Below are 225,450 nucleotides of genomic sequence, written 5' to 3'. Positions count from 1 at the left end.
CCGCGACCTACCTCGACAGCACCGGCAGCGAGTACATCGGCGGCTTCCTGGAGATGGCCGCGGCCCGGCTCTACCCGTTCTGGGGCCGGCTCACCGAGGGCCTGCGCACCGGGCAGCCGCAGAACGAGGCCCGCGACGGCGGCGACCTCTTCACCACGCTCTACCGGGATCCGCAGCGGCTCTATGACTTTCAGCGCGCCATGACCGGGCTGTCGCTGCCCAGTGCGCACGCCCTCGCCGAGGTGTTCCCGTGGCATCGCTGGAAGTCGATGGCCGATATCGGCACCGCCCAGGGCGCGCTGCTGCGCACCGTCCTGGAGACCAATCCGCACCTGCACGGCATCGGCTACGACCTGGCGGCGGTGGAGCCGATCTTCACCGAATACATTGCGCCGGTGGCAGATCGGGCCATCTTCCAAGCCGGCGATTTCTTCACCGATGAGCTGCCCGAGGCCGATGTCCTGGTCTTCGGCCACATCCTGCACGACTGGGACCTGCCCACCAAGCTCATGCTGCTGGAGAAGGCCCACCGCGCCCTCCCCGAGGGCGGCGCCATCCTCGTCTACGAGTCGCTCATCGACGACGACCGCCGCACCAATCTCTCCGGTCTGCTGATGAGCCTCAACATGCTCATCGAGACCCCCGGCGGCTTCGACTACACCGCCGCGGACCTGCGAACCTGGCTGGCCGACACCGGTTTCCGCGATCCCCAGACCGAACACCTCGCCGGGCCGGAGTCCATGGTCTGGGCGGTGAAGTAGCCGCTAACCCGGCAAAGCGAGGTACTGCGCGCCGAGCAGATCGGCGGTGCGGCTGACGTGGTCGACGATGCGGGTAGCGTCGGCGTCGATGGCGCCGGTGCGCCAGGCGGTCAGGAGTTCGATGAAGCCGCCGATGCCCATGAGAACGCCCATGCGCAGGTCGGATTCGTCGACGCCGGACCGCAGGTAGGGGCGGGCGGTGGCGATGAGCAGGTCGGTGGCCTCGGTGAGCATGGCGGTGCGCCGCTCCTCGAGGATGCGGCTGCCGGCATGGTCGCCGAAGAGGATGCGCGCCGGGCCCGCCGACTGCAGGGCGACCGCGCGGGCGATGGCCAGGCGCAGAATGCCCAGTGCCGGATGCTCGAGGTTCTCGGCGACCACGACCGAGAGTTCGGCCAGCACCTGGAATCCGACCTCGTCCCAGACCGCGCCCAGCAGTTGGTCGCGGTCGGCGAAGTGCTCGTAGAAGTAGCGGTCATTGAGGCCCGCGCGGGTGCACACGCCGCGCATGGTCACTGCGGCCCAGCCGTTTTCGAGCCAGATGTCCAGCGCCGCCGCGATCAGCCGCTCGCGGCGCTCGGCGCGGCGTTCCTCCTGGGTGCGGCCGCCCCAGGTGCCGCCGCGCCGGGTCGGTGCGGGCCCCGGGGGCACGTCGGCGGCTGCCGGTGCGGGCACGTCCATAGTTGACAAAATAGCGCACCGAGAGCCTAATTGGTGGCAGGTGCGGCCAGTGGTGGCACACGCCACCAATTGACTGCCCGGACGGCACGGCCCCGGGAGTTCCCATGCGACTCAACCCCTTCGGCGGACCCCGCCGCACTCAGCAGGCGGACGCGGTGGTGACCGGTGCGGGCAGCGGCATCGGCCGCGCCTTCGCGATCGAGATCGGCAAGCGCGGCGGGCGGGTGGTCTGCTCCGACATCGCCGCCGGGCGCGCCCGCGACACCGCCGAAATGATCGGCGACACCGGGGGAAAGGCCTTCGACACCGTCTGCGACGTGAGCAGCCTGGACCAGGTGACCGTGCTGGCGAACACCGCCGAGGAATGGTTCGGCAAGAGCCCGGATCTGGTGGTCAACAATGCCGGCATCGGGCGCGGCGGCACACTCATCGGCGACACCCCGCCCGCGGAATGGCATCAGGTGCTCGACGTCAATCTGTGGGGCGTCATCCACGGCTGCCACGTCTTCGCGCCCCGGCTGCGCGCGAGCGGGCACGGCTCGATCGTGAACGTGGCCTCAGCGGCCGCCTTCGGGTCCGCGCCGCGCATGGGCGCCTACAACGTGAGCAAGGCCGGGGTGCTGGCGCTGTCGGAAACGCTGGCCGCGGAACTGTCCGGCACCGGCGTCACCGTCACCGTGCTGTGCCCCACCGGGGTGCGGACCAATATTCTGGAAGGCGTGGAGATCGGCGACGAGACCATCCAGCTCTGGGGCGACCGCCTCATCCGCTGGACCGGCCGGCCGCCCGCGTCCATCGCCCGCACCACCCTCGACGCGGTGGATCACGGTCAGCTGTACGTGGTCCCGCAGCTCGAGGCCAAGGCGATCTGGCAGTCCAAGCGACTGCTGCCCGAGACCTACACTCGCGCCGCCGGATTGCTGGAGCGGCTGGTGCGGTAGCCACAGCGGCAAGGAGTCGAACAATGGCGTTCGCGTATTCCGACATGCTCGGTGTCGTCCAGGATCGGCAGTGGGCGCTGGCCGATCTCGACTGGGACGCACCGGGAGCCGAGCTCATCACCGATGAGCAGCGACCCGCGCTCGCGGCCTTCATGGCCGATCTGGTGTGGATCGAACACGTCGGCGCCCGCGGGTTCGCGGCGCTCACGCTGCGCGCCCCCAACGGGCCGCTCGAGGAGATCTACCGGTACTTCCACGCCGAGGAGCAGAAGCACGCCAATGCCGAACTGGCCCTGATGCGGCGCTGGGGCATGCTCGACGGCGACGCGATGCCGCTGCCCAACAAGAACATCCGGCTCGTCATCGAATGGCTGGACCGGTACGGGGACGATCTGTCCCTGCCCGTGCTCGGCACCGTGATCCCCTCGCTGGAGTGCGCGCTGGACGGGGCACTGGTGAAGTTCCTGCTCGATGAGGTGCGGGATCCGCTGTGCCACGAGGTGTTCCGGCACATCAACAGCGACGAGTCCCGGCATCTGGCGGTCGGGTTCCAGGTGCTCGAGCAGCTCGGCGCGGGACCGCTGCGGCGAATCGCCATCGAGACAGCCGGTTTCGCGCTGCGGCCCACCTTCCTCCTCGGCGCGCTGCTGTACACGCCGCTGCTGTCCCGCATGTCCGCCAACATCATGGCGATGGGGCTGGACGAGGAGAAGCTCTGGAATGCCGTGCGACGCTATGAGAAAGCCGGTGAGCGCAGCCCGGACATCAAGCGCATGCCGCTCTACCACGTGGTCCGGCTGCACGGCATGGCCACCATCAACCACTGGCAACCGATCCAGGGCATCAACGACGCCCTGAACAAGGCCATCGATCACTTCCCCGTGCGCGTCCTGCGCCACACCCCCTCCTGGTCCAGGGCCCTGACCTACGAGCCGGTGGCGAAATGACCGCCCCGATCCGCCGGAGCGACCCGGGCAGAGCCCGCGACGCCTACACCGGGCCCCAGATTCACTGCACCCACTGGCGTGACCAGCACGAGCTGGATCGCCTGCACGTCGCGGTCATCGGCAGCGGCGCCGCACTGGCCCGGGTAGTGCCGCCGATCGTCGCCCAGGCGCGCAGGGTAACCGTGTTCCAGCACGATCCGATCTGGATTCTGCCCACCCCGCCGGTGCCCGGAGCCGGAATTCTGCTGCGCCAGTGGCCCGTCGATGCGCTGGGACTGCTGCCCAGCGACTCCGCATCGCCGTTGCCCGGAGATCCGGCTCGCCAGGACGAGCGTGGGGCCGGCCGCCAGGGAGACAGCATCGCGCCGGCCGGCCGGGGTGCAGAGGAACGCAGTCCAACACGAGCGCCGCGCGAAGACGGTCCACCGCATCCCGGAGCCAGGGAGGTCGCCCGTGGAGCTCCGAGGCCCGTCCTGAGCGCGCTGGGCTTCTCAGGGCTGGGTGTCTCAGGGCTGGGCGTCCTGCGCTGGTGCGCTCAGCAGGCGCTGCGGCGGGCGGCCGCGGCGAATCTGCGGGCGCAGGTCGGGGATTCGTGGGAGCGGCGGCAGCTGACGCCGGATCGGCCCGCCGCGGTGCGGGTGCACAGTCGCTACTACCGGGCCCTGCGGCAGCGGAACTGCCGGCTCATCAGCTGGCCCATCGCCCGGCTCGCGCCGCTCGGGATTCGCACCGTGGACGGGGTCGAGCATCGGGTGGACTGCATCATCTACGCGGAGGACGCATCGTGACAAAGACCGTCGTGGACCACGAGATCGTCATTGTGGGCGCGGGATTCTCGGGAATCGGGACCGCGATCGCGCTGCGCAAGGCCGGTTTCGACGATTTCGTCATGATCGACGAGGCGGACGGGGCGGGCGGCACCTGGCACTGGAACACCTATCCCGGTATCGCCGTGGACATTCCGTCGTTCAGCTACCAGTACTCGTTCGAGAAGCAGCGGTCCTGGTCGCGGGTGTACGCGCCCGGACGGGAGTTGAAGGCGTACGCCGAGCACTGTGTGAAGAAGTACGGGCTGCGGGCGCGGATCCGGTTCGGCACCACCATCGCCCGCGCCGACTTCGACGACATACTGCACCTGTGGCGGGTGCGCACCACCGACGGCGACGAGCTCACCTGCCGCTTCCTGATCGGCGCGACCGGGGTGCTGACCCGGCCCAAACTGCCCGATATCCCCGGCGCGGAACGGTTCCGGGGCGAGACCATGCACACCGCGCGCTGGGATCACGGGATCGATCTGCGCGGCAAGCGGGTCGGCATCATCGGCACCGGGGCCTCGGCCGTCCAGATCATTCCCGAGATCGCCCCGGAGGTGTCGGAACTCGTTGTCTTCCAGCGCACTCCGATCTGGTGCCTGCCCCGGCCGGACGCGCCCCTGCCGCCACCGGTGCGCGCCCTGATGCGGCTGCCCGGCGGGCAGTTCCTCACTCGCTGGCTCAGCCAGGCGTTCGTGGAGCTCACCTTCCCGCTCTCGGCGCACTACTACAAGGTGCTGCCCATGGTGAAGCTCGGCGAGCGCACCGGGCTGGCCCACCTGCGCGACCAGGTGCAGGACCCGATCGTCCGGGAGCAGCTCACGCCGAAATACGCGCTGGGCTGCAAGCGGCCGTCGTTCTCCAACGACTACCTGAAGACCTTCAACCGCGAGAACGTCACGCTGGAAACCGATCCCATCACCGAGATCACCGCCACCGGACTGCGCACCACCGGCCGCCACCACCAGGTCGACGTGCTCATCATGGCCACCGGCTTCAAGGTCATGGAGTCCGGCAATATGCCCACCTTCGACCTGCACGGCAGCGGCGGCCTGCGCCTCGAGGACTGGTGGGACACCCACCGACTGCAGGCCTACGAGGGGGTCAGCGTGCCCGGCTTCCCCAACTTCTTCACCATCATCGGCCCCTACGGCTACAACGGCGCGTCCTACTTCACCCTCATCGAGATGCAGACCACCCATATCCTGCGCCTGCTCCGCAATGCCCGCCGCCGCGCCGCCACCCGCATCGAGGTCACCCCCGAGGCCAACGAGCGCTACTTCCAGGAAATGCTCGCCCGCCGTGGCACCCAGGTCTTCTGGCAGGACAGCTGCACCCTGGCCAACTCCTACTACTTCGACAAGAACGGCGACGTCCCGCTGCGCGCCATGAGCACCCCCGAAGCCGCCTGGCGCGCCGCCCATTTCGATCTGCGCGACTACCACTTCGAATCCCTCGGCGAACGGCGTTCCACCGGTCGCCCTGCGGTCCGCACCGCAACGGCCTAGATGCCTCAGGTGTCGAGGGCGCGGTAGAGGGCGCGGAGTTCACGTAGACCGGCGGCGACGGACTGCTCGTCCTCAGCCGTCATGCGCAGGGCCTGGCGGAGCAGGACAGCGTCGAGATCGTCCGGGGCCGGACGGAATTCGGGCTTCGGGAGGGCGGGGAGCGCCGTGTCGTCGCCGTAGAGATCGGTGGATTCGGCGGGCGGATCGGCGCGCTGGACACTGCCGATGAGGGCGTCGAGTTCGACGCCGCGCAGGGTGAGCAGTTCGCCCGGGCGCTCGTCGAGGCGTTCGGCGATGACGTAGCAGACGGCGGCGGCGTGCTTGCAGGGCCAGCCGGAATCGGGGCAGCTGCACGAGAAGTCGAGCTCCGACACCGTGGTGGGGAGCAGCAGCGGGCCGAGGGCCTGGGGCAGGGTGCCCGCGGCGATCTCGCCCAGCATGCCGGGGGTGGCGCGGACCAGGTCCACCAGCTCGTCGAGGCGGTCGTCGCGCAATTGCCGCAGGGTCAGCACCGAGATGAACGGGCGGGGTTGGCTGCCCTGCACTTCCGCGCTCACCAGGCCGGGCTCCAGGCGGTAGTTCACTACCTGACCGGTGCGGGCGTAGGAACGGCCGCGAGCCAGGCGACCGGCGTCCGCGACGTCCTCGACCGCCTCCAGAAACGAACGGCCCCACCAGGTCCGGGCGAACGCGGCGCCCCGACGGCTGCGCGGCTGCACCCCGCCGCGCACCGGGCGGCGTTTGCCGTACTCGCTGAAGTCGATGACATTGCTCATTCGCCGACCGCCTCCGATCCCAGGGCGAACAGTTCGCGCAATTCGTCGTCGCCGAGTTCGGTGATCCAGTTCTCGCCGGTGCCCACGGTGAGGTCGGCGAGCTGACTCTTGCCCTTCAGCATGTCGTCGACGCGCTCCTCGATGGTGTCGACGCAGACCAGCTTGCGCACCTGGACATCACGGCGCTGGCCGATGCGGAAGGCGCGGTCGGTGGCCTGGTTCTCCACCGCCGGATTCCACCAGCGGTCCAGGTGCACAACGTGATTGGCGGCGGTCAGGTTGAGGCCGGTGCCGCCCGCCTTGAGCGACAGCAGCATGAGCGGCGGGCCGTCCTCCTCCTGGAAGCGGGTGACCATGTCGTCGCGGCGCTGCTTGCTCACCCCGCCGTGCAGGAACGGCACCTCCGCCCCGAAACGCTCGGACAGAAAGGGCGCCAGCAGGTTTCCGAACTCCGCGAACTGGGTGAACAGCAGTGCCCGCTCCCCGTCGGCGATCGCCGACTCCAGAATGTCCTCCACCAGCGCCAGCTTCCCGGACCGATGATGCCCCCGGCGCAGCAGCGCCGACCCGTCGCTGAGGAAATGCGCGGGATGGTTGCACACCTGTTTGAGCCGGGTCAGTGCGGCCAGCACCGCGCCCTTGCGCTCCATGCCCTCGGCCGCCTTCAGCTTGGCCGACATATCGTCCAGCACCGCCTGATACAGCGCCGCCTGCTCCACGGTCAGGTTGGCCCGCACCGTCATCTCGATCTTCTCCGGCAGATCCGAGATCACCGCCGGATCGGTCTTGACCCGGCGCAGCACGAACGGCGAGGTGATGGCGCGCAGACGGGTGACGGCGTTCTCGTCGTGCTCGCGCTCGATCGGCACCGCGAAGCGGGCATGGAACTCGGAGGCCTTGCCCAGCAGCTTGGGATTGGCGAAATCCAGGATCGAGCGCAGCTCCTCGAGCCGGTTCTCCACCGGGGTTCCGGTGAGCGCCAGGCGGTGTCGGGCCGGAACCAGCCGTGCCGCCCGCGCCTGCCGGGTCCCGGCGTTCTTGATGTGCTGTGCCTCGTCCAGCACGACCCGCTGCCAGTCCTGGCGCTTCAGGTCCTCGACATCCCGGGCCAGCAGCGCGTAGGTGGTGACCACCAGATCCGAATCCGCCACCGCCGCAGCCAATTCCGCGCCCGAGCGCCGCCCGGCACCGTGGTGCACCAGCACCCGGAGATCGGGGGCGAAGCGTTCGGCCTCCCGCTGCCAGTTGCCCACCACCGACATCGGGCACACCAGCAGGGTAGGCCCGATGGTCTCCGATTCGCTTGCGGCAGCGGCTGTTTCACGCTCGTGCACCAGCAGTGCCAGTACCTGTACGGTCTTGCCGAGACCCATGTCGTCGGCGAGGATCGCCCCGCATCCGAGCCGGCTCATGGCCGCCAGCCAGGTCAGGCCGCGCTGCTGATACGGCCGCAGCTGGGCCTTCAGCCCGACCGGATCCGGGACGGGCTCGACCGACCGCTCACCGTCGAAAAGCTCCGCGGCCCAGCCGGTCGCGGTGACCTCCTCCAGCGGCACCCCGATCACCGGATGCGCGGACAGCTCGGCGAACAGGCCGCCGACGGTGGTCTCGGTCTCGTCGGTGCGGCCCGACACGTAGTCGGCGGCGGCGGCCAGCATGCGGTGATCGGCCTGCACCCACTCCCCGCGCAGCCGCACCAGATCCGATTTCGCGTCCACCAGCCGCGACATCTCGGCGGGCGTCAGAACGGTATCGCCCAGCGCCAGCTCCCAGCGGAAGGACACCAAACCCTTGAGCCCGACGGCGGTTTCGGTGGCGGCCGGGCTCTGCACCCGCAGTTTCATGGCGGGCGCGGCCACCCGCCAGGCCCGCGGCAGCATGAGCCGCACCCCGGCCGACCGCAGCGCGTTCGCCCCGTGCGCGACCAGATCCATCACCACCTCGGTGGGCAGGAACAGATCCATGCTGCGGGCATCGCCGGGTAGATCGCGCAGGCGCGGATAGGCCTGCTTGGCGGCTGCCAGCTTCTCCCCCGCAATCCGCATGAGCTGCGGATCCCCCGGCAGCAGCACCGGTTGCGGCGCCTCCCCTTCCTCGCGCAGGCAGACCTCGAGCCGCCACAGTTCGCCCGGTTCCTCGCCGTCCGGTTCCAGCAGCCGCAGCACCAGCTCCGGCTCGTCGGCGGTGAGACTGGTCCGCCAGTCGTCCAGCACCGAGGCCACCCGATGCGATCCGGTCTCCAGCGGCGTCGCCGCGACCAGCGCGGTCAGCAGCGGATGCGACCCCGATTCCCGATCCGGCCGCTCCGGAATGTGCAGGCGCACGAGTGGATCGGCCAACTCGCCGACGAGGTTCTCCAGCACCTCGGCAGGCCGCCCGGCCACCTGCAACGCACCCGGCATGGCCACCGCGAGCTCCGCCAGCCAGGCCCGCTGCCGCTGTCCGCCCACCAGCCGCCACCGCGCCCACCACTCCCCGTCGTCCCGCCGCACCTCCGGCACCACCCGCCCCGCCCGCACCCACCGCTGCATCCCGCGCGCCACATGCCCGAGAAACCGCAGATCTCCCGCCACCGCCCCCGCCGGTAGTTCCTGCGACAGGACCCGGGCAGCCGTCTCCGGTGCCAGCGCATGCGCCCGCACCTGCGTCTGCTCCGTCCCGTACTCCCCCCGCACCAGCACCTGCGCCCGATGCCGCCACTTCGCCGCGCGCACGATCGACCCGAGCGGCTCCGGCAAACCCTCCGCATCCCCGGCCGTGTCCTCGCCCGGGTCGTGCCACAGCACCAACCCGGACCCCGGCGACCACAGCCCGTGCAACATCCGCCCATCCAATCAGTCACCCCCGACAAGCCGGCCGGCCCCTCTTTATTTCTGATCGGATACGGAACATACTGGATAAATCCGCAGGTCACCGCAGGCGTCGGTGTCCGCTGTGTCCGTTGCACGAGATTGTCGTGCCCGGACGGCAGCCGCGCGGGGCGCACCCGACAATCCACCGCGACTCAATCCGGAGCCGTGGCACTTTCGAGACCGTAGGGAGGCCGTGACGATGACGATTCTGCTCCAAGTGCTCGAGCAGAGCTTCACCCCCACGACACAGTGGGAACGGCGGAAATTCACCTTCGTGGACACGAGCAAGATCGTGGGGATGCGCCTGGACGGGCAGTCCGGGGTGTGGCTGGATCTGTCCCGGCCCGGCGAGTCGCAGCGCCTCGCCCGCACCGCCGACCCGCGCGACTCCATCACCTTCCTGCTCACCGTTTTCGCCAAGATCGCCGAATGCGAGGAGCAGGGCGGCTCGTGGGTCATCGGCCACGACGGCGCGCGTGTGGATTCCATTGCGGCAACCCGCTTTCCGCCGCAGCTCTCCGAAACCGCCGCGGACGACATCCTCGCGCACGCCTGGCTCTAGTAAGCCCAACGGGAGTGCGAAGTCCGCGTGACGGCACGCACCGATCGGCTGGTGCGGTACACGTATTGCCGTGTGGCTCACGGGCGGAACCTTCCTGCTCCGGCTGCTCGGCGCGGTGGTCGTCCTGCTCGTGGTCCTTGGGTGCGAGTCCCTCGGGCAGGTGACCCCGGCGCCGGGTAGCCCCACCCGCGTCCAGCTCGAACGGCTGCTCGCGGGTGTCGGCACCGTAACCGCCCGGCCGCGGCCGGGCGGTTACGAACGCGGTTGCGGCAGCGGGCAGGGATGCGTGTTCGGACCGGCGTGGACCGATGATCACGACGGGCCGGGCGGTCACGACGGGTGCGACAGCCGCAATACCGTGCTGGCCAGGCAGCTCACCCGGGTGACCTTCCGGCCCGGGAACGATTGCGTGGTGGTGGCCGGGTCGCTCGACGATCCCTATACCGGGCAGCGCATCGCCTTCGATCGGGCCGCGGCCAAGGCCGTGCAGATCGATCACGTGTATCCGCTGGCGGCCGCCTGGGATCTGGGCGCGGCCGGATGGCCGCTGCCGCGGCGCGTGCGCTTCGCCAACGACGTCGACTACAACCTGCTCGCGGTGGACGGAAAGACCAACGAGGACAAGGGCGATCGCACGCCCGGCGACTGGCTGCCGCCCGCCCGCGCGAACCGCTGCTTCTACGCGGGCAAGTACCTGATGGCCGCGAACCGGTACGGGCTACCGGTCACCGCCGCCGACCGGGACGCCCTGGCGCGCGTCGCCCGCGGCTGCCCATAGCGTGGCGAAGTGGCGGTAGGCATGATCGGCGGTGAGCTCCTGGCGCGGATCCATGACCGATTCGAGCAATCCGTATAGACCCCAGGACAGAAATGTGATGGTCGCGCCCGCCGCGACCGGGTCCGGCCCGAGCCGCGGGCCCAGGTGCTCGGTCAGCAGTTCGGCGTACATCTGCCGGATCGACCGCAGCACAATGGTGTTCGCCCGCTGCCGGACCAGTGGCCGGTACACGTCCGGATGCGCCGCGACCAGCTTGAACAGGATCTCGACGGGGGCCAGCGGCGGCGGCTCTCCCGGATAGCAGGCCAGCTGCGCCGAAATCTCGCCCCGCACATGCTCGATACAGCTGACCAGCAGCAGATCGTCCTTGTCGCGGTAGTGCGCGTAGAAGGTGGAGCGGCCGACGTCGGCGCGATCGATGATGTCCTGCACCGTGATCCGGGCATAGGGCCGGTCCTGCATGAGCTCGATGAGCGCCCGGTGCAGTGCCGTGCGGGTGCGGCGGACGCGGCGGTCGGCCTCCGGGCCCGTTCCCGGACGGATTCCGCCCGACTGTCCGGAATCGTACAGATCCCCAGAAACTGCACCTGGCCTGGGATTTTCCATTCTTCGATGATTGATCACATGACCCAGCACGAGCAAGTGTCCGATATCGAATCCCGGCCCGTCGGGGCCCTCATCACCTGGCCGCGCCGCTATCAGCTGCTCACCGACGTCTACTTCCTGGGCCGCGCGGGCAGCCTGGCGCGGTACTTCGCCACGACCAGCGGCATCCGCCCGGGCGATCACGCTCTCGATCTCGGTTGCGGCCCTGGGCGGCTGGCCAATGAGCTGGCCCGGCAGGCCGGACCGGACGGCCGGGCGATCGGCGTGGACCCGTCTCCGCAGATGATCGCCTACGCGACCGCCCACGCCGCCCCCAATTGCAGCTTCGACCTCGGCGCGGCCCAGTCGCTGCCCTACCCGGACGCCTCGTTCGATGTGGCGACCTCGACCTTCGCCATGCACCACATCGCCGAATCCGAGCGAAAGACCGCCCTGGCGGGCGTCTTCCGCGTCCTGCGCCAGGGCGGCCGCCTGCTGCTCGCCGACACCCATCCGACCTCGGGCCTGCGCGGGCTCGCCGTTCGCGCCATGGCCCAGCTGGCAGCGCACCGCGCCGGCGGTCAGGGGCACTCCCACGACGGCGACGGGGCCGGGGATCCGCTGTCGGCGGTCGACATCCGCCGCTACCGCGACGTGCTCACCGATATCGGTTTCACGGCAGTCGAATTCCGCACCGGCCCGTTCGCGACCGGCATTCTCACCGCCGTCAAACCCGGCTGATCAGGCCGGTTCGGCGCCGGTGGCGGCCGGCCGCTTGGGGTCGTTGGACCACTGCGACCAGGAGCCGGGATAGAGCGCGGCGTCGATACCGGCGACGGCCAGCGCCGCGACCTGGTGGGCGGCCGTGACGCCGGAACCGCAGTACACCGCGACCGGCCCGGAACCGAATCCCTCGAAACGGGAACGCAATTCGGGGAGCGACTTGAATTGCCCAGCGGCCGTGAGGTTCTCGGCGGTCGGCGCGCTCACCGCACCCGGAATGTGCCCGGCGCGCGGGTCCACGGGTTCCACCTCGCCGCGGTAGCGTTCGCCCGCGCGGGCATCCAGCAGCAGGCCCGGCCAGCCGGCCGCGCCATCGGCGTCGATGGTCGGCATATTGTCCGGGGACAGGACCACGGTGCCCGGCTGCGGGGCGGTTTCGTCACCGGTGACGATCTTGCCCCCGGCCTGCTCCCACGCCGGCAGTCCGCCGTCGAGAATGCGCACATCGGCCACGCCGCCCCAGCGCAGCAGCCACCAGGCCCGCGCGGCGGCCATGCCGCCGGTGGCGTCGTAGACGACCACCACGTCCCCGTCGGAGACGCCCCAGCTGCGCGCGCACTTCTGCAGGTGCGCCAGGTCCGGCATGGGGTGGCGGCCCTTGGCGGCGGAGGGCGGATCGGCGAGTTCGGTTTCCAGGTCGACGAATATCGCGCCCGGAATATGACCGCCCAGATAATGCTGCGGTCCGTCCGGATCTCCGAGCGCCCACCGGACGTCCAGCAATCGCACCCGGCCGCCGCTCTGGTCCAGCAGGTCCGCAAGCTCCGCAACCGAAATCAGCACCGAACTCAAGCCAACTCCTCTTCGCCGATTCATCGCCCGTTGAAGCCGAACCACCCCACCCTAGCCACCGCCGGCCGCACCCCGCAGCCTGCCCGGCCCGCTATTTGGACGGGGGCAGGAACCAGCGCGCCAGCAGGCCCGCGACCAGCGCCCAGAAGGCCGCGCCGATGCCGAGCAACGAGATTCCGGACGCGGCCACCAGGAAGGTGAGCGCGGCCGCGGAACGGTGGGCGGCGGGCGTCAACGCGGCGGTCAGCGCACCCGCCAGGGTGGCGATGAGGGCAAGGCCCGCAACGGTTTCCAGTACGCCCTTCGGCGCCGCGGCCACCAGCATCACCAGCGCACCCGAGGCCAGTGCGAGCACCAGGTACATGCAGCCCGCGGTGAACGCGGCGGTCCACCGCCGCCTCGGATCCGGATGCGCGGACGGCGCGGCGGAGAGCGCGGCACTGATGGCCGCCAGGTTGACGGCGTGCCCGCCCGCGGGCGCACCGAGCACGGTGCCCAGGCCCGTGACCGTCATGGCCGCCCGCCACGGCACCTGATAGCCGAAGGTCTTCATGACCGCCGTACCCGGAATGTTCTGCGCGGCCATGGTCACGATGTAGAGCGGCACCGCGACCCCGATCACCGCCTGCCAACTCCAGTGCGGCACAGTCCATTCCACCCGCGGCACCATCGCCGACAGGTCCATGCGGCGATGGGTGACGGCGATGTCGACGCCCGCGCCGACGGCCGCGACCGCGAAGGCGGCCAGCACCGACCAGCGCGGCGCGAAGCGTTGCAGCACAAGCCAGGTCGCGATGACCGGCACCACCACGGCCGGGCTCACCGGCAGCGCCTTCACCGGCGCCAGGCACATGGGCAGCAGCACCCCGGCCAGCATGGCCTGCGCGATCTCCACCGGAATCGCCGCGATGAGCGCGCCCAGCCGCTGCCAGAAACCGGTCAGCACGATGAGTCCGCCCGCCACCGCGAACGCGCCCACCGCGGCCGCCCAGCCGCCGGACACCGCGCCCGTACTGGCCAGCAATGCCGCGCCCGGGGTGGACCAGGCCAGTGTGATCGGCATCCGGTACCGCCGGCTCAGCACGATCATGCCGACGGCCTGGGTCACGCAGACCGCCAGCAGCCCGGACGCCGCCTGCGCCGAGGTCGCCCCCATGGCGGTCAGGCCCGCCAGCACCACCGCGAACGAGCTGGTGAATCCGACGAGCGCGGTGACGATTCCGGCCCCGATCGGCTGCCCGATCCCCGCCGTGCGCGGACTCTCGACCTCCGGAGTGCTGGTGACGCTGGTGCTCATCGGGTCATCGTCGCGGTCCAGTCACCCCGAGGTCAGCGGCCAATCCCCCGAAACTGGACTGAAATTCACCGAAACAGTCAGAACCGGTCGGCATCCTGCGGGTGGCCCCCGGACCCGTTCTGCAGTTCCAGCCGCTCCAGCAGCGGCGTGACACGCGGCCCGACCAGCGAGCGCATCACCAGCGCCATATTGGTGCGCTCCACCCCCGGGATCTTCAGAATGCTGCCGGTCAGGCGGTACAGATCATCGGCGTCGGCGGCGACCACCCGGACCGTCAGATCGGTCGGCCCGGTCATGCCGCAGACCTCGGTGACCTCCGGAATCTCGGCCAGCTCGGCAACCACCGAGTCGAGCCGATGCTGATCCACCACCACCGCCACGAAGGCTGCCAGTGGATAACCCAGCACCCGGGGATCGACCCGGCGCTCGAAGCTGGCCAGCACCCCGCTCGCCTCCCAGCGAGCCAGCCTGGCCTGCACGGTATTGCGCGAGAGACCCAGGCGAGCGGCCAATTCGACACCGGTCGCGCGCGGGTTGGCCACCAGCTCCAGCAACAGCCGGGCATCGGTGGCGTCCAGCGGGGCAGAAAGGGGCTCCCTGCTGCTCATGGGGATCAGTATGACACCCTCGACCGGCGGTCGACCGAGCATTCTGCACAGCTGGGCGCGCCATGCTTGCACACATCGCTCAACGGAGGATGCTGTGTGGTACAGGACACACATCGGTTGCCCACGGGACACAATCCCCGGGCGACAACGGTGTAACCCGGTGTCAGGAGGCGATATCCATGCCCGAGAAGAACACCTACCCGGTGCAGCTCGTACAGCCCGACGGTCATCGCGTACTGGATCGCGTACACGCCCCGCTCGTCGCCGATATCGACGGCACCCGACTCCGAGCCATGTACACCGACATGGTGGTGGCCCGGCGCATCGACACCGAGGCCACCGCCCTGCAACGGCAGGGCCAGCTCGGACTGTGGCCGCCACTGCTGGGCCAGGAGGGCGCGCAGATCGGTTCGGCCCACGCCCTCGCCCCCGACGACTACGTGTTCTGCAGCTATCGGGAGGCGGGCGTCGCCTACTGCCGCGGTGTGCCGCCCGAGGACCTCACCCGGCTGTGGCGCGGCGCCGCCCACTCCTGCTGGGACGCCGACGCCGTCAAGATGACCAATCCCTCGATCGTGGTGGGGGCGCACGGTTTACACGCCACCGGCTACGCCTACGCCGCACACCTCGAAGGCGCCGAGATCGCCACCATCGCCTACTTCGGCGACGGTGCGACCAGTCAGGGCGATATCGCCGAGGCACTCGGATTCGCGGCCGGCTGGAGTGTCCCGGTGGTGTTCTTCTGCCAGAACAATCACTGGGCGATCAGCGCGCCGGTCCGGATACAGAGCGCCACCCCGATCGCGCGGCGCGCCCTCGGCTACGGCATTCCCGGCGTGCAGGTGGACGGCAACGACGCCCTCGCGGTGCTGGCCGTGACCCGGCAGGCGCTGCTGCGCGCACGGGCCGGCGGCGGGCCGAGCTTCATCGAGGCCATCACCTACCGGATGGGCCCGCACACCACCGCCGACGACCCGACCCGCTACCGCACCGCCGCCGAACTCGAGATCTGGCAGCAGCGCGATCCCATCGACCGCCTGCGGCGCTTGCTCGAACGAGAAGAGCTGTGGGACACCGCCTTCGAGACCTCGGTCGCCGAACGCGCCGACGAGGTGGCGACCCGGCTGCGCACCGCCACCCTCACCATGCCCGATCCGGAACCCACGGAGCTGTTCGACCACGTGTACGCCACACCGCATCGGCTGATCGAGGAGGAACGCCGCGAGTACGCCGCCTATCTGGAGGGAGCGGGGCGATGAAGACCACCTTCGCGGGAGCCATCAACCACGGACTGCGCCGCGCGCTGGAGGACGACCCGAAGGTCCTGCTGATGGGTGAGGACATCGGGCGGCTGGGCGGGGTCTTCCGGGTCACCGACACGCTGCAGAAGGATTTCGGCAACAACCGCGTCATCGATACGCCGCTCGCCGAATCCGGAATCGTGGGAACGGCTTTCGGAATGGCATTGCGCGGATTTCGGCCGGTCTGTGAAATCCAGTTCGACGGATTCGTGTATCCGGCCTTCGACCAGATCGTCTCGCAGGTCGCGAAAATCCACTCCCGCACGCGCGGAAAGGTGATCGCGCCCATCACCATTCGCATTCCGTTCGGCGGCGGCATCGGCTCGGTCGAACATCACTCGGAATCACCGGAGGCGTATTTCGCGCACACCGCGGGATTGCGGGTGGTCTCGCCGAGCAATCCCGCCGACGCGTATCTGATGATCCGCCAGGCCATTGCCCTCGACGATCCGGTGATCTTCTTCGAACCCAAGCGCCGGTACTGGGACAAGGCCGAGGTGGATTTCGGCCGGCTGGACCAGGATGGCGGATCGGCACTGGACCAGGCCCAGGTCTGCGCCAGCGGGGAGGACGCCACCATCGTGGCCTACGGCGGTACCGTCGCCACCGCGCTCACCGCGGCCGATATCGCGGCGTCGGAGGGACATTCGATCGAGGTGATCGATCTGCGCAGCCTGTCCCCGATCGATTTCGACACCATCGAAACCTCGGTGCGGAAAACCGGGCGGCTCATCGTGGTCCACGAGGCGCCCGTATTCGCCGGGCTGGGAGCCGAAATCGCGGCACGCATCACGGAACGCTGCTTCTACCATCTGGAATCACCGGTATTGCGCGTCGGTGGCTTCGACATCCCCTATCCCCCGGCTAAACTCGAGCGGCACCACCTGCCCGACCCCGATCGCATTCTCGCCGCGGTCGATCGCTCGCTCGCCGCCTAACGGTCAAGCCACGGAGGAAGCCCGGTGGAAGATCAGCAGCAGGTCATGGAATTCCGTTTGCCCGATCTCGGAGAGGGATTGGCCGACGCGGAATTGGTGTCGTGGTCCGTCGCGGTCGGCGACACCGTGGACCTGAACCAGATCATCGCCGAGGTCGAGACCGCCAAGGCGCAGGTGGCGCTACCGAGCCCGTACGCGGGCCGGGTGCTGGAACTACTGGCGGAACCGGGCGACACTGTGCCGGTCGGCGCGCTGCTCATCCGGATCGGCGTGGCGGTGCGGACCGTTGCTGCCGCGGCGCCGAGCGCCGGTCCGGAGACGAACGATGAGACCGGCGCGCAGCCGCCCGCAGAGCGGCGGTCGGTCCTGGTCGGCTACGGCCCCGACAGCGAGCCGGTGTCCCGCCGGGCCGCCCGGGCCGCCGCGAAAACGACTGACGCACCGACCGTTTCGCGCCCGCGCGCCATGGGCTCGGACGGCCCCGAGGGGCTCGGCAGCTCGGCCCCGGCCGGACGGCCCGCCGCCACCCCCGCCGCCCGGAAACTGGCCCGCGAGATCGGGATCGATCTGGGGGCGGTGATCGGGACCGGGCCGCAGGGCGCGGTCACCGTGGAGGACCTGTACGGGATGCGGCCCGAAGCCCTTGGGACGGGCCACATTCCGATCCACACCCCGCCGCCGCCCGCCACCCTCACCGCCCTGCCGGCGCCGCATCCCGCCCCGGAGGTGCTGCCCATGCATCCGGCGGCCGGCGGACGCGCCGCCCCGGCCGAACGCGAAACCCGCACGCCCATCAGTGGAATCCGCAAGCGCACCGCCGCTGCCATGGTGGCCAGCGCCCAGCACATTCCCCAGGCCAGCACCTTCGTGACCGCGGATTTCACCGCATCCATGGAGCTGCTCGAGCATCTGCGGGCCACACCCAGCTTCACCTGCCTGACCCTGACTCCGCTGGCGCTGGTGGCGCGGGCGACGCTGGCGGCGCTGCTCGAGTTCCCCGAGATCAATGCGGCCTGGGATGAACCCAATCAGGAGATCGTCACCAAGCACTACGTGAATCTGGGCATCGCGGTCGCGACCGAACGCGGGCTGCTGGTGCCGAATCTCAAGGACGCGCAGGGGTTCACGCTGCGCGATCTGTGCCTGGAGATCGCCGGGGTGGCCGGCAAGGCGCGGAGCGGCACCGCGACGCCCGCCGACCTGACCGGCGGCACCTTCACCATCACCAATGTCGGCGTCTTCGGCGTGGATACCGGTGTGCCGCTGGTGAATCCGGGCGAGGCGGCCATCCTGTGCCTGGGTTCCATCCGCAAGCGCCCGTGGGTGTATCGCGACGAGCTGGCCGTGCGCTGGGTGACCAGCCTGGGGCTCAGCTTCGATCACCGCATGATCGACGGCGAACAGGGCTCGCGCTTCCTGGCGAGCATCGCGGCCCTGCTGGAGGATCCGCTGACCCTGCTCGGCCGGGTCTAGCCCTCTGCGGGCGCGGTGACCACCAGCGGCTCGGCCGCCGCGCGGATGACCGCCGGGATCGGCACCGGCTTGCGGGTCTGCTCGTCCACGTAGACGTGGGTGAAGGTGCCGGTGGCGGCCAGCTCCAGGCTGTCGCCGGCGTCGCGGAAGACGGCCAGCTCGTAGTTGATGCTGGAGTTGCCCAGCCGCGCGACCCGGATGCCCACCCGCAGCATGTCCGGGAAGCTGATCGAGCCGAGGAACGTGCAGGAGGTCTGCGCCACCACGCCGATGGCGTGCAGGTCGCGGATATCGGTGCCGGTGGCGCTGATCAGCCAGGCATTCACCGCGGTGTCGAAGTACGAGTAGTACGTCACGTTGTTCACGTGACCGTAGTGGTCGTTGTCGGCCCAGCGCGTCGGCACCGGCCAGAGCACCGGGTATCCCTGATGCTGAGTCATTTTTGCCCTCCGCTTCGCTCCGGGCGGGTTCGCGGCCCCGAGGTCTCGATTCTTCCCTCCCTCCACTCCTCCGAGGCGCAGGCCTATGGAGCCGTGCGCTCCGTCGATCCAAGGCGGAGGTCCATCAAGCCGCAGTCCAGAATCGAGACGGCCGCGAACCTTTGAGCGAGGGCATGCCGAAACGAACCTTAGCTGCTCCGCCCGCGACCGTTCGAGGCACTCAGGCGGAGCGTTCGTCAGGGGTGGCGCGGTGGTCCCGGGGGCTGATGCCGTAGTGGCGTTTGAAGGCGGTGGACAGGGCGAAGGCGCTGCCGTAGCCGACCCGGCGGGCAATGGATTCCAGGGTGGCGTCGGTTTCGTGCAGCAGGTCGGCGGCCAGGGCCAGCCGCCAGTCGGTGAGGAAGGCCATCGGCGGCTCGCCGACCAGCTCGGTGAACCGGCGGGCCAGGGCGGCCCGGGAGACGCCGACCTCGGCGGCCAGCGACGCCACCGTCCACGGGTGGGCCGGATTGTGCTGCATCAGGCGCAATGCGCGGCCGACCAGCGGATCGCCGTAGGCGTGATACCAGGCGGGCGCGTCGGAACGGGAGAACCAGGCGCGCAGGGCGGCGATGAGCAGTAGATCCAATAGTCGATCCAGCATGACGCTCTGGGCGGGCAGGTCCTTGGCGGCCTCGTCGACCAGCAGATCCAGCACCCGGGCATCGACTTCGCCGCGGCCGAGCACCGCGACCGGCGGCAGCGCCCGCAGCAGGCGGCGGCTGGCCGCCGACTCGTGCTCGTAGGTGCCGGTGACCAGCACGGTCTCGGCGTCGACGCTGGTGCCCCAGCTCCGCACCCCCAGACTCAGTGCCTCGCACAGCACTTCACCGTCCATGGTGGTGGTGATATTGCCGGGTTCGATGAGCACCTGCGGCGGCGTGGCCGGATCGTCGGCGACGACATAGTGGTCGGGGCCCCGGAAGATGGCGATGTCGCCGGTGCGCAGCTGTCGCGGCGGAGTCGGCTTGCCGCCCTTGGGCTCCGGTGTCACCCAGCCGCCGCCGCGCACCACCGCCACCACGGTCAGCGGGGCCTCGTCGCGGATGCGCAGGGACCAGGGCGGGTCGACCGACGAGCGCATCACGAATGCGGCTCGCGCGCGTGGTCCTTCGAGCAGGCTGGCCAACGCATCCATACCGAAGACGATGGCAAATGCCCGTGCGCTTCTCAACCATGTTCGTGCTCGCCGAATCCCGGTGTACTCGATACATGATCATCGAAAACACCTCGAACAGCGCAAACACCGTTCTCGTGCTCGGTGCGACCGGTAAGACCGGGCATCGGGTGGCCGCCCTGCTGGGCGCGCGCGGCGTGGCGGTGCGGGCCGGTTCACGCACGGCCGCAATCCCGTTCGACTGGACCGACCGCGGCACCTGGGCAGCGGCCCTGGCGGGAGTGGATGCCGTGTACCTGGCCTACCAGCCGGATCTGGCGGTTCCGGGCGCGCCCGCGGATATCAAGGCGTTCTGCGATCGGGCCGTCGCCGCCGGCGTGCGCACGCTGGTGCTGCTGTCCGGTCGCGGCGAGCCCGAGGCGCTGGAATGCGAAGCCATCGTGCAGGATTCGGGCCTGGAGTGGACCGTGGTGCGGTGCGCCTGGTTCGCACAGAACTTCAGCGAGGGCGCGTTCGCCGATTTCATCCTGGCCGGTGAGGTCGCGCTGCCCGCCGGGGACGTGCCGGAGCCGTTCGTGCACGCGGACGATATCGCCGAGGTGGCGGTGGCGGCGCTGCTCGACGACCGGCACGCCGGACAGGTGTACGAGCTGACCGGCCCGCGCGCGCTCACCTTCGCCGAGGCGGTGGCGGAGATCGGCGCGGCGACCGGGCGAGAGATCGCCTACGTTCCGCTCACCCGAACCGATTTCGTGGCCGCGCTGACCTCGTACGGGGTGCCCGGCGAGGAGATCAGCCTGCTGGACTACCTGTTCGGCACGGTGCTCGACGGGCGGAATTCGCACCTGTCCGACGGGGTGCGGCGGGCGCTGGGCCGGGAGCCGCGCGACTTCGCGGAGTATGTGCGCGAGGTGGCGAGCTCGGGCGCCTGGGCGGTCCCGGCGAGCGCATAACCTGTCGGTGCCCCCGCCTACACTCGAAATCAAACAGGTTGTACTCCAGATGATTCGGATCGCAGCCCCGAGCGCCGACGAAGCCGCGAGGGGTTGCGGAAACCAGGGAGATGCCGGGACAACACCCGGTAGCGTCGTACCGATGGCCGCTACGACGCCCGCCCCCCGGATCCGGAAGGCGCGCCTGGCGCTGTTCGCGGTGTTCGGCCTCAATGGGATGCTCTCGGCCGTCTGGATCGTGCACATCCCCGCCGTCACCGGGCGTACCGGCGTGTCACCCACCACCCTGGGCATGCTGATCCTGCTCATGGCGGCCTGCGCCATCCTGGGCATGCAGGCCGCCGGGCCCCTGGCGGACCGGCTCGGCAGCCGCACCCTCACCGCCACCGCTGCCACCCTGCTGTCCCTGGCCCTGCTCGGCCCCGCCCACGCCACCTCCCCGTTCACCCTCGGACTGGCCCTGGCCGCCTTCGGGGTCGCCAACGGCGCGATCGACGTCTCCATGAACGCCCAGGCCGTCCACATCGAGCGCGCCTACGCCCGCCCCATCATGTCGGCCTTCCACGCCTTCTTTTCCTGCGGCGGCTTCCTCGGCTCCGCCTTCGGCGCGGCGACCCAGCATGCCCACTGGCCGCTGCACACGACCTTCGCCCTGTCGAGTGCCTTCGGCCTCGCCACCGTGGCCATCGCGATTCCGCGCCTGCTCCCGCCCACCGTTCCCGCGACCCACTCGGCCCCGAACGTGTGGGCAGCCGAAGGCAACCGAGCCGACCCTGCGGCGGCCCAGCACTTCCCGAGCACTCCGGTCGACCCGCGCGCGGATGGCCTGCCCATTCGCGGCGCCGTCGATGACGCCGTGACGGAATCGACCCTGCCCCGCGGACTCACCGACGCTGCCGCCGTTGCCCCGGGTGGGCGGGACGGAGGGCATCCGAGGCCGGGGTCACCGGCGGGCACACGGATCGGGCGAAGAGTACTGGCGCTCGGGTTGATCGCGTTCGCGCTGCTGATGGCGGAGGGTGTGGCCGCGGATTGGAGTGCGCTGCAGGTGCAGGGGCGGCTCGGGGTGGAGGCGGGGACGGCGGCGCTGGCGTTCACCGGGTTCTCGCTGGCCATGACGCTCGGCCGATTCGGCACGGACCGGGTGAGCGGGCGGTTCGGGCGAGTGGCCATCGTGCGCTGGGGAACGCTGCTGGCGGCCGTCGGTTTCGGGCTGGTGGTGGCCTCCGGATGGCTGCCGCTCACGCTGCTGGGGTGGACGCTGTGCGGTATCGGGCTGTCCGGCGGCGTGCCGCAGGTGTTCACCGCCGCCGGGAACCTGGGCTCGCGCACCGCCGCCACCGATATGTCGCGAGTGTTCGGGCTCGGGTATGTGGGCTTGCTGGCCGGGCCCGCGATCATCGGCTGGCTCGACAAGGCCATGCCGCTGACCGCCGCGATGGCAGTCCCGCTGGTGGCAATGCTGTTGTGCGCCTGGGGCGCTCACGCCGTCGCCGCACCCGCGCGAGCGCCTGCGGGCCGATAGCCGCGGGGTCAGGCGGTGCGGCCGGGCCGGTCTCGCGCGGTCGCGCCGAGGTCGCCGATGACTTCGGCGTGGTCGAGGAAGTCGTCGACCATGCGGTGGTTGAGGACCGCGAGGGCCTGGAGGTCCTCGGTGGTCCAGTCGGTGAGGGCCTCGGCCATCCAGCCGCGCAGGACCTGGCGCACGGCTTCGACGGCGCGCCGGCCGGAGGCGGTGGGGCGGACCCGTTGCGCGCGACGGTCGTCCGGGTCGGGAACACGCTCGACGTAGCCCGCCTTCTCCAGACGCTGGATCTGGCGGCTCACGTGCGGGGCCTCCACATCTAGGCGGGTGGCGAGCTCGCCCAGGCGCATGGGTTCGCCGGCGTCGGCGAGCAGCCGCAGCAGCGGGACACTGGCCCGATCCATGGTGAGCCCGCACTGCACCATGGCTTGATCGTGGCGGCGGACCCGGGTCAGCAGATAGGCGACTCGGGCCAGCGCACGCTCCAGTTCCACTATGTGAGCTGCATCAACTTGTTTGGCGGGAGTGGCTTCCGGTCGCGGCATGTGGTTATCTTACGAAACCCATTTACTTAATTTTGGTAAGTAAACCAAAGGATCGCTGCATGACTACGACCGCTGTCGGTCAGGTCGAAGGGACCAAACCCGCAGACCACTCGAAGGCCCACCTCGGCCTGACACTGCTCGCGCTGTGCGCGGCCGGCCTGGTCGTGTCACTCCAGCAGACCGTCGTGATTCCGCTACTGCCGCGCTTCATCACGCAGCTGCACACCGACGTCGCCGGTGTCACCTGGCTGTTCACCGCCGCCCTGCTCTCCGGTGCGGTCGCCACCCCGTTGCTCTCCCGCTTCGGCGACATGTACGGCAAGAAGCCCATGGTCATGGTCGCGATGGGCGTGCTCATCGCGGGCTCGGTCGTCTGCGCCTTCGCCACCTCGCTGCCGGTCTACATCGTCGGCCGCGCCCTGCAGGGCATCTCCTCCGCCATGATCCCGCTCGCCATCGGCATCATCCGCGACACCTTCCCGCGCGAAAGACTGGTCAGCGCAATCGGAATCGTGTCCGGCACCATGGGCGTCGGCGGCACCATCGGCCTGCTGGCCACCGGCGTCATCGCCGACCACACCACCGACCCGCACCCGGTCTTCTGGCTGACCGCGGGCCTGGGCGTGATCGCCACCGTGCTGATCCAGGTGAGCGCCAGGAACAATGGCGTCCGCCACGGCGGCAAGCCCGACTTCGTCGGCGCCGCACTGCTGGCCGCCCTGCTGGTCTGCCTGCTGCTGGGCATCAGCGAGGGCCCGCGCTGGGGCTGGGGCTCCGGCTCGGTCATCACGCTGTTCGCCGCCGCCGCGGTGCTCGCCGCCATCTGGGTGTTCGTGGAGCTCAAGGTCGAACAGCCGCTGGTGCGCCTGCAACTGCTGGTCGGGCCGCAGTCGCTGTCGGCCAATGTTGCCTCCGCACTGCTCGGCTTCTCCATGTTCGGCGCGTTCTCGCTGGTGTCCAACTTCATTCAGACCCCGGCGGACAAGGTCGGCTACGGCCTGTCCGGCACCGTGCTCTCGGTCGGCCTCTACGGCATCCCGAGCGCGGCGCTGATGACCTTCTTCTCCTTCAATACCGGCCGCATCTCCGCCAAGATCGGTCCGGCCTACACCCTGGCCATCGGCGCGGTCTTCGCCGGTCTGTCCATGGGCTGGCTGGCCGTCTCGCACGATCACAAGTTCGACATGATCATGGCGAATGTGCTGCAGGGCACGGGTTTCGGCATCGGCTACGCGGCACTGGGCACCCTGGCCGTGCAGCACGTGCCGATGAGCGAGAGCGGTATCGCCTCGGGCATCAACTCGCTGGTGCGCACCGCCGGCGGTTCGATCGCCGGTGCGATCACGGGCTCCATCCTGACCGCCCACGTCCTGCACCTCGGCCCGCACGCCGCGGTCCCGACCGAGGGCGCGTACGTCGCCAGCTTCGCGACCCTGGCCATCGGCGCGTTCGGTGCGGCCGCAGTCGCTCTCGGCCACGGCATCCGGCACAAGGGGCACTGACCATCTGTCGGGCAGAAAAGCCCGCGCACGCCGACGGCGTGCGCGGGCTTTTTCCATGTGAGGACCGCTAGGTCAGGATCTCGGTCCGATCGCCGTCGACGACAACAACGTGGTCGTCGGTCAGCGCCCAGTGCGGGATTCCCGCGGAGGCATACTCGCGCACCAGTTTCCGGGACAACCCCTCGGGGTCGGTCGGCGAATCCAGGTGCGGGACGATGCGGTGATCGACCAGACCCAGTCCGTCCCAGCGTGGTTCGATGCCGCAGGCGGTGCGCACCTCGTCCGGGTCGTCGATGGCTTCGATGCCGTGCAGGTCGGGGGTCATGACGCAGGCGCCCGCGCTGTAGCCCGCGTAAACCAGCGCGTCCTCCGCGAGCAGCGTCGTCAGGGCGAGATCGGCTCCGCTGCGGGCGAATTGGGCGCGCAGCACGAAGGTGTTGCCACCGCGCACCCACACCATCGGGTACTCGCGCAGCCGCTGCTCGACCTCGGCCGGACGGCCGAGGTAGTCGCGCAGATCCAGCACATCGGGCCGGAAGCCCAGGCCGCGCAATGGCACCAGGTCGCTGGTGACCGCACCCTGCCAGGCCGAGGGCCAGGCATCACAGGCATTGGCGATGACCGCCACCGGTCCGGGATCGCCGACCAGTTCGAGCAGTCGCCGCTGGTGCGCGCCGAAACGGTAGCTGGACAGGAACAGTCGCACGGGTCAGATGGTGAAGGCCAGGCTGCGGACCAGGCGGGCGCCGAGGTCGGTGTCGCCGGTGAGCGTGATCTCCCCCGCGTGCGCGTCGGCGGTGGTGCGGCCGCCCCGCAGGCGGGCGAACAGATCGGAGTCCATGGTCACCACGAGACCCGCCGGGGCGTCGAGGGTTTCCACCAGGCTCGCCCGGCCGCCGTCGACGGCCACGTGCAGCGTCTGCGGCACCGGACCGGTGAGTTCGAAGGTGATACGCGAACCGTCCGGTGCGCCCGCGCCTTTGACCGCGGCCTTGCCCAGCACCGTCAGCAGTTCGGTGAAGGCCGTCGCGCCCCGGGTGCCGCCCTCGTCGACGGCCACACCGAGCGCGTCGGCGATATCGTGCTCGTGCATCCAGCAGTCGAACAGGCGGATCCGCATGAACCGGCCGTAGGGGGCCATGCCCACCGGGGTCGGCACGAGTTCGGCCCAGGCCTCGTCGGTGGTCTGCTCCAGCATCTTCAGCCGGCGGCCGGTGATGTCCAGGAACCGTTCCAGCAGCTGCGAACCGGCGAGCGGGCGCAGCGAGTCGATCCACTTCTCGTTGAGCGCGCCGATGTCGTTGCGAATGTGCTCGCCGGCCACCGCGAGATCGGGGGTCGGCTCGCCCAGCAGGATCGATTCGGTGCCGATCACGTGGGCGAGCACATCGAACACGGTCCAGCCGGGCAGCGGTGAGGCCGTGCGCCAGCGGTTCTCGTCCAGGCCGTCCACCAGCCGGGTAAGGGCGTCCCACTGGTCGGACAAGAGGGCCGTGATCTCGGCGCGGTCCGGCACCGTGTCGGTCATGCGGTGGTCTCCCTTTCTTCGTCGGCGAGCCGGTCCAGTCCGGAGCGCAGTGCCACGGCGGTGCGCTCGGTGTCGTGCGGGCGGCGCAGGACGAAACCCTTGGCGAAGCGCAGGATGTCGCCGTGGTGGCGCGGGATCACGTGCAGGTGCACGTGGTGAACGGTCTGGAAGGCGGCCTTGCCGTCATTGATCAGCAGGTTGGCGCCGTCGGCCGCGAGGCCGGCGCGGCGCATGGACTTGGCCAGGCGATGGCCGAAGGCGAAAAGCTGTGCGCCCAGGGCCGGGTCGAGTTCGTCGAGATCGGTGGCGTGGCGCTTGGGGATCACCAGGGTGTGCCCGCGGGTGATGGGCCGGATGTCCAGGAATGCCACCAGGGTGTCGTCTTCGAAGATCTTGGTCGCGGGTGCGTCGCCCGCGACGATCCGGCAGAACATGCAGCCACTCACCATGCAGACATTACGGCGTACAAGTGATGTGCGACACCCCCTACACGCCCCCGATGTGGGCACAACCAGCAACGCACCTACCGGTGAGTAGCACGCGGAATTCTTCGTACTTGTCGCCGATCGAACCCCGGTCGAGCATGGAGTTGTCCGGTTTTCTCGCCACACCATGTGACGGGCATCTCCGCTACGCTCACGCCGAACCAGGTACAGTTGCGAGAATTCTCACGAACTTACTACCGAGTAAGTTCGGCCCACCGTTGGACCGGTGAAGCGGCCCCGACATGAGGGTGACCTGGGCTCACCACGAGAAGGAAGTTTGACTAGTGGACACAACGCAGAGCGCACAGACCGCTGCGCCCCGCGGTGCGCGCGTCGGAGTGGTTCGCGAGACGAACCCGGACGAACGACGCGTCGCATTGGTGCCGAAGATCATCCCGGCCCTGCTGAAGCAGGGCGTCGAGGTGATCGTCGAGGCCGGTGCCGGTCTGGGCGCGTTGATTCCGGACGAGGCGTACATCGAAGCCGGTGCGACGCTGGGTGATCCGTACAGCGCCGACGTGGTCGTGAAGGTCGCCGCGCCGAACGACAGCGAGATCGCCAAGCTGTCGTCGGGGCAGACGCTGATCGGGTTCCTCGCACCTCGCAACGCCGACAACAAGATCGGTGCGCTGAAGAGCGCGGGTGTGCAGGCCTTTGCGGTGGAAGCCATTCCCCGTATCTCCCGCGCCCAGGTGATGGACGCGCTCTCGTCGCAGGCGAATGTCGCCGGCTACAAGGCCGTGCTGCTCGCCGCGTCGGAGTCCACCCGCTTCTTTCCCATGCTGACCACCGCCGCGGGCACCGTGAAGCCCGCCACCGTGCTGGTGCTCGGCGTGGGTGTCGCCGGTCTGCAGGCTTTGGCCACCGCCAAGCGCCTCGGCGGCCGGACCACCGGTTACGACGTCCGCCCCGAGGTCGCCGACCAGGTGCGCTCGGTCGGCGCGCAGTGGCTGGACCTGGGCATCGACGCCGCCGGTGAGGGCGGTTACGCCCGCGAGCTCACCGACGAGGAGAAGGCCCAGCAGCAGCAGGCGCTCGAGAACGCCATCAAGGGCTTCGACGTGGTCATCACCACGGCGCTGGTGCCCGGCCGCCCGGCCCCGCGCCTGGTGACCGCGGCCGCCGTGGAGGGAATGAAGCCCGGCAGCGTGATCGTGGACCTCGCCGGTGAGACCGGCGGTAACTGCGAGCTGACCGAACCCGGCAAAACCGTTGTGCGTCACGGCGTCACCATCGCCTCGCCGCTGAACCTGCCGGCCACCATGCCGGAGCACGCCAGCGAGCTGTACTCCAAGAACATCGCCGCCCTGCTCGAACTCATGCTGAAAGACGGTGCGCTGGCACCGGATTTCGAGGATCAGGTGCTGGCGGATTCCTGCGTCACGCGTGAGGTGGAAGCCTGATGTACACCCAACTGCTGGCGAATATCGCGATCCTGGTGCTGTCCGGGTTCGTGGGCTTCGCCGTGATCTCCAAGGTGCCCAACACCCTGCACACCCCACTCATGTCCGGCACCAACGCCATTCACGGCATCGTGGTGCTCGGCGCGCTGGTGGTGTTCGGCAAGGTGCAGCACCCGTCGGTGCTGATGCAGATCATCCTGTTCGTCGCCGTCGTGTTCGGAACCCTGAACGTCATCGGCGGTTTCGTCGTGACCGACCGCATGCTGGGCATGTTCAAGGCGAAGAAGCCTGCTGCGGGCGAAGCGAAGCGCAGCGATGAATCTGTGAAGGCGGGCCGCTGAGCCATGGACAATCTGGTCAATATCCTCTACATCGTCGCGTTCGCGCTGTTCATCTACGGTCTGATGGGCCTGACCGGTCCCAAGACCGCGGTGCGCGGCAACCAGATCGCCGCGACCGGCATGGTCATCGCGGTCGTCGCGACGCTCATCTCCATCCGGCACACCAATAACTGGATCATCATCGTCGCGGGCCTGGTGGTCGGTGTACTGCTGGGCGTTCCGCCCGCCCGCTTCACCAAGATGACCGCCATGCCGCAGCTGGTCGCCGCGTTCAACGGCGTCGGCGGTGGCACGGTGGCGCTCATCGCCTGGGCCGAATTCCTCGACACCAAGGGCTTTTCCGCGGTGCACGAGCAGCCCACGGTGCACATCGTGATCGCCTCGCTGTTCGCGGCCATCATCGGCTCGGTCTCGTTCTGGGGCTCGGTCATCGCCTTCGGCAAGCTGCAGGAGATCCTGCCCGGCAAGCCGATCGGCGTGGGCAAGCTGCAGCAGCCGCTGAACCTGCTGCTGCTGGCGGGCGCGATCGCCGCGGCCGTGGTGATCGGCATCGGCGCGACCGACACCGGCGTGCCGCAGTACTGGATGATCGCGGTGCTGGTGCTGGCCGGCATTCTCGGCCTGATGGTGGTGCTGCCCATCGGTGGCGCCGACATGCCGGTCGTCATCTCGCTGCTCAACGCGCTGACCGGTCTGTCCGCGGCCGCCGCGGGTCTGGCGCTGGACAACACCGCCATGATCGTGGCCGGCATGATCGTCGGCGCGTCCGGCACCATCCTGACCAACCTGATGGCCAAGGCCATGAACCGGTCGATCCCCGCCATCGTCGCCGGTGGATTCGGCGGCGGCGGAACGGCTCCGGGCGCGGGCGGCAGCGGCGAGCAGAAGCAGGCCAAGGCCACCTCCGCCGCGGACGCCGCGATCCAGATGGCCTACGCCAACCAGGTCATCGTGGTCCCGGGTTACGGCATGGCCGTGGCCCAGGCCCAGCACGCGGTCAAGGAGATGGCGGCCCTGCTCGAGGCCAAGGGCGTCGAGGTCAAGTACGCCATCCACCCGGTCGCCGGTCGTATGCCCGGCCACATGAACGTGCTGCTGGCCGAGGCCGAGGTCTCCTACGACGCCATGAAGGAAATGGACGACATCAACGGCGAGTTCGCCCGCACCGATGTCGCCCTGGTCATCGGCGCCAACGACGTCACCAACCCGGCCGCCCGCGAGGACGCCTCGTCTCCGATCTACGGCATGCCGGTGCTCAACGTCGACCAGGCCAAGAGCGTGATCGTGCTCAAGCGGTCGATGAACTCCGGCTTCGCCGGCATCGACAACCCGCTGTTCTACGCCGACCACACCTCCATGCTGTTCGGCGACGCCAAGAAGTCCGTCGGTGCGGTCACCGAGGAACTGAAGGCGCTGTAGCGGTTTCGCGAAGTACCCCGTTCTTGACCTCCAGGTCTAGAACGGGGTACTTTTGCATTCATGGGCCGACCACGGAGCTTCGACGAAGACGCCGTGGTGGAACGTGCAATGGAGACGTTCTGGACACATGGCTATGCGAACACCTCCCCCGCCCAGCTCGCGGAAGCCTGCGGAGTCGGAAAAGGCAGTCTGTACAACACCTTCGGAAGCAAGCGGGAGTTGTTCGACCAGTGCATGGCACGGTACGACCGGACCGGGGTGGAACTGGCCCGGGAGGTCTTGTCACAGCCGGGGACGACCCGCGAACGACTTCGCGCCTGGATGCGGTGGACCGTCGACAACGATCTGGCGCAGCCGGTCCGCCGGGGGTGCCTGGTGGTGAATACCGCCATGGAGCTCGGCGGGCATGATGCCGAGGCGACCAAGGCGGTGACGGTCGCGCACGCACACCTGGTCGAGGCGTTCATCGAGCGCATCGAGCAGGGGCAGCGCGACGGCGATGTCCCGACGCAACTCGACGTCCTGGCCTACAGCGAGTTCTTGATGAATACCATTGGCGGCCTTCGCATCATGGCCAAGATCGCGGACGCGGAGACGCTGTACCGCATTATCGACACCGCACTGACCACCCTCTGACCGACGCACGGGCCGCATCCGGCGGCCCTTTCTTCTACCCCAGTTTTTGACCTACAGTTCAAGAAAGGTACGAATCATGGATCTCGGACTGAACGGCAAGACCGCCCTCGTCACCGGCGCCAGCCGGGGCATCGGACTGGCCGTCGCCGAAGCGCTGGCCGATGAGGGCGTGCGCGTCGTGGGCGTGGCCCGCAATGTCACCCCGGAGCTCGAAAAGGTCGCGGCAGCAGCGGTTTCCGCCGATCTGAGCACCACCGAGGGCGCGCTGGCCGCGGTCGAGGCGGCGCTGTCCGAGCTCGGCGGCATCGATATCCTGGTCAACAATGTGGGCGGCGGCGACGCCGACCAGCTGACCCTGGGCGGGTTCCTGGACATCCCGGACGAGCAGTGGCGAAAGCTGTTCGACCTCAACCTGTTCGGCGTCGTGACCACCACCCGCGCGGCCTTGCCGAGCATCATCGAGCGGCACGGCGCGATCGTGACCGTGTCCTCGATCAACGCCCGGATTCCGGCGGCCGGCCCGGCCGGCTACAGCGAGGCCAAGGCCGCGCTCACCAACTTCGGTAAGCGGCTCAGCGAGGAGTTCGGTCCGCAGGGCGTCCGCGTCAACACGGTGTCGCCCGGGCCGGTCGGCACCGACATCTGGCGCAGCCCCGACCACCTCGGCGCAAAGCTGGCCGCGGCCAACGGCATGGACCACGAGCAGTTCCTGAACGCCATTCCGGCGCAGTTCAATATCACCTCCGGCCGCATCGCCGAAGCGAAGGAGGTGGCGGCGCTGGTGACCTTCCTGGCCTCCGAGCAGGCCGCCATCATCACCGGCGCGGACTATGTGATCGACGGCGGCATCATCAAGACGGTCTGAAACACCGGTACGACAACGGCCCGCGTTCTCGAAAAGAACTCGGGCCGTTGATATTCGATCGACTACAGGTAGAGGCCGGTGCCGTGCTCGGGGTGGGAGTTGGCGACGGCGTGCAGATCGCGTTCGCGCAGCACGTAATACGCCTGCGCCTGGATCTCCACCTCGAACTGATCGTCGGCGCTGAACAGCACCTGGTCGCCGACGCTCACCGCGCGGACATGCGAACCCACGCCGCAGACCTCGCCCCACGACAGGCGCTTGGCCACCTGCGCGGTGGCCGGGATGAGAATGCCGCCGCTGCTGCGCCGCTCGCCCGCCTCGGGGTTGAGCTTGACCATGACGCGGTCGTGCAGCATTTGGATCTCTAGCTTGGCATCGGACACCGCGGCAGTGTACTGCGCGAGTACGAGCGGTTACGCCCCGGTGCCCGCGTCCGGCCCGGCAGCCGACGCCGCGGACTCGGGCGCGACGATGCGGCGGATGGCGTCCTTGATCCAGGCGCGCTGCTCCTCCGGATCGGCGTCCACGCCGATGGTGAAGGCGTTGACCTGCGGAACGGCCAGCGGATAGTTGATCATCGACATGAGTAGCATCAGCACCTGACCGGACGGCATGTCCGCGCGCATCAGGCCCTTGCCCTGCGCCACCTCGACCTTCTCGCGCTTCTCCAGGTAACGGCCGCAGCGCAATTCGCCCGCCGAGGCGTGTTCCCGGCCCAGTTCCAGGGCCTCCCACTGCAGCAGGCGCAGTAGTTCGGGATGTTCGCGGTGGTAGTCGATGTGCTGGTCGATCCAGGTGTCGAGGTCCTCGATATCGGTGGTCACCGAGCCGGCGACGGCCAGCATGGTCTCCTCCAGCACCTGATGGAAGAGCTTCTCCTTGTCGCCGAAGTAGGCGTAGATGAGCTGCTTGTTGGCCTTGGCATTGCGCGCGATGCGGTCCACCCGCGCCCCGGCGATCCCGTACTGCGCGAATTCCGCGGTCGCGGCCTCGAAGATGCGCGCCTTCGTGGCCTCGGGATCCCTGGTGCCTGCCATGCCCTCGATGGTAACCAACCAACTGGTTGACAAGCCGGGGATCCCCGTGGAATATCTCTAACCAACCGGTTAGTTACAAGACTCGAGTTTCCGGCGCAATGGCGCGCCCGCCACCCCCATTCCCCCCTTCACGCTCGGGAGAACGACGTGACCACCCTCGAAAACCGGCTTGCCGCAACGGCTCCCGTCGCGACCGGCCCCCTCGAGTTCGCCGCCCGCTGGCGCGCGCTGCCCGTCATCCTCAGTGCCATGTTCATGGCGATGTTCGACTGGTTCGTCGTCAATGTCGCCGCCTCCTCGCTGGAACACGACCTGCACGCCGGTGAATCGGCGCTGGAACTCATCGTCGGCGGCTACGGCTTCGCCTACGCCTCGGGCCTGATCACCGGCGGCCGGCTCGGCGACCTGCACGGACACCGGCGGCTGTTCGTGGTCGGCATGCTCGCCTTCACCTTCGCCTCACTGCTGTGCGGGCTCGCGCCCAATGCTTGGGCGCTGGTCGCCTTCCGCATTCTGCAGGGCGGCACGGCGGCGCTCATGGTGCCGCAGATGCTCGCGCTCATCAACACGCTCTTCCCGCCGCGCGAACGGCCCAGGGCCATGGCCGCTTTCGGCGCCACCATCGGCATCGGCGCGGTTTCGGGTCAGGTACTGGGCGGGGTGCTGCTCGACGCCGACCTGTTCGGGTGGGGCTGGCGCACCATCTTCTACATCAATGTGCCCATCGGGCTGATCGCCGCCGCCCTGGCCGCGCGTTGGCTGCCCCGGCACGAGCCGACCCACCGGCCGAAACTGGACCCGATCGGCGCGCTGGGCATCTCGGCCGCGCTGGCACTGCTGCTGGTCCCGATCACGCTGGGGCGCCCCGAGGGCTGGCCGGTGTGGACCTGGGTCAGCATGCTCGGCTCGATCCCGGTGCTGCTGATCACCCTGCGCTACGAGAACCGGCTGGCCACGCGCGGCGGCGAACCCGTCCTCGACACCGGCATGGTGCGTGAACGCGGGTTCAGCCTCGGACTGGTGATCGCGGGCGGGTACCTGACCTTCTTCGCCGGATTCATGCTGTGCCTGACGCTCATGCTGCAGAACGGGCTCGGGCTCTCACCGCTCACGGCCGGGCTCGCCTTCGCGCCGCTGGGACTGTGCTTCGCGGGCAGCTCGTTCTTCCTCGCGCCGCGGGTCGCCGCCCGGATCGGCAATCGGGTCATGGTGGTGGGGACGCTCACCAGCCTCACCGGGCTGGCGCTGACCCTGGCCGTGCTGGCCACCATGGGCCAGCACGTGACCGTGCTCGCGCTCATCCCCGGCATGATGATCGTCGGCACCGGCAATGGGCTGACCATTCCGTCGGTGGTCGGGGCCGTGCTGTCGTCGGGGATTCCGGCGCGGCAGGCCGGGATGGCGGCCGGCGTGCTGACCACCTCGCAGCAGTTCGGAAACGCCATCGGCGCAACGGTTCTCGGGGTGGTCTTCTTCAGCGCCCTGGGCGCGCACCACGGGACCGGTGGCTACGTGACCGCCATGGAGATGGCCGCGCTCGGCGGGGCCGCGGTGCTGGCCGTCGTGCTCACCGCCGCACTCGCCCTGCCGAAGGCCGCCACCGCACACTGAGAACTCCCGCTTGTCGTACGGGCTTCCGGACAAATCAGCCGGAAGCCCGTACGTTCCTGAGTGTGGACATCGATCTCGACACACTGAGCGGTCTGCTCCCGGCGGGCATGGTGGTGACCGATCCGGACGTGCTGACCGGATATCGGCAGGATCGGGCGCTGGATCCGGAGGCCGGGACCGCGCTCGCGCTGGTGCGGCCGCTGACAACCGAGCAGGTCGCGGCCACCGTGCGGTGGGCGGCCGAGCATCGGGTGCCGATCGTGCCGCGCGGGGCCGGGACCGGACTGTCCGGCGGGGCCACCGCGCAGCCCGGAGCACTGGTGCTGAGCACCGAGAAGATGCGGGAGATCAGCGTCGACACCGTGACGCGGACCGCGGTGGTGCAGCCGGGACTGCTGAACGCCGAGGTCAAGCGGGCCGTGGCCGAACACGGACTGTGGTATCCGCCGGACCCGTCCTCCTTCGAGATCTGCTCCATCGGCGGGAACGCGGCCACCAATGCCGGCGGGCTGTGCTGCGTGAAGTACGGCGTCACAACCGATTACGTGCTCGGCATGGAGGTCGTACTGGCCGACGGGACCGCGGTGCGGCTGGGCGGGCCGCGGCTCAAGGACTCGGCGGGACTCTCGCTGACCAAACTGTTCGTGGGCAGCGAGGGGACGCTGGGGATCATCACCGAGCTGACCCTGCGGCTGCTGCCCGCGCAGCCGCCGCAGTCCACCGTGGTCGCCACCTTCCCCACGCTCACCGCGGCGACCGACGCGATCCTGGCCATCACCGGCCAATTGCGGCCCTCCATGCTGGAATTCATGGATTCGGTGGCCATCAATGCCGTCGAGGACGAGCTGCGCATGGGACTCGACCGGAACGCGGCGGGGCTGCTGGTGGCGCGGTCCGACGCCCCGGGCGAACACGCCGGGCACGAGGCGGACATCATGCTGGCCGCCTGCGAAAAGGCCGGGGCCACCGAGGCTTTCCGCACCGACGATCCGGAGGAGGGCGAAGCCTTCTGCGCGGCACGGCGATTCGCCATCCCGGCCGTGGAACGCAAAGGGCCGCTACTGCTCGAGGACGTGGGCGTGCCGCTGCCCCGGCTCGGCGACCTGGTCACCGGCATCGCCGAAATCGCCGCGCACCGGCGGGTGCTCATCTCCGTCATCGCGCACGCGGGCGACGGCAACACCCATCCCCTCATCGTCCACGACCCCGCCGACCCGGAGGAGTCCGAGCGCGCGCACCTCGCGTTCGGCGAGATCATGGAGCTGGCCATCGGCCTGGGTGGCACGATCACCGGCGAACACGGCGTCGGCCGGCTCAAGAAGGCCTGGTTACCGGATCAGCTCGGCCCCGATGTGATGGCGCTCACTCGCCGGATCAAGGACGCGCTGGATCCGCACGGGATACTCAATCCGGGCGCGGTCCTCTGACCGGCCCGCCGGAACAATCCGCATCACAAGGGAGTTCACACCGGTCATGAGCACCAAGCTGGAACACAATGCCGACGCGACCCGCTACGAGATCTACCTGGACGGCACTCTCGCGGGCTACGCCGACTACGCGGAGCGGGTGGACGGCGACACCAAGGTCCGCGACATCCAGCACACCCTCACCTTTCCCGAGTTCCGGGGCCGCGGCGTGGCCGCGCAGGTGGTCGAGTTCGCGCTGAACGACGCGCGCACGGACGGCTTCTCGATCATTCCCACCTGCTGGTACGTCGAGAAGTACATCGGGGAGCACCCCGAATACGCCGACCTGGTGGCCTAATTCGCGCGGTGGTGCCGACGCTGCCAGACCCGGAAATGCCGGTCGGCGCTGCCCACCATCGCTTCCCCCACCTTCGCGTCGTCGAAGCCCGGGAGTGACTGCAGCTTGGCCAGGAACGCGGTGTCGGCGGCCGAGTAGGGCACCACACACCCCTTACCGGTCGCCCCGATCAACACGAAGAACACGTCCCCCGCGAACGGGCCGTCGGCCGCCGTAATGATCCGCACCTCTGCCAGTTCCGTCCACGCGACCTCTTCCACCCGTCCGTCGGCCAGTGTGCGCCGGACGAAGATGTCGTTGATTTCGACTCCGGCCATGGCTCCATAGTGCCCCCGGCATCCCCACCCGAACAGCCCTCAAACCCGTGCTCTACCCGAGGAAGCCGCGAAGAGAGGTTCCGGCGAACCCTCCTGCCGCACATGGACGGCGAGCCGATCACCAGAGCAATCCTTCAGCTACCGAACAGATTTCGCCGCGTCCGCGGCCCGCGCGTCACGCGGCGGTCGAATCCCGCCGATTCACAGGAGATTCCCGGCTAAGTGAAGAGCTAATGTTTCAATACTCGGTTAGGGTCCGGAAGTCCCCTGGACACAGGGGTTTTCGACAACAACTGGGGAGAAACAGACCCGATGAAGAAGTCGGTCCTTGCTCGTTCGAGCGCCGGTATCGCCGGAGCCGCTGCCGTGGCCGGGCTCACCCTCGCGATGGCCCCCGCGGCCTCCGCGCAGCTGGCCATCACGACCTCCACGGCCTACTGCGCCGGTACCACCTACACCATCACCTTCCCCGCGGCCGACGCCGCGGCCATGGCCTCCCAGTACGGCGACAACAACTTCGTGCTGGAAGCCACCAACACCACCAGCAACGTCACCTGGTGGTCCGCCGCCGTGGCCTCCACCTCGGGCCAGGACGTGACCTTCCAGTGGACGCCGTCGCAGTCGGTGCCCGCATCCGCCACCGCGACGGGCTCCTGGAACCTGTTCGTCACCGAGGCCCATGTCGCGGCCACCGCCGAGGGCCCGCTGGCGGTCACCGTCGTGCAGACCGCACCCTCCGGGACCAGCTGCACCCCGTCCACCGGGACCGGCAGCTCCAACTCCATCCCGCTGATCGGCGGCCTGCTCAGCAGCCTGTCCGCGCAGTAGTTCGCAGACGTCCGGCCCGGTACTCCCTCATCCGGGCCGAACGCAACGGAGGCGGCCCCGAGCCCAGCTCGGAGCCGCCTCCCGCGTATCCGCCGGATCGAAAAGCGATCAGCGCAGGATCTGACGCGACATCACGACGCGCTGGATCTGGTTGGTGCCCTCGTAGATCTGGGTGATCTTGGCGTCGCGCATCATGCGCTCCACCGGGAAGTCGGTGGTGTAGCCGGCGCCGCCGAAGAGCTGGACGGCGTTGGTGGTGACCTCCATGGCCACATCCGAGGCGAAGCACTTGGCGGCCGCGGAGATGAAGCCGAGGTTCTTCTCGCCACGCTCGGCGCGGGCGGCCGAGGTGTAGACCATGAGGCGGGCGGCCTCGATCTTCATGGCCATGTCGGCCAGCATGAACTGGGTGTTCTGGAAGTCGGCGATGGCCTTGCCGAACTGCTTGCGGTCCTTGGTGTAGGCGATCGCGGCGTCCAGGGCGCCCTGCGCGATGCCGACGGCCTGCGCGCCGATGGTCGGGCGGGTGTGGTCCAGGGTCTGCAGGGCGGTCTTGAAGCCGGTGCCGGGCTCGCCGACGATGCGGTCGCCGGGGACCTTGCAGTTCTCGAAGTACAGCTCGGCGGTCGGGGAACCCTTGATGCCCAGCTTGTGCTCCAGCGGGCCGACCACGAAGCCCTCGTCGTCCTTGTGGACCATGAACGAGGAGATGCCGTTGGCGCCCTTGTCGGCGTCGGTGACGGCCATGACGGTGTACCAGTCGGACCGGCCGCCGTTGGTGATCCAGCACTTGGAGCCGTTGATGATCCAGCCGTCGCCGTCGGCCTTGGCGCGGGTGCGCATGGAGGCGGCGTCGGAGCCGGCCTCACGCTCGGACAGCGCGTAGGAGGCCATCTTGCCCGCGACGATGTCGGACAGCACCTTGTGCTTGAGCTCCTCGGAGCCGTTCAGGATCAGGCCCATGGTGCCCAGCTTGTTGACGGCCGGGATGAGCGAGGAGGAACCGCAGACGCGGGCGACCTCTTCGATCACGATGCAGGTGGCGACCGAGTCCGCGCCCTGGCCACCGTAGGCCTCCGGCACGTGCACGGCATTGAAGCCGGCCGCGTTGAGGGCGGTCAGCGCCTCCTCGGGGAAGCGGGCGTTGCCGTCCACATCCTTCGCGTAGGGGGCGATCTCCTTCTCGGACAGGCCGCGGATGGCCTCGCGCAGCTCGTGGTGGAAGTCCTCGAGCTGGAACAAGTTGAAATCGGGGTTGCCCGCCATGGGGTTCGTCTCCTGGTCTTCGGGGGATCGCCGCTGGTTGCCCAGCATCGCCAACTTGTGCGGCACTCAGTGCCAGTCGAAGTTGAGTATACGCCGCGAAATCCCAGTTACGTGCGGGTACCTGCGTACCAATCTGTGGCACGCAGTGTCATTTGCGCCACTGTGGGCGTCTCACAGCGTATCGAGGCGACGGGCCAGCAGGTCCGCGACCTGCCGTGGCGAGAGATCGCGGGGAAACACCGCCACCACCATCTCGTCCGAGGCCGGCGCGGGCCCGCGTCCTCCGCGCGGAATCGCCGCCAGCGCCGCCCGCAGATCCGCCGGACTCGCCGCCGACTCACCCCGGACCATCCGCCGCAGCAGATAGTTGTGGGTAGCCGTCACCGCGGCCGTGAACTGCACCAACTCCAGATCCGCGGTCCCCTGCAATCGCCCGCGCAGATAGTCGGTGAACAACCGCTCGTACCGGAAGACCGTCACGATCTCCCGCTCCCGCAGCGTCGGCACCTGCCGCACCACCCGGTAGCGCCGGGCCGCGATCTCCCGCCACTGCGTGAACCGCTCGAACACCTCGACCACGGCCTCGCACACGGCATCCCACGGATCCCCCTGCGCCGCCTCCAACGGTGTGCTCTCCAAGAATGCCCGCGCCTGCGCCAGCTGCGACTCGTGATCGGCGAAGACCACGTCCTCCTTGGACCGGAACTGCCGGAAGAAGGTCCGCCGCGAAATCCCCGCCGCCTCCGCGATCTCGTCGACCGTCGTTGCCTCGTAACCCTTTTCGGCGAACAGCCGTAGCGCCTGATCCACCACGGTGAGACGGCGCTGGGTCGAATCCGCGTCGGCGCGCGGCCGTGCGGGCTGGTCGGTAGGCATCCGCCAACGGTAGCGACCCCGCCGCCCGCCCCGGCACCGCCTCGCGATGGCACGCCGTCCCACCGATCCGGCGCCACGCTCACCGACGACGATCACGCAGCGCGAAGAGGTCCCGGCGCATATGCGCATCGCGCCGAAACAGTTCGAGGCGGCGCTTGCCGCACCGCCTCGTCCCGTCGCCGAACCCGCGGCGCTAGCCCAGGAGTTTGGTGCGCAGCGCCTCGTCCTTCTCGAGGACCATCTTTTCCAGGCCGGCCTGGAAACGTTCCATGCGGGAACGCAATTCGGGGTCCGCGGTGGCGAGGATGCGGACCGCGAGCAGGCCGGCATTGCGGGCGCCGCCGATGGAGACGGTGGCGACCGGGACGCCGGCGGGCATCTGGACGATCGACAGCAGCGAGTCCATGCCGTCCAGGTACTTCAGCGGCACCGGCACGCCGATGACCGGGAGCGGGGTGGCGGAGGCGACCATGCCGGGCAGGTGGGCCGCGCCGCCCGCGCCTGCGATGATCACCTTGACGCCGCGCTCGGCCGCGTTCTCGGCGTAGTCGAGCATGCGCTGCGGAGTGCGGTGCGCGGAGACCACGCCGACCTCGAAGCGAATGCCGAACTCGGCCAGAGCTTCCGCGGCCGCCTCCATGGTGGGCCAGTCGGAGTCCGACCCCATGATGAGGCCAACCTGTGCGGTGTCAGTCATGGTGCGGATCCCATCCGTCGGTCCAGATCGCGTGCGACATCCAGTGCGCCGCCCGCTCGGCTTTCTCCCGGGTCTCGGCCACGTCGTCGCCGAGGATATTGATGTGGCCGATCTTGCGGTCGGGGCGTTCGCCCTTGCCGTAGAGGTGCACCTTGGCCTCGGGGATGCGGGCCGAAAGATGGTGCAGCCGTTCGTCCATGGACATCTCGGGGGCTTGCGGCGCGCCCAGGATATTGGCCATGACGGTGACCGGGGCCAGCGGCCTGGTGCTGCCCAGCGGGTAGTCCAGGACCGCGCGCAGGTGCTGCTCGAACTGACCGGTGCAGGCGCCGTCCATGCCCCAGTGGCCGGAGTTGTGCGGGCGCATGGCCAGCTCGTTGACCAGCAGCTCGCCGGCGTGGGTCTCGAACAGCTCCACGGCCATGGCGCCGGTCACGCCGAGCTCGGCGGCCAGGCGCAGGGCGAGCGCCTCGGCCTCGGTGGCCCTGGCCTCGTTCAGGTCCTGCGCGGGCGCGATGACCACCGCGCACTGGCCGTTGCGCTGCACGGTCTCCACCACCGGCCAGGCGGCGGCCTGCCCGAACGGGGAGCGCGCCACCATGGCCGACAGCTCCCGCTTCAGGTCCACCTTGGCCTCGGCCATCAGCGAGACCCCGTGAGCCAGCTGGTCTTCGATGATCGGGGCGGCCTCGGCGGCGTCGGCGGGCATCCACACGCCGCGGCCGTCGTAGCCGCCGCGGACCGCCTTGAGCACGAACGGCCAGCCGTGCTCGTCGGCGAAGGTCACCGCGTCGGCGACCGAGGTCACCTCGGCGTAGGCCGGGATCGGCACGCCCAGCTCGGCCAGCTTGCGCCGCATCCGGAGCTTGTCCTGGGCGTAGATCAGCGCCTGCGGCGGCGGCTGCACGTTCACACCCTCGGCGATGAGCGCCTCCAGGTGCGCGGTCGGTACGTGCTCGTGGTCGAAGGTCAGCGCGTAGGAGCCGACGGCGGCCTTGCGCAGCGCGGCCAGATCGTCGTGGCTGCCGAGGACCACGTCCGGCGTCACCTGGGCGGCCGGGTCGTCGGGGCGCTCGGCGAGCACGCGCAGCCGCTGGCCCAGCGCGATGGCCGCCTGATGGGTCATGCGCGCGAGTTGGCCACCGCCGATCATGGTGACGGTGGGCATCGCGGAGGAATCGAAGGAACGGGCGCTCACGCTGCACCATGTTGTCATGACACCCACCGGCTACTGACCCGCGGGTCGCATGACAGGTATCTGCCCCGATTTGTACCGGCCGGACAGCGCATGGACCAGAGACGTAGACTCGCTCCGTGTCATTTGTCGACAAAGTGGTCAACCGCCTGCCCACCCCCCTGCGGGCCCTCGCGGACCGCCATTACGAACTACTCAAGTTCGCGATAGTCGGTGCGACCACGTTCGTCATCGACCTGGGCATTTTCTACGTCCTCAAATGGACGATCATGGACACCAAGCCGACCGTGGCCCGCATCATGTCGGGCACCATCGCGGTCATCGTGTCCTACATCCTCAACCGGGAATGGACCTTCGACAAGCGCGGTGGGCGCGAGAAGCACCATGAAGCGCTGCTGTTCTTCCTGGTCAGCGGAATCGGCGTCGGACTCGCCGCGCTGCCGCTGTGGGTGTCGAGCTACGTGTTCGACCTCCGGCAGCCCAATGTGAGTTTCACCGTCGAGAACATCGCCGACTTCTTCAGCGCGTTCATCATCGGCAACCTGCTGCAAATGGCATTCCGATTCTGGGCCATGAAGCGGTGGGTGTTCCCCGACGAAATGCAGGAACTGCAAACCGAATTCGAGGACCTCGTCAACGAGGCCGAAGATTTCGTCAACGAGAACGAGGAGCCGCTGGGTCACAGCTGAGGGTGACGGTCAGGCGGACGCCGCCCGCCGGACTTTCCCCGATGGTCGCGGTACCGCCGTGCAAGCGGGATTGCTGCGCGACCAAGGCCAGACCCAGACCGCTGCCCGGCGTCGTGCTCGCCCGGTAGAACCGTTCGAAGACCCGCTCCCGATCCGGTGCCGGGATGCCGCGACCGTCGTCGTCGACGGTGAGGACGACGTGATCATCGTCGCGCCGCGTCGCGATCTCGATGCGCCGCGCCCCGCCGTGCCGGACGGCATTGGTCACCGCATTGTCGACGATCGAACGCAGTCCGGCGGCCAGCCCGCGCAGCACGATGGGCTCCACCGCCTCGGTGTCGATGAGCACGCCGGGATTCGAGCGCCGCGCGTCATCCACCACCTGATCGATGAGCTGTCCGAGCTCCAGATCCTCCCGATCGGATTCGGTGGCCAGATCGCCCACCGCCAGCCGTTCCAGGGCCTGCAGGGTGGCCTCGACCGAACTCTGCGCACTCAGGATCTCGTCGAGAATCTCCGCGCGTTCGGCATCCGACAGCGGCATGGACCGCAGCACCTGCAGGTCGGTGCGCATGGCCGTCAGGGGCGTGCGCAGCTCGTGCGCGGCGGTGGCGGCGAAATCGCGTGCCGTGACCAGTGCTTCGCCGGTGTGCCGGCGCTCGGTCGCGATGCGCCCCAGCATGGTGTTCATGGCCTCGGCCAATTCCGTCGTCTCGCTGGCCACCGGATGACGCGGGGTCTGTAGAGCCAGCCCCTCGCCCAGCCCGGCCGTCGCCGCGGTCAGCCGCCGCAGCGGAACCACCGCCCGATGCGCGAAATACCAGCCCAGCACCGCCGCCAGCAGCACGGCGGCCAATCCGATGAGCACGATCCGGATCCGCTGCTGTGCAGCCGAATCCGAGGCCACGCCGGTCGGCACGGTCACCGCCACCGGATGGCCGTCGAGCGCCACCGTGCGCGAGTACTCCGGCTCCGGACTGCCCGGCTCGCCGCGCACGATGAGCACCCCGGGCTTCGTGACGGCGGGCAGGCCCGGCTCGGGAACAGCCGTGCCGCCGGGCACGGGGAGACTCGGCTGCACGGGTTCCGGCAGCGACCGGCCGGGTTGCAGCTGGGCGGGGGCGAGCGCGATCGCGCTGACCACCCGGCCGACCTGATTCGCCGCGTCGTTCGGCGCGAACGCGAACAACACCACCGACATCGCGGCGACCACCACCGCGGCCGTCGCGGCGCTCGCCAGCGCGACCCGGGCGCGCAGCGACACCGGCCGTCGCGGCAGCCTGGTCACGGCTCGGTCCGCAGCACGAAGCCGACGCCGCGGACGGTGTGCACGAGCCGCGGGGATCCGGCGGCCTCGATCTTGCGGCGGAGGTAGGAGACGAACACATCGACCACCTTGGTCTGGGTTTCGAAGTCGTAGCCCCAGACCCGGTCGAGGAGCTGGGCGCGGGAGAAGACCTGCCCCGGCGCCGCGGCCAGCGCGGCGAGCAGATCGAATTCGCGTTTGGTGAGGTCGAGGGGCGTGCCGTCGACCCATGCGCGCCGCGCGCCGGGTGCGATGGTCAGCGGGCCCACGGTGATGTGATCGTCGGTGACGTGGGCCGGGGCGGGCGCGCGGCGCAGCATGGCGCGCAGCCTGGCCACCAGCTCGCCCAGGTCGAAGGGCTTGGTGAGGTAGTCGTCGGCCCCGGCCTCCAGGGCGTCGATGCGATCGGTGACCTCCGCGCGGGCGCTGAGCACGCAGATCGGGATGTCGTTGCCCAGCGAGCGCAGTGCCGTGACGACCTGTACGCCATCCAGATTCGGCATGTTGAGGTCGAGCAGCATGGCCTGCGGGGCATACGCGGCGATCTGGCGGAGCGCGGCGGCCCCGTCTGCCGCGGTTTCGACGTCGAAACCCGACATCCGGAGCCCCCGCGCCACCGAGGACAGCACCCTGACATCGTCGTCAACAATCAGAATCCGGGGACCCGTCACAGGATCAGACGATACTGACGCGAGCTGAGAGCGGAGCCTCAGCGACCCGGGTTCACCACGATGGTCTGCGACGGTTTGCCGGGCAGGACCGCCACGCCCGGATCGCCCGGCTGCACGGTCACCACGCCGGGCGCCGGCAGGGCCGGCTGCAACGGGAGGGCCGGCACGGCGCCGGGGCCTGGCGGCACACCCGGCTCGGCCTGGCGCACAGTCACATTGCCGTCGCGATCCTTGATGATCAGCACGCCCGGACCGGCGGGGACGGCCGGAGCGGCGGGCTCGCTACTGCCCGTATCCGCCAGTCCCGCAATCGAATCCGGCGTCGCGGCCTGCGCCACCGCGGGCAGTACCAGCGCCCCGAGGGCGGCGGTCCCGAGGACCGCGGCGGTCATGGTGCGGCGGGCGGTGAAGATCGGCATGGCGTCTCCTGTTCTCTCACCGGCGATCGTGCGCCGGCTCCGGTTGACGAATCCGAAGGTAGGAAGCGGATTCTCAGGACCGGCTAACGAACGGTTAGAGAACGGATAGAAGATCAGCGCGGCTCGGTGCCGACCGCGATCGGCCGCGACGCCACCCCCGAGGAGCCGAGGAACACGGCGAACAGGGCGGGGCGGCGACGCTGGAGTTCCAGTCGCCCGCCGTCGGCTTCGATCAGCGCGCGGGCCAGGGCCAGCCCGACGCCAGTGGAGCCCGCCGCCGAGAAGCCGCGGTCGAAGATGTGCGGCGCCAGTTCATCTCGCACGCCGTCGCCCTCGTCGGCGACCTCGACGACCACCAGCGGCTCGCGATCGTCCATGCGGCCCGTCACCGTACGCACCGACACCGTGCAGGTGCCGCCGCCGTGCATGAGGGCATTGTCGACCAGCACCGCGAGCGCCTCGCGCAGGCGTGAACCCGTCACGGGCGCTTTGAGAGTCGGGTCGCCGAGCAGCACCAGCTTGCGCCCGGCCTCGGCGAAGGGATGCCGCCATTCCGCGACGACACTGCGCAATTCGGCCACCACCGGCAGCGGATCGCGTTCGGCCGCGCCCTCGTCGCGGGAGGCGCGCACCAGTTCGTCGATGGCGTCGGTGAGCCGATCCACCTGCGCCATGGCCTCTTCCGCCTCGTGCACCACCGCCGGGTCGGCGTGCGCGGACAGCTCGTCCAGGCGCAGGCGCACGGCGGTGAGCCGGCTGCGCAGCTGATGCGAGACATCGGCGACCAGGGCGTGCTCGCGCTGCAGCCGGCCCGCGATTTCCACTGTGGCCGAATCCAGGACGTCGGACACCCGGTCCAGTTCGGTGATGCCGTGGCGGCGCGGATCGGCGCGGAAGTCGCCCATGGCCAGCCGCGCCGCGCGGGCCGCCACGTCCCGCAGCGGGTCGGCCACCCGGCGTGCGGTCACCACCGCCACCGCGATGCCCGCGCCCAGCGAGATGAGCACCAGGCCCAGCACCGCGCCGAGCGCCTGCCGCTGCATGGAATGCATTGGGGCCGAGGGCACTTCCAGCCGCAGCGAGCCGTCGGTGCCCATCGACCAGGACTCCGACAGCGGATCGCGCACCGTGTCCGCACCGATGTCGACCTTCTTGTTGGGCTCGGTCGGCGTCGGATAGATGATGGTCAGCTTGCCGTTGGCGGGAATCAGCAGCCGCACCGCCTTGGTGTCCAGCTCGCCGTACACCACGCCGTCGCGCTCCTGCCGCGTCACCTCCTCGGAGATGCCGTTGAGCCGGTTGCGCAGTTCATTGCGATTGATGTCCTCGACCCACTTCCAGGCCGTGAACGCCAGCGGCACACCGAGAACCAGAGTGGTGAGGGTCAAGGCGGCCACCATGGACAGCAGGATCCTGCGTCTCATCGTCGAGATGCCTCGCTTCGCCGGGTTTTCGGGGTTCGGACGCGCGCGGAACAGCACAACAAAAGGATTTCGAACTGAGCGGCTAGTCGGTATTGAACCGGAAGCCTACGCCGCGGACGGTCACGATACGCCGCTCGGCCACCGGCCCCTCGTCGCCGATCTTGCGGCGCAGCCACGACATGTGCATGTCCAGGGTCTTGGAGCCGCGCAGATCGGCGTCACCCCACACCTCGCGCAGGATCATCTCGCGCGAGACCACCTGCCCGGCCCGGTCGATGAGCACCTTCAGCAGCTCGTACTCCTTGTTCGCCAGGTTCACCTCGATGCCGTTCACCAGCACCCGCCGCGCGGCCGGCTCCAGCCGGATGCCGCCCACCTCCACGGCCTCGTCCCCGATTCCGCTGCGGCGCAACAACGCCCGCACCCGGGCCAGCAGCTCGGCCAGCCGGAACGGCTTGCCCACATAGTCGTCCGCGCCGGCGTCCAGGCCGACCACGAAGTCCACCTCGTCGGTGCGCGCGGTGAGCATGAGCACGGCCAGCTCGGCGCCGCGCGCCCGCACCTGACGGCACACCTCGAGCCCGTCCATACCGGGCAGGCCGAGGTCCAGGATCAGCAGGTCGTGACCACCCTCGAGGGCCCGTTCGAGCACGGCGGGACCGTAGCTCTCCACGGTCACCGAATAGCCTTCACGGCCCAGCGCCCGCGACAGCGGGGCGGCGATGGCCTCGTCGTCTTCGGCCAGCAGTACTGCGGTCACGGCACCAGACTACGGGTACGCCCCGGCGGATCCGTAGAAGCCGCCACCGTTCGGATTGTTCTGCACCACATCGAAGACCTGGTGATAGAGCAGCGCGTGCACCTGCTGCACATGCGGAATGTCGTCGTACTCCAGCGGATCCTCCGACGACGAACCGATGATCAGCGTGCCGGTACCCAGCATGCGATCGAACAACCCATGGCGGAACTGCACATTCGAGATCCGGTTCATCGGAATGTCGATGCCGGTGTGGGTGAGCACGCCCTGCCGGATCAGCACCCGCCGATCGGTCACGATGAAATGCGTCGACTTCCACCGGATCAGCGGAGCGAGGCTGCGCCACACCACGATCCCCAGCCACAGCGCCAGAATGCCGAGCAGCAAACCGGTCTGGAGGGTGCCGCCGGTATTGCGCGCCGTCACCCCCGCGGCGAATCCGGCCAACGCGGTGATCAGGATGAAAGTCACGGCGGGCCAGAACAACATCTTCCAGTGCGGATGGCGGTGCAGCAGCAGCACCTCTTCGGGCGCCAATGCCTCCTCCGGATAACCCATGCCGAAACCCTATCGCGGCCGGATGCCGGAATGCTGCTCGGCGACCTGCGGGCCAGGGCGCAATCGTCCGGTTGCCGGTACCATTCGGCAGGCACGAGTTGCCTTTCTTCCTAGTTGTACCGCGCAAGACCTTCAGGGTTTTCCCGAGCAGACCATCCGGCTTCGCCGGTGTGCCGTGGGAGCAGGGCCGCAATTTCGCCGCCATGGGCGGCGAGGACTGGGATCCCGCGCAGTCGCGGCTGACCGAGGTCGCCAAGATCGCGATGATCACCAATCTGCTCACCGAGGACAATCTGCCCTCGTACCACCGCGAGATCGCCGAGAACTTCTCCCAGGACGGCGCGTGGGGCACCTGGGTGGGCCGCTGGACCGCCGAGGAGAACCGGCACGGCATCGTCATGCGGGACTCCCTGGTGGTCACCCGTGGCGTGAATCCGGTGGCGCTGGAACAGGCCCGCCTGATCCACATGACCAATGGCGTGCGGTCGCCCGGTGATTGGGGCGGCTTCCTGGAGAATGTCGCGTACGTGACCTTCGGGGCGCGCGGCGAGAAGGCGCGCGAAGAGCTGGCCGCCTATCTGGACAAATTGGGCCAGGACGTCGTCAAGTTCGAGGAACAGCGCGACCGCATGCTCGCCCGGGAAGCCGCCCGCGACGAATTGCAAACGGTCTGACACCAGGGAGACGTTGTGTGCGATTGAAATAAATTCGGTTCGCTAAGGTGTCCCCCAGTGTGACGAGAGGAAATCCGTTGGGGGATGGCTACCTGGGCCGATACCGCCTCGACGAACTGCTCGGCAGCGGCGGGTCGGCGGAAGTGTGGCGTGCGCACGACACCGTGGCCGATCGCACCGTCGCGCTCAAAATGCTGGCACCCGTCCTGACCGCCGATCCCGAATACCGGCGGCGCTTCGAGCGGGAAGCCCGGGCCGCCGCACTGCTGCACGGACCGCACGTGGTGCCGGTGCACAGCTACGGCGAACTCGAGGGCCGGCTGTACATCGATTCGGAATTCGTGGACGGCCTCGATATCGAGGCCCTGCTCGAATGGGAGGGCCCGATGGCCGCGGACGTGGCCGTGGACCTCATCTCCCAGGTCGCCTCCGCGCTCGACGACGCCCACGCCGCCGGGCTGATCCACCGGGACGTCAAGCCGCAGAACATCATCGTCGCCCCCGACGACGTCGCCTACCTCATCGACTTCGGCACCGCCCTGCAGGACGGCCAGAGCGCCATCACCCAGACCGGCATGCTGGTCGGCACCCCCGCCTACATGGCGCCGGAACGCTTCGAGGGCGCCGCCTCAGCGAGCTCCGACATCTACTCCCTGGGCTGCGTCCTCTACGAATGCCTCACCGGGCAGCGGCCCTTCCGGGTGCGTAATCCGGCGCAGCTCATGCGCGCCCACCTCGACCTCGCGCCCAAGCCGCCGTCCACCATCGACGCGACCGTTCCGGCCGCCCTCGACGCCGTCGTCCTGCGCGCCCTGGCCAAGAAGCCCGGCGAACGGTATTCCACCGCAGGCGAATTCGCCGCCGCCGCCAAGGCCGCCCTCACCGTGCCCGCCGTCCCGGCCGAGCCGGCTCCCGAGGCACAGGTGACCGTGGCCATCCCGAACCCGGCCGGCACCGACGCGCGCACCACCGCCCTCCCGCGCCCGGCGCCCGCTGCGGGAATCCCGGCCCGAATGGATGTTCATACCGTCGCGCTGTCCAAGGAAGCCGATCTGGATCCGGCCGCACGCCGCTGGACCCGGCGACGACTGCTCGCCGCCGGGGGCTTCGCGGCCGCCGCCACCGCCATCGCGATCAGCGCCGCGTTGTTCACGAGCCGGGCCGCGGAACCGCAGCCCGAGCAGCGCGCCCGGACCTCGGCCGTACCGACCACGAAAGTTCCTGTCCAGGCGGCGCTTCCACCGACCACCGAGCCGACGACCGAGCCTCCCGAGGACCCCGCCGCCGAATCCGTCACACCGACGCCGGACGACACACTGGCCCCCGCCGAACCTTCGACCATCGACGCCCCGGCCGGCCCGCGGCTACCCGGACTCGAGATCCCCGGTCCCGGTCTTCCCGGTCCCGGCTTCACCCTTCCGGGCTTTCCGGGGCCCGCCGGCGGCAACCGCCACGGCGGCCGCCCGCACGGACAGAACAGCCAATAGTCCTCGCGCCGAACCTGTTCGGGAACGGGCGCGAATCAGGTTGCGGGAAACGCGTTTCTGTCAGTACTCGGCGCGCAGATGGGTGACGTCGCCCGCCGAGACGGCGCGATCACCGATCAGCAGCCTGCCGTATTCGTCGATGCCCGTGGCAATTCCGGTGAGAACCTCCCCACCGGGCAGCTCCGCGCGTACCTGCGCGCCGAGGGTGGCACACCGTTCGCGATAGGCCGCGGACAGCTCGGCGATATCCCAGCCGGACGCCTCCCAGGCGGTGAAGCGGCGGGCGAACTCGCGCAGCATCGCCTGCACCAGCACCGTACGATCGATCTCGGGAGCCCCGGCCAGCAGCAGGGACGTGGCGTGCGGGACGGGCAGTTCGGCCTCGGTGAGGGACACGTTCAGCCCGACCCCGACCACCACCGCCGGATCCGCACCCGCGGCGGCGATCTCGGCCAGGATCCCGGCCAGCTTGCGGCCGTCCACCAGCACGTCATTGGGCCACTTGAGCACCGCCTTCACTCCGGCCACCGCGCGCACCGCGTCCACCACGGCCACGCCGGTGAGCAGCGGCAGCCAGCCCAGCACGGCGGGGTCGATCCCGCGCACCCGCACCAGCAGCGACATGGCGATCTGCGCCCGCGCGGGGCTCACCCACCGTCGGTCGTGGCGGCCGCGGCCGTGCTCCTGCGACTCGGCGATCAGCACCAGCCGATCGGCACTCGAATCCGCAGCCCGCGCAACCAGATCCGCATTGGTCGACCCGGTCGACTCGACCACCTCGACGGCCGAGAAGAAACCCAGCTCGGGCACCTCGGCAACACTCCGGCCCAGCACGTCAACATCCAGCGGCGACCTGTCCATGCACCGCACGCTACTCCCCCGCCCGCATGCACACGGCAACGACAAGGGGCGGGTCCGGATCGGACCCGCCCCTTCTCGCCCGGCGCGCTACCGCGGCGCGGACACCGCCTGCAACATGCCCGCGAGGGCCTCGAACAGGCCCGTGAGCACATGCTCGGAAATGTCCTCGCGCGCAGGCTCGGCCGCGTCGGACTCGGCGTCGGCGGACACGAGTACCGGGGTACCCGCGCCCGCCACCGGGGTACCCGGGACCGGCATCACCCGACCCGCGCACGGCATCTCCGCGTACGCAGGGGCGGCGGCGTCCCCCGTCGATTCGCCGCCACCCCCGGTACGGCCGTCGCCCGCGAGCGGGGCGGTGCGCCCGCCGCCGCTCGCGCCGTCGTCGTCCGAGGTTTCACTGAATTCCGGATCGGTCACTGTCGGCTCCGGATCACGGATCCGCCACGCGGTGAACGATGCCGCCGCTGCCCGATCTGCTTGGTGTTCACTCCAGCTCCACATAACCGCCTCCCCAGGTCGTCGGTTTCGGATGCGACTCCAGAGTGACCCACGACCGGGGCCGAGCACGACCGGTTTTTCGGATGCGAACGGCATCAAGGCTGGTAGATACGGACTTTCACGACGAAGATCGGTGTCCGGACCGGACAGCGGGACGGGTCCGGCGGCTCGGATTCAGGCGTCGACCGGTTCCAGGCCGAGAGCGCCCGCGGTGAATCGGCGCACGGTCACCAGGCCGTCCGCCAGCGCGGCGTCGTATCCCGCACGGGCCCAGCCGGTCACGGTCGCGGTGCCGTCGGCGTTGGGCCGCACACCGATCTCGGCGACCATCTCCGCGGTGGTGGGGATGCACACCGCCCACGAGAAGTGGGTCTCCTCAGCCCATTCGGCGCTGCGCCGGGCCACATAGCCGGGCTCGGTGATGCCGGCGTCGGCCAGGGCGGGCCGGTCGTCGATGCGCTCGTCCGCACGCAGGGCACGCAGATACCAACTGCCCGCATTGATCTCGATGGGCTCCATCAGTCCTCCGATCCCCGATCCAGTCGCCGCTGCCGCCGGCGCTCCCGCCGCTGCCCCGGATTGCCGCCGCCGTACAGCACCGCGCCCGCCAGCGGGATCAACAGGAACATCCACCACTGGTGGGTCACGAAGAACAGGATCAGCGCGATGATCGGGACGACCGGCATCACCCGATCGCGCCAGTGTGAACCGAACCGCGACTCCCGTTGCGCCGGAACACTTTTCTCCGCCACCGGCTCCGGCAGATCGGTGAACACCCGCTCGAGGTCACCGCGCGTCAGGGCGGCGGCCACGACCCCACTGCGCTCGTCGAACTCCGCGACGCTGAGCCGCCCCGCCGCGAAATGATCGGACAGCCGCTTCATCGCGTCCTCACGCTCGGCGGTGCCAATACGGATCTCGGGTGCTTCAGCCATGCCATGACATTAGCGCGAGTGGCCGCCCACCTGCAGGTGAGCGGCCACTCGGCGACTTGCGTTGCGCTACTTGATGTGAATCGTGTTGCGCTACTTGATCTCGGCCAGGACGGTGCCCTGGGTGATGGCGGCGCCCGCCTCCACCGAGAGGCCCGTGATGACACCGGCCTTGTGGGCGGTGACCGGGTTCTCCATCTTCATGGCCTCGAGCACGACCACCAGGTCGCCCGCCTCGACGGACTGACCCTCTTCGACCGCGACCTTGACGACGGTGCCCTGCATCGGGGCGGTCACGGCGTCACCGGAGGCGGCACCGGCGCCCGCGCCACCGCGCTTGCGCGGCTTCGGCTTCTTGCGCACCGCACCACCCACGCCATTGCCGGAAGCGGCCGTGCCGACCGAGAACTGACCCGGCAGCGACACCTCGAGGCGACGGCCGCCGACCTCGACGACCACCTTCTGGCGCGGCGCCTCTTCCTCGTCCTCGATGGGCTGGGCACCGGCGTAGGGCTCGATGTGGTTGTCCCACTCGTTCTCGATCCACTTGGTGTAGACGTCGAACTTGGTGCCGTCACCGACGAACGCCGGGTTCTCGACAATGTGGCGGTGGAACGGGATGACCGTGGCCAGGCCCTCGATCTGGTACTCGTCGAGCGCGCGGGCGGCACGCTGCAGCGCCTGCTCGCGGTTCTCGCCGGTGACGATCAGCTTGGCGAGCATGGAGTCGAACTGGCCGCCGATGACCGAGCCCTCGACCACACCGGAATCGACACGCACACCGGGGCCCGCGGGCTCCTTGTACACGACGACCGGACCGGGGGCGGGCAGGAAGCCGCGGCCGGCGTCCTCACCGTTGATGCGGAACTCGAAGGAGTGGCCGCGCGGGGTCGGGTCCTCCTTGATGGACAGCTCGTGGCCCTCCGCGATGCGGAACTGCTGGCGCACCAGGTCGATACCCGCGGTCTCCTCGGTGACCGGGTGCTCGACCTGCAGGCGGGTGTTCACCTCGAGGAACGAGACGGTCTCGCCCTGCACCAGGTACTCCACGGTGCCGGCGCCGTAGTAACCGGCCTCCTTGCAGATCCGCTTGGCGGACTCGTGGATCTTGGAGCGCACCTCGTCGGACAGGAACGGCGCGGGGGCCTCCTCGACGAGCTTCTGGAAGCGACGCTGCAGCGAGCAGTCACGGGTGCCGGCGACCACGACATTGCCGTGCTTGTCGGCAATGACCTGCGCCTCGACGTGGCGCGCCTTGTCCAGGTACTGCTCCACGAAGCATTCGCCGCGACCGAAGGCGGCGATGGCCTCACGGGTGGCGGACTCGAACAGCTCGGGGATCTCCTCGATGGTGTGCGCGACCTTCATGCCGCGACCGCCACCACCGAAGGCGGCCTTGATGGCCACCGGAACGCCGAACTCCTTGGCGAACGCCACGACCTCGTCGGCGTTCTTGACCGGGTCCTTGGTGCCCGCGGCCATCGGCGCGTTGGCGCGCTCGGCGATGTGGCGGGCGGTGACCTTGTCACCCAGGTCGCGGATCGACTGCGGCGAGGGGCCGATCCAGATCAGCCCGGCGTCGATCACGGCCTGCGCGAAATCGGCGTTCTCGGAGAGGAAGCCGTAGCCGGGGTGGATGGCGTCCGCGCCGGCCTTGGCGGCGGCGTCGAGGATCTTGTCGAACACCAGGTACGACTCGGCCGAGGTCTGGCCGCCCAGGGCGAAGGCCTCGTCGGCGAGCTTGACGAACGGCGCATCGGCGTCCGGTTCGGCGTATACGGCCACACTGGCGATACCGGCGTCCTTGGCGGCCCGGATCACGCGCACGGCGATCTCGCCTCGGTTGGCTACGAGGACCTTTGTGATCTGCGCGTTGGCATGGTTGGGCACTGAGCCTCCTGTGCTCTGGATACTTTCGTCTGTCGGCAGTGTAGGCATCGTGCCAACAATCACCGAACCGAGGATAGGGCTACCGAAGAGTAGGCCCGAAGAGTGAGCAATGCGACTCTTCGAACGGTCTTTTTTAGAACCTGTTCTACCAGACCCTCCCGCGACCTTCCCCTGTGCATACCCCGGGAGGGGCGCGGGCGTTACGAGCTTGCCACGACCGTGGGCGGCTCGCCGGGTTCTCCGCCGATCACGATGGGCGCGCCGACCGCATTGGCCCACTCGGTCCAGGAGCCGTCGTAGTTGCGCACACCGGGCACGCCCAGCAGATACGTCAGCACGAACCAGGTCAGCGCGGACCGTTCGCCGACCCGCGAGTAGACCAGCGGCGCGACGCCGGTGACCACCGCGCCGTAGATGACATCGAGCTCGGCCCGCGGCCGGAACCGGGCGTCCGCGCCGACCGAGGAGGCCCACGGAATATTGACCGCGGTGGGAATGTGGCCCGCGCGCAGCGCCTGTTCCTCGGGGCGATCGAGAACGACCAGCTCCCCGGTGTACTCGTCGAACCCGCGCGCATCGATGAGCGGGCCGCCGAAGTGCGCGAGCACGTCCTGACGGAAGGCGCGGGCGGACTTGTCGTCACGGTCGGCCACCGGATAGTCGCCCAGCCCGGCCGCGGGCACCTCGAAGGTGGTGTCGCGGGCCTCGGAGATCCAGGCGTCGCGGCCGCCGTCCAGCAGGCGCACGTCCTCATGTCCGAAGAGGGAGAACACCCACAGGGTGGCGGCCGCGGTGCCATTGGATTTGTCGCCGTAGATGACCACGGTGTCGTCGCGCTCGATGCCCTTGACCCGCATCAGGTCGGCGAAGGCCACGCCGTCGACGACGTCACGGGTGCGGGGATCGATCAGCTCGGTGCGCCAGTCGATCTTGATGGCGCCGGGCACATGCCCGATGTCGTATAGCAATATGTCTTCGTTGGACTCGATGATCTTGAGTCCCGGCGTGCCGATGTTTGCCGATAGCCACTCTGTGGTTACTAGTCGGTGAGGATGTGCGTAGGAGCCGAACGAGTGATGCGGATCCGGAGCGACGGGCACGTTGTGGTCCTTCACGCGTGGTGGGTTAGGTATTGGCGATTCGAATCTCGACACCGATCGTAGGCATGTGGCGGTTACGTAACTCGTTTCAGATCACGAATCGGATGATTGAGCGAATTAAGCGCAGCTTCATCCGATAAAGTCTCTCGAGAGGAGGGGTGAGCTATGTCCGATTCTTGGCCGCGACGGCGACTGCTTGCGATCCTACGTGGCGCCAGCGAGCCTCTCGACGCCCAGGAACTGGCGCGCGTCACCGGACAACATGTGACAACGGTGCGTTTTCATTTGGACGTCCTAACCCGGGAATCGCTGGTCCGCCAATTTCAGCAGCCGCCGCGCGGCCGCGGTCGCCCGCGCATCGGCTATACCGCTGTACAGCGATCGGTGGGTTATCAGGAATTGGCGCAGGTGCTCGCCGATCAGCTGGGCAGCGATCCGCGCCGCCGCTCCGAGGCCGCCATCGCGGCCGGGCGCGCCTGGGGCTCGAAACTGGAAGCGGCGGACCAGCCCGTCGAAACGCTGGAAGACGCCAAGGACCTCACGGTCACGCTGATGTCGGAGCTCGGCTTCGCCCCCGAACGCGACCAGGCCGGCGAGACCGAAGAGTCGGCCCTGATCCGCATGACCGCCTGCCCGCTACGCGAACTGGCCCGCACCCACTCCGAGGTGGTGTGCGGCGCGCACCTGGGACTCATGCGAGAAGTACTGGACCGCAACGGCGGCCGCGAGAGCGTGACCGTGCGCCTACACCCGTTCGTGGAACCCGAACTGTGTGTCGCCCGTCTGGAACTATTGCAGGGGCGCCCCGGCGAGGCCGGGCGCGAGGAGGGTCAGGCCGAGTCCGGCGAGCCTCGACTAGCGCCCTCGACCGGCCGTATCGCACCGCAACTGCGGACCGCCACCGAACCGCAGCTACGCGCGGCCACCGACCCACAGCTGCGCAATACCGACGCCTACTTCGGCCAGTAGCCGGCGCACGAGCGGCAGGCCGATACCGATCACACTCGACGGATCACCGTCGATCTTGTCCACGAACCAGCCGCCCAGGCCGTCCAGGGTGAAGGATCCGGCCACCTGCAGCGGCTCCCCCGTCGCGATGTACGCGTCGAGTTCATCGGGTTCGGGCTTGGCGAAATGCACCGTGGTGGAACTACAGTCGGCCGCCTCGGCGGTGACCTCACCGGCACACAGCCGCAGCACACAGTGCCCGGTGAGCAGATCGGCGCTCCGCCCGGCCATCTCGGCCCAGCGCGCGCGGGCGACCTCGGGGGTCAGGGGTTTGCCCTGGAGTACGCCGTCCACGAGCAGCATCGAATCGCAGCCCACCACAACGGAATCGGCGAAGGCGGGATCGGCCGCCAGCTGACCGGCGATCTCACGCGCCTTGGCGCGGGCCAGCTCGATGACGACACGATCGGGTGCGGTATCCGCGGGCAGCGCTGCGGCCACCGCGTCCTCGTCCACATGGGACACCCGGACGACCGGCTCGACGCCCGCATTGCGCAGGACGCCGAGCCGGGCCGGAGATTGAGACGCTAGTACGAAGACGGTCACAGTCCGTCAGTCGCGCAGGTGCGACAGCGCCGGAAAAGCGTAGGGCGAGAAGGGCGAAGAGCCGCGGTGCATCAGGGTCGGCACACCCCAGTTGTCGGCCGGGCCGGTCTCGGCCGGGGCGGCCGCGGCGCGCGCGGACGCGGCGGCGAACACGGTGAGCAGGGCGGCGAGCTCGAGGTCGGTCGGGTTGCCCTTCAGGACCCGGATGACCGGGTCGGTGCTCGACGGTGCGACCTCGGTGACGGCCGTGTCGACGGCGTCCGCCAGTTCATCGACGGTTGCTAGATCCAGTTCGGCGGCGCGCAGCACTTCTTCATCGGCCATGGTCGTCACAGCGCCAGTCCTCCTGTCCGTTCGCCGCAGGGTGTGCGGCGCATTCGTGGCCCGTGTTTGTCCGGGCCGCAAACGGTATTCGATACAACCCTCGACGGCGAGGGCCATTCCTGAACATCTTCGCTCGGATGAGGCGATCGTGCGCGGTACGAGACCTTTGTCCCATTCGACAGTGTGCGCCCCACACACCGCGCATATCGCATTATCAGAGCGGAATGTTGCCGTGCTTCTTCGGCGGCAGGGACACCATCTTGCGTTCCAGCAGCCGCAGCGCCGACACGATCTGGCCGCGGGTGTGCGAGGGCGGGATGACCGCGTCGACGTAGCCGCGCTCGGCCGCCACGTACGGGTTCACCAGGGTGTCCTCGTACTCGTTCTGCAGCTCCAGGCGCAGCGCGTCGACGTCGTTGCCCTCGGCGGCCGCCGTCTGCAGCTGCTTGCGGTAGACGAAACCGACGGCGCCCGAGGCACCCATGACGGCGATCTGCGCGGTCGGCCACGCCAGGTTCACGTCGGCGCCCATGTGCTTGGAACCCATGACGTCGTAGGCGCCGCCGTAGGCCTTGCGGGTGATAATTGTGATCTTGCCCACAGTGGCCTCACCGTAGGCGTAGAGCAGCTTGGCGCCGCGCCGGATGATGCCGTTGTACTCCTGGCCGGTGCCGGGCAGGAAGCCGGGCACGTCGACCAGGGTGATGATCGGGACGTTGAAGGCGTCGCAGGTGCGCACGAAGCGCGCGGCCTTCTCCGAGGCGTCGATGTCGAGGCAGCCCGCGAACTGGGAGGGCTGGTTGGCGACGAAACCGACACTGCGGCCGTCGATCCGGGCGAAGCCGACGATCACGTTCATCGCACGCTCGGCCTGGACCTCGAGGAACTCCTCGTCGTCCACCAGGCGCTTGATGACCTCGTGCATGTCGTAGGGCTGGTTCGGCGAGTCCGGGACGATGGTGTCCAGCTCGAGGTCGGCCTCGGTGAGGTTCTCCTCGATGGCGCCCGCGGCGGCGGTGGCCGGGAAGCGCGGGGCCTCGGCGCGGTTGTTGCTGGGCAGGTAGCTCAGCAGGTCGCGGACGTAGTCCAGGGCGTCCTGCTCGCCGGAGGCGACGTAGTGCGCCACACCGGACTTCACCATGTGGGTGTGGGCGCCGCCCAGCTCCTCCATGGTGACCTCTTCACCGGTGACGGTCTTGATGACGTCGGGACCGGTGACGAACATCTGCGAGGTCTGGTCGACCATGACCACGAAGTCGGTCAGCGCGGGCGAGTAGACGTGACCGCCGGCGGCCGGGCCCATGATCAGCGAGATCTGCGGGATGACACCCGAGGCCTGGATGTTGCGGTGGAAGATCTCACCGTAGAGACCCAGGGAGACGACGCCTTCCTGGATGCGCGCGCCGGCGCCCTCGTTGATGCCGATCAGCGGGCGGCCGGTCTTGAGCGCCAGGTCCATGACCTTGACGATCTTCTCGCCGTAGACCTCACCGAGGGAACCGCCGAAGACGGTGACGTCCTGGGAGAAGATGCAGACGTCGCGGCCGTCGATGGTGCCGTAGCCGGTGACCACGCCGTCGCCCAGCGGACGCTGGTTCTCCAGGCCGAAGTTCACGCTGCGGTGGCGGGCCAGGGCGTCGAGTTCGACGAACGAGCCTTCGTCCAGCAGGGCGAGGATGCGCTCGCGCGCGGTCATCTTGCCCTTGGCGTGGACCTTGTCGACCGCGGCCTCACCCATCGGGTGCTTGGCCTCTTCCAGCCGATTGCGCAGGTCAGCCAGCTTGCCGGCGGTGGTGTGGATATCAGGGGCGCCCGCCGACCCCGGCGAAGGCTGCTGCTGGACACTCGTCATGACGGGGAGTGTAACCAGTACCAGACCCCCTTCGTAATCCAGACGGGGCTACTCGCGAGTACGGTTATTGACTACCCGCCAGTAGAAAGCCGCAGGTAGAGCGCGCGATTCGATCACCGCACCGGCGCGACTCGAACGCTGTTCAATAGCAAATTCCCCCAGTCATCCCGGCCCGGTTTTGGCCGGGTCCACACACCGCGGGCCGGCGGGATTCCGGCCCGCGCGCGCCCCGGAAAGCCGAGGGGCTCAACGCATGACGCCGGTGTGGCCGGTCGAGTATCTGCCCGGCTGGGGCCAGATGGTGAGACCATGCGGGCCGCGGCCGACCGGGATGCGCGCGAGCAGCTTCCACTCGACGATGTCGATGGCGTAGACCTCGCTGTTGTTGCGGCCCGAGACCCAGAAGACGCGGCCGTCGGCGGAGAGATTTCCCATATCCGGGCTGCCGCCGCCGGGGATCCGCCACTTGCTCGTCAGCTGTCCGGTCGCGAAGTCCAGGAGCGAGATGCTGCCCTCCTTGCGATTGGTGATGAGCATCTGCTTGGAGTCGCGGGTGACGTAGAGACCGTGGGTGCCCGCGCCGGTTGCGATGAAGCCGGTGTTGTCGAAGGTCTTGGCATCGAAGACGTAGATGCCGTTGGCCATCATGTCGGCCACGTAGAAGGTGCGGCCGTCGGGTGCGAGCTTGACGTCCTGCGGCATGCCGGAGCGGCCGCCGGGCAGGTCGATCATGCGCAGCAGGCGCAGGCCCGCGATGTCGACCACGGCCAGGCGCCCGCCGAATTCGCAGCTGACCAGGGCGGTGCGGCCGTCGGCGGTGAAGTCCATGTGGTTGACGCCCGGGCAGTCGGGAACCGCGATGTCGTGCAGCTTCTCCCAGCTGTGCGGGTCGTAGAAGTCCAGGGAGCGGTCGGCCTCGGCGACGACGAGGGCGTACTTGCCGTCCGGGGTGAAGTACATGTTGTACGGATCGCGGACCGGGATGGGGTCGCCCGCCTCGCCGGTGCGGGGGTCGATGGGCAGCAGACTGCCGCTGCCGATGGGGAGATCGTTGTTGGCGTAGAGCATCTGCATGTCGTAGGAGGGGACGACGTGCTGTGGTTCGCGGCCACCGGCCGGAAAGGTGTCGATGACCTCGAAGGTGTCCGGGTCGATGACGGTGATCGTGTTGGATTCGCTGTTGGGGACGTAGACGCGGGTGGGCTGATCGGCCACGGCGGGACTGAGTTCGCGCGTGGCCGCGTAGACGTCGACGGGCGAGAGTGGCGGCGGCATGCCGGGTAGCAGGTCCGGCGCCACCGCCGCACCGGGCGGGGTGGCCGGGGGCGCGGAAGGGCGCGGCACTGTGACCGCTCCACCACTCGAGCAACCGGCCAGCATTGCGATGGAGATGACCAGACCCAGACGTGCACGGCGCGCGATCACAGGGTGCACCGTGCCATGGCGGCATTGCGGTGAGCTGACATGTCGTCGAATAGTAGGCGGCGACATGGAGGTTCGCGGCGCGATCACGGAGTGTCGCTCCGCGCCACGCGCTTCGGGCAAAAGCGACTATTCAGCAAACGCGGGCAACTCGGACCCAACCGGTCGGGGTTGCGGCTCAGGCCAATACGCGTCCGAGGGCGTCCACGGCCTCATCCAGCTCCGCCTCGGTTACCGTCAGCGGCGGCCGGAAACGAATGCCACGCTCGCCGGTGCCGAGGATCAGGACGTGCTCCTGCTCGCGCAGCCGCTTCACCACCTCGCTACGCAGCTCCGGGGTCGCCAGGGTGATGGCGCACATCAGGCCGCGGCCGCGCGGATCGGTGACTTCCGCATGGGCCGTGGACAATTCGGTCAGCCGGGTGAGCAGGTACGGGCCCAGCTCCCGAGCTCGGCCCACCAGATCCTCGTGCTCCATCACCTCGAAAACCCGCCGGGCCCTGACCATGTCGGCCAGATTGCCGCCCCAGGTGGAGTTCAGGCGCGAGCTGACATGGAAGACGTTGTCGGGCACCTCGTCCACCCGGCCGCCCGCCATGATGCCGCAGACCTGGGTCTTCTTGCCGAAGGCCACGACATCCGGTTCGAGGCCGAGCTGCTGGTAGGCCCACACGCTGCCGGTCATGCCGACACCGGTCTGCACCTCGTCGAGGATGAACAGCGCGTCGTGCTCGTGGCACAGCTGCTGCATCGCACGCAGGAACTCCGGGCGCAGATGCCGGTCGCCGCCCTCTCCCTGAATCGGCTCGGCAATGAAACACGCTATGTCGTAGGGGTTTTCGGCGAAGGCGCGGCGCGCCTGGTCAAGCGCGTGCCGCTCGGCGGCCTCGATGTCGGGATGATCGGGTCCGACATACGGGGTGTCGATGCGGGGCCAGTCGAACTTGGGGAAGCGCGCGGTCTTGACCGGGTCGGTGTTGGTGAGCGAGAGCGTGTAGCCGGTGCGGCCGTGGAAGGCTCCGGTCAGGTGCAGCACCTTGGTGCCGAGTTCGCCTGGGCGTCCATGTATTTCGTTGTGGCGCGACTTCCAGTCGAAGGCGGTCTTGAGGGCGTTCTCGACAGCGAGGCCGCCGCCGTCGATGAAGAACAGGTGCGGCAGTCGCGGATCACCGAGCACGCGCACGAAAGTGTCCACGAAGCGCGCCATTTCGACGGTGTAGACGTCGGAGTTGCTGGGCTTGTTGAGCGCGGCCGCGCTGAGGCCGGCCAGAAAGGGCTTGTCACCCAGCATGGCCGGGTGGTTCATGCCCAGCGTCGAGGACGCGAAGAAACCGAACATGTCGAGGTACGCGGTGCCGTCGCGGGCGTCCACGAGCCGGCGGCCCCTGGACTCGCGCAGGTCCAGTACCAGGTCGAAGCCGTCGGCGAGAATGCTCCCGGCGAGGATCTCATGCACCCGGGCGGGGGTGACAAGGGTGGTTTCGGCGGCCGCCCCGAGCCGATCGAGTTCGAGGGTCACGCCACCCAGCGTAAATGAACTTTTACGGCTATGCCCGCAAGTTCCGGAATAATTACGCCCGTGACCGGCGCGAAACCTGAATGTCTGCGGCCGCCGCGGCCTTACTTGTCATAGAATGTCTGCAAAATGATGGTGCTTCTCGTCCGGACGTTGGCCGTCGCTCGGATCTCCTGCAGCAGCTGCTCCAAGTGCCTGGGCGAGGCCACCCGCACCATGAGCATGTAGCTCTCATCGCCGGCGACCGAGTGACACGCTTCGATACCCGGAATGTGCTGAAGCAGTGCGGGTGCGTCATCAGGTTGAGACGGGTCGAGAGGAGTTATCGCGACGAAAGCCGACAGCATCTGGCCCAGCGCCTCGGGATCGACATTCGCCGTGTAGCCGCGAATCACGCCCCGCGCCTCGAGCCGCCGCACCCGCGACTGCACCGCGGACACCGAAAGGTTGGCCTTCTCCGCCAGATTGGACAGGGTGGCGCGACCATCGGCAATCAGCTCACGGATCAGCAGTCGATCGATGTCGTCGAGTACAAGTTTCGCCGGTGTATCCGCCATCAGCGAAGGCTAACGCAGCGAACCGAACTCGGTGCCGGAACCCAACCTGGAGCACGTAATGAGTCACGCACTGTCAGACGGGGCGACCCGTGAGCTCCGTGAGCAGACGGAGAAGTTGCTGCAACGCCTCGGTGTCGAAACGCCCCGACCGGGTGAACTCTCGGCCCGCACCCCGATCACCGGCGACGAGCTGATCACCCTGCGCGCGAGCGATTCCGCGGCGGTCGACGCCGCCATCGCCCGCGCCGAGACCGCCTTCCGGAGCTGGCGCACGGTACCGGCGCCGCAGCGGGCCGCGGTGGTGCGGCGGCTGGCGGCGCTGCTCACCGTGCACCGGGACGAGCTGGGCGAACTGGTCACCGTGGAGGCGGGCAAGATCGGCGCGGAGGCGCGCGGCGAGGTCCAGGAGATGATCGATATCTGCGAGTTCGCCATCGGGCTGTCGCGCCAGCTGTACGGGCGGACCATGCCGTCGGAGCGGCCCGGGCACCGGCTCATGGAGACGTGGCATCCGCTCGGGGTGGTCGGGGTCATCTCGGCGTTCAACTTCCCGGTCGCGGTGTGGGCCTGGAATACCGCGGTCGCGCTGGTGTGCGGGGACACCGTGGTGTGGAAGCCGTCGGAGGCGACGCCGCTGACCGCACTGGCCTGTCACACCCTGCTGCGCCGGGCGGCGCGGGAGGTGGGCGTGGATCCCGAAGTGCACCAGCTGATCCAGGGCCCGGCGGCGATCGGCGAGCAGCTCGTGGACGATCCGCGGGTGGCGCTGGTGAGCGCGACGGGGTCGGTGCGGATGGGGCAGCAGGTCGCGCCGCGGGTGGCGGCGCGGTTCGGTCGCTGCCTGCTGGAGCTGGGCGGCAACAACGCGGCGATCGTCACCCCCTCGGCGGATCTCGACCTGGCCACGCGGGGAATCGTTTTCGCGGCGGCGGGCACCGCGGGCCAGCGGTGCACGACGCTGCGACGGCTGATCGTGCACGTGGATGTGGCCGGGCCGCTGCTGGATCGGATCTCGGCGGCGTATCGCCAACTGCGGGTGGGTAACCCGCTCGAGGAGGGCGTTCTCGTCGGGCCGCTCATCACCGAGCGGGCCTACGACGGCATGCGGGCGGCGCTGGAGCGCGCGCTGGCCGACGGCGGTGAATTGATCTGCGGTGGTGAGCGTATCGAGGGGCCGGGCGCGAACGCCTTCTACGTCCGGCCGGCCCTGGTGCGCATGCCCGCGCAGACCGAGGTGGTCCGGGAGGAGACCTTCGCGCCGATCCTGTACGCACTCACCTACCACCGCCTGGACACCGCCATCGAGCTGCACAACGGTGTGCCGCAGGGACTTTCGTCGTCGATCTTCACCCGGGACCAGCGCGAGGCGGAACGGTTCCTGGCCGCCGACGGGTCGGACTGCGGCATCGCCAATGTCAATATCGGCACCTCGGGGGCCGAGATCGGCGGCGCGTTCGGCGGCGAGAAGCAGACGGGCGGTGGCCGGGAGTCCGGGTCGGACTCCTGGAAGGCGTACATGCGCCGGGCCACCAACACCGTCAACTACTCTGCCGAATTACCGCTGGCGCAAGGCATTCGGTTCGAATAAGCACCTCTCGGCCTGCCCACCGGACCCGCCTATGCCTCGGGCCGGTCTTGCTCGGCGGCGATCGCGCGCACCTGTTCCTCGTATCGGGCGCGCGCCTGCTCGTCGGCCGGGTGCAGCGCCCGGTCACCGTTGAAGAGCCTGCGCACCAGGCGGACCGCGGGCTCGGGCGCGGCGGCCAGCGCGACGTCGATGGGGCCCAGGTAGTTCGGGACGGCGACCTCGGCACGGCGGGTGCGCACGGTCCCGAGCACGGCCTCGGCCACGTCCTCCGGGTCGACGGTCGGCATGCCACCGCCCAGCGCCAGGCCCGAGGACAGGCGGGTGCGCACGGCCGACGGCATGACGCAGCTGACGCTGACGCCGTGCGGCGCGAACTCCAGACGCGTGGCGGCCGACAGGCCCACGGCGGCGAACTTGCTGGCGTTGTAGACGGCCAGGCCCGGGACCGGGATCTTGCCGGCCAGCGAGGCGACGTTCACCACGTGGCCGTGACCGCGCTCGATCATCCCGGGGACGACCGCGCGCATGCCGTGGATGAGGCCCCAGACATTGACGTCCATGGTGGTGTGGCCCACCGCATCCGGTTCGTCGAGGAAGGCGCCCGCGGGCATCACGCCCGCATTGTTGACCAGGATGTCGACCGGACCGAAGTCGGCGACCACCTTGTCCCACTGGGTCCGGTCGCGCACGTCGAGCTCGAAAGCCCTGGCGTCCAGGGCGACCGCGGCCGTCTGCGCGGCGGCGGTGTCCACATCGGCGATGGCGACCTGCGCCCCCTTGCTCGCGAACAGCTCGGCGGTGCACTGGCCGATGCCGCGGCCCGCGCCGGTGATCAGGACCCGGGCGCCGGTCAATTCGATGGCGGGATAGCCGTTTCCGAAGATGCTCATCTGAACTCTCCCTGTTCGACCTGGCGGCGGGTGCTGCCCAGGCTGTGTTCGAAGGTGTCGAGACGGCGGCGGCCGTCCATGAAGTTGGGACCCATGACCGTGAGATCCCCGGCCGTGGCGTCGATGCGCAGCACCCGCACGCCACTGGCGCGGAGCAGGGCGATCTCGGCATCGAGCTTCTCGCTCATACGGTTTCGCAGCTGGCGCTCCAGGAAGTGGCCGGGGCCGGTCACCGGCAGGCGGCCGGTGGAGGCCATCGGGGCGATCACCACGACCTCGTCGAGGCCGGCCGGGATGAGCAGGTCGGCGGACGCGGTGGAGGCCGCGCCGCCGTCGATGAACCGGCGGCCCGCGATCGGGACGGCCGGGAACCAGCCGGGCACCGCCCACGAAGCGCGCAGGGCCGCACCGAGATTCGCGTCCGGTGCGGACGGGGAGCCGAAGGCCACCCGCTCGCCGCTGGCATTGTCCATGGCCACCAGCCAGGTCGCCGGGTGCTGGACCCAGTCCCGGCCGGGGTTCAGCCGCTCGGCCAGTCGCTGGAGCCAGGCCGGGTCGCCGCCCCCCTGCGGCAGCAACCCACTGCCCGCGGTGAGCAGGGCGTGACCGCTTCCGGGCCGGGCCAGCAGTTCCCGGACCGCGCGGCCGGGCGCGCCCAGGCGCGGGCGCGGCAGCGGCGGGAATCGTCCGGGCTCCGAGCGCATGTGGCCGGTGAGGATCGGGTTGGTGGCGGTGCCGCGCTGCATGGCGACCAGGTCGTCGACCCCGATGCCGCTGCCCAGCATGGTCAGCGCCTCCGCGCCCGCGGAGGTGCCGATCATGACGTCGGCGGTGCGCGGGTCCCAGTCGAGCACGTCCTGTACCGCGGCCAGCGCGGCGACGATCCAGGCCATGCCGACCGTGCCGCCGCACCCGATGGCCAGGCCACGTCGCTGTGACCCGTTCCTGTTACTCATGGTTTCGCAGACTAGCAGTTTTCACATACCGTCGGTATCCCAAATCCTGGAGTACATAGAATCGTGGCCATGGCACGACTGACCAGGACCGAGAGCCAGGCGCGCACCCGCGCGGACCTGCTCGCCACCGCGCGCGAGATGTTCCTGACGGACGGGTATGCCAAGACCAGCCTGGAACGGGTCGCCGAGGAGGCCGGGTACTCCAAGGGCGCGGTCTACTCGAACTTCCGGACCAAATCCGCGCTCTGCCTCGAAGTGCTGGCGCTCATTCACGAAACCAAGTTCACAGAGCTGAGCGACCTGCTCGCCGGCGAGGACGACCTGGAGGCGCGGATGGAGCGCTTCCAGGGCTGGGCCGAGCGCACACTCGGCGATGTCGGCTGGACCCTGCTGGAATTCGAGTTCGCCATCGTGGCCCGCGACGACCCGGATCTGCAGGCCGCGCTGGTCTCCAGCCTGAGCATGATGCGCGGCGCGGTCGCGGTTCAGCTGCAGGCGCTGGCCGACTCCATGCACCTGACCCTGCCCATGTCGGCCGAGGACGCCGCGACCACGCTGCTGAGTCTCGGCCTGGGCCTTGGCATTCAACGCGCCGTGGACCCCGGGATCTCGGCCCGCCTGATCACCGACGCCGTGCGGGCCATGCTGGCCGCCGCGCAGCGCACTCCGCAGAGCTAGCTGGTCACGAGCGGAAGTGGAGCGTCCATTCGCCCCGATAGTGCAGCCGGGTGACGGTGACGGGCGGAACATCGATGCGCCAGAAGGACTTTGCGGGCGCGTCGAGGGTGACCAGCAGCGCGGCGCGGATCACCGCGGGATGTGTGATGGCAATGGTGGGTTCGCCGTCGAGGGCGATATCGGCGAGCCATTCGCCGGTGCGCTCGATGACGTCGACCACCGCCTCGCCGCCGTGACCGCGGAAGCCCGGGTCGGTGAGCCAGAGATAGAGGTCTTCCTTGGGCACGGACATGAGTTCGCCACCGCGCCAGGCCCCGGCGTCGAGATCGCGTAGTCGATCGTCCTCGTCGCCCGTGAGTCCCATGAGGGTGGCGGTTTCGATGGTGCGGCGCTCGGGGGCGGTGATCACCCGGGCGGCGGACAGGCGGCCGCAGGCGGAGACCGCGCGGCGGCCCGCTTCCGTGAGGGGTTCATCGACCGGGAATCGTGCTCTGCGCATCGCCTCGGTCATACCGTGACTGACCAGGTCGAGTCGGAGCACCTTCTGCACGGTCCGAAGCCTACGCGCGGGATTTGGAGGCGTATCGCGATGCCGCGTATGACGGGGTTGCCCCGACAGGTTGGCGGAGTCTGTCGGTGCGCGGGTGCAGACTGGGGCAATGCATCGGTTCTCACCCGCTACCAGAGAGTGGTTCGACGGTGCGTTCCCCGCGCCGACGGCCGCGCAACTGGGGGCGTGGGAATCGATCGCGGCGGGGCAGCACACGCTGGTGATCGCGCCCACCGGGTCGGGCAAGACGCTGTCGGCGTTCCTGTGGGCCATCGACCAGCTGGCCACCCGGGAACCGGCCGAGGGGCCGCGCAAGACGTCGGTGCTCTACATCTCTCCGCTCAAGGCGCTGGCCGTGGATGTGGAGCGGAATCTGCGGGCGCCGCTGGTCGGGATCACGCAGACGGCCAAGCGTTTGGATGTGGCCGCACCGGAGATTCGCGTGGGAGTGCGTTCCGGTGACACCAGCGCCGCGGATCGGCGCACCATGCAGCGCACGCCGCCGGACATTCTGATCACCACGCCGGAATCGCTGTTCCTCCTGCTGACCTCTGCGGCGCGGGAGACGCTGAGCGGGGTGCACACGGTGATCGTGGACGAGGTGCACGCCATCGCGGGCTCGAAACGCGGTGCGCACCTGGCGCTTTCACTGGCGCGACTGGACCTGCTCACCGAACGTCCGGCACAGCGGATCGGGCTGTCGGCGACGGTGCGGCCGCCGGATGAGGTGGGCCGGTTTCTGGTCGGGAGCGCGCCCATCACGATTGTCGCACCGCCCGCGCCCAAGACCTTCGACCTGTCGGTGCGGGTGCCGGTGCCCGATATGACCGAACCCGATGCGGGCGCGGAGGATTCGGATCAACCGGGCTCGATCTGGCCGCACGTGGACGAGGCCATCGTGGATCTGGTGCTCGAGCACCGGTCGTCGATCGTGTTCGCGAATTCGCGGCGGCTGTCCGAGCGGCTCACGGCGCGCCTGAACGAGGCGTACGCGGCGCGCATCGGCGAGGCGGTGGACACCGAGCACGCGCCGCCCGCCCAACTGGGCGCGTCCACGGAGGTGATCCACGGCGCCACAACGCTTCTCGCGCGCGCCCATCACGGGTCGGTGAGCAAGGAGCAGCGGGCGCTCATCGAAGACGATCTCAAGAGTGGGCGGCTCCGCTGCGTGGTCGCCACCAGCAGCCTCGAACTCGGCATCGACATGGGTGCGGTCGAGTTGGTGGTGCAGGTGGAGGCGCCGCCGTCGGTGGCCTCCGGGCTGCAGCGGGTGGGCCGGGCCGGGCACCAGGTGGGTGAGATCTCGCGGGGCGTGATCTTCCCCAAACACCGCACCGATGTCATCCACTGCGCGGTGGCGTCCCTGCGCATGACGGCGGGGCAGATCGAGCAACTCCAGGTCCCCGCCCACCCGCTCGACATCCTCGCCCAGCAGACCGTGGCGGCCTGCGCCCTGGAGCCGATCGACGCCGACGCCTGGTTCGACACCGTCCGCGGCACGGGAAGCTATGCGGCGCTGCCCCGTTCGGCCTACGAGTCGGTCCTGGACCTGCTGGCGGGACGCTACCCCTCCGACGAGTTCGCCGAACTCCGGCCGCGCATCGTCTGGGACCGCGACGCGGGCACCCTCACCGGCCGCCCCGGCGCGCAACGGCTGGCGGTGACCTCGGGCGGGGCGATTCCGGACCGCGGCCTGTTCCCGGTCTTCATGGTCGGCGAAAAAGCGTCCCGCGTCGGCGAACTCGACGAGGAGATGGTCTACGAGTCGCGGGTGGGCGATGTCTTCGCCCTGGGTGCGACGAGCTGGCGGATCGAGGAGATCACCTTCGATCGAGTGCTGGTGACACCCGCCTTCGGGCTCCCCGGCCGGCTTCCCTTCTGGCACGGCGATTCCCTGGGCCGCCCGGCCGAATTGGGCGCGGCGCTGGGTGAATTCGTGCGCCTCGCCGGACAGGCCGTCGAACAGCACCGCGCGGCCGGCCGAGGCACGGCCGAGCCCCCGGCGGCCGGACCGAAAGCGACCGGGAAATCCAAGGGACGGGCCCCCGCCGAATTGGCGCAGGCCCTGGCCGAATTCGCCGCGGGTCACGATCCCGAAGCCAAGGCGGCGGACTCTCCGAAATCCGCTGCTTCGAAAACACGCGCCTCGAAAACCGCCGGGCGCAAGTCCACGCCGGAATCCGAACTCGAGCGGGTCTCCCGGACAGCGGGCCTGGACGAGAACGCGACCGGGAATCTGGTGGCGCTGCTCGCCGAACAGCGGGAGGCCACCGGGCAGCTGCCGACCGACAAGACGCTGGTGGTGGAGCGGTTCCGGGACGAGCTGGGCGACTGGCGGGTGGTGTTGCACTCGCCGTACGGGCTGCCCGTGCACGCGCCGTGGGCGCTGGCGGTCGCGGCCCGGCTGCGGGAGCGGTTCGGGGTGGATGCCGCGCCGACCCCGTCGGACGACGGAATCGTGGTGCGCCTGCCGGACACCACCGACGATCCGCCGGGGGCCGAACTGTTCGTCTTCGACACCGACGAGATCGACGATCTGGTGACCGAACAGGTCGGCGGCTCCGCGCTTTTCGCGTCGCGATTCCGGGAGTGCGCGGCGCGGGCGCTGCTGCTGCCGCGCCGGGATCCGGGCAAACGCGCGCCGCTGTGGCAGCAGCGGCAGCGGGCGGCGCAGCTGCTGGACGTGGCGCGCAAGTTCCCCGAGTTCCCGATCCTGCTGGAGACCGTGCGGGAGTGCCTCCAGGACGTCTACGACCTGCCCTCGCTGCGGGACCTGCTGGGCCGGGTGGCGCGGCGGCAGATCCGGCTGGTCGAGGTGGAGACCGCCGCGCCGTCGCCGTTCGCGAATTCCCTGCTGTTCGACTACATCGGGCAGTTCATGTACGAGGGCGACAGCCCGCTGGCGGAGCGGCGGGCGGCGGCGCTGTCGCTCGATTCCAGCCTGCTGGCGGAGCTGCTGGGCCGGGTCGAGCTGCGGGAGTTGCTGGATGCCGGGGTGCTGGAGCAGACCGAGCGGGAATTGCAGCGGCTCCCGCCCGAGCGGCAGGCGCGGGATCTGGAGGGGCTGGCCGATCTGCTGCGGCTGCTGGGCCCGCTGACGGCCGCGGAGGCGGCCGAGCGGTGCGTGGCGGAGCCGCGCGAGTGGTTCGCGGAGCTGGTGAAATCGCGCCGGGCGCTGGAGGTTTCCTTCGCGGGGTCGCAGTGGTGGGTGGCCATCGAGGACGCCTCGCGGCTGCGGGACGCGCTCGGCGTGCCGCTGCCCATCGGGGTCCCGGCGGCCTTCATCGAGCCGGTCGCCGATCCGCTGGGCGATCTGATCGGCCGCTACGCACGCACGCACGGGCCGTTCACCCTGACGCAGGCGGCGCATCGTTTCGGGCTGGGCCCGGCCGTGGCGGCCACCGCGCTGCACCGCCTCGGGCTCGAGAAGCGGGTGGTGGAGGGCGAATTCACGCCCGGTGCGGCGGGCGCGGAGTGGTGTGACAGCGAGGTGCTGCGCCGCCTGCGCCGGCGCTCGCTGGCCGCCGCCCGCAAGGAGGTGGAACCGGTGGCGACCGCCGCGCTGGGCCGCTTCCTGCCGTCCTGGCAGCATGTCGGCTCCGGGGAGCTGCGCGGCGTCGACGGCGTCGCCGCGGTGGTGGAACAGCTTGCGGGCGTGCCGATTCCGGCCTCGGCATGGGAATCGCTCATCCTGCCGCTGCGGGTGCGCGACTACTCCCCCGCCATGCTGGACGAGCTCATGGCCACCGGCGAGGTGATCTGGTCGGGGCACGGGTCGATCACCGCCAAGGACGGCTGGATCGCCCTGCATCCGGCCGAACAGGCGGGACTGACGCTGCCGCCGCCCGATGACATCGATCTCAGCGAGCGGCACATCGGGCTGCTGACGACCCTGGGGGCCACCGTGATCGGCGGCACCGTCGATGCGGCCGCGCGGGTCGCGGAGGCGGAGGGCGAGGAGCCGGTCGGCACCACGCTGCCCAAGGGCGAATACCAGGTGGTCGCGGGCAATTCCGGGGGCGCGTACTTCTTCCGGCAGCTGGTGGACAGTGCCGGTTCCGACGACGAGGCCACCGTGACGACCGCTCTGTGGGATCTCGTGTGGGCCGGGCACATCGGCGGCGACACCTTCGCGCCCGTGCGCGCCCTGCTGGCGGGCACCACCCGCACCACCACCGCGCACCGGACGCCGCGCCGTGCCCCGCGCGGGCGAATGTACCTGCCGCGCACCGGAATGCCTGCCCGCACCGCCTCGCCACAGGTGTCGGGCCGCTGGTCGCTGCTGCCGGAACGGGTGGCCGACACCACGATTCGCGCCCACGCCACCGCCGATGTGCTGCTGGAGCGGTACGGCGTGCTGACTCGCGGCTCGGTGCAGAGCGAAGGCGTGCCGGGCGGGTTCGCACTCATGTACCGGGTGCTCACCGAGTTCGAGGATCGCGGCCGCTGCCGTCGCGGATACTTCGTGGATTCGCTGGGCGGCGCGCAGTTCTCGACCACCGACGTGGTGGACCGCCTGCGCTCCTTCGACACCGATCGCACCCGCACGGCGGGCGACAGCTTCTCACCCGAGCCGGTCGGCATCGCGGTGGCCTTGGCGGCCTGCGATCCGGCGAATCCGTACGGCGCGGCGCTCCCCTGGCCCAAGGCGGCGGCCGAGGGCGCGGGACACCGTCCCGGCCGCAAGGCGGGTGCGCTGGTGGTCCTGGTCGACGGCGAACTCGCGCTGTATCTGGAACGCGGCGGCAAGACCCTGCTCACTTTCACCGAGGACCCGGCGGTGCGCACCGCCGCGGCCACCGCCCTGGCCGCCCTGGTCCACGACCGCCGGGTGGACTCCCTGGTCATCGACCGGGTGAACGGGGAATCGGTGCACGGCAACACCTTCGCAGGCTTCCTCACCGAGGCCGGTTTCGCGACGACCCCGAAGGGCTTCCGGCTACGGAGCCGCCCGTGAGCCCGCATGCCTGAGGGCGATGCGGTCTTTCTCACCGCCAACCGGCTCCGAAAAGCCCTGGCGGGCAAGGTGCTGACCCGCAGCGACTTCCGGGTGCCCAGATACGCGACCCTCGACCTGAGGGGCCGGGAGATCGAGAGCGTCGGGACCTACGGCAAGCACCTGTTCGTCCGCACCACGGACCTGAGTATCCACACCCATCTCGAGATGGAAGGCGCGTGGCGGGTCTATCCGCCCGGACAGCGGTGGACCAGACCGGGTTTCACCGCGCGCCTGATCCTGGCCACCGCGGACGCCGAAGCCGTCGGCTTCTCCCTCGGCCTGGTCGACGTCCTGCGCCGCCCCGACGAACACACCGCGACCGATCATCTCGGCCCCGATCTGCTGGGCCCGGACTGGGATCCCGCCGAGGCGGTCCGCCGCCTGTCCGGCGACCCTGGCCGCCCCATCGGCCTGGCCCTGCTCGATCAGACCAACCTCGCCGGGATCGGCAATATCTACCGCAGCGAGATCTGTTTCCTCCGCCGCGTCCATCCCGCCACCCCGGTAGGCGAGATCGAGGACCTGCCCGCCCTGGTCGACGAGGCCCACCGTGTCCTGGTCAAGGCCGCCCACGAACCACCTTGGCGCGCACAGGCATACGGCCGCCAGCACCGCCCCTGCCCCCGCTGCGGCACGGCCCTGGTCGTCCACCTGCTCGGCGACGACGCGAACGCGACCCGCGCCGAACGCGGCATCTACTTCTGCCCCCGCTGCCAGCCGCCCCACCGCTGACCGCTCTCGGCGGCCGGCCCGTGGCCCGATATTTCACGCGACAGGCACAATTCGTCGCTGCCGAAATGCGTTCCCGGGCCCGGTTTCCGGGCCTAGGGTTGCGGGCATGAAAATCGCAATCCTGGGCACCGGGGCGGTCGGGCGGACCTTGTCGGCGCGGCTGGTGGAACTGGGACATGACGTGGTGATCGGGACCCGGGATGTCCAGGCCACGGAGGCGCGGGAGGAGGAGCCGTTTCCGGCGCCGCTGGCCACGGCGGCAGCGGCGGCGGCCGGGGCGGAATTGATCATCAACGCGACGGCGGGGCAGGCCAGTGTGGCCGCGCTGTCGGGCGCGGGGGCGGCGCAGCTGGCGGGAAAGGTGGTGGTGGACATCTCGAATCCGCTGGACTTCTCGCTGGGATTTCCGCCGTTTCTCGCGATCTGCAACACCGATTCGGTCGGCGAGCAGGTGCAGCGGGCGTTTCCCGAGGCGCGGGTGGTGAAGACGCTCAATACCGTCACCGCCGAGGTGATGGTGCATCCGGAGCGGGTGGCGGGCGGCGACCACACGATCTTCGTCTCGGGCGACGACGCCGAGGCCAAGGAGACCGTGAGCGGCCTGCTGCGCGAGTTCGGCTGGCGCGACATCATCGACCTGGGCGATATCACCACCGCCCGCGGCACCGAGATGATGCTGCCGCTGTGGGTGCGGCTCATGGGCGCACTGGGCACCACGGAGTTCAACTACAAATTGGTGCGCTGAGCGTCCGCCACTTCCCGGCGCGCCTCCGGGGCCACCAGGCGCAGCGCGTCGGCGGAGGCGTCGTCGGGCTGGGTCTGGGAGTCGATCTCGGCCCGGACCCGGGCGTTGTAGATCGCCACCTCCCGCTCGATATCGGCCTCCGACCAGCCCAGCACCGGGGCCACCAGCCGCGCCACCTCGTCGGCGGAATCGACACCGCGGTGGGCGTATTCGATGGAGATGCGGGTGCGCCGGGCCATGATGTCGTCCAGGTGCAGGGCGGCCTCGGCGACGGCCGCGTAGACGGCCTCCACCCGCAGGTAGCCGGGTGAGTCCGTGATCGGTTGCAGCAGATCGGGTTTGCCGTCGGCGAGGCCGAGCACCTCGTCGATGAGGGAGCCGTAGCGGTTGAGCAGGTGCTGGATCCGGTACGGGTGGACGCCGTACTTCTCGGCCAGGTGCGGGGTCTGGTTCATCAGCGCGTGATAGCCGTCCGCGCCCAGCAGTGGCACCTTCTCGGTGATGGTGGGCGGCACCCGCTGCGAAATGTACTGTGCCGCTTCGTCGACCGCGTCGTAGGCCATGACCCGGTAGGTGGTGTACTTGCCGCCGGCGATGGCGACCAGGCCGGGGGCGATGCGGGCCACCGCGTGTTCGCGGGACAGCTTGGAGGTCTGGTCGCTCTCCCCCGCCAGCAGCGGCCGCAGGCCGGCGTAGACGCCGGTGATATCGGCCTGGGTGAGCGGGGTGACCAGCACTTTGTTGACCTGTTCGAGCAGGTAGTCGATGTCGGATTTGGTGGCAGCCGGGTGCGCGAGGTCGAGGTTCCAGTCGGTGTCGGTGGTGCCGATGATCCAGTGGTCGGTGTTCCAGGCGATGACGAAGAGCACGGACTTCTCGGTGCGCAGGATGAGCGAGGTATCGCTGGCGATGCGGTCGCGCGGCACCACGATGTGCACGCCCTTGGACGCGCGCACATGGAATCGGCCGCGTTGCTGTGCGAGCGCCTGGAGTTCGTCGGTCCACACGCCGGTGGCATTGATGACGACATTGCCGCGCACCTCGCTGGTGCGGCCGTCCTCGGTGTCGCGCACCTTGATGCCGACCACCCGGTCCGCCTCTTTGAGGAAGCCGACCACCTGTGTGGAGGTGCGGATGACCGCGCCGTAGTGGGCGGCGGTGCGGGCCACGGTCATGGTGTGGCGGGCGTCGTCGACGACGGTGTCGTAGTAGTTCACCCCGCCGGTGAGGGCGTCGCGCTTCAGGCCGGGGGCCTGCCGCAGCGCGGCCGAGCGGGTCAGATGATGCTGTCCGGGAACGGATTTCGCGCCGCCCATGGTGTCGTAGAGCACCAGGCCGGCGGTCACGTAGGGACGCTCCCAGCCGAGGTGGGTGAGCGGGTAGAGGAATTTCAGCGGCTTCACCAGGTGCGGCGCCAGCGTGGACAGCGCCAGCTCGCGCTCCCTGAGCGCCTCACGGACCAGCCCGAATTCCATCATCTCCAGGTAGCGCAGACCGCCGTGGAACATCTTGGAGGAGCGGCTGGAGGTACCGGAGGCCAGGTCGCGGGCCTCGACCAGGGCGACCTCCAGGCCCCGGGTGGCGGCGTCCAGCGCGATTCCGGCGCCGACCACGCCGCCGCCGATGACGATGACGTCGAAGGTGTCCTTGCCGAGCCGCCCCCAGGCAGCCTCACGCTGCTCGGGGCCGAGGAACTGCGATCGCGATTGATTCGTCATGCGAGACTCCTCCGGGCTAGTTTTCGGCTACCCAGCGCTACCGTAGCCCACAGTAATAGGTCCGGTCGGTTAGCCTCGATCAATGCGTCGCTATGTGGCCGCCATCGATCAGGGCACGACGTCGAGTCGGTGCATCGTCTTCGATCATCAGGGCCGAATCGCCGGAGTCGCTCAGCGGGAACACGAACAGATCTTCCCGCGACCCGGATGGGTCGAACACGATCCCGAATCCATTTGGCGCAACACCGAATCGGTGATCGCCGAGGCATTGCAGAGTTGCGGCATCGGCACCGCGGAGGTGGCGGCCGCCGGTGTCACCAATCAGCGTGAGACCACCGTGGTCTGGGAACGCGCCACCGGCAGGCCCATCCACAACGCCATCGTCTGGCAGGACACCCGCACCGCCGACCTCACCACGGAACTCGCCGGCGACCAGGGCCCCAACCGCTACGCCGATCGCACCGGCCTGCCGCTGTCCACCTATTTCGCCGGGCCGAAGCTGCGCTGGATCCTCGACGCCGTGCCGGGCGCGCGGCAGCGCGCCGAGTCCGGGGAACTGTGCTTCGGCACCATGGACAGCTGGATCCTGTGGAACCTGACCGGCCTGCACATCACCGACGTCACCAATGCCTCGCGCACCATGCTGATGGATCTGCGCACGCTGCAATGGGATCCGCAGATCTGCGCCGAATTCGGCGTGCCCATGGCCATGCTGCCCGAAATCCGCAGCAGCTCCGAGGTTTACGCGCCCATCACCACCGGTGCCCTGGCCGGCGTACCGGTGGCGGGCATTCTCGGCGACCAGCAGGCTGCCACCTTCGGCCAGGCCTGCCTGTCCCCCGGCGACACCAAGAACACCTACGGCACCGGCAATTTCATGCTCATGAACACCGGTACCACCCCGGTCTTCAGCGAGCACGGGCTGCTCACCACCGTCTGCTATCGGCTGGGCGATCAGCCCGCGGTCTACGCCCTGGAGGGCTCGATCGCGGTCACCGGCTCGCTGGTGCAGTGGCTGCGCGACAATCTGGGCATCATCTCCGCCGCCGAGGAGATCGAACCGCTGGCCCGCACGGTCGCCGACAATGGCGGCGCGTACGTGGTTCCCGCCTTCTCCGGCCTGTTCGCCCCGCGCTGGCGGCCCGACGCACGCGGCGTGGTGGCGGGCCTGACCCGCTTCGTCACCAAGGGTCACCTGGCCCGAGCCGTGTTGGAGGCCACCGCTTTCCAGACCCGTGAGGTCATCGACGCCATGCGCGCCGATGCCGACGCGCAGCGGCTGGACGTCGAGAAGGTCACCCTCAAGGTCGACGGCGGCATGGTGGTCAACGAACTGCTCATGCAGTTCCAGTCCGACATCCTCGATGCCACCGTGGTCCGGCCGGTCGTCACCGAGACCACCGCCCTGGGCGCCGCCTACGCGGCCGGTCTCGCGGTGGGCTACTGGTCCTCCACCGACGACATCCGCGCCAACTGGGCCGAGGACAAACGCTGGACCCCGGCCATGCCGGCCGCCGACCGCGACCACCTCATGGGCGAGTGGAACAAGGCGGTGGAACGCACCTACGACTGGGTGTGAGCATTACTCCCGACCGGGTGCGAGCACTACGCCGACGCGTGCGCCTTGGCCAGCCGGTCGACGGCTTCCGCGAGCGTCGCCTCGTCGGAGGTGGTGAAGCACAGCCGCATCGAGTGGGTGTAGTCCGTGGAGACGGCGAAGGCATTGCCGGGGACGTACGCGACGCCCGCGTCGAGCGCCCGGGACAGCAGGGCGGTGGTGTCGGTGCCGTCGGTGAAGTCGACCCACACGAACATGCCGCCGGCGGCGTCGGTGCTGGAGACGCGGTCGCCGAAGCGGCCGCGCACGGCGTCGACGAGCGCCTTGGCGCGGGTGCCGTAGACCTGGCGGACCGAATCCACGTGGCCGGCAAGCCATTCGGTGTCGGCGAGCAGGTCCGCGGTGATCTGCTGGGTCAGCGCCGATCCGCACAGGTCCGCGCCCTGCTTGAGCAGCTCCACGGCGCGGCACACCGGGGTGGGGGCGATCATCCAGCCCGCGCGCAGCGTGGGGGCGAGGATCTTCGAGGCGCTGGAGAGGCGGATCACGTTGGGCGAGTAGGTCGCCACCGGCGCGGGCGAGGGCCGGTCGAACCAGAGCTCACCGTACGGGTCGTCCTCGATGATCCAGAAGCCGTACTGCTCGGCCAGATTCGCCAGCTCGCGGCGGCGCTCGGAGCTCAGGGTGACCCCGCCCGGATTGTGGAAGTTGCTGACCGTGTGGACCACGGCCGGGCGCTCCCCCGCCGCCAGCAGCTCGCGCAGGGCGTCCAGGCGCATGCCCTCGGAGTCCAGGGGCACGGCCACGATGCGCGCCCCGGCGGCCCGGAAGACCTGCAGCGCACCGACATACGCGGGATCCTCCACCACGACCAGCGCGCCCGGGTCCAGCAACACCTCCGACAGCAGCGACAGCGCCTGCTGCGAGCCGTGGGTCACGAAGATCTCCTCGACCGGGACCGCGCGGCCCAGCCGGCCGGACTCGCGGGCGGCCAGCACCTCGCGCAGCGGGCCCCAGCCCGGGGACTCGGTGTACTGGAGCCGGGAGCGGTCGGACAGCGCCGCGTCGGCGGCTACCGCGATGCGGTCGCGGGGCATGAGTTCGGCGTCCGGCAAACCTCCGGCCAAGCTGATGATGTCCGCGCGCGAGGTGAGCTTGAGCAGGTCACGAATCGCCGAGCTCTGCAGGCCGTCGAGACGCCGCGCGAGGGGCGGGAAGGTCGCGGACATGGAAACACCTCCGAAGGCGATGCCGGGGTATGCGAAATTCCACCATGTCACACGCCTACCAGGATATGAAATCCCATTCCCGAATCATGGGACGATAGGTCCACTTCGGCGCCGGTGGACCGGCCCCGGCTTCCACAAGACGCCCAGGTCCGGCTACTCGATCGACATGATCAGGTGTTTACCGTCACGCACCGTGGTCATGATGTGCTCGGTGTAGACATCGGTGGTGCCGTCCGCGTGATGCTCGGTGATGTCCACGTCGTAGGACTCCGGGGCGACCTCGACGATCTTCAGGCAGTAGGTGGTGCCCGGCTTGAGCAGATCGATGCCCTTGTGCTGGATGACGTCGGCCGGCTGGACCGTCGTGGCCTCCGGCACCACGAACGTACGCGCCTTCGCGCCGTTGCGGTCCACGTAGAAGGCGTGCTCGAAGCCGAGAATCGCGTCGACACCGCTGCCGGTGCCGCCCGCGCCGTTGCCGATGGTGAGCTTGCCGTCCTGCTTGGCCGGGCAGCTCAGCGCGGCGTCGGTCGCGGTAGGCGCGGCCGCGCCGGTAGTGGTGGCCCCGCCGGCCGCCGTGTCGTCCTTGCCGCGGGTGACCGCGAAGATCGCGGCGCCCGCCACCGCCAGCACCAGCACCGCCGCGCCCGCGATCAGGCCGATCCGGCGCCACGGCGGGCCCTCGGACTCCGGCTTGCGTTCCGGCACAGGGGTTTTCGGCGCCAGCGCCTTGGCGATCGGATCGTCTGCCCAGGACAGCGATTCCTCTTGGGCCGCAGCCGATTCCGATGGCGGCGCGGGCGGGAAGCCGCTGGGCGCGGAGCGCCACCAGGAATCCGCGGGCCCGTCCGGCTCGGCGGTCTCGTCGCCGCTCGCCGAATTCCGTTCGGCGGCCGACGGATCAGCGGCGCGGGGCGTCGCCGCGTCCGCGGCTGCCGATTGCGACCCGCCAGGCGGGATTCTCACCGTCTGCTCGACATCGGCGGTACTCGCGGGCTGCCCGGCGCCGTCCACGGCCGGATACTGGCCCGTGGACATGCCGGTGACGGGCGGGTACTGACCGGTGACCGGCTGCCACGCGTCAGGCGCGCGAAACTGCGGCGGCGCGCCCGCGGGCCGCCAGGACAGATCGGGACCCTGCGGAGCGGCCGCGGGACTCCAGCCCGGGGCGGCGGTGGGCGCGGGACCGAAGTCGTTCAGCGAGGGGCCGAAATCATTGAGCGACGGCCCGAAATCATTGAGCGAGGGCCCAAAGTCATTGAGCGAGGGCCCGAACCCGGAATCCGGCGGACCGGCCGATTCCGGCTGCTCGCCCTCGGATACCTGACGGTCGGCGGATTCGTCCTTGCCCGAAGCCATCACCCGTCCTTTCGCCACAGACGCGTGGGGCGGTCGCTCCCGACCGCCCCACGCGACAACGCTGCTCCCGCCGGCACCGTATCCGGTCCCTGACGGACCTGTCAGTACTGAACCGAACCGCCCACCTGCGCGGTCACCCCGGCGACGTCGACCGATTGCGACGGCCGATCACCCTCGGGGAGCTTACCAATCTGGGCCGCGGCCTCCAGGACGGTAGCGCCGCCCGGCAGCAGGCGGATGAAGTTCTCGGCATCGGCCTTGGCCGCATTGGCCGCGGCCGTGTCGAGCACGAACTCCATCTTCTGGTCGTTGTCGGGACCATTGCCCGCGAACGCGGTCACCTTGATCTGGTTGACCTTGGTGAAGTCCAGCGACATGCCGGCCTCACCGATGCCGCCCGGCGTGGTGTAGCCGATGGTGCCGACGTAACCGTCCAGGTTGCTGAAGTGGTGGGTGTTGGCGGCCCAGCCCGGCAGCACCGCGCCGCCGTCGAGGTTGACGCCGAGCTCGGTGTGCGGACCGGTCATCTCGACCACCGGCGCGGCCGGGGCGGTGTCCACCGCGGGCGACTGCCAGTGCGGCTGCTGCTGCGGGGTGACGGTCGGATCTCCGGTCATGGTGTCCACGGCCGGGTCCTGGTTCGGGGTGGTGACGGCCGGCTGCGCGTTCTGGTCGTTCGGCTTCACCGGCTGGGCGCCCTGCTGACCCGGCTGCTGGCCCGGCTGGGTCTGCTGGCCCGGCTGGTTCTGCTGCGGGGTGGTGACCGCGGGCTGGGCCTGGGTCGACTGACCCGGCACCGGCAGCGGCGCCACGCGCGGCACGGTCACACCCGGCTGCGAGGGCCGCAACGACTTGGGCTGCGCGGGCTGCGGGTCGGTGCCGGCCGGCTGCACGTTCGGATCGCTCTTGGGCGCGTTGGCGTCCGGCTTCGGAGTGGTGCCGTCCGGCTGGGTGGCGCCCTGCGGCTGACCCGAATCCGGCTTGGCCGCACCGTTGTCCGGTGCCGGGGTGTTGGGCGTGGTCGGGGTGGTGACGCCCGGCTGGCTCTGCTGCGGCTTGGTGGTGCCCGGCTGCACGTTCTCCGGCTTGGGCGCGGGCACGACCTGCGCCTTCGCGTCCGGGGCCGGCGATTCGGTGGGCGGCTGGGTGCCGTCGGGCTGCTGCTGATCCGCCGGGACCGCGCCCGGATCGGCGGGGGCGGCATTGGCGGGCGCGGACAGCAGCGACACCACCGCGGCCGCACCGGCCAGCGTCAGGGAGGTGCTCGCCTTGATCCGACTCGGCTTGCGGTGCTTCACGTTTCGCTCAATTCCTTCGTCCCTCGGCGGCACGATCGCTCCGGGCATCGATGAGCCTCGCATCGGAGGGGAATTGAGAACCCCCCGTTACGTAACGCTCGCGACCGCCCTGCCGATCGCTTCCGCCGCGAACTTAATCACAAGGGAGACAAGGCAGCAAGACGGGCCGGTAACAAAGGGGTCCGAAACGTGTTGCGGCTAGTCCAGATCGTCGTGCCGCATGAGCTGACGCGCGGCCTCGGTGACCGATCCGGTGAGCGACGGATACACCGAAAACGTCTGCGCCAGATCGTTCACCGTGAGGTTGTTCTGCACCGCCAGCGCGATCGGCAAGATCAATTCGGAGGCGATAGGGGCCACGACGACACCACCGATCACCACGCCGGTGGCGGGGCGGCAGAAGATCTTCACGAAACCCCGTCGCAGGCCCGACATCTTGGCGCGCGGGTTGGTGTTCAGGGGCAGCATGACCGTGCGGGCCGGGACCTCGCCATTGTCGATGGCGGTCTGCGAGACGCCGACGGTCGCGATCTCCGGGCGCGTGAACACGGCGGAGGCAACGGTCTTCAGGCGAATCGGCTGCACGCCCTCACCCAGCGCGTGGTACATGGCGATGCGGCCCTGCATGGCGGCCACCGAGGCCAGCGGCAGCAGGCCGGTGCAGTCGCCGGCCGCGTAGACACCGGGCGCGGTGGTCCGCGAAACCCGGTCCACCCGCAGGTATCCGCCCTTGTCCAGCTCGATCCCGAGCCGTTCCAGGCCCAGCCCGTTGGTGTTCGGAATGGAACCGACGGTCATCAGCGCGTGGGTGCCGCTGATATTGCGGCCGTCGGACAGCTTCACCACGATGCCCTCGGCGGTGCGCTCCACCGCGTCGGCGCGGGCGTGCTTGACCAGCTCCACACCGCGCTCGGCCAGCGCATCCTCCAGCACCAGGGCGGCGTCGGCGTCCTCGCCGGGCAGCACACGGTCGCGGCTCGAGACGAGTTTCACCTGCACGCCCATCTCGGTATAGGCGGAGACGAATTCGGCGCCGGTCACACCGGAACCGACGACCACCAGGGTCTCGGGCAGCTCCTTGAGGTCGTAGAGCTGACGCCAGTTCAGGATTCGCTCACCGTCCGGTTCCGCGCCGGGCAGCACGCGCGGGCTGGCGCCGGTGGCGATGAGCACCACCTCGGCCTCGATGACCCGCTCCTGACCGTCGGCAAGGGTGGCCTTGACCAGGTGGGTGGCCAGACCCGGGGCCTGGTCGATGAGTTCGCCGTAGCCGGACAGCACGGTCACGCCGGCGGTCTGCAGCTTGGCGCGGATATCGGAGGACTGGGCCTGCGCGAGCGCCTTGACACGGGAGTTCACCTCGGCCAGGCTCACCTGCGCCTGCGAGGGATGCACGGTGATGCCCAGGTCACGGGCGCGGCGCAGATCGGTGCGCACGCCGGTGGAGGCGATGAAGGTCTTGGACGGCACGCAATCCCACAGCACGCACGCGCCGCCGATGCCGTCACTGTCGATCAGCGTGACCGGCGCCCCGTGCTGTGCCGCCACCAGCGCCGCTTCATATCCGGCGGGGCCGCCACCGATGATCGCAATGCGGGTCATTGTTCCTCCGCTTTCAGGTCGGCCCCCGGGATCTCCGGTGCCGGTCTCTAACGTTATCCCCGCAGCTACCTACAGCTTTAACCGCGTCTCCGGACAATTTTCGCACTGTGGCGCATCCCATTCGGGGAGGCGGCGTGTCATGACGGGGGCGCGCGAACTCGCTGTCACCCCAGGCAGAACCGGCTCCGAGCGGGGCGGACGAGTCCTTTTGGCGACTCCTTGGCAATCGATCGGGCCCGCGCGAACCGCCTTGTGATCGGGATCGGGGATGGTCTTGCGGGTTTGTTCGATAGGCTTCTACCGTGCCGATTTACGCCGCCTACGGGTCCAACATGGATCCCGAGCAGATGCTCAAGCGCTGTCCGCACTCCCCTGTGTACGGAACCGGCTGGCTGGAAGGGTGGCGCCTCACCTTCGCCGGGGACGACATCGGCTGGGAGGGACCGCTGGCGACGGTGGTCGAAGAGGCCGGGCAACGGGTCTTCGTGGTGCTCTACGACGTTCCCAGTGAGGACGAGCTGAGCCTCGACCGCTGGGAGGGCTCGGACTTCGGCATCCACAAGAAGATCCGCCTGCGCGTCACCACGAACGCGGGGACCGGCAACGAGCCGGTGCTGGCCTGGCTCTACGTCCTGGATGCCTACGAGGGCGGGCTACCCTCGGCGCGCTACCTCGGCGTCATCGCCGATGCCGCCGAGAAGGCCGGTGCGCCAAACGATTACACACACGCGCTGCGCACCCGCAACAGCAAGAACGTCGGCCCCGGCACCTTCGGGCCGTAGCACGCGCGGCGCATCGGACGCGGTGCGACGGATCAGCGGGGCCGGGGCCGGAAGATTCGGCGCGGCGCCGCTGTTACGGGAACCGGAAACGATCTCCGAACCGTCGAAAGAGTGAAGCCGATGCCCGCCACCCCGGTGCCCGCCCCGATCGCCGAATTCCTGTCCCGCCCCAACCCGGCGATCTTCGCCTCGAATCGCCCGGACGGCCAGCCGGTTTCGGTCGCCACCTGGTATCTGTACGAGAACGGCCGAATCCTGGTGAACCTGGCCGACTTCCGCAAGCGCCTGGACTACCTGCGCGAGGATCCCCGCATCAGCCTCACCGTTCTCGACGGCGACAACTGGTATAGCCACGTCAGCATCCAGGGTCGCATCGTCTCCCTGGAGAACGACCCCGACTCCTCGGTCATCGACCGCATCGCCCAGCACTACATCGGCAGCGACTACGCCGTCCGCGACCAGAAGCGCGTCTCCGCCTGGATCGAGATCGACCGCTGGCACGCCTGGGGCGACATCGCCGGCAAGGTGAAGTAATTCCCGTCGGCAAGGCGAAGTAATTCCCCGAAACATGAAGCCGGGCCGCACTTTTCAGTGCGGCCCGGCTTCGTTGTCGTTGGTCAGCGGGCGTTCAGCACGATGTTGGTGAAGACCCGGACTCCGGCGGCGAGGGCGCGCTCGTCGAGGTCGAAGGTGGGCTGGTGCAGGTCGAGTTGCTCGCCCTGACCGGACCAGACGCCGAGGCGGGCCATGGCGCCGGGGACCTCCTCCAGATACCAGGAGAAGTCCTCGCCGCCCCCGGACTGCGGGGTGTCGGCGAGGGCGTCGGGGTCGAGACCGCGAATGGCGTCCTCGAACATGCGCACGGCCTGCTCGTCATTGACCACCGGCGGCACGCCGCGCTTGTAGTTGAGCTGGTAGCGGACGCCGGTGGGGGCCAGCAGGCCCTCGACGATCTCGCGGACCATGGGCTCGAGCAGCGACCAGGTGGCGTGATCGCCGGTGCGGACGGTGCCGGTGAGCATGCCGGTCTGCGGAATCGCGTTGGGCGCCTTGCCCGCCGACACCGCACCCCACACCATGACCGTGCTGGTCCGCGGGTCGATGCGGCGGGAGAGCAGGCCGGGCAGGCCGGTGATGACCGTGCCGATGGCATAGACCAGGTCGCTGGTCAGGTGCGGGCGGGAGGTGTGGCCGCCGGGCGAGTCCAGCACCAGCTCCACGGTGTCGGCGGCCGAGGTGATCGGACCGACCCGGATGCCGACCCGGCCCACCTCCAGCCGCGGGTCGCAGTGCAGCGCGAACATGCGCGAGACGTCCTCCATGGCGCCCGCGGCGACCATGTCGACGGCGCCGCCGGGCATGACCTCCTCGGCGTGCTGGAACACCAGCCGCACGCCGACCGGCAGGTCCTCGATCTCGGCCAGCGCCAGCGCGGTGCCGAGCAGGATCGCGGTGTGCGCGTCGTGCCCGCAGGCGTGCGAGACGCCCGGCACGGTGGAGGCGAACGGCAGCCCGGTGTACTCCTGCAGCGGCAGCGCGTCCATGTCGGCGCGCAGGCCGATACGCGGACCGCCGTCGGGGCCGATGTCACAGATCAGGCCGGTGCCGCTCGGTAGCTTGCGCGGCTCGAGCCCGGCCTTGACCAGCCATGACTCCACGAATTCGGTGGTACCGAACTCGGTCCGGGACAGCTCCGGGTTGGCGTGGATATGGCGACGCCACGTCGTGAGGTCGTCCATGTGCTCCGCGAGCCACGACTCCACTACCTCGTGCCCGGTCGCCGATTCCATCGCGGCGCCGGCCGGCGTCTGCGTGTTGTTCACGCACGACGCCGCCAGTGGTCCGTTGACGCGCGCCGCGGACCGGCCGGTTGTGCTCACCGAATGTCCTCCTGTCGCTGAAACTGCCGTTGTATGACTCGTTCCGACAACCTGTCCCTGTGCAATTTGTCGCCTGCGATGTGTATCGCGGTGCGAGCCAGTGCCGTTGCCCCGTCCAGGACGGCGCGATCGGCCGACGCGTTCACGGCGGCAGCCGCGAACGCGGGTTGGTGGGTCACCGCACCGCCTGCATCGATACCGATGACCGGGTGGATACCGGCGATGACATTGGTGACATTGCCCATATCGGTGCTGCCCAGCGGCCGTGCCGCCTCGAATTCCGGGGCGATCGGCTCGCGGCCGAGTGCGCTGATCTGCTCGCGATAGGCGCACAGTAGTGCGCTATCGGGAGTGAGCTCGGTGTATGTCGGCGCAAGCTTCCGGATTTCGTGTGTGCACCCGGTCGCCAGGGCACCTGCCTCGAAACATGCCGATGCTCGTTGCATCAGATCATCGAGGGTCGCAGAGTCGACCGCACGTAGGTAATACAGCAGTTCCGCGTGTCCGGGCACGATATTCGGGGCGACGCCGCCCGATCCGACTATACCGTGCAGTTGTTGGCCGGGCAGGAGATGTTGCCGTAGCAAACCTAGAGCAACTTGCGCGACGGTAACGGCATCGAGGGCATTTCGCCCGTACTGCGGCGCGGCGCTGGCATGCGATTCCCGGCCGTGGAAAACCACCGACAAATCGGCGAGGGCCAGCGAATGCGCACCGGCGATATCCTCCGGGCCCGGGTGCACCATCATGGCCATGGCGACGTCGTCGAAGACGCCGCGCTCGAGCATGAGCACCTTGCCGCCGCCCGATTCCTCGGCGGGCGTGCCCAGCACCTTCACCGTGATGCCGCAGGCGTCGGCGACCGCGGCCAGGCCCAGCGCCGCGCCGACCCCGGCGGCGGCGATGATGTTGTGGCCGCAGGCGTGGCCGATTTCGGGGAGGGCGTCATATTCGGCACAAATGCCGACTACCAGGTCTCCGCTGCCGTATTCGGCCGTGAATGCGGTCGGCAGTTCCGCCACGCCGGATTCGATGCGAAATCCGCGTTCCCGCAATGGCTCGATTGTCTTTGCGACGCTGCGGAATTCCTCGAAGGCCAGCTCGGGTTCCGCATGAATGTCGTGGGAGAGTGCGATCAGCTGCTCGCGGTACCCGGCGACGGCCGCGTCGGCCGCGGCGAGCAGGGCCGGATCCGCCGATGCCACGGCAGCATTCGAGAACGGCACGGACGAGTCGTGCCGACCGATCGGTACGCAGGATCTCCGGTCATCGCCGTTGCGCGATGGTGACATCCCAACAGTCTCGCACTGCCGCGCAACTCTGTCGCAGCAGGTAAGCCGGAAAATCTCCGGCAGAGTGCGGGACACGCAGAAATCATCGCGACATGCTCAGAGATCAGGGGTTCGAGGGCAAGCCCTCGAACCCCTGCAAAGCCGAAGGAACGGACCCTTACGGATTGAAGGCCAGGTTCTCCGGGGTCGTCTCCACGGCCAGCCCGGCCAGCGCCTGCTGGTGCAGCGCGCGCTTGATGACCGGCAGGTTCGGCTTGCGGTTGCCCTTGAGCATGTCGGCCCGCGCGACCGCGGTGGCGAGCAACACATCCGCATCCGCCTTGGCGTCCACGATGCCCGCGGCGAGGGCGTCATCGGCGCCGTAGCGGCGGCCGGTGGTCATGGCCTCCACCGCGACCTGGTTGACCAGGCGGTTGGTCAGCAGCGCGTTCATGGCGACGGTGAACGGCATGCCCAGGTGCACCTCGGGCAGGCACCAGAAGCCGCGGTCGGCGCGCATGACCCGGAAGTCGCAAGAGGTGGCGAGCATGGCGCCGGCGCCGAAGGCGTGGCCGTTCACCGCGGCGACCGTGGGCAGGCCGAAGGCCAGCAGACGGCTGTAGAGCGAGTGCACGCGGTCGAGGTACCAGCAGTTCTTGTCGAAGTTGCCGAACAGCCAGTCGGTGTCGAGGCCGTTGGAGAAGAACTTGCCGTCGGCGGTGACCACCAGGGCGGCCGGGCCCTCGGACACCTCGACCTCGTCGAGCAGCGCGTGGACCTCGGTGATCCAGTCGGGGTGGAAGCGGTTCTCGTTGTCGATGGCCTGTCCCTCGGTCCCGAGGTACAGCACGAACACATCCCCATCACGCTTCAAATACGGCATGCGTGCAGCGTAGCGGGGGCGGGGCAGATACCTACCGACGGGTATTTATGCCGACGCGACGACTGATTTCGCGAGGATCGGGGTAACTCATCGGGTACGCCCGAAATCGGGTCGGCACCCGACCGCCGGCACGCATGCACGACTGCCGGCGGCACCCGAGCCGGGCGCAGAAGTTGCGGGGAGGCGGTTCCGACAAAGGGAATGAAAACGGCAGGTCGCGGGCACACCCGGGGCATACGAGATCACCTGGTACTAGGGTGGGCGACATGCTAGCCGAGAAGGCCATGGGCGGGGTTTCCGAACTAGCCGCCGAAGCCATTGCGCAACGAACGGGAGTGCAGCAGCACCGGATTGCCGTGGTGCTGGGGTCCGGCTGGCAGGAAGCTGCCGCCGAGATCGGCGAACCGGCCGCCTCCATTCCGATGGCCGAGGTGCCGGGATTCGGATCGCCCACCGCCCAGGGGCATCAGGGCACCATTCATTCCGTCACGGTCGGTGACGCGCCGGTGCTGCTGCTCATGGGCCGCCAGCATCTCTACGAGGGCCACGCGCCCGGCCAGGTCGTGCACAATGTGCGCACCGCACTGGCCGCCGGCGCGCAGACCGTGCTGCTCACCAATGCCGCGGGCGGGATTCGGGACGGGCTGTCGGTCGGCGAGGCGGTGCTCATCTCCGACCACATCAATCTGACCGGGCGCACCCCCATCGAGGGCGCGAACTTCGTCGACCTGGTCGACGCCTGGGATCCCGAATTGCGGGCGCTGGCAAAGGAAATCGAGCCCGGCCTGACCGAGGGCGTATACGCGGGCCTGACCGGGCCGCAGTACGAGACCCCCGCCGAGATCCGCATGCTGCGCACCCTGGGCGCGGACCTGGTCGGCATGTCCACCGTGCTGGAGGCCATCGCCTGCCGCGAGGGCGGGGCCAAGGTGCTCGGCATCTCGCTGGTCACCAACCTGGCCGCCGGGGTCACCGGCGCGCACCTCTCGCACGCCGAGGTGCTGGCCGAAGGCCACGCCGCCGCACCGCGATTGGGCAAGCTGCTGCGCGGCGTGCTGGAACGCCTCTAGGCGCGCGGGGATGCTGCGCTTCGGAACCGCCGGGCTGCGCGGTCCGCTCCAGGACGGCCCGGACGGCATGAACGTGGACACCGTCTCGCGGGCCTCCGCCGGGATCGCCGCCTGGCTGCGCGACCGCTGCCTGGGCGGCGGACTGGTGCTCGTGGGCCGCGACGCCCGCCACGGCTCCGCCGAATTCGCCGCCGCGACAGCGGAAGTCTTTGCGGCGGCCGGTTTCTCGGTGCTGACACTCCCCCGCCCGCTGCCGACACCGGTGGTGGCCTTCGCGGTCCGCGAACTGAAAGCCGTTGCCGGAGTACAGATAACCGCCTCCCACAACCCCGCCACCGACAATGGCTACAAGGTCTACCTCGACGGCGGCTCCCAGCTCATCCCACCCGCCGACGCCGAGATCGAGCGCTGCATCGACGCCGTCACCGGGCACATCCCCCGCACCGATCCCGGACCGGCCGCCCCGGACCCGAGCATTCTCGGACTGCCCGCAGGCACTCCCGCCGAAGAGTTGGGCGAGGAGATCGTCCGCCGCTATCTGGCCCGAGTCACCCTGCTGCCCAGCCTGATCGGCGGCGAGGCCGCGACCCGGCGGCGCAGTGAGATTCGAATCGCGCTGACCGCCATGCACGGGGTCGGCGGGGAGTTGGCGGTGGCCGCGCTCCGGGGTGCGGGGTTCGGCGACGTGCTGGTGGTCACCGAGCAGTTCGCGCCGGACCCGGATTTTCCGACGGTGGCGTTTCCGAATCCCGAGGAGCCGGGCGCGGCGGATCTGCTGCTGGGGCTGGCCGATCGGCTGGACGCGGATATCGCCATCGCGCTCGATCCGGATGCGGATCGGTGCGCGCTCGGGGTGCGGGGACCGCACGGGTGGCGGATGCTGCGGGGCGACGAAACCGGGGTGCTGCTGGGCGATTTCGTGCTGCGGACGGCCGCGCCGGACTCCCTGGTGGCCACCACCATCGTGTCGTCGCGGCTGTTGAGCAAGCTGGCTCCGGCGCGCGGGGCGCGGTACGCGGAGACGCTGACCGGGTTCAAGTGGCTGGCCCGCGCTGGTGCGGGCCTGGTGTACGCGTACGAGGAGGCGATCGGCCACTGCGTGGACCCGGCCGCGGTGCGCGACAAGGACGGTATCTCCGCAGCGGTCGTCGCGGCGGATCTGGTGGCGCAGGTGAAGGCGGAAGGGCGGACGCTGTTCGACGTCCTCGACGACTTCGCGGTCGAATTCGGTGTGCACGCCGGGGATCAGGTGTCGTTGCGACTGCCGGATGTGAGCGAGGCGGCGGCCGTGGTGGCCCGGCTACGTGAGATCCCACCGGCCGAGATCGCCGGGGAAGCGGTGAGCTGCACCGATATGGCGCGGCTGCGCGGGCAGATGCGTACCGACGCACTGGTTTTCGAGGGCCAGACGCTACGCGTGGTGGTCCGGCCGTCGGGTACCGAGCCGAAGCTCAAGTGCTATCTGGAGACGTTCGTGCCCGTGGCCGATCGGGACGGGCTCGCAGAAGCCAAGGCCGCTGCGGCGCAGCGGCTCTCCGAGATCCGGATGTTCTGCGAGAAGCTCTGAGCCCGGAAGCGGTTCAGCGCGGACCGAATTGGCGGTCGCCGGCGTCGCCGAGACCCGGGACGATATAGGCGTCGGAGTTGAGGCCGCGGTCCACCGAGGCGGTGACCAGGCGCACGGGGTGACCCGACTTCTCCAGGGCGGCAATCCCTTCCGGTGCGGCGACCACGCACAGCACGGTGATGTCGCGAGCATTGCGGGTGGCCAGCAGGTCCAGGGTGTAGACCATGGAGCCGCCGGTGGCGAGCATGGGGTCGAGCACCATGACCGGGGTGCCGGACAGGTCGTCGGGTAGCGACTCCATGTACGGGGTCGGCTGATGCGTCTCCTCGTCGCGGGCCAGGCCGACGAACCCGATCCGGGCGTCCGGAATCAGGTTCTCCGCGGTCTCCACCATGCCCAGCCCCGCGCGCAGCACCGGAACGAGCAATGGCGGAGCATTCAGCCGCGTCCCCTCCGCGGCGGCCACCGGCGTGGCGATCGGGAATCGCTCCACCGGGGCGTCCCGCATGGCCTCATAGATCAGGATCCCGGTCAGGTCCCGGAGCGCGGCCCGGAATGTCGGATTGGTCGTCCGGGCATCTCGCATGGTGGTCAGCAAAGCGGCAGCGAGCGGATGGTCCACGACGAGTGTGCGCATACGAAAACCATAGGTCAGCACCGCCGTCCGCGATCCCCGCCCACCGGAATTCTTCCGCCCCGGGAACCGCCCGGCCCCGCCCCGCGTCCAACCCCGTGCAGCACACATCCATCCCGCGACCGGCATGAAGGGGGCATTCATGCACCGCCTCTCGATCCATCCCGACGGCCTCACCGCCTACACGACGACCACCACCGTCCTCGCCGCGGATCTCGCGGCCGCCGCCGCACATGCCGCCACCGCCGCCCCCGAACTACTCGTGCCCGCCTTCGGCCTCATCGGCACCGACTTCCTCAGCGCCTACGCCGCGGCGCACGGCACCCACGTGACCACACTCGACGAGGTCTCGACGGCCTTCGCCGCCACTAGCGCCACCACCGCCACCGCCGCGGCCGCCTACACCGGCCACGACAGCGCGTACGCCGCGATGCTGGGCGCCGCCGGCGCGGAGTCGAGCGCGTGACAGCCGCACCCGAGATCCGCTGGGCGACAAGGCAGCGCGGCGGGGTGGATCGAAAAAGGTTGCAGCGCGGGAGGACTCGGGCGGGAGTGGGCGGATGAGCGGCGAGCCGGCGGTCGGGGCGCTCGCGGGGCCGATCGTCGAGTTGCTGCGCAGCTTCGGATCCGGGTCCGGCGGGGCCGCCGAGGTGCTGCGGGAGACGTCGGCTGCGGTGGAGCAGGTTCGCGCCGAGAGTCAGGCGAGTGTCGACCGGATGTCCGACGCGTGGCGGGGGCGGGCCGGTGATGCGGCGGTGGACGAGGCGCTGCGGGTGCAGACCTCGGCCGCCATGGCGTCGGAGCGGGGACGAGCCATGGCGGCGATCGTGGAGCGGGCGGATGCGGAGGTCGCCGCCGGGCGGCGGGAGGTGGAGGTGATTCTCCGGTCGTTCACGGCGGAGGTCGAGGCGATGGGTGCCGCCGGGTTCACTGCGGGTGGGGTCGCGGCCCTGGTGGAGTCGGCGATCGATCACATCGGGCAGGCCATGCGGGTGGTCGAGCGGGTACGGGCCGAACTGGATTCGGAGACTGCGCTCATGGCGGAGTTGGCGCTACCTGTCCCGGCGCCCGGCCAGGTGACACCCGGGTCGTCCGGACCGGGCGATGCGGAGGTCGTACCGGCGGCGAGCGTGCCGATGGACAGTGTGGCGCCGCAGTTCGGGACGAGCCTCGCGGCCGCCGGGGGCGCGGTCGCGGCGGCCGGGGACACACTGCTCGGGTCCGGGCTCTCGCCGGGCGGCCCGCACACCAGCCCGGCGTCGGTGACGACGCCGAAGACGCCTGATCGCGGCCATGATTCGACGGTTACGCGGCCACAAGGGGGTGGGGTGCGGGTGACGCTGCCGGATGGGAGCACCGTCGAGGCGCCGAATCAGCAGGCGGCGGATGCGGTTCGGAATGCGTTGAGTGCGGTGGGGACGCCGTATATGTGGGGTGGGGAGACGCCCGGGGCAGGGATGGATTGCAGCGGTCTGACCCAGTGGGCCTATGCGCAGGCGGGTGTCTCGCTGCCGCGGCTGGCGCAGGAGCAGGGGTCCGGGCACCAGCGGGTCGGTCCAGGGGACTTGATGCCCGGAGATCTTGCGGTGTGGGACGGCCACGTCGCGATGGTGATCGGAAACGGGCAATTGGTGGAGGCGGGCGATCCGGTTCGGATCGGGCCGATCCGGACCGAGAACAGCGGGATGCGGTTCCTCGGTTTCTACCGGCCCACCGCCTAGGTACTACCGGCCCACAGCTGTGCCATTCGGGCCACGAACAGGCGTTTCGAAGGGAGACAGGATGACGCGACCACAGGTTCCGGCGGTGACCATCGCCGCGGCCACCAATCGATCCGGCACGGTGACGGTGCGCGCCACCGATCGGGGCATGCCGGTGGAGATCCGGTTCGAGCGCGCTGAATACCGGTACGGCGCAACTGCTCTCGCCGCCGAGATGCTGCGGCTCACCCAGCGCTCGGCGATCGTGGCCCGGGCGCGGCGGCGCGAACAGCTGGCCGCGGCCGGCGTCCCGGAGACGATGCTGGACCGGCTGGGCCTGCCCACCCGGCAGGCCGCGGTGGACGAGCTGGACCAGCTCGACGACACCGATACCGGACAGACCAGTTGGCTGCGGAACCGATGAGCGCCGAGATGGACGCCCTGGTCAAGGGCGTCAACGACAAGCTGGAAGCACTCGAGGCCACGCTGCACGAGCTGTCCGGGATACGTGGCCGCTGCACGTCCGAGGACGGTTCGGTGACCGCCGCGGTCGATGGCGACGGCGCACTGACCGGGCTGTGGCTGGCCGAGTCGGTGACCTCGCGCGCTCCCGCCGAGGTGTCGCGGCTGATCCTCTGGACGTGTCGGCAGGCGGCCGCCGAGGCGACCGCGCGGCGCTCCCGAATCATCGCCCGATTGAACGACTCGCTGTCCTGCGGAGACGCCTCCAGAAATGTTGGGGGGCGGCCCGGATAGTGCCTGACGCGGCGACTGGATAGGCTTCCGGTCATGGCTTCTGGAGACATCGTCCCGATCGCGCTCGGCCTGACCAAAGGCGATCTTGTCACCCTCTGGGCACCCCGCTGGCGAGACGGTGACGATGAGTGGCAGGCGTTCCTCGGTCACGAGGAAGACCTGTACGGATTCGAGTCCGTCGCGGAGCTGGCCGCGTTCATTCGCACCAACTCCGACAACGATCTGGTGGATCATCCGGCCTGGAAGATCATCGCCGGATTGTCGGCGGCCGAACTGGAGCCGGAGGAGCAGTACGTCTTCGATCTGGTCGGCGTGCCCGAGCTGGCCGCCGACGACCCCGACCCGGAGGTGGTCTCCGAGCTCGAGGAGACCCTCGAGATGGTCCGCAATATCGGCGACGTGTGCGAACTCGACACCGTCACCAAGTTCTTCGGCTCGCACCCGGTGCTGGGCGCACTGGCCGGCGGCGTCGGCGCCTTCGCCGGGCGCGAGGGCGAGGAACTGTGGGACCAGATCGGCGCGGCCATCGCCAAGGATTGGGAAGCGGTCATCGACGCCATCGACTCGGTGGTGACGATTCCGGAGGTGGACGCCGACGCGGTCTCGGTCGCCGAGGCGGAACTGCTTGCGGCGCAGGAGAACATCGTCGACGCCGAGGACGCGGCCGAGAGCGATGACGACGAGATCGAGGCCGTCGACCTGGACGAGGACGACGAAGACGAAGAGGACGAGGAGCTCTCGTTCTGGCACGAGGTCGGCATCGACCCGGTCAAGATCGTCACCTCCGACGGCACCGTCTTCACCCTGCGCTGTTACGTCGACGACGAGCCCATCTTCCTGGGCAAGGACGGCAACATCACGGTCTTCGGTTCCGAGCGCGCCCTGGCCCGCTACCTGGCCGACGACCACGACCACGACCTGGCCCGGGTGAGCACCTACGGCGAGGTGCAGACCGCCGCCGTGGACGGCTCCCTCGATGTCGAGGTCGACGAGGAGAACGTCTACGTCCTGCCCGGCCTGTCCGAGGATCTGGCGGCCGGCCCCAAGTCCGTGGACACCGACCAGCTCGACCTGGCCGTCGAATTGTTCACCGACGCAGCCGATTACGCCGAGGACGACTCCGTCGAATCGGCCCTGGCCGTGTCCACCCCGCTGGGCTGGTACGTCTCCTACCTGCTCAACCCCGACCCGACCCGGATGGCCCCGAATCCGCCGTTCGCGGCGGAAGCGGATGCCTGGAAGGTCCTGGAGTCGGCCTTCGAGGGACGCCTGCAGAAGGGCTGATCGGAGACACGATTCGGGCCGCACCTCCGGGTGCGGCCCGAATTGCTTTGCGGGACAACCTATCCCGGCAATACCGCGGTAACCCTATCCCAGCAACACCGCGTAGCCCGGCTTGATCACCTCGTCGATCAAGCGCAGGCGGTCCGGGAACGGGATGAAGGCCGACTTCATGGCATTGATGGTGAAGCGTTCCAGATCGCTCCAGCTGTAGCCGAAGGTCTCCGACAGCTTGAGCATCTCCTTGCTCATGGTCGTATCGCTCATCAACCGGTTGTCGGTATTGACCGTCACGCGGAAGCGCAGGCGGGCCAGCAGATCGAAAGGGTGCTTGTCGAGCGAGGGCACCGCGCCGGTCTGCACATTGGAGGACGGACACAGTTCGAGCGGGATTCGCATGTCCCGCACATAGTTCGCGACCACGCCGAGTCTGGGGCCGTCGGCCGAATCGGTGATGTCGTCGGTGATGCGCACACCGTGGCCGAGGCGCTCACAGCCGCAGAACGCGACGGCCTCGTGAATGGACGGCAGCCCGAAGGCCTCGCCCGCGTGAATCGTGAAGTGCGCCAGGTTGGCCCGCATGTAATCGAAGGCGTCCAGGTGTCGGCTGGGCGGATAGCCCGCCTCCGCGCCCGCGATGTCGAACCCACCGACGCCGCGGTCGCGCCAGCGCACGGTGAGCTCGGCTATCTCGCGGGAGCGGGCCGCGTGCCGCATGGCGGTGAGCAGGCAGACCACGGTGATCGGGGTGCCGGCGGCCGCTGCCAGGGCCTCGCCCTCGCGGAATCCGGCGATGGTGTGCTCGACCACCTCGTCGAGGGTGAGCCCGGCCTCGAGGTGCTGCTCGGGCGCGAACCGCACCTCGGCGTAGACGACGCCGTCGGCGGCGAGATCCTCGGCGCATTCGCGGGCCACCCGGCGCAGGCCCTCGGGGGTCTGCATGACGGCGACGGTGTGCGCGAAGGTCTCCAGATAGCGCTCGAGCGAGCCGCTGTCGGCCGCGTCCCGGAACCAGTCCGCCAGCGCGGCGGCATCGCCTGCCGGTAGCTGGTCATAGCCGCAGGCGCGAGCCAGCTCCAGCACGGTCGCGGGCCGCAGCCCGCCGTCGAGGTGATCGTGCAGGACCGCCTTCGGAGCCTGGCGGATCGAAGCGAGAGTGAGGGGCATCGGTCCAGTCATGTAGCAACGTTAGCCGCATTCCCGTGCCGCAGCAGGGCGGTTGACCGGACTCACCCCACAGTTCGGCATGTCGTTGCCGTCACGTTGCTGACCAGTACGAATCCTTCACCTATCGGGCACCGGCGAGCACCTAGCGGGAGCAGGCGACGCCGGTCCCGTCCGGATCGAGCAGCACCGAATACCCGGGCTGGCCCAGGTAGATCGGGCCCCCGCCCTGCGCCCACACCTGTTCACAGCTGGTGTAGACGGGCGACGGTTTGGCCTTCTTCTCGGTCGAGGGCGGCATGACATCGCCGCGCGAGAGCGAGTTCGGCTGATGGTCTCCGGAGGAATCGGATGGAATATTGTCCGCGGGCGAGGCCTGCGCGACCGGCGTCGGCGACCACGCGGCGGGCAGCACCGCGCCCAGCGGCGCGACGAGGCCGAACACGCCCAGCGCGGCCGCCGCCGCGGCCCGGCCTCGGAAATCGGTTCTGTGCTTCACAATCCCAGGCTAGGCCGGGTCAGACGGTGATGCGGCCCAGAATCAGCGGCTGCTGCTCCACCGCCTCGGTCTCGGAGATGGTGTACGCGCCCCGCAGGATCTCGAGCGCGACCGGGAACGCCTCCGGAGTATCGGTGTGCAGGGTCAGCAGCGGCTGCCCCGGAACAATGGAATCGCCTGGCTTGGCATGCATTTCGATACCCGCCCCGGCCTGCACCGGGTCGCCCTGCCGCGCCCGGCCCGCGCCCAGCCGCCACGCGGCCAGCCCGACATCGAGGGCGTCGAGGCGGGTCAACGTGCCCCCGGCGTCGGCGCGCAGGGTTTCGGTGTGGCGGGCCTGCGGTAGCGGCGCGTCCGGGTCGCCGCCCTGGGCGCGCACGATGGCTCGCCACTGGTCCATGGCCCGGCCGTCGGCGAGAGCGTCGGCCGGGTCGATGTCGGTGATCCCGGCCTGCGCCAGCATCTCCCGGGCCAGGGCGAGGGTGAGGTCGACGACATCGGCGGGGCCGCCGCCCGCCAGCACGTCCAGGGCTTCGCAGACCTCCAGGGCGTTTCCGGCGGTATGGCCGAGCGGGGTGTCCATGGCGGTGAGCAGCGCCACCGTCCGCACGCCCGCGTCGGTGCCGAGTTCGACCATGGCGGTAGCGAGTTCGCGCGCCTGGTCCAGCTGCTTCAGGAAGGCCCCGCACCCGACCTTCACGTCCAGCACCAGCGCCCCGGTGCCCTCGGCGATCTTCTTGCTCATGATGGAGCTGGCGATCAGAGGGATGGATTCCACGGTCCCGGTCACGTCACGCAGCGCGTAGAGCCGTTTGTCGGCGGGCGCGAGGTCGGCCCCGGCAGCGCACACCACGGCCCCGACGGCGGGATCCGACAGCAGTTTCCGCATGCGGTCCACCGGAATGTCGGCCTGCCAGCCGGGAATGGCCTCCAGCTTGTCGAGAGTGCCTCCGGTGTGGCCCAATCCGCGCCCGGACAACTGGGGCACGGCGGCCCCGCAGGCCGCGACCAGCGGCGACAGCGGCAGCGTGATCTTGTCCCCCACCCCGCCGGTGGAGTGCTTGTCGACGGTCGGGCGGCCCAGATCGGTGAAGTCCAGACGCTTCCCGGTGTCGATCATGGCCCGGGTCCAGCGCGCGGTCTCGCGCCGCGTCATGCCGCGCCACACGATGGCCATGGCCAGCGCCGACATCTGCTCGTCGGCCACCTCTCCGCGCGTGAACGCGTCCACCACCCAATCGATCTGCGCGTCGCTGAGTTCGCCGCCGTCACGCTTGGCCCGAATCACGTCCACCGCCGAGTGCACACTCACACCCTCCACCCTGGCACGCGCCCGGCCCGATGTGCACGGATTCCCGCGCGCGCCACGGCGATCAGCGGTTATAGCCCTCGAGCACCGACGGTCAGAGTTGTCCGGCGGCGAGGTCGCCGGGGCCGAAGGAGTCCGGCAGCAAGGTGTTCAGGGTGACGGGGCCGTCGTGGTGATCGACGAGCAACTCGCCGCCGCCGTGTTCGAGCAGGATCTGCCGGCAGCGTCCGCAGGGCATGAGCACGGCGCCTCGGGAGTCGCAGACCGAGACCGCCCGGAGGCGGCCTCCTCCAGTCGAAATCAAGTTACCGACCAGTACACATTCGGCGCAGAGGCCCAAACCGTATGAGATATTTTCCACATTGCAGCCGCTCACTACGCGATCATCGGCGGTGAGAGCCGCGGCCCCGACTGGGAATCGAGAGTAAGGGGCATAAGCCTCTTGCATGACTTCAAAAGCCTTGCCACGCAGGGTCTTCCAGTCAATATCCGACATTTCGGACCATCCTCCCATGGACGTGGCAGCACCCGCGTGATAGGCGTTCCGCCCGGTCGCAAAAATCAGGAAAGGCAAACCTAACTCACAACAATTTGGCCCAACGAGCGGCACGCCGAATTAGTTCCCCTTCACAGCTGGGTTTAGAGTTCACAACAGATCGGTTCAGGTACCCGAAGCGGGCCTGCAGCACTGCCACCGGACGTTTGATTCCGCTCGTGAGCAGGTGGTTTCGACAGTCCGAAGGCTCCGCGCCGGATTCTGACCGGGTCCATCAACGACGTTGGAGGCACCGCACTCTATGACCACGCTAGAAGCTCCGGCCAAGCCGAAGCGGACCCTGTACCGAGGCGACCCCGGCATGTGGTCCTGGGCTCTGCACCGCATCACCGGCGTGACGATCTTCTTCTTCCTGTTCGTCCACGTCCTCGATACCGCGTTGGTGCGAGTCAGCCCGGACACCTACGACCACACGATCGCGACCTACAAGAACCCGATCGTCGCGCTCATGGAGATGGCTCTCGTTGTCTGCGTGCTGTTCCACGCGTTCAACGGCATCCGCATCATCCTGGTCGACTTCTGGTCGCAGGGCCCGCGCTATCAGCGGCAGATGCTCTGGGTCGTGCTGGCGATCTGGATCGTCGTCGCCGGCGCCGGCGTCGGCCGCGAGTTCTTCTACCTGCTGACGAATTGAGAGCCGACATGACCGCACCCATTCTCGGCAAGTCCTACGACCGCCCCGCCTCCCTCGACGCTCCGCGCGCCCCCCGTCGCGTCGGCGGCAACAACTTCGAGAAGTACGCCTGGCTGTTCATGCGTGCCTCCGGCCTGCTGCTGGTCGTGCTGGTCATCGGCCACATGACGATCATGCTGATGCTCGACGGCGGTGTGCACCGCCTGAACTTCGCGTTCGTCGCCGGCCGCTGGGCCTCGCCGTTCTGGCAGATCTGGGACCTCACCATGCTGTGGCTGGCCCAGCTACACGGCGGCAACGGCCTGCGCACCGTCATCGACGACTACGCGCGCAAGGACTCCACCCGCTTCTGGCTGAAGACGCTGCTGGTCGTGTCCATGATCCTGGTCATGGTCACCGGCACCTACGTGATCTTCACCTTCGACCCCAACATCAGTTAAGGACAGGCCACCTCGAATGAGTGAATCCCGACCGATTCAGGAACACCGCTACGACGTCGTGATCGTCGGTGCCGGTGGCGCTGGAATGCGTGCGGCGATCGAGGCCGGTCCTCGGGTCCGCACCGCCGTGCTGACCAAGCTCTACCCGACCCGCTCCCACACCGGTGCGGCGCAGGGTGGCATGTGCGCCGCGCTCGCGAATGTCGAAGAGGACAACTGGGAGTGGCACACCTTCGACACCGTCAAGGGTGGTGACTACCTGGTCGACCAGGACGCCGCGGAGATCATGGCCAAGGAGGCCATCGACGCCGTGCTCGACCTGGAGAAGATGGGTCTGCCGTTCAACCGCACGCCCGAGGGCAAGATCGACCAGCGTCGCTTCGGCGGCCACACCCGTGACCACGGCAAGGCGCCGGTGCGCCGCGCGTGCTACGCCGCCGACCGCACGGGCCACATGATCCTGCAGACGCTCTACCAGAGCTGCGTCAAGCACGACGTGGAGTTCTTCAACGAGTTCTACGTCCTGGACCTGATTCTCACCGACACCGACCGTGGCCCCGTCGCCACCGGCGTGGTCGCCTACGAGCTGGCCACCGGTGAGCTGCACGTGTTCCACGCCAAGGCGATCATCTTCGCCACCGGTGGTTCGGGCCGCATGTACAAGACCACCTCCAATGCCCACACCCTCACCGGTGACGGCATGGCGATCGTGTTCCGCAAGGGACTTCCGCTGGAGGACATGGAGTTCCACCAGTTCCACCCGACAGGCCTCGCGGGCCTGGGCATCCTGATCTCGGAGGCCGTGCGTGGTGAGGGCGGCATCCTCCGCAATGCCTCCGGTGAGCGCTTCATGGAGCGCTATGCGCCGACCATCAAGGACCTGGCGCCGCGTGACATCGTCGCGCGCTCCATGGTGCTCGAGGTCCGCGAGGGCCGTGGCGCCGGCCCGAACAAGGACTACGTGCTCATCGACGTGACCCACCTCGGTGAGGACGTGCTCGAGGAGAAGCTCCCCGACATCACCGAGTTCGCCCGCACCTACCTGGGTGTGGACCCGGTCAAGGAGCCGGTGCCGGTCATGCCGACCTGTCACTACGTGATGGGTGGCATCCCGACCCGCATCCGCGGCGAGGTGCTGCGCAACAACACCGACATCGTTCCCGGCCTGTACGCCGCGGGCGAGTGCGCGTGTGTGTCCGTGCACGGCGCCAATCGTCTGGGCACCAACTCGCTGCTGGACATCAACGTGTTCGGCCGGCGCGCGGGCATCGCCGCCGCCGAGTACGCCCAGCGCGCGGAGTTCGTGGACATGCCGGAGAACCCGGCGCAGATGGTGCAGGACTGGCTGGCCGGTCTGCTCAGCGACCACGGCAACGAGCGCGTCGCCGACATCCGCACCGAGCTGCAGAACTCCATGGACGACAAGGCCGGTGTGTACCGCACCGAGGAGAGCCTCAAGTCCATGCTCGAGGAGATCCAGGTCTTCAAGGAGCGCTACTCGCGGATCACCGTGCAGGACAAGGGCCGTCGCTACAACAGCGATCTGCTCGAGGCCGTCGAGCTGGGCTTCCTGCTGGAGCTGGCCGAGGTGACCGTGGCGGGCGCGGTGAACCGCAAGGAGTCCCGCGGCGGCCACGCGCGCGAGGACTACCCGGACCGCGACGACGTCAACTTCATGCGGCACACCATGGCCTACAAGACCAGCCCGGAGCTCATCTCCGATATCCGCCTGGACTACAAGCCGGTGGTGCAGACCCGCTACGAGCCGATGGAGCGTAAGTACTGATGACTGCTGTCGCTGAAACGCCGCAGAAGCCGGCTCCGGTGCCGGACGGGTCGACCATGATCACGGTCAAGATCGCCCGCTTCAACCCGGAGGACGGGAAGGGCCAGCACTGGGACGAATTCAAGGTTCCGGTGCTGCCGACCGACCGGTTCCTGAACGTGCTGATCTACATCAAGTCCTACCTGGACGGCACGCTCACCTTCCGTCGTTCCTGCGCGCACGGCGTGTGTGGCTCGGATGCCATGCGGATCAACGGCGTCAACCGCCTGGCGTGCAAGATCCTCATGAAGGACATGCTGCCCAAGGGCGGCAAGGAGCTGACGGTCACCGTCGAGCCGATCCGCGGCCTGCCCGTGGAGAAGGACCTCGTGGTGGACATGGAGCCGTTCTTCGACGCCTTCAAGGCCGTCAAGCCGTACCTGATCACCCGTGGCAACGAGCCGACGTTCGAGCGCATCCAGTCCCAGCACGACCGCGCCCGCTTCGACGACACCACCAAGTGCATCCTGTGCGCCTGCTGCACCACCTCCTGCCCCGTGTACTGGAGCGACGGCAGCTACTTCGGCCCGGCCGCGATCGTGAACGCGCACCGCTTCATCTTCGACAGCCGTGACGAGGGCGCCCGCGAGCGCCTCGACATCCTCAACGATGTCGAGGGTGTGTGGCGCTGCCGCACCACCTTCAACTGCACCGACGCCTGCCCCCGTGGCATCGAGGTCACGAAGGCGATCCAGGAGGTCAAGCGCGCCCTCCTGTTCGCGCGGTGAGGATTACCCACTCCCGGGACCCTCAGGGGTGAACCCCTGAAACCCCAGAGTCCGGGGCGAAACTCGAAGGCCGCCCGCATCTTCGGATGCGGGCGGCCTTTCCTGTGAGACGAAGGACACGGGAACCGCGGCGGCGGGTCCGGGCGTTCCCACTTCGAAGGCATCAAGCCCGGTCGCGGCCGGGCGCGCACGTGGAGGAACGTCCTGTGATCTGCTTCTTCGACCCGGCTCACGGCCCGGCCGCCATGCAAGTGACGTGGCAGCCGCAGTGGGGGGTAGCCCGTACCGTCGAGGTCTGCCAATTCTGTGCGCAACGTATCCAGACCACGCAGCCGCCGTTCTATCAGCCGGTGCAGCAGGGTTATCCGCAGCCGGGGTATCCGCCGCAGCCGGGCTATCCGCCGCCCGGTTACCCCGCACAGCCGGGATATCCGCCGCAACCCGGGTATCCGCCCCAGCCGGGGTATGCCCCCCAGCCGGGGTATGCCCCGCAGCCGGGGTACGCTCCCCCACCGCCGCGCCAGGGCCACAGCACCGGCGCCATGATCGGGGCGGGTGCGGCCGGTCTGGTGGGCGGCATGCTGATCGGAGAGATGATGTCCGACGATGACGAGCGCGACGAAGAGCGCGCCTACGAACGCGGATTCGACGACGCCGGCCGTGGCGACTACAACGGCGACGACTACAACAACGACGACGGCTTCTTCTGATCCATCGGCCGCAGCCATCCGAAATATCGAGGCCGCCCACATCTTTCAGATGCGGGCGGCCTTGTTCTATTGCGGGCCATCGCCGTTCGCGTGCAGCGCCGCGCTGCCTACACCGTGGTCTGATCCTGGAAGCGCGCCAGCGATTCCCACGACCAGGTCAGGCTGCCATCGGCGAGATCGGCGAGAACGCCTTCCAGCCAGTGCGATTCGGCGGCGATGAGCGCCCGCTGGTATTCATCCTCGAGCATGGTGATGCGCGGCAGCCCGAACTGCCCGGCCTGCGCCATTCCCGCGTCGATCGCGTCCAGGTCGGCGCGCCGGGCGGCGGCCCTCTTCTCGAGTTCGGCGCGCGCGGCAGCGGGGGTGAGCAGCATCAGAAACGACAGTGCCGCAGGGAATTCCGGGAATTCGTTGCGCGGCGTGCTGACCATCTCGTTGATCCAGGCAATGCACGAGGTCCGGCCCGCGTCGGTGATCTCGTAGACGGTGCGCTCCGGGTACTGCTGATCGCGCCCCGTCTCGCGCACGGCCACCAGGCCGGCCTCCTGCAGGCGCGCGATCGTCTTGTAGAGCTGCGCGCGCTGCCCCACGTTCACGACCTTGTCCTTGCCCCACTCCTTGATGCGACGCTGGATGGCGTACGGGTGCATCGGCTCCAGGTGCAGGATGCCGAGCACCGCCATGGCCAGGGGCGACCGCTTGAACTGCGTGGCCTGGGTCGATGCTGTCATGCCGTCCATCTTACTAGGTGCCCAAAAACTAGTCTCAAGGAACTAGTTGCAATATAACTAGTTCATGTGCCACTATTGAGGAGCAGGCGAACCCGACCAGCACCACCACCTCCGAAAGGACAGGGCCATGAACGCCATCGACACCACCAACACCGGCGCCGACACCGTCAAGATCCACACCGACCACGCCACCACCAAGCGCCTGGGCGACTGGACCCACTCCTCCTCGTTCGAGGTGAAGGCCCGCTACGGCTGCGTCGTCATCGACCTGCGCTCGCCCTGGATCGAGGGCGAGCAGGAGATCGTGGTGCACGCCGACCTCGACCACGCCATGGTCAAGCTGCTGGTGCCCGAGGACGCGGTCATCGACCAGACCGAGCTGGCCTGGACCGGTCGCGGCCAGGTCAAGGACATGGCCCGCCCGCAGGACGCCGCCGGCCGCGTCATCCGGCTCACCGGTTCCAGCACCAAGAGCGAGTTCCGCATCCACCGCGGCGGCATCGCGGTGCTGTCGGCCCTGTTCAGCCGGGAGTTCTTCGAGGACGCCAAGCAGGCGCACCGCGAGGGCCGCACCCCGACCCTGCTCGACCCGGCCAACGCCCCGCGCTGATCACCGCCTCCCGCCGGGCCCGGCTGCAAACGGGTCCGCCGGGAGACCGGCCGAGCCGCCGCGTCGATACGGGTACGAATGCCTACCTGACAGCGGCTCGCCGCTCGTCGTTCACCGACGCCGAGGCCGCTCAGCTGGTCAATCTGACCAGCTGAGCGGCCTTTCATTGTCTAGATCACATACCGGTGCTTGCATCGAAGTATGTTCACCGAGGCTCAGCTGTACTCGCCGGTCACAAAGGGGACCGACGGCGATGTGACAGTGCACTTGAGCGACGAGCATCCGGGTGTGCACGACCCCGTGTACCGGGCCCGCCGCAATGCGATCGCCGCCATGGCGCTGGAGTACCGGCCCGGGGCACAGGTGCCGCGCATCGACTACACCGCGGAGGAGCAGCAGGTCTGGCGGATCATCTCCGCCGAACTGGCGCGTAAGCGGGAACGCTACGCGTGCGCGGAGGTGATCGCGGCCGCCGAGCACCTCGGGCTGCCCTCGGACCATATTCCGCAACTCGACGAGGTGACCGCGAAGCTGTTGCCGCTCACCGGATTCCGGTACGCGCCCGCCGCCGGACTGGTACCGCTGCGGGAGTTCTTCGGCTCGTTCGCCGACCGCATCTTCCACTCCACCCAGTACATTCGCCACCACTCCGCGCCGCTCTACACGCCGGAGCCGGACGCCGTGCACGAAATCCTCGGGCACGCCAATCAATTGGCCAGCCCGCGCTTCGCGGCCGTGTACGAGACGGTCGGCGCGGCGGTGGCCCGGCTGGAGACCGAGCGGGCGCTGAAGTTCCTGGCCGACGTGTTCTGGTTCTCGATGGAATTCGGGGTGCTGCGCGAGTACGGCGAAGTGCGTTGCTACGGTGCGGGGTTGCTGTCCTCGTTCGGGGAGATCGAGGAGTTCCACCAGGCCGAGCTGCGGCCGCTGGACATTCACGCCATGGGGACCATCGCCTACGACATCACCCACTACCAGCCGATTCTGTACTGCGCCGAATCCGTCGGCGAGATCGAGGATGTGGTCGGCGGGTTCTTCGAGACCATGACCGATGAGACGGTGGAGCGGCTCACGGCAGTGAAACCGGCCTAGAGCGGCATACCCGCCTCGAGGAAGTCGATGACGCGCATGATCTGCTCCGGGGTGAACGGCGCGTCGCCGATGAACGCGATCATCGCTCCACTGAGCGCACCGGCGAAGGCCCGCACCTCGAAATCATTTGCGGCACGGCCGGTTCGCCGCGCGATGATCTCGGCGATCAGTTCGATGCTGCGCTCGAACTCCCGGGCCACCGCTCCCCGGAGCTCCGGAATCGAGTAGAGCAATTCCACCCGCTGCTGCTCGAAGGCCAATTCCTCGGGCGACAGGGACGCGAAGGAATCGAGGGTGGCCTGCTTGAACGCGGCCAGCATGGACAGTTCCTTCGGCTGCTTCTCGATGGACGCGATCATGATCGGGTCCAGATCGTCGGCCAGCGCCACCTGCTCCTTGGAGGGGAAGTACCGGAAGAAGGTGCTGGGCGAGATGTCGGCGGCCGCGGCGATCTGCTCGACCGTGGTCTCGTTGTAGCCCTGCTCGCGAAACAGGCGGAAGGCCTCGGTGCGAATGGTGCGGCGGGTACGTTCCTTCTTGCGTTCACGCAGGCCACCCCCGGCCGCGGTCTTCACCGGGGCCGGAGGCGTCGCGGAGGCAGTCTCAGCCGACATGGACCGATTGTCCCGCATCGAGATCTTCGGTCACGACCGGATCCTTGCGGCGGATCACGAAAGCGGCCAGCACCGCGGCGACCGCGCAGATGGCGGTGCACACCCACAGCATGGCGCTCATGCCGTCGACGAAGGCGCTCTGCACGTGGGCCAGCAGGGCCGGGTCGCCGAGCTTGCGGGCCACGCCGACCCCGGCGTTCACGCCGTCGGAGATGGGTGCGCGGTCGAGATCGCCCAGGCCGGAGCGGTACTGGGTGGACAGCACGGTGCCGAGGATGGCGACGCCGACGGTGCCGCCCGCCTGCCGCAGCGCCTGCAGCAGCGCGGATCCGGAACCGGCCCGCTCGGGGGTGAGGTCATCGGTGGCCGCGCCCATGGCCGCGGGCATCACGAATCCCATCCCGAGGCCGAGCAGCACCAGCGCGGCGGCCGCGAAGCCGTATCCGCTGTCCACGGTGATGAGCGCGCCCATGCCGAGACCGGCTGCGAGCAAGGCGAATCCGGCCACCAGCACGGTGCGGACTCCGACCTTCGGCAGCAGCTTGTCCACCACCCGGGAGCCGGCGGCCAGGCCCGCGATGAGCGGCAGCAGGCGCAGGCCGCTGCCGAGCGTGTCGGCTCCCAGCACCGCCTGGAAGTACTGCGGCATGGTGAAGAACAGGCCGAACATCGCGAAGTTCACCAGCACCATGAACACTGTGCCCCAACGGAATCCGGGCTCACCGAAGAGCCCGAGGTCGACCAGCGGGTGCGCGGTGCGACGCTGCCACAGCAGGAATGCTCCGCCCAGGACGACGCCCGCGGTGATGGCGGTCCAGGCCAGGGCGTCGCCCCAGCCCTCCTGACCGCAGCGGATGAAACCGTAGGTGATGCCGAGCATTCCGGCCGCGGACAGCAGAGCGCCGGGCAGATCGATGCGGAAAGTGCTCTCGCTCTTGGATTCCGGGACCAGCAGGCCGACGGCGGTCGCGCCGACGATCACCAGCGGCACATTGAGCAGGAAGGCCGAGCCCCACCAGTAGTGCTGCAGCAGCCAGCCGCCCACGATCGGGCCCAGGGGCAGGCCGATGGCGGTCGAGGTGATCCAGATGGTGATGGCCCGCTGCCGTTCGCGCTGCTCGGGGAAGAGGGTGGGCAGCACCGCCATGGACAGCGGCATCATGATCGCCGCGGCCAGGCCGAGGACCACGCGGCCGGCGACGAGCTGGCCGGAGGACGTGGCGAAGGCGCACGCCACCGAGGCCACGCCGAACAGCAGCAGCGCGGCGAGCAGGAACTTCTTGCGCCCGTATCGGTCGCCGAGGGCTCCCGCCGGGAGCATGAAGGCGGCCAGGGCCAGGGTGTAGGCGCTGCTGAACCACTGCAGCGCGGAGGTATCGGCGTGCAGGTCGACCGCGAGGGTGGGCAGGGCGACGGTGAGCACCGTGACGTCGAGGCCGATGGTCAGCATGGCGACCGCCAGGGCTCCCAGCGCCAGCCAGCGGCGCGCTCCCTGAGCTTTCATGACAGTTCCAATCATTTGGGATCTTCTCGATAATGAGAGAGTCTCTCATTTCGGAGAGACTGTCAATTCTTGTCGTGTCATGGGTCGGGGCGGGCCGGGATGGGGCGAATCACCATTCCGCTGTCTGGTACCGGAGTCCCAAATGCTTGTCGCGACATGAAGTCCCCGTGCTGTTACCGTCATGCGGTCCGTTTCTGAGATCTATGACCCCCCAACGGGTCTGGACACGTGAGGCACGAAATGACCGACCAAGCAACCGAATCCGTCGAGACCCCGCTGCACCTGCAGGGCCGTGACGCCGTCATCGCCGCTGCGGCGCCGGAGGATTGGCGTGAAGGCGCGCCCGACTACCACCTGAGCAAGGAAGTCATTCCGGTCGAGCGCACCACCCAGCACGCGCCGGATTCGCTGGAGCACATCGTCGAAGAGCTGGTGAAGGTCTTCGAGATGGAGGTCTCGCACAAGAAGGACCCGGCCACCTGGGTCTCGCTGGTGGCCGAGCACTACCGCGGCCGCGTCAACGGCGGAAACTGGCAGGACGCAGACGAATTCGCGAGCATCGGGTCCTACAACATCCTGATCGGCGAGAACCCCTTCTACGACGCCGCGGGCGAGACCTTCGAGACCTCGCACAAGATCTTCCACACCGCGTTCCCGGGCGGCTTCTTCTGGGAGGTGCTCGAGGTGCTGTCCGGCCCGCCGACCGTCACCTTCAAGTGGCGCCACTGGGGTCGCTACGAGGGCGAGTACAAGGGCCACCAGCCCACCGGCGAGCTCATCGAGATGACCGGCGTCACCATCGCCAAGGTCTCCGAGGACCTGCGCATCCTCGAACTCGAGCACTTCTACGACAACAACAAGCTGCTCGGCCCCCTGGCCCACGGCTGCCCGGTCACCCACACCGCCAACTAGCCGCTCCCCCAGGCCGACACGGTCACGACCGTGCCGCGGCACACGCGCGCCGGGGTGACCGGTCGGCTATAGAGTCGGGCGCGATGAGTATCCGCAGGTATTCGCGCCGAACCGTGCACCCGGCCGCTGGTCGGCGGCGCGCCCCCCTTGTCACCGTCGCGGCCCTGGCGGCCGGTCTCACCGTGTTCGCCGGGGTCGCCTTCGGGCCGCTACCGGGTGCGGCGCAGGCCCAACCGTCCGCTACGACAACGCCGTTCACCACGCCCAATACCGACGGCTGCCCGAACAAGACGGCTCCGCCGCCGCCCATCGACACCTCCGAGGCGCCCGAGCCGGGGCAGACGGCGCCGGCGGCGCTGCCGATTCCGAATCCGCCGATCGGGGGCAAGCAGCTCGGCGGGTGCGGCGTCATCCTGCCGTCGGGGGCGGGGCCGCTGCCGGAGGGGATCTCGGCCACCGCCTGGGAGGTGGCGGATCTGGATACCGGGCGGGTCATCGCGGCCAAGGATCCGCACGGGCGCTACCGGCCCGCCTCCACCATCAAGGTGCTGCTGGCGGCGGTGGCGATCCCGGCGCTGGACCTGGACAAGACGGTGATCGGCACCCAGGACGACGCGAATGCCGACGGCACCCGGGTCGGCATCGGACCGGGTGGGCGCTACACCAACAAGCAGCTGTTCCAGGCGCTGATCATGGCGTCGGGCAATGATGCGGCGCATGCCATCTCGACCCAGCTGGGCGGGGACGACGCCACCGTCGCCAAGATGAACACGCTCGCGAAACAGTTGCAGGCGTTGGACACCCGGACCGCCACGCCCTCGGGTCTGGACGGGCCGGGCATGAGCATCTCGGCCTACGACCTGGCGCTGCTGTTCCGGCACGCGATGACGCTGCCGCTGTTCGCGGAGCTGATCCACACCGAGCAGGTGGACTTCCCCGGCTACCCGGCCGACCCGAAAAACCCTGACGACAAGGATCATCCGGGCTTCCCGATCGGCAATGACAACCATCTGCTCTTCGAGTACGACGGCGCGATCGGCGGCAAGACCGGCTACACCGACGACGCCCGGCAGACCTTCGTCGCGGCCGCGCAGCGCAATGGCCACCGCTATGTGGTGACGCTGCTCAAGGCGGACGTGCGGCCCTTCCGGCCGTGGGAGCAGGCGGCCAAACTGCTCGACTACGCCTTCGCGCTGCCGGCCGGCGCGACCGTGGGCAGCATGCCCGACGGCAGCTCCGGCGGCGCGAATCCCTCGGTGGCACTGGCGAGTCCGCCCGCCCGGACCGATGCCGAGCCCGCCCCGGCCGCGGATTCCGGTTCCAGCTCCGACCACCACGATCTGCGGATCGCCCTGATGGCCGTCGGCGTGATCCTGGTCCTGGTGCTGCTGTTGAGCGCGCGCCGGATGAGCCGGCGCCGCTGAGCGGTCAGCGGCGGCGCAGCATCGAAAGCAGCGTCGCCGCAAGGGCTCCCGCGCCGAACCAGGCCGCACCCGCTCCGGCGGAGAGTCCGCCCGCGGTCGTCCGGGGCCGGATGATCGCCGGGGCGGGCGGCGGGATCTCCGCGGGCACCTCGTTGTCCGCGGCCGTGGCGGCCCAGGCGGTGGCGAAGAGGATGATCCGCGCGGTGAAGTAGCTGAAGACCATCAGGCCGATGATCGGCCCGAAGACCACCCCGGCCGGGCCGTTGACCACCGATCGCAGAATGACCGAGGCCAGCTGCTTGAACGCCTCGAAGATTACCGCCGCGATCATGGCCGCGCGGGCGGCACTGCGGAAGGTGACCGGATGCAGCGGGAGGCGCGCGATGATCCAGACGAACACGGCCCAGTTGGCCACCACCGCCAGCAGCAGCGACGCCACGGTGAGCAGGACCTTCGCCCAGGCCGACTCGTGCACGTGCAGGCGGTTGAGCAGGTGGGTGATCAGGCCGCCGGAGGCCAGCACGGACAGGCCGAGGGAGACGAGGATGGCGAGGAACAGCCCGATCAGCGCCAGCAGGTCGGAGACCTTGGCGAGGAACCAGTTTCGCTTCTTACTGGGCTGATCCCACTGCTCGCTGAGCGCTGCCCGCAGGTTGCCGATCCAGCCCAGTCCGGCGTAGGCGCCGGTCACCAGACCGATGGAGCCCACGCCCGTCCGCGACTCCACGGCCCGGTGGATCAGGTCGTTGATCTGGCTGCCCGCGTCGCCCGGAATGTTCTCGACGATCTTGTTCTGAATATCGGTGAGCCACTGCGGATTCCGCGACAGCACGAAGCCGGCCACCGCGAAACCCACCATCACCAGCGGAAACAGCGACAGCACCGTGAAGTAGGTGATGCCCGCGGCGTAGTAGTCGCCGCGCTGACGCTGATAGCGCTCGCCCGCGCGGACCAGGTGATCCAGCCAGGGACGACGCTGGATCTGCCGCGCGATCCACGCCTTCACGTTCCCGAACACACCGCCACCTCCGCACACCCGGACGCGCGGCGGCCGGTTCAGCGGGCCAGGAAGCCCACCCGGTCGTACACCTGCGCGAGAGTCTTGCCGGCGACCTCCCGCGCCCGCTCGGCCCCCGCGGCGAGGATGCGGTCGAGTTCACCCTGGTCGGACATGTATTCTTGCACCTTCGCGCGCAGCGGCGTCACGAACTCGATGAGCGCGTCGGCGGTGTCCGATTTCAGGTCGCCGTAGCCCTTGCCGGCGTAGTCCTGCTCGAGCGTGACGATCGGAGTGTCGGTCAGCGAGCTGAGGATGACCAGCAGATTGCTCACGCCCGCCTTGGTCTCCGGGTCGTAGCGGATCTCACGCTCGGTGTCGGTGACCGCGGAGCGGATCTTCTTCGCCGAGACCTTGGGATCGTCGAGCAGGTTGAGCAGGCCCGCGTCGCTGTTGGCCGACTTGCTCATCTTGGCGGTCGGGTCCTGCAGGTCGTAGATCTTGGCGGTGCCGGTCACGATGTGCGGCTCGGGCACCACGAAGGTCTTCTTGTAGCGAGTGTTGAAGCGCTGCGCCAGGTTTCGGGTCAGCTCCAGGTGCTGGCGCTGGTCTTCCCCGACCGGCACCAGCTGGGCGCGGTAGAGCAGGATGTCGGCGGCCATCAGCACCGGGTAGGTGAACAGACCGACGGTGGCATTGTCCGCGCCCTGCTTGACCGACTTGTCCTTGAACTGGGTCATCCGGCTCGCCTCGCCGAACCCCGTGATGCAGTTCAGCACCCACGCCAGCTCGGCGTGCTCGGGCACCTGGGACTGCACGAACAGCGTGGACTTCTTGGGGTCCAGCCCCAGGGCCAGCAGCTGCGCGGCCGAGATCTTGACCCGCGTACGCAGCTGCTTCGGGTCCTGCGGCACCGTGATGGCGTGCAGGTCCGGAATGAAATAGAAAGCGTCGTAGTCGTCCTGCAACCGCACCCAATACTGCAGCGCGCCAAGGTAGTTGCCGAGGTGGAAGGAATCGCTGGTGGGCTGGATTCCGGACAGGACCCGCTGCTTACGCTCAGCGGCGGCTTCAGGGCTCGACATGGCTCGAGCTTAATTTGCCCCTCCGCTTCGCTCCGGGGCGGGGTCGTCCGCCAAAGCAGCCGGTCATGCGCCGATTCGGTCCGACAAGGGGCGCGGATCGACCCCCGGCATGCTGGGCCGCCCGGAGCCGATCAGGCGCTGTTCGCGGCGGGTGGCCAGCTTGTAGAGGGGGTAGCTGGGGCCGGTCATCGGGGCGGTCAGAGGGTTGCCGACCAGAGGTGGGGAGAGGTGGGCGGTGCGGACGGCTCGGGCCAGGCTGCGGAAGGCGACTTGTTCGCGCAGGCCCCAGTCGAGGTCGTACATGTCGCGGACGCGCTTGGGGAGGCTGCCCTGGACCAGGAGGGAGAAGCCGGTGAGGGCCTGCTGGATGGGGGCCGGCAGGGGGTGGGCGACGCGCTGGCCCATGAGGTAGGAGCCGACCAGTTTGGCCTCCTCGGTGAGGTGGGGCTCGTCTGAGGCCAGGTAGCCGTCGAAGTAGTCGCGGAATTCGCGGTAGGTGTAGGGGGCGGCGCTGCGGGGCATGCCGAACAGTTCGCCCCAGCGCACGTAGTCCTGGTACAGCCCTTCCCGTTCGGTCGGGGTGAGGCGGCGGACCAGCAGATCGTGCATGACCTCGGCGGAATCGAAGGTGAAGGCCATGGTCATGAACATCAGATGCGGGTCGGCCGCGGAGTAGTGGGTGCCGGCCGGGTTGGCAGCGCCCGCGTCCTCCGGCAGCATGCCGTCGACCGGGGCGTGCCGTTTACGGGTGAAAGCCCGTGCGCGATCGGCCTCTTCGCGGGTGCCCAGGGAGACGGCCTCGAACAGGCGGCCGGTGAGGGCGAGCCGGGTGTAGGGCGTGGTCCGATGCTGGGTGTTCTCGGCGGTTCCGACATAGAGCAGCGGGTGCACCGCGCCGATCACCAGCGCCCGCTGGCCGTAGGTGAGTCCGACCGCGCGCTTGCGCATGACCCTGCGGATCATCGAGTCGTCGGAGAAGTAGCCGCTCTGAGCCGCGCGTGCAGGCATCGTTGCCTCCCGGTGGGTGTGATGCGGGCCATCACATCTGGCAATAGAGTCCCCCAGATTCCAGATTCCGGCAAGACCTTCTGCCAGAATCGCGGCCGTGCCAGAATCGGTTCGTGACCGGGCAACGGACCTACGGCGGCATCTCCGCGGACGAACGCCGCACCCAGCGCCGCACCGCCCTGCTCGACGCCGCCCTCGACATCCTCGGCACCCAGGGCATCGACAAGCTCACCGTCTCCGCCCTCTGCACCGGCGCGGGACTCAACGAGCGCTACTACTACGAGAACTTCGACAACCGCGACGCCGTGCTGTCGGCACTGTTCGACACCATCGCCGAGGAGCTGGCCGGCGCCCTGCTCGCCGCACTGCACACCGCCCCCGACGACCCGCGCGCCAAGGCGCACGCCGCCATCACCGCGGGCATCCACGTCCTCACCGACGATCCGCGCAAGGCCCGGGTGGCCCTGGTGGTCAGCTCCGCCACCCCCGAATTACGCACCCGCACAACGCACACCATCAAGGCGTTCGCGAATATCGTGGCGGCCGAGGGCATCGACTTCTACGGCCTCACCGAGGGCGACCCCCTGCCCGTGATCGGTTTCCGCGCCACCTACCTGGTCGGCGGCCTGGTCCAGACCCTCACGGCCTGGCTCCAGGGCGACCTCCCCATGACCCGCGACGAGCTCATCGACGCCACCACCGACGTTTTCGTGCTGCTGGGCGAGGATCTGGCTCGGCAGATCCGTCGCTGAGCCGCGCGCTCTCCCAGCCGCCGGAATCGTAGCCCCGCAGGGGAATCCGAGTCAGCGCACGATGGCGATCACGGCGGATGCGCCCGGGTCGTCCTCGGTGGATTCGACGTAGCAGTGGGCATCGCCGGCGGCGAAGGACACCTGCGATCCGGCCTTGTCCGGAATCGATTGCGTCCAGCGGACGGCGCTGGTGTGCGCGTCGATCGCACGGAGGGTGCGGTCGGCCAGCAGGTAGAAGGCCCCTGCGCTCGGGTATCCGCCGACATCGGCCGCGGCACCCTGATCGGCGATGCAGATACTCCACAGCTTGGCCGCCTCGCCGCCGGGAGTCATGGCATGCAGCCTCTCGCCGTCACACAGGTAGTAGGCGTCGCCGGAACCGAAGACGACGCCGGCCGTGTAGGGCAGGGCGGGCGTGGTCCACAGCGCCGCACCGGTTTTCGGATCCAGGCCGGAGACGATGTGGGCGCCGTCGGTCGCCAGTACGGCACCCTGGACCAGGCCGGTGGCGATGGTACTGGCCGAGACCGCCGAGTCGCCCGCGCGGGACCAGGCGGTCGCACCGGTCCCGAGGTCGAGGGCGACGAGATCGCCGCCCGTGCCGGGACTCTGGTTGTAGAGGAGTGAACCGCTGTCGGGCACCGACAGCGCCTCGGCGTCGCAGGGCACCCGCCAGCGGACGGCCTTGCTCTTCATGTCCACGGCCCACGCCTCGCGCCCGCCCTTGTCGCGATCGGAGGCGATCAGATAGAGCACCCCGTCCCGCACACCGAAGACTCCGCCGAGCACGACCCCCTCGGGTGCGTCGAAGGACCAATTCCGTTTCCCCGACGCCAGATCCACGGCCACGGCCCGATCCCCGGCGTCATCGGGTTCGGCCCCGCAGACCACGAGGGCGTTGCTCCAGACGCAGGAATGACGGCCGATCCCCGGTGTCGTGATCGGGAACCGCCACAACTCGCGTCCGCTCCGGGCCTCGAGCCCCGTGAGCACGGCGGCGTTTTCCACCACTACCGTGCCCGCGCCGTACCGCAGTCCCCGCACCTCGCCGTCGACCTGGTATTCCCAGGCGATGCTCCCGGACGCCGCGGTCCCCGCCACCCGCCGCGGCGCGGCGCACGCGGCCGTCACCCCGGCGAAGGCGAGAATCGCCCCGTCCCGCAACACTTTTCGACGACTGATCACAACCGGACCCCACTCGCTCGACACACTGTCAGCGACTATAGGGGGAACCGCCCTCGCCCGAATACAAAACCGCCCGGCCTTTTCCAATGGATCGGGTCCACGGGATCGGGCCGGGCGGTCAGCGCATCCGGGCTAGCTCGCGGCGCCGGTCTTCGGGTCGAGCTGCAGGGCCGGCTGCGCGGCGGCCTTGAAGTCGAACATGGCGTCGAGGGTGCCGGCCTTCTCGTCGAACGAGTCGTCGCCGATGCGGCCGGTCTTCCAGTTGTCCTCGATGAACTTCAGGACCGAGGCCTGGTCGGTCACGCCGTGGTCGACGAAGTTGGCCTTCGAGTAGGGCGAGACGACCAGCAGCGGCACGCGCTGGCCGTAGCCGCAACGGCCCTGGTACTTGGCCGGATTCGCCTTGGCGTCACCGCAGACGCCGGGCCCGCTGTAGCCGTCCTGCTCGGAGGCGGAGTTCATGACCAGCTTGGGCGCCGCGTGGTCGTACCAGCCGTCGGAGTCGTCGTAGGCGATGACGACCGCGGTGTCCTTCCAATCCGGCAGCTTCTGCAGGTGGTTGATGGTCTCCACCAGGAACTGCTGCTCGTCCAGCGGATCGGAGTAGGCGGCGTGGCCGTCCTGGTAGCCGGCGGCTTTCAGGTAGCTGACGGCGGGCAGGTTGCCCTTGTCGGCGGCGGCCCAGAAGTCGGTCAGGTCGTACTGGTGGTTGGCCTGATCGTCGTGGCCGATCTTGTCGACCGAGGCCGGCGGCAGGTGGTGCGGGTTGGCCGTCGACGCGAAGTACTGGAACGGCTCGTGGTGCGGGATGTAGTCGCCCTTGGTGTCCCAGGCCTTGTCACCGGTCTTGCCGGTACCGCCCAGTGCCGCACCGACATTGTGGGTGGCGCCGCAGACGGCCTTGCCGTCCTTGGTGTCGGTGGGCTTGAAACCGCCCTGGAAGAAGCCCCAGCTGACGCCCTTCTTGTTGAGCAGGTCGCCGATGGTGGTGCCGCTCATCTGGACGGTGTCGCGGTTGGAGCAGTCGTCGCCGTAGGGCTGCGGGTCGCCGACCACGGTGCCCTGGCCGTTGCCGGCGTTCTCCAGCACGGTGTCGGCAGGGAAGGGCTGGCCCGGCTTGGGCGGCTCCATCTTGGTGACGCCGTGGGTCTGGCCCGCGACCAGGTTCAGCGCGCCCACGGTGGACGGGCCGAAGGTGGAGGTCCAGGAGTTGTCGCTCATGGCGTAGTGCTGCGCGTAGTTCCACAGCGCGGTCACCGAATTGCCGTCGTAGTAGCCCATGACCAGGCCCTGCGGGCCGTAGATCGGCGGCTTGCAGGCGCTGCCCTCGGACACGTTGGTGTGCTCGACGAACTGGTCCATCTTGCCGCCGTTGAGGGCGAGCTGCTCGTCCTTGTACTCGTGGTCCTGGTCGCAGGTGATCTGCTGGTTCGGACCGCCGAGGCGCACGGGCTGCGCCTTGTTGGGGTTCTTGGTGAGCAGATCCGGCGTGAGGCCGTCCACCTTCGGCGTGTTCGGCTGCGCGGTGAACGTGGTGCCGTCGGTGTTGGCCGCGTTCGGGTACGTGCCGAAGTAGTGATCGAAGGAGACGTTCTCCTGGAAGATCACCACCACGTGCTTGATGGGCGTCGCGGTGTCGGTGTCCGGCGCCGCCTGGTCGGACGACGACGAACACGAGGTGGCGCTCAGCGCGACCAGCGCGGCGAACGCGGCGGCGGCGCGGCTTCGTTTGCCGAAGCGACGGCGTGCCGAAGCGGGCATGGAACCTCCAGGTCTATCCGGATCGCGTCAGGTTGCGATCGCATAGCGGAACCATTGCAGCGTCCAGGACAGTTTTGTTCGACCGCAGGTTAACTGGAGTGGAAAGTCCGGTGAATCAAGAATTTTCGGTTTCGCGGTCGAGGGCCAGGGGTATCACCGGCAATCCGGGTGGCGTGGCGTCCTGCAGGACCACCCGGAAGGGGATGCCGCGGGCCGCCCAGATGGTCGCGCAGTCGGCCATGGCCTCGGCGAACCAGTCGCGCTCGTCGGGCTGGCGGTCGAGCATGAGCGCGGCATTGCGGATCACCACCACGTATCCCTGTGCGGCTCCGACGAATTCGTCGAGGTCGCGGAGGCATTCGTCGAAGGCGTCCTTGTTCTCCCCGAAGTAGTAGGGGAATTGGAAGGCGGCGGCGAACTCGTCGAAAACCTCGGTGACCGTGCGCATCTTGCGGCCGCGCAGTTCCCGGGCGACGTAGTCGTCCGGAATCCGGTAACGGACGCCGGAGAATTCGGCCGCGCCGATGGGCAGCACCCCGAGCACCGGAGCGGGGGCCCGTCGCTCGGCGACATCTTCGGCGGTAGCGGAGAGGAACTGCGACAGCGGCATCGGTTCGGTCATTCAGCGCATCCTCGTGAAGGTTTTGTAGTGGTCCCCTGTGTAATAGGCCGAACCGTCGCTGCCGGTGATGATGCGCTCGGCGTCGCGGGTCTGGCCGGGCTGCTTGGGATTCACATCCCATTCTTGATAGCTGATCGCCTTGCCGGAGGCGTCCTTGCGGGGCAGGCTACCGTCCCGGTTGTTCCAGGTGTCGCCGCCGTGGGTGCCGGGCGCGTTGGCGGAGCCCGGCCAGCGCCCGGCGTCGATCTCGACCAGGGTCCTGTACGCCTGATCGGGCACGCCGGCCACCTTGGAAGGCGGGGCCGCTTGATCGGCCACGCCGGGAGCCGGTGTGACACCACCCGGCTTTGCGGTCGTCTTGACCACCGATGTGACAACGGGTTTGGCGCTGCCCGTGTTGTTCGGATGGTCGGTATTGATCCGGTTGGCGACGATGGCGGCGATCAGCGCGAGCACGGCCACCCCCAGCGTCAGCCAGGCGCTCTGCTTCCTGGAGACCTTCTTCACCGGATCGACTCGGTTCCGCAAACCAGAGAATCCCTGTTGACCAGGTAAGAAGCCGTACTGCCGACCTGTTCGAGTGCCTTACTGGTTGCCCGGCTATCCGTCATGACTGACGAATCTACGTCACCACCCGACAGTCGGAGCACCGCCGGAACCGTATGTGATGGAGAGGATCGGACAGCGGCCGTGGCGACCACCGACCTGGATGTTTCCGCCTTGAATAGGTGGCCACGCGCCCAGAGGTTCGCGGCAACCCTCAGCGGGACCGCGCTTCGAGCGCTCGGCGGATCAGTGCTCGGGCAGCCTCCGCCTTCCGAGTCACCCTTGCCGAGGAAATGCAATCGCATAATCGGTCCCCAATCGGTTCTATGCGCGCTCATGCCCGCATGGGGATGCTGTACCGGCTGCTGCGCCGCATCGACTGTGCGGTCGTGATCACTCCGAACCTGGCGCATGTCGGTGGAAACCCCAGGCGTGTAACAGCTTTCACCGACCCGCAGACCGTGGAACCTGCTGCGTGTCATCACTGGCGGACCAAGGTGCCACGCTGCGAGTTGGACGAAGCGCTGGCGCCGGACAGCGCCGGGGAGAGTGCTGGTTCTCCAGAGCCCGGAGGCCATTGCGATGCTCGGGAGCCGCGAGAGCAGGTGAGGCGATAGCCGGTCGAACGCACTTCGCGGGAAGACCCGGGGTACCTGGTCGGCCGGTCAGGGGAATTTGCTCGGAGGGGGATTCAGCCCGAGGGGTACCCGTCTTGCGGGTACCCCGGGCTTCTTCATCGGTACTGCACCGTCACGGGCGCGTGGTCGGACCAGCGTTCGGCGTAGGTTGCGGCCTTCTCCACTACTGCCTGCTTGGCGCGGGCGGCGATCTCGCCGCGCGCCAGCTGGTAGTCGATACGCCAGCCGGCGTCGTTGTCGAAGGCGCGGCCGCGGTAGGAGTGCCAGCTGTAGGGGCCGGGGACGCCGGGGTGCAGTTCGCGGACCACGTCGACGTAGCCGGCGGCCAGCATGGACGACACCCAGGCGCGTTCCTGTGGCAGGAACCCCGCGTTCTTGACGTTGCCCTTCCAGTTCTTGATGTCGAGCTCGGTGTGCGCGACATTCCAGTCGCCCATGATCACGAACTCGCCCGGGTGGGCCAGCATGCGTGCGCCGATGGCGTCCAGGAAGCGGTACTTCTCGTCCTGTAGCGGGGTGTCGGCCTCGCCGGTGTGGACGTAGACGCTGGCGATGGTGAGATCCTCGAAGTCGGCCTCGACATAGCGGCCGAGCGTGGCGAATTCCTCGACGGGAGACCAGCTTCCGTCCTGGAAGAGGCCGACGCCGACGCGCACCGCGTCGGGCTGGTGCCGGGACAGGATCGCCACGCCCGCCCGGCCCTTCAGGCCCGGTTCGGCATGGCTGAGGAACCATCCGGCGTCCAGCGCGGGCGCTAGCGCGCTACGCGTTTGCTCATCGGTCGCCCGCGTCTCCTGCAGGCAGACGATATCGGCCTCGGTCGCGGCCAGCCATTCGAGCAATCCCTTGCCCGCCGCGGCACGCACCCCGTTCACGTTGCACGTACTGATGATTTTCGCCACTTCACGACCGTACAATGCGGCTTACCGACTCTCTTCACGGACATCGAGGTCCAGGAAGGGGTGACGACGATGACGTCAGGCACCACCCGGCCCACCGCCCCGCCCGCGCCCATCCGCGCGCTCCACACCGGCTCCGGCGAACCACTGCTCCTGCTGCACGGATTCATGCTGTCCCCGCATTGCTGGGAGCAGGTCGCACAGCGCATGTCGAGCCATTGCGAAGTGTTCGCTCCGGCCTTCACCGGGCACTGGGGCGGCCCCGAACTCGAGGGCTGGTACCTCGATGTCAGCGCCCTTGCCGACCGGGTCGAGGACCAGCTCGACGAGATGGGCTGGCGAACCTGCCATATCGCGGGCAATTCGCTCGGCGGCTGGGTCGGCTTCGAGCTGGCCCGCCGGGGCCGGGCCCGCACCCTCACCGCTATCGCGCCCGCGGGCGGCTGGCAAACCCCCTCCGCGCTGCAGCTTCGCGTCGGGCTGAAGTTCCTGTCGATGGTGCCGTTCGTGGAGATCGGCAAGCATCTGCCGGCCGCCGTCGCCTACAGCGGGTTCGTCCGGCAGGCAGTGGCGCTGCTGCTCACCAAGAACACCGAGGCGGCCTCGCGGGCGGGCATCGAGGCGGCCATCACCTCGGCCATGCACTGCAAGGCCATGCTGCCGATGCTGGTGAGCGGCCTGCGATTCCCGGCCCTCGAGCACCTGGCCACGCTGCGCACCCCGGTGCGGCTGCTCATGTGCGAGAACGACCGGATCATCCCGAATCGCCTGTACGCCCGCCGTTTCCTGGAGGAACTGCCGGAGTCGGCGGACCGCATCCTGGTCCACGACGTCGGCCACGTTCCCATGCTCGAGGCGCCCGACCGCATCGCGACCCTGATCGCCGAGCACGTCTACGCCAGCCGCACCCGATTGCGGGCGGTCTGACGAGCCCCGAACCACCCACGCTCTCCGGCATACCCGGCGCTACCTGGAACCGTGCACCGGAACTCGTTCAGTTACATAGGATTACGACGGATCCACGTCGCCAGGTTCGCGGCCCGTCTCGTTCTGGACTGAGCGGAGCGGAGGAGCGAAGCGGGGGAGCGCAGGGAGGGAAGAACGAGACCTCCAGGGCCGCGAACCCGCCCGGAGCGAAGCGGAGGGCAAAATTCGATACTGACAGGGGTGTGTGGAGATGACGGAACAACCGCAGGTGGACCAGTCCAAGCCCAGCATTGCCCGGGTGTACGACTATCTCCTGGGCGGCAAGGACAATTATGCGCCCGACCGGGAGGTCGGGGACTTCTTCATCAAGGATCTGCCGGGTTCGGTGGACATCGCGTACGCGAATCGGAATTGCCTCGTGCGCGCCATCGGTGAGATCTCGCGCGCCGGGATCAAGCAGTTCGTCGACATCGGCAGCGGCCTGCCCACCGCCGACAATGTGCACCAGGTGGCGCAGCGGCACCAGTCCGAGCCGCACGTGGTCTATGTCGACAACGACCCCATCGTGCTGGCGCACGGCCGCGCGATTCTGGAGACGGACGAGTTCACCACCGTCATCCAGGCCGACCTGCGCGATTCCGAGGCGATCCGCCACCATCCGGAAGTGGAGCGGCTCATCGACTTCTCGCAGCCGGTGGCCGTGATCTTCAGCGCCATCCTGCACCACCTCAACAATGACGAGAAGCCCGAGCAGGTGGTCCGCTACTGGGCCGACCAGATCCCTTCCGGCAGCATGCTCTACATCTCCCACTTCCGGTCCGGCTTCAACGAGGAGACCCGGGTCGCCGAGCAGAAGCTGCAGGCCACCTTCGGCCGCGGCCGCTGGCGCACCGACGAGGAGATCCTGGGCCTGTTCGGCGATCTCGAAATCCTGGAGCCTGGCCTGGTGCCCTGCTCCCTCTGGCGCCCCGAACCCACCGCCGAGGGCGTGGCCCGCATCGGCAGCGACCACCACGACCTCAGCGTCTGGGAGCAGCTGATCTCCGCGGCCCTCTCCCGCAAGCCCTGAGCCCCGAAACCCCTTGCGCCGCCCGCTGATCGCAGCACGCGATCAGCGGGTGTTCAGTCGAACCACTCCGGATCGCCCGCGGCGATGAGCTCGCGGAGAACGGCCGGATCCGCGAGTGCGTCCCGCAGCAACGCCCCCAGCGCCCGCAGCGCCGGCGCGTCCTGGCCGTACGCGACGAACGTGCCCGCCTCGGGGTCGAAGCTCAGCCGCTCCCCTACCCCGGCCTCCTGGGTCGCCACCGCCGACCGCGCCACCCCGGCCCAGCCGTAACCGTTTCCGTCGTAACCGAATTCGGCGAAGACGGGTTCGGTGGCGAGCATGTGGTTGTCGGACAGCATCAGGCAGTAGTGCCCGGGCTTGTGGTCGTATTCGAAGAACACGAGTGGGGCGAAACTCTCACGATCGGTCACGCCCCGAACCCTAGCCACGGCCCCTGACAAACCGATATTGAGTGAAACACCATCGTGTTGGACGTATGACCAGTAGAGTCTGGAACGGCCACCCGGCCGCGCGGTAAGGGGCCGCGTCCGAAGCACTGTGGGAGATTTCGCTGAGATGAGAACTGCGCGGGTTCTGTGTTCGGTCCTGTCAGCACTGGCCATCGTGTCCAGCGGGTCTGCCGTGGCCGGGGCGGCGCCGGCCGACAGCGGCTCGGGGTCCGGAAGTGCCGGCGGCTCGGGGTCCGGGAGTTCGAGCGGCTCGGGGTCGGGCAGTGCCAGCGGGTCCGGGACCGGGAGCGCCGGCGGTGCGCCGACCAGCGTGCCGTCGCTCGGCCCCGACTTCATGTGGGGCGTGGCCATGGCCGGATTCCAGTCCGAAGGCCATGCGCCGGACAGCAACTGGAGCCGGTACGCGAATTCCGGCAAGGCGCACGACCCGTACGGCAATTCGGTCGACTTCTACGACCGGTACGCCGAGGACATCGATCTGGCGGCCGGGATGGGTCTGAAGGTGTACCGGCTCAGCATCGAATGGGCACGGGTGCAGCCGCAGCCGAATGCGTGGGACGAGAACGGCTTCCGCTTCTACGACCAGGTCATCCAGAAGATCCGCGCGGCGGGGATGCGGCCGATGCTGACCCTCGACCACTGGGTGATCCCCGGGTGGGAGGCGGATCGCGGGGGCTGGAAGAACCAGGGCATGGTGTCGGACTGGCTCACCAATATGCGCAAGGTGGTCGACCGATACGCGCCCGACGACCCGATGTGGGTGACCATCAACGAGCCCATGGGCTATGTCGCGCAATCGATCAAGATCGGCGACATCGGCGTGCTCGACGCGCTGCCGATGTTCGACCGGCTGGTGCAGGCGCACACCGCGATCTACGACTACATCCACTCCCGCCAGCCCGGCGCGCGGGTGACCAGCAATATCGCGCAATACCCGATCGTGCAGAACCTGACCGACCTGCTGTTCGCCGACCGTATCCGCGGCAAGCTCGACTTCATCGGCGTCGACTTCTATTACGGCGCCTCCCTGACGCACCTGCCGAGCACCGCGCTGCTGGGCGACGAACTGTGGAAGAACGCCATCGAGCCCGAGGGCATCTACTACGACCTGCGCACCTACACCGAGAAGTTCCCGGGCCTGCCGATCTACGTGGTGGAGAACGGACTTCCCACCGACAACGCCGCCCCGCGCAGCGACGGCTACGACCGCGCCGACCACCTGCGCGACACCGTCTACTGGCTGCAACGCGCCAAGGCCGACGGCATCGACGTGATCGGCTACAACTACTGGAGCCTCACCGACAACTACGAATGGGGCAGCTACTCACCGCGATTCGGCCTCTACACCGTCGACGCGAAAACCGATCCGACCCTCACCCGCCGCCCCACCGACGCAGTGGCCGCCTTCAAATCCATCACCGCCCAGGGCGGCGTCCCCGCCGACTACCGCCCCACCCGCAAGCCCGCCCTCTGCTCGATCATCCTGCCCATGGAGAGCTGCCTGCGCCCCGTCTCCGTCCCGTAGGTCGCTACTTCGAACACGCGGTGCCGAAGGCCGCGTCCGGGACCGCCACCGGCGACTGGTCGCGGCCCCGGACTTCATGCGCGCCTAGTAGGCGAGCAGTCCCTTGGCGACGTGGGTCACCTGGATCTCGTTGCTGCCCGCGTAGATCATCAGCGACTTGGCGTCGCGGGCCAGCTGTTCGACGTGGTACTCGGACATGTAGCCGTTGCCGCCGAAGAGCTGGACGGCGTCCATGGCGACCTCGGTGGCGATCTCCGAGCAGTACAGCTTCATGGCCGAGGCCTCGGCCAGCGTCGGCGGCTTGCCGGCGCGGGAGCGTTCCAGGGCGTGGAAGACCATGTTCTGCACATTGATCCGGGCGATCTCCATCCTGGCCAGTTTGAGCTGGACCAGCTGGAAGCGGCCGATCTCCTGCCCCCACAGCTTGCGCGTCTTGGCGTAATCCACACAGAGCCGGTGGCATTCGTTGACGATGCCCAGCGCCATGAAGGCCACGCCGATGCGCTCGGCGGTGAAACTCGAACGGGCGCTTTCCCGTCCGTCGCCTCCCTCGTGCTGCTCGGTCTCGCCGAGCAGCCGGTCCCGGCTCAATCGCACATTGTCGAAGAACAATTCGCCGGTCGGTGAGGCGTGCAGGCCCATCTTCTTGAACGGCTTACCCTGGGTGAAGCCCTCCATGCCCTTGTCGAGCACGAAGGTCAGCACCTTGCGGTCGCGCTTGGCCGCGATCGTCTTGGACTCCGGGGTGCCGTCGCCCTCGTCCAGCTTGGCGTAGACGACGACGGTGTCGGCGTAGGGACCGTTGGTGATGAAGGTCTTCTGCCCGTTGAGAATGTAGTCGTCACCGTCGCGGCGGACGTGGGTCTTCATCCCGCCGAAGGCGTCCGACCCGGAGTCGGGCTCCGTGATCGCCCAGGCCGCAACCTTTTTCATGGTCACGATGTCGGCGAGCCAGCGTTCCTTCTGGGCGAGGGTTCCGCGCGAGAGGATGGTCGTCGCACCGAGCCCGATGCTCACGCCCATGGCGGTGACCAACCCCATGCACACCCCGGACAGCTCGCTGACGAGCACCGCCATCAGAGATTCCTGCCCGGAGAAGGGCCCGCCGTCGCCGCCGGTCTTCGCCTTCTTCTCCGGCAGCGGCTCCCCGGCTGCGAGTGCCTCCTCCCGCTTGCGCTGCTTGGCAAGCAGTTTGGCGACCGTCTCCGAGCCCAGCGCGTCGATGCCGAACTCGGCGAACAGCTTCCGGATGATCGGATACGGCAGCATCTCGCCGCTGTCGAGGGCGTCGAGGTGCGGGCGCACCTCCTTGTCGATGAAGCTCCGCACCGCGCCCCGGATCAGCTCATCGGTCTCGGACCATTCGAACATCGTTGTCCGCCTTCCTGATTACGGCAGTCGCCCGGCGATATCGTCGATGGACCAGGGCCCCTCGGTCTCGATGGTCTTCACGTCGTGCCAGCCCGCCAGTTCGGAGATCGCGCCACCCTGCACCGCGAACACCTTGCCGGTGATCGGGCACTTCTCGGTGGCAAGATACGCCACCAGCGGCGAGATATTGGCCGGACTGAAGGCATCGAACTCGCCTTCTTCCAGACCGGCCTGCTGCGCGGCCATCATCTCGCCCATGCCCGGCGTGGCCAGGGTGAGCCGGGTGCGCGCGATCGGCGCGATGGCGTTCACGCGCACGCCGTAGCGGGCGAGCTCATCGGCCGCCACCAGGGTGAGCGCGGCGATACCGGCCTTGGCCGCACCGTAATTCGCCTGCCCCGCATTGGGGACCGTGGTGCCCGACGCGGACGCGGTGTTGATCACCGCCGCGACGGGCTGATTGCCCGCCTTGGACTGCTCCTTCCAGTACCCGGCCGCGTGCCGCAGCACCGCCGCGTGCCCCTTGAGGTGCACGGCCAGCACCGCGTCCCACTGCGACTCGTCCATGCCCGCCACGAAGGCGTCGCGCAGGATGCCCGCGTTGTTCACCACGACATCCAGCCGCCCGAACTCCGACACCGCCTGCTCCACCAGGTTTTTCGCACCCTGCCAGTCGGCCACGCTGTCGGTGTTGGCGATCGCCCGCCCCCCTGCGGCGAGGATCTCGGCCGCGACCTCGTGCGCCGGGCCGGTGTCCGCGCCCTCACCGGCATTGCTGCCGCCGAGGTCGTTCACCACGACCGCCGCGCCCTCCCGCGCGAACAGCAGCGCGTGTTCCCGGCCGATCCCCCGGCCGGCTCCGGTGATGATGGCGACCCGTCCGTCGAGTGCACCCATGAATGTCTCCCTACGAGTTGTCGGAAATTTCGGCCAGGCCGTCGCTGAGGACGGTGTCGTCGCCGCGGACCGTGCGGAAGGCGTAGGTGGTGACCCCGTCGGCCGAACCGACCTTCCAGATCTGGGTCTCCAGGTCGTCGTTCGGGAACACAAGCTTGGCGAAGCGCACCGCATACCGTTGCAGCCGAGCCACATCCGAGCCCGCGACCTGGGTCAGCACCCCCCACGACGACATGGCCATGGTGCAGAGCCCGTGCGCGATGATGCCGGGCAGGCCGGCGTCGCGGGCGACCTGATCGTCCAGATGCAGCGGCACCGGATCACCGGAGGCCGGCGAATACCGGTACGTCTGATCGGCGTCGACGTGCGCGGCCACCGTGGCCAGCGGCTCCCGCTCCAGCAGTGCCGGATCGAAGCGGTGCGCCGGAGCCTGCTCGCCCGCCTGCTTGCCCGCGTCGACATTGCGGAAGAACGCGGTCAGATACTGCTCGTTGACCAGTTCCCCGGCCTCGGAACGGCATTCGATGAGTATGGTGATGGTCGAGCCGTTGTCCTTGCCCTCGAACCCGATGGCCTTGGCCCGCGACACCAGCTTGTCGCCGGGCCGGATGGGCCGGTGGAAGTGGAAGTCCTGCTCCCCGTGCACCACCCGCCCGAAGATGTTCATCGGGGCCACCTCGATGACCGGCATCATCATGGCCTCGAAGACCGGGACGATGGCGAAGACCGGCGGGGCCGCACCGCCTTTCAGGTGCGCCGGAATGGGATCATTGGTGGCCGCGGCATATTCGGCGATCCGCTCGCGCGTGACCTCGAACGCCTCCTCGTCGGACCAGGAACCCAGCCCCGACTCATCGAATTCGACAGCGGTGGAAGCCATCTCGTGCGCCCGCTCGCCGTCAGGCCGCCGCGGCGAGCGCATCGAGCGCGGCGAGAGTCTTGTCCAGCTGCGTGAGGCCGTCCTTCTCCACCGCCTTGCCCAGCGCCCCCTTGATCAGCGCGCCCTCGAAATCACCGGACACCGAGAAGCGGCTGCCCGCGCCCTCGGGGGTGATGTCGAAGGCGAACTGCACCTTCACCCCGGCCATGCCGGTGCCGCTGAGCACCAGCCTGTTCGGGGTCTCGACGCTCTCGACCACCCACTCGATCTTGTTGGCCATGCCGAGCATCATGATCTTGGCGGTCAGCTTCGCGCCCGGCGCCAGCACGGCCGGCGGCTCCTCCATCCAGCGCTCGTGGATGGAGAACCATTTGTCCCAGGTCTGCGGGTCGGAGACCACGGCCCACAGGCCGTCGGGGGTGGCGGTCAGGTCCTTGGAAGCTTCGATGTGTCCCACGGGATTACCTCTTCGTAGTCGGGGATGGAGGGTGCGGATCAGCGGTCGGCGCGCTGGTAGGCGGTGACGACGGCCGCGCCGCCGAGCCCGATGTTGTGCTGCAGGGCGGCGGTGACGTTGCCGACCTGCCGCTGGCCCGCGGCGCCGCGCAGCTGCCAGGTGAGCTCACTGCACTGCGCCAAACCCGTTGCGCCCAAAGGGTGTCCCTTGGAGATGAGCCCGCCGGAGGGGTTCACCACCCACTTGCCGCCGTAGGTGGTCGCGCCGAAGTCGATGAGGTGCCCCGCCTCGCCCTCCTTCGCCAGTCCGAGCGCCTCGTACAGCAGCAGCTCGTTGGCGGAGAAGCAGTCGTGCAACTCGATGACCTGGAAGTCCTCGGGGCCGAGCCCGGCCTGCGCGTACACCTGCTCCGCCGCCCGGACATTCATGTCGTAGCCGATGAGGTTCTTGGCGCTGCCGTCGAAGGTGGACTGGAAGTCGGTGGTCATGGCCTGGCCGACGATCTCGACCGCCTGCCGCGACAGGTCGTGGCGGTCCACGAATTCCTCCGAGGCCAGGACGACCGCCCCGGACCCGTCGGAGGTCGGCGAGCACTGCAGCTTGGTGAGCGGGTCGTAGATCATGCGCGAGCCCAGGATGTCGTCGAGCGTGTACTCGTCCTGGAACTGTGAATACGGGTTGTTCACAGAGTGCTTGTGGTTCTTGTACCCGATCTTGGCGAAGTGCTCGGCGGTGGTGCCGTACTTCTTCATGTGCTCGCGCCCGGCCGCGCCGAACATCCACGGTGCCACCGGGAACAGCACCTCGGAGATCTCCGCGAGCGCCATGATGTGGCGCGCCATGGGCTGTTCGCGATCGTCCCAGGTGGAGCCGAGCGAGCCCGGCTGCATCTTCTCGAAGCCCAGCGCCAGCGTGCAGTCGGTCAGCCCGCCCCGGATCGCCTGTGCCGCAAGGTAGAGCGCGGTCGAGCCGGTGGAGCAGTTGTTGTTGACATTGACCACCGGAATGCCGGTCAGGCCCAGTTCGTAGACGGCGCGCTGGCCGGAGGTGGATTCACCGTAGACGTAGCCGACATAGGCCTGCTCGATCTCGCGGTAGTCGATTCCGGCATCGGCGAGGGCCTTGGTCCCCGACTCCCGGGCCATGTCCGGGTAGTCCCAGTCACTGCCGTCCTCGTTCTTGCGCCGCCCCGGCTTCTCGAACTTCGTCATGCCGACGCCGACGACGTAGACCTTGTTCGTCATCGAACTCCTCACATAAGGGAACAAAAACAAACATACAAAGATGTATGTAAGTAGGCAATAGGAGGGCGTGATTCTCAACATCGAGCACAAGATCGGCAGCTCCAGCGGGTACGCCCCGACATACCGCCGATGTGGTGACCCCACCCGCGCAAACGGCGAAGGCCCCCGCCGCACACCGCGGCGAGGGCCTTCGGGCCGAATCGATCAGCTATTCGTCGGCGATCCGGAAGTCGGGCATCCGCGCCTCGGCCGCCAGGCGCAACTGCGCCGAGGCCCGCAGCCAGCGCCGGTGCGCCCGTTCGGGATCGGGAGAAATGAAGTTGGTCACCAGGATTCCGCGCAGCGTGTCCATCGCGGTGTAGGCGAAATCGCGAACGTTCTTGCGGTCCAGCTCATTCGGCACCAACTGCGCGACGGCCAGCAGCACCGCGTTGTTCACGAACGGCTCGACCTTCTCCATCTCGACCGCGAGCACCCGATCCGTGCGGCTGGCCACCCACAGTTCGATGGCCGCGATGAACAGCGGGCCCTGATGCAGCTCCCACATGGCCTCCAGGGTGGCGCCGATCGGATCGTCGCCGCTGCGGACCCGCCGGATCTCCTGCATGGCCGCCTCGGTGCGCCGCTGCGCCAGATGACTGATCGCCGCGACCACCAGCTCGCTCTTGGAACCGAAATGGTGCACCTGCGCGCCCCGGGTCACGCCCGCGCGCTCGGCCACCCGCGGCGTCGTCGTCCCGGCGTAGCCGTACTCGACGAGGCAGTCGATGGTGGCGTCCAGCAGTCGCGTCCGGGTCTCGCTGCTGCGCTGTTCCTGGGTGCGGCGCGGGGGTTTCGAGACGGCGGAGCTGGTCATGGGTGGATCTTACACTTACATACAATCGTGTATGTTCGCGCCGGGGTTGCGGGCCGGAGTCCGGCCCGCACCCCGGCAGCGGGCGAGACTACGTCTCGGAGTTGTACAAACAGGCGCTGCAGAACCAGCCGGAGTCGGTCATGACGCAGTCATTGAGCCGGATGTTCTGGTTGCCGATGGTCTGGCGACAGTTGATCGCACAGCCATTGAGGTCACTACCGCAGGTCACCGGGTCGGCGGAGGCGACGGCGGGCACTGCCAGTCCGAGCAGCACACCTCCGGCGAGCACGGCGATTCGAACAGCACGCATGACGGATACGTCCTTTCTGCAAAAGAAGAAGGTGTCCGGTTGAGAGCGCTCGTATTCGGCCGATAACTCGACGAGATTAACCCCGTTCGCTGTGAATTCCGCTCAATGAAGGCTGTGAGTCTTTCATCCTGAATGTGAGGTTTACACCGGTGTGCCGCACACGTTTCCACGGCCCACGGGTGCTATCTCGATCTCACTGTTCGCCCCGGCGCAGAATTGCGCGGGCGTCGGTCGCTGCGAGCGCCCCGGCCACGAGAAGCGGCTGAAACAGCAGCCGCACCGCGCGTTTGGTGTCGGTGTCGAGACCGAAGGCGTCAGCGCGATTGACCAGTTGTGCGACGTTGCCCGGAAAGATCGCGACAAAGAAGGCGGCGGTCGTAGCGCCGAGGAAGGCCCGTGCAGGCTGCTTCCAGGTACCGAGCAGGGCCCCGCCGAGTCCGATCTCGACGACACCGGACGTGACGACGACGAAGTCGGGATCCAGTCGCAGCCAATGCGGGACCTGCGCCCGAAACTCCTTGCGCTGGAAAGTCAGGTGACCCGTTCCAGCCGTGAGGAGCGCGGCCCCCAGAGCCGCTTGACCGGCGGCCCGCAGCACCTTCTTCAATCCCGCGGATTTCGGTGACATACGACAATTCTCCTGCCTGAGCCCCGGCCGCCGATAGCGCCCGGGGTCATGGATGTGAACGCGGACCAGATACATCGTGGGCGATGCAATGTGGGCGATGTTATTTCCGACCGCGCCGCGCGGCAACCACGGTCACCGCGAACAGCAGCGTGCCGAGGACCGCGAGACCGGCGCCCACGGCGGTGGGCGCGGTGTACCCCAGCCCCGCCGCGATCACCAGGCCGCCCAGCCACGCACCTGCCGCGTTCGCGATATTCAGTGCCGCGTGGTTGAGGGCGGCGGCGAGGGTCTGGGCGTCGTGGGCCACGTCCATCAAACGGGTCTGCAGGGCGGGAGCCAGGGCCGCGCCGGACGCACCAACCAGGAAGACGCCGACGGCCGCGGTATAGGGATTGTGCGCTGCCGCAACGTATCCGGCGAGAATCACCACCATGGCCAGCAGGGAGATGAGGATCGCGCGATCCACGCCGCGGTCGGCGAGGACGCCGCCGGCGATATTGCCCACGACCATGCCCAGGCCGAAGAGCATGAGAACCAACGGAACCAGGCCGACGCGGAGGCCGGCCACATCGGTGAGAGTGGTGGTGATGTAGGTGTAGACCGCGAACATGCCGCCGAAGCCGACGGCGCCGACCAGCAGAGTGAGCAGCACCTGGGGGCGGCGCAGGGCGGTCAGTTCGGTGCGGGGGTCGGTCATGCGAATGCCGTGCAGGTCCGGCACGAAGCGGGAGATGGCGGCGACGGTCGCGATACCGATCACGGCGACCACCACGAAAGCGTTCCGCCAGCCGAGGTTCTGGCCCAGCCAGGTGGCTGCAGGAACGCCGACGACATTGGCGGCGCTCAGACCCAGCATAACTGCGGCAACCGCCTTGGCACGCTGCCCCACCGGCGCCAGCGAGGCCGCCGCCAGCGACGCCACACCGAAGTACGCGCCGTGCGGCAGGCCCGAGACGAACCGCGCCACGGTCAGCGTCGCGAAGCCGGGTGCGATCACGCTGGCCGCATTGCCCAGCGTGAATGCCGCCATCAACGCCATCAGCAGCCGCTTGCGCGGGACCCGCGCGCACAGCGCCGCGATCACCGGCGCACCGACGACCACACCCAGCGCGTAGGCCGAAACAATGTGTCCGGCAGTCGGTTCGGAGACCTTCATGGAGCCGGCGATATCGGGCAGCAAACCCATGGTGACGAATTCGGTGGTACCGATCCCGAACCCGCCCAGGGCCAGCGCCAGCATGGCGGGAACATGCCACCGCTCACGTGGCCCCGCCCCGGACGCGGAGCCGACAGCCTCGGGCGCGGAGCTGACAGCCTCGAGCGCGGAGCCGACGGCCTCCGGCGCGGAGCCGACGGGACGGTGCACCCCGTCGGGGCTCATCTCGTCGGCGGATGCGGTGATGGCTGCGGACACGGATTCGGGCACAACCAAGCGCAACACAGTGGCGAACGGTCCCGATACCGTCCGGTCCGGTGATTTCACTCACCGACCGGCCCGGATCATGGGCCGGCCCACGCCAGGCGACCGCCGGGACGCTGGTCCCGGCGGGCTGCCCGCGCGTCCCCGGTCAGACCGTGACCGGTGCGGCGACCCGGCTGGGATCCGCCTCGCCGAGCGGCGGAATGACGGGAAAGTTGCTGCGGAACAAGCCATCCGGGTCGAACCGGTCCTTGATCTCCAGCAATCGCGCCAGCGTGACCGGATCGAAGACCGCGGCCGGGGTCTCACCGGAATCCAAGTAGGTGAACGGTTTCCGGCCACTCAGGTACGGACGCAGCGCATCCACCACAGCGTCACTGCGCTCGACGACGGCCGCCTCGAAGTCCGCGGTCGGCGCGGGGCCGAGCAGCGACAACAGGTACGGCTCGGCGATCCCGCCCGCGCAGCCCGCGTCGGCGCGCGGCCGGGCCAGCGCACCACCCAGGTGCCGGACCTGCACCAGCGCGAGCGGCCCCACCCCGCCCTGCGGCGCGGCGGCGGCCAGCAGCGCGTCGCTCACCCGTGCGGAGAACTCGGTGAGCAGCTCACCGCGCACCCGGGCCGGGCTGGGGTCGGTCGGCTCCATACAGACGCCGCCGACCTGCGCGGCATCCAGCGGCCGCCGGGTGTCCAGCACCGCACCCGGAATCTCGTCGAACAACCGCAGCGGACCGGTGACCGCGCCCAGCGCGACCACATCCACGGCCACCATGGCCCGGCCGCGCAGCATCTCGGGAATCTCGGGGAACGGCGGGAATTGCAGGAGAGTCAGCCAAAGGCTCAGTCCCTCTTCGGCTTCGGCGGTAGCCTGCCGGAAGGCCGCGACGACGGCCTCGGTCCGCTCGGCGGGCCACAGTATGCGGCCGCCGAAAAGCTCGGTCGCGTCGAACAATTCGAATTCCATGCCGGTCACCAGCGCGAAATCGCCACCGCCGCCACGCAGTGCCCAGAACAGGTCGGGCTCGGAGTCCGCGGTCACCCGGCGCTGATCGCCGTCCGCGGTCACCACCTCCAGCGCTCGCACCGCGTGCGCGGCGTAGCCGCGGCTGCGCGCGAACCAGCCGACACCACCGCCCAGCGTGTACCCGGTCACCCCGACCACCGCGGAACTGCCGCAGGCTCCGGCCAATCCGTGCGCGGCGGCCCGCTCCAGCACCGGCTGCCAGGCCACCCCCGCCTGCACCTGTGCCACCCGCGCCGCGGCGTCGATCTCGATCCCGTCCAGCGCCCGGGTCGTCACCAGCACGGTCCCGTCCGCCGCCGAGGAGGGGCTGTGTCCCGTCGCCCGCGTGCTCAGCGGCAGCTCGGCCGCCGCCGCGAACCGCACCAGCGCCGCGGCGTCCGCCGCGTCCGCGACCTCCACCACCGCCGAAACCCGCTGCCGCACGGCGAGATTCCACGGGGTGCTCGCCTGTTCGAAACTCTCGTCCCCGGGTACCAGCACCCGGCCCCGCACCACAGTGCGCAGCTCGCCACCGATCGCCGTCATCGCTCCTCCTTCGCCGCCGCGCGTACCGCGGCCGAACCCCGTCTGTCACAGGGGTATTGACCGTCCGGTCGGGTGCGTTAACCCGTTGACACGCGGCCATGCTGACAAGGATCGTGTGAACGTTTCGTGATCACGGCCGGGACAACCCCGAAAACAGTTCGGGCACCCGCCCACCCACCGGTTCCGGTGGGGGCAGGTGCCCGTGTGGCGCGGTGGATGGTCCTGGCCGGGACTGTGGTCCCGGCCGCCATCTTCACCGCTTCGCGCTGTTCACGTTCGTCGGCGCGTGGGAGCTTGCGCTCCTGGGGTTTCAGGGGTGGCCCCTGAACAACCTCTTGCCCTTGGGGTTTCAGGGGCTTGCCCCTGAGTCCCGAGAGTTGGGAACTTCTCTTCTAGCGCAGCTCGCGAGCCAGGTTGGCGTCCAGCACGCCGAGGAACTCCTCGGTGGTCAGGTAGCCCTGGTCGCCGCCGACCAGCAGCGCGAGGTCCTTGGTCATCTGGCCGGACTCGACCGTCTTGATGACGACATCCTCGAGCGTCTGGGCGAAGCCGATCACCTCGGGGGTGTTGTCCAGCTTGCCGCGGTGGGCCAGGCCACGCGTCCACGCGAAGATCGAGGCGATCGGGTTGGTGGAGGTGGGCTTGCCCTGCTGGTGCTGACGGTAGTGCCGGGTCACGGTGCCGTGCGCCGCCTCGGCCTCACAGGTGCGGCCGTCCGGGGTGAGCAGCACGGAGGTCATCAGACCCAGCGAGCCGAAGCCCTGCGCCACGGTGTCGGACTGCACGTCGCCGTCGTAGTTCTTGCAGGCCCAGACGTAGCCGCCCTCCCACTTGAGCGCGGAGGCGACCATGTCGTCGATGAGGCGGTGCTCGTAGGTGAGACCGGCCGCGTCGAACTCGTCCTTGAACTCGGTCTCGTACACCTCCTGGAAGGTGTCCTTGAACATGCCGTCGTAGGCCTTGAGGATGGTGTTCTTGGTCGACATGTACACCGGGTAGTTCTGCTGCAGGCCGTAGTTCAGCGAGGCCCGCGCGAAGTCCCGGATCGAGTCCTTGAAGTTGTACATGCCCATGATCACGCCGCCGTCTTCCGGCATGCGGACGACCTCGTGCTGGATCGGCTCGGAGCCGTCCTCGGGCGTGAAGGTCAGGGTGACGGTGCCCGCCTGGTGCACCTTGAAATCGGTGGCGCGGTACTGGTCACCGAAGGCGTGGCGGCCGATGATGATCGGCTTGGTCCAGCCCGGAACCAGACGCGGCACATTGGAGATGATGATCGGCGCGCGGAAGATGGTGCCGCCGAGGATGTTGCGGATGGTGCCGTTCGGCGACCGCCACATCTTCTTCAGACCGAACTCCGTGACGCGGGCCTCATCGGGGGTGATCGTCGCGCACTTCACACCCACGCCGTGCTTCTTGATGGCGTTGGCGGCGTCGATGGTCACCTGATCATCGGTCTTGTCGCGATACTCGATGCCGAGGTCGTAATACTCGAGGTTCACATCGAGATACGGGTTGATCAGTTTGTCCTTGATGAACTGCCAGATGATCCGGGTCATCTCGTCGCCATCGAGTTCGACGACGGTCCCTTCAACCTTGATCTTGGACATGGATCTTCGTGTCCTCCTAGGAAGGTGGTGCTCCCATTGCACGGCCGGTGAGCACCGCTTGTAGCGGACCCCAGCTGTTCAACAGACAACGTATACGCATGGCGCTCGGCACGGGACCTGTGGTGCCAAGTCCACGTACGCTGTGGCGTCAAGCAAGACAAGCGTACTGCTGCTATCGATCTCACCGCTCGGGTGGCCCCCGCTGTGCGGGATTCAGTGCGGTTACCGATTAGTAGCTTTTCGCGTGACTTTACGCACTTTCCAGGATGCGAAAACCCGCGGCCCGCGGCAACCCCAAACCCGCGGACCGCGGGATATATGTTGCCGCGACCCGCGGGTGAATAGTCGGTGGGTCAGACGCCCACGTGCACGTGCTCGGAACCCTCGAGCAGATTCTCCGGCTTGTCCCGCACCATGAACGCGATGATCGGAATGGTCACCAGGAAGAATCCCGCGCCGATCAGGAACGCGATGTCATAGGAATGAATCGCGGCCCGGGCCATCACGTGGTCGACGCCCGGATTGTTCTTCGCGAACCGCTCGGCCACCTGCACCGCGATCGTCGACAGCAGCGCGGTGCCGATCGCGCCGCCCACCTGCTGCGCGGCATTGAGCAGCGCGCTGGCGACGCCGGAGTCACGCTCCTCGACCTGATGCAGCGCCGTGGTCTGCATGGCCACGAACAGCCCGCCCATGCCGAGCGCGATAAGAATCACTGCCGGCAGCACGCCCCCGGCGTAGCTGTCCCCGAAGCTCAGCCGCGACAGATACAGCAGCCCGGCCATGCCCAGCACCGAACCGGTGATCATGAGCGGCCGCGGCCCGATCCGCGGCAGCAGCCCGCTCGCGACGCCCGCGGAGACGACGATGCCGATCGGGAAGGGCAGGAACGCCACCCCCGCCTTCAGCGCCGACCAGCCCAGCGTGATCTGGAAGTAGTAGCTCATGTTGATGAACATGGCGAACATGGCGATCGGCAGCAGCAGCGCCACGAGGAACGAGCCGCCCCGGTTGATCTCCCCCGGAATACGCAGCGGCAGTAGGGGATTCGAGGACCGCCGCTCGATGGCGACGAAGGCGGCCAGCAGCGCGACGCCCGCGACCAGCAGGGCCAGGGTGGTGCTCGCGGTCCAGCCGTCGGAGGCCGCGCGGCTGAAGCCGTAGACCACCGAGACCAGGCCGAGCGTGGCTGTCACCGCGCCGGGCAGGTCGTAGCCGCCGGAGCGCGGCGCGGGCACGTCCCGGACCACGAAGGCGAGCGCGCCCAGGAAGGCGATCAGCGCGATCGGGGTGTTGACCAGCAGGCACCAGCGCCAGTTGGCGTATTCGGTGAGCGCGCCGCCCACGATCAGGCCGATGGCCGCGCCACCCGCGGACACACCTGCGAAGACGCCGAACGCGCGAGCGCGCTCCTTGGCCTCGGTGAAGGTGACCGACACCAGCGACAGCGCGGCCGGCGCGAGCAGGGCGGCGAACGCGCCCTGCAGCCCGCGCCCGGCGAAGAGTTCCGCGCCGTTCTGCGCGAGCCCGGCCAGCGCCGACGCCCCGGCGAAGCCGACCAGGCCGATCAGGAACATGCGGCGGCGGCCCAGGTAGTCGGCGAGGCGGCCGCCGAGCAGCAGCAGGCCGCCGAAGATCAGCGTGTAGGCGGTGAGCACCCACTGCCGGTCGCCGTCGCTGATGCCCAGGTCACGCTGGGCGAACGGCATGGAGATGGTGACGATGGTGGCGTCCAGCACCACCATCAGCTGGGCCATGGCGAGTACGCCCAGGGCCCACCAGCGCGCAGCTCCGCGCCGGTCCGAGCTTTGTGATCGATCTTCGAGTGTTGTGGTCGCGGCGGTCATGTCGTCTCCTCACGGACGGTCCGGGACACCCTCGACCATCTTGACCCCTGCAGCCAATTGGCGTCAAGAGAAATTTGTCGCACTGCGACAGTTGGCATAATGGGACATGAGAAGCGTTCGAACCCTTACCATGGAGGTATGTCGGAGTTGTCAACTCACCTCGGTGTGATCGCACGTCACCGGCCGGGCCTGCGTGAGCGGAAGAAGGAACAGACCCGGGCGCGGATCATCGATGTCGCCCTGCGGCTGTGCGACGACCAGGGCTTCGACGCCACCACCGTGGAACAGATCGCCGACGCGGCCGACGTCTCGCCGCGCACCGTGAACCGGTACTTCGACAGCAAGGAAGACATCGTCATCGCGCCCATCGCCGACTGGGCGCGGGCACACGCGGACGCGCTGCGCGAGCAGCCGAGCACCGGCAACGAGCTGAAAGCGCTGCTGGACAGCTTCCTGTCCATCGTGGACCGCGTCGTCGACCACGACGAACCGCTGCCCTTCCGCTGGTTCCAGCAGATGCAGCGCATCATCCGGTCCACCGCCGCGGTGCGGGCGTGCAGCATGGCCGCCACCGAGAACAAGACCGAGCAGACCGCGCAGGTGCTGGCCGAACGCCTTGGCACCACCGTCGCGGATCTGCGAGTTCGATTGCTGCTCGGCACCTTCCACGCCATCATGCGGGCCGGCACCGAATCGGACTCCGATTCCGGCTTCGCCGACGAGCGTCTGATCGAGTCACCGCGCAGCATGGCGGAGGCCGTGGTCGGCGCGTATCACGAATTCGTGCGCACCTGCGCGGGGCCCGCTGTGGCCAGCCCCACTTCCGAAACAGCGGCGTCCGCCCGCTAGAATCGCGCAACAGGTCAAGAGCATCAGCGTTAAGGCCCCGGCTTGCTGATCGGCAACCCTCCAGCTGCGGTGGGGTGCTCCGGGTGCAGACCGGGCGTTCGAAGGCCGAACGCAAGCGCAACTAGGAGGTCTACCGAAATGTGTTGTTGTCGAAGCCCATTCGCCTCTCGATAACGTCAAACTTCCGCCATTCGGCGACCTTGTTTTTGGAGCAGAACACATGAGTGACTCGACCGCGCCCGCGGCCGTCTCGGCTGACGGCACCCTGGATCCGGCCGGCTGGTCCTTCGAGACCAAGCAGATTCACGCCGGACAGGCTCCCGATCCGGCCACCGGAGCCCGCGCCCTGCCCATCTACCAGACCACCTCCTACGCCTTCCGCGACACCGATCACGCCGCCGCGCTGTTCGGGCTCGCCGAGCCGGGCAATATCTACACCCGCATCATGAACCCCACCCAGGACGCGGTGGAGCAGCGCATCGCCGCGCTCGAGGGCGGTGTGGCCGCGCTGCTGCTGGCCTCCGGTCAGGCCGCGGAGACCTACGCGATCCTGAATCTGGCTCAGGCCGGCGACCACATCGTGGCCAGCCCGCACCTGTACGGCGGCACCTACAACCTGCTGCACTACTCGCTGCCCAAGCTGGGCATCGAGGTCAGCTTCGTCGAGGATCCGGACGATCTCGAGCAGTGGCGCGCGGCCGTGCGGCCCAACACCAAGGCGTTCTACGGGGAGACGGTCGCCAATCCGAGCAGCTCGGTGCTCGACATCCCGGGCATCGCCGAGGTCGCGCACGCGGCGGGCGTGCCGCTGATCGTGGACAACACCGTCGCCACGCCGTACCTGATCCAGCCGCTGCGGCTGGGCGCGGACATCGTCGTGCACTCGGCCACCAAATACCTGGGCGGCCACGGCTCCGCGGTCGCGGGTGTGATCGTGGACGGCGGCAACTTCGACTGGACCGTGCGGGACGCGGCGGGCGAGTCCCGCTTCCCCGGTTTCACCACCCCGGACCCCAGCTACCACGGCGCCGTGTTCGCCGATCTCGGCGCGCCGGCCTACGCGCTCAAGGCGCGGGTGCAGCTGCTGCGCGATCTGGGCGCGGCGGTGTCGCCGTTCAACGCCTTCCTCATCGCGCAGGGCATCGAGACGCTGAGTCTGCGCATCGAGCGGCACGTGGCCAACGCCCAGGCGGTGGCCGAGTTCCTGGCCGAGCAGCCCGGCGTCGAGAAGGTCTACTACGCAGGGCTGCCCAGCTCCCCGTGGTTCGAGCGGGGCAAACAGCTGGCACCCAAGGGCGTCGGCGCCATCGTCTCCTTCGAGCTGGCCGGCGGCGTGGACGCCGGCAAGAAGTTTGTCGAGGCGCTGGTGCTGCACAGCCATGTCGCTAACATCGGGGACGTGCGCTCGCTCGTCATCCACCCGGCCTCCACCACGCATTCCCAGCTGACGCCCGCCGAGCAACTCGCTTCCGGTGTCACACCTGGTCTGGTCCGGTTGGCCGTGGGTATCGAGGGGATCGGCGACATCCTGGCGGATCTGCGCGCCGGACTGACGGCGGCGGCAAGTTGACCGTGAACATCGAATCGAGCACGTCCCGGCACGCGGCGGAGCTGCTGCTGCCGCCGCCCGACGGGACGCTCGGCAGCATTGCCATCGGGGATATCGAGCTCGAGACCGGAGCCGTCATTCCCGATGTCACGCTGGCTGTGCAGCGGTGGGGCGAACTATCGGCGAACGCGGACAACGTGGTGCTCGTGGAGCACGCGCTGACCGGTGATTCGCACGTGGTGGGCCCCGCCGACGTGCACCACGGCCAGGCCGGCTGGTGGGACGGCATCGTGGGTCCCGGCGCGCCGGTGGACACCCGCGAGTGGTGCGTCATCGCCACCAATGTGCTCGGCGGCTGCAAGGGCAGCACCGGGCCGTCCTCGCTGGCCGCGGACGGAAAGCCCTGGGGCGCAAGGTTTCCCGAGATCTCCATCCGCGATCAGGTGACCGCCGAGATCACGCTGTTCGACCTGCTCGGCATCGACCGCCTGGCCGCCGTGGTCGGCGGCTCCATGGGCGGCATGCGGGTGCTGGAATGGATGGTCGCCCGGCCCGAGCGGGTCGGCGCGGCCCTGGTGCTGGCGGTCGGCCCGCGCGGCACCGCCGACCAGATCGGCACCCAGACCACCCAGATCGCCGCCATCACGGCCGATCCGGACTGGCAGGGCGGCAACTACCACGGCACCGGGCGCGCCCCGATGACCGGCATGGGCATCGCCCGGCGCATCGCGCACCTGACCTACCGCACCGAGTTCGAGCTCGACCACCGGTTCGAGAACCATGCCCAGGGCGATGAGGACCCGTGGGCGGGTGGGCGTTACGCGGTGCAGAGCTATCTGGAGTACCAGGCCGACAAGCTGATCTCGCGGTTCGACCCGGCCACCTACGTGCTGCTCACCGAGGCCATGAACCGTCACGACGTGGGCCGTGGCCGCGGCGGTATCGCGGCGGCGCTGGGGTCCACGCCGGTGCCGTGCGTGGTCGGCGGGGTGGACTCGGATCGGCTGTTCCCGCTGCGCACCCTGCAGGAGCTGTCCGATCTGCTGCCCGGTTCCAAGGGGCTGGAGATCATCCGGTCCCGGGACGGCCACGACGGATTTCTGACCGAGACCGAGGCGGTCGGCAAACTCATGCTCGAGACGATGGATCTGGCCCGCGCCCAGCGCGAGTCGGACCGCTGAAACAACGCTGCCCGTCCGCTGCATCTCCGCTGCCTCACCGGAGGCGCGTTACCTCGCGTATCGTGTCCGTTTCGCGCGAATTGCCGTGACGCGCTTCCGGTTTCGCACACATGACACCTCCGTAACCGGCGGCCCGGAATACGTGTGCGCGAGGCTCGGCACACGTAATGTATTCAGGCATGACCGCCGCATTCGATGACATGGATCTACGCGATCTCGTCGATCTGCTCTCCGAGGACGAGCAGCGTGAACTTCGCCCGGCCATACTCCGTGTCCTGCACAGACTCCCGGACCAGGAAGTGTTGCGCCGTGAGCTCGGCCGCCGCATAACCTCGGTCTAGCAATCCCCCAGCGCCGCGGGTTCGCGGCCACCCCCGATCGAACATTCAGTGCCGCGACTCCGGTCGCGGCCCCGACCTCGGCGCGGTCTAGGTGACGCCGAGGCTGCTGATGGTCGCGGCCAGCGCAATGATCGCGCCGCCCAGCACCGTCAGCCAGGCGACGTCGAAACCCTTGCTGCGCACCGCGAGCAGACCGGCCCGGTCGGTCGGCAGAATCAGCCGCAGTGCCGCCGCCAGTAGCGTCCCGCCGCCGAAGAAGAAGGTGCCGCGCCGCCAGCGGTCCCAGGCCAGGAAGACCACGGCCACCACCAGCACCGCCGCTACCAGCAGTATGGGCAGATTGTTCCGGACGAACTCCCCCGCACGACTGCTACGGCTCTCGGGTGCGGCATGGGCTGGAGTCACCGGACGAGCTTATCCGGCCCTCTGCGATGCTGGAGCCCGTGTTCCATCTCGTGTTCTTCGAACCTCGCATCCCCCCGAATACCGGCAATGCCATTCGGCTGGCGGCCGGTACCGGCTGCGAACTGCACCTGATCGAACCGCTCGGCTTCGACCTATCCGAGCCGAAGCTACGCCGGGCCGGGTTGGACTACCACGACCTGGCCGTCGTCACCGTGCACAAGAGTCTCGCCGCCGCGTGGGATGCCATTCGGCCCGAGCGGGTCTTCGCCTTCACCGCGACGGCCACCACCCACAGCACCGATGTCGCCTATCGCTCGGGCGATGTGCTGCTCTTCGGGCCCGAGCCGACCGGGTTGCCCGAGGAGGTGCTCGCCGATCCCCGCGTCACCGAGCAGCTGCGCATCCCAATGCTGCCGGGCCGGCGCTCGATGAATCTGTCCAATGCCGCGGCCGTCGCCGTGTACGAGGCCTGGCGGCAGCTGGGTTTTCCGGGCGCGGTCTGAGTCTCCGGGATCAGTCGTCGATTTCGAAGCGCTTGAAGCGGGAGGTCGCGCCGCCGGTCAGGCGGACCGCGGATTTGGGGACGCCGTAGTGGGCGGCCAGCAGCTCGATGGCGGCCTTGTTGGCCTTGCCCTCCACCGCCGGGGCGCGGACGTACAGCTGCAGCGCGCCATCGTCGAGGATCTCGACCAGGGGCCCCTTCTTGCTGCCGGGTTTGATGGTCGCCCGGACCACTGTCGACACGCCGCACTCCCTTCCCGCGCCCGACCCCATTGTCGCGGACGGGGTCCGGGTTGACGGGTGGGGCCTGCGATACAGCGCACATGCTCGAGGACAGCGATCGAGGCGGGGACGTCGTAGTGTCGCAGGCGATGCCGCGGCGGCAGGAAGGTCGCCCGGGAAGGAAAGTTCAGATGGTCAAGCGTTTGCTGTTGCTGCTGTCGGCGGTGGCGGGGGTGATCCTGCTGGCGACGGGTACGGCCGCGGCCGGGCCGGTCACCGTTCACGACGATTCCAAGGTGCTCGATGTCACCAAGGTGACGAATGCCGCGCTGCAGCTGACGGATCCGGTGCAGATCTTCACCACCGAGAAGTACTCCGACGATCGGGCCAAGTTCGACACGGAGACCCAGACCCACGTCAAGAATCCGACCGACGTAGTGCTGGCCATCAATACCAAGACCAAGTGGCTGACCATCCGCACCGGCGCGAATTCCCACATCCGCGACACCACGCCCGCGGGGACCGCCTTCGGAAACGCGCTCGGCAGCGGCGATTACACGGGTGCGACCATCGCAGCGCTGGGCGCCTTGAAGACGGCCGCCGATCAGACCGCGCCCACCAGCGTCAAGGCCGGCAACCCGGCCCCCGCCCACCAGCCCGCCGCCAAGCCCGAGAGCAAGAGCAGCGGCTGGGGCTGGCTGGGCCTGCTGTGCCCGATCCTGGTCATCGGCGGCATCATCGCGGCGGTCGTCGCGTTCGTCCGCCGTCGCCGCGGCACCCCGCCGCCCCCGCCCGCCCCGTTCGGCGGCGGTGGTTTCGGCGGCGGCTACGCCCCGGGTGGCCCGGGCTACGGCGGCCCGCCCCCGCCGCCCTACGGCGGTGGCCGTCCCGGCATGAGCCCCGGCGCTGCGGCCGGTCTCGGCGCGGTCGGCGGCGCCCTGGGCGGCGGCCTGCTCGGCTACGAACTCGGCCGGATGGAAGGCGAACACGAGCGCGACCGCGGCCCGGAATACGGCCCGCCCCCGGAGTCCGGCGGCTACGGCGGTTACGACCCCGGCCCCCAGGAGTGGGGCGGAGGCGGCGGCGACTACGACTTCGGCGGCGGCAGCGATTTCGGCGGCGGTGACTCCGGTGGCGGTGGCGATTTCGGCGGCGGCGGCGATTCCGGCGGCGGCGACTTCTAGCCGTTCGCCGATCCAGGCGAAAACCCTTGGCGCACCCTGCATCTCACCCGAAGCGCGGGGCGCGCCGTTCGATGTGACAACCGGAATATGGTGCCGGCGGCCGCGTTCAGCGGAAGTCGCGAGAACGGCCCTCGATGCGCAGGTCCATGCGCTGCAGATGGTCGGCGACGATGGTGACCGCGCCCTCGGCGTTCTGCACCCGCCCGCGGATGAGCAGGGCGGGCGCGGTGGTGGCCAGGCGCCGGTAGCGGGCCCAGAGGCCGACCGAGCAGACCACGTTCACCATGCCGGTCTCGTCCTCCAGATTGAGGAAGGTGACACCGCCCGCGGTGGCCGGACGCTGCCGGTGGGTGACCGCGCCGCCGACGAGAACCCGGGTGCCGTCGCGAATGTCGAGCAGCTGCGCGGCGGGGATGACGCCGAGCGCGTCGAGGCGCTCGCGCAGGAATTCGGTCGGATAGCTGCTGGGCGAGAAGCCGGTGGCCCACACGTCGGCGGCGGCCAGCTCCAGCGCGCTCATCCCGGGCAGGGCGGGTGCGGTGGTGGCCGCACCGGTGCCGGGCAGCCGGTCGGGCCGTTCCCCGGCGGCCGCGCCCGCCGCCCACAGCGCCTCGCGGCGGGTGCCGCCGAGACTGGTCAGCGCGCCTGCGGTGGCCAGCGCTTCGGCCTGCGGCACGCTCAGCTCCACGCGCCCGGTGAGGTCGAGAAACGTGGTGTAGGGCCCGATTTCGCGGGCGGCCACGATCTGTTCGGCCAGCTCGGTGCCGATGTGCCGGACCGCGGCCAGCCCCAGCCGGATCTCCAGGCCCTGTGCCTCCAGGGTCGCCTCGGCCAGGCTGTGGTTGATGTCGGGCCCGTGCACCACCACCCCGTGCCGTCGCGCGTCGGCGACCAGTGACTGCGGCGAGTAGAACCCCATCGGCTGGGCGCGCAGCAGTCCCGCGCAGAAGGCGGCCGGGTGATGGAGTTTGAACCACGCCGAGTAGAACACCAGTGAGGCGAAACTCTGCGAATGGCTTTCCGGGAAACCGAAATTCGCGAAGGCGTACACCTTCTCGTAGATGCGGTCGGCCACCTCGCCGGTGATGCCGTGCAGGTCCTTCATGCCCTGATAGAAGCGGGCCCGCAGCCGTTCCATCTTCTCCGGTGACCGTTTGGATCCCATGGCGCGGCGCAGCTGATCGGCCTCGGCGGCGGTGAATCCGGCGACGTCCACGGCCATCTGCATGAGCTGCTCCTGGAACAGCGGCACGCCGAGGGTGCGTTCCAGCGCGTTCTCCAGTGCCGGATGGTCGTAATCGGGCTTCTCCCTGCCATTGCGGCGACGGATGTAGGGGTGCACCGACCCGCCCTGGATCGGTCCCGGCCGGATGAGCGCCACCTCCACCACCAGGTCGTAGAAATTCCGCGGCTTCAGGCGCGGCAGGGTCGCCATCTGCGCGCGGGACTCCACCTGGAAGACGCCGACGGAGTCGGCGCGGCACAGCATGTCGTAGACGGCTTCCTCGCCCAGGTCCAGCCGATGCAGTTCGACGGTGTGCCCCTTGTGCTCGGCCACCAGGTCGATCATGTAGTGCAGCGCCGACAGCATGCCCAGCCCGAGCAGGTCGAACTTGACCAGTCCCGCCGACGCGCAGTCGTCCTTGTCCCACTGCAGCACACTGCGATCGGCCATGCGCGCCCATTCGGTCGGGCACACGTCGGCGATGGGCCGGTCGCAGATCACCATGCCGCCGGAGTGGATGCCCAAATGCCTTGGCAGCCCCTCCAATTCACCGGCCAGCGCGAGGACGTCGCCGGGGATGTCGGTGTGCTGCTCTTCCGCCACGCCCGTCCAGCGGCTCACCTGTTTGCTCCAGGCGTCCTGCTGCCCGGTCGAAAAGCCCAGGGCGCGTGCGGCATCCCGCACCGCGGAGCGCCCGCGATAGGTGATCACATTGGCCACCTGCGCCGCGTACTCGCGCCCGTACTTGGCGTAGACGTGCTGGATGGCCTCCTCGCGCCGATCCGATTCGATGTCCACGTCGATGTCCGGCGGCCCGTCCCGCTCCGGCGACAGGAACCGTTCGAACAGCAGCTTGTTGGCGACCGGGTCCACATTGGTGATGCCGATGGCGTAGCAGACCGCCGAATTGGCCGCGGAACCCCGGCCCTGGCAGAGGATGTCGTTGTCGCGGCAGAAGCTGACGATGTCGTGCACGACCAGGAAGTAGCCCGGGAAGTTCAGGGTGGCGATCACGTCCAGTTCGTGTTCCAGCTGCCGGTAGGCGTCCGGGCTCCCGGCCCGGGGCCCGTAGCGGCGGGCCGCGCCGCGGAGGGTGAGCTCGCGCAGCCACGAGTTCTCGTCGTGGCTGTCCGGCACGTCGAAGGGCGGCAGTTGGGGCGCGATCAGCCGCAGATCGAACGCGCAGTCCCGGCCCAGCGCAACGGCATTCGCCACCGCCTCGGGGCAGGCGGCGAACAGCCGCGCCATCTCGTCGCCGGAGCGCAGGTGCGCGCCGCCGGTGGGGGCCAGCCAGCCGGCCATGTCGTCGAGACTGGAGCGGGCCCGGATGGCGGCCAGCGCCATGGCTCGGCGCCGGTGCGGCGGGGCCGCGAAATGCGCTCCGGTGGTGGCGAGTACGGGCAGCCCGAGCCGGTCGGCGAGGGCGATGAGCCGGGCATTGCGCTCATCGTCCTCGGGGATGCCGTGGTGGGTGAGCTCCACGCTCACGTGCTCGCGCCCGAACCGTTCGATCAGATCGCGCAGCGCCGCCTCGGCCGCCGCGTCGCCCTGCTGAAGCGCCTGTCGCACAGTCCCTTTGCGGCAGCCGGTGAGAATGTGCCAGTGCCCGCCCGCCGCGGCGGTGAGCCGTTCCAGGTCGTAGCGCAGGATGCCCTTCTCCCCCGCCGCCATGTGCGCGGCGGCCATCTCCCGCGACAGCCGCCGGTACCCCTCCTGCCCGCGCGCCAGCACCAGCAGGTGCGGTCCGGCCGGGTCGGGTGTGCCGGTGCGCGGTTCGGAATTCAGTGCGTCCGACTCGGATTCGCGACCGCGCCGCCGCCCGCGGGGCGCCAGGTGCGCACCGGCGCGGGCCGCGGTGCCGATGGACAGCTCGGCGCCGAAGATGGTCGGCATCCGCCATTCCCGCGCCGCCTCCGCGAACCGCACCACGCCGTAGAACCCGTCGTGGTCGGTCAGCGCGAGGGCCTCCAGGCCCAGTCGCACGGCTTCCTCCACGAGTTCTTCGGGCTGGCTGGCGCCGTCGAGGAAGCTGTAGGCCGAGTGCGTGTGCAGCTCGGCGTACGGCACCGCCGATCGCGCGACCCGCCCGAGTTCCCCGGCCTCGTACTTCTCCCGCTTCCGCGACCAGGCCGGGCTGTCGCCGCCGTCGCCGTCGACCGGCTTGCGCGCGGGATCGGGCCGTCCGGACAGCACCCGCTCCATCTCCGCCCACGAAGGCGGGCCGTTGTGCCAGCCCATGACGCACCTCCTCCGCAATCCGACCGGTCTCGAGTATCGAACATACATTCGAAACCGATTGGTCTCTACAGCGGCACGCACCAAATCCCCGGAGGCCGATTCCGGGGTGGGCAACCACACCGTGGCGCGGTAACTTACTTTGGAGTAAGTTACAGGCAATTCCACCTGCAAGGGAGCAGCGATGACCGAAACCTCGAGCGACAACGGCCCCGGTTACCTGGCCCGACGGCGCGCCCGCCGCGATCTGGCCGGCAAGCACGTCGTCATCACCGGCGCATCCTCCGGCATCGGCCGCTCGGCCGCGCTCGCCGTCGCCGAGAAGGGCGCGGTCGTCATCCTGCTGGCCCGCCGCGCCGACGAGTTGTCCACCGTGGTGGACGAGATCACCGCCGCGGGCGGCGCCGCGTTCGGCTACCCGTGCGATGTCACCGATCAGGACTCGGTCGACCGGACCCTGCAGGCCGTGCTCGACACCCACGGGCACGTCGACATGCTGGTCAACAATGCCGGTCGCTCCATCCGCCGCGCCGTGCACCGCTCGACCGACCGCATGCACGACTTCGAGCGCACCATGGCCGTCAACTACTTCGGCGCGGTGCGCATGACCCTGGGCCTGCTGCCCGGCATGCGGGAGCGCCACGACGGCCACATCGTGAACATCTCCAGCGCCGGCGTCCAGGTCGCCACCCCGCGCTTCGCCGCCTACCTGGCCAGCAAGGCCGCCCTGGACAAGTTCGCCGAGGTGACCGCAGCCGAAATGCGTTCCAGCAACATCACTTTCACCACCATCCACATGCCGCTGGTCCGCACCCCCATGATCACCCCGAGCGGCGACCAGGGCACCGGCACCCAGTCCCCGGAGTGGGCGGCGGCGCTCATCGTGCGGGCCCTCACCGAGCGCCCCCGCCGCATCGACGTGCCGCTCGGCACCCTGGCCGAGTACGGCTCCATGTTCGCGCCCGGCATCAAGGAGCGGGTCCTGCACCGCTACTACCGCGCCATCCCCGACTCCCCCGCCGCCAAGGGCGAGGCGGTGCCCGAACCGGAGACGGCCGACGTGGACATCGTTGTCCCGCAACGCCGCCGCCGCACCGTCCCGCCCGCGGTCCGCGTCACCGGAACCGCCCTGCGCCGTGCGGCCCGGCTGGTCCCGGGCACTCACTGGTGACCACCCGCTGACCCGGGAACCGCCCTGCTCAGGGCCGTACCCGGTGGGTGTCACGCGGGAAAAGCGTTGCCCACCTGATGTTGTCGGCCGCGAGCAGCCGCGACACCCAGCGCTCCAGCCCGCAGCGCGCCGAAGCCTGTGGGCCCCAAGGGTTGCCGACCGGATCGAAACTGGCAGGATCGCGGCATGACCGAGGTCTGGCAGCCGGATTCCCTGTTCTCGCGACCCGAGCTCTGGGTCGCGAGCTTTCTCGACGAGTACGCCTCCGATGTGCCCGGCGGGGACCGCGCCGACCGCGAGGAGGAGTACGACGACTTCGAGGCGGAGTACGACCTCGGCGACGGGTACGTATTCCGGGTCGCATCCGGCTTCTACGGTTCGTCGCTGACCCTGCGCCATCCCGGCGCCACCGGCCCCGTCGAGCTGGGCTGGGACGATCTCGCGCACTGGCATCCGCACGCCCTGCGCTGGTCCGAGGTCGACCTGATCTGCCGCGCCACCGCACTGGCCGACCCCGACGCGGCCTACCCCGGCCCGCACCTGGCCCTGCTCGGCCGTTTCGCCCCGCTGTGCACCGACGCCGACGCCGCGATCGCCGTCCCGCTGCTGCGTGAGGCATTCGCTGCCCTGCCGGGCCTGGACCCCTATCAGCGGCGCGCGTATGCCGCGCACGGCGATATCCGGGCATTCGGCGTGGATTGGCTGCAGGACGACGAAACCGGTTGGTGGTACCTCGATTACGTCGAGCAGCCGGACAATCCCTATCGTGATGATCCGGACTACCCCGCCGGCGACCTGTACTCGATGCGCGACCCGGACGATCCCGAATTCCCCTTCGCCGCACTGGCGACCGCTGTCGACCGGGCACGCGCCCGCTGCGCGGCCGTCCGCGACCAGCCCTGGTCCAGACACCCCGAGGTCGAGGCGGCCGCCCAGACCTTCGCCGCCGATCCGACAGCGGCGCATCGGACAGCCCTGACCACCGCGCTGCACACCGCGGGTTGCACCGACCGGTCCGTCCTGTCGGCGCTGTCCCCCGGCGCGGGTGAACTCCGCGCCCTGGTCATGACCGAGCTCCTCCTCGGCGTCGACCCTCACACCCTGCTGCGAACCCGCTCCGGCCACACAGCTCCACCGCCCCGCCGCTACCACGCCCACGCCTACCTGCCCGTTTCCTCCTCCGAAGCCCCTCGAAACGGCCCGGCGTCACAGCTGAAGCCTCTTCTCAACGCCGCTCTCCGAGCCGCCGGACTGGGAACCACCAAGCACGGCCCCGCCCGCGTGGGCCGAAGGGACGGCAGCTGGGTCGACGACCTCCCCCTGACAGTGATCGACGATTGGCGCGCGGCGATCGAAGTAATACGCGATGTCCTGCTCACGGCCGAAGCTCCCGCAGGCAGCAGCATCGAAATAACCCGGCACGGCGAAACCGTGGTGGTCACCCTCGACTGACTCCCCCGCCCCGAATCACCGAGCGTGGCACTGCCCGGGATCGGCTACTTGCGGCAGGCCCCGGCACGGACGGCGATGAGGGCGGTGGCGGCGGCACGGTCGGCCACGGCGTAGGTCAGGGGTTCGCCGGTGAACCATCGATCTCGGCGGGCCGATCGTGGACTCGTTCGAAAAGGAGAACTTCCAGCACCTGATGTTCGGCATGAAGGACATCGCGGGCAATGCCTTCGGCTTCACCACCGCGCCGGCCCCGGACGAGATCATGGCCGCCAGCGAGCCCTTCATCCGCGCCGATCTGCTTGCACGGGACGACAATTCGCCGATGTTGATCGTCAATGGCGCCGACGACGTACACATCACCGCGTCCGACACCCTGATCTTCTCCGGCCGTCGCGACACCGAGGTTCATCTCATTCCCGGCACCGGCCACGTCGCCGCCTCCAAGCTTCCCGAGGTCCTCCCCCTCATGACCACCTGGCTCCGCAACCACCTCGCGTGAAGCCAGCCGCGGCAGTACTCCCGACGCTCGGGCAGCGTGACGGATACGGCGCTTGATCACACGCCTCTTGACGCGTCCTGGGATTCGAGTTCTACTGTGCGTTGATCGAACAAACTTTCGATTATGTTAGGTAGCTGGCTCGGTGCTGACTTGCGTTTCCGAGGGTTGGGTCCCGTCGACTGGGAGAGGTGGTCACTAGATGGGTGCGGCTGCGGAGGCCAGGCGGGCGCAGTTGGCCGAGTTGCGGCGGCGAATGGCCGCCGTGCCCGCGCGCGGGGCCGAGGTGGCGGCCCATGTGCCCGTGTCCGAGGAGCCGCGGCGGGAGTCCTTGCCGGTGCCGGGTGCGCTCGAAAACCTTCTACCTGATGGCGGATTGGCCAAGGGGTCGGTGGTCGTCTACAACGGCGCGGGGTCGCTGATCTCGGGGCTGCTGGCCGCGGTGACGGGCTCCGGGGGGCATGCCGCGGTGGTCGGGCTGCCGCGGCTGGGGTTGCTGGCCGCCGCGGAGATGGGGGCCCGGCTCGACCGGCTGGCGGTGGTCTCCGATCCCGGACCGGACCCGCTCGAAGTTGCCTCCGTATTGCTGTATGGCCTGGATCTGGTGGTGCTCGGGCTGAACGGTCTCGCCGTCCCCATGTCCCGCGCCCGCATCCTCGCCGCCCGCGCCCGCAGCAAGAACTCCACCCTGATGGTGACCAACGGCTCCTGGTCCGGTTCCGCCCTGCACATCGACACCCGGGTCGCCGGATACAGCGGCCTGGGCCGCGGCTGCGGCCGCCTGCGTACCGTCCGCCTCGACGTCTCCGTCCGCGGCCGCTCCGCCCAACCCCGCTCCGGCCACCTGGCCCTCAGCCCCGCCGACGGTCGCGTCGAATGGGTCGCCACCCCCGGCCCCGCCCGGCCCGCCGCCGCTCCCGAACCACTGCGCCCGGCGCGTCATGCCGCGTCCTGACCGATCGCCGACCGCCGCCCCGACCGCCGCCGGCCAGGCGATAGCGCCTGCGGCGCAGCGGATTTCCCGTGCCTTCCGGGTGCCCCCGCATGTGGGCGGGCGTCGTGTCGCGGGCTGACCGCCGCGATTGTCGTCCGGCTGCCTACCGATGCGGTAGCGCCGCGAGAGCAGGCCGGTCGTGAAGGCGCGGCGGGTGCTCGTGGTGTGGTGCCCGGATTGGCCCGCGGTAGCGGCGGCCGCCGAGGCGGGCGCGGAGGCCACTCGCGCGGTGGCGGTGTTCGCGGCCAATCGGGTGGTGGCCTGCACGGCGGTGGCACGGGCGGAAGGGATCCGCCGGGGTCTGCGGAAGCGGGAGGCTCAGGGCCGCTGCCCGGATCTGCTGGTGGCACAGGATGATCCGGATCGCGACGCCCGTCTGTTCGAACCCGTGGTGGCGGCCGTGGACTCGACCGTGCCGGGCGTGGAGGTGCTGCGCCCGGGCATGCTGGCGCTCTCGGCGCGCGGCGCGGCGCGGTTCTTCGGCTCCGAGCAGGCCGCCGCCGAGCGCCTGGTGGACGCCGTGGCGGCGGTCGGCGTCGAATGCCAGATCGGCATTGCCGACGAGCTGTCCACCGCGGTCTTCGCCGCCCGCCACGCCACCCTGGTCCCGCCCGGCCGGGGCGCGGAATTCCTTGCACCCATGCCGGTTTCGGAGCTGGCGGTGGAACCGGTGCTGGCCGCGCCGCAGCGCGTCGAACTGGTGGATCTGCTGCACCGGCTGGGCCTGCGCCGCATCGGCGACTTCGCGGCCCTCACCCCCGCCGAGGTGGCGTCGCGGTTCGGCGCGGACGCGATCATCGCGCACCGCTGCGCCCGCGCGGTCCCGGAGCGCCCGCCCGCCGCTCGCCTGCCCGCCGCCGACCTGACCGTGGAGCACCGCTGCGATCCCCCGATCGAACGCGTCGACATGGCCGCCTTCGCGGGCCGCCTGCTCGCCACCGAGCTGCACACCAAGCTCTCCGCCGCCGCCGTGGCCTGCACCCGCCTGGTCATCCACGCCGAAACCGAAGCGGGCGAGGAGTTCTCCCGCATCTGGCGCTGCGCCGAACCGCTCACCCCGGACAGCACCGCCGACCGCATCCGCTGGCAGCTCGACGGCTGGCTCACCCGCCGTGCCCTCGATCGCGGCCGGACCCGCGCCGCGGCTCCCGATTCGCCGGAGGCACACGACGACTGGGATGCCGGCCCGAACGCGGCCGTCACCCTCCTGCGCCTGGAACCCGTCGAGGTGGTGTCGGCCGGCGCCCTGCAGCTCGGCCTGTGGGGTGGGGTCGGCGAGGACGAGGAGCGGGCACGCCGCGCGCTGATCCGGGTGCAGAGTCTGCTGGGCGGTGACGCCGTGCGCATGGGTGTGCTCAGCGGCGGCCGCGGCCCGGGGGAGCGCATCACCATGGTCACCCTCGGTGACGAGCCGGTGCCCGCGACCGATCCGGCCCAGCCCTGGCCCGGCCGGCTTCCCGAGCCCGCTCCGGCGCTGGTGCTCACCCATCATCCGGAGGTGCGCCTGGAGGCTGCCGACGGTTCCCCGATCTGGGTCACCGAGCGCGGCCTGTTCACCGCCGATCCCGCCCACCTGCACTGGGGCAGCAGCTCCTGGCGGCTGACCGGCTGGGCCGGACCCTGGCCGGTCGACGATCGCTGGTGGACACACCGTTTCGAGCACGGCTTCGCGGCCCGCGCCCAGGTGCAGCTGGACGCCGAGGACGCCACCCGCCTGCGCGCGCTGCTCCTGCTCGGCTACAACAGCGCCTGGCATGTGGAGGGGCTCTACGAGTAGGCGCCGCTCAAAGGCCCAGCGGCAGGCGCAGATCCATCATGGTGGGCCAGAGCTCGGTCCAGGGGTGCACGGGTTCGCGGCAGACCGCGATGGCGATATCGGTGTTCACGCCGGGGAATCCGTTCGGAATGTTCAGGTGCGCACGGACCGTCACCTCGCCGAACTGCCGCCGCAGGGTGGGTTCGGCGCTGTCGAGGCCGACGTAGAGGATGGCGTCGGCGTCCGACGGCGGCGGGCCGAAGTAGCCGAAGCCGCGGTTGGGGCTGTAGACGGGCGGCAGGTCGTAGTCGCGCCCGAAGTTCTGGATCGCGGCGGCCTGCCAATAGTTCTGGGCGATGATCGCCTTCGGGCGTTCCGCCTCCGGGAGCTGCCGGTAGGCGTCGGCGACCTTCGCGGTCAGATCGGACCATCCCGAGGAGCCGAAAATGCTGGTCCGCATGGCGAAGTCGGCCTGGTTCCGGATGGCGCCGTGCACGCGGGAGGGCGGCTGCGGCAGGGTGACCACGAGCGCGGCGATGATGGCCAGCGACAGCACCACGATCGGCGGCGCGACGACCCGGAGCAATCGGCCGCCGCGGTCGTTCACCGAGTAGGGCAGCGAGGCCGCGCCGATGCCGAACAGCACGGGCAGGAATCCCGCTGTGTAGTAAGGCCGTCCGTGCCCGACGAGGACGACGAGCACCAGCAGCGCCGAGGCGACGAGCATGAAAAGGTAGGGCCGCAGCCAGCGTTGCCGGGCCAGGCACCAGAAGGCCCAGCCGACGAGCAGCCCGCCCAGCAAACCGGTCAGTCCGATCATCTGCGGCATGCACGCGAGCGGCCCGCCGCCGGCCGCGTCCTGCTCGGCGCCGATCACCTTGCTCATGGCCAGCGCCGGCCAGCCGTGCGTGTGCTGCCACCACAGACCGGGCACCGCGGAGACCGCGAAGATCGCCGCGCCCTGCCACAGCGCGGGCCGCCACAGCAGCTGCCGCGGTCCCGCGACGAGCACGCCCGCGCCCAGGCACAGCAGGATCGTGGGGATGAACCATTTGACCTGCAGATCGATGGCGGCGACGAGGCCGAGCGCGACGAGCAGGCGGTCGTCGCGGGTGCGAATCCAGCGGATCAGCAACCAGATGACCGCGGCCTGCAGGGTGGCGTCGAAGGAGAAGGTGCTCAGCTGGACGGCCTGGGTCGCGGCGAGTGGCGAGACCCCGTAGGCGGCGGCCGCGAGCAGTTGCGCGGTGCGCGAGCCGCCCAGTTCGTAGGCGACCGCGGCACTGATCACGACCGCGGCCGCGGTCATCAGGACCGCCGGCAATCGCAACACGGGCGCCGAGCCGGGCGCCACGGCGTCGGCCAGGTGGGCCATCAGCGGTATGAGCACGCCCTGGTCGGCGTAGGTGATGCTGCGGTGCGCGCCCGCCGCGACGAAATACAGTTCGTCGCCGAAGAAGTCGTAGCGCAGCGTGGGGACGGCGAGAAAGGCCCCGCTGAGTGCGGCTAGTAGAAGGACCCACGCCGTAGCGAAGGTGGGCCGCGGCGGGCTCGGTTCCTGGAGATCCTGGAGATCGACCGCGGGGGCGGCAGCATTGAGAACCATATTTCCCCGACAGAAAAAGCTTTGGTGAATCGGCAATGACGCTACCGTCACGGTTGACCGATTATCGACAATGTGAAAGTGATCTATTTCACATGCTGTAGCAAGCGGATATCATGCCAGGATGTGCAGGGTTTCGCCATCATTCGCCATCGGAATGAATAGGCAACCGAATCGGTAATTCGATATGGCGCTGCGCACAAACTGGGGCGCTACCCGGACCCCGATCCGTACTCTGGACCATCGTGGAGTCAGCGGTCACCCGGGTCGAGTTCGAAGACGTCCGGATCGCCTACCGGGATTCCGGCGCGACGGGCGGGCATCTCTACAGCGACACACCCGTGGTGCTGGTGCACGGCATGGGCGGGGACGGACACACCTGGGATCGATTCGCCGCCCACCTGGTGCGGCGCGGACGCCGGGTGATCATTCCCGACCTGCGCGGGCACGGACGCAGCGGCCACACCGCCTCCTACCGATTCCCGGAATTCGGGGCCGACCTGCTGCGGCTGTGCGATCGGCTCGGACTGGAAACGGCGGACCTGGTCGGCCACTCGCTCGGCGGATACGCCATCTCGTGGCTGGCGATGGAACGCCCGGAACTGGTGCGGCGCTTGGTGATCGAGGAACAACCGCTGCCGCTGCGCTCCGGCGACGAGCAGATGCGGTTCACGCGCAGGTTGCCGTCGATCCCGGAACTGTGGCACGCCACCACCAGCATCATCCGGCATCCGCGTGCGGTGCTGGCCTTCGATCGCTCGATGACCAGGGTGGCGCTCGAGCAGTTCCGCAAGCCGTATCCGGAGTGGTGGGAGGGGCTGTCCGACATCACCGCGCCCACGCTGTTCCTGCGCGGCGGGCCCGGCGGCATGGTGGACCCGGACAAGCTCGAGCAGGTGCGCACGAGCCTGCCCGATTGCACGGTTCGCACCTTCGGATGCGGGCACAGCATCCACCGGGACCGCTACCACCGGTTCGAGGCCGAAGTGCTCCCCTTTCTGGGGCACTGAGCTGCCGGAATCTACAGTTGAACGGTGTCCGCATCCGAGCGTCCCACGCTGTGGTTTCCCGACGAGCAGTCGTTCCGGGACTGGCTGTCGGCCAATCACGCAGCGGTGGACGGCATTTGGCTGAAGTTCGCGAAGAAGGGCTCCGGGTACGCCTCACTGGACTATGACGGCGCGCTGCGGCAGGCCCTGTGCTTCGGCTGGATCGACGGGCAGTCCAAGAAGCTCGACGAGGACTTCTTCGTCATGGGTTTCACGCCGCGCCGCCCGCGCAGCCAGTGGTCGCAGCGCGATGTCGGCCTGGTGGACGAACTGATCGCGACCGGGCTCATGCATCCGGCCGGGCAGGCCGAGGTGGACCGGGCCAGGGCGGACGGCCGCTGGGACAATGCCGTCGGCCGGGATCTGCCGGAGGATTTCCTGGCGGCGCTGGCCCGGCATCCGGAGGCGGCGGCCTTCTTCGAGACGCTGCCCACGCAGTCGCGCATCGCGGTCGGCTACCACCTGGGCAGCGCGGTGCGGCCGGAGGCGCGAGCGCGGCGGCTGGCGCAGGTGATCCGGAAGCTGATCGACGGGAAGCCATTGTGACGGGGTTCGAGGGATTGTCGTGTTCGGCTGCGGCGCTGGAGGTTCCGCTACCCGGGAGCGCGACCCGCATCACCGGCTGGCTGTGCGTCGAGCAGCCCGGGGCGTGGGGCCGCGATGTGATCGGCGACGAGGTGCTCGGGCCCGACATCACGCCCGAACTGGCGGCGCGCACCAAGGCGGCGCACGTCCGGCCGACCCTGATCCGGCGGCCCGGCCGCCAGGAATTCACGGGTGTGCGAACGGTTCTGCTCGCCAGTTCGCGGCCGGAAGGGTCCTGGTGCGAGCGCCTCGAGATCAGTGACCTGCGTGAGCTGCTGGATCTGGACCTGCACCTGCTCAACGGCCCGGCCCCGGGAATCGGTGCGGCCGTGACGGATCCGCTGGTCCTGGTCTGCGCGCACGGCAAACGCGATCAGTGCTGCGCGCTGTTGGGCCGCCCCATCGCCGCCAGCCTGTCCGCCGCCCACCCCGACCGGGTGTGGGAGTGCTCGCACACCGGCGGCCACCGCTTCGCCCCCGCCGTCATCGTTCTCCCCACCGGGCTCACTTATGGCCGCCTGGACGAGGATTCGGCCCACGCCATGCTCGCCGCCGCCGACAAGGGCGAGGTCTCGCTCACCGGGTTGCGCGGCCGCAGCTGCTACACCCCGGTCGAGCAGGTCGCGGAAGTCGCGGTCCGCCAGCGCATCGCGGACGCCTCCTACACCCTGACCACCCCGCTCCTCGACGACAGCGGGCTGGCGACCACGGTCCCCGGGGACGCCGATCCGACCGCGGGCATCGACGACCTCACCGTCGAACCGGCCCCGGACGACACCGAATACGCCACCGACCCTGCCACTTTCGCGGGCGCGGCCCGGGTCACCCATCGCGATGGGCGCAGCTGGCTGGTCACCACCCGCACCCTCGCCTACTCACCTCGCCAGGCCAGCTGCGGCGCCGCCCCGAAACCCGCCACCGCAGTAGAGGTCGACCATATACGGCAATTCGCGTGACGGCCGGCTCGCGAATTACAGGTTCGGAATTCGAGTTCGCTCAGTAGCGTGCGACGTGTTCACGAATATGGCGAGTCATCGAGTCCGAAGCCACAAAAAGAAACCCCCGAAAAATAGGGGCGGGCCTCTTCACTGCACATTGTGATAGGAGGCGGGTCCGCGCGAACCTCCGAGGACTGCCGCGGCGGCGGTGACTGTCGCCGTTTGGTCAGTTTCGTCCGGAAAGCCAGAAGCCCCGCAAGATTCTCTCCAGGCCGGGCGCGCGGATGCCAAGAAGCGAAACGCGCTGTGTCCGTATGGGTCTGGAAGAAATGCCCAGGCCGGCACCCGGATGCCCAGCAAACCTCGGGTTTCGAAGCAGGCCAGTCAGGATGGTTTTCCGCTACCCTGCACCCGTGACCGAACGCGCCCGTCCCATTGTCGGCCCCGACTATCTGGTGGCCGGCCGCTACCGCCTGCAGTCGAAGCTGGGTGGTGGTGGCATGGGTGCCGTGTGGCTGGCGACCGATCGGCTGCTGCACCGCGATGTCGCCATCAAGCAGGTCCTCACCACGCAGGGGCTCAGCGAGGAGGAGGCGCAGGAGGTCCGCAGCCGGATCATGCACGAGGGCCGGGTCGCGGCCAAGCTGTCGCACGAGCACGCCATCGCCGTGTACGACGTGGTGCTGGAGGCCGGTGAGCCCTGGCTGGTGATGGAGTATCTGCCCTCGCGCAGTGTGGCCAAAGCCCTTGCGCTGGTGGATCAGCTGTCCCCGATCGAGGTGGCGCAGATCGGCGCGCAGGTGGCGGACGCGCTGGCGACCGCGCACGCCGCCGGCATCGTGCACCGCGACATCAAGCCGGGCAATATCCTGGTCGCCGATCGCGGCGACGAGGTCGGCAAGGTCAAGCTCAGCGACTTCGGCATCTCCAGCGGCGCCAACGACGCCACCGAGGAGATCGGTGACGTCATCACCGGCACCCCGGCCTACCTGCCGCCGGAGGTCGCGCGCGGAGCCCGCCCCACCACCGCCAGCGACGTATTCTCGCTCGGCGCAACGCTGTACACCGCCATCGAGGGGCGGCCGCCCTACGGCTTCGACGAGGACAGCGATGTCATCGTGGAACGCGCCGCCATGGCCCAGATCACTCCGCCCGCCCGCAGCGGCCCGCTCACCGAGGTGCTGCTGCACATGATGGAGCCGGCCCCGCAGCGCCGCCCCACCATGACCGAGGCGCGCAACGAAATCCTCACCGCCGCCTTCGGTCCCGGCACCGCGCCCTACATCCTGGGCGCGCCGGTCCGCACCGAGGACGGGACCATCCCGGCCTGGGCGGCCCGCAATTCCGCCGCCGGGCTGCGCAGCCCGCACTCCAGCCCGCTCCCCCGCCCGCAGCGACAGGCGGCCGCGGCTCCGGCTGCCCCGCAACCCAAGTCGAAGGGCTTCGACCTGAACGCCCTGGGCCCGAACGCGGGCCCGCTCGCGGTGGCGATCGGCCTGCTCATCGGCTTGCTGATCATCATCGTGATCTTGGTCGTGTTGTAGCGGCTGCTGTCGGCCGAGGACTTCAGACGCCCAAAGCGACAACTGATTTCGCGCGGCGAGGGTAACTCGTCGGGTACCTTCGAAATCGGTTCGGCACCCAACCGCCGGCACGCATGCGAAACGGGCAACGGCACTCAGCCGGGCGCTAGAGGCTCGGGGAGGCGGGGGAGCTCAGTCGATACGACGGCGGTGTGCCCAGCGGGTGAGGGCGTTCCGGTTCGACTGCTGGGTCTTGCGCAGTACGTTCGACGCGTGCGTCTCGACCGTTTTCACCGAGATGAACAGCGTCTCGGCGATCTCGCGGTAGGTGTAGCCGCGTGCCAGCAGGCGCAGCACCTCGAGCTCGCGCGGGGTCAGTGAGTCCAGTTCCGGGTCCAGTGGCGGCTCGGGTACCGGCGACTTGCCGGTGAAGGAGTCCAGCACGAAGCCGGCCAGCCGCGGCGAGAACACCGCGTCGCCACCGGAGACCCGGCGGATCCCGTCGGCCAGCTCCGGCCCCGAGATGGTCTTGGTGACGTACCCGCGCGCGCCCGCCCGGATCACCGCGATCACGTCCTCGGCCGCGTCGGAGACGCTGAGCGCCAGGCACACCGGTCCCGGATCGATGCCCTGCAGCACCGCGACCCCGCCCCCGTCGGGCATGTGCACGTCCAGCAGCACCACGTCCGGCGCGGTCGTCTTGATCCCGGCGATGGCCTCGGCCACCCCGCCCGCCTCGCCGACGACCTCCATATCGGATTCGCGGCTCAGTTCCGCCCGCACCCCGGACCGGAACACGGCATGATCGTCGACCAGAAAGACCCGGACGCTCACCTAAGACTCCTCACCTGACGCCGAACCGAACCCTGCCCCCATCGGTACCACACTCCGCGGCTCACAGCTGGGTGGCGTCTTCCGGGGCGTCGGTCTGCACCACCAGCCGTTCGTCGCCACCGTCCTTGCGCGGCATGAAGATTCGTACCTCGGTGCCGTTGCCGGGCGCGGACTTGAGCTCCACGTGCCCGCCGCGGCGTTCGATGCGGGCGTGGATGGATTTGGCCACGCCCTGCCGGTCCTTCGACACCGCGTCCGGGTCGAAGCCCTTGCCGCGGTCGCGCACGAAGACGCTCACCTGATGCGGCTCCACCTCGGCGTACAGGTCGATGGTCGGCACTCCGGCGTGCTTGGCGGCATTGACCAGCGCCTCCCGGGCGGCCCCCAGCAGCGCGGTGAAGTGTTCCTTGGGCAGCCCGATTCCGCTGTCGTCGACGTCCATGGACACGTCGCCCACGGTGACCGGGGTGACCTTCACCCCGTGCTGGTCCTCCACCTCGCCGGCGATGGTGCGCAGCGCGGCGGCCAGGCTGGACTGCGCGGGCCCGGTGTCCTCGAACAGCCACTTGCGCAGCTCGCGTTCCTGGCTGCGAGCCAGCCGCACCACCTCCTGCGGGTCGCCGGCCTGCCGCTGGATCAAGGCCAGCGTCTGCAGTACGGAATCGTGCAGGTGCGAGGCGATCTCCTCGCGCTCGTCATTGCGGATCCGCGCCGAGCGCTCGGCATTCAGCGCGCGCATCATGCGCAGCCACAGCGGCACGGTCAGCAGTCCGGCCCCGACCAGGGTCACCGCCACCGCCAGCAGCGCCGACCCCAGCGAACTGAGGTTGATCCGCCCCAGCACCACCACGCCCAGCCCGACCACGATGAGGGTGGCCCCGCCGACAATGCGCGCCCAGGTGACCACCGAGGGCTTGGCGGGCAGCCCGATGACGGATCTCGGCCCGTCCGCGTCGAATTCGCGCCACACCAGCGCCGCGCCGACCGCCACCACGATGATCGGCCCCACCACATGCGCGGCCGTCCCGTTGAACACCCACGCGGTGGCGACCGCCAAAGCCATACCGAGCAGCGCCAATCCGATGGCCTGCCGCCGCTCCGACCCGGTCGGCGGAGCCGCGTCACCCCCGGCGGGCGTGAAGATCCACAGCATCCCGTAGGCCACGATCCCGGCCCCGGCCAGCGCGGACAGCAGCACGAAACCGATCCGCACCTTGAACACGTCGATCCCGAGGTGATCGGCGAGCCCGCCCGCGACCCCGCCCACGATGCGCCCGCCGGTACGCCGCACCAGCTTGGGCTGGGTCACGGGTGTGACCGCCCCGCGGGCAGGGTCGTACAGGGGCGCGGACGGATACATGCCTTCGATACTGGCACGGGCCGGTGACACCCGACATCAGGAAACACCCCGATTCGATCCCTGAGGCGCCGTTTTGTCCGGACCGGACAGGAAAGCATCGCTGACCTGGACGGCTATCGGATGCGGCCCGGCATTGTGCGGTCCCGCGGCCGATCGCGCCCCGGCCGGACCGGATGGCCGCCCCGAGCTACGGCCGGACCGCCCTGGCCGGACCGGACAATTGCTCCCAGGCCGCCGATCAGGGCGTTTCCCGCCGTCGCGACCGAAGGTCATCGCCCGGTCGGGGGCTGTCTTCCTACCTTCATTTCAGCGGGGCGAACAAGCTCCGCTTCGAGAGTCGGGGAGGACTCACATGATCATCAAGACCGCTGTTTCGGGTGTCATCGCCGCCGCGTCGCTGTTCTGCGGGACGGCGGGCATCGCCCACGCGGACGGGGGGCTCGCGCCGCACGAGCGGATCACCAGCGCACCGAACGGTATGACCGTCACGGTCGGTCAATCCGACAGCGCGGCCCGGCCGGTGCCGCCGATGAACGGGTGGCCGACCAGCCGGGAGGTATACCTGGACAACACCTTCTACGGCAGGGTCGAGGGCGGGACCGGCAAGATCCGCTACGGCTACTTCGCCGGCTGCGCGGTCGACCTGGACGTGAAATTCGATGTGGAGGCGAAGGTCGGCGTCGACGCCGATGCCTCGGTCGGGGCCACCGCGAGCCTCACCGAGGTGACGCCGACCGCGAGTGTCGCCATCACGCCGGAGATCTCGGGCAGCGTCGGCGTCGACCTGAGCATCAAGCCCGGCGCCATCAAGGACATCAAGCTCGGTGAGAAGCAGCTCTCGGGCCCCGACACCGGCTACGCCCTCAACCGCGACTACCGGCTCACCGTCGACGGCTGCGCCGGCCCGCTGACCATCAAGGCCTACACCATCATCGAGGCCACCTCACCCGGCGCGGACGCGACCGACGAGATCATGGGCGATCCGATCGTCCTGTGAATCGTTTCGCCACTCTCGTTCTCCGGCCGCTACATTGGCGTAGTGCGCACGGGGGACGAGGGAACGCGGGACAGCACGTGGTGACCGACGAAATCGACGTAGATCAGATCCGGTCACCCCGTGCACTTTTCGCCAAGCGCTTCACCGAACTCTATGAAGCAGCTGGGAATCCGACGCTGCGCCGCGTCGCCACGGCCGCCGAGCACCGCATGCGCGCCGCCCAGGGCACCCGCCCGGGCGGCGCGTCCGCACAACGCATCAGCGACTGGAAAGCGGGCCGCAATGTCCCGGCCCGCTTCGAATCACTGCTCCCGGTCGTCCTCACTTTGACCGACCTGGCCCGCAAGACGGGCCGACCGCTGCCTCGCCACCTGTCGGAACCCAAAGAGTGGCAACGCCTCTGGCAGGCCGCCACCACCTGGAACCCGCAGGAAGAGGCCGAGGTCGCCTGCCCCTACCCCGGTCTGACCCCCTACGGCCACCAGAACCGTGACCTTTTCTTCGGCCGCACCCGCGCCACTGCGGAACTCACCGACCTCGTGCGTGCGGCCACCGGGCTCGTCGTAGTCATCGGAGCTTCCGGTGCAGGCAAGTCGTCACTGCTGGCAGCGGGTCTGATCCCAGCGCTCACCAGTTGGGAGACAACGCTTCTCACGCCCGGCGTGCAACCGCTCGAGGCACTGTGCGACGCGCTCGCGCAACCAGCAGTCGAGGCGGTCCCGAAAGCGGCGGAACACGATTCGCCGCTGACACCCGAGCCGACCACCCCCGCACCGGATTCGCATCTCCAGGCCGCGCTGGCCCCGCGCGCCGACGGCCCGCGCCGCCTGCTCGTCATCGACCAGGCCGAGGAACTCTTCACCACCTGCGACAGCGACCACGACCGCGAGGCCTTCCTCACCCTCCTGGACACCTGCGCCACCCGCACCGACGACCCCATCGCCGTCGTCCTGGCCCTGCGCGCCGACTTCTACGCCCACTGCCTCAACCACCTCATCCTCCAGAACGCCCTGGAACACCACAGCTTCCTGCTGGGCCCGATGCGCACCGACGAACTGGCCCAGGCCATTTCCGGCCCCGCCCGCACCGTCGGCCTGGAACTCGAGCCCGGCCTCGAAGAGCTGGTCATCACCGAACTCTGCGGCGCCGGAGATCATCACGACCGCCGCACCTACGACCCGGGCGCGCTCCCTCTGCTCTCCCACGTCATGGCCGCGACCTGGCAGCACCGGGAAGGCCGCCGCCTCACCGTCTCCGGCTACCGCAAAGCCGGCGGGGTGGTCGGCTCGGTCGCCGAGACCGCCGAATACGCGTGGAACGAACTGTCTCCCGGCCAGCAGACCGCCGCCCGCGGAATCCTGCTCGGCCTGGTCACGGTTGCCCGCGATACCCACGACACCCGCCGCCCCGGCCATCGCGCCGACCTGCTCGGCCGAACCGCCGACAGCGAATCCGCCACCGCCGCCATGGAACTCCTCTCCCGTACCCGCCTGGTCACCCTCGACGCAGACACCGTCACCCTCACCCACGAAATCGTCCTCACCGCCTGGCCCCGCCTGCGCACCTGGATCGACGAGGACCGCGTCGGCTACCTCGTCCGCCAGCGCCTGGAGACCGACGCCGCCGAATGGGCGGCCCAGGAACGCGATTCGGCCCTCCTGTACCGGGGCACCCGGCTCCGCAACGCGCTCGACCACGTCGACCCGCCACCGGTCGGGCCTCTCGCGCACGAATTCCTCACCGCCGCGGCTGGTGCGCGTCGCAGATCGCGGCTGCGCTCGCGCCGCACCACGGCGGTGCTGGCGCTGCTCGGCGTCGGCCTGCTGATCATGGCCTTCGGCGCCTACTCACAGACCCGCCTGGTCCAGCAACAGCGCGATGACAAGACCTTCGCCGCGGTCCTCGCCCAGGCCGACCGTCTGAAGACCGTCGATCCGTCACTGGCCGCACAGCTGTATCTGGTTGCGCGCCGACTTCGCCCGAGCGACGACGAGATGCGCTCACGGCTGCTGCAAACCCAGACCATGCCTCTGGTCACCAGCACCCCGGGCCACCGGAACGGCATCTGGCAGGTGACCTACCGGCCCGGCGGCGCCCAGTTGGCGTCCACCGACTACAACGGCACACTGCACCTCTGGGACGCCGCGGACGCACAGCATCCGCGGCTGCTGGCCGGCACGGTGGATGATGCCCGCGAGGTCGCGTTCAGCGCCGACGGCAAGCTCATGGCCACAGTCGATCCCTCCGGGAAGGCGCCGATCCGGTTGTGGGACACCGGCACACCTGACGCACCACGGCAGATCGGGCAGCTGCCCGGAACCGCGGACAAGCTCAACCGCGCCGCCTTCACTGGTGACGGTCGCACCCTGCTGACGCTGGTCCCGGGCCGGCTCACGGTCTGGGATGTCAGCAATCCCGCGGCACCGGTCTCCGGCAGCCCGCAACAACTCTTCCCCACCGGCCGCGACCCGTATCTCGGCCGTATGGAGCTCGCACCGGACGGCCACACCCTCGCTGTCGAACACGTCATCGACCACCGGACCGGTTCGATACAACTGTGGGATATCAACGGCCCCGGATTGTCCGCCACACTGCTGAGCGAAGCCGTCACCGGAGTCCAGGATCTCGCGGGGCTCGCATTCCGCCCCGACAGCAAGATCCTGGCGGTCGGCTCCGGGGTGGGCATCATGCGGAAGGTCGGCTCCAACGACGCCACGGTCACGCTCTGGGACGTGTCCGACGCGGCCCGTCCGCGCCCGGTCGGGACACCCGTCGATACCGGCGAAAGCACCATCCCCGCATTGGCTTTCGCGCCGGACGGCCGCACACTGGCCGCGGCGGGCGGCCACGCGGTGACCCTGTGGAACGTGACCGAACCCGCCTACCCGACCGCGCTCACCGCGCAGCTCTCCCTGCCCGGAATCACCTGCAAATTCACCGATGTCAGCATGCCGTGCTCCGGCGGGGCGAACGCCCTGGCCTTTGCTCCCGATGGCCGCACCCTCGCGGCGGGCGGTCGCGACGGCGCGCTGCTGACCTGGTCGCTGCCGCCGGCGGTGCTGGTCGGCGGCACCGGATGGGCGCGCACGCCCCTGCTCGATGCCTCCGGCCAGCGCATGGTCACCTACTCCACCGATGGACGGGTGACGGTCTGGGACATCCGAGATCGGCGGTCACCCAGGCGGATCGGCGAATATCGCACCGATCCGGACTACACCGGGGCCGGCCTGTCACCCGACGGCCGCACGCTCATACTGAGCGTTTCGACCGCCGTCCACGTGCTGGATCTCGCCGATCCAGCCCAGATCAAGGCGCTGCCCGACTGGCCGCTTTCACCCGATTCCCTGGGCGCGACGGGCATGTCGCACGACTGGCGCACCATGGCCTCCGCCAGGTACGGCGGCCCGGTCCAGCTCTGGGACCTCTCGGATCGTACGCGGCCGGTAATGCTGGGCGACCCCATCGCGCTGGACGTGCGCTATGCCTGGGTTGCTTTCAGCGCGGACGACAAGACCCTGCTGGTGTCCGAACATCGCAAAGCCAACAACGAATTCGCGGTCACCCGGTGGGACATCGCGGATCCCCGGCATCCGCGACCACTCGGCGAACTGCTCCGGCAAGCCGATACCGGCGACACCCAGGCGAGATTCACCCCCGACGGAAACACCATGGTCGTCACCGCCCACGAACTCCTCCAGAGCTGGAACATCACCGACCCCGCGAACCCGGTCCAGCTCGGCGAACCGGTCGCCGCGCACACATTGAACATCACCTCCGTCGGATTCAGCGCCGACGCGCACACCATGGTGACCGCCAGTGAGGACGGCACCGTCCAACTATGGGACTTCACCCATCCCTCCGATCCCAGACGCCTGGGCGGCCCGCTGTCCGAATCCGCGAAGGCCGGCTGGTCCACAACGCTGGACAGCAAGGCCACGCTGGTTGCGGCGGGTGGACAGGACGGCGGAATCCGCCTGTGGGACTTGGACGAACGCCACGCCGTCGACCGCATCTGCGCGGTTACCGCCACCCGCTGGACCGAGTCCCTCTGGCACCGCTACCTCCCCCAGCTCCCGTACCAGCCACCCTGCCCCGCCCACTGACGAGGCGGAATTTCTCCCCGGCCCGCTCGGTTGGCAGCAGCAGATCTGGAACAGGACAGGGGTTATGAACGCATTCAACGAATCCGTGATCGAGGAGTTTCGGGCCAACGGTGGGAAGGTCGGAGGGACGTTCGAGGGCCGTAGCAACTTGGTGCTGATCACCACGACCGGGGCGAAGTCCGGCCGGGCGATCACCAATCCGCTCGTCTGCGTCCCCGACGGTGAGCGCATCGTTCTCATCGCGTCCAATGACGGCGCGGACAAGCATCCTGCCTGGTACCACAACCTGCGGGCCAATCCCCGGCTCACGTTGGAGGTCGGTGACGAAACGTACACGGGCAAGGCTGAATTCGTCACCGGGCCGGAAGCCGACGAGCTCTATGACCGCATGGTCGAGCTCATGCCGGTGTTCGCCGAATACCGGGTCAAGACGACCCGCAAGATTCCCGTGATCGCGGTGTACCGCGAAACCGCCTGAAAACAAGGCCGCCCGAACGAGGGGATACCGGGCCCACCGGGATTCACCCCGCCCGGAGACCCGGGGGTCGAGCTGGTCCCTGCCCCAGTTCCCGTCCCCGCTCCGGTGCCCGCCGCAGTGCCGCCGCCCGTGCCGGTGGCGTCGGGTATAGCGGCCGCTGGTGTGCTCGCGGTGCCGCCGGGGTCACCGGTGGTTGCGGCGGCGATGGCCGGAGCCCCGGCGAGTGCGGCGGCCATCGGGGCAGCAGCGAGAATTCTGCTGGTACGGGACACGAGTGGAGTGGACAACTACTCTCCTACGATCATCCTCGGCCGCCGCAGCCCGGCGCGCCGTCGGCTCGAGCCAATCACCCGAAGATGCGAGGACGATCGGCGTCCGGTGCCAGTCGGCTGTGAATGACGCAGGCGCGTAACAGCTTTGGTTCCGGAGGCAGTTCGCTCGGCCGATCGCACCCGAATTCCGTCGATGTGATCCATGCCACTGCCTGTCACATATGGCCGGCGCGGCCGGTCGAGAGAGTGAACCCGCAAACAATGGCAGAAAAGAGAAGACAATGGCTCTGCAGGTCACCACCATCATGCTGGCAGTGGACGACATGGAGCGTTCCAAGAAGTTCTACGTCGCCCTCGGCGCGAAGCTCGGCCAGGATTTCCCGAACTTCGCCTCGTTCGAGCTCGACGGCGGTTCGGCCCTCGGCATCTACCCGGTGGCCCACGCCGCCGGCGACGCCGGAGTCTCCCCGGAGGGTAGCGGCTTCCGCGGCGTCTCCTTCCACCACATCGTCGACACCACCGAAGAAGTCGACGCGGTGATCGACACCGCCATCTCCTCCGGCGGCGCAATCGTCAAGCCCGCCACCGCCGCCAAATGGGGTGGCTACTTCGGCTACATCGCCGACCCCGACGGCCACCTCTGGAAGATCGCCACCTCCGCATGACAGGTGCCTCGACGGTCAACGGCCCGAAATCGAACGGGCCGTTGACCTTTCGATTGTCGGTCAACTCCTTGGGCAGTCGAACCCGCCGCTGCCCAAGCCACGGGTGAACACATCCCATTCGCCGGGCGTGAACACCAGCGCCGGACCATTGGCATCCTTCGAATCACGAACGCCGACCTTCCCCCCATCCAGGAACGCGACCTCGACACACTCCCCGCCGGCCTGGCTGTAGCTGCTCTTGAACCACTGTGCATTGGGCAGGTGGACGTTCACGGTGCGTACTCCCTTGCGATCCGTCTCAACAGGTTTCGAGAGGCTGCCTCGTCCAAGGCGGCCTGACGGAGGGTCTCGTGGGCGGAATAGTAGATCCTCACATCGTCCTGATCTTCAAGGTACATACTGCCGACCATCCCCTCCAGGTACACGACCAGAGGCTCCGTCGGCGCACCCGGAGGCGGGGTACCGAAGTCCAGAATCACGAATGGCAGCATCGACACGCCGCCCGGAAATCCAGCCCGAAGCGGGAGTACGCGGATCGAAACATTGTCGCGCGTCGAGGTATCCGCGAGATGCCGTAGCTGCCTTGCCATCACCATGGGGCCACCGACCGGGCGCCGCAGCGCCGCCTCGCCGATCACGACGTCGACGTCCAGGGGGCGGTTCTTGCGAGTGATCGCCACCTGTCGATGCTGCTTGATCTGTGTGCGCCGATCTCGTTCCTCCGCCGGCTCGTTCGGCCACCGCGCACAGAGCAGAGCTCGATCGTATTCTTCGGTCTGTAGCAGTCCAGGAATCAATTCCGGCTGGTACGTGACACATCCGGCGGCTGCCGCTTCCAGCCCGACGTACACATCGAGGTGCTTGGGCATGAGGTCCCGGTAGGAGTGCCACCAGTTCTTCACCTTGGCCTGCTGCGCAAGCCGCACCATGCCTTCCGCGATGTCCTCGGGCACTCCGTAGATGCCGCAAGCTTCCTTGATGACGCCGGTCCGCACCCGCGTGATCTCAGCTTTCTCGAGTCGCGCGAGACTGGTTGCCCCCATTTCGAGTAGCTCCGCGGCTCGCGCCTGACTCAGACCGGAACGGTTTCTCCACTCGAGCATCAGTCGCCCGAGTTGGCGCAGTGGCACTGTCGAGCCGACTCCGAGATCAGACAACGTCACGTCCTCTGTTTCGCGTGGTCGCGTTCACCCACTTCGGACAGTTCTCATCACCGCTTCGGTGCAAGAGTCCCACCGGATCCGGAGGCCGTGCAGGCGTTTCGCCGAAACCGCTCCGGAGTCACCGATTTGGCGTCACCGCCACAGCGCCGAGAGGTTCGCTTGTAATGCGCCCGGTTGGGGTTGCACTCCACTCCGACAGCCCCATCGGGCGCGCCGACTCGCGACGAATGGGAGGGTTGCGATGAATCTGCTTGATTGCGAGGCCGATCCGGGGCCGCTGACCCGGGAGCACGCTCAGCTGGCGTGGCGGGTGCATCGATATTGCGACCGGGAAGTCTGCCGGGTGCGGCAGCGGGCGCGGGTCGTGCTGGAGGAGTTCGCCGGCAGTGCTGCGGCTATCGAGACGAACACGCGATGAGCGGGCCCGGAACCCCGGAGTGGGTGGATGACCATTGCGGCGACGGCCGCATCGTGCCGATCACGCGGGAGCGGGCCGGGGGCATTCTCGCCCTGCACGCCGGATGCGATCCGCACTGCCCGAGGTGGATCACCGCCCGAGCCTTCCTCGACACCCTGCCGGGGGAACGATCACCGGAACGACGCCGGTAGCCCATCATCCTTCGCCGAAAGGCCGACGATGTACCTCGAAATCTGGCTCATCACAGCCATATTGGCCGTCAGTACTCTGTTCGCTCTCCGGCCACGCCGGACGTCCCGCTCCGGCGTGGCCCGGCACAGCCGGGACCGCTACTCGGTCGCGGCGATCTGCGCCCGGGTGGAACGCGGGAATCGTGCGCTGGTGCAGCAGCGGGCAGCCTGATCGGCTGGGCGGAGGATTCCGACTCGTTGCGGGAAAGGTGACCTCGCCGACCGCGAAGACCGACGAGGCCACCCACTCACCTGAATGCAGCGGCAGTACTAGACGGTGCCGCCGTTGACGCGGATGTTCTGGGCGGTCACCCAGCCGCCCGCGTCGGAGGCGAGAAACGCGACCACGGCGGCGATTTCGTCGGGCCGGCCGAGCCTGCCGAAGGCGCTCAACGCTTCCAGCCCGGCGAGGAACTGTTCGCTCTTGCCGATCCGGTAGGTCTCGGTCTCCGTCGCGCCGGGGCTGACGGTATTGATGCTGATGCCGCGTTTGCCGAAATCCTTGGACAGGATGTGGGTGAACTGTTCGACCGCGCCCTTGGTGGCGTCGTAGACCGCGTAGCCGGGCAACATCAATCCGGTCGTCGAACTCGAGATCGTGATGATGCGCCCGCCGTCGGCCAGGTGATCCCAGGCCAGCTGCAGACCGTGGAACACGCCCTTGACGTTCACCGCGAAGCTGCGATCGAACTCTTCGGAGGTGACCTGGTCGAACGGCTTGGTGACGGCCACGGCCGCGTTGTTCACCAGGATGTCCCAGCGACCGAAGGCGGAAAGCAACTGCTCCACCATCGCCCGGTACTCGTCCGCGTTCGTCACATCCGCCGCGATCTCGATCGCGCGGCCGCCGGCCGATTCGATCTCAGCAACAGCGGCTTTGGCGAGATCAGGCGTGTGCGGGTGATTGATCACCACCTGCGCGCCCGCGGCCGCCAGGGCGCGGGCGATGGCCGTGCCGATACCGGTGGCCGCCCCGGTCACGAGGGCCGTTCTGCCGGCCAGTGATTCAGACATGCGGTGTCCCTTACCTTCTACTCGAACCAGTAGTCGAGCCAGATCTCGGCGTTCTCACCGAGGTTGGCCTTGAAGCCGCCGGTGCCCCGCAAGCCGGCCAGCTTGCCGGTGCCCGACTCGGGTACCACGAACCACTCACCGCTGACGACATTGTCGGCGACGCTGCCCTGGTCCTGCAGCAGGAAGGTGCCCGCCCGGCCGGCGATGGTGCCGGTGACCCGCTCGATGCCGACGAAGCTGGCGGTGCCGTCCGCATTGGCGGACTGCAGGAACTCCACCACGCCCTCACCGGAGATGTCGCCGCTGAAGCTCTCCTCGACGTGGATCCGGGTCAGCACCGGGCCCTCGGCCGGCTCCTCGTAGGCCGCCGGCTCGTACTTGTGGACGGTGATCCGGCCGGTGGCGTGGGTGGTTTCGGGATTGCTCATCAATTTTCTCCTTCGTTTCTCGGAATACGGATCAGCGGTAGCCGTATTTCTGCCAGTTCGACAGCACGCGCTGCTGAATCTCTGCGGGCCAACCGTTTTCGAAGCTGCCCTTCACCGGGCGCTTGCCCTCCGGGTAGAGGTCGGCGAGCAGGCAGTTGTAGACCACCTTGCCCGCCATGAAGGTGTGCTTCTCCTCGTCGTCGAGGTACACCGGCAGGTCGTCGCTGAGCTTGTGCGGGAAATGGAATTCACCGCGCTCCACATCGGGGTGCGACCGGGTCGCGAACGCCCACACCACCTCGTCGACGTTGGTGATGTCGACATCGTCCTCGACCAGCAGGATCTTGGGTGCGTTGACCGATGCCTTGCCGGTGAACGCCACATCGGCGACCCGCTGTACCAATTCGGCCGAGGAAATCCCGAGAGTCCGGTGCCAGTCCTGGCGCACCGACAGGGTCAGCCAGTGCATGGCGGCCTCGGGGGTGTGCCAGGCCGAGGAGATCGGCAACCCGGCCTGGCGCAGTTGGTAGAGCAGTTCCGCGCCGTGCATGGTGGCGGTGCAGGTGTGGTCTTCCTCGACCGGCGGGCCCGCGGCGACCACCGGCAGGATGGCACCGTCGCGATAGGTGATCGCGGTGACATCGAAACGCGCCTTCGGAGAGGCGACAGTGGCGTTGTAGCCCGGGAATTCGTTGAACGGGCCCTCCATGACGGTTTCGTCGATCGACACGAAGCCTTCGATCACGATCTCCGCGGTCGCGGGCACCAGCAGGTCGACCGTCTCGGCGGGCACCACCTCGATGCCCTCACCGAAATAGCCGCCGATGAAGTCGCACTCGGACACGCCCTCCGGCAACGGCATTCCGCCCACGAACGGCAGTCCCGGCTCCACACCCAGTGCCAGCACGATCGGCATCGGCTTGCCGATCTCGGCCCACTTCGAGCGGACGATGCCCAGATGCTGCACCGGAGCGATCAGACAGGCCAGGGTCTTGCGGTCGTGGATCATCATCCGGTTGACCGACCAGTTCGTCCACGACCCGTCCGGGGTGCGGGCAATATTGATGCCCCAGGTCTCGATGTAGCGACCGCCGTCGTTGCCGTGAATCCGCGGCGTCGGGAAGATCGTCAGGTCGACGTCGTCACCGAGCAGGATGTTCTGCTTGCACGGAGCGCCCTCCCCGGGCACCTCCACCGGCGGAATACCCGGCTTGCTACGGGCCTCGACCAGCGCCTCCATCAGCTCCTGGCCCTTCGCCTCGGCGGGTAGCCCGAGCGCCATCGTGATGCGCGCCAACTGATGTTCGGCGCTGCTGAATGCGCCGGGGGCGCCCAGCACCCGGAACCCGGTATCGCCGTATCCGGTGACGTTGGTGAAAAGCGGTGCGGGAGCCCGCAGATCGTAGGAGCGCCGGGTGACCGCACCGATTTCCAGATCCCAGTCGACCTCGTGATCGATGGTCTGCAGCTCGCCGATCCGCTCCAGCTCGGAGAGAAATTCGCGCAGGCTCTTCAGATGTTTCACGATGATTCCTTCGAGGAGGTGTCACTCGCCCCAGCGGGGCATATCCGGTAGATCGATGCCGAACAGATCCAGCGCCCGGCCGACGGTGTGGTCGACCAGTTCGTCGATGCTGTCCGGGCGCAGATAGAAGGCGGGCACCGGCGGCATCACGATGCCGCCGGATTCGGTGACCGCGGTCATCGCGCGCAGATGGCCCAGTGTCAGCGGGGTTTCGCGCACCATCAGCACCAGCCGGCGCCGTTCCTTGAGGGTCACGTCCGCCGCGCGGGTGAGCAGATTGTCACCGTTGCTGTAGGCGATGGCCGACAGCGTGCGAATCGAGCACGGCGCCACCAGCATCCCCGCCGTCCGGAACGAGCCCGATGCGATGGCCGCCCCGATGTCGGCGGGACGGTAGACCACGTCGGCCATGGCCGCGAGATCCTTTGCGCTGAACCCGGTTTCGTAGGCCCGGGTCTGCTGCCCGGCGGGAGTCACCACCAGATGGGTCTGCACCCCGGCCTTGCGCGCAAGTTCCAAGGCCCGGATGCCATAGGCGATTCCGGTCGCTCCGCTGATTCCCACCACCAGCCGCCGCGGTTCCCCGGTCGAAGTCTCTGACACCGCCTCAGCGTTGCCGACCAGAGGCGACTCGCAGAAGGACCGTTCATGTCAGGTAGGGAACCGAATGCGTCATCCTCGACCGGCCGCCGCGGAGAAGGCGATCCACCACCGATTTCGCCGAGAGCGTGACCCGGGCGTCGGATTCCGGTCAGCGCTTACGATGACCATGTGTTCGATTCGGTGCCCGCCTATAGCGCAGTACTGGCCCGATGCGTACTGAACACGGCGGGCGAAGGAGTCGACACGCGCATGCTGCTGCGTGACGCCGGCCTGCCGCAGTCGGTGCTGACCACCGAGCACGGCATGGTGTCCAGCAGCGCCTACCTGCGGCTGTGGGAGAACGCCGAATTCCGCCAGGATGCACCGGAAGTCGGATTGCGGATCGCCACGACGTACCGGATCGGCCGATTCGGCATCTTCGACTACCTGTTCAGCACGGCCGCCACCGTCGCCGAAGGGCTCGCCGTGGTGCGGCGCAGCAGCGCGCTGATGGCCACCACCAATCACCACTACAGGTCGGCTCCGGACTCGAGCGACAGCGAGCACACCATGGTGCTGGAGATGATCGACGGCGATGGGCGCGGCGCCGATCTGACCATCCAGGCCGCCTACGCCAGCACGCTGGCTCGCATCCGGCACGCCAGCGGGGCATCGATCACGCCGACCCGAATCACCTTGCGACAGAAACCACCTCGGTCCATGGGCGCGTTCGTCGACGCCTTCGGTACTGCGGCCATCGACTTCGACGCCCCCTTCGACAGCGTGACGCTGCGGGTCGTCGACCTGGCGTTGCCGCTGCGCACCGCCGATCCGGTACTCGCGGAAATCGTGCGTGGGCACGCGGAGTCGCTGTCGGCTCCGCTGCTCGACGAGCTCTCCTGGCCCGAGCAGGTGCAGCGGGCGCTGCGGGAGATGCTCGGTGGGGACGACGTCTCACTGAACGCCGTCGCGCGATGCCTGACCGTGAGCCCGCGAACCCTGCAACGCCATCTGGCCGAGTCCGGCACAACCTGGCGGCGCGAACTGGACCTCGCCCGGCAGACGGTGGCCCGGCAGGCCGCCGAGACCACCACCAAGTCGTCGCTGGCCCACCGTCTCGGCTATTCCGATGTGCGCGCACTGCGCCGCGCGGCTCGCCGCTGGGACTCGGGCGAGGAGGAGCAACAGGCGAGCTGACAACCGGACTTCCAATCGCCGATCCCCACAGCCGACTCCCAGGAACCCCGACCAATCGAGAAGTGTTCCTGGACAGCACTTCCTACGGGACCGTGCCCGCCGGAGCCACCGGACATCTGAAGACCGGGTACTACGTGGCCTGCCAGGCGGACATCGACGCCAAGCTGCACATCGACCCGGAACTCGACCTCGACCTCGACCATCACCGCCAATGCCGGGCTCGGCACCTCGCTCGGCCCGCACGCCGGCGTCGACCTCAGCGTCGGGCCCACGGTCACCGGCGGCGTCGGCGTCGACATCTCCATCGCCCCGGGCAAGATCGCCGACGTGGTCGCCGGGGAGAAGGACCTGCCGGGCAACGGCGGCACCGGGACACTGCTGATCCAGGACTTCCACCTCATGGTCGGCGACTGCGGCGGACCACTCACCATCCGGCCCTACACACTCATCAGCGCCGACTCCGGACCCGACGGCGGCAGCGGCGCGGTGTACGGCGACCCCATCACCCTGTAGGGCCCGGGACCGCACCCATCGCCGCCGGTAGGGCACGGCTCCGGGCCGAAGTTCAGGTACCCATTCAGGGTGATCCCCGATGCGCCCGGACAACGCCGAACAGCACGATGGAAGCCATGACGAGAACGAGCGACTGGTCCAAGAGCGCCGGGCGTACCGGCTTCTCCGATCAGCTTCACGATCTGTGGCAGACCCGGCCGATGCGCTTCCCGAAGGACGGACCGCTCGCGGGCGTGGCCGTCGGCTTCGGCCGCCGCTACAACGTGGACCCCGTCCTCGTGCGGGTGGCGTTCGTGGTGTCGGCGCTGTTCGGCGGCGCGGGCATCGTGCTCTACCTGCTCGGCTGGCTGCTGCTCCCGCAGGCGGGCGACCAGTCCTCGCCGGCGGAATCGCTGTTCGGCCGCGGCCAGTCCTCGCAGAACTCGTCCCGGACCATCGTGCTCATGGTGGCGTTGGGGATCGCCGTGAGCACGATGGGACCCGTCGGCGTCGGGCTCGGCGGGTCCGGCGTCATCAGCTTCGCGCTCATGCTGGCCGGCTGGTGGCTGCTCTACCAGCGCCAAACCCAGCCGCCCGCCGCCTATTTCGACCAGACGGCCGCCGACAGCCTCCTCAACACCGGCTACCCCGGCACCACCAACCCGTACTGGACCGGCTACCCGGGCGCCAACGCCGTCACCTTCCAGACCTACGGCCCGTACACCACCCTCCCGGACCACTACGAGCCCGATCCGAACCAGCCGCCCACGCCGGAATCCGCTGCCGCCCAGCCCATGTCGCAGCCCGGCACGGAACAGCAGCCCACCCCGAGCGGCGATGGCGACACAGCGGTACTCCGCGCCAACCCGCCCGACGCCGACACCGCCGTCCTGCACCCGGAATCGACTGTCCCGCAGAATTTTCCGGACGTCGAGGTAACCGAGGTGCTCGATACGCGCTATGCCCCAGCATCCTCCGTAGCCGACACCGTGGTGATACAGAAGTCCGGCTCTCCCTCGGGCCCGGGCACTTCCGGAGAGCCGACCGACGCCGCCCGGACCGGGACCCCGGATCAGGGCGCGGCCGCCGGGAGCCAGGCGGCGGATTCCGGGCAGCCCGGCAGCGCAGCTCCGGCGGCGCCGGTAGACATGAGCAAGCCCGGAGCCCCTGCCACGTCTGCCCCGAACAGCCCCGCCGTACCGACCGACGACGGGAATAGCGGCGGAAGCGAGACGCCCGCCCTCCCCGAGATCGGCGAACCCCGTGTGCTGCACCGGATTCCGTCGGCCACCGATCGCCCCCGGGCCGGATTCGGGCCCGCGCCGATCTCCCCCGACTTCGGGCCCACCCCGCCCGGCTGGGATCCGCTCGGCGTGGCCCCGCTGGCCTGGCAGCTCCCCGAGCCGGGCATGCCGCTGCAGCAGACCGCCGTGCAGGCGCCCCCGCGCCGCCCGCGCTCCCGGCTGACCGCGGTCACCATCGGCCTCGCGATCCTGGCCGCCGCCGCAGCGGGTTCCGTGGCCGCCTCGGGCGTGGACTGGATGACCCCGGCCCGGATCGGGTCCGCGGCCCTCGCGGTGATCGCGATCGGTCTGATCATCGGCGCGTTCCTGCGCCGCGGCCACGGCCTCATGGTGCTCCTCGCCCCGCTGGCCGGATTCGTCATCCTGGCCTCGGTGGTGGGTCCCATCGAATTCGATCAGGGCGCGATGGGCGACCACCGGTGGGCCGCCGCATCGGCTTCCGAGCTACTGCCCGAGTACCACGTCAGCATGGGTTCGGGCACCCTCGACCTGAGCAGGCTGCAGCTGACCGAGGACCGCGACGTCGCGGTGAAGGTACGCATGGGCGACGCCCGCGTGGTGCTGCCACCCAACCTGCGCGTCAATACGACATGCACTGTCCGCATGGGCGATTCGAACTGCCTGAGCGGAATGTCCGGCCCGGCAACGGGTCCCGTCCTGAACCTGACCGTCGATGTGCAGATGGGAAATGCGGAGGTGAACCGTGGCTGAGAACCAGAACAAGAACCGTCGTCCCTCGTTCGGACTCCTGCTGGCCGGCCTGCTGGGCCTGGGCGTGAGCGTGTGGGCCTTCGTCGGCCCCCACTTCTGGCCCGTGTCCGGCGGACTGTCCCTGGGCTGGATCGTGGTGATCGCCGCCATTGTCGTCGGCATCGTCCTGGTTCTCACCCCGAGGAAGAACCGGGATTGACCGACCGCGCTACCCCCTTCCCTCGCCGGGGTAGCGCACACTCCTTCTGGGAACTGCCCTTCCGAGAAGGCCGAAGGCCCCGCACCCATCCGGGTGCGGGGCCTTCGCGTGGTCACCGGGAACCTACTCCCATTCGATGGTCCCCGGCGGCTTGCTCGTCACGTCGAGCACCACGCGGTTGACCTCCGCCACCTCATTGGTGATGCGGGTGGAGATGCGCTCCAGCACCTCGTACGGCAGGCGGGTCCAGTCGGCGGTCATGGCGTCCTCGCTGGAGACCGGGCGCAGCACGATCGGGTGGCCGTAGGTGCGGCCGTCGCCCTGCACGCCGACGCTGCGAACATCGGCCAGCAACACCACCGGGCACTGCCAGATCGACTTGTCCAGACCAGCCGCCGTGAGCTCCTCGCGCGCAATGGCATCCGCCTGGCGCAGCAGCTCCAGCCGGTCGTGGGTCACCTCGCCGATGATGCGGATGGCCAGACCCGGACCCGGGAACGGCTGGCGCGCAACGATTTCCTCCGGCAGGCCCAGCTCGCGGCCGACCGCGCGCACCTCGTCCTTGAACAGCAGCCGCAGCGGCTCGACGAGCGCGAACTCCAGATCGTCCGGCAGACCGCCGACATTGTGGTGGCTCTTGATGTTCGCGGTGCCCGCACCGCCGCCGGACTCCACGACGTCCGGGTACAGCGTGCCCTGCACCAGGAACTCGACCTTGGTCTCGCCCTGCTCGCCGACCACCTCGGAGACCGCGTCCTCGAACGACCGGATGAACTCCCGGCCGATGATCTTGCGCTTCTCCTCCGGATCGGTGATGCCCTTCAGCTCACCCAGGAACTTCTCCACCGCGTCGACGGTGACCAGCTTGGCCCCGGTCGCGGCGACGAAATCACGCTGCACCTGCTCACGCTCACCCGCGCGCAGCAGACCGTGATCGACGAACACACAGGTGAGGCGATCACCGATGGCCCGCTGCACCAGCGCCGCCGCCACCGCGGAGTCCACGCCGCCGGACAGCCCGCAGATGGCGTGCCCCTCCCCGACCTGCTCGCGCACCTGGGCGATCAGCGCGTCGGCGATATTGGCGGGCGTCCACGCGCCCGGAATCTCGGCGATCTCGTGCAGGAACCGGCTCAGCACCTGCTGACCGTGCGGCGAGTGCAGCACCTCCGGGTGGTACTGCACACCCGCCAGCTTGCGCGCCCGATCCTCGAACGCGGCGACCGGTGCGCCCGCGGAGGTCGCGGTCACCTCGAACCCGGCGGGGGCATCGGTGACGGCATCGCCGTGGCTCATCCACACCGGCTGCCGGGTCGGCAGGCCGCCGTGCAGGATGCCGCCGTCCACGCTCAGCTCGGTGCGCCCGTACTCGCGAGTCCCGGTGTGCGCCACCGTCCCGCCGAGCGCCTGCGCCATGGCCTGGAATCCGTAGCAGATACCGAAGACCGGCAACTCCAGATCGAACAGCCGCGCGTCCAGCTGCGGCGCGCCCTCGGCGTACACGCTGCTCGGCCCGCCGGAGAGAATCACCGCGAGGGGGTTCTTCTCCGCGATCTCCTCCACGGTGATCGTGTGCGGAACCACCTCGGAATACACACTCGCTTCGCGCACCCGGCGCGCGATCAACTGCGCGTACTGCGCGCCGAAGTCGACGACAAGGACTGGTCGCTGGGTTTCTGCCACGGCCATAGTCTAGTGAGCGATACACATCACATTGACCACGCCTCCCCGGCCTTCGGTATCCGCTGGGCATACCTGCGGATCGGTAGGCGACAACTGATCTTGTGAGATGCGGGTAACTCACCGGGTACGTCCGAATTCGGTTCGGCACCCAACCGCCGGCACGGGTGCGTGGCGGTCAACGGCACCGAGCCGCCCGCCGCGCGGGGAGGCGGAGCGGCAGCCCCGGGGCGGCGGGCTGGACCTCCACCCCGGGCCGAGGTGCGCCGCGCAGCGGCGGCCCGCCCGGCCCGGAAGTGGTGGCATCGGGACGGTATTCGCGTCGGGTGGGTCACCGATAGGGACTTCCGGCCCATTCCTCGCGAACCCCGGCCAGTCGCGTCGGGACACGGCCGACCCGTCGCACCGAGCGTCGCGGTGAGCAGGAAAGCTCGCCGGATTGTCACCGGTGCTGGCTATCCTCTACCTCGTGCCATTCGCCCGTGCGATCGATGCCGAGATCCACTACGAGGACAGCGGGGGCGGAGGCCCGGTGGTGCTGTTGGGGCACGAATTCCTCATGGACCGAACGATGTTCGCGTCGCAACAGGCGGCGCTGACACCCGAGTTCCGGATCGTGACCTGGGATGCGCGCGGGCACGGCCGCACTCGCGACGAGGGGCTGCCGTTCACGTACTGGACCTCCGCCCGGGACGCGCTGACCGTACTGGATCAACTCGGCGCGGAACGCGCCGTGGTGGGCGGGATTTCGCAGGGCGGCTTCATCGCCCTGCGCACCGCACTGCTGGCCCCCGGCCGCGTCGCCGCCCTCGTCCTGCTCTCCAGCGAGGCGCACGAACCCACCCCGGCCGAACTCACCAACGCCCGTAGGTTCCTCGACAAATGGTATGAAGACGGGCCCCGCCCCGCCCTCGCCGAATACCTCGCCCGCTGGCTCATCGGCGACGACGACTGGTACCGCGCCGTCTGGGTGAAACGCTGGCTCGCCCGCGACCCCACTGCCACCGAGGTGGCTGCCGGCGCTCTGCTGGGCCGCGACTCGGTCCTGGACCGACTATCCGAAATCACCTGCCCCACTTTGGTCATCCACCCCACCCGCTCCGGCGTCCCCCGCTCCCACGCCCGCGAACTCGCCGACCGCCTCCCCAATGCCCACTACCTCGAAATCGAAGGCGCCCGGCAAACGGTGAACATGACCCACCCCGTGGCCGTCAACACCGCGGTCCGAGAATTCCTCCGCGGCATACCCGCCGCTCCGCGCCTGCAGCGCGCGGCTTGGGAGCAGTAGAAACGATTGTGGACGTACCCGACGAGTTACCCGGATCGGTACGAAATCAGTTGTCACCTTCGCGAACGAAACGGCCGATCCAAGACTTCGACAGCGGCCGAAGTCAACCGGTGGCACGGACGTCGGATACAGTTCGCGCCCTTGCACATTCGGGTGAATGCACAAGGGCGCGAGGCCGTACTCTGTGGTCAGGCGCGGATGTTCAAACCGACCTTTTGGAATTCCTTGAGGTCGCTGTAGCCGGTCTTCGCCATCGAACGACGCAGGCCGCCAACCAGATTCAGCGAACCGAACGGGTCGTTGGACGGGCCGTAGAGGACCTGGTCCAGCGGGACGCGCTCCTCGTCGACGGCATACGGCAGCACCGCGCCACGCGGCACCGACGGGTGCGCGGCGGCCGACGGCCAGTACCAGCCGTTGCCCGGGGTCTCCCGGGCCATGGCCAGCGGCACGCCCAGCATGACCGCGTCCGCGCCACAGGCGATCGCCTTGGCGATGTGGCCCGAGGTCAGCGTCTCGCCGTCGGCGATGACATGCACGTAGCGCCCGCCGGTCTCGTCCAGGTAGTCGCGACGCGCGGCCGCGGCGTCGGCGATGGCGGTGGCCATCGGCACCCCGATGCCGAGCACCTCGCCCGTGGTGGTGGCGCCCTGCATGGAGCCGTAGCCGACGATGACGCCCGCCGCGCCGGTGCGCATCAGGTGCAGCGCGGTGCGGTGATCGGACACGCCGCCCGCCACCACCGGCACATCCAGCTCGGCGATGAAGGTCTTCATGTTCAACGGCTCACCGTCGCCCACGTGCTCGGCCGAGATGATGGTGCCGTGCACCACCAGCAGGTCGATGCCCGCCTGCACCAGCGCCGGGGTCAGCGCCCGCGCGTTCTGCGGGCTCACCCGCACCGCGGTGGTGACACCGGCCGCGCGCACCTGCGCGACCGCGGCGGCCAGCAGATCCGGCTGCATCGGGGCGGCGTGCAGCTCCTGCAGCAGCGCCACCGCGGCCTCGGTGCCCTCCTTCTCGCCGACCTCGGTCAGCTGCTGGATCTTGGCGGCCACATCGGCGTGCCGAGCCCACAGGCCCTCACCATTGATGACACCCAGACCGCCGGCCTTACCCAGCTCGATGGCGAACTCCGGCGACACCAGCGCGTCGGTGGGATGCGCCAGGAACGGGATCTCGAAGCGGTAGGCGTCCAGCTGCCAGGACAGCGACACCTGCTTGGACGAGCGGGTCCGACGGGACGGAACGATGTCGATATCGTCCAGTTCGTAGGTGCGCCGGGCGGTCCGGCCCATACCGATCTCGACCATATCGCGCATCTCAGTCATTCCTCTCTGTGTTCGTCTGCCGGACATGACAAAACCGGTCCGCGACATGCGCGAACCGGTTCGGTCCGGCTACGAACGGGTGGTGTAGTTGGGAGCCTCGACGGTCATGGTGATGTCGTGCGGGTGCGACTCCTTCAGGCCCGCCGCCGTGATCTGCACGAACTGCGCCGCCTGCAGATCGGTGATGCTCTGCGAACCGGTGTAGCCCATGGCCGCGCGCAGACCGCCCACCAGCTGGTGGATGACCTGATCCAGCGGACCGCGGAACGGCACCCGGCCCTCGATGCCCTCGGGCACCAGCTTCTTCTCCGAGAGCACGTCGTCCTGGAAGTAGCGGTCCTTGGAGTACGACTTGGCCTCGCCGCGACCCTGCATGGCGCCCAGCGAACCCATACCACGGTAGCTCTTGAACTGCTTGCCGCCCACCAGGATCAGATCACCGGGCGACTCGGCCGTACCGGCCAGCAGCGAACCGAGCATGACGGTCGAGGCGCCGGCCGCGATGGCCTTGGCGATGTCACCGGAGTACTGCACACCACCGTCGGCGATGACCGGCACACCGTGCGGCTTGCACGCCGCCACGGCCTCCAGGATCGCGGTGATCTGCGGCGCGCCGACACCGGCGACCACGCGGGTGGTGCAGATGGAGCCGGGGCCCACACCCACCTTCACCGCGTCCACGCCCGCCTCGACCAGCGCCAGGGCGCCCGCGCGGGTCGCGACATTGCCGCCGACGATCTGCACCCGGTCGCCGACCTCGGCCTTGACCTTGGAGACCATCTGCAGCACGCCCGACTGGTGACCGTGCGCGGTGTCGACCACCAGCACGTCCACGCCGACCTCGGCCAGCGTCATGGCCCGGACCCAGGCGTCCTCGCCGACACCGACCGCGGCGCCGACCAGCAGGCGGCCGTCACGGTCCTTGGTGGCGTTCGGGTACTGCTCGGTCTTGACGAAGTCCTTCACGGTGATCAGGCCGCGCAGCTTGCCGCTGCCGTCCACGATCGGGAGCTTCTCGATCTTGTGGCGGCGCAGCAGGCCCAGCGCGGCCTCGGCGGTGACGCCCTCCTGGGCGGTGATCAGCGGCGCCTTGGTCATCACCTCGGCGACCTTGCGGTCCTGATCGACCTCGAACCGCATATCGCGGTTGGTGATGATGCCGACCAGCATGCCGCGCTCGTCCACCACCGGCAGACCGGAGATGCGGAAGCGGGCGCACATGGCGTCGACCTCGGCCAGCGTGTCATCGGGACGACAGGTCACCGGATCGGTCACCATGCCCGCCTCGGACCGCTTCACCGTCTCGGCCTGCGCGGCCTGCGCCTCCACCGACAGATTGCGGTGCAGCACACCCATACCGCCCGCGCGCGCCATGGCGATGGCCATGCGCGCCTCGGTGACGGTGTCCATGGCCGAACTCACCAGCGGGGTACGCAGCGAGATCTCACGCGTCAGCTTGCTCGAGGTGTCGACCGAGCTCGGAATCAGATCCGAGGCCGCGGGCAACAACAGCACGTCGTCGAAGGTGAGACCGAGCATGGCGATCTTGTCGGGATCGTCGCCGCCCGTATGGGGGCGGCCAGCGTTTCGTTCGCCCGTCACGGGACTGCTCATTCGGATCGACCCCTCCTGGACTTCGGCAACATCCACCGGACCGGGCACCGGTGAACGCATGGATGAATGGCAATGCCGGCGTTTGCTACCCGGCCTTTGGTCAACCATGGTATCGGCTCGACAATTCCATGCCGCACCCCGCCCGACCCCGCGTCAGTGGGCCTGACAGCGCCGTATCGACGGCCACAACCGCTGCGGTTTGTCGGCCGTGCCATTACTGTGTCGGCAGCCACGACATCACTACACCTGCCCAGGACAACCACTGTGCCTGCCCAGGACAACACCGCGCGCCACACCGGGAGCGCACTGTGCGCCGCACCACCAGCGAAGTGAGGGCAAATCCCCTTCAGCGCTGGCGCACATGGGGTGGTTCTGCGTACCGTGGGACTGTGCGTGACCATCTACCACCTGGCTTGCCGCCGGATCCGTTCGCCGGAGACCCCTCCGACCCGTCGGCCGCGCTCGATGCCATCGAGCCGGGGGAGCCGCTGGATCCTCACGAGCGCCTAGCGGTCGAAGAGGATCTCGCCGACCTCGCGGTCTACGAGGCGCTGCTGGCCCACCGCGGCATCCGCGGTCTCGTGGTCAGCTGCGAGGACTGCCGGCAGGATCACTACCACGACTGGGACATGTTGCGCGCCAACCTCCTCCAGCTACTGGTGGACGGCACGGTGCGACCGCACGAGCCCGCCTACGACCCGACGCCCGAGGCCTACGTCACCTGGGACTACTGCCGCGGTTACGCGGACGCTTCCATGAACGAGGCACTGCACGGCGACGGATTCGACGGGTTCGACGTCTGATTCATCGAAAAGGGCCTGCATCCCAAGGATGCAGGCCCTTTTCGCATGTCCCGCGAAGGCCGTTCCGCCCCGCTGACGTGAAAACCCGATCGGCGCACGACGATCGGGTGAAGCGGGCGTCCTAGTGCGTCCCCGGCAACGGAGCCGGCGGCAGCAGGCCGCCGCCGGTCGGCAGGACGATCGTGGACGGGACAGGCGCGACGGGCGAGGGCTTTTCGACCGGCGGCGGCTGCAGGCCACCACCCGTCGTACCGCCACCCGTCGTACCGCCACCGGTAGTGCCTCCGGTATTGCCTCCGCTCGGAACCACGGCCGACGTCGGGTTCCCGCCACCACCGGTCGGCGGCACCACCGGCGGTTCGGATTCCTGCGGCAGGGACGGCAGGGTGGTCACCGGCGGAACGGTCGGCACCGTCGAAACTCCGCCTCCGGTGCCCGGATTCGGGCTCGGCGCGGTTTCGACCGGCCGCGAATCGACGGTCGTCGACGGGCTGCCATCCGTCTTGGTCGGCGGATTCACCGGCGGCACCGGCTGATTCGGCGTGGTCGTCACGACCGGCACCTTGGTGGTGCTGCTGGTCGGGGCGATCGACGCCAGCGAGCTGGCCACCTCGGGCGCCTTCTGCTGCAGCACCGCGTACAGCTGCTGCCAGCGGTCGGTCAGGTTGTCCTTCTTGCCGGAGTCGTTGACCTGGGACGCATTGTCGGCGGCACGCTCCATCAGCGGCTTGGCCTCGTCGGCCTTGCCCTGCGCGATGAGCTGCTGCGCCTGCACCAGATCACTGTCCGCCCGCGAGACAACTGTTGATTGGGCCTGTTCGCTGAACACGACCTCCTTGACCCGCCAGAGCGGATCGCCGGGACTCGCGTTGTAGGAGAACGCCGTCAGACCTCCGATGACGAGTGCCATGGCCGCCGCCGCACCCAGGATGGGCCGGACGAGCCTTAGCCGCCCGCGATTCGACGCGCCGATTCTGGCCTGCCGTGCGCCGATCTCCTGGTTGACCGCGGCGACAATGGCATCCAGGTCCGGTCCGGCCGGCAACGGCTCGGCCATGATCTCCGCGCGCCAGTCCGCCAGCAAGGCGGCGAGCTGATACTCCTCCGAAGTACCCGTCTGCACGGGGCCGTCGCCGGAGATGGCGTCGATCAGTGCATCGTCGCGTCGCACCGCGGCAATGTCCACCGGCCCGGTATCACCGGACGCCTCGGCGTAGGGACCGCTGTTCTGCGATCCAGGTCGCGCCTTCCAGTCGCCCCGACCGCGCTCGCCATCCCTAGCCATACATTTCACCTGCCCTCGCCACTTGAGACTTGAGTTTCGCGAGTGCCCGGTGCTGGGCGACTCGTATAGCACCCGCCGTACTGCCCACGGCGACTGCAGTTTCTTCAGCCGACAGACCCATGACCAGGCGAAGGATCAGGATTTCTCGATGCTTTTCCGGCAAGGTCGCCAGCAGAGCGTTCATCTGCCGGCTCGTTTCGGATTCGAGAGCTCGCTGCTCCGGTCCCTGGTCGGTGGATATGACATCCGGTACTTCGGCCATGGCGTCCGCCTTGTTACGGGCGGAATTTCTGTGGGCGTCTGCGACCTTGTGCGAGGCGATGCCGTAGACGAATGCCATGAACGGCCGACCCTGATCCTGGTACCTGGGGAGGGCGGTCATGACGGCCAGACAAACCTCCTGCGCGACGTCGTCAGCGGAGAGCTGGCCACGTTCGGCCGATCCGATGCGCGCACGGCAATACCGCACCACGAGGGGGCGGATGCTCACCAGTACCTGGGAAAGGGCCGCCCGGTCGCCCTGCGCTGCGGCAGCGACGACTGCGGGATCCAACTCCTCACCCGTATTGTTCATCGTCAGAGCTGTTCCTGGCGTTTTCGAGAGTGGCACGGCGGCGGGAGAGCCGGTGCTTCCGCCGATGGGGGCGGAACGGTCCAACAATAGCGGCTGGCGCATTCATGCCAGCCGTTACGGGGTCCTTCTCCGGGACGACTCAGGGAAGTCCCGGGGGGCACTCAGGGATGGCCGAGAAGGCCGCTGGCCGAACGCAATCGCCCGCCGCGAGCGTCCAGCAACCGCGCGCACTCGGCGGCCACGATCGCGCCGTCACCTCCGGGTTCGACGCCGGAGCGCAGCATGGCGCAGGCCCAGCGCAGCGGCAGCAGCTCATGTTCGGCGCAGGCGCGATCGACTTCGGTTGCGAGAGCCCGGGATCGGTCGAGGTCGCCCGCGGCGGCGCTCGCGGCGGCCAGAAGTAGCCGGGATTTCACTCGATGCCGCAGCGAGGGCGAGTTTTCCGCGAGGGCGAGCGCGGCCTCGGCGTGAGCCAGGGCTGGATCGGCCGGAGCCTGGCGGTCGCCGGCCGCGAGGTCGGCCGCGGGGGCGGAGATCAAACCGGAGCCGGGGGCCGACAGCGCCGTCTCGGCAGCCACCCAGTGCAGTCGGACACGCGGGCGCCACGCACTCGCGGCATCGGTCAGATGAACGTCGAGGTGTTTGCGGCAACGATCCAGCAGCCGGGCGGCAAGCGCCGGGCGGAGGGTGCCGAGAGCATCGGCGGCGAGTCCGGTCAACGCATCGCAAACCGCTTCGGCGCGCCTGATTTCCGCCGGGGTCGCGGCGGGCGCGGCCACGGGAGCAAGATCGCCGGCGACGGCGGGCAGGGCCAGGGCGGCCGCGCGGCCGTCGGCGACGGCGGCGTCGCCGTGCCAGCCGAGCTGGCGCAGCAACGAGGCCTCGGTGCTGTGGGTGAGCGACAGCAGCGCGGGGTCGGTGGTGGCGCGGCGGGCGCGGCCGAGCTCGGCGCGCGCGGCGGCGTAGTGTCCGATTCCACTGAGCGAGACTGCTCGCAACCAGGATTCGGCGGCATCGGCGGCCGCTGGCAACCCGGTAGCAGCGCGTTCTGGCGTGGCGCCGAAAGCGGCGTCGGCGAGTTCGGAGTTCACTTCGAGCACAGGCACAGCCGCACTCTAACCAGTGCCGGGGCAAGTGAGGGCAGCTGCCATACCACAGGCCCCCAGCTATCTATCAGCATTCACAGGCGCCTTTGTGTTTCCACTCCGTAAATCTGTTCTCGCTATCGCCCAGCACGCCCGTAAGGAATTCGTATAGCGTTTCGCGCTATTAACCTGACGGCCGCGAATCGGCCATCTCTACCCTACTCAGCGCGAGATGTCCAATGGCTGAGATCACTCCGATCGAGACTCTTGCATAGATCGAGCGACAGGTATCGACCCCCGAAAAGCCGCTGCTACCAGGCACTTCGACCAGTCGGATGGGCTATCACAGGTTGGTCACGGCACTGGGCAACCGATCAGTATCACCACAGGTAGGTGGTTTTGTAAATAGCGAGGATGTTAATTCTCTAATGTGCACGTATTCGGCTCGAGTCGAATGAAGCTATTGACTCGAATTCGTTGTCCGACCTAACGTACGTCATCGCCGTCGTTGGCGTCGTGTCGAATTGCGGAGCCGACGAAGTGCGATCGCCGGGCCACGGCGATGCGGCCACCTGTTTGCCACCAGCACCGCTCGACAATGCCGACGAGCTCGCACCATGAGGAGTTCACCATGCCTATGCCGACCCACCTCCCAGGTCCGAACGCCGATGTCTGGGATTGGCAGATGCGCGGATCCTGCCGCGGCCAGGACTCCGCGGTGTTCTTCCACCCGGACGGCGAACGCGGCCGTGCCCGGGCCCAGCGCGAGCTACGCGCCAAGGAGATCTGCAAGTCCTGCCCGGTGCTGCTGCAGTGCCGGTCGCACGCGCTGAAGGTCAGCGAGCCCTACGGCATATGGGGCGGCATGTCCGAGACCGAGCGCGAGCTACACGCCCGCCGCAACCGCCGGCGCATCGTCGCCTGACCCACCCGTTCTGCGCTCCAGGCAAACTCGCGTGACTGGTGTTCACCAGCGGTATCGCTGAGGCCGGCGACCGGGCGGGCTCGAGATTCCTCCCATCCGACAGCGATGGCGTGCCGAATGTCTAGCAAACACCCGGCACCGCTCGAGAGGGTCGGCGACGACCGGCGTCACGTCATGTCTCGAATGTCATGTATGCGACGTTTCGGTGAATGGAAAGCCACTCTGCCACAGTCTCTTTGCCGATACCCCCACGCGAGAGGAGGTTATAGCGGCACGCTACCCTCGTGGCCGATGACACAGAACGGAGCGTTGTGACAGCGCGGCCGCCTGCCGCAGAGGGCAACTCGTTCCAGAGCTCGAGGGACGGAGGGGCGGAAACGCCCAGCGTTGACTCTGTGGTGACGGCGCGCGCAGCCGAAAGTCTGGAACTAGCCGCACTCCTCGAGCGTTGCGGGCAGTCGGATCAGCAGGCGTTCGCCGAGCTGTACGACCGCACCAGCGCGAGAGTGTTCGGCCTGGTTCTACGCGTGCTACATGATCCGGGCTATGCGGAGGAGACCACGCAGGAGGTCTATCTCCAGATCTGGCGCACGGCAGCCAACTTCGACCCGTCCAAGGGCTCGGCCGTCACCTGGTTGATGACGCTGGCCCATCGGCGCGCGGTCGACCGGGTTCGGGCCGAGCAGGCGCACGCCCTGCGCGAGGTCGCGTACGGCACCAGCACTCTCGGCAACGAATTCGACGAAGTCACCGAGGAGGTCGGGCGTCGGCTGGAACAGCAGGCGGTGCTCGCCGGCCTGGCGACGTTGACGGAGACGCAGCGGGAAGCCATCTCCCTCGCGTACTTCGGCGGACGCACGTACGCCGAGGTCGCAGCCCATCTGGGCGTGGGGTTGCCGACCGTTAAGTCCCGTATACGGGATGGATTGACACGACTCAAGAAAAGTTTGGGAGTGACGTGAGATGAACGAAAGCCAGATCGATCTCGCGCACACTGTCGCGCTCGGATCGATCGGCGACGAAGATCAGCGCGCAGTGGCGGACCTTTTGGATACCGACGATGCTGTACTGCGCGCCGCCTTCACCCAGGAAGTGCAGCAGACCCGAGAAGCCATCATGCTGGCCGCGTCCGCGGTGGCCGTACCGCCACCGCCCGCGCTCCGCGATCGCCTTCTCGCCGCGATAGCCACAGACCAGGCACCGCCGAACACGATCCACCGCTCCCACTCCGGTCTCCACCACGGAAACGGCCGCTCCCCCAGTCCGATCCACGACTGAGAGCTCATTTCCCGAAGTAAGAGGTCCAGAACCCGTCACACCCGCGAGGCCAGTTTGCATGCCGCCGATTCAGGTCGCCCGACCGGTTTCGGCTGCATGCTTTGCCGGTAAAGACCGATTCGTATGCGACTCCTCAGCATCCTCATTCGCTCCTACCGCCGTGGCCTCGCGGGACTGGCCGCTCTCACCCTCGTCGTCGGGGGCCTCTACGCCTTCACCGACTCCCATTCGGGCGATCTCCGGGACCCATCCCCCGCCATCCCGCTCCCGCCCGTCTCCGGGCCACTGGGCCCGAATTGGCTGACGCCGTCACCGACCGACTCCTACCCGGGCCCACGCTGACGAACTCCCCGGCGCGCTGACTCCCGCGCGGATCCGAAAACCGCCGCGGGCCCGCATACGCGGACCGATACCTCGCGGCGGTCGGATTCCGTTCGGGCATTCGAACTTTCATGGAACGAGGCCGGCACTGCCTCGGTGGACAGGGCGCGGCGGCCCGAAAATGACAGTGGCGCAATGCAGTCCGGGCGAGATCACAGCAACCCGGGCATCACTATGGCGATGCGGGCGTCACCATGGCAGTGCGGGCGTCACCCATGGCGGTGCGGGCGTCGCCATGACAGTGCGGGGCGTGGCGCAGTCGCGCCGACGGCCGGATCGCGCCGGAGGAAGTCGGGTGGCGCGGTTGGGGTTCGGAGACGGCGAGGCCCCCGGACAGCGGGCTGTCCGGGGGCCTGAGCTGACGTCAGCGGGGCTGGGTCAGTGGGCGTGGCCGTGGTGCGCGTCGGCGGGCTCGTCGACCGGCTTGTCGACGATCGCGGACTCCGTGGTGAGCACCATGCGGGCCACCGAGGTGGCGTTCTCCACCGCGGAGCGGGTCACCTTCACCGGGTCGATGACGCCCTCGGCGACCAGGTCGCCGTAGGTGAGGGTGGCGGCGTTGAAGCCGTGCTTCCCGTCGGTCACCTTGGACACGACGACCGCGCCGTCGACGCCGGCATTGCTGGCGATCCAGAACAGCGGCGACAGCAGAGCCTGACGCACGACCTCGACGCCGGCCGCCTCGTCACCGGACAGCGAGTCGCGCAGGGCGTTCAGCGTGGACGCGGCCTGCACCAGGGCGGTGCCACCACCGGGGACGATGCCCTCGGCGACCGCGGCCTTGGCGGACGCGACGGCGTCCTCGACGCGGTACTTGCGCTCCTTGAGCTCGGTCTCGGTGGCCGCGCCGACCTTGATGACGGCGACGCCGCCGGCCAGCTTGGCCAGGCGCTCTTCCAGCTTCTCGCGGTCCCAGTCGGAGTCGGTGTTCTCGATCTCCTTGCGCAGCTGGGCAACTCGCCCGTCGATGTCGGCCTGCGAGCCCGCGCCCTCGACGATGGTGGTCTCGTCCTTGGTGACCACGACGCGGCGGGCCTTGCCCAGCACGTCCAGGCCGGCCTCACGCAGGGTGATGCCCAGGTCCGGGTTGACCACGGTGCCGCCGGTGACGATGGCCAGGTCGTCCAGGAACGCCTTGCGGCGGTCACCGAAGAACGGGGCCTTCACGGCGACGACCTTGAGGGTCTTGCGAATCGCGTTGACCACCAGGGTGGACAGCGCCTCGCCGTCGACGTCCTCGGCGATGATGACGACCGGCTTGCCCGACTCCGCGATCTTCTCCAGCAGCGGCAGCAGGTCCGGCAGGGAGCTGATCTTCTCGCGGTTCAGCAGGATCCACACGTCCTCGTAGACCGCCTGCATGGTCTCCGGGTCGGTGACGAAGTACGGGGACAGGTAGCCCTTGTCGAACTGCACGCCCTCGGTGATGGCGACCTCGGTCTGCAGACCCGAGGACTCCTCGATGGTGACGACGCCGTCCTTGCCGACCTTGGTCAGCGCCTCGGCGACCAGCGCGCCGATCTCCTCGTCACGCGAGGACACGGTGGCGACCTGCGCGATGGCTTTCTCGCCGTTGACCGGGGTGGCGGCGGCCTGCAGGGCGGCGGTCACCGCGTCGGCGGCCTTGCTCATGCCCTTGCCCAGGGTCATCGGGTTGGCGCCCGCGGCAATGTTCTTCAGGCCGCCCTTGATGAGGGCCTGCGCCAGCACGGTGGCGGTGGTGGTGCCGTCGCCGGCGACATCGTTGGTCTTGGTGGCGACGCTCTTGACCAGCTGCGCGCCCAGGTTCTCGAACGGGTCCTCGAGGTCGATCTCACGGGCGATGGTCACGCCGTCGTTGGTGACGGTCGGGCCGCCGAACGCCTTGGCGAGCACCACGTGCCGGCCGCGCGGGCCCAGGGTGACCTTGACGGCGTCGGCGAGCTTGTCGACGCCGCGCTCCATCGCGCGACGAGCCTTCTCGTCGAACTCGATCTGCTTTGGCATGTACCTACTCCTGAAATGAGTTGGGTCGGAACGCACTCCGCCCCGGGCCGGTTGCTGTATTGGCAGCTGCGACTCCGGGGCGGTGTCTTGGAGCGTTCTTACTTGGTGACGACGGCCAGCAAGTCGCGAGCCGACAGGATCAGGTACTCCGCACCGTTGTACTTGATCTCGGTGCCGCCGTACTTGCTGTAGATGACGACGTCGCCTTCCTTGACGTCCAGCGGAATCCGCTTCTCGCCGTCCTCGTCCCAGCGACCCGGACCCACGGCGATGACGGTGCCCTCCTGGGGCTTCTCCTTCGCCGTGTCGGGGATGACCAGGCCGGAGGCGGTCGTCGTCTCGGCCTCGTTGGCCTGGACGAGGATCTTGTCCTCGAGCGGCTTGATGTTCACGCTCGCCACGTTGAGCCCTCCACTTTCAGGGGATTCGTCGCGTCCGGGGCTGTTCCCCGGACTCACGGTTTCGGTCATGTGTGACCCCTGCGCAATCAGCCCCGTCGTCGCGGGTGCCGGGACCCCTGCTCAGTAGTCATCAGCTGGCACCTCAGCACTAACCCAGTGCCAACTAGCACTCTATACACGGGAGTGCCAGCGCTCAAGGCCGGGCACTGCTACTCGGCTCCCGGCATTACCTGTAACCCCGCTGGACAGCACGGCAACACCGCTGGACAGCGCGACTCGCCGACACGACGGCCCGGGAATCTGAGGTCTTCCAAAGAAATCCGAAAATCTGTAACGTTCGGATAACGGATTGTGACACCATTGACGGCGGCCACGCGACGAGACCGAATCGGTCCCGCCACGTGCACCGTCGAGAGTTTCACAACTGCTTCACCCCGCTAACCGCGCGGCAACCCCTGCGCGCGGGCTCGAGAAGAGAGCTAGACCGCAAGTGATCAGTGGCAGGTCCGGATGCCCCATCGGACATGGGCCCGCCGCGATCCGAAGCTCGGCGACGTCCGCTACCCATTGGGCGCGTCCGGAGTCCGTTCGAGATGGTCGTCTCCACCCGGACCATCCGCTCGAAGGGAGGTGAACATGCGAACATCCCTCGGCATCTCCGCCGGGAGCGAGGTGGTGTGCTCGGCGACGGTCGCCACCGCGCCCAACGGCGCCCAGAACTTCGACTACCGCGTCGTGACGGCCGATACCGCCCACTCCGACCTCGGTGATCTGGTGGCCTCCTCGATCGAATTGATGACCACCCAGATTCCGCGCGACAGCGTCTATCCGGTCGGCGCCCATCCGATCGCCCGCGGCAACGGCCACCGCGAGCCCGACTCGGCCCCGCCCGGTGACATCGCGGTCGCCTACCGGGACCGGGAGCAGGCCCAGATCATCCGCTCGGCGATCGGCCGGCAGCGGCACGGCGTCCAGCTCATCCCGGAGAGCACCGCGGCCCTGGCCTATCTGCGGCACACCGGCCTGCTGGACCGCTGGAACACGGTGGCAATCATCGACATCGGGGCCACCGGCACCACGGTCACCGTGGCCGACCACGCCGACGACACCGTGCTGCGCACCGAGCGCACCAACGCCATCAGCGGCAACGCGATCGACGAGCTGATCCTGCAGCACCTGCTGGACTGCCACCTGTCCCGCCGCGGCATCCGCCCCAATCGGGGCATCCTGCTCCACCGCAGCCGCGCCGCCAAGGAGCACCTGTCGGTGGTTCCGGCGGTCACCATCGACCATGTGGCCGGGCAGCCGCTCAAACTGACCCGGGTGGACTTCGAGGAGATCGTCGCCGACCTGCTGCGCGAGCTGGCGGTGTTCTCCCGTGCCGTGTTCTCGCGCGCCCCGAAGTTTCCGGAGGCGGTCGCCGTGATCGGCGGCGGCGCCAATGTGCCGATCATGGTGGTGGGGCTGGAGCGCGAGCTCGACGTGCCGGTCGTCACCGTGCCGGAGCCGGAGGCCGCGATCGCGAAAGGCGCGGCGCTGGTGGCGGATTCGACCACGCCGAGCGGCAGCTTCCCGGTCATCGGCCTGGGCTCGGACGCGCCGATCGGCACCTTCACCAAGCTCGCGGGCACGCTGGCGGGCGCGATCGTGGTGGTCGGACTGATCGTCGGGTACGGGGTCAAGGAATTCGTGGTGCCCGAGCCGCAGAACACCCACTACTCGCCCTCCACGACCGGCCCGCAGCAGCCGGTCCCGCAGACCACGCCGACGGGTCCTTCGGGCGGCTCCACCAGCACCACGACCACCCAGCGCCGCACCACGGCCGCAGCTCCGACGCCACTGACCGGTTCGGCCGGCGGCGCGCCCATCGCGCCCAGTAGCACCGCCCAGCCGCCGCTGCGCCCGGATCCCGACCTACCCCAGATCCCGTTCCCCGCGGATCTCCCCCGCCTGCTCGGGCCGCTGCTCGGCACCTCGCTGCCGCCGGCCGAGTCGCCCCGCCTCTCCGAGACTTCAGCGGCCGGCTGAGAGCCGTCGACGGTCGCGTACCCGTGCCGGCGGTTGAGTGCCGAACCGAGTTCGGCCGTACCCGATGAGTTATCCCGAACGTCACGAAATCGGTTGTCGCCTCGGCATTCGCCAAACCGCCCACGACCTTTCGCAGGCGGCGTTTACAGGTGGCTGGTGGAGACTGGAAGGCCGGGGTCGGTGGCGACGCTGAGCTCGGAAGGCTCTGCGCCGCCGGCGATCACATGGGCGCCGAGGGTGGCGATCATGACGCCGTTGTCGGTGCACAGGCGCGGCTTGGGGACGCGCAGGGTGATACCGGCTGCGGTGCAGCGCTCTTCGGCCATCGAACGGATGCGGGAGTTGGCGGTCGCGCCGCCGCCCAGCACCAGGGTGTCGACGCCGGTGTCCTGGACCGCGCGCACCGCCTTCATGGTGAGCACATCCGCCACGGCCTCCTGGAAGGACGCCGCGATATCCGGGATGGGCAGCTCGCGGCCTTCCCGTTGCGCCGCTTCGACATAGCGGGCGACGGCGGTCTTCAGCCCGGAGAAGGAGAAGTCGTAGCGCGGGTCGCGGGGGCCGGTCATGCCGCGCGGGAAGGCGATGGCGCTCGGATCGCCCTCGGTGGCAATGGAATCCAGCACCGGCCCGCCCGGGTAGCCGAGTCCGAGCAGGCGGGCCACCTTGTCGAAGGCCTCGCCCGCGGCGTCGTCGACCGTGCTGCCCAATTCGGTGATGGGGTGGGCGAGATCGGTGACCTGCAGCAGGTGGGTGTGCCCGCCGGACACCAGCAGCGCGACCGCCGGGGGCATGGGACCGTGTTCGAGGGTGTCCACGGCCACGTGCCCGCCCAGGTGATTGAGCGCGTAGAACGGGATATCCCAGGCCGCCGCATAGGCTTTCGCCGCCGCGACGCCCACCAGCAGCGCGCCCGCGAGACCGGGGCCGATGGTGACGGCGAGGGCGTCGGGCTTGCTGATGCCGGCCGTGGCCAGCGCCCGGCGCATGGCGGGCACGATGGCCTCGAGGTGTGCGCGGGAGGCGATCTCGGGCACCACGCCGCCGAAGCGGGCATGCTGGTCCACGCTGGAGGCGACCTCGTCGGCGAGCAGTTCGCATGTGCCGTCGGGCAGTCGGCGCACGATGCCGACTCCCGTTTCGTCGCAGGAGCTTTCGATACCCATGACGATCATGACGAGACCTCGGCGTCGGTGGTGAATCCGTCCTGCGGGAAGCCGGCCATGGCGGGTCGCCGCATGGTGTACGCGTCGGCCCCGCTGGGCTGGTAGTAGTTCTTGCGCAATCCGATGATGTGGAAGCCGTGCTTCTCGTAGAGCGTGATGGCGGGCGCGTTGTCGGTGCGGACCTCGAGGAACACCGGCCCGCCGCGGCGCCCGGCCTCCAGCAGCAGCGCCTCCAGCAACAGGGTGCCGATGCCGCGCCGGTGCTCGGCGGGATCGACGCCGATGGTGTGGACCTCGGCCTCGGGATGTTCGGCGGTGCCGAGCAGTGCGATGCCCGCGTAGCCGATCATGCGGCCGTCGGTGTCGCGCGCGGTGATGTAGCGGTTGTGCGGACCGGCCAGCTCCGACAGGAACGAAACCTCGTGCCAGGGATCGTCCTCCGGGAACAGCACCTGCTCGAGTTCGGCGCAGCGGGTGACGTCGGCAGGCCGCATCGGTTCGATGCGGATGGTCATCGGCCCACCTGCGCGTAACTCTTCTCGACGGCATCGGGGCGGCGCAGGTACAGCGGCACCAGCGGCGCGGGCACGACGCCGGCCAGGATCTCGGCGGCGGCGCAGCGCACCAGGCCCGCCGGGGACGGCGTCTCGACCGGCAGCACCGGCAGATCGAAATAGTCGACGTGCGAAGCGGATCCGGCGATCACGGTGGCGGCGGCCTGATCCAGATCGGCGGGCTTGCTCACCTCGGGTCCCTCGGACCGCGTCAGGGTTCGGCCCCCGGCCGCGGTGCGGTAGCGCGCCCAGTACACCTCGCGGCGGCGGGCGTCGGTGACGACCAGCAGCTCGATCGGGTCGGCGCTCTCACGCAGATAGCTTTCGGTGTCGGTGGCGATGGCGTCCAGGCTGCACACCCCGTACACCGGGACGCCCAACGCGTCACCGAAGGCGGCCGCGGTGGCCATGCCGACGCGCAGTCCGGTGAACGGCCCGGGCCCGACACCGGCCACGACAGCGGCGATATCGGCACGGGAGCGGCCGGATTCGGCGAGGCAGGCCAGGATCTGCGGGGTCAGCACCTCGTTGTGCGCGCGAGCGTCCACGGTCACCTTGGCGGTGATCGTGGTGATCTGCGGTGCGTTCGACCCGGGTTGCGCCGGTTCCAGTTCCACCAGTCCCGCTGTGACGGCGGGGGTCGCGGTGTCGACAGCCAATATCAGCATGATTGTCTTTACGATACCGGGTGGTACAGCCCACTCGGCGTGGTGTCTGCCTGCGGGAACTTACCGGCGCATCCGGGACTTTTCCGGTCCGGTTTCAATTCGCGGCGACCCACTCCCATTCGGCGGTGCGCACATCGGACTCGGGTTCGCGGCGCAGCTGTACGCGCAGATGGCGATCGGACAGGTGTTCGGCCACGCCCAGCCCCCATTCGACGACCACCACGGCGTGGTCGAGATCGGTGTCCAGGTCGAGGGCGTCGAGTTCGTCGAGGTCGCCGCCGAGCCGGTAGGCGTCCACGTGCACGAGGGCCACCGCACCCGGGTGGGTTCCGGCGCGGTGCTGGCGGGCGATGATGAAAGTCGGTGAGCTGACCCGTCCTTCGACACCCAGGCCGGCGGCGATGCCCCGGGTGAGCGCGGTCTTGCCCGCGCCCAGCGGGCCGTCGAGGATGACCAGATCCCCGGCCTGCAGTTGTTCGGCGAGCTCGCGGCCCAGCGCCTCGGTGTCCTCGACGGTGACGAGCGTGCGGTGATCGGTCACCGGTCACCGCCGACGTGGGTACGGACCACGCGGCCGCGGGGGTAGCAGACGATCTCGTAGTTGATGGTGCCGAGCGTGTCGGCCCACTCCTGGGCGTGCGGGTGCCCGGGCTCACCACCGAACAGCACCGCGGTGTCACCCGCCCGGACCCCGGCTTCGTTCTCGCCCAGGTCCACCACGATCTGATCCATGCAGACCCGGCCGATCTGCGGGTAGCGGACGCCGCCCAGCGCCACCGAGAATCGGCCGCCCAGCAGGCGCGGCACGCCGTCGGCGTAGCCGGCCGGAACGAGGGCGACCGTGGTGTCGCGGTCGGCGGTCCACTCGTGGCCGTAGGACACGCCCTCCCCCGCCGCGACCCGTTTCACCCGGAGCACCCGGGCGCGGAAGGTCATGGCCGGACGCAGGCCGAAATCGGACAGCTCCGGGATCGGTGACAGGCCGTACACGGCGATGCCGGGGCGCACCATGTCGAAGGCGAGGTCCGGACGGGTCAGTGCGGCAGCGGAATTCGCCAGGTGCACCAGTTCCGGCTGCAGGCCGTGCTCCTTGGCGGTGGCGATGAACTCCAGGAACCGTTCGCGCTGCATGTCATTGACCGGATGCTGCGGTTCGTCGGCGAGCGCGAGGTGGGAGAAGATGGCGCGGAAGCGCACCGTCTCCTCGGCCACCAGCCGCCCGAGCAGGTCGAGCACCTCGGGGAATTCGGCGGCGGGGATGCCGTTGCGGTTGAGCCCGGTGTCCACCTTGAGACTCACGGTGGCGGTCCGGCCGAGCTCCCGCGCCGCCTTCGCCACGCCCTCGAGCTGCGTGAGCGCGGAGACGCCGATTTCGATATCGGCGGCGATGGCGTTCGCGTAGTCGGTGTCGGAGGTGTTGAGCCAGCACAGGATCGGTGCGGTGATCCCCGCGGCCCGCAGCTCCACCGCCTCGCTGACCGTGGTGGTGCCGAGTTCCCGCGCGCCCGCCGCCAGGGCCGCCCGCGCCACCTCGGCCGCACCGTGGTTGTACCCGTCCGCCTTGACCACGACCATGACCGCGGCGTCCCCGGCGTGCTCGGCCAGGATTCGCACATTGTGGGCAATGGCATCCAGGTCGACGACGATCTCCACCTGTGGGTCTGGCTTGTTCTCCACCTGTGGGTCTGGCTTGTTCACGCCCTCGATACTGCCACCCCGCCTCCCCGAGCCTTCAGCGGACAGCTGAGAGCCGTTGACCGTCGCGCACCCGTGCCGGCGGTTGGGTGCCACACCGATTTTGGGCGTACCCGGTGAGTTACCCGGCCCTCACGAAATCAGTTGTCACCTTCGCAACGGCAATCGCCGCTAACGTGGCGGACAACGATCCATCGCTTGCCGGGAGCAGCGGCAGCCGGACGGCCGGGGTGGGGATGCGGCCCTGGGCGGCCAGAACCGCCTTCACGACAACGGGATTGGGTTCTGTGAACAGGGCGGCGGCCAGCGGAGCCAGGCGGTTGCCGAGTTCGCGGCCGGATTCCAGTTCGCCCCGGCGCCAGGCGGCGATCAGGTCGGTGTAGGCGGCGGGGGCGACATTGGCGCAGGCGAGAATCGCGCCCGACGCGCCCAGGGCCAGCAGCGGGGCGGCATACAGATCGTCGCCCGCGAGCACCGAGGTGTGGCCGGGCACCCGGGACATGAAGGCGATCGTGGTGTCGTCGATGCCGCCCGCGGTGTATTTGAAGCCCGCGACATTCGGCAGTTCGGCCAAGCGGAGCAGGGTGTCGGCGCTGAGGTTCAGGGCCGTGCGGTAGGGGATGTGGTAGATCAGCAGCGGCACGGGGCTGGCGGCGGCGAGGGTCCGGAAATGTTCCACCACACCGGCTTCCGACGGACGCAAGTAGTAGGGGACGACCGCGAGGGCGGCGGTGGCGCGCGGGTCGAGGGCGGCGAGGGCGCGCGCTGAGTCGAGGGTCGTGTTGGAGCCCGCGCCGACGATGAGGACGGCGGCGCGCTCGCGGCAGACGTTCGCGCAGATGTCGATGACCCGAGCCTGCTCGGCCGCGGTCAGGGTGGCGGGTTCGCCGGTGGTGCCGAGCGCGACCAAGCCCGCCGCGCCCGCGTCGAGGACCTCGTGGGCGAGCGCTTCCAGGGCGTCCGCGGCCAGGTCGCCGTCGGCGGTGAAGGGCGTGACCAGGGGCACGTACAGGCCGGTGAATGTCATGTGACCAGCGTGATCGATGCCGGGCTTCAGGTCTATTTCACGTTTCTTCGCCCGAGCGTAAGATCAGCTGATGCTGGATGTCCGCCGTCTGCGCCTGCTCCGCGAGCTCGCACACCGCAAGACCATCGCCGCGGTCGCCGAGGCCCTGTCCTACACGCCCTCGGCCGTGTCCCAGCAGCTCACCGCGCTCGAACGGGAGGCCGGGGTGCCGCTGCTGGAACGTACCGGGCGCAGCGTCACCCTGACTCCGGCCGCGCTGCGGCTGGTCGAGCACGCCGAGACCATTCTGGCCGTGCTGGAACAGGCCACCGCCGAACTCGCCTCGGCCCGAACCGAGCTCACCGGCACGCTGCGTATCGGCGCGTTCCCGACCGCCGTGCACGCCATCCTCTCCCCCGCGCTGGTGTCGCTGAGCCGAGACCATCCGCGGCTGGAACTGCTTGTCACCGAACTGGATCCGGCCGCCGCCCCCGCCGCCCTGCGGGCCGAGACCCTGGATATCGCGCTGCTGCAGGAGTACGACTACGTTCCCCTCGCACCCGAACCCGGCCTCGACACCGAGCCGCTGTTCGAGGAAACCATCCACCTGGCCGCCCGCGAGCCCGGACCGCTTGCCGCGCAGTCCGATTCGCCGTGGATCGCGGGCACGCCCGGGACCCTCTGCTACGAGATGACCGTCCGAGCCTGTCTCGCCGCCGGCTTCACCCCACGCATCCGCCATCACGCCGACGACTTCGGCACCGTCCTGGCGCTCGTCGCCGCAGGCCAGGGTGTGGCACTCGTCCCCGACCTGGGCGCACTCTCGACACCCCCGGGCATTACCCTCACCGCGCTACCGACCCGCCGCCGCACCCACCTCGCCTACCGCAGCGGCACCGGCGCCCATCCGATCGTCACGGCCGCGCGCACCGCCCTGCGTGCCGCCGCTACCGGTGCGGCTGCGTGAAGTCGTCGGGATGGAACAGCGCGTAGCCGACGACGAACAGGACGACCTGGAGCCGGATCAGCCACACCCCCGCATGCGCCGCCGCCAGCCGCCAGGGCATGGCGTCGCGAATCACCAGCAGCGCCAGCGCGATCAGCACCACGGCCCACAACTCCGCCGCGAGCAGCGCCATGCCGGCGAGGTCCGTCGCCGGGCTGAGCACCGCCGCGACCACCAGGACCGCCACCACGACGACATGCCAGAGGAACCAGACGAGCAGATTCGGCTCGCCGGCCCGGTCGGAAGCCAGCAGCCCTGACCAGCTCGGCAGCCAGTCACCTTGCAGCCGATCCTTCCACTCCTGCCAGACGGTTGAGTAGAAGAGCACGCTGAACATGAACAGCACCGGAACGACGCCGGCCAGGCCCCAGTACGTCGCATACGGAATGGACTTCACCGCAAGGTCTTCCATGACCTGGTCTCCTCCCCCCGGAATCCCTCATTCTGGCCTCGGCGCGGCATGGCGCCAAGACACCGAATTCTGGGGATCACCAGTGCCGGAAGATCAGGCGGCGAGCTCCCGGAGGGTGCCGATGGCCTCGCGGACGTGGGAGAGCAACGGGGAGGCGGAGATCGGGGCTCCCGCGGACGTGGTGGCGTGCGCGGCGAGATTCGCGGCCAGGGAGTGGGCGCGGGCCGCGGCCGCGGCGGCCCAGGACGGGTGGAGGCCGCGGGCCAGGAGAGCGCCGACGATGCCGGACAGGACGTCACCGGAACCGGCGGTGGCGGCCCACGAGCCACCCGCCTCATTGACGAAGACCGGGACGCCCGGGCCGGCGATCAGCGTGGCGCGGCCCTTCAAAAGCACTGTCACCTGCCAGGATTCGGCGAGTTTGCGCACGGCGGCGACACGGTCGGGGCCGGGTTCGGCACCGGTCAGGCGGGCGAATTCGCCGGCGTGCGGCGTGAGGACGGTCGGGGCGGCGCGGCCGGTCACCAGACCGGGTTCGGCGGCGAGCAGGGTGAGGCCGTCGGCGTCCACCACCACGGGCAGGTCGGTGGCCAGGATCTCGGCCAGCCGGTCGCGGGCGGCGGCGTCGGTGCCCACGCCCGGGCCGAAGACCCAGGACTGGACCCGGCCGGTCGCGGAAATGGTCTCGGCGGCAATCACTTCCGGTAAATGGGCGAGGACCTGTTCCGCGCCGGTGCCCGCGTAGCGCACCATGCCCGAGGTGGCGGCGACCGCGCCACCCGTGCACAGCACGGCGGCGCCCGGATAGGTGCCGCTGCCCGCGCAGACGCCGGTGACGCCCTGCGTGTACTTGTCGTCCGAGGGGCCCGGGACCGGCCAGCCCGCGCCGACCGCCCGCGGTTCCAGCGCGATGAGATTCGCCTCGGGCAGTCGTAATCCGATGGGCACCAGCTCGATTCGGCCGCAGTGCGGTGCGGCGAGGGCGTGCACCGGCTTGCGGGCGCCGAAGGTGACGGTGACGTCCGCGCGGACGGCCGGACCGGTCACGGCTCCGGTATCGGGATCGACGCCGGAGGGGAGGTCGGCGGCGACGATCGGACAGCGCACGCCCGCAACCAGTTCGGCCGCCACCGGGCGCAGCGGGCCACGTCCGGAGATGCCGACGATGCCGTCCACCACCAGATCCGGCGCGCCCAGCAACTGACCGACCCGATAGGGCACGGAGGTGCCGGTGTCGACGGCGAGAATCCGCCCGCCCGCCCGGCGCAAGGCCGTCAGGCCCGCCGCGTGGGCGCGCTCCGGCACCAGCAGGACCGCCCGCACCGCGACCCCGCGCCGCCGCAGGAACGAGCCCGCCCACAGCGCGTCGCCGCCATTGTCGCCCGACCCGACCAGCAGGGTCACCGCGCGACCGGCGACGCCCCCGGTGCGTTCGCGCAGCTCCCGCGCCACCACGTCGGCGAGGCCGAAGGCGGCCCGCCGCATGGGCATTCCCTCGGGCACCCTGGTGAGCAGCTCGGCCTCCGCGGCCCGGACCTCGTCGGCCGTGTAGTACCCGCGCACCGCCGGTGCGGTCATGATCGCCTCCCGGATGTGATTGCCTGCGCTTCAGGAGACTACGCCTGGGGAGCCGCGGCGCAGGTCAGCGCGGTGCCCGCGAATGGCGCGCTATCGCCGGGTACTAACCTGGCTGGCATGTCGATCCGTCGCCAGTCGTCTTCGCGTGTCCTGCTTCTCGTCGCCGTCGTGGCCGGAGCGCTGGTGGCCGGGGGCTGCTCGTCGGAAAGCTCGAAGACCGCGGCCACCTCGACGACGGCCGCTCCGGCCGCCTCCGCGACGGCCACCACCACCGGTCCGGCGGTTGCCGCCGCAGTGACCGTCGAGGTGAAGGACATGAAATTCTCCCCAGCCGACATCACGGTCAAGGCCGGGGACACCGTGACCTGGAAGTTCGACGACCGCGCCCCGCACGCCGTGCAGGGCATCGGCGATGTCGCGCTGGGCATCAACAGCCCGATCATCCACAAGGGCGAGTGGAGCCACACCTTCACCACGCCCGGCACCTACCGCTACCTGTGCCCGCTGCACCCGGACATGAAGGGCACGGTCACCGTCCAGTAGCCGCGCGGCTACTCGACCGTGACGGACTTGGCCAGGTTGCGCGGCTTGTCGATGTCGTAGCCGCGGGCCTGCGCCACCTCGGCGGCGAAGATCTGCAGCGGAACCGTGGACAGCAGCGGCTGGTACAGCGTTGGGGCCGACGGGATTTCGATCAGGTGGTCGGCGAACGGGCGCACGGTGTCGTCGCCCTCCTCGGCGATGACGATGGTGCGCGCGCCGCGCGCCTGGATCTCCCGGATATTGCTGAGCAGCTTGGAGTGCAGCACCGCGCGGCCCTTCGGGGAGGGCATGACCACGAAGACCGGCAGCCCGTCCTCGATGAGGGCGATCGGGCCGTGCTTCAGCTCGCCCGCCGCGAAACCCTCGGCGTGCATGTACGCCAGTTCCTTGAGCTTCAGCGCGCCCTCCAGGGCGACCGGGTAGCCGACATGGCGGCCCAGGAACAGCACGGTCGGGACGTGCGCGAACTGGCGGGCGATCTCCCGCACCCGGTCGGCCGACTCCAGCACCTGGGCAACGAGTTTCGGCATGGACTCCAGTTCGGCGAACTCGCGCGCCACCTCGTCCGGATACTTGGTGCCCCGCGCCTGCGCCAACGCCAGGCCGACCAGATAGTTGGCGGTGATCTGGGCCAGGAACGCCTTGGTCGAGGCCACGCCGATCTCCGGTCCGGTGCGGGTGTAGAGCACCGCATCGGACTCGCGCGGGATCTGCGCGCCATTGGTATTGCAGATGGCCAGGACTCGCGCCTTCTGCTCCTTGGCGTGACGCACGGCCTCCAGCGTGTCGGCGGTCTCGCCGGACTGCGAGATGGCGACCACCAGGGTGGAGCGGTCCAGAACCGGGTCGCGGTAACGGAATTCGCTGGCCAGCTCGACCTCCACGGGCAGCCGGGTCCAGTGCTCGATAGCGTACTTGGCCAGCAGGCCCGCGTGATACGAACTGCCGCAGGCGACCACGAAGACCTTGTCGAACTCGCGCAGCTCCTGATCGGCCAGCCGCTGCTCGTCCAGAATGATCCGGCCGCCCGCGTAGTGACCGATCAGAGTGTCGGCGACGCCGGCGGGCTGCTCCTGGATCTCCTTGAGCATGAAGTAGTCGTGGCCGCCCTTCTCGGCGGCGGCCAGATCCCAGTCGATGGTGAACGGACGGAACCGGACACCGTCGGTCGCGCCGGTGAAGTCGGTGACCCGGTAGCCGTCGGCGGTGATGACCACGGCCTGGTCCTGGCCGAGTTCGACTGCCTCCCGGGTGTGTTCGATGAAGGCGGTCACATCCGACGCGATGAACATCTCGCCTTGGCCGACACCCACCACCAGCGGGGTCGAGCGGCGGGCGGCCACAATGGTGCCCGGGTGGTCGGCGTGCGAGAAGACCAGGGTGAACGCACCCTCCAGGCGGCGCACCACCGCGAGCGCGGAGCCGACGAAATCACCGGCGGTGTCCCCGGCCGCGTAGGCGCGGGCCACCAGGTGCACCGCCACCTCGGTATCGGTGTCGCTGCCCAGCTCGACGCCCGCCGCCTCCAGCTCACGGCGCAGCGGGGCGAAGTTCTCGATGATGCCGTTGTGCACCACCGCGACCCGGCCCGTGCCATCGCGATGCGGGTGGGCATTGCGATCGGTCGGCGCGCCGTGCGTGGCCCAGCGGGTGTGACCCATGCCGGTCGATCCGGCGAATCGGTCCCGGCCGGTCTCGGCGAGCTCCGCCTCCAGATTGGCCAGGCGCCCGGCCTTACGCTCCACCGCAAGGCCGCCCGCGCCGTTCAGGATCGCCACTCCCGCGGAGTCGTAACCTCGATATTCCATGCGGCGCAACGCATCGACCACCACGCCGAGCGCATCCCGGTACCCCACATACCCCACGATTCCGCACATGGCCCCCTAGCCTAATGGGGTAGCCGCGCCGGACATATCCGAGTCGATGTCCGACCGGGCGAAACGCCCCAAGCCCGCCCCCATCGGATAGGTTCTAGACCGTGTCGGCGTCTGTGAAATCGCTCCTGAGCACTCTGACCCTGCGTGGCCCGCACGAGGTGCTGCGCGGGAATCTCGGCATCGCCGGGCTGCCCGGCGTGGTGTACACGCCCGGGAAGGGACTCAACCTGCCCGCGGTGGCGTTCGGGCACGGGTGGCTGACCGGGGTCGGCAACTACCGCCGGCTGCTGGAGCACCTGGCCTCCTGGGGTTATGTCGCCGCGGCGCCCGACACCGAACGCGGACCCATCCCCTCGCACCTGAACCTCGCGACGGATCTGCTGACCACGCTCGACATCTGCGCCGGGGTGCGGCTGGGCGCGGGCAATGTCAGCGTGGATCCGAAGCGGCTCACCCTGGCCGGGCACGGCATGGGTGCGGGCGCGGCCGTCATCGCCGCCTCCCAGCGCGACGTCGCCGCCGTCGCGGCCCTGTACCCGTCCCCCACCGCGCCCTCCGCCGAGGCCCTCGCCCCCAAGATCGACGCTCCGGCCCTGATCCTGGCCGGCGCCACCGATATCGACTCGGTCAGCTCCGACGCCATCCCGCTGGCCGCTGCCTGGGGCGAGGGCGCGATCCTGCGCTCGCTCGACAAGGCCGGCCACAACGGCATGATCGAAGGCCGCCGCGCCCTCGCCGCCCTCGGCGCCGGCAAACACGAACCCAAAACCGAACGCCTCACCCGAGCCCTCCTGGTCGGGTACCTCAACTACACCGTCCTCGGCGACAAGAAGTACAAGCCCTTCGCCGACCCCGAAGCCGCCCTCCCCCACACCCAGCTCGTGGACCCCAACGCCATCGAGGAAGAGCCCGAGCAGCCCCAGAAACTCCCGGTCCTCCAACTCATCCAGGCCCTCCGCAAGTAATCCGGGGCGGCCAACGCACGCTCGGCTCGAGCGATTCTGCGGGCGGCACAGCCGGTTCCCTCGCTGGGGCGCTCGACGCCTCCCTCGGCACTCTCCGCCGCCCGTCCGGACTCCCCAGCGCGGGAGCCGGATTCACGGGCGGGCCAAGCGACCGGGTCCCCGCTTACGGCAGCATACGGCGCCGGGACCGGTGCTTGCACGAAGTCCGGAAAGCACCGGCAGGACGACGATTACGGCACGAGAGGTTCGGTGGTCTCGGGTATTTCGAGACCTCCCTCCGGGATCTCCAGCGGCGTGTGCGGCTCCGCTGACCAGGGCGTGGAGTCGGCGAGTGGCGCGTCGGATCCGGGTTGACCCGTAGCTGTTGGCGGCGCGGGGTTTTCGAGCGGGTGCGCGGGCACGAGCGGCTGGTCGGTCGGCGCGGGCGGGGTCGGCGGCGCGCAACCGCCTGCAGTCTGCTGGTCCGGAGTGGGATCGGGGGTGGGCGGCTGGGTGCAGCCCGGCGGCGCACCGTCCCCGGCGGCGGGTGGGGGCGGAACCTCTGGCGGCGCAGACTGATTCGGGGTGGGGTCGGGGCAGGGAGTCGGTGGAGCGGTCGGCGGGTCGGGAACTGTGCAGGTGCGGGGTACGCAGTCTGGACCGGGCGTTGCGCCGCCATCTGTCGTGGGTGGCGCGTCCGCCTGGGTGGGTGGGGTCGGGTCCGGGTGGGCATCACTGGCAGGTGCGGTGGGGGTGTGGGCGGGGTCATAGGTGGTGAGGACGGGGGTGCCGTTCTGATCGAAAGACAATGTGTAGGTGTTGGTTTGGCCCGACTCATCGGTCATGGCGAGGGTAAGGTCGCCGGTGGGGCTGCGTTCGAGGACGAAATGCTTTCCGGACAGGTCGAATTCGAGTCCGCCAGACGGGAGGGCCGGGTTCTCTGAGTGATCCGGCTCGGGCTTGGGATCGGTTGCGGGCTCGGGTTCACCGGGCGATGGCGACGTTTGGCCCGTAAGCGAGCCGAGCTTCTCGATGGCGGCGGAAATGCCCTGCTGGAGGCCCTTTTCGAGCTGGGTGAGAGTGTCTTTCAGAGTCCGGCCGAACTGGTCGGATCGCTGCTGGGCCAGGTCCGGGGCTGCTGCGGTTCCAGTGTCCGCCGAGCCCGCGGAACCACCGGGCTCCGCACCGCTGAGGTCCGCAGCGCCGGCCGGTTGCGTCCCGGCGGCCGGTGCGGTGGAACCCGCTCGGCCAGGCAGGGATTCCGGCGGGACGGTAGACGGCTGGGCTCGATCCGGAGACTGCGGATGGGCCGGGTCGGGTGTGGTTGCCCCACCCGATGACGGCGGGTATCCAGGCGGGACGACCGGCTGCGACGGCTGGGGGTGCGCTGTTGGCGGCGTTGTCGCTGGGTACGACTGCGACGCTGGAAGGGGCTGGGTCGTGGGAATACTCGGGGCCGGGTTCTCCTCGGGCCGGGGCAGCAGGGCTTGGGCCGGTTGTGGGTAGGGATGGTCGATGACCTGGGCCAGGGCCGTGACGATGGTGCGGTAGTGGGATTCGAAGGTCTCGTTGGTGGCGGCGCAGGCGGCGGTGAAGGCCGCGAGTTTGTGATCGACGTCGGCACGGAACGTGCCGGTGAGCCAGGGGTCGGTGGTGTCGAGGGCGTCGATGTCGTCCGGGGTTTTGCCGTCGATGGCGAGGCGGCCTTCGCCGTCCGGAGTGGGTTCGAGCAGGGCGAGGGTGTGTTCGGCCTTGGTGAGGACCGAGTCGCGGAGGGGGTCCAGGGCGGCGGCGATGGCGGTGGAGGCGGTGCGGATGGTGTCGAGATCGTCGCGGGCCTGGCGCAGTTGGGAATTCACGATGGTGAGCGCCTCGGCGCCGGTGGCGCCGGTCCAGACGGTTGGCAAGGCTTGCGCGATCGCCCGGTGCGACGACCAACGCGACTCGGCATCCGTGAGCACTCTGTCCAGTTCGGTTCGGGCAGTGTCGAATTCGATGAGATCAGCGCCGCGCTGCTCGTCGTAGCGGGCATAGAGGTCGGCGAGGCCGAGCCCCTCCGGCACGCCGAATGCCTTGGTGTACAGGGGCAGAAAGTGTTCCCAGTACTGGAGGCCGGGCGCACCGTAGTCGAGAATCTGGTCGACGCTCTTGCCGGTCGGGTCGAAGCTCATCGGCCCACCCGCGTGAGTGCGGTGGCGTATTCACGGTCCAGGCACGCGTATTCGGTGGCGGCGCGGTCGAACACCTCGGCGGTGGCGGAGGCGGCCGCACCCCAGTACCGCAGGCAGGCGGCCGCGCGCTCGAAGCCCTGGTGCACGGCAATGCCCTGGGCGGAATAGTTGCGCCCGGCTTCGTCCCTGCCGATGCCGAAGGCATGATCGCCGACCGTACGGGCATGCCGCCCCAGGGCCGCCGCATTGTCGCGCAAGGTGGTGGCCCCGTCGTGCAGGGCCGCAATACGCACGCCGAAATCGCCGGATTCACTCATTGCTCCCCCTCGAATCCCGATGCCGTGAAACCCCCGCCGCCCCGGCTATGTGCCGCCGAGGTGTCCTACGTCCATGCGCACCCACTCGGTGGTGCCGTCCGGATTGTGGTGGAACTCCCAGGCCGAGAAGTCCCCGCCGCTGTCCACCACGGTCACATGATCGGCGTAGCCGTCGTGATCCAGATCCGTCCATACCTGCATGGCGTGATCGGTGCTGGTGGTCACGGTGTCCAGCAGGCCGTCACCGTCGAGATCCTGCGTGGGGTGCGATAACTCGACCGCGCCGAGCCCGCCGAGCTCCGTGTGCGCGTCGAGATCCGGCAGCTCCAGTCCGGGCAGATCACCCGATGTGACCATGGTGTGCACTCCTCCGCTGTGACGTGGCTCTCATCCTGTCACTTTGCCGAGGCACCCGCATCACCCTCGATCACGAATGTGGACAACTCGCGGCCTGTGCACAACTCACTGCTTCGGGATCACGATCCACAGCGCGATGTAGACGAGGAACTGCGGCCCGGGCAGCAGGCAGGACGCCACGAACAGGGCGCGAACGAGGTTGGCGTTCCAGCCGAAGTACTGGGCGAGGCCGCCGCACACGCCGCCGATCCATTTGTCGTTGGCGGAGCGGGTCAGTCGCTTGGGGGCCGGAGTCGGAAACTGTGTCGTCATGTCTCCCACTGTGCCCAGTTCGATCTCGGTGCACATCGGTCGCGTGCCCCAATACGACCCTGAACTTTCCGAGGGCCGGAGTCAGGGTGCCACCCCGAACACGGCAGAATCGCCCTGGTGAGCACCACTCTGCATGCGCGCGGCCTGGCCGCCGGACACGGTGAGCGGATTCTGTTCTCCGACCTGGACCTGATCCTCGCCCCGGGCGACGTGATCGGGCTGGTCGGCGTGAACGGCGCCGGGAAGTCCACCCTGCTGCGCATGCTCGCCGACGGTCGCGCCCACGAGGGCGAGATCGTGCTGAGCCCGCCCGACGCCACCGTCGGCTACCTGGCCCAGGAACCCGAACGCCTGGCCGGCGAGACGGTGCTCGAATTCCTGCGCCGCCGTACCGGTGTGGCCGCTGCCCAGCAGCTCATGGACGCCGCCGCCGAACGCCTCGCCGACGGCGGCGACGACGAGTACTCCCCCGCCCTGGAGCGCTGGCTCGCTCTGGGTGGCGCGGATCTGGAACAGCGCGCCGAGGAGGTGGCCGCCGATCTCGGGCTGGCCGAGAGCCTCCCGCACGGCCTCGACACCCCCATGACCGTGCTCTCCGGCGGTCAGGCCGCGCGCGCCGGGCTGGCCTCGGTCCTGTTGTCGCGCTTCGACATCCTGCTGCTCGACGAGCCGACCAACGATCTGGATCTCGACGGCCTGGCCCGGCTCGAGCAGTTCGTGACCGGCGTCCGCGAGCCCCTCATGGTGATCAGCCACGACCGGGAGTTCCTGGCGCGCACCGTGAATCGCATCATGGAACTGGATCTGGCCCAGCAGCAGGTCGGCGTCTACGACGGCAGTTACGAGTCCTACCTGGAGGAGCGGGCGATCGCGCGCCGGCACGCGCGCGAGGCCTACGACGAGTACGCCGACACCAGATCCGGTCTGGAAGCGCGCGCCAACATGCAGCGCAACTGGATGGAACACGGCGTCCGCAATGCCCGCCGCAAGTCGAAGGTGGACTCCGACAAGATGGGTCGCAAGGCCCGTGCGGAATCCACCGAGAAGCAGGCCGCCAAGGTCAAGCAAACCCTCAAACGCATCGAACGCCTGGACACGGTGGAGGAACCGCGCAAGGAGTGGGAGCTGCGCATGTCCATCGCCGCCGCCCCGCGCAGCGGCTCGGTGGTGGCGACCGTGTCGGGCGCCACCGTGCGCCGTGGCGACTTCACCCTCGGACCGGTGACGGTGCAGGTGGATTGGGGCGACCGCATCGTGCTGACGGGCGCCAACGGTTCCGGCAAGTCCACGCTGCTGTCCCTGCTGCTCGGAAAGGCGAAGCCGGACAGCGGATCCGCCGCCCTCGGCTCGGGCGTCGCGATCGGCGAGGTCGATCAGGCGCGCGGCCTGTTCCGCGGAACCGCCACCCTGGCCGACACTTTCAGCGCCCAGGTGCCCGACTTGAACGAGTCGGACGTCCGCACCCTGCTCGCCAAGTTCGGCCTGCGCGGCCCACATGTGCTGCGCCCCAACGACACTCTCTCCCCCGGCGAGCGCACCCGCGCCGCACTGGCCCTGCTCCAGGCCCGCGGCGTGAACCTGCTCGTCCTGGACGAGCCCACCAACCATCTGGACCTGCCCGCCATCGAGCAGCTCGAACAGGCCGTCGAATCCTTCGAGGGCACAGTCCTCCTGGTCACCCACGACCGTCGCATGCTCGACAATGTCCGGGCCACCCGCCGCTGGCACATGGACGGCGGGCAGCTCACCGAAACGCACTGACCCCGTGCTCCCGGCATGCGATTCGGCATGCCGGGGCGACAGGGGCTACTCAGACGGCGGCGACCAGCTTGGCGAGGTTGTCGGCCAGGTCATGCGCCCGGGTGAGGTCGGTCGCCTCCACCATGACGCGGACCAGCTGTTCGGTTCCACTGGGGCGCAACAGGATTCGGCCGGTATCGCCCAGCAGGCGCTCGGCTTCGGCGACGGCTTCCAGCACCGACGGCGCGGCCGCGACCGCCGCCTTGTCGGTGACCGGGACGTTCACCAGCACCTGCGGGACGGTCTGCACGATGCTCGCCAATTCCGCCAGGCCGCGGCCGGTTTCGGCCATGCGGGCCATCAGCTTCAGGCCGGTCAGGACGCCGTCGCCGGTGGTACCGAAGCGGGGGAAGACCACGTGGCCGGACTGCTCGCCGCCCAGCGTGTAGCCGCCCGCGCGCAGGTCCTCGAGGACGTAGCGGTCGCCGACGGCGGTGGTGCGCATGGTGATTCCGGCCTCGCGCATGGCGATGTGCAGGCCGAGATTGCTCATGACGGTGGCGACCAGGGTGTTCTGCACCAGATCACCGGAGTCCCGCATGGCCAGGGCGAGGATGGCCATGATGGCGTCACCGTCGACGACCGCACCGGTCGCGTCCACGGCCAGGCAGCGGTCGGCGTCGCCGTCGTGCGCGAGGCCGAGGTCCGCGCCGTGCTCGCGGACCGCGCGCTGGACCTGCTCCAGATGCGTGGAGCCACAGCCGTCATTGATGTTCAGGCCGTCGGGCTCGGCATTGATGGCGATGACCGTGGCGCCCGCCTCGCGGTAGGCGGTGGGCCCGACCTCGGAGGCCGCGCCGTTCGCGCAGTCCACCACGACGGTGAGCCCGCGCAGATCGCGGCCGGTGGCCTGGACCAGGTGCTCGACGTAGCGCTCGTGGGTGCCTTCCAGGCTGAAGCGGTCGTGCACGTCGTAGACATGCCCACCGAGTCCGGGACGGCCGAGCACCCGTCCGATCGCGGCCCCGGTGGGGCGGGTGAAGGTGCCCTCGGCGATGAGCGCCTCGATGCGGTCCTCGATGGCGTCGTCCAGCTTGTGGCCACCCGCGGCGAAGATCTTGATGCCGTTGTCCGGCATGGGGTTGTGCGAGGCGGAGATCATGACGCCCAGGCAGGCGTCGTACAGGCCGGTCAGGTAGGCGACGGCGGGCGTCGGCAGCACGCCGACCGACAGCACATCCACACCGGCGGCGGTGAGGCCCGCGGTGACGGCGGCCTCCAGCATCTCGCCGCTGGCGCGCGGGTCGCGGCCGACGACGGCCAGCGCGCGCTTCTTCCCCCGACTCAGAACCTGAGCGGCGGCGGCCGAAACCTGCAGCGCCAGTTCCGGACTCAAAGACTCATTGGCCAGCCCGCGCACACCATCGGTGCCGAACAAACGTCCCATTACCTCAACACCCCTGCTGGTTCGGTCGATACAGCACGAGAGCAGGCTTCCGGCCCTCTCCCGGACTCTCGCACTCCACCGCGTTCCGCGGCGGAGTGCGTCCAGGAAATAAGGGGCAACAGTTGTGAAAACTGCTGCGGGGAGCCTGCTCTCGTACAGGTTGCCGTGTAGACCGTACCGTGCCCGGCCCCCGGAAGGACCGGGCACGGTAGAGCCCGACGGCGCAATATCAGCGCTTCGAGTACTGAGGCGCCTTGCGGGCCTTCTTGAGGCCGTACTTCTTACGCTCGGTGGCACGCGGGTCACGGGTCAGGAAGCCGGCACGCTTGAGGGCGGGACGGTCCTCCGGAGTGACCTCGATGAGGGCACGCGCGATGGCGAGGCGCAGGGCGCCGGCCTGACCGGACGGGCCGCCGCCGACCAGGCGGGCGTGCACGTCGAAGGTCTCGGTGCGCTCGACGGTGACCAGCGGGGACTTCACCAGCTGCTGGTGCACCTTGTTCGGGAAGTAATCCTCGATGGTGCGGCCGTTCAGCACGAAGTTGCCGGAACCCGGCACCAGGCGCACGCGGACCACGGCCTCCTTGCGGCGGCCGACGGTCTGCACCGGGCGGTCGATGACGACCGGGGCGGAGAAGGTCTCGGCGTACTCGGCCTCGGCCTCGTAACCGTCACCCTCCTCGACGACCTCCACGGCGGTGTCCTCGACGACGAAGTCGTCGTTGAATTCCTCAGGAGCGGTCACTGGGCCACCTGCTTGATCTCGAAGGGGATGGGCTGCTGGGCGGCGTGCGGGTGGTTCGGGCCCGCGTAGACCTTCAGCTTGCGAATGATCTGGTTGCCCAGCTTGTTCTTCGGGATCATGCCCTTGACGGCGCGCTCGACCAGACGGTCGGGGCGGGTGTCCAGGATCTGGCCCACGGTACGACCCTTCAGACCACCGGGGTGGCCGGAGTGGGTGTAGAGGACCTTGTCCTCACGCTTGTTGCCGGAGACGGCGACCTTGTCCGCGTTGATGATGATGACGAAGTCGCCACCATCCACGTTCGGGGCGTAGGTCGGCTTGGTCTTGCCGCGCAGCAGGTTGGCAGCCTGCACGGAAAGACGGCCGAGCACTACGTCAGTGGCGTCGATGACGTACCACTTGCGGGTCACGTCACCGCCCTTGGGGCTGTACGTAGGCACAGTGCATCCCTGTCTGTCGTAGGTTTTGCCAGCCAAGCGTGAGGTCGAGCTGATTCCCGGCGGCCGGTGGAGACCCGGGGCTCGTACGACAACCGGTTACCCGGCCGTACCGCACGCCAACGAGCCACCTTACCAGCGAGGGTGGCCGTCTCCCGAATCGGTCCCGGCGGGCAGGGAACACCCGACCGAAGAGTGATCCATCTCACAGTCTAAGCGGAATGAGTGCCTCCGGTACGGGCATTGTAAGGGGAACGGGAACCATCGCGACGGTTGGTCCAGCCGTCCTGCCAATGGAGGCCGCCATGGCGATCAGCACCCAGCCGACCTATTCGCGCGCAGCAGCGACGCCCCACCCGCATGCGGCCGCCATGCGCCGGATCCTGCTGACCGTGGTGACCGGCAGTCTGGTCTTCCTGATCCCCTGGATCGCGTACCTCTCGGTCAGCCTGCCCTCCGAACGGCAGGTGAGCCAGTGGGACATCGCGTGGGTGGGCTTCGATTTCGCGCTGGTCGGCGCGATCGGTATGACCGCCTGGCACGCCTGGCGGCGCCGGCAGGTCTTCATTCCGTGGGCGATGATCACCGGGACGCTGCTGATCTGCGATGCCTGGTTCGACATCGTGCTCGACTGGAACAGCCCGGATCTGTGGTTCGCCCTGCTCTCCGCCGGCATCGGCGAACTGCCGCTGGCCGCGCTGCTGTTCTACGCGGCCCGGCGGCTGCTGCGACTCACCATCGAACGCGCCTGGGCGCTGACCGGTCACACCGGACCCGCGCCCCGGGTCTCCCGGGTCGAACTGCTGACCGCCACCAGCTGGCTGCGGCTCGACGATCTCGCGGCGGACGGATCAGATGTGCAGGGGCGGGCCCGGATCGGCGCCGCGCGCGGGTCCGGGAATGGTGTAGCGCAGCGTGTCGATGCCGAAGCGTAAACAGTCCTGATCCCGGGGATCACCGACGGTGGCGATGCCCGCGTGCGGGAGGCCGGACACGAACGGGGTCACGGCGCAGGATTCGTCGACCGGGCTCGCGGTCCCGCCACCGACCCGAATCACGGTGTCGGCGGACGTGGTTGACGCGACCGGGTCGGACCGCTGGTCGGAGTGCGCGCCCAGCAGCGACAGCGCGGCCGCGCCGACGATGATCGGAGCGCCGAAGGGCTTGCGCATCTTGTTCCACAGCTTGCCCTTGCGCTGCTTGCGGTCGCCCTCGGAGCCGGATTCCGAATCCGGCTGCCCAGCCGCATCTTCCGGCGTTTGCGGATTCGCGCCGCGCGCCCCCGTCGACATCGACCCACCGTACATCCCGCCGGACTGACCAGGTGCATTTCCACCGGATCCAGCAAAACTCCCGCGACCCGAACCGGACGTATCCCCCTCGGGCACATAGGGACCGGCCGGGTAGCCGCCGGTGTTGTACCCACCCTGCTGCCCATAGCCGCCCGAGCCGTATCCGCCCTGACCGTACTGCCCGGCGGCACCCTGCTGCGGGGCGTACTGGCCACCCGCGTTCGGCTGCGCGCCGCCCGGACCGTAGCCGCCCCGGGCGGCCGCGTCGGAGCCCGGAGCATTCGCCGAACCGTAGCCCGCGCCGGCCGGGTAGCCGGAAGACCCGGCGCCCGGTCCGGATTGACCGGAACCGTAGGAACCACCGGGTCCGTACTGGCCGGGAGGTTGCCCACCGGACTGGCCGTAGCCCGGCTGCCCGGCCGCCTGGCCGTAGCCGCCGGCCGGCCCGTAACCGCCGGAGCCGTGCGGTCCGGCGGGCGCACCGCCCGAACCCTGTTGCGCGCCTCCGGCACCCGTGCCCTGTGGCGCGCCTGCACCTGCGCCCGGCCCGGCATCGGCGGCGGTCGTGCCCGGCTGACCGAATCCCTGCTGACCTGCATCGGCGCCGCCCTGGCCCATGACCGTGGTCAGCTGATCATCGGCCGGCGACCCGGGCGGCCGCATGAACCGGCCACCCACGCCCTCCAGCCCGGGCGGCAGCGTGCCGCGGCCGCCGGCCACCGGCTGCGGCCCGGTGCTCGGATTCTCGGTGCCACGGGGAACCCCTTGGCCCGCATCGCCACTCGGCGACTGCCCTGCCGCCTGCGCGGTGAGCCGCGCGACCTCCTCGGCCGTCATTCGCTGGGTCAGGCCGCCGGGTCCGGTCGGCGTTCCCGCGCCACCGCTCTGAGATGCAGCCTCCTGCGCGGTGATTCGCCTGGTGAGCCCTGCTGCCGCGGGATCGGCGACGGCCTGTGGGCCGGTCCCGGCTGCCTGCTTCGCCTGGGCGGCGGCGGTCATGGCCGCGGCCTCCTCGGCAGTGAGGCGGACGGTCGCACCCGCCGGGTCGGCACCCGAGTGATCCGGCGCGGCGGCGGAATCGACCGTGGGCTGCGGGCCGGTGCCGCGCGCGGAATCCGGTCGCTGTGCGCCGGATTCGGGTGCGGGCGGTGAATCCATGTGCCGGGGAATCAATTCCGGCTGGTGGGCCAGCGGCTCGGGCTGACGCTGCAGTGGCTGCCCGGCGGCCGGGCCGCCGGTGACATGACGCGGACCCTGTTCGATCGGGCGCGCATCGGCGCCCGCCGGCTGCGGCGCGGCGGCCACGGGCCGGTCGTAGGCCGGGTCGCCCTCGCTGTCGGCGACCAGCAGATGGGTCGCGCCCAGGACCAGGGCGTGCATCGGGTGGTCGGCGACCTGGAAACGGTGGCCGAGATGGTTCTGAAAGGCCAGGCGCAGTGCGTCGTTGAAGCACACGTTGCCGGTGAGCAGCACCGTCGAGGTGTCGGCATTGATGGCGCGGGCCGCGGCCATCACCTCGATGACCACATTGTCGGCGGCGTGGGCCTCGTGCAGCGCCTCGGCGGTGATCGCGACGCTGACCGACTCCGTGGGCTGATCGTCATTGCCGTGGACGGCGACGACCAGGCATTCGCGGCCGTCGGAGTAGACGCCGACCGCGCCGACCGCCGGACCGCGACCGGGCGCGCGCACCAGACCGAGCGCGCGGACATAGCCGGAGAGCGCGACCGATTCGGGCAGCGGCTCGGCGGGCACGCCGAGTTGCTCTACCAGGCGCACGAATTCGTCGACCTTGGGGTCGGGCCATTCATCGGGGAAGGGCAGCGCGAGCACATCCGGCGCACCGCCGAGGTGCTCGACGATGGACGCGAGCGGATTGTGCATGCGGGCCCGGAAGACCAGCTCGGCCGGCCAGGTCGCACCGGCCACCACGATCTGCGGGTGCCCGATGATGTCGCGCACATCGGAGATGGCGATGCCGACATCGGGACGCCGGTCCACGCCGGCAGTGTGCAGCCGGCCGGACGAATCCGCCAGCAGGTATGCGGGTGGTGTGTATGTGCTTTCGACCTGGACCGGGCGAATGGGCGAACCGCCGCCACCGGCGGCCACCGACACCACGTCCCAGCCGAGATGCACTGCACCAACTCGAGCCGTCACAGTCATCAGTCTGCCTGCTCGCTTCGCAGCGCGCGCGACCGAATCCAGACTTCGCACCCCCGCCTGCGCGAATGGCCGATCACGCAGCCGACTTCTTCAAGCGCAGGCGCGACCAGGTGAACAGGGCGAGCAGCACGGCGATCACGGCGAGCACCGAGACATCCAGTGCCCACGCGCCGACGGTGTGCTTCCAGAAGTGGTCCTGCTGCGCCGCCGCCGAGGCCGACAGATTGGGCAGATCGACCGTGGACGCCCCCGCGGAATAGCCCCAGCGCGAGGGGAACAGCCAGGAAAGCTGGTCCAGCACAACGCGGCCCGTCACCGGGATCATGCCGCCCGCCATCACCAGCTGCGCCATGATGATCACCACCAGCAGCGGCATCACCTGCTCGTTGGACTTGGCCAGCGCGGACAGCGCCAGACCCAGCACCACACAGGTCACGGCGGTGAGGGCGACATCGAGATAGAGCTCCGCCGGGCCGTAGGGAATCACCGCGCCCTTGCTCGGCGGCTTCTTCACCGCCAGCACGATGCCGATCATCACAGCCGACTGCAGCAGTGCCGCAAGGCTGAAGACCACGACCTTCGACATCAGGTATGCGCCGGAACGCAATCCGACCGCGCGTTCCCGGTAGTAGATGGCCCGCTCGCCGACCAGGTCACGCACCGTGAGTGTGGCGCCCATGAAGCAGGCGCCGAGGATGAGCACCACCAGCAGCTGCTGGGCCTCGCCATTGTTGGCGCGCACGAAACTGCCGTCGGGCGCCTGCACGAAGCCGACGGACTCGAATCCGCTCTTGCCCTGTACGACCAGCGACAGGCCGCCCAGCACGAACGGCAGGATCGCGAGGAACGCCAGATAGCCGCGGTCGGCGAAGATGAGCCGCAGCTGCCGCCGCGACAGCGTGGAGAACTGTTTGAGCGGACTGGATTTCGGTGCCTTCGCCCGTTCCACCGGTTTGACCGGCGCGGGCGGCTCCGCGAACGCTTGGCGGGAGCGGAAATTCGCGAAGGCCCCGTCCGGATCGGCGGCGACACGGCCGAAGATCTCGGCCCAGTCGCTGGTGCCCATGACGTGGCCGACGCTGCCCGGGTGCCCGCAGAAGGCGGTCTTGCCGCCGGGCGCGAGCAGCAGCACCTGATCGCACATGTCCAGGCAGGCCACCGAGTGGGTGACCACGATGACGGTGCGCCCGGCATCGGCCAGTTCCCGCAGCATGGTCATGACCTGCCGGTCCAGCGCCGGGTCCAGGCCCGAGGTGGGCTCGTCCAGGATCAGCAGCGAGGGACCGGTGAGCAGCTCCATGGCCACGGAGGCGCGTTTGCGCTGACCGCCGGAGAGCCGGTCCACGCGGGTGTCGGCGTGCTGGGTGAGCGAAAGTTCCTTCAGCACATCGGCGATCACCTGCTGGCGATCGGCCTTGCTGGTGTCCGGGGGCAGGCGCAGCTGGGCAGCGAAGTTGAGCGCCTGCTTGACCGTCAGCTGCCGGTGCAGCACGTCGTCCTGCGGCACCATGCCGATACGAGAGCGCAGCGCCTCGTACTCGGCGTGCAGGTTGCGGCCCTCGAAGGTGACCACGCCCGCGGACGGATGCGTCGTTCCCGCAATGAGTTTCGACAGGGTCGACTTGCCCGCGCCGGAGGGGCCGATCATCGCGGTCAGCGAGCCGCGCCCGGCCTGCATGTTCACGTCGATGAGCAGCTGCTTGTTGCCCTCGACGGTGAACGAGACGCCGTGCACGTGCAGGCCCTGCTCGGCGACCGGCCGCTGGCGATGGACCAGCGTGCCCTCCTGCACGACGAAGTCGACGTTACCGATGGTGACGATGTCGCGTTCACGCAGCAGCGCCCGCTGTTCGCGGCGGCCGTTGACGAAGGTGCCGTTGGCCGAGCCCAGGTCCTCGATGGCCAGGCCCTGCCGGTCCGGCACCAGGCGGGCGTGCCGGCGCGAGGCCATCGGGTCGTTGACCACGATCTGGTTGTCGCTGGTACGGCCGATGTTGAGGCCGTCGCGCGGAATCCGGTCGGCGCGCGCGATGGCCGCGGTGGAGGCGCGGGCGCGGATCGGCGGCAGCGCGGAGGTGTCCGCCTTGGTGGTCATATTGATGTTGTCAGCGGCGGCCGGAGGCGGCGTATTCACCGGCGGGCGAGGCACATTCGGCGTCGCCGAGGTGCCGGGAGGCGGAGTCTGCCGCTGCTGCAGGGGATTCGGCTGCTGGTGCTGCACCGGGTGCGGCAGTTGATGCTGCGGCCCGGACGCGGGCCGGTTCACCGGCGGCCGCTGCGCGAGATTCGGGTTGGCCTGGGCCGGGTTGGGCCAGGCCTGCTGCGGATTGGGCCGCTGCTGCACCGGCGGACGCTGCGCGAAGGGCTGCACCGGCTGCTGGGCCTGCTGCGGCTGCCCCGCCTGCGGCATCGGCCGCGACGGCGGCCGGTTCGGCGGCGGCATCATGCCCGGACGCTGCTGCTGCGGCGGCGTGCCTCCGCCCCGGCCGGTCTGCGGCAGCAGGTGCAGCAGCGGCCCGGTGATGGCATCGCCGAGCCGCACCTGGGTGGGCCGGTTGATGACCAGTGGCGTGGTCAGGCGGCGGGCGTCCACGAAGACGCCGTTGGTGCTGCCGTTGTCGCTGAGCATCCACGACCCGGCCTCGTAGCTGAGGGTCGCGTGCACCCGGGACACCAGCGGGCTGTCGACGAACAGCGTCACCTCCGGCGCCCTGCCCATGGTGATCTGCTGGGTCGCGTCGAAGACCCGCTCGGTTCCTTCATGACGCACGGTGATCTGCTGCGCCCCCGGTGAAGACATGGCTGGATAATAAGCGAAGCCCCCGAAGTCCGGCGTTGCGCTCATCGGCCGCAGGCTCGATAACGGGACAGAGATCGAATCGGCCTGCGAGGGAGTGCACGTGGCGAGACGCCAGGGGGAGGCGGTGCGCACGCGCCGGTCCGGGGGGATTCGCCGCGTGGTCGTGGTGGCGGGGGTACTGGTGCTCGCGGTCGCACTCTTGTCCGGATGTACACGAACTGTTCACGGTCGCGCGGTTTCCATCTACGACGACCCGTTCAAGGTGGCCGGTCTGCCCACCACCAGCGGACCCAGCGGTCCGCGCGCGGGCGCCCCGAATTCAACGCTGACCGCGCAGGATTCCGACGGCGGCCAGGTCGACCACCTGGTCCTCAACGCGCTCGACGATATCCAGACCTATTGGCAGGGCGAGTTCCCGCTGGAGTTCGGCGGCGTTTTCAGCCCGGTCGGCAAGTTCATCTCGTGGAGCGCCAAGACGCCGCGCTCGCAGGCCGGGCAGTTCTGCGGGGAGTCCAGCTACCGGCTCGTCAATGCCGCGTACTGCCGCCTGGACGGATCCGTCGGCTGGGATCGCGGGGTGCTGCTGCCCGCGGTGGCCGACGAGTTCGGGAAGATGTCGGTGGTGATGGTGCTGGCCCACGAGTACGGGCACGCCATCCAGGAGATGGCCAAGCTCGTCGGCCGCCGCACCCCGACCATCGTCAAGGAGCAGCAGGCGGACTGCTTCGCGGGGGCGTTCATCCGGAACGTGGCCGAGGGGAAGGCCAAGCACTTCACCATCAACACCTCCGACGGGTTGAACGCGGTGCTGGCCGCCACCGTCGCCTTCCGCGACGCGGACCCGGACGATCCGCAGAATGTGCACGGTTCGGCGTTCGAGCGGGTGACCGCGGTGCAGATCGGTTTCACCGACGGGCCCAAGGGCTGCAAGGCCATCGACCAGAACGAGATCGACCGCCGCCGCGGCGATCTGCCGCAGACCCTGGGCAACGACTCCGGCCACGGCCAGTCCGACGTGAACCAGGCCAACCTGCAGGAACTGACCAAGGCCATGGCCGCCATCATGCCGATCCCGGACGAGCCCAAATACAGCTACGGCTCGGCGAAACTGAACTGCCGCAACGGCGCCGACACCGTCCCGGTCACCTACTGCCCTGCCACCAACCTGATCGGCACCGACGTGCCCGCGCTGCACGATCGCGGCGTCTCCAACGCCGACGACCAGGACGCCCTGCCCGCCGATGTGACCGGCGATTTCACCGCCTACATCGTCTTCATCTCGCGCTACACCCTGGCCGTGCAGCATGCCGCGGGACTGCCGCTGAAGGGGGCGAAGACCGGCCTGCGCGCGGCCTGCCTGTCGGGCGTGATCTCCGGAAAGCTGGCCGACCCCAACCGAAGCAAGTCCCAGGGCGACATCTCACTGTCGGCGGGCGATCTCGACGAGGCGGTCTCCGGCCTGCTCTCCGACGGCCTGGCCGCCAGCGACACCGACGGCAAGACGGTCCCCAGCGGCTTCTCCCGGGTCGACGCCTTCCGCGCCGGCGTCCTCGGAACCCAGGACACCTGCTACTCGCGCTACACCTGATCGCGCCTCACCCGAAGGGCGGGGGTGCGACCGGCTCCAGACGGAGCACCCGGTTGCCGAGCATGATCTCGGTGCCGGCGGCGAGGGTGAAGGGCTGATTCGGTTGCAGCCGAATCCAATCCCGGTAGCCCTGCGGGCGGACCCGGGTGCCGTTGGTGGAGCCGTGGTCGACGATGGTGATGTCCCAGTTCACCAGGCGGATCTCGGCGTGGACGCGGGACATGCCGCCGGAGTTGTCGTCGATTCGCAAGGGCAGCAGGCCCGCTCGCACCGGATCGGAGTGCTCGGGGTCGCGGCCGACCACGGCGTCGGCGGCCACCATGTAGGTCATGCCGTCGTCGAGCACCAGCATGCCCAGCGGCGGCCGGATCACCTCGGCGGGCTGCTGGGTCTGATCCACGGGCATGCCGCACACGGTGCAGAAGGCAGCCCGCGGATCGCTGGGATGCGCACGTGCGCACTTGAATCCGAGCACCTTGACGGTGAGCGCGGTGGCCTTGGCGGTGGCCTCCAGACGGCGCTGCAGATCCGGGTCGGGTTTGGGCGCGGGGTTGGTGCCGTTCGCCTCCCGGGCGCCGCCCATCTCGGTCGGCGCGCGGTGCAGGTCGATGCCCTCGGTGTCCGGATCCTCCTGGGCGGGTCCGGGCTCCGGGTCCAGGCTCGCCGGAATGCGATTGGAGGTGCGGGTCGGAATCAGGTTGGGGTCCAGGGGAATCGCTTCCGGCTGCGGATCTCGCTCCGCGTCGAACGCCGCGGTCGGCGGCGGCGGTTCCACGACCCGCTGCCGCGCCCCGCCCGGGCGCCCGGGCCGTCGCGACACCACCGGCTCGCCCTCGAACCACACCACCGCGCCCGCCGCCGGCGCGAGACCCTCGATGAGCGAACCGATTCCGCGCCCGGGTAGCTCCGGCGGCCGGTTCCCGTCGATGAACAGGGCGGCGGCCCGCGCGGGCCGTTCGGCCACCCGGTCCACGGTGAAGGCGGCATCACTGCCGCGGTAGTACTCGACCACGGACCCGGCCAGCAGCGCCGTCACCGATCCGTGCAGGAAGATCGCCAATCCACCGGTGTCGGCGGCGGTCAGGATGCCGAATTCGATGGGCGCGCCGGGCGAAATGCGCTCGGCCTCCTTCATCAGCCAGCGGGTGGCGTGCCGCGCGACCAGCCGGCCCGGCCCGTCCGGGGCCTGATCCGTCGCGTCCGCGACCAGCTCGCCCAGCGCCCGCGCCGCCACCACGGCCTGCGATCCGGGCGTGAGCGCCCCCGGCTCCCGATGCGCCACCAGGATGACCGCACCCGCCACCCGGCTCACCACATGGCCGCCCGCGACCACCTCGACCTGCCGATCCATCAAGGGAACCGACCCCCGAGGAGCACACGGCAGGGATTGTTCAACACAGCACCCAGGTTACTCAGCGGCCTTTCGGAGTCGCGGAGCGGCGGTGGGAGCCCGGTATGCTCCGGCAGGTACGGCCTGCCCCACCGAATCATCCAGGAGTTCCCGCAATGGCGATGAGTCCAGGCACCATCGTCGGCGGCTATCGGATCGTCCGCGTGCTCGGTTCCGGCGGCATGGGCACGGTCTACCTGGCCAAACATCCCGAACTGCCGCGCATGGACGCGCTCAAGGTGCTCTCCTCCGATCTGACCGCCAATGAGGAGTTCCGCGGCCGCTTCGAACGCGAGGCGAATGTGGTTGCGGGCATGGACCACCCGAATATCGTCTCGGTCCACAATCGCGGCGAGGAGAACGGCCGGCTGTGGATCGCCATGCAGTATGTCGAGGGCACCGACGCCTCGGCCGAGCTCAAGCGTGATCCGGCCGCGGTGCCGCCGCTGCGCGCACTGTCCATCGTCACCCAGATCGGCCGCGGCCTGGACTACGCGCACCGCCGCGGCCTGCTGCACCGGGATGTGAAGCCCGCCAACTTCCTGCTCTCCAGCGTCGACGGCGAGGACGAGCGCGCCCTACTCGCCGACTTCGGCGTCGCCAAGTCCACCGAGGACACCACCGAGCTCACCCAGACCGGCAGCTTCGTGGCCACCATCGCCTACGCGCCGCCGGAACAGCTGTCCGGCCGGCCGCTGGACCACCGCGCCGACATCTACAGCCTCGGCTGCTCCTTCTTCAAGCTGCTGACCGGCCGGAACCCTTATCCCGCAACGCAACCGGCGCTGGTCATGATGGGCCACCTGCACGAGCCGCCGCCGCGCGCCACCGACGTCGACCCGCACCTGCCCGCGACGCTGGACGATATCTTCGCGCGGGTCATGGCGAAGAACCCGGCCGAGCGTTTCAACTCCTGCCGCGAGTTCACCGACGCCGCCACGGCCGCACTGGTGCCCGGCTACAACCCGGTGTCGACCACCACCTCGCCGACCTATCCGATCCAGGTCGCGCCGCCGAGCCTGCTGCGATCCGGCGGCGAAACCACAGGCGGCATACCGCTTTCCGCGTCCGAACCGACCGAGACGGGGCCGACCCCGCGCAACCGCAACCGGCTCTACATCGGGATCGGCGCGGCGGTGGTGGCGGTCGCGCTGGCCGTGGGCATCGCGATCGTGGCCACCGGCGGCGAGACCAGCTCCGCCACAACGGCTTCCAGCGCCGGAGCCTCGGCAACCACCACGGTGGATCCCAATCTGAGCCCGGTGGACAAGGCGCGCAAGGACAATCCCGCCTTCGCGGGCAAGACCGTCACCATGGTCGACGTGACCGGTGCGCAGTTCAACACCAAATACAGCATCTACCTGGCCGGCACCCCGCAGGCGAAGTTCCTGGAGAGCCTCGGCTTCGTCTACAACAACGAGTACCAGCCCAAGGGCGACGAAGCCTCTCCCCGCCCCTCCGATGGCTACGGGTCGCTGACCGTGCCCGACGATTCCTACATCATCGCGGTGCGCAGCGACGAAAAGGCCGGTGGCGGTGGGCTGCTCGGCCTGCCGAACGAGATCACCAGCTCACGCGCGATCGTCGTCCCGCTCGACGACCCGGCCGCGGTGGCCGCGCTGCGCAGCTGGACCCCGGATTCCACGCAGACCCTGGTCAACAAGCTGGTTCCGGTGCTGCACAACAGAATCAAGTAGGCGTTACGACCAATAGTTCGTACCGATTGTTTGCTGATGGAGGGGGAACATGCGCACGGTGAGACGGGCGGCCGTGGCCGTCGCCCTGGTGTTATCGGCGGTGGTGACAGGCGCCTGCGGCTCGGGTACCGAAGCGGCCCCGGCGCCCGCCGAACCGGCGATCGACCTGAGCAAACTCGACACCGGCAATCTGCCCACCCAGCCCAAGCACTACGACAAGGCGACCGATCCCGACCTGGCGCGGGCTGTGCAGGCCGAGCGGCTGGCCAACTACATTCCGCTGCCTTCCGAGGTGAATCCACAGGTCCGGTACCCGGCAGCCGCAGTGAACGGCGCCATCCGCCCGTTCATCGATTTCGGTTCAGGCGCCATGAAATTGCGCACCAACGCCAAAGCCGATGTGCTGAAGGCCGCGGCCCCGGGGTTCATTTCGGGCTTCGTCACCACCGGCGACTCCGACAAACAGAACACCCTGGCCTACGAGTACTCGAATGTCGTGCTGATGTTCACCGATGACGCAGCGGCGAGCGCCGCCGCTCGAGCCCTGGGCCAGGCCGACTTCGACGCCGTCCCGGGCAGTCAACGCCTGCGGATCGACAAGTATCCGGACGCGTTCGTCTATCTCGACACCCAGTACAACTTCAATGCCACCGTCCGATCCTGGTATGCCACAGGCAGATTCGTCCTCTTCACCTACGTCTGGGACGACGTGATGGCCGAGACCGGGGTGAGCGATCCGGCCAAGCTCACCGCCCGGGCGCAGCTCGGCCTCGACGCCATCCCGCCCGCCCTCGCCAAGTTCCCGGTCATTCCCCAGGACCAGCTGACCGAACAGCCCGTCGATATGGACGGAGTCCTCGGGCGCACGCTGCCGACGGTGCACGACGATCAATCCGAGCGCGGCATTCCGGGCGTCTACGATCGGCACGGCGGACTGCAACTGTTCCCCGGCGACGACAATGCGGCACTGTTCGACAAGGCGGGTGTCGACCGGGTGGCGTTCAACGGCGGCACCGTCTTCCGCGCCCGCGACGCCGCGGGCGCCGACGCGATCGTCGCCGCGCGCAGCGAGACCTCACGCACCTTCCGGCCGGCCGAATCTCCGGCGAATCTGCCGAATGCCCAGTGCCGCAAGTACACCGGTCCCGACAAGTTCGCAATCTCCCACTACTGCTACGTCAGGCACGGTCGCTTCGCCGCCGAGGTTTCGGCGAACCAGCTCCTCGATGCCCAGCAGCGCATCTCGGCGCAGTACGCCCTGCTCGTCAATGCGGAACACTGAGGGGGAACGGAAAACCATGCTCTCGCGCAAACTTCGAATAACCGCCCTGCTCACGCTGACCGTCGCCGCGGTGGCGGGGTGTGGCCCGACCGTCCAGGGCAGCGCCCACCCCGGGGAAATCGACGTCCGCACACTGGACGTCGGCAAATACTCCACCGATCCGCTGGAGTTGCGCTACGAGTACTCCCCCGACATGGCCAAGGGTTTCGAACTGGCCGAGCAGCGGCTGGCCGACCACGTGGTCAATGCGGCGGATGTCGATCCGGAATTCAAGTACAGCACCGGTATTCAGCCCTTCAAGGATTCGGACGGCGCCACCGCCGTACTGGCCAAGGTCACCGCGCCGATCCTCGATGCCGGCAAGATGATGTTCGGTGTCGCGGTGGGGCACAGCGTGAAACAGCCGGACAAGTACGGCAAGGCCCCCGACGACAGCGCGTTCACCACGGTGACGGTGATGCAATTCCCCGATGCCGCGGCGGCATCGAAGGCTGCCGCGGACTTGGAGAATGCAGACTTCGGGGTGGCGGCCGAGGTGAATCAGCACGTGGCGCTCTCGAAATACCCTGATGCCCACAGCCATTGGCGTCCAGGCGTGGCCAGCATCGGGTCGACCCTGGCACACGGCAGCTACGTCGTGGACACCTATCTCGGGGTGAAGGACCCCGACCTGTCGAAACTGACGGCCCTCGCCGAAAAGGTCTACGACGCCCAACTGCCACTGCTGGATTCGCTGCCGCCCCTGGACCGCGAGGGCGTCCTGCGGCTGCCCTTCGACGCGGACGGAATGCTGCGGCGGACCCTCGCCACACAGGTCTATTTGGCGCCCGACTTCGCCAACCAGGCGGTCGCCGAACCGCGGGGATTCCTGAATCGGGTGAGCGACCAGGACTTCTGGGGGCGGCTGGTCGCCGACAGCGGCATGGATCGATTCACCACCTCCGGTGCGTCCTACGACGGCGTCAGCATGCTCTTCCGCGCGCGGGACGCGCAGGCCGCCGAGCGTCTGTCCGGGGCCATTCTCGCGCACGGCTATTCCGCCGTCGCGGACGCGCCCGCCGGGGTGCCGAACGCGAAATGCGGGGAGACCAGCGACCAGAACCGGAACAGTGGCGCCAAGCGCTTTCGGTGCATGGTCAGCTACCGCCGCTACACGGGTGCGGTCGAGTCGAATCAACTCGCCGACGCCCACCAGCGGGCGGCCGCCCAGTACGCCTTGCTGGCGAACAGCACCTGGTAGTCGGTTCGGTGGCGAGCTGAGCCGGGCGGAACCGGCGGGTCATGACCTACGTCCAATAGCACTGAGAGGTCGTCCGCCCGCGAATCGAGAGGAGACACCGTGGCCGGTGCATTCGAAGCCAGTAATGAGCTCATTCAGGCCAAGGCCCAGGAGTTCCAGCAGACCCACGACATGCTGATGCATGCCATCGCCGATCTGAAGCGCGATGAGGACAGCATGGTCGCCGGTGCGAACTGGAGGGGCGGTGCGGCCGACGCCTTCAATGCGTTCATGCAGCGGTACTACTTCCAGGCCGACAAGCTCAACGACAAGCTGGTGCACACCGCCGAGACCCTGATCAAGGTCGGCTCCAACTACGAAGAGCACGACAAGGATTACGAATCCAAGGTCAACGCGCAGATCTCCAGCCTGGACCTCCCGGCTGTCTAGCCGATTCGGTCTCCCCCCTCATTCGGACCAGTGGCAAAGGAATTCACCATGGCAGCAGTAGACGGCCGGATCATCTCCGCCCATTTCGAGGGCGTCGCCGACGGCGCGAACTCGATCATCCGCCGCGCGGAGGTCATCCGCGACCAACTCGAGGCCTTCCACCGCAGCGTGGAGGAGTTCGTCCAGAACAACTGGAAGGGTGACGCCAACGACGCGTTCGCCGACCTCCAGCGCACGTGGAACCAGCACGTCCTCCAGCTCAACACCACCCTCAACGGCGCGGCCACCCTGGTCCGCACCGGCAACGCCGAACTCCAGGCCAAGGACACCGCCCTGGCGGGCCTGTTCTGACCCGCCTGTCGGTTTCCGGGTGGTGGGCAGGGCAGTCGGCCCGCGCAGCGGGCTGACTGCCCACCGCATCGGCCGAATCGACACGGGATGCCGAGATCGGCGCTGAAGTCGGGGTGTCCGGTAAGGGTTGCGTAGAGCCGGTGGTGTCTCGGCGAGCTCGCAGTCACAGCTCGGCCGTGGGCAGCCAGGTGGTTTGGATCAGGTCCTCGCTTGCGCGGGTGCCGTAGGTACCGCGGCCCGGGGGCATGGGAGCGGGGCGGGTGTTGCCGAAGAGGGTGCCCTCGTCGCGGCTGCAGCTCATGATCAGGGATGCGGAGTTGAGTTCCTTGAGGCGGTTGAGGGTGGCCTCGTACATGGCACGGCCGGCGCCGCCGGAGCGGCGGGCCAGGATGAGGTGGAAGCCGAGGTCGCGGGCGTGGGCCAGGTGGTCGACCAGGGCGTGCAGCGGGTTGCCGCCGGCAGTGGCGACCAGGTCGTAGTCGTCGACGAGGACGTAGAGTTCCGGGCCGCGCCACCAGGACCGGTCCTTGAGCTGCTGCGGGGTCACCTCGGGGCCGGGCATGCGCTGGGTGACGTACGCGGCCAGGTCGGCCATGTTCTGGGTGAACTGCGGGGCGGTGGTGCCGTAGCCGGCGAGATAGCCCTGTGGCACGGTGCCGAGCATGGTCCGGCGGTAGTCGCCCATGATGATGCGCGCCTGATCGGTGGTATTGGACGCGCAGATGGACTGCGCCAGCGCGCGCAGCAGGGTGGTCTTGCCGCACTCGGAATCGCCGATGACGACGAAATGCTGGCTTGCCGCCAGATCCAGATACACCGGGGCCAGCCCGGATTCATTGATGCCGAGCGGAAAGCGCAGGCACGGCTGGGTGTTATCCGCCTCGGCGGGCCAGTCCCCCACCAGCCGCAGCAGTTCCGCGCGCGGCAGTCGGTCGGGCAGCATGCGCACTGCTGGTGCCCGACGTCCCGGGGTGAACTGGCCGATGCCCGAAACAGCTTGCGCTACACCGGTTCCCAGCGTCGCCGGATCCGGGTCGCCGTCCACGCGCGGCAGCGCGGTCAGCATGTGCAGCCCGTCGGCGGTCATGCCGCGGCCCGGGCGGCCCATGGGCACCAGCGCCGCGAACTTGCGCCCCAGGTCGGAGTCCATGGGGTCGCCGAGCCGCAGTTCGACGCGGGTGCCGATCTGATCCTTGAGCGCGGGCCGCGCCTCGGCCCAGCGGTTCAGCGACATCACCACGTGCACGCCGTACGAAAGTCCCTGCACCGCAAGGTTCATGACGGTCTGATCCAGCAGTTCGAACTCCTGCCGGAACGCGCCGTACCCGTCGATCACCAGGAACACATCGCCGAACGGATCCTCGTGCACGCCCGCGGCGGTGGGACCGGTTCCCTGGTCGGTGGCGCGATCACCGGTCCCCGGGTCGGCGCGCAACCGCCGGAACTCGGCCATGGACTCCACACCGAGCCGCCGGAAGGTGGCCTCGCGGCGGCGCACGATGCCCACCATCTCGGCCACGGTGCGCCGCACCCGGTCCTCCTCCATGCGGCTGGCGACCGCACCCACGTGCGGCAGCCCCTCCAGGCCGACCATGGTGCCGCCACCGAAGTCCAGCAGGTAGAACTGCACCTGTTCGGCGGTGTGAGTCAAGGACATCGCCATGACCAGCGCGCGCAGCGCGGTCGACTTCCCCGACTGCGGGCCGCCGACGATCGCCGCATTGCCGCGCGATCCGGACAGGTCCACCACCATGGGGTCGCGGCGCTGATCGTAGGGCCGGTCGACGATGCCGATCGGGGCGCGCAGGGCCGCAATGGGATTCCAGTCCCCGGTGAGGATCGAGCGCGGCAGCAGCTGATCCAGCGTGGATGCCGCGCCGAGCGGCGGCAGCCAGATCTCGTGGGCCGGACAACCGTGGCCGCGTACCCGCGACACCAGCATCTGCAGGTTGGAGATCTGATCCGCGTCGGCGGGTGCCGTCATCGGTTCCGGCAGGTCGGGCAGCGGAATCCGGTCGGCGGCACGGAAGTCCACGCGGCCCGCGGTGAACGGGCGTGCGGT

At 69.1% G+C, this 225,450-nt stretch carries 215 protein-coding genes, 1 pseudogene and 1 riboswitch (2 of these 217 cut by a window edge); of the genes and pseudogenes, 98 read left to right on the top strand and 118 right to left on the bottom strand.

Annotated elements, in window-relative coordinates:
- Nucleotides 1-761: the 3' portion of a methyltransferase gene (locus tag ACFXHE_RS11215; protein WP_379382071.1), read on the top strand. The gene continues 226 nt to the left of window position 1, outside the view; the window shows 761 of its 987 coding nt (coding positions 227-987); its start codon lies off the left edge, out of view; it ends in the stop codon at nt 759-761.
- A 3-nt stretch (nt 762-764) separates the two neighbouring features.
- Here ACFXHE_RS11215 and ACFXHE_RS11210 read toward each other — a convergent pair whose 3' ends face one another.
- A complete protein-coding gene (locus ACFXHE_RS11210; protein ID WP_379382069.1) occupies nt 765-1,442 on the bottom strand; it encodes a TetR/AcrR family transcriptional regulator in 678 nt (225 codons plus the stop codon).
- A gap of 104 nt (nt 1,443-1,546) precedes the next feature.
- Between ACFXHE_RS11210 and ACFXHE_RS11205 the strand changes: the two genes are divergently transcribed.
- Genes ACFXHE_RS11205 through ACFXHE_RS11190 form a run of 4 tightly spaced genes read left to right on the top strand, consistent with a single transcriptional unit; the run spans nt 1,547 to nt 5,650 of the window.
- Nucleotides 1,547-2,383 carry an SDR family NAD(P)-dependent oxidoreductase gene (locus tag ACFXHE_RS11205; protein WP_379382067.1) on the top strand — a complete coding sequence of 279 codons (837 nt, stop codon included), beginning with the start codon at nt 1,547-1,549 and terminating at the stop codon, nt 2,381-2,383.
- Nucleotides 2,384-2,406: 23 nt separating this feature from the next.
- Nucleotides 2,407-3,330 (top strand): ferritin-like domain-containing protein, encoded by a 924-nt coding sequence (locus ACFXHE_RS11200; RefSeq protein WP_379382065.1) that lies wholly within the window; start codon nt 2,407-2,409, stop codon nt 3,328-3,330.
- On the top strand, nt 3,327-4,118 hold the full coding sequence (locus ACFXHE_RS11195) for a hypothetical protein (protein ID WP_379382063.1): 792 nt from the start codon (nt 3,327-3,329) through the stop codon (nt 4,116-4,118). The genes ACFXHE_RS11200 and ACFXHE_RS11195 overlap by 4 nt, the downstream gene beginning before the upstream one ends.
- The gene (locus ACFXHE_RS11190; RefSeq protein WP_379382061.1) at nt 4,115-5,650 is read left to right on the top strand and encodes a flavin-containing monooxygenase; all 1,536 of its coding nucleotides are present in this window, start codon (nt 4,115-4,117) and stop codon (nt 5,648-5,650) included. Before ACFXHE_RS11195 ends, ACFXHE_RS11190 begins: the two co-directional genes overlap by 4 nt.
- A 5-nt stretch (nt 5,651-5,655) precedes the next feature.
- Here the strand turns inward: ACFXHE_RS11190 and ACFXHE_RS11185 are convergent, their stop codons facing one another.
- Both ACFXHE_RS11185 and ACFXHE_RS11180 read right to left on the bottom strand, forming a co-directional pair.
- Entirely contained in the window at nt 5,656-6,426 is a 771-nt protein-coding gene (locus tag ACFXHE_RS11185) for an SWIM zinc finger family protein (protein WP_379382059.1), read from the bottom strand.
- Nucleotides 6,423-9,248: a DEAD/DEAH box helicase gene (locus ACFXHE_RS11180; protein WP_379382057.1), complete on the bottom strand. Its 2,826-nt coding sequence runs from the start codon at nt 9,246-9,248 to the stop codon at nt 6,423-6,425. The genes ACFXHE_RS11185 and ACFXHE_RS11180 overlap by 4 nt, the downstream gene beginning before the upstream one ends.
- Before the next feature lie 229 nt (nt 9,249-9,477).
- On the opposite strand from ACFXHE_RS11180, the gene ACFXHE_RS11175 reads away from it, so the two are divergent.
- Both ACFXHE_RS11175 and ACFXHE_RS11170 read left to right on the top strand, forming a co-directional pair.
- Complete coding sequence (locus tag ACFXHE_RS11175) at nt 9,478-9,840, top strand: hypothetical protein (RefSeq protein WP_379382056.1); 363 nt, start codon at nt 9,478-9,480, stop codon at nt 9,838-9,840.
- 70 nt (nt 9,841-9,910) lie between these two features.
- Entirely contained in the window at nt 9,911-10,618 is a 708-nt protein-coding gene (locus tag ACFXHE_RS11170; protein WP_379382054.1) for an HNH endonuclease family protein, read from the top strand.
- On the opposite strand, the gene ACFXHE_RS11165 is transcribed toward ACFXHE_RS11170, so the two are convergent.
- The gene (locus tag ACFXHE_RS11165) at nt 10,559-11,224 is read right to left on the bottom strand and encodes a TetR/AcrR family transcriptional regulator (RefSeq protein ID WP_379382052.1); all 666 of its coding nucleotides are present in this window, start codon (nt 11,222-11,224) and stop codon (nt 10,559-10,561) included. The genes ACFXHE_RS11170 and ACFXHE_RS11165 overlap by 60 nt on opposite strands.
- Before the next feature lie 6 nt (nt 11,225-11,230).
- Between ACFXHE_RS11165 and ACFXHE_RS11160 the strand changes: the two genes are divergently transcribed.
- Entirely contained in the window at nt 11,231-11,944 is a 714-nt protein-coding gene (locus tag ACFXHE_RS11160; RefSeq protein ID WP_379382050.1) for a methyltransferase domain-containing protein, read from the top strand.
- Here ACFXHE_RS11160 and ACFXHE_RS11155 read toward each other — a convergent pair whose 3' ends face one another.
- The 3 genes from ACFXHE_RS11155 to ACFXHE_RS11145 form a co-directional block, all read right to left on the bottom strand.
- A complete protein-coding gene (locus ACFXHE_RS11155; RefSeq protein WP_379382048.1) occupies nt 11,945-12,802 on the bottom strand; it encodes a sulfurtransferase in 858 nt (285 codons plus the stop codon).
- Between the two features lie 67 nt (nt 12,803-12,869).
- Nucleotides 12,870-14,075, bottom strand: a complete 1,206-nt coding sequence (locus ACFXHE_RS11150) for a benzoate/H(+) symporter BenE family transporter (protein WP_379382046.1) — start codon at nt 14,073-14,075, stop codon at nt 12,870-12,872.
- 77 nt (nt 14,076-14,152) lie between these two features.
- Entirely contained in the window at nt 14,153-14,683 is a 531-nt protein-coding gene (locus ACFXHE_RS11145) for an Lrp/AsnC family transcriptional regulator (protein ID WP_379382044.1), read from the bottom strand.
- 179 nt (nt 14,684-14,862) lie between these two features.
- On the opposite strand from ACFXHE_RS11145, the gene pdhA reads away from it, so the two are divergent.
- From pdhA to ACFXHE_RS11130, 3 genes are read left to right on the top strand one after another with little or no spacing between them, the layout of a single operon-like run.
- Nucleotides 14,863-15,942, top strand: coding sequence for a pyruvate dehydrogenase (acetyl-transferring) E1 component subunit alpha (pdhA, locus tag ACFXHE_RS11140; protein ID WP_379382042.1), 1,080 nt, complete (start codon nt 14,863-14,865; stop codon nt 15,940-15,942).
- Nucleotides 15,939-16,922, top strand: coding sequence for an alpha-ketoacid dehydrogenase subunit beta (locus ACFXHE_RS11135; protein WP_379382040.1), 984 nt, complete (start codon nt 15,939-15,941; stop codon nt 16,920-16,922). The genes pdhA and ACFXHE_RS11135 overlap by 4 nt, the downstream gene beginning before the upstream one ends.
- Before the next feature lie 24 nt (nt 16,923-16,946).
- Nucleotides 16,947-18,395 (top strand): dihydrolipoamide acetyltransferase family protein, encoded by a 1,449-nt coding sequence (locus tag ACFXHE_RS11130; RefSeq protein WP_379382038.1) that lies wholly within the window; start codon nt 16,947-16,949, stop codon nt 18,393-18,395.
- On the opposite strand, the gene ACFXHE_RS11125 is transcribed toward ACFXHE_RS11130, so the two are convergent.
- Both ACFXHE_RS11125 and ACFXHE_RS11120 read right to left on the bottom strand, forming a co-directional pair.
- Entirely contained in the window at nt 18,392-18,835 is a 444-nt protein-coding gene (locus ACFXHE_RS11125) for an acyl-CoA thioesterase (RefSeq protein WP_379382036.1), read from the bottom strand. The genes ACFXHE_RS11130 and ACFXHE_RS11125 overlap by 4 nt on opposite strands.
- Before the next feature lie 220 nt (nt 18,836-19,055).
- Nucleotides 19,056-20,012, bottom strand: a complete 957-nt coding sequence (locus tag ACFXHE_RS11120; RefSeq protein ID WP_379382034.1) for a cupin domain-containing protein — start codon at nt 20,010-20,012, stop codon at nt 19,056-19,058.
- Nucleotides 20,013-20,086: 74 nt separating this feature from the next.
- Here ACFXHE_RS11120 and ACFXHE_RS11115 point away from each other — a divergent pair, with 74 nt between their 5' ends.
- Together ACFXHE_RS11115 and ACFXHE_RS11110 are read left to right on the top strand one after the other, a co-directional pair.
- Entirely contained in the window at nt 20,087-20,944 is an 858-nt protein-coding gene (locus ACFXHE_RS11115; protein WP_379382032.1) for an NmrA family transcriptional regulator, read from the top strand.
- A 142-nt stretch (nt 20,945-21,086) separates the two neighbouring features.
- A complete protein-coding gene (locus tag ACFXHE_RS11110) occupies nt 21,087-22,469 on the top strand; it encodes an MFS transporter (RefSeq protein ID WP_379382030.1) in 1,383 nt (460 codons plus the stop codon).
- Between the two features lie 8 nt (nt 22,470-22,477).
- On the opposite strand, the gene ACFXHE_RS11105 is transcribed toward ACFXHE_RS11110, so the two are convergent.
- On the bottom strand, nt 22,478-23,014 hold the full coding sequence (locus ACFXHE_RS11105; RefSeq protein WP_379382028.1) for a MarR family winged helix-turn-helix transcriptional regulator: 537 nt from the start codon (nt 23,012-23,014) through the stop codon (nt 22,478-22,480).
- A gap of 59 nt (nt 23,015-23,073) precedes the next feature.
- On the opposite strand from ACFXHE_RS11105, the gene ACFXHE_RS11100 reads away from it, so the two are divergent.
- Nucleotides 23,074-24,516, top strand: a complete 1,443-nt coding sequence (locus ACFXHE_RS11100; protein WP_379382026.1) for an MFS transporter — start codon at nt 23,074-23,076, stop codon at nt 24,514-24,516.
- Nucleotides 24,517-24,583: 67 nt separating this feature from the next.
- On the opposite strand, the gene ACFXHE_RS11095 is transcribed toward ACFXHE_RS11100, so the two are convergent.
- The 3 genes from ACFXHE_RS11095 to ACFXHE_RS11085 are packed head-to-tail and all read right to left on the bottom strand — an operon-like array spanning nt 24,584 to nt 26,490.
- Nucleotides 24,584-25,222 carry a Type 1 glutamine amidotransferase-like domain-containing protein gene (locus ACFXHE_RS11095; RefSeq protein ID WP_379382024.1) on the bottom strand — a complete coding sequence of 213 codons (639 nt, stop codon included), beginning with the start codon at nt 25,220-25,222 and terminating at the stop codon, nt 24,584-24,586.
- Between the two features lie 3 nt (nt 25,223-25,225).
- Nucleotides 25,226-26,044 (bottom strand): maleylpyruvate isomerase family mycothiol-dependent enzyme, encoded by an 819-nt coding sequence (locus tag ACFXHE_RS11090; protein ID WP_379382022.1) that lies wholly within the window; start codon nt 26,042-26,044, stop codon nt 25,226-25,228.
- On the bottom strand, nt 26,041-26,490 hold the full coding sequence (locus tag ACFXHE_RS11085; RefSeq protein ID WP_379382020.1) for an HIT family protein: 450 nt from the start codon (nt 26,488-26,490) through the stop codon (nt 26,041-26,043). Before ACFXHE_RS11085 ends, ACFXHE_RS11090 begins: the two co-directional genes overlap by 4 nt.
- 323 nt (nt 26,491-26,813) lie before the next feature.
- Between ACFXHE_RS11085 and ACFXHE_RS11080 the strand changes: the two genes are divergently transcribed.
- From ACFXHE_RS11080 to ACFXHE_RS11060, 5 genes are all read left to right on the top strand, one after another.
- The gene (locus tag ACFXHE_RS11080) at nt 26,814-27,932 is read left to right on the top strand and encodes a Re/Si-specific NAD(P)(+) transhydrogenase subunit alpha (RefSeq protein ID WP_379382018.1); all 1,119 of its coding nucleotides are present in this window, start codon (nt 26,814-26,816) and stop codon (nt 27,930-27,932) included.
- Nucleotides 27,932-28,273 carry an NAD(P) transhydrogenase subunit alpha gene (locus ACFXHE_RS11075; protein ID WP_040855936.1) on the top strand — a complete coding sequence of 114 codons (342 nt, stop codon included), beginning with the start codon at nt 27,932-27,934 and terminating at the stop codon, nt 28,271-28,273. Before ACFXHE_RS11080 ends, ACFXHE_RS11075 begins: the two co-directional genes overlap by 1 nt.
- A 3-nt stretch (nt 28,274-28,276) precedes the next feature.
- Nucleotides 28,277-29,692, top strand: coding sequence for an NAD(P)(+) transhydrogenase (Re/Si-specific) subunit beta (locus ACFXHE_RS11070; RefSeq protein WP_379382016.1), 1,416 nt, complete (start codon nt 28,277-28,279; stop codon nt 29,690-29,692).
- A 60-nt stretch (nt 29,693-29,752) separates the two neighbouring features.
- Nucleotides 29,753-30,328, top strand: coding sequence for a TetR/AcrR family transcriptional regulator (locus ACFXHE_RS11065; protein ID WP_379382014.1), 576 nt, complete (start codon nt 29,753-29,755; stop codon nt 30,326-30,328).
- A gap of 76 nt (nt 30,329-30,404) precedes the next feature.
- A complete protein-coding gene (locus ACFXHE_RS11060) occupies nt 30,405-31,193 on the top strand; it encodes an oxidoreductase (RefSeq protein WP_379382012.1) in 789 nt (262 codons plus the stop codon).
- Between the two features lie 62 nt (nt 31,194-31,255).
- Here the strand turns inward: ACFXHE_RS11060 and ACFXHE_RS11055 are convergent, their stop codons facing one another.
- Complete coding sequence (locus tag ACFXHE_RS11055; protein ID WP_328601883.1) at nt 31,256-31,576, bottom strand: co-chaperone GroES; 321 nt, start codon at nt 31,574-31,576, stop codon at nt 31,256-31,258.
- 30 nt (nt 31,577-31,606) lie between these two features.
- Nucleotides 31,607-32,230, bottom strand: a complete 624-nt coding sequence (locus ACFXHE_RS11050) for a TetR family transcriptional regulator (protein WP_379382010.1) — start codon at nt 32,228-32,230, stop codon at nt 31,607-31,609.
- A gap of 147 nt (nt 32,231-32,377) precedes the next feature.
- Between ACFXHE_RS11050 and ACFXHE_RS11045 the strand changes: the two genes are divergently transcribed.
- From ACFXHE_RS11045 to ACFXHE_RS11035, 3 genes are all read left to right on the top strand, one after another.
- Nucleotides 32,378-33,841, top strand: coding sequence for an MFS transporter (locus ACFXHE_RS11045; protein ID WP_379382008.1), 1,464 nt, complete (start codon nt 32,378-32,380; stop codon nt 33,839-33,841).
- 107 nt (nt 33,842-33,948) lie between these two features.
- Nucleotides 33,949-35,268 (top strand): FAD-binding oxidoreductase, encoded by a 1,320-nt coding sequence (locus tag ACFXHE_RS11040; protein WP_379382118.1) that lies wholly within the window; start codon nt 33,949-33,951, stop codon nt 35,266-35,268.
- A 46-nt stretch (nt 35,269-35,314) separates the two neighbouring features.
- Entirely contained in the window at nt 35,315-35,605 is a 291-nt protein-coding gene (locus ACFXHE_RS11035) for a GNAT family N-acetyltransferase (RefSeq protein WP_379382006.1), read from the top strand.
- Here ACFXHE_RS11035 and ACFXHE_RS11030 read toward each other — a convergent pair.
- Entirely contained in the window at nt 35,602-35,922 is a 321-nt protein-coding gene (locus ACFXHE_RS11030; RefSeq protein ID WP_379382005.1) for a hypothetical protein, read from the bottom strand. The genes ACFXHE_RS11035 and ACFXHE_RS11030 overlap by 4 nt on opposite strands.
- Nucleotides 35,923-36,234: 312 nt before the next feature.
- On the opposite strand from ACFXHE_RS11030, the gene ACFXHE_RS11025 reads away from it, so the two are divergent.
- Entirely contained in the window at nt 36,235-36,750 is a 516-nt protein-coding gene (locus ACFXHE_RS11025; protein WP_379382003.1) for a hypothetical protein, read from the top strand.
- Nucleotides 36,751-36,858: 108 nt separating this feature from the next.
- On the opposite strand, the gene ACFXHE_RS11020 is transcribed toward ACFXHE_RS11025, so the two are convergent.
- The 4 genes from ACFXHE_RS11020 to ACFXHE_RS11005 form a co-directional block, all read right to left on the bottom strand.
- Nucleotides 36,859-38,016 (bottom strand): acyl-CoA dehydrogenase, encoded by a 1,158-nt coding sequence (locus ACFXHE_RS11020; protein ID WP_354831566.1) that lies wholly within the window; start codon nt 38,014-38,016, stop codon nt 36,859-36,861.
- Nucleotides 38,017-38,187: 171 nt separating this feature from the next.
- On the bottom strand, nt 38,188-38,892 hold the full coding sequence (locus ACFXHE_RS11015; RefSeq protein ID WP_379382001.1) for a TetR family transcriptional regulator: 705 nt from the start codon (nt 38,890-38,892) through the stop codon (nt 38,188-38,190).
- Between the two features lie 193 nt (nt 38,893-39,085).
- Nucleotides 39,086-39,589, bottom strand: coding sequence for a 5-(carboxyamino)imidazole ribonucleotide mutase (gene purE / locus ACFXHE_RS11010; RefSeq protein WP_379381999.1), 504 nt, complete (start codon nt 39,587-39,589; stop codon nt 39,086-39,088).
- Nucleotides 39,582-40,805, bottom strand: coding sequence for a 5-(carboxyamino)imidazole ribonucleotide synthase (locus tag ACFXHE_RS11005; RefSeq protein ID WP_379381997.1), 1,224 nt, complete (start codon nt 40,803-40,805; stop codon nt 39,582-39,584). Before ACFXHE_RS11005 ends, purE begins: the two co-directional genes overlap by 8 nt.
- A gap of 98 nt (nt 40,806-40,903) precedes the next feature.
- Here ACFXHE_RS11005 and ACFXHE_RS11000 point away from each other — a divergent pair, with 98 nt between their 5' ends.
- The gene (locus ACFXHE_RS11000) at nt 40,904-41,473 is read left to right on the top strand and encodes a GtrA family protein (RefSeq protein ID WP_379381995.1); all 570 of its coding nucleotides are present in this window, start codon (nt 40,904-40,906) and stop codon (nt 41,471-41,473) included.
- Here ACFXHE_RS11000 and ACFXHE_RS10995 read toward each other — a convergent pair.
- From ACFXHE_RS10995 to ACFXHE_RS10970, 6 genes are all read right to left on the bottom strand, one after another.
- Nucleotides 41,439-42,761 carry an ATP-binding protein gene (locus ACFXHE_RS10995; protein WP_379381994.1) on the bottom strand — a complete coding sequence of 441 codons (1,323 nt, stop codon included), beginning with the start codon at nt 42,759-42,761 and terminating at the stop codon, nt 41,439-41,441. The two genes, ACFXHE_RS11000 and ACFXHE_RS10995, sit on opposite strands and share 35 nt — an antisense overlap.
- Nucleotides 42,758-43,450 (bottom strand): response regulator transcription factor, encoded by a 693-nt coding sequence (locus ACFXHE_RS10990; RefSeq protein ID WP_364623412.1) that lies wholly within the window; start codon nt 43,448-43,450, stop codon nt 42,758-42,760. The genes ACFXHE_RS10995 and ACFXHE_RS10990 overlap by 4 nt, the downstream gene beginning before the upstream one ends.
- Nucleotides 43,451-43,488: 38 nt before the next feature.
- Nucleotides 43,489-43,869: a hypothetical protein gene (locus ACFXHE_RS10985; protein ID WP_379381992.1), complete on the bottom strand. Its 381-nt coding sequence runs from the start codon at nt 43,867-43,869 to the stop codon at nt 43,489-43,491.
- A 113-nt stretch (nt 43,870-43,982) separates the two neighbouring features.
- Complete coding sequence (locus ACFXHE_RS10980; RefSeq protein ID WP_379381990.1) at nt 43,983-45,293, bottom strand: sensor histidine kinase; 1,311 nt, start codon at nt 45,291-45,293, stop codon at nt 43,983-43,985.
- Nucleotides 45,294-45,375: 82 nt separating this feature from the next.
- Complete coding sequence (locus tag ACFXHE_RS10975) at nt 45,376-46,053, bottom strand: response regulator transcription factor (protein WP_354830111.1); 678 nt, start codon at nt 46,051-46,053, stop codon at nt 45,376-45,378.
- 9 nt (nt 46,054-46,062) lie between these two features.
- Nucleotides 46,063-46,608: a PH domain-containing protein gene (locus ACFXHE_RS10970; RefSeq protein WP_379381988.1), complete on the bottom strand. Its 546-nt coding sequence runs from the start codon at nt 46,606-46,608 to the stop codon at nt 46,063-46,065.
- Nucleotides 46,609-46,778: 170 nt separating this feature from the next.
- On the opposite strand from ACFXHE_RS10970, the pseudogene ACFXHE_RS10965 reads away from it, so the two are divergent.
- Both ACFXHE_RS10965 and ACFXHE_RS10960 read left to right on the top strand, forming a co-directional pair.
- Nucleotides 46,779-47,144 (top strand): annotated as a pseudogene (locus tag ACFXHE_RS10965) (acyl-ACP desaturase); the annotation flags it as partial.
- A 197-nt stretch (nt 47,145-47,341) separates the two neighbouring features.
- Nucleotides 47,342-48,769 carry a protein kinase gene (locus tag ACFXHE_RS10960; protein WP_379381986.1) on the top strand — a complete coding sequence of 476 codons (1,428 nt, stop codon included), beginning with the start codon at nt 47,342-47,344 and terminating at the stop codon, nt 48,767-48,769.
- Between the two features lie 60 nt (nt 48,770-48,829).
- Here ACFXHE_RS10960 and ACFXHE_RS10955 read toward each other — a convergent pair whose 3' ends face one another.
- The 6 genes from ACFXHE_RS10955 to ACFXHE_RS10930 all read right to left on the bottom strand — a co-directional run bounded on the left by ACFXHE_RS10955 (nt 48,830) and on the right by ACFXHE_RS10930 (nt 54,053).
- Nucleotides 48,830-49,630 (bottom strand): biotin--[acetyl-CoA-carboxylase] ligase, encoded by an 801-nt coding sequence (locus tag ACFXHE_RS10955; RefSeq protein ID WP_379381984.1) that lies wholly within the window; start codon nt 49,628-49,630, stop codon nt 48,830-48,832.
- A gap of 87 nt (nt 49,631-49,717) precedes the next feature.
- Entirely contained in the window at nt 49,718-50,050 is a 333-nt protein-coding gene (locus ACFXHE_RS10950; RefSeq protein WP_379381982.1) for a hypothetical protein, read from the bottom strand.
- A 255-nt stretch (nt 50,051-50,305) separates the two neighbouring features.
- Nucleotides 50,306-50,650 carry a hypothetical protein gene (locus tag ACFXHE_RS10945; protein WP_354830122.1) on the bottom strand — a complete coding sequence of 115 codons (345 nt, stop codon included), beginning with the start codon at nt 50,648-50,650 and terminating at the stop codon, nt 50,306-50,308.
- A complete protein-coding gene (locus ACFXHE_RS10940; RefSeq protein ID WP_379381980.1) occupies nt 50,650-51,066 on the bottom strand; it encodes a DUF1707 domain-containing protein in 417 nt (138 codons plus the stop codon). Before ACFXHE_RS10940 ends, ACFXHE_RS10945 begins: the two co-directional genes overlap by 1 nt.
- Nucleotides 51,067-51,156: 90 nt before the next feature.
- The gene (locus ACFXHE_RS10935; protein ID WP_379381978.1) at nt 51,157-52,953 is read right to left on the bottom strand and encodes an acetyl/propionyl/methylcrotonyl-CoA carboxylase subunit alpha; all 1,797 of its coding nucleotides are present in this window, start codon (nt 52,951-52,953) and stop codon (nt 51,157-51,159) included.
- A 200-nt stretch (nt 52,954-53,153) separates the two neighbouring features.
- Entirely contained in the window at nt 53,154-54,053 is a 900-nt protein-coding gene (locus ACFXHE_RS10930; protein WP_379381976.1) for a sulfurtransferase, read from the bottom strand.
- A gap of 165 nt (nt 54,054-54,218) precedes the next feature.
- On the opposite strand from ACFXHE_RS10930, the gene ACFXHE_RS10925 reads away from it, so the two are divergent.
- Nucleotides 54,219-55,022: a helix-turn-helix transcriptional regulator gene (locus ACFXHE_RS10925; RefSeq protein ID WP_379381974.1), complete on the top strand. Its 804-nt coding sequence runs from the start codon at nt 54,219-54,221 to the stop codon at nt 55,020-55,022.
- On the opposite strand, the gene ACFXHE_RS10920 is transcribed toward ACFXHE_RS10925, so the two are convergent.
- The 6 genes from ACFXHE_RS10920 to ACFXHE_RS10895 all read right to left on the bottom strand — a co-directional run bounded on the left by ACFXHE_RS10920 (nt 54,966) and on the right by ACFXHE_RS10895 (nt 61,278).
- Nucleotides 54,966-55,607 carry a Maf family protein gene (locus ACFXHE_RS10920; RefSeq protein WP_379381972.1) on the bottom strand — a complete coding sequence of 214 codons (642 nt, stop codon included), beginning with the start codon at nt 55,605-55,607 and terminating at the stop codon, nt 54,966-54,968. The genes ACFXHE_RS10925 and ACFXHE_RS10920 overlap by 57 nt on opposite strands.
- Nucleotides 55,608-55,613: 6 nt before the next feature.
- On the bottom strand, nt 55,614-55,931 hold the full coding sequence (locus ACFXHE_RS10915) for an acyl-CoA carboxylase subunit epsilon (protein ID WP_379382116.1): 318 nt from the start codon (nt 55,929-55,931) through the stop codon (nt 55,614-55,616).
- A gap of 214 nt (nt 55,932-56,145) precedes the next feature.
- Nucleotides 56,146-57,783: an acyl-CoA carboxylase subunit beta gene (locus tag ACFXHE_RS10910; protein WP_354830132.1), complete on the bottom strand. Its 1,638-nt coding sequence runs from the start codon at nt 57,781-57,783 to the stop codon at nt 56,146-56,148.
- Nucleotides 57,784-58,029: 246 nt separating this feature from the next.
- Complete coding sequence (locus tag ACFXHE_RS10905; RefSeq protein WP_379381970.1) at nt 58,030-59,127, bottom strand: beta-propeller fold lactonase family protein; 1,098 nt, start codon at nt 59,125-59,127, stop codon at nt 58,030-58,032.
- 256 nt (nt 59,128-59,383) lie between these two features.
- Entirely contained in the window at nt 59,384-60,724 is a 1,341-nt protein-coding gene (gene lat, locus ACFXHE_RS10900; RefSeq protein WP_379381968.1) for an L-lysine 6-transaminase, read from the bottom strand.
- Nucleotides 60,725-60,825: 101 nt separating this feature from the next.
- Nucleotides 60,826-61,278, bottom strand: a complete 453-nt coding sequence (locus tag ACFXHE_RS10895; protein ID WP_040855781.1) for an Lrp/AsnC family transcriptional regulator — start codon at nt 61,276-61,278, stop codon at nt 60,826-60,828.
- A 58-nt stretch (nt 61,279-61,336) separates the two neighbouring features.
- Between ACFXHE_RS10895 and ACFXHE_RS10890 the strand changes: the two genes are divergently transcribed.
- On the top strand, nt 61,337-62,866 hold the full coding sequence (locus ACFXHE_RS10890) for an aldehyde dehydrogenase family protein (protein WP_379381966.1): 1,530 nt from the start codon (nt 61,337-61,339) through the stop codon (nt 62,864-62,866).
- A gap of 29 nt (nt 62,867-62,895) precedes the next feature.
- Here the strand turns inward: ACFXHE_RS10890 and ACFXHE_RS10885 are convergent, their stop codons facing one another.
- Together ACFXHE_RS10885 and ACFXHE_RS10880 are read right to left on the bottom strand one after the other, a co-directional pair.
- Complete coding sequence (locus ACFXHE_RS10885; RefSeq protein WP_379381964.1) at nt 62,896-63,756, bottom strand: SDR family oxidoreductase; 861 nt, start codon at nt 63,754-63,756, stop codon at nt 62,896-62,898.
- Complete coding sequence (locus ACFXHE_RS10880; RefSeq protein ID WP_379381962.1) at nt 63,753-64,712, bottom strand: patatin-like phospholipase family protein; 960 nt, start codon at nt 64,710-64,712, stop codon at nt 63,753-63,755. The genes ACFXHE_RS10885 and ACFXHE_RS10880 overlap by 4 nt, the downstream gene beginning before the upstream one ends.
- Before the next feature lie 69 nt (nt 64,713-64,781).
- Here ACFXHE_RS10880 and ACFXHE_RS10875 point away from each other — a divergent pair, with 69 nt between their 5' ends.
- The gene (locus ACFXHE_RS10875; RefSeq protein WP_379381960.1) at nt 64,782-65,390 is read left to right on the top strand and encodes a TetR/AcrR family transcriptional regulator; all 609 of its coding nucleotides are present in this window, start codon (nt 64,782-64,784) and stop codon (nt 65,388-65,390) included.
- Between the two features lie 4 nt (nt 65,391-65,394).
- Here ACFXHE_RS10875 and ACFXHE_RS10870 read toward each other — a convergent pair whose 3' ends face one another.
- The gene (locus tag ACFXHE_RS10870) at nt 65,395-65,940 is read right to left on the bottom strand and encodes a histidine phosphatase family protein (protein ID WP_379381958.1); all 546 of its coding nucleotides are present in this window, start codon (nt 65,938-65,940) and stop codon (nt 65,395-65,397) included.
- A 109-nt stretch (nt 65,941-66,049) separates the two neighbouring features.
- On the opposite strand from ACFXHE_RS10870, the gene ACFXHE_RS10865 reads away from it, so the two are divergent.
- The 3 genes from ACFXHE_RS10865 to ACFXHE_RS10855 all read left to right on the top strand — a co-directional run bounded on the left by ACFXHE_RS10865 (nt 66,050) and on the right by ACFXHE_RS10855 (nt 72,416).
- Nucleotides 66,050-70,897, top strand: a complete 4,848-nt coding sequence (locus tag ACFXHE_RS10865; protein WP_379381956.1) for an ATP-dependent helicase — start codon at nt 66,050-66,052, stop codon at nt 70,895-70,897.
- A gap of 6 nt (nt 70,898-70,903) precedes the next feature.
- Nucleotides 70,904-71,671: a DNA-formamidopyrimidine glycosylase family protein gene (locus ACFXHE_RS10860; RefSeq protein WP_379381954.1), complete on the top strand. Its 768-nt coding sequence runs from the start codon at nt 70,904-70,906 to the stop codon at nt 71,669-71,671.
- A gap of 106 nt (nt 71,672-71,777) precedes the next feature.
- Entirely contained in the window at nt 71,778-72,416 is a 639-nt protein-coding gene (locus tag ACFXHE_RS10855) for an NADPH-dependent F420 reductase (protein ID WP_379381953.1), read from the top strand.
- On the opposite strand, the gene glpD is transcribed toward ACFXHE_RS10855, so the two are convergent.
- Complete coding sequence (glpD, locus tag ACFXHE_RS10850) at nt 72,398-74,134, bottom strand: glycerol-3-phosphate dehydrogenase (protein ID WP_379381951.1); 1,737 nt, start codon at nt 74,132-74,134, stop codon at nt 72,398-72,400. The two genes, ACFXHE_RS10855 and glpD, sit on opposite strands and share 19 nt — an antisense overlap.
- An 82-nt stretch (nt 74,135-74,216) precedes the next feature.
- On the opposite strand from glpD, the gene glpK reads away from it, so the two are divergent.
- A complete protein-coding gene (gene glpK, locus ACFXHE_RS10845; protein ID WP_379381949.1) occupies nt 74,217-75,713 on the top strand; it encodes a glycerol kinase GlpK in 1,497 nt (498 codons plus the stop codon).
- A 26-nt stretch (nt 75,714-75,739) separates the two neighbouring features.
- Here glpK and ACFXHE_RS10840 read toward each other — a convergent pair whose 3' ends face one another.
- From ACFXHE_RS10840 to ACFXHE_RS10825, 4 genes are all read right to left on the bottom strand, one after another.
- Nucleotides 75,740-76,921, bottom strand: coding sequence for a PLP-dependent aminotransferase family protein (locus ACFXHE_RS10840; RefSeq protein WP_379381947.1), 1,182 nt, complete (start codon nt 76,919-76,921; stop codon nt 75,740-75,742).
- Nucleotides 76,922-77,074: 153 nt separating this feature from the next.
- Complete coding sequence (locus tag ACFXHE_RS10835) at nt 77,075-78,280, bottom strand: hypothetical protein (protein WP_379381945.1); 1,206 nt, start codon at nt 78,278-78,280, stop codon at nt 77,075-77,077.
- Between the two features lie 101 nt (nt 78,281-78,381).
- Complete coding sequence (locus ACFXHE_RS10830) at nt 78,382-79,578, bottom strand: hypothetical protein (protein WP_379381943.1); 1,197 nt, start codon at nt 79,576-79,578, stop codon at nt 78,382-78,384.
- A 198-nt stretch (nt 79,579-79,776) separates the two neighbouring features.
- On the bottom strand, nt 79,777-81,180 hold the full coding sequence (locus ACFXHE_RS10825; RefSeq protein WP_379381941.1) for an NAD(P)H-quinone dehydrogenase: 1,404 nt from the start codon (nt 81,178-81,180) through the stop codon (nt 79,777-79,779).
- Between the two features lie 302 nt (nt 81,181-81,482).
- Here ACFXHE_RS10825 and ACFXHE_RS10820 point away from each other — a divergent pair, with 302 nt between their 5' ends.
- The gene (locus ACFXHE_RS10820; RefSeq protein WP_354830161.1) at nt 81,483-81,962 is read left to right on the top strand and encodes a gamma-glutamylcyclotransferase; all 480 of its coding nucleotides are present in this window, start codon (nt 81,483-81,485) and stop codon (nt 81,960-81,962) included.
- A 120-nt stretch (nt 81,963-82,082) separates the two neighbouring features.
- On the top strand, nt 82,083-82,496 hold the full coding sequence (locus ACFXHE_RS10815; protein WP_379381939.1) for a PPOX class F420-dependent oxidoreductase: 414 nt from the start codon (nt 82,083-82,085) through the stop codon (nt 82,494-82,496).
- 83 nt (nt 82,497-82,579) lie between these two features.
- Here the strand turns inward: ACFXHE_RS10815 and ACFXHE_RS10810 are convergent, their stop codons facing one another.
- The 3 genes from ACFXHE_RS10810 to ACFXHE_RS10800 all read right to left on the bottom strand — a co-directional run bounded on the left by ACFXHE_RS10810 (nt 82,580) and on the right by ACFXHE_RS10800 (nt 85,996).
- Nucleotides 82,580-83,752 (bottom strand): M20 family metallopeptidase, encoded by a 1,173-nt coding sequence (locus ACFXHE_RS10810; RefSeq protein WP_379382114.1) that lies wholly within the window; start codon nt 83,750-83,752, stop codon nt 82,580-82,582.
- 86 nt (nt 83,753-83,838) lie between these two features.
- Nucleotides 83,839-85,026: a M20 family metallopeptidase gene (locus ACFXHE_RS10805; RefSeq protein WP_379382112.1), complete on the bottom strand. Its 1,188-nt coding sequence runs from the start codon at nt 85,024-85,026 to the stop codon at nt 83,839-83,841.
- Nucleotides 85,027-85,291: 265 nt separating this feature from the next.
- Nucleotides 85,292-85,996 (bottom strand): enoyl-CoA hydratase/isomerase family protein, encoded by a 705-nt coding sequence (locus ACFXHE_RS10800; protein WP_379381937.1) that lies wholly within the window; start codon nt 85,994-85,996, stop codon nt 85,292-85,294.
- A 266-nt stretch (nt 85,997-86,262) separates the two neighbouring features.
- Between ACFXHE_RS10800 and ACFXHE_RS10795 the strand changes: the two genes are divergently transcribed.
- Both ACFXHE_RS10795 and ACFXHE_RS10790 read left to right on the top strand, forming a co-directional pair.
- A complete protein-coding gene (locus tag ACFXHE_RS10795) occupies nt 86,263-87,066 on the top strand; it encodes a purine-nucleoside phosphorylase (RefSeq protein ID WP_379381935.1) in 804 nt (267 codons plus the stop codon).
- Between the two features lie 10 nt (nt 87,067-87,076).
- Nucleotides 87,077-88,633, top strand: coding sequence for a phospho-sugar mutase (locus ACFXHE_RS10790; RefSeq protein WP_379381933.1), 1,557 nt, complete (start codon nt 87,077-87,079; stop codon nt 88,631-88,633).
- Between the two features lie 13 nt (nt 88,634-88,646).
- Here the strand turns inward: ACFXHE_RS10790 and upp are convergent, their stop codons facing one another.
- The gene (gene upp, locus ACFXHE_RS10785) at nt 88,647-89,270 is read right to left on the bottom strand and encodes a uracil phosphoribosyltransferase (protein ID WP_379381932.1); all 624 of its coding nucleotides are present in this window, start codon (nt 89,268-89,270) and stop codon (nt 88,647-88,649) included.
- A gap of 139 nt (nt 89,271-89,409) precedes the next feature.
- Between upp and ACFXHE_RS10780 the strand changes: the two genes are divergently transcribed.
- The 5 genes from ACFXHE_RS10780 to ACFXHE_RS10760 all read left to right on the top strand — a co-directional run bounded on the left by ACFXHE_RS10780 (nt 89,410) and on the right by ACFXHE_RS10760 (nt 93,007).
- A complete protein-coding gene (locus ACFXHE_RS10780; protein ID WP_379381930.1) occupies nt 89,410-89,733 on the top strand; it encodes a type VII secretion target in 324 nt (107 codons plus the stop codon).
- Between the two features lie 94 nt (nt 89,734-89,827).
- Nucleotides 89,828-90,988 (top strand): NlpC/P60 family protein, encoded by a 1,161-nt coding sequence (locus tag ACFXHE_RS10775; RefSeq protein ID WP_379381928.1) that lies wholly within the window; start codon nt 89,828-89,830, stop codon nt 90,986-90,988.
- 61 nt (nt 90,989-91,049) lie between these two features.
- Entirely contained in the window at nt 91,050-91,391 is a 342-nt protein-coding gene (locus ACFXHE_RS10770) for a hypothetical protein (RefSeq protein WP_379381926.1), read from the top strand.
- On the top strand, nt 91,388-91,723 hold the full coding sequence (locus tag ACFXHE_RS10765) for a YbaB/EbfC family nucleoid-associated protein (RefSeq protein WP_379381924.1): 336 nt from the start codon (nt 91,388-91,390) through the stop codon (nt 91,721-91,723). The genes ACFXHE_RS10770 and ACFXHE_RS10765 overlap by 4 nt, the downstream gene beginning before the upstream one ends.
- A gap of 33 nt (nt 91,724-91,756) precedes the next feature.
- Nucleotides 91,757-93,007, top strand: a complete 1,251-nt coding sequence (locus ACFXHE_RS10760) for a primosomal protein (RefSeq protein WP_379381922.1) — start codon at nt 91,757-91,759, stop codon at nt 93,005-93,007.
- A gap of 84 nt (nt 93,008-93,091) precedes the next feature.
- Here the strand turns inward: ACFXHE_RS10760 and ACFXHE_RS10755 are convergent, their stop codons facing one another.
- The 4 genes from ACFXHE_RS10755 to ACFXHE_RS10740 form a co-directional block, all read right to left on the bottom strand.
- Nucleotides 93,092-94,183 carry an adenosine deaminase gene (locus ACFXHE_RS10755; RefSeq protein ID WP_379381920.1) on the bottom strand — a complete coding sequence of 364 codons (1,092 nt, stop codon included), beginning with the start codon at nt 94,181-94,183 and terminating at the stop codon, nt 93,092-93,094.
- Between the two features lie 130 nt (nt 94,184-94,313).
- Entirely contained in the window at nt 94,314-94,667 is a 354-nt protein-coding gene (locus ACFXHE_RS10750) for an excalibur calcium-binding domain-containing protein (RefSeq protein ID WP_379381918.1), read from the bottom strand.
- A 19-nt stretch (nt 94,668-94,686) separates the two neighbouring features.
- Complete coding sequence (locus ACFXHE_RS10745; RefSeq protein ID WP_379382110.1) at nt 94,687-95,973, bottom strand: thymidine phosphorylase; 1,287 nt, start codon at nt 95,971-95,973, stop codon at nt 94,687-94,689.
- Between the two features lie 97 nt (nt 95,974-96,070).
- A complete protein-coding gene (locus tag ACFXHE_RS10740) occupies nt 96,071-96,472 on the bottom strand; it encodes a cytidine deaminase (protein ID WP_379381916.1) in 402 nt (133 codons plus the stop codon).
- A gap of 301 nt (nt 96,473-96,773) precedes the next feature.
- Between ACFXHE_RS10740 and sdhC the strand changes: the two genes are divergently transcribed.
- From sdhC to ACFXHE_RS10715, 5 genes are all read left to right on the top strand, one after another.
- Nucleotides 96,774-97,166 carry a succinate dehydrogenase, cytochrome b556 subunit gene (gene sdhC, locus ACFXHE_RS10735; RefSeq protein ID WP_379381914.1) on the top strand — a complete coding sequence of 131 codons (393 nt, stop codon included), beginning with the start codon at nt 96,774-96,776 and terminating at the stop codon, nt 97,164-97,166.
- Nucleotides 97,167-97,174: 8 nt separating this feature from the next.
- Nucleotides 97,175-97,606 (top strand): succinate dehydrogenase hydrophobic membrane anchor subunit, encoded by a 432-nt coding sequence (locus ACFXHE_RS10730; protein WP_379381912.1) that lies wholly within the window; start codon nt 97,175-97,177, stop codon nt 97,604-97,606.
- A 34-nt stretch (nt 97,607-97,640) separates the two neighbouring features.
- On the top strand, nt 97,641-99,392 hold the full coding sequence (gene sdhA / locus ACFXHE_RS10725; RefSeq protein ID WP_379382108.1) for a succinate dehydrogenase flavoprotein subunit: 1,752 nt from the start codon (nt 97,641-97,643) through the stop codon (nt 99,390-99,392).
- Complete coding sequence (locus tag ACFXHE_RS10720; protein ID WP_354830189.1) at nt 99,392-100,159, top strand: succinate dehydrogenase iron-sulfur subunit; 768 nt, start codon at nt 99,392-99,394, stop codon at nt 100,157-100,159. Before sdhA ends, ACFXHE_RS10720 begins: the two co-directional genes overlap by 1 nt.
- Nucleotides 100,160-100,365: 206 nt before the next feature.
- Nucleotides 100,366-100,869 carry a hypothetical protein gene (locus ACFXHE_RS10715; protein WP_379381910.1) on the top strand — a complete coding sequence of 168 codons (504 nt, stop codon included), beginning with the start codon at nt 100,366-100,368 and terminating at the stop codon, nt 100,867-100,869.
- Nucleotides 100,870-100,976: 107 nt separating this feature from the next.
- Here the strand turns inward: ACFXHE_RS10715 and ACFXHE_RS10710 are convergent, their stop codons facing one another.
- On the bottom strand, nt 100,977-101,600 hold the full coding sequence (locus tag ACFXHE_RS10710) for a PadR family transcriptional regulator (RefSeq protein ID WP_379381908.1): 624 nt from the start codon (nt 101,598-101,600) through the stop codon (nt 100,977-100,979).
- Between the two features lie 127 nt (nt 101,601-101,727).
- Between ACFXHE_RS10710 and ACFXHE_RS10705 the strand changes: the two genes are divergently transcribed.
- A complete protein-coding gene (locus ACFXHE_RS10705) occupies nt 101,728-102,210 on the top strand; it encodes a hypothetical protein (protein ID WP_379381906.1) in 483 nt (160 codons plus the stop codon).
- Between the two features lie 201 nt (nt 102,211-102,411).
- Entirely contained in the window at nt 102,412-103,302 is an 891-nt protein-coding gene (locus ACFXHE_RS10700; RefSeq protein ID WP_379381904.1) for a phenylalanine 4-monooxygenase, read from the top strand.
- Here ACFXHE_RS10700 and ACFXHE_RS10695 read toward each other — a convergent pair.
- Nucleotides 103,299-103,916, bottom strand: coding sequence for a TetR family transcriptional regulator (locus ACFXHE_RS10695; RefSeq protein ID WP_379381902.1), 618 nt, complete (start codon nt 103,914-103,916; stop codon nt 103,299-103,301). The genes ACFXHE_RS10700 and ACFXHE_RS10695 overlap by 4 nt on opposite strands.
- Complete coding sequence (locus ACFXHE_RS10690; protein ID WP_379381900.1) at nt 103,906-105,420, bottom strand: MFS transporter; 1,515 nt, start codon at nt 105,418-105,420, stop codon at nt 103,906-103,908. Before ACFXHE_RS10690 ends, ACFXHE_RS10695 begins: the two co-directional genes overlap by 11 nt.
- A 240-nt stretch (nt 105,421-105,660) precedes the next feature.
- Here ACFXHE_RS10690 and ACFXHE_RS10685 point away from each other — a divergent pair, with 240 nt between their 5' ends.
- Together ACFXHE_RS10685 and ACFXHE_RS10680 are read left to right on the top strand one after the other, a co-directional pair.
- A complete protein-coding gene (locus tag ACFXHE_RS10685; RefSeq protein ID WP_379381898.1) occupies nt 105,661-106,332 on the top strand; it encodes a SnoaL-like polyketide cyclase in 672 nt (223 codons plus the stop codon).
- Between the two features lie 83 nt (nt 106,333-106,415).
- On the top strand, nt 106,416-107,756 hold the full coding sequence (locus ACFXHE_RS10680) for a D-alanyl-D-alanine carboxypeptidase family protein (RefSeq protein ID WP_379381896.1): 1,341 nt from the start codon (nt 106,416-106,418) through the stop codon (nt 107,754-107,756).
- A gap of 4 nt (nt 107,757-107,760) precedes the next feature.
- Here ACFXHE_RS10680 and yhjD read toward each other — a convergent pair whose 3' ends face one another.
- From yhjD to ACFXHE_RS10665, 3 genes are all read right to left on the bottom strand, one after another.
- The gene (gene yhjD, locus ACFXHE_RS10675) at nt 107,761-108,774 is read right to left on the bottom strand and encodes an inner membrane protein YhjD (protein ID WP_379381895.1); all 1,014 of its coding nucleotides are present in this window, start codon (nt 108,772-108,774) and stop codon (nt 107,761-107,763) included.
- A 38-nt stretch (nt 108,775-108,812) separates the two neighbouring features.
- Complete coding sequence (gene trpS, locus ACFXHE_RS10670) at nt 108,813-109,838, bottom strand: tryptophan--tRNA ligase (protein ID WP_364605204.1); 1,026 nt, start codon at nt 109,836-109,838, stop codon at nt 108,813-108,815.
- A gap of 63 nt (nt 109,839-109,901) precedes the next feature.
- On the bottom strand, nt 109,902-110,846 hold the full coding sequence (locus ACFXHE_RS10665; protein ID WP_379381892.1) for an oxygenase MpaB family protein: 945 nt from the start codon (nt 110,844-110,846) through the stop codon (nt 109,902-109,904).
- A gap of 113 nt (nt 110,847-110,959) precedes the next feature.
- On the opposite strand from ACFXHE_RS10665, the gene ACFXHE_RS10660 reads away from it, so the two are divergent.
- Complete coding sequence (locus ACFXHE_RS10660) at nt 110,960-111,598, top strand: TetR/AcrR family transcriptional regulator (protein ID WP_379381891.1); 639 nt, start codon at nt 110,960-110,962, stop codon at nt 111,596-111,598.
- Nucleotides 111,599-111,649: 51 nt separating this feature from the next.
- On the opposite strand, the gene ACFXHE_RS10655 is transcribed toward ACFXHE_RS10660, so the two are convergent.
- The 5 genes from ACFXHE_RS10655 to ACFXHE_RS10635 form a co-directional block, all read right to left on the bottom strand.
- Nucleotides 111,650-112,783 carry a PQQ-binding-like beta-propeller repeat protein gene (locus ACFXHE_RS10655; protein ID WP_379381889.1) on the bottom strand — a complete coding sequence of 378 codons (1,134 nt, stop codon included), beginning with the start codon at nt 112,781-112,783 and terminating at the stop codon, nt 111,650-111,652.
- Nucleotides 112,784-112,915: 132 nt separating this feature from the next.
- Entirely contained in the window at nt 112,916-114,544 is a 1,629-nt protein-coding gene (locus ACFXHE_RS10650) for a phospholipase C (RefSeq protein ID WP_379381887.1), read from the bottom strand.
- 115 nt (nt 114,545-114,659) lie between these two features.
- Entirely contained in the window at nt 114,660-115,166 is a 507-nt protein-coding gene (locus ACFXHE_RS10645) for a barstar family protein (protein WP_379381885.1), read from the bottom strand.
- A complete protein-coding gene (locus tag ACFXHE_RS10640) occupies nt 115,167-115,673 on the bottom strand; it encodes a ribonuclease domain-containing protein (RefSeq protein ID WP_379381884.1) in 507 nt (168 codons plus the stop codon).
- A 772-nt stretch (nt 115,674-116,445) separates the two neighbouring features.
- Entirely contained in the window at nt 116,446-117,252 is an 807-nt protein-coding gene (locus tag ACFXHE_RS10635) for an exodeoxyribonuclease III (protein WP_379381883.1), read from the bottom strand.
- A gap of 69 nt (nt 117,253-117,321) precedes the next feature.
- Between ACFXHE_RS10635 and ACFXHE_RS10630 the strand changes: the two genes are divergently transcribed.
- On the top strand, nt 117,322-118,176 hold the full coding sequence (locus tag ACFXHE_RS10630) for an alpha/beta fold hydrolase (RefSeq protein ID WP_379381882.1): 855 nt from the start codon (nt 117,322-117,324) through the stop codon (nt 118,174-118,176).
- Nucleotides 118,177-118,426: 250 nt separating this feature from the next.
- Complete coding sequence (locus ACFXHE_RS10625; protein WP_379381881.1) at nt 118,427-119,245, top strand: SAM-dependent methyltransferase; 819 nt, start codon at nt 118,427-118,429, stop codon at nt 119,243-119,245.
- Nucleotides 119,246-119,298: 53 nt separating this feature from the next.
- Here ACFXHE_RS10625 and ACFXHE_RS10620 read toward each other — a convergent pair whose 3' ends face one another.
- Nucleotides 119,299-119,655, bottom strand: coding sequence for an immunity 51 family protein (locus ACFXHE_RS10620; RefSeq protein ID WP_379381880.1), 357 nt, complete (start codon nt 119,653-119,655; stop codon nt 119,299-119,301).
- A 349-nt stretch (nt 119,656-120,004) separates the two neighbouring features.
- On the opposite strand from ACFXHE_RS10620, the gene ACFXHE_RS10615 reads away from it, so the two are divergent.
- Nucleotides 120,005-121,219, top strand: a complete 1,215-nt coding sequence (locus tag ACFXHE_RS10615) for a family 1 glycosylhydrolase (protein ID WP_379381879.1) — start codon at nt 120,005-120,007, stop codon at nt 121,217-121,219.
- An 84-nt stretch (nt 121,220-121,303) separates the two neighbouring features.
- Here ACFXHE_RS10615 and ACFXHE_RS10610 read toward each other — a convergent pair whose 3' ends face one another.
- The 12 genes from ACFXHE_RS10610 to ACFXHE_RS10555 form a co-directional block, all read right to left on the bottom strand.
- Complete coding sequence (locus tag ACFXHE_RS10610; protein WP_379381878.1) at nt 121,304-122,590, bottom strand: acyl-CoA dehydrogenase family protein; 1,287 nt, start codon at nt 122,588-122,590, stop codon at nt 121,304-121,306.
- An 18-nt stretch (nt 122,591-122,608) separates the two neighbouring features.
- Nucleotides 122,609-123,487, bottom strand: a complete 879-nt coding sequence (locus ACFXHE_RS10605) for an SDR family oxidoreductase (RefSeq protein ID WP_379381877.1) — start codon at nt 123,485-123,487, stop codon at nt 122,609-122,611.
- A gap of 10 nt (nt 123,488-123,497) precedes the next feature.
- Nucleotides 123,498-124,367: a MaoC/PaaZ C-terminal domain-containing protein gene (locus ACFXHE_RS10600; protein ID WP_379381875.1), complete on the bottom strand. Its 870-nt coding sequence runs from the start codon at nt 124,365-124,367 to the stop codon at nt 123,498-123,500.
- A 19-nt stretch (nt 124,368-124,386) separates the two neighbouring features.
- Nucleotides 124,387-124,824 carry an SRPBCC family protein gene (locus ACFXHE_RS10595; RefSeq protein WP_379381873.1) on the bottom strand — a complete coding sequence of 146 codons (438 nt, stop codon included), beginning with the start codon at nt 124,822-124,824 and terminating at the stop codon, nt 124,387-124,389.
- A gap of 38 nt (nt 124,825-124,862) precedes the next feature.
- Nucleotides 124,863-126,068, bottom strand: a complete 1,206-nt coding sequence (locus tag ACFXHE_RS10590; RefSeq protein WP_379381871.1) for a lipid-transfer protein — start codon at nt 126,066-126,068, stop codon at nt 124,863-124,865.
- Between the two features lie 208 nt (nt 126,069-126,276).
- Nucleotides 126,277-126,924, bottom strand: coding sequence for a TetR/AcrR family transcriptional regulator (locus ACFXHE_RS10585; protein WP_379381869.1), 648 nt, complete (start codon nt 126,922-126,924; stop codon nt 126,277-126,279).
- Between the two features lie 88 nt (nt 126,925-127,012).
- Nucleotides 127,013-127,234, bottom strand: coding sequence for a hypothetical protein (locus tag ACFXHE_RS10580; protein WP_379381867.1), 222 nt, complete (start codon nt 127,232-127,234; stop codon nt 127,013-127,015).
- Nucleotides 127,235-127,427: 193 nt separating this feature from the next.
- Nucleotides 127,428-127,862 (bottom strand): hypothetical protein, encoded by a 435-nt coding sequence (locus ACFXHE_RS10575; protein ID WP_379382106.1) that lies wholly within the window; start codon nt 127,860-127,862, stop codon nt 127,428-127,430.
- Nucleotides 127,863-127,962: 100 nt separating this feature from the next.
- Nucleotides 127,963-129,102, bottom strand: a complete 1,140-nt coding sequence (locus tag ACFXHE_RS10570) for an MFS transporter (RefSeq protein WP_379382104.1) — start codon at nt 129,100-129,102, stop codon at nt 127,963-127,965.
- Between the two features lie 328 nt (nt 129,103-129,430).
- A complete protein-coding gene (locus ACFXHE_RS10565; RefSeq protein WP_379381865.1) occupies nt 129,431-130,831 on the bottom strand; it encodes an FAD-binding oxidoreductase in 1,401 nt (466 codons plus the stop codon).
- Nucleotides 130,832-131,223: 392 nt separating this feature from the next.
- Nucleotides 131,224-132,441: an NADP-dependent isocitrate dehydrogenase gene (locus tag ACFXHE_RS10560; protein ID WP_354830238.1), complete on the bottom strand. Its 1,218-nt coding sequence runs from the start codon at nt 132,439-132,441 to the stop codon at nt 131,224-131,226.
- Between the two features lie 353 nt (nt 132,442-132,794).
- Nucleotides 132,795-134,288 carry an MFS transporter gene (locus ACFXHE_RS10555; RefSeq protein WP_379381863.1) on the bottom strand — a complete coding sequence of 498 codons (1,494 nt, stop codon included), beginning with the start codon at nt 134,286-134,288 and terminating at the stop codon, nt 132,795-132,797.
- Between the two features lie 138 nt (nt 134,289-134,426).
- Between ACFXHE_RS10555 and ACFXHE_RS10550 the strand changes: the two genes are divergently transcribed.
- The 4 genes from ACFXHE_RS10550 (at nt 134,427) to ACFXHE_RS10535 (ending at nt 138,208) form a co-directional block, all read left to right on the top strand.
- Nucleotides 134,427-135,137: a TetR/AcrR family transcriptional regulator gene (locus ACFXHE_RS10550; RefSeq protein WP_379381862.1), complete on the top strand. Its 711-nt coding sequence runs from the start codon at nt 134,427-134,429 to the stop codon at nt 135,135-135,137.
- A gap of 12 nt (nt 135,138-135,149) precedes the next feature.
- A riboswitch (SAM riboswitch) is annotated at nt 135,150-135,261 on the top strand.
- Between the two features lie 96 nt (nt 135,262-135,357).
- The gene (locus ACFXHE_RS10545; RefSeq protein WP_379381860.1) at nt 135,358-136,707 is read left to right on the top strand and encodes a bifunctional o-acetylhomoserine/o-acetylserine sulfhydrylase; all 1,350 of its coding nucleotides are present in this window, start codon (nt 135,358-135,360) and stop codon (nt 136,705-136,707) included.
- Between the two features lie 41 nt (nt 136,708-136,748).
- The gene (locus ACFXHE_RS10540) at nt 136,749-137,867 is read left to right on the top strand and encodes a homoserine O-acetyltransferase (RefSeq protein ID WP_379382102.1); all 1,119 of its coding nucleotides are present in this window, start codon (nt 136,749-136,751) and stop codon (nt 137,865-137,867) included.
- A gap of 179 nt (nt 137,868-138,046) precedes the next feature.
- The gene (locus ACFXHE_RS10535) at nt 138,047-138,208 is read left to right on the top strand and encodes a hypothetical protein (protein ID WP_167659831.1); all 162 of its coding nucleotides are present in this window, start codon (nt 138,047-138,049) and stop codon (nt 138,206-138,208) included.
- A gap of 87 nt (nt 138,209-138,295) precedes the next feature.
- On the opposite strand, the gene ACFXHE_RS10530 is transcribed toward ACFXHE_RS10535, so the two are convergent.
- Nucleotides 138,296-138,613: a DUF3017 domain-containing protein gene (locus tag ACFXHE_RS10530; RefSeq protein ID WP_379381859.1), complete on the bottom strand. Its 318-nt coding sequence runs from the start codon at nt 138,611-138,613 to the stop codon at nt 138,296-138,298.
- A 38-nt stretch (nt 138,614-138,651) separates the two neighbouring features.
- Here ACFXHE_RS10530 and ACFXHE_RS10525 point away from each other — a divergent pair, with 38 nt between their 5' ends.
- A complete protein-coding gene (locus ACFXHE_RS10525) occupies nt 138,652-139,116 on the top strand; it encodes a tRNA (cytidine(34)-2'-O)-methyltransferase (RefSeq protein ID WP_379381857.1) in 465 nt (154 codons plus the stop codon).
- 10 nt (nt 139,117-139,126) lie between these two features.
- Here ACFXHE_RS10525 and ACFXHE_RS10520 read toward each other — a convergent pair whose 3' ends face one another.
- Nucleotides 139,127-139,387, bottom strand: coding sequence for a DUF167 domain-containing protein (locus ACFXHE_RS10520; protein WP_379381855.1), 261 nt, complete (start codon nt 139,385-139,387; stop codon nt 139,127-139,129).
- A gap of 140 nt (nt 139,388-139,527) precedes the next feature.
- Here ACFXHE_RS10520 and ACFXHE_RS10515 point away from each other — a divergent pair, with 140 nt between their 5' ends.
- On the top strand, nt 139,528-140,520 hold the full coding sequence (locus ACFXHE_RS10515; protein WP_379381853.1) for a hypothetical protein: 993 nt from the start codon (nt 139,528-139,530) through the stop codon (nt 140,518-140,520).
- 106 nt (nt 140,521-140,626) lie between these two features.
- On the opposite strand, the gene ACFXHE_RS10510 is transcribed toward ACFXHE_RS10515, so the two are convergent.
- Nucleotides 140,627-143,983, bottom strand: coding sequence for an error-prone DNA polymerase (locus ACFXHE_RS10510; protein ID WP_379381851.1), 3,357 nt, complete (start codon nt 143,981-143,983; stop codon nt 140,627-140,629).
- A gap of 181 nt (nt 143,984-144,164) precedes the next feature.
- Between ACFXHE_RS10510 and ACFXHE_RS10505 the strand changes: the two genes are divergently transcribed.
- From ACFXHE_RS10505 to ACFXHE_RS10485, 5 genes are all read left to right on the top strand, one after another.
- Nucleotides 144,165-145,151, top strand: coding sequence for an SDR family NAD(P)-dependent oxidoreductase (locus ACFXHE_RS10505; RefSeq protein WP_379381849.1), 987 nt, complete (start codon nt 144,165-144,167; stop codon nt 145,149-145,151).
- Between the two features lie 186 nt (nt 145,152-145,337).
- Nucleotides 145,338-146,603 (top strand): hypothetical protein, encoded by a 1,266-nt coding sequence (locus tag ACFXHE_RS10500; protein ID WP_379381847.1) that lies wholly within the window; start codon nt 145,338-145,340, stop codon nt 146,601-146,603.
- Nucleotides 146,604-146,760: 157 nt separating this feature from the next.
- On the top strand, nt 146,761-147,102 hold the full coding sequence (locus ACFXHE_RS10495) for a hypothetical protein (protein ID WP_379381845.1): 342 nt from the start codon (nt 146,761-146,763) through the stop codon (nt 147,100-147,102).
- A 199-nt stretch (nt 147,103-147,301) separates the two neighbouring features.
- Entirely contained in the window at nt 147,302-148,054 is a 753-nt protein-coding gene (locus ACFXHE_RS10490; RefSeq protein ID WP_379381843.1) for a hypothetical protein, read from the top strand.
- Nucleotides 148,055-148,232: 178 nt separating this feature from the next.
- Nucleotides 148,233-149,870 (top strand): DNA polymerase Y family protein, encoded by a 1,638-nt coding sequence (locus ACFXHE_RS10485; RefSeq protein WP_379381841.1) that lies wholly within the window; start codon nt 148,233-148,235, stop codon nt 149,868-149,870.
- 7 nt (nt 149,871-149,877) lie between these two features.
- Here ACFXHE_RS10485 and ACFXHE_RS10480 read toward each other — a convergent pair whose 3' ends face one another.
- Entirely contained in the window at nt 149,878-151,455 is a 1,578-nt protein-coding gene (locus ACFXHE_RS10480) for an ArnT family glycosyltransferase (RefSeq protein WP_379381840.1), read from the bottom strand.
- Nucleotides 151,456-151,697: 242 nt separating this feature from the next.
- Here ACFXHE_RS10480 and ACFXHE_RS10475 point away from each other — a divergent pair, with 242 nt between their 5' ends.
- From ACFXHE_RS10475 to ACFXHE_RS10460, 4 genes are all read left to right on the top strand, one after another.
- Nucleotides 151,698-152,462, top strand: a complete 765-nt coding sequence (locus ACFXHE_RS10475) for an alpha/beta fold hydrolase (RefSeq protein WP_379381839.1) — start codon at nt 151,698-151,700, stop codon at nt 152,460-152,462.
- Nucleotides 152,463-152,486: 24 nt separating this feature from the next.
- Nucleotides 152,487-153,047, top strand: coding sequence for a YdeI family protein (locus tag ACFXHE_RS10470; RefSeq protein ID WP_379381837.1), 561 nt, complete (start codon nt 152,487-152,489; stop codon nt 153,045-153,047).
- Nucleotides 153,044-154,042 carry a sucrase ferredoxin gene (locus ACFXHE_RS10465; protein ID WP_379381836.1) on the top strand — a complete coding sequence of 333 codons (999 nt, stop codon included), beginning with the start codon at nt 153,044-153,046 and terminating at the stop codon, nt 154,040-154,042. Before ACFXHE_RS10470 ends, ACFXHE_RS10465 begins: the two co-directional genes overlap by 4 nt.
- A gap of 371 nt (nt 154,043-154,413) precedes the next feature.
- Entirely contained in the window at nt 154,414-155,568 is a 1,155-nt protein-coding gene (locus ACFXHE_RS10460; protein ID WP_379381834.1) for a serine/threonine-protein kinase, read from the top strand.
- A gap of 171 nt (nt 155,569-155,739) precedes the next feature.
- Here the strand turns inward: ACFXHE_RS10460 and ACFXHE_RS10455 are convergent, their stop codons facing one another.
- Together ACFXHE_RS10455 and ACFXHE_RS10450 are read right to left on the bottom strand one after the other, a co-directional pair.
- Nucleotides 155,740-156,381 carry a response regulator transcription factor gene (locus tag ACFXHE_RS10455; protein ID WP_040855660.1) on the bottom strand — a complete coding sequence of 214 codons (642 nt, stop codon included), beginning with the start codon at nt 156,379-156,381 and terminating at the stop codon, nt 155,740-155,742.
- Nucleotides 156,382-156,442: 61 nt separating this feature from the next.
- The gene (locus ACFXHE_RS10450; protein ID WP_379381832.1) at nt 156,443-157,741 is read right to left on the bottom strand and encodes a PspC domain-containing protein; all 1,299 of its coding nucleotides are present in this window, start codon (nt 157,739-157,741) and stop codon (nt 156,443-156,445) included.
- A 352-nt stretch (nt 157,742-158,093) separates the two neighbouring features.
- Between ACFXHE_RS10450 and ACFXHE_RS10445 the strand changes: the two genes are divergently transcribed.
- The 4 genes from ACFXHE_RS10445 (at nt 158,094) to ACFXHE_RS10430 (ending at nt 164,256) form a co-directional block, all read left to right on the top strand.
- Nucleotides 158,094-158,738, top strand: coding sequence for an MspA family porin (locus ACFXHE_RS10445; protein ID WP_379381831.1), 645 nt, complete (start codon nt 158,094-158,096; stop codon nt 158,736-158,738).
- 77 nt (nt 158,739-158,815) lie between these two features.
- The gene (locus ACFXHE_RS10440; protein WP_379381829.1) at nt 158,816-162,841 is read left to right on the top strand and encodes an NACHT and WD repeat domain-containing protein; all 4,026 of its coding nucleotides are present in this window, start codon (nt 158,816-158,818) and stop codon (nt 162,839-162,841) included.
- A gap of 64 nt (nt 162,842-162,905) precedes the next feature.
- Nucleotides 162,906-163,319, top strand: a complete 414-nt coding sequence (locus ACFXHE_RS10435) for a nitroreductase/quinone reductase family protein (RefSeq protein ID WP_379381827.1) — start codon at nt 162,906-162,908, stop codon at nt 163,317-163,319.
- A gap of 553 nt (nt 163,320-163,872) precedes the next feature.
- Complete coding sequence (locus ACFXHE_RS10430) at nt 163,873-164,256, top strand: VOC family protein (RefSeq protein WP_379381825.1); 384 nt, start codon at nt 163,873-163,875, stop codon at nt 164,254-164,256.
- 60 nt (nt 164,257-164,316) lie between these two features.
- Here ACFXHE_RS10430 and ACFXHE_RS10425 read toward each other — a convergent pair whose 3' ends face one another.
- Both ACFXHE_RS10425 and ACFXHE_RS10420 read right to left on the bottom strand, forming a co-directional pair.
- A complete protein-coding gene (locus ACFXHE_RS10425; protein ID WP_379381823.1) occupies nt 164,317-164,529 on the bottom strand; it encodes a DUF397 domain-containing protein in 213 nt (70 codons plus the stop codon).
- Nucleotides 164,526-165,419, bottom strand: coding sequence for a helix-turn-helix domain-containing protein (locus ACFXHE_RS10420; RefSeq protein ID WP_379381821.1), 894 nt, complete (start codon nt 165,417-165,419; stop codon nt 164,526-164,528). Before ACFXHE_RS10420 ends, ACFXHE_RS10425 begins: the two co-directional genes overlap by 4 nt.
- Nucleotides 165,420-165,660: 241 nt before the next feature.
- On the opposite strand from ACFXHE_RS10420, the gene ACFXHE_RS10415 reads away from it, so the two are divergent.
- Together ACFXHE_RS10415 and ACFXHE_RS10410 are read left to right on the top strand one after the other, a co-directional pair.
- Nucleotides 165,661-165,837 carry a hypothetical protein gene (locus tag ACFXHE_RS10415; RefSeq protein WP_379381819.1) on the top strand — a complete coding sequence of 59 codons (177 nt, stop codon included), beginning with the start codon at nt 165,661-165,663 and terminating at the stop codon, nt 165,835-165,837.
- A complete protein-coding gene (locus ACFXHE_RS10410; protein WP_379381817.1) occupies nt 165,834-166,028 on the top strand; it encodes a hypothetical protein in 195 nt (64 codons plus the stop codon). Before ACFXHE_RS10415 ends, ACFXHE_RS10410 begins: the two co-directional genes overlap by 4 nt.
- A 309-nt stretch (nt 166,029-166,337) precedes the next feature.
- Here ACFXHE_RS10410 and ACFXHE_RS10405 read toward each other — a convergent pair whose 3' ends face one another.
- From ACFXHE_RS10405 to ACFXHE_RS10390, 4 genes are read right to left on the bottom strand one after another with little or no spacing between them, the layout of a single operon-like run.
- Nucleotides 166,338-167,081, bottom strand: a complete 744-nt coding sequence (locus ACFXHE_RS10405; protein WP_379381815.1) for an SDR family oxidoreductase — start codon at nt 167,079-167,081, stop codon at nt 166,338-166,340.
- Nucleotides 167,082-167,098: 17 nt separating this feature from the next.
- Entirely contained in the window at nt 167,099-167,509 is a 411-nt protein-coding gene (locus tag ACFXHE_RS10400) for a DUF3224 domain-containing protein (protein WP_354830296.1), read from the bottom strand.
- 31 nt (nt 167,510-167,540) lie between these two features.
- The gene (locus tag ACFXHE_RS10395) at nt 167,541-169,034 is read right to left on the bottom strand and encodes a UbiD family decarboxylase (RefSeq protein WP_379381813.1); all 1,494 of its coding nucleotides are present in this window, start codon (nt 169,032-169,034) and stop codon (nt 167,541-167,543) included.
- A 21-nt stretch (nt 169,035-169,055) separates the two neighbouring features.
- Complete coding sequence (locus ACFXHE_RS10390) at nt 169,056-169,637, bottom strand: UbiX family flavin prenyltransferase (protein ID WP_379381811.1); 582 nt, start codon at nt 169,635-169,637, stop codon at nt 169,056-169,058.
- A gap of 168 nt (nt 169,638-169,805) precedes the next feature.
- On the opposite strand from ACFXHE_RS10390, the gene ACFXHE_RS10385 reads away from it, so the two are divergent.
- From ACFXHE_RS10385 to ACFXHE_RS10370, 4 genes are all read left to right on the top strand, one after another.
- On the top strand, nt 169,806-170,813 hold the full coding sequence (locus ACFXHE_RS10385) for an AraC family transcriptional regulator ligand-binding domain-containing protein (protein ID WP_379381809.1): 1,008 nt from the start codon (nt 169,806-169,808) through the stop codon (nt 170,811-170,813).
- Between the two features lie 201 nt (nt 170,814-171,014).
- Nucleotides 171,015-171,326: an MspA family porin gene (locus ACFXHE_RS10380; protein ID WP_379382100.1), complete on the top strand. Its 312-nt coding sequence runs from the start codon at nt 171,015-171,017 to the stop codon at nt 171,324-171,326.
- A gap of 116 nt (nt 171,327-171,442) precedes the next feature.
- A complete protein-coding gene (locus ACFXHE_RS10375; RefSeq protein ID WP_379381807.1) occupies nt 171,443-173,320 on the top strand; it encodes a PspC domain-containing protein in 1,878 nt (625 codons plus the stop codon).
- Nucleotides 173,313-173,519 carry a hypothetical protein gene (locus tag ACFXHE_RS10370; protein ID WP_354830305.1) on the top strand — a complete coding sequence of 69 codons (207 nt, stop codon included), beginning with the start codon at nt 173,313-173,315 and terminating at the stop codon, nt 173,517-173,519. The genes ACFXHE_RS10375 and ACFXHE_RS10370 overlap by 8 nt, the downstream gene beginning before the upstream one ends.
- Nucleotides 173,520-173,642: 123 nt before the next feature.
- On the opposite strand, the gene guaA is transcribed toward ACFXHE_RS10370, so the two are convergent.
- On the bottom strand, nt 173,643-175,208 hold the full coding sequence (gene guaA / locus ACFXHE_RS10365; protein ID WP_379381805.1) for a glutamine-hydrolyzing GMP synthase: 1,566 nt from the start codon (nt 175,206-175,208) through the stop codon (nt 173,643-173,645).
- Between the two features lie 460 nt (nt 175,209-175,668).
- Here guaA and ACFXHE_RS10360 point away from each other — a divergent pair, with 460 nt between their 5' ends.
- Nucleotides 175,669-176,487 (top strand): alpha/beta fold hydrolase, encoded by an 819-nt coding sequence (locus tag ACFXHE_RS10360; RefSeq protein ID WP_379381803.1) that lies wholly within the window; start codon nt 175,669-175,671, stop codon nt 176,485-176,487.
- A 188-nt stretch (nt 176,488-176,675) separates the two neighbouring features.
- Here ACFXHE_RS10360 and ACFXHE_RS10355 read toward each other — a convergent pair whose 3' ends face one another.
- Together ACFXHE_RS10355 and guaB are read right to left on the bottom strand one after the other, a co-directional pair.
- Nucleotides 176,676-177,809 carry a GuaB3 family IMP dehydrogenase-related protein gene (locus ACFXHE_RS10355; protein ID WP_379382098.1) on the bottom strand — a complete coding sequence of 378 codons (1,134 nt, stop codon included), beginning with the start codon at nt 177,807-177,809 and terminating at the stop codon, nt 176,676-176,678.
- Between the two features lie 78 nt (nt 177,810-177,887).
- A complete protein-coding gene (guaB, locus tag ACFXHE_RS10350) occupies nt 177,888-179,432 on the bottom strand; it encodes an IMP dehydrogenase (RefSeq protein ID WP_379381801.1) in 1,545 nt (514 codons plus the stop codon).
- 389 nt (nt 179,433-179,821) lie between these two features.
- Between guaB and ACFXHE_RS10345 the strand changes: the two genes are divergently transcribed.
- Nucleotides 179,822-180,235, top strand: coding sequence for a DUF5319 domain-containing protein (locus ACFXHE_RS10345; RefSeq protein ID WP_029923780.1), 414 nt, complete (start codon nt 179,822-179,824; stop codon nt 180,233-180,235).
- A gap of 121 nt (nt 180,236-180,356) precedes the next feature.
- On the opposite strand, the gene ACFXHE_RS10340 is transcribed toward ACFXHE_RS10345, so the two are convergent.
- The 3 genes from ACFXHE_RS10340 to ACFXHE_RS10330 form a co-directional block, all read right to left on the bottom strand.
- The gene (locus tag ACFXHE_RS10340) at nt 180,357-181,520 is read right to left on the bottom strand and encodes an anti-sigma-D factor RsdA (RefSeq protein ID WP_379381799.1); all 1,164 of its coding nucleotides are present in this window, start codon (nt 181,518-181,520) and stop codon (nt 180,357-180,359) included.
- On the bottom strand, nt 181,513-182,094 hold the full coding sequence (locus ACFXHE_RS10335) for a sigma-70 family RNA polymerase sigma factor (protein ID WP_213557917.1): 582 nt from the start codon (nt 182,092-182,094) through the stop codon (nt 181,513-181,515). The genes ACFXHE_RS10340 and ACFXHE_RS10335 overlap by 8 nt, the downstream gene beginning before the upstream one ends.
- Before the next feature lie 161 nt (nt 182,095-182,255).
- A complete protein-coding gene (locus ACFXHE_RS10330; RefSeq protein WP_379381797.1) occupies nt 182,256-183,200 on the bottom strand; it encodes a hypothetical protein in 945 nt (314 codons plus the stop codon).
- Between the two features lie 610 nt (nt 183,201-183,810).
- Between ACFXHE_RS10330 and ACFXHE_RS10325 the strand changes: the two genes are divergently transcribed.
- From ACFXHE_RS10325 to ACFXHE_RS10310, 4 genes are all read left to right on the top strand, one after another.
- On the top strand, nt 183,811-184,104 hold the full coding sequence (locus tag ACFXHE_RS10325; protein ID WP_040855647.1) for a WhiB family transcriptional regulator: 294 nt from the start codon (nt 183,811-183,813) through the stop codon (nt 184,102-184,104).
- 395 nt (nt 184,105-184,499) lie between these two features.
- Nucleotides 184,500-185,066: a sigma-70 family RNA polymerase sigma factor gene (locus tag ACFXHE_RS10320; RefSeq protein WP_379381795.1), complete on the top strand. Its 567-nt coding sequence runs from the start codon at nt 184,500-184,502 to the stop codon at nt 185,064-185,066.
- A gap of 1 nt (nt 185,067) precedes the next feature.
- Nucleotides 185,068-185,382 carry a hypothetical protein gene (locus ACFXHE_RS10315; protein ID WP_379381793.1) on the top strand — a complete coding sequence of 105 codons (315 nt, stop codon included), beginning with the start codon at nt 185,068-185,070 and terminating at the stop codon, nt 185,380-185,382.
- 123 nt (nt 185,383-185,505) lie between these two features.
- The gene (locus tag ACFXHE_RS10310) at nt 185,506-185,724 is read left to right on the top strand and encodes a hypothetical protein (RefSeq protein ID WP_379381792.1); all 219 of its coding nucleotides are present in this window, start codon (nt 185,506-185,508) and stop codon (nt 185,722-185,724) included.
- A gap of 417 nt (nt 185,725-186,141) precedes the next feature.
- Here ACFXHE_RS10310 and groL read toward each other — a convergent pair whose 3' ends face one another.
- Both groL and groES read right to left on the bottom strand, forming a co-directional pair.
- Entirely contained in the window at nt 186,142-187,749 is a 1,608-nt protein-coding gene (gene groL / locus ACFXHE_RS10305; RefSeq protein WP_379381790.1) for a chaperonin GroEL, read from the bottom strand.
- Nucleotides 187,750-187,847: 98 nt separating this feature from the next.
- Nucleotides 187,848-188,150, bottom strand: coding sequence for a co-chaperone GroES (groES, locus tag ACFXHE_RS10300; protein ID WP_040855536.1), 303 nt, complete (start codon nt 188,148-188,150; stop codon nt 187,848-187,850).
- 636 nt (nt 188,151-188,786) lie between these two features.
- On the opposite strand from groES, the gene ACFXHE_RS10295 reads away from it, so the two are divergent.
- The gene (locus tag ACFXHE_RS10295; protein ID WP_379381788.1) at nt 188,787-190,178 is read left to right on the top strand and encodes an Hsp70 family protein; all 1,392 of its coding nucleotides are present in this window, start codon (nt 188,787-188,789) and stop codon (nt 190,176-190,178) included.
- A gap of 143 nt (nt 190,179-190,321) precedes the next feature.
- Here ACFXHE_RS10295 and tsaD read toward each other — a convergent pair whose 3' ends face one another.
- The 6 genes from tsaD to dapA form a co-directional block, all read right to left on the bottom strand.
- Nucleotides 190,322-191,353 carry a tRNA (adenosine(37)-N6)-threonylcarbamoyltransferase complex transferase subunit TsaD gene (gene tsaD, locus ACFXHE_RS10290; protein WP_379381786.1) on the bottom strand — a complete coding sequence of 344 codons (1,032 nt, stop codon included), beginning with the start codon at nt 191,351-191,353 and terminating at the stop codon, nt 190,322-190,324.
- Nucleotides 191,350-191,859 (bottom strand): ribosomal protein S18-alanine N-acetyltransferase, encoded by a 510-nt coding sequence (gene rimI, locus ACFXHE_RS10285; protein WP_354830326.1) that lies wholly within the window; start codon nt 191,857-191,859, stop codon nt 191,350-191,352. The genes tsaD and rimI overlap by 4 nt, the downstream gene beginning before the upstream one ends.
- Nucleotides 191,856-192,566 carry a tRNA (adenosine(37)-N6)-threonylcarbamoyltransferase complex dimerization subunit type 1 TsaB gene (gene tsaB, locus ACFXHE_RS10280; RefSeq protein ID WP_379381784.1) on the bottom strand — a complete coding sequence of 237 codons (711 nt, stop codon included), beginning with the start codon at nt 192,564-192,566 and terminating at the stop codon, nt 191,856-191,858. Before tsaB ends, rimI begins: the two co-directional genes overlap by 4 nt.
- 94 nt (nt 192,567-192,660) lie before the next feature.
- Nucleotides 192,661-193,107 carry a tRNA (adenosine(37)-N6)-threonylcarbamoyltransferase complex ATPase subunit type 1 TsaE gene (tsaE, locus tag ACFXHE_RS10275; RefSeq protein ID WP_379381782.1) on the bottom strand — a complete coding sequence of 149 codons (447 nt, stop codon included), beginning with the start codon at nt 193,105-193,107 and terminating at the stop codon, nt 192,661-192,663.
- Entirely contained in the window at nt 193,104-194,273 is a 1,170-nt protein-coding gene (alr, locus tag ACFXHE_RS10270) for an alanine racemase (protein ID WP_379382096.1), read from the bottom strand. Before alr ends, tsaE begins: the two co-directional genes overlap by 4 nt.
- Nucleotides 194,274-194,382: 109 nt before the next feature.
- Nucleotides 194,383-195,288 carry a 4-hydroxy-tetrahydrodipicolinate synthase gene (dapA, locus tag ACFXHE_RS10265; protein WP_379381780.1) on the bottom strand — a complete coding sequence of 302 codons (906 nt, stop codon included), beginning with the start codon at nt 195,286-195,288 and terminating at the stop codon, nt 194,383-194,385.
- 70 nt (nt 195,289-195,358) lie between these two features.
- On the opposite strand from dapA, the gene ACFXHE_RS10260 reads away from it, so the two are divergent.
- Nucleotides 195,359-196,234, top strand: a complete 876-nt coding sequence (locus ACFXHE_RS10260) for a LysR substrate-binding domain-containing protein (protein WP_379381778.1) — start codon at nt 195,359-195,361, stop codon at nt 196,232-196,234.
- Here ACFXHE_RS10260 and ACFXHE_RS10255 read toward each other — a convergent pair.
- The gene (locus ACFXHE_RS10255; RefSeq protein ID WP_379381777.1) at nt 196,215-196,685 is read right to left on the bottom strand and encodes a hypothetical protein; all 471 of its coding nucleotides are present in this window, start codon (nt 196,683-196,685) and stop codon (nt 196,215-196,217) included. The genes ACFXHE_RS10260 and ACFXHE_RS10255 overlap by 20 nt on opposite strands.
- Before the next feature lie 93 nt (nt 196,686-196,778).
- Complete coding sequence (locus tag ACFXHE_RS10250) at nt 196,779-198,248, bottom strand: NAD(P)H-hydrate dehydratase (protein ID WP_379382094.1); 1,470 nt, start codon at nt 198,246-198,248, stop codon at nt 196,779-196,781.
- 132 nt (nt 198,249-198,380) lie between these two features.
- On the opposite strand from ACFXHE_RS10250, the gene ACFXHE_RS10245 reads away from it, so the two are divergent.
- Nucleotides 198,381-198,806 carry a plastocyanin/azurin family copper-binding protein gene (locus tag ACFXHE_RS10245; protein ID WP_379381775.1) on the top strand — a complete coding sequence of 142 codons (426 nt, stop codon included), beginning with the start codon at nt 198,381-198,383 and terminating at the stop codon, nt 198,804-198,806.
- Between the two features lie 8 nt (nt 198,807-198,814).
- Here the strand turns inward: ACFXHE_RS10245 and glmS are convergent, their stop codons facing one another.
- A complete protein-coding gene (gene glmS, locus ACFXHE_RS10240) occupies nt 198,815-200,683 on the bottom strand; it encodes a glutamine--fructose-6-phosphate transaminase (isomerizing) (RefSeq protein WP_379381773.1) in 1,869 nt (622 codons plus the stop codon).
- A 101-nt stretch (nt 200,684-200,784) separates the two neighbouring features.
- On the opposite strand from glmS, the gene ACFXHE_RS10235 reads away from it, so the two are divergent.
- Entirely contained in the window at nt 200,785-201,648 is an 864-nt protein-coding gene (locus ACFXHE_RS10235) for a dienelactone hydrolase family protein (protein WP_364605397.1), read from the top strand.
- Nucleotides 201,649-201,878: 230 nt separating this feature from the next.
- Here ACFXHE_RS10235 and ACFXHE_RS10230 read toward each other — a convergent pair whose 3' ends face one another.
- From ACFXHE_RS10230 to ACFXHE_RS10215, 4 genes are all read right to left on the bottom strand, one after another.
- On the bottom strand, nt 201,879-203,798 hold the full coding sequence (locus ACFXHE_RS10230; protein WP_379381772.1) for a hypothetical protein: 1,920 nt from the start codon (nt 203,796-203,798) through the stop codon (nt 201,879-201,881).
- On the bottom strand, nt 203,795-204,115 hold the full coding sequence (locus tag ACFXHE_RS10225) for a hypothetical protein (protein ID WP_379381770.1): 321 nt from the start codon (nt 204,113-204,115) through the stop codon (nt 203,795-203,797). Before ACFXHE_RS10225 ends, ACFXHE_RS10230 begins: the two co-directional genes overlap by 4 nt.
- A gap of 45 nt (nt 204,116-204,160) precedes the next feature.
- Nucleotides 204,161-204,472, bottom strand: coding sequence for a DUF6802 family protein (locus ACFXHE_RS10220; protein ID WP_364605403.1), 312 nt, complete (start codon nt 204,470-204,472; stop codon nt 204,161-204,163).
- Between the two features lie 105 nt (nt 204,473-204,577).
- Nucleotides 204,578-204,784 (bottom strand): PspC domain-containing protein, encoded by a 207-nt coding sequence (locus ACFXHE_RS10215; protein ID WP_379381768.1) that lies wholly within the window; start codon nt 204,782-204,784, stop codon nt 204,578-204,580.
- Nucleotides 204,785-204,901: 117 nt separating this feature from the next.
- Between ACFXHE_RS10215 and ACFXHE_RS10210 the strand changes: the two genes are divergently transcribed.
- A complete protein-coding gene (locus ACFXHE_RS10210; RefSeq protein WP_379381766.1) occupies nt 204,902-206,545 on the top strand; it encodes an ABC-F family ATP-binding cassette domain-containing protein in 1,644 nt (547 codons plus the stop codon).
- 49 nt (nt 206,546-206,594) lie between these two features.
- Here the strand turns inward: ACFXHE_RS10210 and glmM are convergent, their stop codons facing one another.
- The 3 genes from glmM to rplM all read right to left on the bottom strand — a co-directional run bounded on the left by glmM (nt 206,595) and on the right by rplM (nt 209,156).
- Complete coding sequence (gene glmM, locus ACFXHE_RS10205; protein ID WP_379381764.1) at nt 206,595-207,971, bottom strand: phosphoglucosamine mutase; 1,377 nt, start codon at nt 207,969-207,971, stop codon at nt 206,595-206,597.
- 229 nt (nt 207,972-208,200) lie between these two features.
- Nucleotides 208,201-208,716: a 30S ribosomal protein S9 gene (gene rpsI / locus ACFXHE_RS10200; RefSeq protein ID WP_379381762.1), complete on the bottom strand. Its 516-nt coding sequence runs from the start codon at nt 208,714-208,716 to the stop codon at nt 208,201-208,203.
- Nucleotides 208,713-209,156: a 50S ribosomal protein L13 gene (gene rplM / locus ACFXHE_RS10195; protein ID WP_326309446.1), complete on the bottom strand. Its 444-nt coding sequence runs from the start codon at nt 209,154-209,156 to the stop codon at nt 208,713-208,715. Before rplM ends, rpsI begins: the two co-directional genes overlap by 4 nt.
- A gap of 302 nt (nt 209,157-209,458) precedes the next feature.
- Between rplM and ACFXHE_RS10190 the strand changes: the two genes are divergently transcribed.
- Entirely contained in the window at nt 209,459-210,088 is a 630-nt protein-coding gene (locus ACFXHE_RS10190) for a hypothetical protein (RefSeq protein WP_379381760.1), read from the top strand.
- On the opposite strand, the gene ACFXHE_RS10185 is transcribed toward ACFXHE_RS10190, so the two are convergent.
- Both ACFXHE_RS10185 and ACFXHE_RS10180 read right to left on the bottom strand, forming a co-directional pair.
- Nucleotides 210,005-212,605, bottom strand: a complete 2,601-nt coding sequence (locus ACFXHE_RS10185; RefSeq protein ID WP_379381758.1) for a hypothetical protein — start codon at nt 212,603-212,605, stop codon at nt 210,005-210,007. The two genes, ACFXHE_RS10190 and ACFXHE_RS10185, sit on opposite strands and share 84 nt — an antisense overlap.
- A gap of 79 nt (nt 212,606-212,684) precedes the next feature.
- The gene (locus tag ACFXHE_RS10180; RefSeq protein ID WP_379381757.1) at nt 212,685-215,411 is read right to left on the bottom strand and encodes an ATP-binding cassette domain-containing protein; all 2,727 of its coding nucleotides are present in this window, start codon (nt 215,409-215,411) and stop codon (nt 212,685-212,687) included.
- A gap of 100 nt (nt 215,412-215,511) precedes the next feature.
- Between ACFXHE_RS10180 and ACFXHE_RS10175 the strand changes: the two genes are divergently transcribed.
- The gene (locus tag ACFXHE_RS10175; protein ID WP_379381755.1) at nt 215,512-216,999 is read left to right on the top strand and encodes a metallopeptidase; all 1,488 of its coding nucleotides are present in this window, start codon (nt 215,512-215,514) and stop codon (nt 216,997-216,999) included.
- 7 nt (nt 217,000-217,006) lie between these two features.
- On the opposite strand, the gene ACFXHE_RS10170 is transcribed toward ACFXHE_RS10175, so the two are convergent.
- Nucleotides 217,007-218,350, bottom strand: a complete 1,344-nt coding sequence (locus ACFXHE_RS10170; protein ID WP_379381753.1) for an FHA domain-containing protein — start codon at nt 218,348-218,350, stop codon at nt 217,007-217,009.
- A 155-nt stretch (nt 218,351-218,505) separates the two neighbouring features.
- Between ACFXHE_RS10170 and ACFXHE_RS10165 the strand changes: the two genes are divergently transcribed.
- From ACFXHE_RS10165 to ACFXHE_RS10145, 5 genes are all read left to right on the top strand, one after another.
- The gene (locus ACFXHE_RS10165) at nt 218,506-220,086 is read left to right on the top strand and encodes a serine/threonine-protein kinase (RefSeq protein WP_379381751.1); all 1,581 of its coding nucleotides are present in this window, start codon (nt 218,506-218,508) and stop codon (nt 220,084-220,086) included.
- A 49-nt stretch (nt 220,087-220,135) separates the two neighbouring features.
- Nucleotides 220,136-221,368: a hypothetical protein gene (locus tag ACFXHE_RS10160; RefSeq protein WP_379381749.1), complete on the top strand. Its 1,233-nt coding sequence runs from the start codon at nt 220,136-220,138 to the stop codon at nt 221,366-221,368.
- A 16-nt stretch (nt 221,369-221,384) separates the two neighbouring features.
- Complete coding sequence (locus ACFXHE_RS10155; RefSeq protein WP_379381747.1) at nt 221,385-222,608, top strand: hypothetical protein; 1,224 nt, start codon at nt 221,385-221,387, stop codon at nt 222,606-222,608.
- 99 nt (nt 222,609-222,707) lie between these two features.
- Nucleotides 222,708-223,037 (top strand): WXG100 family type VII secretion target, encoded by a 330-nt coding sequence (locus tag ACFXHE_RS10150; protein WP_379381745.1) that lies wholly within the window; start codon nt 222,708-222,710, stop codon nt 223,035-223,037.
- 48 nt (nt 223,038-223,085) lie between these two features.
- Nucleotides 223,086-223,388 (top strand): WXG100 family type VII secretion target, encoded by a 303-nt coding sequence (locus tag ACFXHE_RS10145; RefSeq protein WP_354830360.1) that lies wholly within the window; start codon nt 223,086-223,088, stop codon nt 223,386-223,388.
- Between the two features lie 163 nt (nt 223,389-223,551).
- Here ACFXHE_RS10145 and eccCa read toward each other — a convergent pair whose 3' ends face one another.
- A protein-coding gene (gene eccCa / locus ACFXHE_RS10140) for a type VII secretion protein EccCa (RefSeq protein WP_379381743.1) crosses the window boundary here: on the bottom strand, nt 223,552-225,450 show its end. The gene runs 2,157 nt beyond the window's last position; only the last 1,899 of its 4,056 coding nucleotides appear in the window; its start codon lies beyond the right edge, outside the window; its stop codon occupies nt 223,552-223,554.

The organism is Nocardia sp. NPDC059229 (assembly GCF_042754165.1).
Taxonomy (GTDB): domain Bacteria; phylum Actinomycetota; class Actinomycetes; order Mycobacteriales; family Mycobacteriaceae; genus Nocardia.
This window is presented reverse-complemented; position numbering and strand designations above follow the sequence as displayed.

Excerpts from the sequence above, each read along its gene's own strand:
- ACFXHE_RS11210 (WP_379382069.1), bottom strand. The coding sequence starts at position 1,442 with ATGGACGTGCCCGCACCGGCAGCCGCCGACGTGCCCCCGGGGCCCGCA.
- ACFXHE_RS11205 (WP_379382067.1), top strand. The coding sequence starts at position 1,547 with ATGCGACTCAACCCCTTCGGCGGACCCCGCCGCACTCAGCAGGCGGAC.
- ACFXHE_RS11200 (WP_379382065.1), top strand. The coding sequence starts at position 2,407 with ATGGCGTTCGCGTATTCCGACATGCTCGGTGTCGTCCAGGATCGGCAG.
- ACFXHE_RS11195 (WP_379382063.1), top strand. The coding sequence starts at position 3,327 with ATGACCGCCCCGATCCGCCGGAGCGACCCGGGCAGAGCCCGCGACGCC.
- ACFXHE_RS11185 (WP_379382059.1), bottom strand. The coding sequence starts at position 6,426 with ATGAGCAATGTCATCGACTTCAGCGAGTACGGCAAACGCCGCCCGGTG.
- ACFXHE_RS11180 (WP_379382057.1), bottom strand. The coding sequence starts at position 9,248 with ATGTTGCACGGGCTGTGGTCGCCGGGGTCCGGGTTGGTGCTGTGGCAC.
- ACFXHE_RS11175 (WP_379382056.1), top strand. The coding sequence starts at position 9,478 with ATGACGATTCTGCTCCAAGTGCTCGAGCAGAGCTTCACCCCCACGACA.
- ACFXHE_RS11165 (WP_379382052.1), bottom strand. The coding sequence starts at position 11,224 with ATGGAAAATCCCAGGCCAGGTGCAGTTTCTGGGGATCTGTACGATTCC.
- ACFXHE_RS11160 (WP_379382050.1), top strand. The coding sequence starts at position 11,231 with ATGATTGATCACATGACCCAGCACGAGCAAGTGTCCGATATCGAATCC.
- ACFXHE_RS11155 (WP_379382048.1), bottom strand. The coding sequence starts at position 12,802 with ATGAATCGGCGAAGAGGAGTTGGCTTGAGTTCGGTGCTGATTTCGGTT.
- ACFXHE_RS11150 (WP_379382046.1), bottom strand. The coding sequence starts at position 14,075 with ATGAGCACCAGCGTCACCAGCACTCCGGAGGTCGAGAGTCCGCGCACG.
- ACFXHE_RS11145 (WP_379382044.1), bottom strand. The coding sequence starts at position 14,683 with ATGAGCAGCAGGGAGCCCCTTTCTGCCCCGCTGGACGCCACCGATGCC.
- pdhA (WP_379382042.1), top strand. The coding sequence starts at position 14,863 with ATGCCCGAGAAGAACACCTACCCGGTGCAGCTCGTACAGCCCGACGGT.
- ACFXHE_RS11135 (WP_379382040.1), top strand. The coding sequence starts at position 15,939 with ATGAAGACCACCTTCGCGGGAGCCATCAACCACGGACTGCGCCGCGCG.
- ACFXHE_RS11125 (WP_379382036.1), bottom strand. The coding sequence starts at position 18,835 with ATGACTCAGCATCAGGGATACCCGGTGCTCTGGCCGGTGCCGACGCGC.
- ACFXHE_RS11120 (WP_379382034.1), bottom strand. The coding sequence starts at position 20,012 with ATGGATGCGTTGGCCAGCCTGCTCGAAGGACCACGCGCGCGAGCCGCA.
- ACFXHE_RS11115 (WP_379382032.1), top strand. The coding sequence starts at position 20,087 with ATGATCATCGAAAACACCTCGAACAGCGCAAACACCGTTCTCGTGCTC.
- ACFXHE_RS11110 (WP_379382030.1), top strand. The coding sequence starts at position 21,087 with ATGGCCGCTACGACGCCCGCCCCCCGGATCCGGAAGGCGCGCCTGGCG.
- ACFXHE_RS11105 (WP_379382028.1), bottom strand. The coding sequence starts at position 23,014 with ATGCCGCGACCGGAAGCCACTCCCGCCAAACAAGTTGATGCAGCTCAC.
- ACFXHE_RS11100 (WP_379382026.1), top strand. The coding sequence starts at position 23,074 with ATGACTACGACCGCTGTCGGTCAGGTCGAAGGGACCAAACCCGCAGAC.
- ACFXHE_RS11090 (WP_379382022.1), bottom strand. The coding sequence starts at position 26,044 with ATGACCGACACGGTGCCGGACCGCGCCGAGATCACGGCCCTCTTGTCC.
- ACFXHE_RS11075 (WP_040855936.1), top strand. The coding sequence starts at position 27,932 with ATGTACACCCAACTGCTGGCGAATATCGCGATCCTGGTGCTGTCCGGG.
- ACFXHE_RS11070 (WP_379382016.1), top strand. The coding sequence starts at position 28,277 with ATGGACAATCTGGTCAATATCCTCTACATCGTCGCGTTCGCGCTGTTC.
- ACFXHE_RS11065 (WP_379382014.1), top strand. The coding sequence starts at position 29,753 with ATGGGCCGACCACGGAGCTTCGACGAAGACGCCGTGGTGGAACGTGCA.
- ACFXHE_RS11060 (WP_379382012.1), top strand. The coding sequence starts at position 30,405 with ATGGATCTCGGACTGAACGGCAAGACCGCCCTCGTCACCGGCGCCAGC.
- ACFXHE_RS11050 (WP_379382010.1), bottom strand. The coding sequence starts at position 32,230 with ATGGCAGGCACCAGGGATCCCGAGGCCACGAAGGCGCGCATCTTCGAG.
- ACFXHE_RS11040 (WP_379382118.1), top strand. The coding sequence starts at position 33,949 with ATGGTGGTGACCGATCCGGACGTGCTGACCGGATATCGGCAGGATCGG.
- ACFXHE_RS11035 (WP_379382006.1), top strand. The coding sequence starts at position 35,315 with ATGAGCACCAAGCTGGAACACAATGCCGACGCGACCCGCTACGAGATC.
- ACFXHE_RS11030 (WP_379382005.1), bottom strand. The coding sequence starts at position 35,922 with ATGGCCGGAGTCGAAATCAACGACATCTTCGTCCGGCGCACACTGGCC.
- ACFXHE_RS11025 (WP_379382003.1), top strand. The coding sequence starts at position 36,235 with ATGAAGAAGTCGGTCCTTGCTCGTTCGAGCGCCGGTATCGCCGGAGCC.
- ACFXHE_RS11020 (WP_354831566.1), bottom strand. The coding sequence starts at position 38,016 with ATGGCGGGCAACCCCGATTTCAACTTGTTCCAGCTCGAGGACTTCCAC.
- ACFXHE_RS11015 (WP_379382001.1), bottom strand. The coding sequence starts at position 38,892 with ATGCCTACCGACCAGCCCGCACGGCCGCGCGCCGACGCGGATTCGACC.
- purE (WP_379381999.1), bottom strand. The coding sequence starts at position 39,589 with ATGACTGACACCGCACAGGTTGGCCTCATCATGGGGTCGGACTCCGAC.
- ACFXHE_RS11005 (WP_379381997.1), bottom strand. The coding sequence starts at position 40,805 with ATGACAACATGGTGCAGCGTGAGCGCCCGTTCCTTCGATTCCTCCGCG.
- ACFXHE_RS10985 (WP_379381992.1), bottom strand. The coding sequence starts at position 43,869 with ATGCCGATCTTCACCGCCCGCCGCACCATGACCGCCGCGGTCCTCGGG.
- ACFXHE_RS10980 (WP_379381990.1), bottom strand. The coding sequence starts at position 45,293 with ATGAGACGCAGGATCCTGCTGTCCATGGTGGCCGCCTTGACCCTCACC.
- ACFXHE_RS10970 (WP_379381988.1), bottom strand. The coding sequence starts at position 46,608 with ATGGGTTATCCGGAGGAGGCATTGGCGCCCGAAGAGGTGCTGCTGCTG.
- ACFXHE_RS10955 (WP_379381984.1), bottom strand. The coding sequence starts at position 49,630 with ATGGACAGGTCGCCGCTGGATGTTGACGTGCTGGGCCGGAGTGTTGCC.
- ACFXHE_RS10945 (WP_354830122.1), bottom strand. The coding sequence starts at position 50,650 with ATGGAGCCCATCGAGATCAATGCGGGCAGTTGGTATCTGCGTGCCCTG.
- ACFXHE_RS10940 (WP_379381980.1), bottom strand. The coding sequence starts at position 51,066 with ATGGCTGAAGCACCCGAGATCCGTATTGGCACCGCCGAGCGTGAGGAC.
- ACFXHE_RS10925 (WP_379381974.1), top strand. The coding sequence starts at position 54,219 with ATGTCCGATTCTTGGCCGCGACGGCGACTGCTTGCGATCCTACGTGGC.
- ACFXHE_RS10915 (WP_379382116.1), bottom strand. The coding sequence starts at position 55,931 with ATGGCCGATGAAGAAGTGCTGCGCGCCGCCGAACTGGATCTAGCAACC.
- ACFXHE_RS10910 (WP_354830132.1), bottom strand. The coding sequence starts at position 57,783 with ATGACGAGTGTCCAGCAGCAGCCTTCGCCGGGGTCGGCGGGCGCCCCT.
- ACFXHE_RS10895 (WP_040855781.1), bottom strand. The coding sequence starts at position 61,278 with ATGGCGGATACACCGGCGAAACTTGTACTCGACGACATCGATCGACTG.
- ACFXHE_RS10890 (WP_379381966.1), top strand. The coding sequence starts at position 61,337 with ATGAGTCACGCACTGTCAGACGGGGCGACCCGTGAGCTCCGTGAGCAG.
- ACFXHE_RS10885 (WP_379381964.1), bottom strand. The coding sequence starts at position 63,756 with ATGAGCATCTTCGGAAACGGCTATCCCGCCATCGAATTGACCGGCGCC.
- ACFXHE_RS10880 (WP_379381962.1), bottom strand. The coding sequence starts at position 64,712 with ATGAGTAACAGGAACGGGTCACAGCGACGTGGCCTGGCCATCGGGTGC.
- ACFXHE_RS10875 (WP_379381960.1), top strand. The coding sequence starts at position 64,782 with ATGGCACGACTGACCAGGACCGAGAGCCAGGCGCGCACCCGCGCGGAC.
- ACFXHE_RS10865 (WP_379381956.1), top strand. The coding sequence starts at position 66,050 with ATGCATCGGTTCTCACCCGCTACCAGAGAGTGGTTCGACGGTGCGTTC.
- ACFXHE_RS10860 (WP_379381954.1), top strand. The coding sequence starts at position 70,904 with ATGCCTGAGGGCGATGCGGTCTTTCTCACCGCCAACCGGCTCCGAAAA.
- ACFXHE_RS10855 (WP_379381953.1), top strand. The coding sequence starts at position 71,778 with ATGAAAATCGCAATCCTGGGCACCGGGGCGGTCGGGCGGACCTTGTCG.
- glpD (WP_379381951.1), bottom strand. The coding sequence starts at position 74,134 with ATGACGAATCAATCGCGATCGCAGTTCCTCGGCCCCGAGCAGCGTGAG.
- glpK (WP_379381949.1), top strand. The coding sequence starts at position 74,217 with ATGCGTCGCTATGTGGCCGCCATCGATCAGGGCACGACGTCGAGTCGG.
- ACFXHE_RS10840 (WP_379381947.1), bottom strand. The coding sequence starts at position 76,921 with ATGTCCGCGACCTTCCCGCCCCTCGCGCGGCGTCTCGACGGCCTGCAG.
- ACFXHE_RS10835 (WP_379381945.1), bottom strand. The coding sequence starts at position 78,280 with ATGGCTTCGGGCAAGGACGAATCCGCCGACCGTCAGGTATCCGAGGGC.
- ACFXHE_RS10825 (WP_379381941.1), bottom strand. The coding sequence starts at position 81,180 with ATGACCCGCATTGCGATCATCGGTGGCGGCCCCGCCGGATATGAAGCG.
- ACFXHE_RS10815 (WP_379381939.1), top strand. The coding sequence starts at position 82,083 with ATGCCCGCCACCCCGGTGCCCGCCCCGATCGCCGAATTCCTGTCCCGC.
- ACFXHE_RS10810 (WP_379382114.1), bottom strand. The coding sequence starts at position 83,752 with ATGGAATCGGCGACCGGGCACGAGGTAGTGGAGTCGTGGCTCGCGGAG.
- ACFXHE_RS10800 (WP_379381937.1), bottom strand. The coding sequence starts at position 85,996 with ATGCCGTATTTGAAGCGTGATGGGGATGTGTTCGTGCTGTACCTCGGG.
- ACFXHE_RS10795 (WP_379381935.1), top strand. The coding sequence starts at position 86,263 with ATGCTAGCCGAGAAGGCCATGGGCGGGGTTTCCGAACTAGCCGCCGAA.
- ACFXHE_RS10790 (WP_379381933.1), top strand. The coding sequence starts at position 87,077 with ATGCTGCGCTTCGGAACCGCCGGGCTGCGCGGTCCGCTCCAGGACGGC.
- upp (WP_379381932.1), bottom strand. The coding sequence starts at position 89,270 with ATGCGCACACTCGTCGTGGACCATCCGCTCGCTGCCGCTTTGCTGACC.
- ACFXHE_RS10780 (WP_379381930.1), top strand. The coding sequence starts at position 89,410 with ATGCACCGCCTCTCGATCCATCCCGACGGCCTCACCGCCTACACGACG.
- ACFXHE_RS10775 (WP_379381928.1), top strand. The coding sequence starts at position 89,828 with ATGAGCGGCGAGCCGGCGGTCGGGGCGCTCGCGGGGCCGATCGTCGAG.
- ACFXHE_RS10770 (WP_379381926.1), top strand. The coding sequence starts at position 91,050 with ATGACGCGACCACAGGTTCCGGCGGTGACCATCGCCGCGGCCACCAAT.
- ACFXHE_RS10765 (WP_379381924.1), top strand. The coding sequence starts at position 91,388 with ATGAGCGCCGAGATGGACGCCCTGGTCAAGGGCGTCAACGACAAGCTG.
- ACFXHE_RS10760 (WP_379381922.1), top strand. The coding sequence starts at position 91,757 with ATGGCTTCTGGAGACATCGTCCCGATCGCGCTCGGCCTGACCAAAGGC.
- ACFXHE_RS10755 (WP_379381920.1), bottom strand. The coding sequence starts at position 94,183 with ATGACTGGACCGATGCCCCTCACTCTCGCTTCGATCCGCCAGGCTCCG.
- ACFXHE_RS10740 (WP_379381916.1), bottom strand. The coding sequence starts at position 96,472 with ATGTCGGATATTGACTGGAAGACCCTGCGTGGCAAGGCTTTTGAAGTC.
- sdhC (WP_379381914.1), top strand. The coding sequence starts at position 96,774 with ATGACCACGCTAGAAGCTCCGGCCAAGCCGAAGCGGACCCTGTACCGA.
- ACFXHE_RS10730 (WP_379381912.1), top strand. The coding sequence starts at position 97,175 with ATGACCGCACCCATTCTCGGCAAGTCCTACGACCGCCCCGCCTCCCTC.
- ACFXHE_RS10720 (WP_354830189.1), top strand. The coding sequence starts at position 99,392 with ATGACTGCTGTCGCTGAAACGCCGCAGAAGCCGGCTCCGGTGCCGGAC.
- ACFXHE_RS10710 (WP_379381908.1), bottom strand. The coding sequence starts at position 101,600 with ATGACAGCATCGACCCAGGCCACGCAGTTCAAGCGGTCGCCCCTGGCC.
- ACFXHE_RS10705 (WP_379381906.1), top strand. The coding sequence starts at position 101,728 with ATGAACGCCATCGACACCACCAACACCGGCGCCGACACCGTCAAGATC.
- ACFXHE_RS10700 (WP_379381904.1), top strand. The coding sequence starts at position 102,412 with ATGTTCACCGAGGCTCAGCTGTACTCGCCGGTCACAAAGGGGACCGAC.
- ACFXHE_RS10695 (WP_379381902.1), bottom strand. The coding sequence starts at position 103,916 with ATGTCGGCTGAGACTGCCTCCGCGACGCCTCCGGCCCCGGTGAAGACC.
- ACFXHE_RS10690 (WP_379381900.1), bottom strand. The coding sequence starts at position 105,420 with ATGAAAGCTCAGGGAGCGCGCCGCTGGCTGGCGCTGGGAGCCCTGGCG.
- ACFXHE_RS10685 (WP_379381898.1), top strand. The coding sequence starts at position 105,661 with ATGACCGACCAAGCAACCGAATCCGTCGAGACCCCGCTGCACCTGCAG.
- ACFXHE_RS10680 (WP_379381896.1), top strand. The coding sequence starts at position 106,416 with ATGAGTATCCGCAGGTATTCGCGCCGAACCGTGCACCCGGCCGCTGGT.
- trpS (WP_364605204.1), bottom strand. The coding sequence starts at position 109,838 with ATGTCGAGCCCTGAAGCCGCCGCTGAGCGTAAGCAGCGGGTCCTGTCC.
- ACFXHE_RS10665 (WP_379381892.1), bottom strand. The coding sequence starts at position 110,846 with ATGCCTGCACGCGCGGCTCAGAGCGGCTACTTCTCCGACGACTCGATG.
- ACFXHE_RS10650 (WP_379381887.1), bottom strand. The coding sequence starts at position 114,544 with ATGCCCGCTTCGGCACGCCGTCGCTTCGGCAAACGAAGCCGCGCCGCC.
- ACFXHE_RS10645 (WP_379381885.1), bottom strand. The coding sequence starts at position 115,166 with ATGACCGAACCGATGCCGCTGTCGCAGTTCCTCTCCGCTACCGCCGAA.
- ACFXHE_RS10630 (WP_379381882.1), top strand. The coding sequence starts at position 117,322 with ATGACGTCAGGCACCACCCGGCCCACCGCCCCGCCCGCGCCCATCCGC.
- ACFXHE_RS10625 (WP_379381881.1), top strand. The coding sequence starts at position 118,427 with ATGACGGAACAACCGCAGGTGGACCAGTCCAAGCCCAGCATTGCCCGG.
- ACFXHE_RS10610 (WP_379381878.1), bottom strand. The coding sequence starts at position 122,590 with ATGTTCGAATGGTCCGAGACCGATGAGCTGATCCGGGGCGCGGTGCGG.
- ACFXHE_RS10605 (WP_379381877.1), bottom strand. The coding sequence starts at position 123,487 with ATGGGTGCACTCGACGGACGGGTCGCCATCATCACCGGAGCCGGCCGG.
- ACFXHE_RS10600 (WP_379381875.1), bottom strand. The coding sequence starts at position 124,367 with ATGGCTTCCACCGCTGTCGAATTCGATGAGTCGGGGCTGGGTTCCTGG.
- ACFXHE_RS10590 (WP_379381871.1), bottom strand. The coding sequence starts at position 126,068 with ATGACGAACAAGGTCTACGTCGTCGGCGTCGGCATGACGAAGTTCGAG.
- ACFXHE_RS10585 (WP_379381869.1), bottom strand. The coding sequence starts at position 126,924 with ATGACCAGCTCCGCCGTCTCGAAACCCCCGCGCCGCACCCAGGAACAG.
- ACFXHE_RS10580 (WP_379381867.1), bottom strand. The coding sequence starts at position 127,234 with ATGCGTGCTGTTCGAATCGCCGTGCTCGCCGGAGGTGTGCTGCTCGGA.
- ACFXHE_RS10575 (WP_379382106.1), bottom strand. The coding sequence starts at position 127,862 with ATGTCACCGAAATCCGCGGGATTGAAGAAGGTGCTGCGGGCCGCCGGT.
- ACFXHE_RS10570 (WP_379382104.1), bottom strand. The coding sequence starts at position 129,102 with ATGCTGGCGCTGGCCCTGGGCGGGTTCGGGATCGGTACCACCGAATTC.
- ACFXHE_RS10565 (WP_379381865.1), bottom strand. The coding sequence starts at position 130,831 with ATGACGGCGATCGGTGGCGAGCTGCGCACTGTGGTGCGGGGCCGGGTG.
- ACFXHE_RS10560 (WP_354830238.1), bottom strand. The coding sequence starts at position 132,441 with ATGTCCAAGATCAAGGTTGAAGGGACCGTCGTCGAACTCGATGGCGAC.
- ACFXHE_RS10555 (WP_379381863.1), bottom strand. The coding sequence starts at position 134,288 with ATGACCGCCGCGACCACAACACTCGAAGATCGATCACAAAGCTCGGAC.
- ACFXHE_RS10550 (WP_379381862.1), top strand. The coding sequence starts at position 134,427 with ATGTCGGAGTTGTCAACTCACCTCGGTGTGATCGCACGTCACCGGCCG.
- ACFXHE_RS10545 (WP_379381860.1), top strand. The coding sequence starts at position 135,358 with ATGAGTGACTCGACCGCGCCCGCGGCCGTCTCGGCTGACGGCACCCTG.
- ACFXHE_RS10535 (WP_167659831.1), top strand. The coding sequence starts at position 138,047 with ATGACCGCCGCATTCGATGACATGGATCTACGCGATCTCGTCGATCTG.
- ACFXHE_RS10520 (WP_379381855.1), bottom strand. The coding sequence starts at position 139,387 with ATGGGGTCGGGCGCGGGAAGGGAGTGCGGCGTGTCGACAGTGGTCCGG.
- ACFXHE_RS10515 (WP_379381853.1), top strand. The coding sequence starts at position 139,528 with ATGGTCAAGCGTTTGCTGTTGCTGCTGTCGGCGGTGGCGGGGGTGATC.
- ACFXHE_RS10510 (WP_379381851.1), bottom strand. The coding sequence starts at position 143,983 with ATGGGCTGGCACAACGGCCCGCCTTCGTGGGCGGAGATGGAGCGGGTG.
- ACFXHE_RS10505 (WP_379381849.1), top strand. The coding sequence starts at position 144,165 with ATGACCGAAACCTCGAGCGACAACGGCCCCGGTTACCTGGCCCGACGG.
- ACFXHE_RS10500 (WP_379381847.1), top strand. The coding sequence starts at position 145,338 with ATGACCGAGGTCTGGCAGCCGGATTCCCTGTTCTCGCGACCCGAGCTC.
- ACFXHE_RS10490 (WP_379381843.1), top strand. The coding sequence starts at position 147,302 with ATGGGTGCGGCTGCGGAGGCCAGGCGGGCGCAGTTGGCCGAGTTGCGG.
- ACFXHE_RS10480 (WP_379381840.1), bottom strand. The coding sequence starts at position 151,455 with ATGGTTCTCAATGCTGCCGCCCCCGCGGTCGATCTCCAGGATCTCCAG.
- ACFXHE_RS10460 (WP_379381834.1), top strand. The coding sequence starts at position 154,414 with ATGGTTTTCCGCTACCCTGCACCCGTGACCGAACGCGCCCGTCCCATT.
- ACFXHE_RS10450 (WP_379381832.1), bottom strand. The coding sequence starts at position 157,741 with ATGTATCCGTCCGCGCCCCTGTACGACCCTGCCCGCGGGGCGGTCACA.
- ACFXHE_RS10445 (WP_379381831.1), top strand. The coding sequence starts at position 158,094 with ATGATCATCAAGACCGCTGTTTCGGGTGTCATCGCCGCCGCGTCGCTG.
- ACFXHE_RS10435 (WP_379381827.1), top strand. The coding sequence starts at position 162,906 with ATGAACGCATTCAACGAATCCGTGATCGAGGAGTTTCGGGCCAACGGT.
- ACFXHE_RS10430 (WP_379381825.1), top strand. The coding sequence starts at position 163,873 with ATGGCTCTGCAGGTCACCACCATCATGCTGGCAGTGGACGACATGGAG.
- ACFXHE_RS10415 (WP_379381819.1), top strand. The coding sequence starts at position 165,661 with ATGAATCTGCTTGATTGCGAGGCCGATCCGGGGCCGCTGACCCGGGAG.
- ACFXHE_RS10410 (WP_379381817.1), top strand. The coding sequence starts at position 165,834 with ATGAGCGGGCCCGGAACCCCGGAGTGGGTGGATGACCATTGCGGCGAC.
- ACFXHE_RS10405 (WP_379381815.1), bottom strand. The coding sequence starts at position 167,081 with ATGTCTGAATCACTGGCCGGCAGAACGGCCCTCGTGACCGGGGCGGCC.
- ACFXHE_RS10400 (WP_354830296.1), bottom strand. The coding sequence starts at position 167,509 with ATGAGCAATCCCGAAACCACCCACGCCACCGGCCGGATCACCGTCCAC.
- ACFXHE_RS10375 (WP_379381807.1), top strand. The coding sequence starts at position 171,443 with ATGACGAGAACGAGCGACTGGTCCAAGAGCGCCGGGCGTACCGGCTTC.
- guaA (WP_379381805.1), bottom strand. The coding sequence starts at position 175,208 with ATGGCCGTGGCAGAAACCCAGCGACCAGTCCTTGTCGTCGACTTCGGC.
- ACFXHE_RS10355 (WP_379382098.1), bottom strand. The coding sequence starts at position 177,809 with ATGCGCGATATGGTCGAGATCGGTATGGGCCGGACCGCCCGGCGCACC.
- guaB (WP_379381801.1), bottom strand. The coding sequence starts at position 179,432 with ATGAGCAGTCCCGTGACGGGCGAACGAAACGCTGGCCGCCCCCATACG.
- ACFXHE_RS10340 (WP_379381799.1), bottom strand. The coding sequence starts at position 181,520 with ATGGCTAGGGATGGCGAGCGCGGTCGGGGCGACTGGAAGGCGCGACCT.
- ACFXHE_RS10335 (WP_213557917.1), bottom strand. The coding sequence starts at position 182,094 with ATGAACAATACGGGTGAGGAGTTGGATCCCGCAGTCGTCGCTGCCGCA.
- ACFXHE_RS10325 (WP_040855647.1), top strand. The coding sequence starts at position 183,811 with ATGCCTATGCCGACCCACCTCCCAGGTCCGAACGCCGATGTCTGGGAT.
- ACFXHE_RS10315 (WP_379381793.1), top strand. The coding sequence starts at position 185,068 with ATGAACGAAAGCCAGATCGATCTCGCGCACACTGTCGCGCTCGGATCG.
- ACFXHE_RS10310 (WP_379381792.1), top strand. The coding sequence starts at position 185,506 with ATGCGACTCCTCAGCATCCTCATTCGCTCCTACCGCCGTGGCCTCGCG.
- groL (WP_379381790.1), bottom strand. The coding sequence starts at position 187,749 with ATGCCAAAGCAGATCGAGTTCGACGAGAAGGCTCGTCGCGCGATGGAG.
- ACFXHE_RS10295 (WP_379381788.1), top strand. The coding sequence starts at position 188,787 with ATGCGAACATCCCTCGGCATCTCCGCCGGGAGCGAGGTGGTGTGCTCG.
- tsaD (WP_379381786.1), bottom strand. The coding sequence starts at position 191,353 with ATGATCGTCATGGGTATCGAAAGCTCCTGCGACGAAACGGGAGTCGGC.
- rimI (WP_354830326.1), bottom strand. The coding sequence starts at position 191,859 with ATGACCATCCGCATCGAACCGATGCGGCCTGCCGACGTCACCCGCTGC.
- tsaB (WP_379381784.1), bottom strand. The coding sequence starts at position 192,566 with ATGCTGATATTGGCTGTCGACACCGCGACCCCCGCCGTCACAGCGGGA.
- dapA (WP_379381780.1), bottom strand. The coding sequence starts at position 195,288 with ATGACATTCACCGGCCTGTACGTGCCCCTGGTCACGCCCTTCACCGCC.
- ACFXHE_RS10260 (WP_379381778.1), top strand. The coding sequence starts at position 195,359 with ATGCTGGATGTCCGCCGTCTGCGCCTGCTCCGCGAGCTCGCACACCGC.
- ACFXHE_RS10255 (WP_379381777.1), bottom strand. The coding sequence starts at position 196,685 with ATGGAAGACCTTGCGGTGAAGTCCATTCCGTATGCGACGTACTGGGGC.
- ACFXHE_RS10245 (WP_379381775.1), top strand. The coding sequence starts at position 198,381 with ATGTCGATCCGTCGCCAGTCGTCTTCGCGTGTCCTGCTTCTCGTCGCC.
- glmS (WP_379381773.1), bottom strand. The coding sequence starts at position 200,683 with ATGTGCGGAATCGTGGGGTATGTGGGGTACCGGGATGCGCTCGGCGTG.
- ACFXHE_RS10230 (WP_379381772.1), bottom strand. The coding sequence starts at position 203,798 with ATGAGCTTCGACCCGACCGGCAAGAGCGTCGACCAGATTCTCGACTAC.
- ACFXHE_RS10225 (WP_379381770.1), bottom strand. The coding sequence starts at position 204,115 with ATGAGTGAATCCGGCGATTTCGGCGTGCGTATTGCGGCCCTGCACGAC.
- ACFXHE_RS10220 (WP_364605403.1), bottom strand. The coding sequence starts at position 204,472 with ATGGTCACATCGGGTGATCTGCCCGGACTGGAGCTGCCGGATCTCGAC.
- ACFXHE_RS10215 (WP_379381768.1), bottom strand. The coding sequence starts at position 204,784 with ATGACGACACAGTTTCCGACTCCGGCCCCCAAGCGACTGACCCGCTCC.
- glmM (WP_379381764.1), bottom strand. The coding sequence starts at position 207,971 with ATGGGACGTTTGTTCGGCACCGATGGTGTGCGCGGGCTGGCCAATGAG.
- ACFXHE_RS10190 (WP_379381760.1), top strand. The coding sequence starts at position 209,459 with ATGGCGATCAGCACCCAGCCGACCTATTCGCGCGCAGCAGCGACGCCC.
- ACFXHE_RS10180 (WP_379381757.1), bottom strand. The coding sequence starts at position 215,411 with ATGTCTTCACCGGGGGCGCAGCAGATCACCGTGCGTCATGAAGGAACC.
- ACFXHE_RS10170 (WP_379381753.1), bottom strand. The coding sequence starts at position 218,350 with ATGGATCGGCAGGTCGAGGTGGTCGCGGGCGGCCATGTGGTGAGCCGG.
- ACFXHE_RS10165 (WP_379381751.1), top strand. The coding sequence starts at position 218,506 with ATGGCGATGAGTCCAGGCACCATCGTCGGCGGCTATCGGATCGTCCGC.
- ACFXHE_RS10160 (WP_379381749.1), top strand. The coding sequence starts at position 220,136 with ATGCGCACGGTGAGACGGGCGGCCGTGGCCGTCGCCCTGGTGTTATCG.
- ACFXHE_RS10155 (WP_379381747.1), top strand. The coding sequence starts at position 221,385 with ATGCTCTCGCGCAAACTTCGAATAACCGCCCTGCTCACGCTGACCGTC.
- ACFXHE_RS10145 (WP_354830360.1), top strand. The coding sequence starts at position 223,086 with ATGGCAGCAGTAGACGGCCGGATCATCTCCGCCCATTTCGAGGGCGTC.